Genomic DNA, 230,686 nt, shown 5'->3' on the forward strand with positions numbered 1-230,686 from the left:
TCAGGTGTGTAAGCGCAGTAATGCGTTCAGCTAACTGATACTAATTGCCCGTAAGGCTTGATCCTATAACAAGTCTGTTTCGGCTCCAGCGATGTGAGCCAGGACTGGTTGGATTCTCGTGTGTGATACACACAACTCAAAATTACTGCTTCTTCCAAGATTGGTCGCGTTGCGAAGCAGCGCGACAACCCTCTTTGCCTGATGACCATAGCGAGTCGGTCCCACCCCTTCCCATCCCGAACAGGACCGTGAAACGACTCTACGCCGATGATAGTGCGGATTCCCGTGTGAAAGTAGGTAATCGTCAGGCTCCCTAAGCCAGAAACCCCCGCCCGAAAGGCGGGGGTTTTTGCATTTGTGGCGCCGGAAACGCGCGATGGCCGCGGGGCGGGGGCTTGGTCGCTGGCGCTGGCCGCACAGATGGATCTCTCCGGGCAATACCAATGAAAAAGCTCGTACCGCTTCTGTTTTGCTTCTCTCTGCTGGGATGTGCTGCGCAGTCTCACGCCGGCTGTGTCCATGTACCGTTTCACGCAAAATTCCAGGATGCAGACGGCGATGTAGGCCCGTTCGCCAATATGAAGTTTTCGCTGATTCGGATGTCTGATGGCGCCGTGGTCTATCAAGGGACAACCGACGACCAGGGGTGAACTGATTGGAGCGATGCGTGTCGAGGTGAGCGGTACAGCCCTCGCCAGGACGGCCAGATGGGCGAGTAACGTTGTCGATCTTCGCCGATATCGGCTCAAATGCGCGCTTTCTTGACGTCAGTGGCGTGTGTGGTTTGTCGCCGAGCCAAGTCTGATCTATGCGCATAAAGTGGCTTCAGCGCCACGTGTCGGCAGAGCGGGATTCGGACGCTTCAAGGTAATATCGCCACTCGTCCGGCTGCCGCGAACGGTTGCCGGTGTGTTCCGCCTTCCGCAACTGCATCGTTCATGACTTCCAGCTCTGCTCAGAGTGGTCGGACGACCGACTTCTTGCCGTATCTCGTCGCCGCGACCTTCTTCATGGAGTATCTCGATACGACCGTGATCGCGACCGCGCTGCCGCAAATGGCGCGCTCCTTCGGCGTCGGGCCGAATGCGCTGAGCCTCGGGATGACGGCCTACATGCTGGCGCTCGCGGTATTCATCCCGATCAGCGGCTGGATTGCGGACCGATACGGTTCACGCACGGTGTTCGGCAGTGCGATCGTGATCTTTACCGGGGCGTCGATTCTGTGCGGGCTGTCCAACGGCGTGGTGACGTTTACGGCCGCACGCCTGTTGCAGGGCGTCGGCGGGGCGATGATGGTGCCGGTCGGGCGGATGATCGTCGTGCGCAGCACCGAGAAAGCACGGCTGATGCGTGCGATCGCGACGATCACGTGGCCGGGTATCGTTGCGCCGGTCGTGGGGCCGCCGATCGGCGGCTTCATCACGACCTATGCGTCCTGGCGATGGATCTTCCTGTTGAACGTGCCGCTTGGCCTCGCCGCGCTGGTCTGTACGTGGCTGATCGTCCGGAATACGCGCGCGAATGAACAGCGACCGCTTGATTGGGTCGGGTTCGCGCTGGCCGGCAGTGCGCTGACCTGTCTGCTGCTGGGTACCGAAACGGCTGGTCAGCAGGATGCGCAATTCACGCGTGCCGCCGTGCTGGTCGGGGCCAGCGTATTGTTCGGCATTGCCGCGTGGATGCATGCGCGGCGTTGCGCGCACCCGCTGCTCGACTTCACGACGCTGAAGGTGCCGACCTTCTCGGTAACGGTCCTCACCGGATCGATCACGCGGATTGCGGTCAATGCGGTGCCTTATCTGCTGCCATTGCTGTTCCAGATTGGCTTCGGGCTGTCGCCGTTCCAGTCCGGTTTGCTGTTGCTCGCGAGCGCGCTCGGCAATCTCGGCATGAAGGCGGGCACGTCGTGGATCCTCGACCGGTTCGGGTTTCGCCGCGTCGCGCTCGTCGACGTGACGATCGTCGGCTTCTTCACGATCGTATGCGGCTGGCTGACCGCGTCGACGCCGCTCGCGATCACGCTGCTCGTCGTATTCGTCTATGGGCTGACGCGCTCGATGCAGTTCACGACGCTGGCGACGCTCGCCTATGCCGATATTCCGTCGCACCAGACGAGCGCCGCGAGCACCCTGTGGAGCGCCGCGCAGCAGATGACGATCGGGATGGGGATCGCATTCGGCGCGCTGGCGCTGCGGCTCGCCGCGCTGATGCGCGGCGATGCGGCCGGGATTCACTATGTACTCGACGATTTTCGCTGGGCGTTCGTTGCCGCGGGCGTGCTCGCGCTGCTGACGTTGCCGGGCTATGCGCGGCTTGCGTCCGATGCGGGCGACCGGCTCCGGGCGAGTGCGGCGCAAGGGTAGGTCGACCGGTCGGTCGTGTGTGAATGGCAACAGGTGCGTATTGTCCCGCTCGGTCGCTCACCTGACGGTGCGACTCGTCGCGAGGGCGATGAATCTCCACACGCGCATTTCATGAGCCAGCACGGCCGCGGTGCTGGCGATGCCCGGTCGCCCTGCTGTGCACGCACGCATCCGGGCACGAGGCAGCGACCGACAATGCCGCGCTCGCGTCGGTTGCCGCTGCCGCGAGTGGCGGAAGGTGACGCCAACCGCATGGCGATGTCAGGCCGCCGCGCGGAATGAGTCCGGGCATGATGCAGCGACCGGCAATGCCGCGCCCGCGTCGACTGCCGCTACTGCGCATCATGAAAGATGATGCCGACCGTATGGCGGTGCCCGGACCGGATACGGCTCACGCCGTGACGCAGGTTGACCCGATAGACCCCGCGCGTTCCCTGCATGGGCCGGCCATGCACGGCGAAGATCACCGCGTCGCCTTGCGTCAGCGGCACCACTTCCACACGCGATTGCATGCGCGGCCGCTGTTCCGTCACCACGAACTCGCCACCCGTGAAATCGCGGCCCGGCGCCGACAGCAGGATCGCGACCTGCAGCGGAAAGACGTGCTCGCCATACAGGTCCTGATGCAGGCAGTTGTAGTCGTCCGGACCGTACTGCAGGATCAGCGGCGTCGGACGCGTCTGTCCCGCCGCGTGGCAGCGCTCGAGGAATGCCGCGTGATCGGCCGGGTAGCGGACGTCGACCCCGAGTGCCCGGTTCCAGCGATTCGCGATCGGTGCGAGATGCGGGTAGATCGCTGTTCGCAATGCGTCGACAACTGCCGGCAGCGGATAAGCGAAATACCGGTATTCACCGCGGCCGAAGCCGTGCCGCGCCATGACGACGCGCGACCGGTAAAGCGCATCTCGCACATAGAGCGATGCCAGTGCCGTGCATTCGTCCGCGGACAGAAGGCCCGGTACGCGAGCGCATCCATAGCGATCGAGTTCGGTACCGGCGGCGGTCCAGTCGAGTGCACCCACGCGTTGCACGAGGTCGACAGATTCGACGGCGGGCTGTAGATCGGCGATGTTCACGGGTGTACCTCGTTCGTCAGCGATGGGGTGTCGTGCGGGTATGTCGTGAGCGCCCAAATAAGCCCGGACGGTCGCGGCGCGATGGTCGGCGAGGCGATGTCGGGAAGCGTTGCGAGCACGACCGTGTCCACGATGAAAGTCGATGAACCCAGTCTAACGGCGTCGGTGTGATGGCGCGCTCCAGATCTTGCGCTTCAATTCGGGGGAGAGAAGACGCAGGTCGCGGCGCGGTCGGTCGGGCACAACGGTGATTCATTGCGACACCGTTCCGCCACTGACCGGGATAAACCCAGGGTAGCGTGCGCGAGAAGGAAGGCGAAAGATGCTGCGAGGCGAAGAGGCGAAGAGGCGAAGAGGCGAAGAGGCGAAGAGGCGAAGAGGCGAAGAGGCGAAGAGGCGAAGAGGCGAAGAGGTGACGAGACGTGGAGACCGAGCCGAATCCTCCACGGCGAGCGGCCGATTCCCCGGCCGCCCGCCGCTCGTCCGCTCAGGCGACCGACCGGAACAGCCAGTAAAGTCCAGCCGCCAGCACGATCGACGCCGGCAGCGTCAGCACCCACGCGAGCACGAGGCTGCGCACCGTGCTCCATTGCAGCCCGGACCCGTTCGCAGCCATCGTGCCCGCGACGCCCGACGACAGCACGTGCGTCGTCGACACGGGCAGCCCGTACGCATCGGCCGCGCCGATCGTCAGCATCGCGACGAGTTCGGCCGACGCACCCTGTCCGTACGTCAGATGCTGCTTGCCGATTTTCTCGCCGACGGTCACGACGATCCGTTTCCAGCCGACCATCGTGCCGAGACCCAGTGCGATCGCAACGGCCACCTTCACCCAGGTCGGAATGAACTTGGTCGCGTGATCGAGCTGCTTGCGGTAGTTGTCGATCGCGAGCTTGTCGTCGGCGGCGAAGGCGGGCTGACCCGACTTCTCGATCAGGCGAATCGCTTCGGATACCAGATACATCGTGTTGCGCACGTTGTCGACGTCGCCCTGCGGCACGGCCGCCATCGAGCCCGACGAGCCGACCGCGGTCGCGAGCGACGCGGACAGTTGCTGCACGGCCGGCAGCACGGAGGGCGTCATCTCGCGGCGCTGCACGAAGTGCTCGACGTCGGCGCGCGGATTCGCGGACGGCGCGACGCCATTCGAGTATTTCGCGAAGGTCGCGGCGGCCTGGTTCGCGACGGCGACGAACGTCTGCGATTCGGCCCGCGTGACCGCCTTGTTCAGCGCATACGCGGTCGGCATCGTGCCGATCAGGATCAGCATGATGAGGCCCATCCCCTTCTGCCCGTCGTTCGACCCGTGCGCAAACGACACACCCGTGCACGTGAGGATCAGCAGGCAGCGGATCCAGAACGGCGGCGGCTGATCCTTCGGTGGCTCCTTGTACAGTTCCGGAATCCGCACGACGGCCTTCAGCAGGAGCAGCAGCAGCGACGCGCACAGGAAGCCGACGATCGGCGAGAGCAGCAGCGACTTGCCGACGCCGAGCGCCTGGCCCCAGTCGACGCCGCTCGTGCCCGACGGCCCGTGCATCAGCTGGTTCATCAGCCCGACGCCGATGATCGACCCGATCAGCGTATGCGAGCTCGACGACGGTAATCCGAAATACCAGGTCGCCAGGTTCCAGACGATCGCGGCGATCAGCAGCGCGAACACCATCGCGAAACCCGAACCGCTACCGACCTGCAGGATCAGCTCGACCGGCAGCAGCTGCAGGATGCCGAATGCGACGGCGCCGCTCGAAACCATCACGCCGAGGAAGTTCCACATGCCCGACCAGATCACCGCGACGTTCGGCGTCAGCGAGTGGGTGTAGATCACGGTCGCGACCGCATTCGCGGTGTCGTGGAAGCCGTTGACGAATTCGAAGCCGAGCGCGATCACCAGCGCGGCGCCGAGCATCAGGTACGGGAACAGCGACCCTTCGCGGATGAGCGACAGATCGGCAATCAGGTGGGTGGCGATATAGACGGCGCCGATTGCGAGCACCAGCAGGAAGACGGCATAGCCGACCTGCCGGGTGCGTTCGGTGGAGCCGGAATTGTTTGCGGCGGACGAAGCAGGCTGATTCATGACGGCATCTCATAAGGGAACCGCAGCCGATCCTAGCTTTCGCTATCCGTCAGTTTGATGACAGTCGGGAGGACGAACCGTTCACATTACACGCATGTAAGAAAGTGGCGCCGTCAATCTCCATATAGTGAACAGGCGGGCCTACGCATCGGTATCGCGTCGAACGTCGTCCGCGGGCAAGGTCCAGCCGTCTCGCGACGCGGTGAATACCATGCACGACAGCGGCGCGACCTCGATGCGGGTCGCAGCCTTCGTGTCCATCCGACGCACGTGCGCGATGGCCGCCCGAACGATCGTCGCATGGGTGATCGCGACGATATCGCGACCGCGCGGCAGCGCGTTCAACCACGCGCCGACGCGGCGCGCGACGTCCTCGAACGATTCCCCGCCGTGCGGCGACGCGGACGGATCGTCGATCCAGGCGCCGAGTTCGTCGGGCAGGTCGCGCGCGAGGTCGTGCAGCCGCTTGCCGCGCCAGTTGGCGTAGTCGACATCGCGCAGCGCATCGTCGATGCCGGCGCGCAGCCCGAGCGCGTCGGCGGTTTGCTGCGCACAACGTGCGGGGCTGCACAGCACGATCGCGTCGCGGCCGCCTTCGAACGACTCGCGCAGCGCGGCTGCATCGACGAGCCCGCGCGCATCGAGCGGATCGTCAGCGGGAAACGCGCCGGTGCGCATCGCACGGGTCGGCGCATGCGCGATCATGCGCAGCGAGGCAGGGTGGGTCATGTCGATGCTCGGAGGATTCGGGGCGGCCGCGCCCGTCGTGCGCGGGCCTTCAACACGCGCACGTTCGCGCGTACAATTCGCCCGATACGAAGCGCGGAAGCCGGTGCAAGCCCGGCGCGGTCGCGCCACTGTAACCGGGGATCCTCAATCCCGGAAGCCAGACCTGCGTTCGTACCATCCAACATTTGTCGGGGCGCGATTCCCCTGAGGTGCATCCATGAGCGAAGCAGTGCTGAAGCCGGTCGTCGTGCCGGCCCCCATTCCCGTCCGCGAATTGTTGCCGTGGGCCGTCTTCGTCGGCTTGATCCTGCTGCTCGCGCTATATTTCGTCGGCGCGGAACAGGGCGCGACGTCGCTCGTGCCGGGCATGTACGTGCACGAGTTCGTCCACGACGGCCGCCATCTGCTCGGCTTTCCCTGCCACTGACGCGGAGTACACGATGGTTGGAAAGCTGCTCATGCGCGGGATGCTCGCAGGCATCGCCGCGGGCCTCCTCACGTTCGGTTTCGCCAAGATCGTCGGCGAGCCGCAAGTCGATCAGGCGATCGCCTTTGAAGCATCGCACGATGCCGGGAATGGCGATTCGCCGGAGCACGAACACGAACACGAACTGGTCAGCCGCCATACGCAGTCCGGCCTCGGCCTGCTGACGGGCGTCGTGGCCTACGGCGCGGCATTCGGCGGGCTGTTCTCGCTGGTCTTCGCGTACGCATACGGGCGCGGCGGCCGCCTTCCGGCACGACCGCTGGCCGCGTGGCTCGCACTGGCGGCGTTCATCACGCTCGTGATCGTGCCGAACATCAAATATCCGGCCAGTCCGCCCGCGGTCGGGGATCCCGACACGATCGGCCATCGCACCGGCCTGTTTTTCCTGATGATCGCGATCTCGATCGCGACGATGGTGTTCTCGGTCAGCGTGCGCCGCCATCTGCTGGCGAAGCTCGGCCAGTGGAACGCGTCGATCGTCGCAGGGCTCGTGTTCGTCGCGATCATCGCGGCCGTGCAGATCGGGCTGCCGTCGTTCAACGAAGTGCCGGCCGCTTTCCCGGCCGCCGTGCTGTGGAAATTCCGCGTCGCGGCGATCGGCATGCAGGTGATCATGTGGACGACGATCGGCCTGCTGTTCGGCGCATGGGTCGAACGCGGCGAACGCACCGGCATGCGCGCCGCCTGACGCGCATGGCGCGGAGCGTGCCTAGCGCAGCATGCGCGGCGCGCTCCACGTCGATTCGCGCGCCAGCGCGACGAATGCGGCCAGATAGTCGATCGACGCATCCGCCTCGCGGATGCCGAGAAAGATCTGCTTCGAAATCCCCTTCTCGCCGAGCCTGACCGGCACGACCGGCATCCGGTCCGCGTATTCGTCGGCAAGCCATCCCGGCAGCGCGGCCACGCCGCGCCCGCTTGCCACCATCTGCAGCATGATGTCGGTCGTCTCGATCGACTTGTGGCGCCGGGGCACGATGCCGGCCGGCGTCAGGAACTGATTGTAGATGTCGAGCCGGTCGGTCTCGACCGGGTAGGTGATCAGGACCTCGTCGGTCAGCTGCTCGGGCGTCACGTAGTCGGCGTTCGCGAACCGGTGCGTCTCCGCGACCATCAGCACCTGCTCGTAATCGAACACCGGATCGAAGCGCAGCCCCGGCTTGTTCAGCGGGTCGGGCGTCACGAGCACGTCGATGTCATGGCCGAACAGCGCGCCGATGCCGCCGAACTGGAAGCGCTGCTTCACGTCCACGTCGACGTCCGGCCAGCGCGACAGGTACGGCGACACGACCTTCAGCAGCCACTGATAGCACGGATGGCACTCCATCCCGATGCGCAGCGTGCCGCGCTCACCCTTTGCATACTGCTTCATCCGCTCCTCGGCGAGCTCGAACTGCGGCAGCAGCCGGTGTGCCAGCTTCAGCAGATATTGCCCGCCCTGCGTGAGCCGCAGGCCGCGTCCTTCCCGATCCCAGATCGGCGTGCCGAGCTGCTGCTCGATCTTCCGGACGGTGTGGCTGAGCGCCGATTGGGTGAGATGCAGCGCATTGGCGGCCGCCGTCAGCGAGCCCTGGCGCTCGACTTCGCGGATCACGACAAGATGGAATCGTTCCAGCATGGCTATCGCTTATCCCACGAACACATGAACAAATTTAATGGATGAATGAAATAATGCCATTTTATTTCATGGAATGAAATCCCTATGATGGCTGCCGGATCTTCAATTTTTCTCTGGACGGCAGCTTCATGGTTACGACACACAACCTCGGTTTTCCGCGCATCGGCGCGAAGCGCGAACTCAAGTTCGGTCTCGAGCGCTACTGGAAGGGCGAATCGTCGCGCGACGAGCTGAAGGCACTCGGCGCCGAGCTCCGCCGGCGCCACTGGAACGACCAGCGCGACCTCGATCTCGCGCCGATCGGCGATTTCGCGTTCTACGACCAGGTGCTCGACATGAGCTTCACGCTCGGCAACCTGCCGAAGCGCGTGCGGGACTTCCATGGCGATGCGCTCGACAACTATTTCCGCGTCGCGCGTGGCCGTTCGGCGCAGTCGGCGGAGGAACACGCGGCATGCTGCGGCGGTGTCGCGGCCGGTGAAATGACGAAGTGGTTCGACACGAACTATCACTACATCGTCCCGGAATTCCACGCGGACACGAACTTCTCGCTCGATCCGTCGCGCCTGCTCGGGCAGCTGGCCGAGGCGAAAGCGCAGGGCGTGAACGCGAAGCCGGTGATCCTCGGCCCCGTCACGTATCTGTGGCTCGGCAAGGCGAAGGACGATTCGGATCGCCTCGCGCTGCTGCCGAAGCTGCTGCCGGTGTACGGCGCGCTGCTCGACACGCTGACCGCACAGGGCGTCGAATGGGTGCAGATCGACGAGCCGATCCTCGTGACCGAACTCGACGCCGAATGGCGCCAGGCATTCCGCACCGCGTATGCGGCGCTGGAAACGCGCCGTATCAAGCTGCTGCTCGCCACGTACTTCGGCCAGCTTCGGGACAACCTGACGCTCACGGCTTCGCTGCCGGTCGACGGCCTGCATATCGACGCGATCAACGCCCGCGACGAAATCGATGCACTGGTGCGTGAATTGGCGGCCGATCGCGTGCTGTCGGTGGGCGCGATCAACGGCCGCAACATCTGGAAGACGGACCTGAACGCGACGCTCGACTGGCTCGAGCCGCTCGCGAACCTGCTCGGCGCGCGCCTGTGGCTCGCGCCGTCGTGCTCGCTGCTGCACGTGCCGGTCGATCTCGCGAGCGAAGAGAAGGTCGATGCGGAGATCCGTTCGTGGCTCGCGTTCGCGCTGCAGAAGCTCGACGAGCTGAAGGTGCTCGCGACCGCGCTGAACGAAGGCCGCGGCAAGGTGGCCGACGCGCTCGCGGCGAATGCCGCGGCGATCGCGTCGCGCCGCCGCTCGCCGCGCGTGAACAACCCGGCGGTGAAGGCTGCAATCGCCCGCATCGACGCGCAGCTCGGCAACCGCGTGAGCCCCTATCCGGAGCGCGCGCCAAAGCAGTCGGCACGCCTGAACCTGCCGGCCTTCCCGACGACGACGATCGGCTCGTTCCCGCAGACCGCCGAAATTCGCCAGGCGCGCAGCCAGTTCAAGGCCGGCGCGCTGGATGAAGCAGGCTACCGCAAGGCGATGCAGGCCGAGATCGAGCGCAGCGTGCGCGAACAGGAATCGCTCGAGCTCGACGTGCTCGTGCACGGCGAAGCCGAACGCAACGACATGGTCGAATACTTCGGCGAGCAACTCGACGGCTACGCATTCAGCCAGTTCGGCTGGGTGCAGTCGTACGGTTCGCGCTGCGTGAAGCCGCCGATCCTGTTCGGCGACATCAGCCGTCCGAAAGCGATGACGGTCGAATGGATCGCGTACGCGCAGTCGCTGACGAACAAGCCGATGAAGGGCATGCTGACCGGCCCGGTGACGATCCTGAACTGGTCGTTCGTGCGCGACGACCAGCCGCGCTCGGTGTCGTGCTACCAGCTCGCGCTCGCGATCCGCGAGGAAGTGCTGGACCTCGAGAAGGCCGGCGTGCGCGTGATCCAGATCGACGAGGCCGCGCTGCGCGAGGGCCTGCCGCTGCGCCGCGCGCAATGGGGCGAGTATCTGAAGTGGGCGGTCGAATCGTTCCGCATCACCGCGAACGGCGTGCAGGACGATACGCAGATCCATACGCACATGTGCTATTCGGAGTTCAACGACATCATCGCGTCGATCGCCGACATGGACGCGGACGTGATCACGATCGAGACGTCGCGCTCGGACATGGAACTGCTCGACGCGTTCGACAGCTTCAGGTATCCGAACGAGATCGGGCCGGGCGTGTACGACATCCACTCGCCGAACATCCCGACGCAGGCGCACATCGTCGGCCTGATGAGGAAGGCGGCCGAGCGGATTCCGGCGGAACGCCTGTGGGTGAATCCGGACTGCGGGCTGAAGACGCGCCAGTGGGCGGAGGTGATTCCGGCGCTGACGAACCTGGTCGCCGCCGCGAAGACGCTGCGCAACCAGGTGCAATAACGTGCGAACGCTGCGCGCCTGCCGTCGCGGTCGATGATCGGGCGGCACGCTTGCGGCCCGCATGGGCGGGCCGCTTGTCGCAATGAAGGTTCGGGGCGCGGCGGGGCGTTGCGGCGTACCGCCGGATGCCCAATGCAAACGGGCAGGCGATGTCACCTGCCCGTTGCGTGAGGTTACGCGGTACGTGTGCCGCGCGGCAGCACTTCGTCCGCCTTGCCGGGGGCGCCCGCATCGTCGATGCTGACGCGTCGCGAGATCAGCCACACGCACACCGACGACAGCACGGCGGCGCTCATGTACTGGAGCGCGAGCGGCCACCATTGCGGCGCGGCGTTCTGCGCGATCAGCGTGGCGACGAGCGGCGTGAGACCGCCGGCGAGCGCGCCGCACACCTGGTACGCGATCGAGATCGCGGTGTAGCGGATGCGCGCGATGAAGATGCCGCTGACGAAACCGGCGACCACCGAGTAGTAGCCCGATTCCGCGAGCGTCGCGAGGCCGACGCCGACCGTGATCGACAGCGGCGTGCCCATGTGCACGAGCGGCAGCATCACGAACGGCACGATCGCGGCCCAGGCGCCGGTGATCAGCAGCACGCGGGTCGTGCCGAAGCGCTGCGCGAGGAACGCGGCGGCGAGCTGCACGACGAACTGCAGCACGGCGACGATGGTCATGCAATGCAGCACCATCGACCGGTCGAGCGACAGGAACTGCGTCGCGTAGCTGATCATGAAGATGTTGCTGAAGTACACGCCGGCGATCCCGTACACGTTCGCGCCGATCGCGAGCAGCAGCAGCGGCCAGTACTTGAGCGCTTCGCGCACCGGGTTCTGTGCGGTGTTGCCGCTCTTCCTGACTTCCTCGAACTCGGGCGATTCCGACACGCTCGCGCGGATCACGAAGCCGACGATCAGCAGCACGGAACTCGCGAGGAACGGCACGCGCCAGCCCCAGCTCATCAGGTCGTCCTTCGACAGCGTGCTGATCGCGCCGAACGCGAGCATCGACAGGATCAGGCCGCTCGCGCTGCCGAGTTGCGCGAACGACGCAAAGAACGTGCGCTTGCCTTCCGGCGCATGCTCGCCGGCGAGCAGCACCGCGCCGCCCCATTCGCCGCCGACCGCGATGCCTTGCAGCACGCGCATCAGCACGAGCAGGATCGGTGCGATCACACCGGCCTGCGCATGGGTCGGCAGCAGGCCGATCGCGACCGTCGACACGGCCATCAGCATCAGCGTCGCGAGCAGCGAGCGCTTGCGGCCAAAGCGGTCGCCGAGATAGCCGAACATCACGCCGCCGAGCGGCCGCGCGAAGAAGCCGACCGCGAACGAGCCGAACGACGCGAGCAGGCTGATGAGGCGGTTTTCGCCGGGGAAGAACAGCGGCCCGAACACGATGGCGGCGGCGGTCGCATAGCTATAGAAGTCGTACCACTCGATCGTGGTGCCGACGAACGAAGCGAGCGCCGCCCGCTTCGGTTGCTTGACGGAAGTCCCCATCTGTCTTGTGCTCCTCTGGAATCCTCTGATTTGGAATAGGTCGGGCGGGATCAGTCGCGGTAGGCGACGCCGGGCAGCACGCACAGCAGCTCGTACGCGAGGTTCGCGCCGAGCAGGGCCGTGGTGCCGAACGGGTCGTACGGCGGCGCGACTTCGACGAGATCGCAGCCGACGATGTTCAGTCCCTTCGCGCCGCGGATGATCTCGAGCGCCTGCGGCACCGTGAGGCCGGCGATTTCCGGCGTGCCGGTGCCCGGTGCATAGGCCGGGTCGATGCCGTCGATGTCGAAGCTGATGTAGACGGGCGTGTCGCCGACGCGCGCGCGCACTTCTTCCATCAGCGGCGCGAGCGACTTGTTCCAGCATTCCTCGGCCTGGACCACGCGGAAGCCCTGCTCGCGGCACCAGTCGAAATCCTCGGCGGCGTAGCCGGTGCCGCGCAGGCCGATCTGCGTGACCTTGTCGCCGTGCAGCAGGCCTTCCTCGACCGCGCGGCGGAACGGCGTGCCGTGCGCGATCTTTTCGCCCATCATCGTATCGTTCACGTCGGCGTGTGCATCGACGTGGATCAATGCCACCTTGCCGTGCTTGCGGTGGATCGCGCGCAGGATCGGCAGCGCGATCGTATGGTCGCCGCCGAGCGTGACCGGCTTGCAGTCGTGCTCGAGGATCGCGTCGTACGCGGCCTCGATGCGCGCGATGGAATCGTGCAGGTTGTACGGGTTGATCGCGACGTCGCCGATGTCGGCGACCTGCAGCGAATCGAACGGCGCGGCGCGCGTGGCCATGTTGTACGGGCGCAGCAGCACGGATTCGGTGCGGATCTGGCGCGGGCCGAAGCGCGCGCCGGTGCGGTTGGAGGTGCCGAGATCGAACGGCACGCCGACGAAGCAGGCGTCGAGGCCTGCGGCGCTCGCCACGTGCGGCAGGCGCATCATCGTCGCGATGCCGCCGCAGCGCGGCATTTCATTGCCGCCGAGCGGCTGGAAATGGGTGGAGTCGTTCATGGGCTTGTCTCTTCCGATGTGGGGGTGCCGTATCATGCGACGCGGCCTGGCACATAGTTTTACGCGTCACGCCGGAAAGAAGAATGCGAAGATATCGACGTAAACATCGATTTTCATCGATGTATGGAAGGGGAATAGCGTGCTCGGGAATCTGTCGACCCTCGATCTGCGGTTGATCCGCGTGTTTCTCGCGGTCACCGACGCGGGCGGCGTGTCGGCCGCGCAGGCGATGCTGAACGTCGGCCAGTCGACGATCAGCGCGCAGCTGTCGTCGCTCGAGACCCGGCTCGGCTATCGGCTCTGCGAGCGCGGCCGCAGCGGCTTCCGGCTCACGCCGAAGGGCGAGCGGTTCCACGCGATGAGCCGCAAGCTGCTTGCCGCGCTCGACGAATTCGGGATGGCGGCGCGGCACATGGACCGCCAATTGGTCGGCACGCTGAACATCGGCCTGATCGGCCATACGCCGGTCAGCCAGAACGCGCGGATCGCCGAGGCGATCGCCGCGTTCCGCACGCGCGACGAGGCCGTGCGCTTCTCGATCTCGGTGCGCGCGCCGGGCGATCTCGAGGAAAAGCTGCTGAGCAACGAGATCCAGATCGCGGTCGGCTACTTCTGGCATCGCGTGCCGTCGCTGCACTACACGCCGCTGTTCATCGAGCGGCAGGTCGCCTACTGCGGCCGCGGCCATCCGCTGTTCGAGGGCGCCGGCGCGCTGACGCCGGCCGACGTCGCGGGATTCGAGTGGGCGTGGCGCTCGTATCCGCTGCCGGAGGCGCAAATGTCGACGACGCCCGATCGCGTGACCGCGACCGCCGACAACATGGAGGCCGTCGCGCTGCTGATCCTGTCAGGCCATCACCTCGGCTACCTGCCGCAGCACTTCGCGGCGCCGTATGTCGCGCAGGGGCTGCTCGCGCCGCTCAATCCGGATCAGCTGCGCTATGACGTCACGTTCCACATGGTCGTGGCGCGCGACGGGCGCGGCGATCCGCTCGTCGAAGCATTTCTCGAGGATCTCGAGCGCGCGCATCAGTCGCCTGACGTCGTCGCGTAGGCCCGACGATGCCAACAATTTGAACGAGCGTTACGCCGACGTGCCTCGCCGTGGCCGGCATCGACACGCGTCGACGTGACGGGGCGCGTGTCCGTCGTGCGCGGCCTTCCGTCCGGGGCCGCCGGCATCACGGCACCGGCAACCCCGCGTCGTGCTTCACCTCCCGCAGCGACAGCGCCGATTCGATCGACGTCACGCCCGGCAGCATCCGCAGCGAGTCGCGAATGAACGTGCCGTAGTCGTCGAGATCGCGCGCGACCACCTGCAACAGGTAGTCGGCCGTGCCCGCGACGTTGTGGCACGCGACGATCCGCTCGATGCCGAGCACTTCCCGTTCGAACCGGTCGGCGACCTTGCGGTCGTGCGTCGCGAACCGCACGAGCACGAACGCGACGACGCCGAAGCCGAGCGCCTGGCGCGACAGCTGCGCGCGGTAGCGCTCGATGTAGCCGTCGCTTTCGAGACGTTTCAGGCGTCGTGCGCACGGCGTCTCGGACAGGCCGACGGAATCGGCGAGGCGCGCGATCGGCAGGCGGCCGTCGCGCTGCACCGCGGCGAGAATCGCGCGATCGGTTTTGTCGAGTTCGGTCATGTTGGCGGATTCCGTTTCTGGATTTCATGATTGTGGCGGATTCCGCTATGGATCGCCAATCCTGAGCCAAAGATGGCCAATAATCCCTCCTCCTTCAGCGGCAACATAACGTCATTGGAGGACGGGGGCAGACCATGATTTCCACGCACTTGCTGTTGATTTATCTTGCCGCGCTGGCGGCCATTTATGCAGTGCCGGGCCCCGACATGGCGCTCGTGCTGCAGACCAGCATCGGCCGCGGCGTGCGCCCGGGAATGGCGGCGGCGGCCGGCCTGTCGCTGTCGCGCACCGCGCACGTGACGCTGTCCGCCTGTGGCGTCGCGGCGCTGATCCGCAGCGCGCCGTGGCTGTACGAGGCGATCCGCTACGGCGGTGCGCTCTATCTCGCGTACGTCGCGATCCAGGTGTTCCGCTCGCCGGTGTTCGCGCTCGGCGACGGCGATGCGGCGGCGCCGGGCGAGCTGCGGCAGTCGTTCTTCAAGGGGCTGCTGACGAACCTGCTGAACCCGAAGGCGCTGCTGTTCTGCTCGGTGCTGCTGCCGCAGTTCGTGCGGCCCGAGGCCGGGCCCGTCGTGTGGCAGATGTTCGAACTCGGCGCGATGCTCGTCGCGACCGGCGTGTGTTTCGACCTCGCATGCGTGTTCGGCGCGTCGCGCATCGCGGCGTGGATGCGCGCCCATCCGCTCGCGCAGACGGTGCAGCGCTGGACGTTTTCCGCTGCGCTGATCGGCTTCGCGCTGCGCCTGTCGATGGACTGACCCGCATCATCGCAGCGCTGCCGCGCGGGCCGACAGGCCACGCGGTGCACCGCACCGACCAACGCGGGTCGCGCGCAATGCCGGCCTGCGCGCGCCGGCCCCGTCACGGCACGGCGTGCGCGCAAATCATCTGACTGTTCTAAACTTCCCTTAACTTCGCGCTGCCGCGAACCGACTGACCGAACGGAACCGTCTCCCGCCGGCCCTGTCCGATTTCCTGGCTGTTCCGTGCAACGCGGTACCAAGGAGGGTCTGAACATGGCAAGGCATCTTCAAGCCGACCGTGAACCTCGCATCGTCGCCGAGTCGAAGTGTCTCGGTCAGTGCGATCCGGCAGAACGCATCCACGTCACGATCATGTTGCGGCGGCAGGAAGAAGGGCAACTCGATACATTGGTCCACCAGCTCGCCACCGGTGACGCGAACGCAACACCGCTGTCGCGCGAAGCCTTCGCACAGCGTTTCTCCGCCAATCCCGACGACATTCGCAAGACCGAGGATTTCGCGCGCCGTCATCAACTGACGGTCGATCGCGTCGATCCGGTCGAAAGCGTCGTCGTGCTGTCCGGCACGATCCAGCAGTTCGAGGCGGCATTCAGCGTGAAGCTCGAGCGTTTCGAGCATCGCGCGATCGGCCAGTACCGCGGCCGCTCGGGCCCGATCTCGCTGCCGGACGAACTCGGCGATGCGGTGACGGCCGTGCTCGGTCTCGACAGCCGCCCGCAGGCGCGGCCGCACTTCCGGCTGCGCCCGCCGTTCAGGCCTGCGCGCGGCGCCACGGCCGTCACCTTCACGCCGCCGCAACTCGCTTCGCTTTACGGCTTTCCGGCCGGCGACGGCGCCGGGCAATGCATCGCGATCGTCGAACTCGGCGGCGGCTATCGCGCGGCCGATATCCAGCAATATTTCCACGGGCTCGGGATCGGCACGCCGCCGACGCTCGTCGACGTGAACGTCGGCACCGGCCGCAATACGCCGACCGGCGACGCGAACGGCCCGGACGGCGAAGTCGCGCTCGACATCGAGATCGCCGGCGCGATCGCGCCGGCCGCGAAGATCGCGGTCTACTTCGCGCCGAACAGCGACGCGGGCTTCATCCAGGCCGTCAACGCGGCCGTCACCGACAAGACCAACCGGCCTTCGGTGATCTCGATCAGCTGGGGCGGACCGGAAGCGATCTGGCAGGCGCAGTCGGCGCACGCGTTCAACCGCGTGCTGCAGGCGGCCGCCGCGCAGGGGATCACGGTGTGCGCGGCCTCGGGCGACAGCGGCTCGGGCGACGGGCTGCAGGATGGCGCCGATCACGTCGACTTCCCCGCGTCGAGCCCGTACGTGCTCGGCTGCGGCGGTACGCAGCTCGACGCGCTGCCGGGGCAGGGCATTCGCAGCGAGGTCACGTGGAACGACGAGGCGGCGGGTGGCGGGGCGGGCGGCGGCGGCATCAGCACGATGTTCGACGTGCCGGCCTGGCAGCAGGGGCTGACCGTCGCGCTCGCCGACGGCAGCCACACGCCGCTCGCGAAGCGCGGCGTGCCCGACGTGGCCGGCGACGCATCGCCGCAAACGGGCTATGAGGTGTCGGTCGCGGGCACGCCCGCGGTGATGGGCGGCACGAGTGCGGTCGCGCCGTTGTGGGCCGCGCTGATCGCGCGGATCAACGCGGCGGCGAGTGCGGCGGCCGGCGCCTCGGCCGGCTGGATCAATCCCGCGCTGTACAAGAATCCCGGCGCATTGCGCGACATCACCAAAGGCTCGAACGGCACGTATGCGGCCGCGTCCGGCTGGGACGCGTGCACGGGCCTCGGCAGCCCCGACGGCGCGAAACTCGCGGCGATCCTCGCGCGCAAGCCGTCGAGCTGACGCGCCGGCACCTGCCTTTCCAGGCGACGCGGGTTTCCTGCCCGCGTCTTTTTTCACCTCCAGGAGCAGCACGATGGGCAACGATTCCGCATCTTCCGGCGGCGTGTATCCGCTGCATCACGGCGACCACCATTCGCATGGCGTGCCGCCGACCATCAATCCTGTCGCGCTGAGCCACGGCCGCGACCAGCCGTTCTTCGATCCGGTCGCGTACGGCAACGGCCCCGACGACTCGGTGACCGACACGACCGAAGCGGCCGCGATCACGCATCACACGATCCTGATCGACGGCAAGCGGATCGCGTACACGGCGACGGTCGGCCATCTCGTGACGGTCGACCCGAGCAGTTCGCAGCCGGCCGCGAAGATCTTCTACGTCGCGTTCACGGCCGACGGCGCGAAGGAGGAAACGCGACCCGTCACGTTCTTCTACAACGGCGGGCCCGGCTCGTCGTCGGTGTTCGTGCTGCTCGGCTCGTTCGCGCCGAAGCGCATCAGGACGTCGATGCCGGGGTTCACGCCGCCCGCGCCGTACCAGATGGAAGACAACCCGGACAGCATGATCGACCACAGTGACCTGGTGTTCATCAATCCGGTCGGCACCGGCTATTCGGCGGCCGTCGCGCCGAACCGGAACCGCAATTTCTGGGGCGTCGACCAGGACGCGGATTCGCTGAAGCAGTTCATCAAGCGCTACCTGACGAAGAACAACCGCTGGAATTCGCCGAAATACCTGTTCGGTGAGTCGTATGGCACCGCGCGCAGCTGCGTGCTCGCGTACAAGCTGCACGAGGATGGCGTCGACCTGAACGGCGTCACGCTGCAGTCGTCGATCCTCGATTACCGGCAGGCCGGCAACCCGGTCGGCGCGCTGCCGACCGCGGCGGCCGACGCGTGGTATCACAAGAAGCTCGGCGTCGAGCCGGCGCCGGCCGATCTCGGCGCGTTTGTCGAGGAAGTCGCGCAGTTCGCGCGCACCGACTACCTGACTGCGTTGCGCAAGGTGCCGCATGCCGACCCGGCCGCCGTGCGGAAGCTGGCGGACTACACGGGCATCGACACGGCGACGCTGCAGACGTGGGGGCTCGACATCGCGGCTTACAACGCGCGCGGCAATTCGCTGTTCCTGACGACGCTGCTGCAGGCGCAGGGGCTGGCGCTCGGTTCGTACGACGGCCGCGTGACGGCGATCTCGACCGGTATCGCCGGCAAGATCGATCCGAACTCGGGCGGCAACGATCCGACGATGACGGCCGTGACGGGCGTCTACACGGCGATGTGGAACAGCTACCTGAACGAGCAGCTGAAGTTCACGTCGAACTCCGCGTTCACGGACCTGAACGACCAGGCATTCCGGAACTGGGACTTCAGCCATGTCGACCCGACCGGCGCGCAGCAGGGCATCGATGCGAAGGGGAACGTGATCCTCTACACGGCGGGCGATCTCGCCGCGGTGATGGCGTTGAACGTCGACCTGAAGGTGCTGTCGGCGAACGGCTTGTACGATTTCGTCACACCGTTCTACCAGACCGTGATCGACCTGCAGCAGATGCCGCTCGAGGATCAGAAGGTGCGGCAGAACCTGTCCGCGCGCTTCTATCCGTCCGGGCACATGGTGTATCTCGACGGCGGTTCGCGCACCGCGCTCAAGCGCGATCTCGCGACGATGTACGACGCGACGGTCAGCGATACGGGTGCGCGGATGCGGATTCGCGCACTGCAGGCGGGGAAGACGGGCGGGCACGCGTAGCGCTGCCCGTCGTGCCCGCGCCGCGCGCAACCGTTACGGTTCGCGCGGCGCGGTGTTTCGGCCGTAGCGGCCGGCTTACGCGGCCGGCCAGTCGAACGGCGTGTACGGCAGCGCGCGCTTGTGGCGCGAACCGTCGTAGAAGCGCAGCACCGTTTCGTACACGGTGTCGGCGACGGTCTTGCCTTCGAGGAAATCGTCGATCTCGTCGTAGGTGACGCCGTACGCGTGCTCGTCGGGACGCAGCGGACGCAGTTCCTCGAGGTCGGCCGTCGGCACCTTCATCACGATCAGTTCGTCGCCGCCGAGCGCGCGGGCCACCGCACGCACGCGACGCTTGCTCAGGCCGGCGAGCGGCAGCACGTCCGCGCCGCCGTCGCCGAATTTCGTGAAGAAACCCATCAGCGATTCGGCCGCGTGGTCGGTGCCGATCACGATGCCGCGCCGCGCGCCGGCCACCGCGTACTGCGCGATCATGCGCTCGCGCGCCTTGATGTTGCCGTGCACGAAGTCCTGCTGCGCCGGGTTGTCGAACGCGTGGCCGGAGGCGACCAGCGAGGCCAGCATCGCGTCGGCGGCCGGCTTCACGTCGACCGTGAACGTCTCGTCCGCGCGCACGAACGCGAGCGCGCGCTGCGCATCGGCTTCGTCGTTCTGCACCCCGTTCGGCAAGCGCATCGCGATGAAACGGGCGTCGTAGCCGCCGGCGCGCAGCTGCTCGACCGACAGTTGCGCGAGCCGCCCGGCCGTCGACGAATCGACGCCGCCGCTGATGCCGAGCACGTAGGTCCGCAGGCCGGTTGAACGAAGGTACTGCGCGAGGAAATCGACGCGGCGGGCGATGTCGGCTTCGACGTCGAAGTGCGGGGCGACGTTCAGTTCGGCAATGATCGCGCGTTGGCGGCTGGCGTAATCGGCGGATGTCATGAAGGTGGTTCCGGAACGAAATGCAAGGCGCCCATCATAAGCGCAATCGCGGCCCGGCGCCGCGCCGGGCATGCGTTTCCGGCGGCTTCGCGTTGCATCGGCGAGACGCGGTGCATCGTCGTGGTGCAGCGCGCCGGGCGGCGCACCCTGGCGTGCGCGCGGATGCTTCGTTTCGATGCATGAAGGGGGGCGGCAGCGACGGGCGCTTCCGCTTGCCCGCGTCAGCGCCGCGCGAGCACGACGCCCACCAGCGCGAGCGCGAAACCGGCGAGCTGGACGGTCGCGAGCGTTTCGCCGAACAGCAGGTAGCCCTGCAGCGCGGCGAGCGGCGGCGCGAGGAACAGCAACGACGTCGCGCGCGCCGCGTTGCCGCGCCGCAGCATCCACATCAGCATCGTGACCGCGCCGCCGGACAGGAACACGACGCCCCACACGAGCGATATCCACAGCGCCGGCGCACCGATCCAGCGCGTTTCGTGCAGCAGCACGACGAAGAGGGCCGCGACGATCGCCGCGCCGAGGTTCTGCACGGCGACGGCCGTGCGCAGGTCGTTCCGCGCGAGCTTGCCCTTCTGGTACAGCGAGCCCGCGGTGATCGAGCCGACCGACAGGATGGAGACGGCCACGACGAACCACGCGGGCGCGGCGCCCGGCGGCGCCGCGACGCCGCCCGCGACCTTCGGCGCGAGGACGAGCGCGACGCCGGCGAGCCCGAGCGCCATCCCGAGCCAGCCGCGCGCGGGCAGGCGCTCGTTGAACAGCGGCACGGCCAGCACGGCGGTGGCGAGCGGCTGCAGTGCACCGAGCAGCGCCATCACGCCTGCGTTCAGCCCTTGCGCGACGGCCCAGTAGCTGGCGCCGAGATAGACGCCCTGCAACAGTGCGCCCGCGATCAGGTGGCGCGGCCATGCGCGGCGGGCCGGCCACGGCGCGCGCGCGGCGAGCGCCACCGCGCCGAACAGCACGGCCGTGCCCGCGAAACGCGCGAGCAGGAACAGGTTCGGATCGGCGTAGGGCTTGATGGCCCGGGCGACGATGAAGCCGGTGGACCACAGCGCGACGAACGCCGCGGCGACGAGCGAGGTAAGCATGCGTGGCGGGCCGCGATACGGCCGGACGAATCGTGAAGCCGGCCAGTATCGGGGGAAGCAGCGCCGCTGTCTTGTCGGATTCTGCACTCGCCGGTCGCGCGTGCGGGACGCATGCCGCGGCCATGCGTGGCGCGCGGCTTCGGCTGCGCGTGGCGGCGACGGACACTAAGCGCCGCGAGCGCGGCAACGGGTCGGCCGTTCGGCTATCGGCCGGCCGGGCGATAGCGCCGCGGCATGACGACGCGCCGTAGCGCGCGGCAAGGAAGGAAGCTCAGTCGAGCGAGAACGTGTCGAGCGGCTGGTTCGCGCGCACGTCGGTCGCGAAGCGCGCGGCGAGCTGTTCGTACAGCCGGCGGGCCTCGTCGAGCGTCAGGTCGATCCAGTACGGATCGCCGGCCCCGTCGTTGAGTCGTTCCGGCGAGAACTGGATTTCGAGCACACTGCCTTTGCGATACATGGCGCAAGCCCCTTGCTGGTCTGTCGTTCGGCGAAACGCAGAGTGTAGCAATCGCGTGGCGCGCCGATTCGCGCGCATCGGGCAATACAGAATTTCGCTTTCGTGAAACGCGGCCGCCGCCGGACGCGACCTCGTCAAATACCGGTCAAACGGCCGTAATACAATGGCTGGCTTACCCATTACCAGTCGCCTCGGGCGCATTGCGATGCTGGCGGAACAACGTCATCAATACATCCTGTCGGAGCTCGGACGCTCGGGCGCGCTGTCGGTCGCCGAACTCGTGCGCTCGCTCGACGTGTCGCGCGAGACCGTACGGCGCGACCTGAACGCGCTCGCGGCGCGCGGCCTGCTCGTGATGACGCACGGCGGCGCGCTGGCGGCGGACCGCCGCGAGCCGAGCCTGTCCGAGCGTGAAGCGGCGAACGCCGAAGCGAAGCGCACCATCGGGCGGCGCGCGGCCGAATTCGTGCCCGACGATGCATCGGTGCTGATCGACTCGGGCAGCACGCCGCATGCGGTCGCGCTCGCGCTGGCCGACCGGCACCGGCTGTCGATCTATACGAACGACTGGCGTACCGCGTTCGTGCTCGCGCGGCGCAACGGCAATCGCGTGACGCTGCTCGGCGGCGAATTGTCCGATGACGAGGATGCGACGTTCGGGCTCGATACGATCCAGCAGCTCGCGCAATATCACGTCGATTTCGCGTTCGTCGGCGCGGGCGGCATCACGGCCGACGGCGACTGCACCGACTACTCGCGGCTCGCCGCCGAAGTGCGCAGCCGGATGATCGCGGCGGCCGGCACGGCGGTCATCGTCGCCGACCATTCGAAGTTCGGCCGCGTGACGCCGGTGCGGATCAACGGCACGTCGGCCGCGCGCTACCTCGTGACCGAGCGCGCGCCGGACAAGACCGTGCGCCGCGCGCTGACCGCCCGCGGCATCGAGTTGCTCGTGTGCGACTGACGCGGGTCCGACATACAAGGTTCATCGAACCGTCATCGCGCGGGAAGAACCGCCGTCAACACTGACTCATTCATCTCGACCGGCCGGCCCGGCAGGAGCAACGAATGACCGTCAGCGTACGCAGCTATCTTTCCCCGACCCTGGTCCTGCTGGCCTTCGACTGGCCCGACGCGGCGTCGCGCACCGACTTCCTCGGCTTCGCGATCCGGCGCACGCCGGGCTTCTGGTCGGCCGACGGCAAGACGCGGGCGCCGAACAGCTGGCTGCCGAACCGCCTGACGTTCGACGGCCCGGCCGCCGATACGCAGGGCGACGCGCCGACCGACCAGGCGCCGATCCAGAAATTCATGTGGTGGGACGCGCGCATCGATCCGCAGGATCGCGATGCGTCGTTCCGCTATGACGTCTATCCGGTCGTCGGCACGCCGGCGCACCTGCAGGTGCTCGATGCGGAGGCCGGCGTGTGCGATGTCGTGCTGCCCGCGCACGTCGTGGACGGCGTCGGCACGTGGTTCAACCGCGCGGTGGTCAGCTCGCAGGCGTTCGCGAAGCAGGTCGCGGCGCTGGGTCTCGCGCCGAATGCGGCGCCGAGCGCGGACCAGGCGCTGAAGCTGCGCACGTGGCTCGCGAACGACATGGAGCAGGTGTTCGCGGCGATGCTCGATCCCGCGTCGCGCGCGGTGTCGGCCGTCTATCACCTGACGGACACGCTGTGGGCGCTGCCCGCATTCGAGGCGTTCGGCCGTCAGCATGGTGAAGCGTCGCTCGCGATCGTCTACGATGCGCACACGACGGCACGCAAGGGCAAGCCGCCGCTGCCGTCGCCGAACCAGCCGGCCGTCGACGCGCTGCAGGGTCTTGCGACGCTGGCGCCGCGCGATCGCACGCACATCATGCACGACAAGTTCGTCGTGACCGACGCACCGGCGAACGGGGTGACTGCGGTGACGCCCGCGCGCGTGCTGACCGGTTCCGCGAACTTCACGACCGAAGGGCTGACGGAGCAGGCCAACGTGCTGCACGCATTCGATTCGCCCGCGCTCGCCGCGCTGTACAACGCGCGTGCGCAAGCGCTGGCCACGAATCCGACGATCGCGGAGACGGCGAAGTTGTCGCCGGGCTGGTCCGAGCCGCTGACGATCGGCAGCGCGCAGGTGCGCGTCGCGTTTTCGCCGGAGCCGGCGGGGCAGCGCACCGAGATCGATACGATCGTCGCCGCGATCGCGGCCGCGAAGCATTCGGTGTCGTTCTGCCTGTTCATGCCGACCGACGCGGCGCTGCGCGACGCATGCTTCGCCGCCGGCGACCGCGGCCTGATGATGTTCGGCCTGGTGAACCGCATCAACGCCGGCAGCGCGACGAAGGCCGATGCCGCGCAGCACGACGGCCAGCCGCTCGATGCGGCGACGCTCGCGAACCTCGAGCTTTACCATCGCCAGCGCGATCATCGCGACGTGATCGATGCCGCGTATTTTTCGCCGGCAACGGTGCCGCAGGGTTTCGAGCCGGAGCTGCGCCTCTTTCCGGGCGAACCGGCGCCGGCCTATCCGCCGGTCGTGATCCATCACAAGTTCATCGTGATCGATGCGGAAGGCGCGAACCCGATCGTCTATACGGGCTCGGCGAACATGAGCCGCAATTCCGAGCAGTACAACGACGAGAACCTGCTCGAGATCCGCGACACGCGGATCGCGGCGATCTATCTCGCGGAATTCCTGCGGCTCTACGAGCACTATCGCGCGCGGGCGCTGTCGATCGAGACGAAACAGCACGGCGCCGGTTCGCATCGGCAGCTCGCGCTCGCGCCGGATTCGAGCTGGGCGAAGAAGTATTACGTGGCGGGCAGCCCGGAAGAGAAGGCGCGGATCGCGCTGGCGTCGACCGCGCCGACGGAGTGACGTGCGACGTACGCGCTCGGCCGGAACGGGCCGGAAGGGAAGCGCCGCGTGCGTCCGGCTCGTGCCGGCTGCATGCGGCGCGGTGTCATTCGGGAGGCGTGTCGTCCGGCGAACGCATCGCTCGCCGGACGGCCTTCGGGCGGAATCGCGCGGCGTGCCTACGCGGCGACGTAGCGCAGCACCGAGTCGGCGATCGTCTCGCGATGCCGCGCGCGCAGCCGCGGCGCCGACGGATCGCGGCCGAACGCGGCGCCGAACGTATAGCGGTTCGACACGCGGTGGAAGCAGAACGAGCTGATCAGCAGGTGCAGGTCGAACGCGTCGATGTCCTGGCGGAACGCGCCGCTCGCCGCGCCGCGCTCGAGCAGTTCCTCGAGCGTCTTGATGATGCTGACGTTGCGGTTCTTGAACGACTTCAGTTGTTCGAGATACTTCGCGCCGTGGATGTTCTCGATCGACACGAGGCGGACGAAGTCGCGATGCTTGTCGTGATAGTCGAACGTGAATTCGACGAGCCGGCGCATGCCTTCGCGCGGCTCCATGTCGCCGACGTGCAGTTCCTGCTCGAGCGCGCGGATGTCGCCGTACACCTTCTCCAGCACGGCCTCGTACAGGCCTTCCTTGCTTTCGAAGTAGTAGTAGAGCATTCGCTTCGTCGTGTTCGTACGCTCGGCGATCGCGTCGACGCGCGCACCGGCGAGGCCCATCGCGGAAAACTCCTGCGTGGCGACGTCGAGGATGTTGCGCTTGGTTTGCTCGGGATCGTATTTGCGCCGCGCATCGGTCGCAAGCGCGCGGCTTTCGGACGTGGCGGCCTTGCTTCCAGCTTTCATGTGACTTTGTTGTGGGTTGGCGGCGGCATGAAAAAACCATTCTAGCATGCGGGAAATCCCCGTCCCGCCGACCTTCCGCTCTAATCGGCAGCGCGGTTTCGGCCGCCGCCGCCGGCGTTCAGCGCCGGCACGACGCGAGTGCGTCGCGGGCCTGGTACGCGGTGTATGTGAGCTGCGCGGCGGCGAGGCCCGCGAGCCCGAACGTGCGTGTGAGACCGAACGCGGCGAAGCCTTCAGGCACGGGCCGCTCCCCGGCCAGCGCGGCGGCGAGCGCTTCGCCCGCGACGGTGGTGGGGGCCATCCCGTGGCCGCCGAACGCGATCGCATGCCACACGCCGTCTGCGTCGCGCCCGATCTGCGGCATCTTGTGCCGCGCGTAGCTCATCAGCCCGCCCCACGCGTAGTCGACCTTCACGCCGTCGAGTTGCGGATACACGCGCAGCAGGTCGCGCCGCAGCAGCCGTGCGATCGCGTCGGGGCCGCGGTCCAGCACCGAGATCCGGCCGCCCCACAGAATCCGCGTGTCCTTCAGCGGGCGGTAGTAGTCGAACGCGAAACGCGTGTCGTAGATCGCGTACGGCGCGTCGATCGCGTCCGGCAGGCGCGTGCCGAGCGGTTCGGTCGCGATCACGTAGGTCGCGATCGGCAGCACCGCGCGCTCGATGCGCGGCGACACGCCGCGCGCATAGCCGCCGCCGGCGAACACGACGTCCTTCGCGCGCACCGTGCCCTGCGCCGTGCGCACGACGTAGCCGGCGCCTTCGCGCGCGATGCCGAGCGCGGCCGAGCGTTCGTACACGCGTGCGCCGCCGCGCGACGCGGCCGCCGCGACGCCGAGCACGTACTTGAGCGGATGGAAGTGAAACGCGTTCGGCTCGAACAGGCCGCCGTAATAGCGCGGCGTCTTCAGCCGCGCGCGCAGCGCGTCGGTCGCGACCGGTTCCCAGTCGACGTTGAATTCCTGCTTCATCAGCGTGCGCACGCCGTCGAGCCGCGACGGATCGTCGAACCAGTTCGCGAGCATCACGCCCTCGTCGACGATGTCGCAGTCGATTCCGTAGCGGGCAATCCGCGCGCGGATCAGGTCGACCGCATCGACGGTGAGCCGGTACAGGCGACGGCCCTCGTCGCGGCCGAGCGTGCGCAGCAGGTCCGCGTTGTCGAGGCTGTAGCCGCCGAACACGAACCCGCCGTTGCGGCCCGATGCGCCGAAGCCGACCCGTTCGCTGTCGAGCACGACGACATCCCGCACGCCGCGCTCGACGAGACCGAGCGCCGTGCACAGGCCGGCGAGGCCGCCGCCGACGATGCAGACCTGCGTGTCGATCGTGCCGGTCAGTTGCGGGTAGGGCTGGCGGGTAACGGTGGCTTCGTAGAAGTTCTGCATGCGTTTTCGGTGACTCGTAACGGCGGAAAAACGGGCGGCGCGCGTCGATCTTGCCTGAACGCGCGCGCCGCGTCGAATGGGGTTTTCAGCGCGCCGGCCGCCGCGGCCGGGCAGCGGCCGGCGCGGTCGCGCATCAGGCGCCCGGCGTCGGGTTGGCCGGGCTGGCGACGTAGGCCGGATAGCCGGCGTCGGCCTTCTCCGTGGCGTCGGGCGCCGCGTTGCGCGCGATCCACGGCGCGATCTCCATGTCCTCGTGGCGTACGAGGCGGCATTTGCGCACCAGCGCGTAGCCGAGCCAGATCACGAGGAAGAACGGCAGGCCGATGTAGGTCGCGGCGATGCCGGCCCAGTCGATCCTGTCGGCGAGGAACGCCTGGTAGTCCTGGCCGAGCGCGACGATCGCGCACAACGCGAACGCGAACAGCGGGCCGAACGGGAACCACTTCGACCGGTACGGCAACTGGTCGAGCCGATAGCCCTGCTTCAGGAACCCCTTGCGGAACCGGTAGTGGCTGACCGCGATGCCGAGCCACGTGATGAAGCCAGCCATGCCCGACGTGTTCAGCAGCCACAGGTAGACGGTTTTGTCGCCATACAGCGACGTGAGGAAGCACAGCGCGCCGACGGCGGTCGTCGCGTACAGCGCGTTGCGCGGCACGCCGCCGGGCGACAGCTTCGCGAACAGCTTCGGCGCGCGGCCTTCGACCGCGAGGTTGTAGAGCATCCGCGTCGACGCGTACATGCCCGAGTTGCCGGCCGACAGCACGGCCGTCAGGATCACCGCGTTCATCACGCCGGCCGCGAACGCGAGGCCCGCGTGGCGGAACACGAGCGTGAACGGGCTCACGCCGATGTCGGTCACGTCGCTTTTCAACAGGCTCGGGTCGGTGTACGGAATCAGCACGCCGATCACGAAGATCGCGAACACGTAGAACAGCAGGATCCGCCAGAAGATCTGGCTGACCGCGCGCGGGATCGTCGTGCGCGGGTTCTCCGATTCGCCGGCCGCGACGCCGATCATTTCGGTGCCCTGGAACGAGAAGCCCGCGATCATCGCAACGCCGAGCATCGTTGCCCAGCCGCCCGCGAACGGCGCGTCGCCGATCGTGAAGTTGGCCCAGCCCGCGCTCGGGCCGCCCTGCATGATGCCGAAGATCATCAGCAGGCCGACGCCGACGAACGCGAGGACCGTCAGCACCTTGATCAGCGCGAACCAGTATTCGGCTTCGCCGAAGCCGCGCACCGACAGTGCGTTGAGCGCGAAGATCAGCGTGAGGAAGATCGCGCTCCACCAGACGCCCGGCACGTGCGGAAACCAGTAGTGCATCACGAGCTGCGCGGCGACGAGTTCGACGGCGAGCGTCACGGCCCAGCTGTACCAGTAGTTCCAGCCGAGCGCGAAGCCGAAGCCTTCGTCGACGAATTTCGCGCCGTAGGTCGCGAACGAGCCCGACACCGGCATGAACGCGGCCATTTCGCCGAGGCTCGTCATCAGGAAGTAGACCATCAGGCCGATCAGCATGTACGCGAGCATCGCGCCGCCGGGGCCGGCCTGCGAGATCGACGCGCCGGACGCGACGAACAGGCCCGTGCCGATCGAGCCGCCGATCGCGATCATACGCAGATGGCGTGCCTGCAGCGCACGGTGGAGGGACGGCTTCGCGGGCGGCGGGCCGGACGGACGGGGCGAGTCGGGGCGGGCATCTGGATGCATGGCGGGTGCTGGGCGCTGTCTCCGGGATTGTTTTTTGGCTACGAAGTGCGATGCGTCGCCGGCCGCCAGCCGGGCAGCGGCGATGCTTCGCGGGCCCGATCCGGATCGGGCGGGCCGCGATCGGCCGGGCCGCGACGCGTGTCGCCTTCGTCTGTCGTCCGGCCGCTGCTGGCGGCCGTCGGTGCGCCGGGTGCGGTGCACCTCGACGCCGCCCCGATTGTGTGGGGCCGCCGCATGGTCGGCAAACGATATTTCCGCACTGGGTGATGCGGCTTTGTCATCAAGTTGCAGCGCGCCGCAACCGGCGCGGCGGCCCGGCCATCGGCCCTGGACACGTCCGATACCCGTGCCGAAACGGGCGGATTCGTCCTGCCCCGGTGTTGCGTTTTGGGAATGAAGTCGTGAGTTAATATCAATAGCGGCCCGGCTTGCGGCCACCGACAATGTGTCTCATGGATCCTGCCTCGCGAGGCGGGGGCGCGCCGTCCGGCCGGATTTCCGGTGGCGGCGCGGCGCACCGGGCCTGCCGAGCTGCGCATCCGCTTGCACAAGGCGCGCGAACGCGCTCCAATCGAATCACGCGGGCGGCGTCGCCGCCGCACCGATCAATCTGTCCCTGAAGAGGAAGTGATGCAATTCAACGACATTCTTGCCGCGCTCGACATCGATCTCGCCCAGTGGAAAGGCACTGCGCTGACCGCGCGTTCGCCGCTCGACGGCGCGACGCTCGCGACGCTGGCGGTCGACTCGCCCGCCGACGCCGAGCGCAAGATCGACGCCGCGCACGACGCATTCCTCAAGTGGCGCACGGTGCCGGCGCCGGTGCGCGGCGAACTCGTGCGCGTGTTCGGCAACGTGCTGCGTGAGCACAAGGCCGAGCTGGGCCGCCTCGTCACGCTCGAAGCCGGCAAGATCACGTCGGAAGGGCTCGGCGAAGTGCAGGAAATGATCGACATCTGCGATTTCGCGGTCGGCCTGTCGCGCCAGCTTTACGGCCTGACGATCGCGTCCGAGCGCCCGGGCCACCGGATGATGGAGACGTGGCACCCGATCGGCGTGTGCGGCGTGATCTCGGCGTTCAACTTCCCGGTCGCGGTGTGGGCGTGGAATGCGGCGCTCGCGTTCGTATGCGGCGATTCGGTCGTGTGGAAGCCGTCGGAGAAGACGCCGCTCACCGCGATTGCCTGCCACGTGCTGCTCGAGAAGGCGATCCGCGAATTCGAGAAGACCCATCCGGGCGTCGCGCCGAAGGGCCTGAGCCAGCTGGTGCTCGGCATGCGCGATGTCGGCGAGGTGCTGACGTCGTCGAGGAAGGTGCCGGTCGTCAGCGCGACGGGCAGCGTGCGGATGGGCCAGGAAGTCGCGAAGGTGCTGAGCCAGCGTCTTGCGCGCGGCATCCTCGAGCTCGGCGGCAACAACGGGATGATCGTCGCGCCGAGCGCCGACCTCGACCTCGTGGTGCGCGCGGTCACGTTCGCGGCGGTCGGCACGGCCGGCCAGCGCTGCACGACGCTGCGCCGCCTGATCGTGCATCGCAGCCTGGTCGAGCAACTGCTGCCGCGCATCGAGAAGGCCTATGTGTCGGTGAAGGTCGGCAGCCCGCTCGAGGAAGGCACGCTCGTCGGTCCGCTGGTCGACCGTGCGTCGTTCGACGCGATGCAGAAAGCGCTGGCCGATGCGCGCGAGCAGGGCGGCGAAGTGAAGGGCGGCGAGCGCGTCGACGTCGGCCACGCGGATGCTTACTACGTGCGTCCGGCGATCGTGCGGATGCCGAAGCAATCGGCGGTGGTCGAGCGCGAGACGTTCGCGCCGATTCTCTACGTGATGGTCTACGACGACTTCGAAGACGCGATCGACGTGCACAACGCAGTGCCGCAAGGCCTGTCGTCGGCAATCTTCACGAACGACATGCGCGAGGCCGAGCAGTTCATGTCGGCGGCGGGCAGCGATTGCGGGATCGTCAACGTGAACATCGGCACGAGCGGCGCGGAGATCGGCGGCGCGTTCGGCGGCGAGAAGGAAACGGGCGGCGGCCGTGAGTCGGGTTCGGACGCGTGGAAGGCGTACATGCGCCGTGCGACGAACACGATCAACTACAGCCGTCAGCTGCCGCTGGCGCAAGGGGTGAAGTTCGACGTGTGATGCGGGGCGCCCGGGAGGGCGCCTTGACGGTCGAATGAACAGGGCCGGTTGCCGCGGAAGCGGTAACCGGCCCTTGTCGTTTCCGGCGCTGCGGGCGCCGCGATGATCGATCGGAGCGACCGCACGCTCAATGACTCACTTACGGTTCATGTCGCGTCGAACCGTCGCCCGCCGGCAGGTTCTGCACGACCAGCATCTGCGGTGTCGACAGCGTGATCTGCGCCGCGCGCAACTGCTTCAGGATCTCGAACAGCAGGTCGCTCTTCGTCGTGCTCGCGATCCGCGGGCTCGCCACGTAGCCCGTCACGCTCAGCGTGATCCCTTCCGGTGTCAGCTGGCTGAACGTGACCGACGGCGCCGGCTTGTCGAGAATCGCCGGGTGTTCGAGATACGCATCGAGCAGCAGGTCGCGCACCTGCTCGGGGTCGGTGTTCAGCGGGAACGTCAGCATCAGCGTCGCGACGCCTTGCGTGCTGTTGCCCATCGTCACGTTGCGCACGTTCTGCGAGATCAGCTGCGAGTTCGGCACGATCACGGTCGAGCGGTCGGTGAGCTGGATCTCGGTCGCGCGCACGTTGATGCGGCGGATGTCGCCTTCGACGCCCGCGATGCTGACCATGTCGCCGACCTTCACCGGCCGCTCGGTCAGCAGGATCAGCCCCGACACGAAGTTCTTCACGATCTCCTGCAGGCCGAAACCGATACCGACCGACAGCGCGCTGACGATCCACGCGAGGTTGCTCCACTTGACGCCAAGCAGCCCCAGCGTCATCAGCACGAGCAGCACGTAGCCGACGTTGGCGAACAGCGTGACCAGCGATACGCGCATCCCCGCGTCCATGCCGAGCGCCGGCATGAACTCGTTGTCGAGCCAGCGGCGCACCGAGCGCAGCAGGTAGAAGCCGATCGCGAACCCGATTGCCGCGTTCATGATCCGGTCGGGCATGATGTTCAGGCTCTGCAGCCGCTGGCCGCCGATCATCGCGATCGCGCTGTCGAGCAGGTCGCTCGGCGTCGTGCCGAAACCGCCCGTCAGCAGCGCGATGGCCGCGACCAGCATCAGCAGGCTCGTGCCCAGGCCGGACACGACGGTGTGCGCCTGTTCGAGATGCTTGTCGTCGAGCGCGAACAGGTGCTTGATCTGCTGGCCGGTCGACAGGTTCGCGGAGAACAGGCTTTCGCTCGCGTCGCGCGTCAGTTGCGTCAGGATGTAGATGCTGCACAGGACCAGCTCGAACCACACGAGTTCGTAGGTGATGAACCGCGCGACCGTGATGTAGCCGATCACGAGCGCGATCAGCGACACGATAATCGCCAGCGTGACGCCGGCATGGATCAGACCCGCGAGCGTCGAGCGTTGCTCGGGCGATTCGCCGGCGGCCGCGAGCGCGGCGCGCTCGCGGTTCGCGCGCAACAGCGACGCGCCGACGGTCAGCGCGACGACGAGCGAGACGATCCCGCGGCCGAACAGCGTGACGGACAGGCTGGTATCGACGATCCGGTTGATCGATTCGAGCGTGCCGGACATCAGCAGCAGCGCGGCCAGCACGCCGGGAAACGGCCGCATCGCGAGCGCGACGGGATCGGCGAGCGCCGGCAGCCGCCACGACGGATGTTTCGTGCAGAGCAGCGCGCGGCCGAGGCCGGCGATCAGCGCGCAGGTCACGGCGAGCTTCGCGAACTGATCCCACAGATCGCTCATCGAAGGCGTGAGCGCGTAGTGGCGGGCGAGCGCGAGATAGAGGATCTGGACGGCGACCGCGGTAGCCAGCAGCGTCGAGAACGCCGTCGCCAGCGCCAGTGCGCTGCGCCGCAGCCGGGTGGGCGGCAGGCGGTTCAGGCAGACCCACGCGAGCCCGCGTTCGAGGATGCGGCGGCCGCCGAGCCAGACAGCGAGCGCGGCGATCATCAGCAGCGTGGTGAGTGCACGCTGTCCCGGTGTCCACGACGAGCGCAGCATGTCGCGCAGTTCGTCGTTGAAGTCGTCGAGCCGCTGGACATCGTCCGGTGACAGGTGGAACAGCGGCAGCCAGAATTGCGCGCCGAAGATGCTGCCCGAACGGAACGCGAGCTGATTCTTCAGCAGGCTGCGGTGCAGCTTCGCGAACTGGTCGTTCAGGTTCGCGAGGTTGGTCTTCTGGTCCGCCGCCTGCTTCAGCGCTGCTTCGATTTGCGTCTTGCGCGCATTCAGCGTCGCCCGCTGTTGCGCGACCGCGGGCGTTTCGGGCGATGCGCCCGGGGCCGGCGGCGGGCCGAGCACGTCGAGCTGCGCCTGGACTTGCGTGCGCTGCGGTGCGAGCTGGCTCTGCAGCTTGTCGACGTCGGCGCTCAGTTCCTGGGTCGCGTCGCCGAGTTCGTCGAGCTCCTTGCTGTTGGTCGCGTTCGACGTCTGCTGCTTGATGCGGTCCTGTTGCCCCTGCATCTGCTTGAGCTGCGCCACCGCGTCGCTCAGCGAAATGGTCGGCACCGGGACGCCGACGCCGCTCGCGGTCGGCGCGGAGGCGGCAGCCGGAAACGCCGACGCGGTCGCGAGCGCCGCGAACTGCAGCAGTGCGAACAGCGCGATCCGGCGTGCGTACGTGGATAGTCGTTGCATGGACATGGAATGCTTACGTTTTGCCGACAATGCCGGGCGCCGAAAGGCGGCCGGAAGCCGGGAGTTGACCCGGTAGCATGTTACCGGGGCATGGCGACCGCGGTGACGCCGATTGCGCGCCTGCCCGCCGCGCACCGGGTTGCCCGCGCGGGCTCGCGATGGCCCGGTGTGCCCTTGCCGACGGGGCCGTGCCGGTTGCGGCCGCGGTTGGACAGCGGTCTCTCGCGATGCCGGCGAACCTGGCGGATCCGACAGACGGTTACGCAATTTACACATTGTCCGGCGTGAAAACGGGCTATCCGAACCGGTTCGCCACGTGACGCGGCCCGCGCGGCGTGCCGGTACAATGCAGCGAATCGCCCGACGGCGGCCCGCTGCCGCCGGACAACAACACACGACACGATCAGGAGACACGACCACGATGGTCTCAACGGACAGCTTTCCACAGGCAGCCGCCTCGTCCTCTTCCATCGACGCCGGCTCGATATCGGCCCGCCTCGACCGCCTGCCGCCGACCCGCAGCGTCTGGAAACTCGTCGTGCTGCTGAGCCTCGGCTTCTTCTTCGAACTCTACGATCTGCTGTACAGCGGCTACGTCGCGCCGGGCCTCGTGAAAAGCGGGATCCTGTCCGCGACGACGCACGGCCTGTTCGGCACCACGGGCGTCGCGAGCTTCATCGCCGCGCTGTTCGCCGGCCTCTTCATCGGCACGATCGCATGCGGCTTCCTCGCGGACCGCTTCGGCCGCCGCGCGATCTTCACGTGGTCGCTGCTGTGGTACACGGCCGCCAACGTCGTGATGGCGTTCCAGGACACGGCAGGCGGGCTGAACTTCTGGCGCTTCGTCGTCGGTCTCGGCCTCGGCGTCGAGATGGTCACGATCGGCACGTATATCTCCGAACTCGTGCCGAAGCAGATCCGCGGCCGCGCGTTCGCGTGCGAGCAGGCGGTCGGGTTCGTCGCGGTGCCGGTGGTCGCGTTCCTCGCGTACCTGCTCGTGCCGCACGCGCCGCTCGGCCTCGACGGCTGGCGCTGGGTCGTGCTGATCGGTGCGCACGGCGCGCTGTTCGTGTGGTGGATTCGCCGCGCATTGCCCGAAAGCCCGCGCTGGCTCGCGCAGCAGGGCCGCGTCGACGAAGCCGACCGCATCATGCGCCTGCTCGAGGCGAAGGTCGAAGCCGAATACGGCCGGCCGCTGCCGCCGCCCGCGCCGGCCGAGCCCGTGCCGCCGCGCGGCAGCTTCCGCGACATGTGGGTGCCGCCGTATCGCAGCCGCACGATCATGATGACGATCTTCAACGTGTTCCAGACGGTCGGCTTCTACGGCTTCGCGAACTGGGTGCCGACGCTGCTGATCAAGCAGGGCATCACGGTCACGTCGAGCCTCATGTATTCGAGCGTGATCGCGCTCGCGGCGCCGCTCGGTCCGCTGATCGGCCTCGTGATCGCCGACCGCTTCGAGCGCAAGTCGGTGATCGTCGCGATGGCGGCGGCGATCGTCGTCTGCGGGCTGCTGTTCAGCCAGACGACGGCGGGTGCGTTCCTGATCGTGCTCGGCATCGGTCTCACGCTCGCGAGCAACATCATGTCGTACAGCTACCATGCGTACCAGGCCGAACTGTTCCCGACGTCGATCCGCGCGCGCGCGGTAGGCTTCGTCTATTCGTGGAGCCGCTTCTCGGCGATCTTCTCGTCATTCGTGATCGCGGCGGTGCTGAAGGGCTTCGGCACGTTCGGCGTGTTCTCGTTCATCGCCGGCGCGATGATGATCGTGATGGCCGCGATCGGCTTCATGGGGCCGCGCACGAAAGGCATCGCGCTCGAAACCATTTCGAAGTAGGCGGTGGTGGCGCGCTCGTGTGCCGCGTGCGGCATGCGGGCGCATTGCCGCAGTGTGATGTTGCCGGGAATGTCCAACGAAACAGTCTGCCATGCGGCGGCGAAGCAAGCGGCAACGAGTTGAAACAAGGCGTGACGAAGCGCAAAACCGCCGCAAAACCGGCGGTTCGGCCCTGCCGATCGTTGTCCGCGCGGGTAGAATGAAAGATCTGACGACTCATTAGCCGCCATCGGACCCAACGCATTGCACTGCGAACGGATCCACCGCGAAGAGGCGTCGGCGCCGGGCTCACGCGTGCCTTCGGCGTATCGATGGCTCGTGCGGAAGATGCGCCGTTCGCAACGTGCGGCGGCTGGCTTTGCCGATGGCTTCGATCGCATGACGTTTTCCGACCAGGCGCGGCGGGTTCCCAAGCCGCGTCGCCGTATCCTCGCAGCTGCCGCATCCGTGTGGCTCGCGGCCGCTCTCCCGATCTCCGTGCTTGTCGAGCGGCCAGCCTTTGCCGCGTCCGACGTGCCGTCGTCCACTGCTACGTCATCCTCATCAACTGTATCGCCCGCGCATCCGGCTTCGCCCGCGCATGTGCCGGCGGGGGCAGCGCCGTCATCCGCGGCATCCGCCGCGCATCATGCGTGGCCGGCCAGCGGGGCATCGGGGGCTTCCGCCGCGTCCACTGCATCGCCGGCGTCGGCTGCATCACCTGCATCGCCCGCATCGCCCGCATCGGCCGCTTCCGGCACGCCGGCGAGCGAAGCCGAGGCGCCCGTGCCGACCCCGCCGCGCCGGCACCCGCCGCTGTCCGCCGAGGAAGCGAAGAGCGCGACCGCGCGTGCGATCGACATGCGCAAGCGCTTCTCGCAGGAAGTCACGCGGCGCCTGAACGTGCCCGCGAACGAACAGCGCGCGTACGGCGACCGCCTTCAGAATACCCTCGCCGATGGGGACCTCGGCGACCTGGCCGGCGAGTACGTCGCGATGGTCGACCGCGCGCCGAACGTGCAGGCGCTGTTCATCTACTTCCGCGCGACGCCGGCCAATGCGTGGCTGATCATCGGTGCGTCGCCGGTCGGCACCGGCTGGCCCGGCAAGTACGATCACTTCGTGACGCCGCTCGGCGTGTTCCATCATTCGCCCGACAACATGGACTTCCGCGCGGAAGGCACGACGAACGACAACGGCATTCGCGGCTACGGCAAGCGCGACATGCGCATCTACGACTTCGGCTGGGTGGACGGTGAGCGTGGCTGGGGCAAGGGCGGCACGTCGCCGATGCGCTTCCAGATGCACGCGAGCGACCCCGATCGCCTCGAGCCGCTGCTCGGCATCCGGCACTCGAAAGGTTGCGTGCGAATCCCGGCTTCGCTGAACACGTTCCTCGACCGGCACGGCATTCTCGACGACGACTATCAGGCACGCGTCGAAGCCGGCAAGTCGCTCTGGGTGCTGCGCCACGATCGCGACATCACGCCGATCGCCGGCCGCTACCTGGTCGTGATCGACAGCGCGCGCAAGACGCGTCCGGCCTGGTCGCCGGCGCCGGGACGCAACGCATGGTCGAAGCTGCCGAAGAGCGGCGACACGGCGGACTGACGGCAGCCGGTCCGTCAGCGCGGGAGACGCAAGGATGAGAATAAATTCGTTTTATTGAGACATAAGAAAAGCAAACTTTTATTATCCGGCCGCGGTTCGTATAGTGGCGTCCAGTTTCGCGGAACCCTGCCGCGCCTGGGCCACCATCGACCACACGACCCGCATGAAAACTCTCTACAAGCTCGCTCCGCTCGCGATGCTCGGCGCCTTCGCGACCCATGCCGGTGCGCAAGGCAGCATCACGCTGTACGGTCTCATCTCGGCCGGCGTCGGGTACGCGACCAACCAGGGCGGCAAGAACGCCTGGCAGGCGCTGTCCGGCACGAACCAGAACCCGCGCTGGGGGCTGAAGGGCAAGGAGGACCTCGGGCAGGGGCTGTCGGCGATCTTCCAGCTCGAGAACGGCTTCAACGTGATGACGGGCACGGCCGCGCAGAACGGCCGCGAGTTCGGGCGCATGGCCTACGTCGGCCTCGCCGACCGCACCTACGGGTCGCTGACCTTCGGCCGCCAGTACGACGCGATCCACGACTACATCGGGCCCGTGATCATCGCGAGCAACGGCGTGAACATCGGCGACAACGACAACGGCTACAACGACATCCGCGTGCAGAACTCGGTGAAGTACGTGAGCCCCGTCTACTACGGGCTGAAGTTCACGGCGCTGTACGGCTTCAGCAATGCGACGGGCTTCGCGAACAACAGCGCATACAGCTTCGGCCTCGGCTACGAGCGTGGCCCGCTGCGCTGGAGCGCGGTCTACGCGCAGTACAACCACCCGTACAGCGCGACGAACCAGGACGGCGCGATCGCGAACGACTATGCGTCGCCGCTGCTGATCTTCAGCAAGAGCGCGATGACGCCGGCGGCTTATGCCAGCCGGCAGCGGATCGCGGGCACGGGCGGCTTCTATACGATCGGCCGCGCGCAGTTCGCGGCGATGTTCACCGACGTGCGCTACGATTACCTCGACAATTCGCACCTGCACTTGCAGAACCTCGGCGTGAACGTCGTCTACACGATGACGCCGCAGCTCTTTCTCGGCGCCGCGTATGCGTTCACGAACGGCAAGTACGACGTGATCGACAAGCGGCCGAAATGGCACCAGGTGAACCTGCAGGCCGATTACTTCCTGTCGAAACGCACCGACGTCGCGCTGACGGTGATTGCGCAGCAGGCGGCTGGCGACACGGACCATGCGCAGATCTTCGCGTACGCACGCTCGACCGGCACGCGCCAGATGATGGCGACGCTTGGCGTCCGGCACGTTTTCTGAGCCCGACCGACCATGACCCATCCGATCGCATCCCGCCGCACCTTCCTGAAACTGTCCGCCGCGCTGGCCGGCACCGCGCTGCTGCCCGAAACGGGCGCGTTCGCGGCCGGCGACGCCGCGCGCCGCACGGTGATCATCGATACCGACCCGGGGCAGGACGACGCCATCGCGATCCTGTTCGCGCTGGGCGCGCAGGACCGCCTCGACGTGCACGCGCTGACCGCCGTGGCAGGCAACGTGCCGCTCGACCTGACCGAACGCAATGCGCGGATCATCCGCGACTGGGCCGGCCGCACGAAGACGCTGCCGGTCTACGCGGGCTGCCCGCGCCCGCTCGTGCGCGAGCTCGTGACGGCCGCGAACGTGCACGGCAAGACCGGCCTCGAAGGCGTCGCGCTGCACGACCCGCGCGCGCCGCTCGCGCCCGGCCACGCGGTGTCGTATCTCGTCGATACGCTGAGCCGGGCAGCGCCGAATAGCGTGACGCTGTGTGCGCTCGGCCCGCTGACGAACATCGCGACCGCGCTGGTCGAGGCACCGCAGACCCGCGGCGCGTTGCGCGAAATCGTGCTGATGGGCGGCGCGTTCTTCGAGCGCGGCAACATCACGCCGGCCGCCGAATTCAACATCTATGTCGATCCGCAGGCGGCCGAAGTCGTGTTCGGCAGTGGCGTGCCGATCGTCGTGCTGCCGCGCGACGTCGCGGTGAAGGCGCCGATCACGCCGGCGCGCGTCGCGCCGTTCCGCGCGCTCGGCAACCGCTGCGGCGCGATCGTCGCCGACATCATGGACGCCGAGCTCGCGTACAACAAGAAGCGTCGTGGTGTCGACGACGCACCGATGTACGACCCGACGGCAGTCGGCTATCTCGTCGATCCGACGCTGTTCACCGGTCGCAAGGTGAACGTCGTGGTGGAGACGACCGGGCAGTGGACGCTCGGCGAGACGGTGGTCGACTGGAACGGGCGCAGTGGCCGGGCGGCGAACGCGACGTGGATCAACGAGGTCGATGCGGACCGCTTCTACACGACGCTCGTCGAGCGCATCGCGAAGCTGCCCTGAACGACGCGACGTGCCGTGCGGCGAACCGGATCAGATGTGCTTCGCGATCCACTCGCGGCAGGTGCGCACGTGCGGGCCGCGATCGTCGGCGGCGAGCGAGATCAGCGAGATCGCGCGCGTGACGCGCGGTTTCTCGACGCGCAGCGCGACGAGTTCGGGATCGTGCAGATGCATCGTGTAGAGGCTCGGCAGCACGGCGGTCGCGAGACCGTTGCGCGCGAGCGCGTACAGCGGCTCGGTGTACTCCATCCGGTACGCGACGTTCAGGCGCAGCCGCTCTGCGCCGCCGGTGCGATGCAGCGATTCGCTGACGCTGCCGCGCACGAACACGGCCAGCTCGCGATCGACGAGCTTCGCCCACGTCACGCTCTTCGCGCCCGCGAGCGGATCGTCACGCCGCACGACGATCACGATCTCGTCCTCGAAGAGCTGCTGGTAGCGCAGCGTGCCGTCGTCGCCGTCGGGCTCGCGCACGCCGATGCCGAGATCCGCGACGCTGTCGCGCACGGCTTCGACGAGTGCGCTGTTGGGCAAGTCGGTGAGCGTGAAGCGCAGCGCCGGATGCGTGCCGCGCAGCGCGTTGAGCGCGGGCAACAGGCGGCCAGCGACCGACGGGATGAAGGCGATCCGCACGGTCTGGATGCGTTCGCCGATCAGCCGCGTCATGTCGTCGAAGGTGCCGCGCGCCTGGTTCAGCAGACGTTCGGCGAGCGGCAGCACGGCCTCGCCGGCGGTGGTCAGCGTGAGCCGGTGCGCGGAGCGCGCGAACAGGCGCCCGCCGAGCAGGAACTCGATCTGGCGGATCGACGCCGTGAGCGCGGGCTGCGTGAGCGACAGCGCCTGCGCGGCCTGCGTGAAGCTGCGCACATGCGCAAGGACGACGAAGTGCTGGACCTGCCGCAACGTGAGTGCGGGCAGCAGCGACGAGCGATCGGACGACATCGGAACGGTAAGGTCGGGAGGCGGTACGCGGCAGTATAAGACCGCGCCGCGCGAGCCGGCACAGGACAATAATCGGAATCACAGGAGAATCACCATGTCAGCGACTGACACGATGCCGGCGCGCACGCCGGCCCACTGGCTCGAACGGCGCTTCGCGCTCGCGGCGCGCGGCACGAGCGTGCGCACCGAGGCGATCGCGGGCATCACGTCGTTTCTTGCGGCCGCGTACCTGCTCGTCGTGATCCCGTCGCTGCTCGCGACGGGCGGGATGGAGCGCGGCGCGGCGACGACCGCGACGATCATCGTGTTCGTGCTGTTCACCACGCTGATGGGGCTTTATGCGAACCTGCCGTTCCTCGTCGGCCCCGGCATCGGCGGCTCGGTGATCGTCGGCGTGACGCTCGCGACGACGGAACACGTCGGCTGGCAGACGGGCCTCGGCATCGCGTGCGTGTCGGGCGTGCTGTTCTTCCTGCTGACGATCTTCGGCGCGCGCGGTGTCGTGATGCGGCTGATTCCGGTGCAGATCAAGCTCGGGCTCGGCGCGTCGATCGGCCTGTTCGTGACGATGCTCGGGCTGCGCAATGCGGGGATGGTCGTCGCGAACGCGAAGACCAACGCATTCGCGCTCGGCGACTTCTCGCGGCCGGGCGCGCTCGTCGCGCTGATCGGCCTCGCGGTCGCGATCGTGCTGCAGGCGCGCAAGGTGCCCGGCGCGATCCTCATCGCGATGCTCGTCGCGGCCGCGGCAGGCGTGCCGCTCGGCGTCACGCACTTGCCGGCGTCGTTCGTGTCGCTGCCGCACGGCATCGCGCCGATCGCGTTCAAGCTCGACATCCGCAGCGCGCTGACCCTCGCGGCCGCGCCGTACCTGTTCGCGTTCTTCGCGGCGGAATTCTTCTCGACCCTTGGCACCGCGCTCGCGGTCGGCGCGAAGGCGAACCTGCTCGACGAACAGGGGAACCTGCCGAACATCAACCGGCCGTTCCTGGTCGACTCGCTCGCCGCGACGCTCGGCCCCGTGTTCGGCATTCCCGCGTTGACCGCGCTGATCGAATCGGCGGCGGGCGTCGAGGCCGGCGGCCGCAGCGGGCTGTCGTCGCTGGCCGCGGCCGTGCTGTTCGCCGCGATGCTGCTGTTCGTGCCGGTCGCGCTCGCGATCCCGAAGGAGGCGACCGCGCCGGCGCTGATCCTGATCGGGCTGTCGATGTTCGCGACGATCCGTCATACGCATTTCGACGACTTCACCGATGCACTGCCCGTGATGTCGATGGTGCTGCTCACGCTGATGTCGAACAGCTTCGGCACCGGCATTGCCGGCGGGCTGCTGTGCTACGTGCTCGTCAAGCTGCTGGCCGGCCGCCGGCGCGACGTGTCGTGGGGGCTCGTCGTGCTCGCGCTGCCGCTCGGCTATTACTTCTGGACCGTCGTGAAGCCGCACTGAGCGACGGCTTTCGCGACGCATCGACACTACCGCACAAGAGACTGAAATGAAGGGAACACCAGGCAACGTCCCGGCCGCGCGCACGGGCATCGAGATCACGCCCGTCCATCGGGCTTTCTTCCACGCGCTGCCGAAGGTCGAGCTGCATTGCCACCTGCTCGGCGCGGTGCGGCACGACACGTTCGTCGCGCTCGCGGAGCGCAGCGGCGCGCCGATCGAGCGCGCGGAGATCGACGCGTTCTATGCGCGCGGCGAAAAGCCGGTCGGCGTGCTGCACGTGCTGCGTGCGCTCGACAAATTCCTGCTCACGCGGCCCGACGACCTGCGGCGGATCGCGTACGAGTATCTCGAGGATGCGGCCGCGCACAACGTCCGGCATGCGGAATTCTTCTGGAATCCGACGGGCACGGTGCGCGTGTCGGGCATTCCGTATGCGGATGCGCAAGCCGCGATCGTCACGGCGATTCGCGATGCCGCGCGCGACTTCGGGATCGGCGCCAGCCTGATTCCGAGCATCGACCGCGAGCAGGATCCGGACGAAGCGGTCGCGATCGTCGACTGGATGAAGGCGCATCGCGCGGACGAAGTCGCGGGGATCGGGATCGACTATCGCGAGAACGACCGGCCGCCGGAACTGTTCTGGAAGGCGTATCGCGACGCGCGTGCGGCCGGGTTCCGCACCACCGCGCACGCGGGCGAGTTCGGGATGCCGTGGCGCAACGTGGAGACGGCCGTCGATCTGCTGCACGTCGATCGCGTCGACCACGGCTACACAATCGTCGACAACCCCGAGCTGTGCGCGCGCTATGCGGAACGCGGGATCGTCTTCACGGTCGTGCCGACGAATTCGTACTACCTCCGCACGCTGCCGCCAGAGCAATGGGCGGAGCGGCATCCGATGCGCAAGATGCCGGGCCTCGGGCTGAAGATCCATCCGAACACCGACGATCCGACGCTGCACAAGGTGAATCCGTCCGAGGCGTGGGAGCTGATGTTCAGCCATTTCGGCTTCACGGTCGCCGACCTGAAGCAATTCATGCTGAACGGGATCGACGGCGCGTGGGTCGACGACCAGACGAAGGCCGCGTGGCGCGCGGCGTGGGCGCCGGAGTTCGACGCACTGGCCGCGACGCTCGCGGCGGATTGAACGCGTCGCCAGCCCTATCGGCCGGCCGCGCGCATGATGCGACGGGCAGACGCTTCGGCAATACGGGCAACCGTCATGCGCGCCGGCGTTGACCGCCGGCGGCACGATCAGCGGAAAATTTTCAACCAGTCGAACAGGCCGGGGTGCGGACGCCGCCTCGGTGCCGGCGCCGGTGCGCTGCGCGGCCGGAAGTCGGGCGAGAACTGCGCATGCGGATCGATCGCACTCGCACGCAGCGCCGCATCGTAGAACGTACCGACGATCGGCAACGCGCTGTGCGCCCCTGCACCCCAGTAGTCGCTGCGCAGCGTCACGCTGCCGTCGTCGAAGCCGACCCACGCGCCGGCCACCAGTTGCGGATGCATCAGGATGAACCAGCCGTCCGTATTGTCCTGCGTCGTGCCGGTCTTGCCCGCGACGTCGATGCGAATCCCGTAGCGCGAGCGGATGTCGGCACCGGTCCCGTAATCGACGACGCCGCGCATCACGTCGACCAGCGTCTGGGCCGCGGCCACCGGTAACGCGCGTTCGGGCAGCGCGCTGCCGAATGCGGCGAGCACCTTGCCGTCGCGATCCTCGATGCGCGTGATCATCTGCGGCGCGACATACACGCCGCGATTCGCGATCGTCCCGTACGCGGACACCATTTCCTTCAGCGTGACGGGGCTCGTACCGAGCGCGAGCGACGGCACCGCGTCGAGCGGGCTGTCGCGCACGCCCATTGCGCGTGCGATCTGCGCGACCCTGGGCGCGCCTTCGCGCTGCATCACCTGCGCGGTGATGCGATTGCGCGACAGGGCAAGCGCGTCGCGCAGCGTCATCGGCGCGTCCGTCGGCGGCTCGGCATCGGTCGGTCGCCACACCGCGTGCGCGCCGATCGGGATCGCGACGGAGCGATCGACGAACGTATCGCCCGGCCGCATCCCGTCCGCGAACGCGGCGCCATAGACGAACGGCTTGAACGTCGAGCCCGGCTGGCGCCGCGCCTGGACGACGTGATCGAACGGCTCGCTGCCGAAATCGGGGCTGCCGACCCACGCGCGGATCGCGCCATTGCGCGGATCGATCGCGACGAAGCCGGCCTGGACCTGCGTCTTGCGCTCGCACAGCGCGCGCATGAACGCGCGATTCGCGCCGAGTTGCTTCAGCGCCGCCGCATCGGCGAGCCCCGCGTCGCGCGCAGCGCGATAGTCGGGCGTCTGCCGGATGAAGCCGCGGAACAGGTCGTTGCGCAGTCCGCAGCCGGACGGGTTGTGCCACGCGCTGTCGGCGATCGCCTGCAGGCGATCGGTTTGCTGCGTCAGCGCTTGCGTCGCCATGTCCTGCAGCTGCGCATCGAGTGTCGTGCGCACGACGAGGCCGTCCGAGTAGAGGTCGTAGTTGTTGCGGTCGGCCCAGGCGATCAGCCACTTGCGCAGCTGCACCGCGAAGTGCGGGGCGGGGCCCGGCTGCGCGGTCTGCGGCTCGAAGTCGACGCGCAGCGGCCGGCGCTGCAATTTCGCGAGTTGCTGCGGCGACAGCATGCCCATCGCCGCCATCCGCGCGAGCACGATGTTGCGGCGCTGGACCGCGCGCTCCGGATTCAGCACCGGGTTGTAGTAGCTGTTGCCCTTCAGCATCCCGACGAGCGTCGCGCTCTCGACGATGTCGAGCTGGTCCGCCGATTTGCCGAAATAGGTGCGCGCGGCCATTTCGACGCCGTACGCGTTGTACAGGAACGGCACGGTGTTCAGGTAGGTCTCGAGGATCTCGTCCTTGCTGTACACCGTCTCGATCTTGAACGCGGTGATCAGCTCCTTCATCTTGCGCGTGAGCGTCGGCGCGCGGCCGACTTCATCCGGATACAGGTTGCGCGCGAGTTGCTGGGTGATCGTCGAGCCGCCCTGGCGGCTGCCCGAGAACGTATGCAGCCCGGCCGCGAGCGTGCGGCGCCAGTCGATGCCGTGATGCGCGTAGAAGCGGTGGTCCTCGGTCGCGATCAGCGCGTTGACCATGTGCGGCGAGATCTGCTTGAGCGGCACCCATTCGCGGTTGACGGGCCGGAACTCGGCGATCAGCTGACCGTCGGCCGACAGCACGCGCGCGGGTCGGTCGATGCGCGCCTTGCGGATGTCGCCGATGCTCGGCGTGAACGGCACGAACGCGAGCAGGACCAGCAGGCCGAGCACCGGTATCGCGGCGAGCGTCAACGCGACGCCGCGGCGCGTCGGGTGGCGCAGGCGATGCCACGCGCCGGCGCCCAGCGCGCGGGCGCCGGCGCGGCAGCGAAGCCACAGATTGCGAAGAAACGGCACGAAGCGATTCACGGCGGCAGGAGCGCGAGCGGAAAAGGCGCGATCCTAGCAAACCGCGCGGCGTTGCCCCTGGCCAAAAAGCCCGTTTTCTTGCAGGAGTTACAGACGATTACGTTTGTTGCCCGTGGACAACTTTTGACCGTGTAATCGTCGCGATTCATCCGACGAATTACCGGCCGCTGCGTCGCCGACCACGTCCGCGAGCCGCTGCGCGGCCGCTTCCACCCGCGCGCGATCGAACCCGCCGAAGCCGAGCACGAGCCCGGGGCGCGCGGTGCCGGGCGCGAACATCGGCGACACCGCGCGCACCGCGACGCCCGCCTGCGCGGCGCGTGCCACCACGTCGAGATCGTCGATCCCTTGCGCGAGCCACAGCACGACGTGCATCCCCTGGTCGCCCGGTTGCACCCAGGCGAGTTCGCGCGGCAGCCGCGCGCCGAGCGTGTCGATCAGCAGCGCGCGCTGTTCCGCGTAGACGCCGCGCACGCGGCGAATGTGGCGGTCGAGATGGCCTTCCGCGATGAAGGCGGCGAGCACGTGCTGATCGGCGGTCGGCGCGTGGCGATCCATCAGCACGCGCGCGCCGCAGAACGCGGGCACGAGGTCGTCGGGCGCGATCACGTAGCCGAGCCGCAGCGACGGGAACAGGATCTTGCTGAACGTGCCGAGATAGACCACCCGGTCGGGATCGAGCCCTTGCAGCGACGGAAACGGATAGCCTTCGTAGCGCAGCTCGCTGTCGTAATCGTCCTCGACCACCCACGCGCGATGCGTACGCGCCCAGCCGAGCAGCGCGTTGCGCCGCGCCATGCTCATCGGCATCCCGAGCGGGTACTGGTGCGACGGCGTGACGAACGCCGCACGTGCGTTCGGCGCGAGATGGATGCCGGCCTCGACGTCGATGCCGTCCGCGTCGACCGGCACGCGGACCATCGCGTCGCGCCGCCCGGTGCTCTCGAGCAGCGCGGTGATGCCGCGATAGGCGGGATTCTCGACCCACGCGCGATCGTTCGGGCCGAGCAGCAGCTGGCTCGCGAGGTGCAGCCCCTGTTGCGTGCCACTCGTGATCACGACCTGATCGGCGCTGCAGCGCACCGAGCGCGAGCGGCGCACGTAATCGGCGATCGCTTCGCGCAGCGGCAGCGCGCCTTGCGGATCCGCATAACCGGACGGCGCACCGGCGCCGCGGGCGCGCAGCCGGTTGCCGAGCCGGCGCCAGATGTCGTCGGGCGCGGTGAGCCCGACCGGCACCGAGATCGCGAACGGCACGGCCGGCAGCGGACGGAATTCGCGGGCGATCCGCGCGAACGTCGCGGCCGGTTCGGGCAGGCCGGCGTGCGCGACGCGCTGGCGGGCGGCGGGTGGGTCGCCCGCTGGCGGCGATGGCTCGGCCAGCGCGTTCGCGACCCGCGTGCCGGCGCCGCCGCGCGACTCCAGGAAGCCTTCGGCGACGAGCTGCGCATAGGCGTCGACGACGGTGCCGCGCGCAACCTGGAGTGATGCCGCGAGCAGCCGCGTGGACGGCAGCGTGTCGCCGGGCCGCACGTCGCCGCGGCGCACCGCGTCCCGCAACGCCTGCGCGAGCTGGCGGCTCAGGTCGCCGGCTGCGCGGTCGAGCGCGCCGAGCGACGGGATTTCGACGATCCGGGCGGTTCTGGCCATGATTCTGGTCTGCTGAAAATTTTCTAAACCGGCTCTACAGCATAAACCAGTTAGCGATCACAATCGGGGCATGACGGGCCGGTTCCCGGCCTGTTCCCTCCGAACCCTGTCCGACCGTGGAGCCGCCATGTATGTCCCCGCCGAATTCGCCGAATCCCGTCCCGACGTGCTGCGCGAACTGATCGTCCAGCATCCGTTCGGCACCCTGGTCACGCACGGGAAGAGCGGGCTCGACGCGAACCACCTCCCGTTCGAACTGCTGCCGGGCGACGGCGGCCCTGACGAGCTGCATGCGCACGTCGCGCGTGCGAATCCGGTCTGGCAGGACGTCGCGAACGGCGACGAGGTGCTCGTGACCTTCCGCGCCGGCGATGCGTACATCTCGCCGAACTGGTACCCGAGCAAGCACGTCGCGCATCGGCAGGTGCCGACGTGGAACTACGTGGCCGTGCATGCACAAGGCCGCATCACCGTGCGCGACGACGAGAAGTTCGTGCGCGGCGTGGTCGCGCGGCTGACGCGCACGCACGAGGCGTCGCAGCCGGCGCCGTGGAAGATGGCCGACGCGCCGAAGGACTATCTCGACACGATGCTGCAGTCGATCGTCGGGCTGCAGATCGAGATCACGCGGCTGGTCGGCAAGCGCAAGCTCGGGCAGAACAAGGCGGTCGACGATATTCGCGGTGCGGGCGACGCGCTGATCGCGAACGGGAATCTCGCGATCGGGGAGGCGATGCTGGCGGAAGCGGAGGCGAAGCGGGGGTGAGCGGCGGTGAATCGCACGGGGGCGCAAGCCGTGCCCCCGCCGGCCCACGCTACTGCGTCCGCGTCGCGTTCTTCGTTTCGTTTCCCGCCTTCGCCTGCGCCAGCGCCCCGCGAATCGCCGCCTCCGTCTTGTCATATCCGCCCTCGCCATACCGCGTATAGACGACCTTCCCGTTCGCGTCGATCAGGTACAGCGCGGGCCAGTACTGGTTGCCGTACGCGCGCCACGTGTCGTAGCGGTTGTCCTGCGCGACCGGATACTGGATGCCGAAGCGCTTGAGCGCATCGGCGACGTTCTTCGCATCGCGCTCGAACGGATACTCGGGCGTATGCACGCCGACCACGACGAGCCCCTGGTCGCGATACTTCCGGTACCACTCGTTCACGTACGGAATCGTATGAATGCAGTTGATGCACGAGTACGTCCAGAAATCGACCAGCACGACCTTGCCGCGCAGCTGGTCGAGCTTGAGCGGTGCGCTGTTGTGCCAGCGTTCGATACCGGTGAAGTCGGGCGCCGGCGTGCCGGCCAGCGAGGCGGTCATGCCCGCGTCGTCGCGGGTGCCGGCGAACGCGGCGAGCCCGGCCGTGGCGGCGAGGGCGATCACGAGGGCGGCGGTCTTGAGTCTGGGCAGCATGGCGATTCTCCGGTTCGGCCGGCCGCCGCGCGAGCGTGTGGGCCGGACAGGTTTCGACAGCCCTCATTGGGCCGCGCCGACGTATCTGCGGTGTGTCCGGCAAGCCGTGCGTGTGCAATGTTGTATGTCGTCGCGGCGGCGCGATACATTGGGATACAAACGCGTGACCGCGGTGCGGTATAAAAGCGGACATCGCCAGCCGGAACCTCACGACAACGACACCGACTCATGGACAAGATCGACCACGTACTGATCGTCGACGACGATCGCGCGATCCGCGAACTGATCGCGGACTACCTCGAGAAGAACGGCATGCGCGTGTCGCTCGCCGCGAACGGCCGCGAGATGCGCAACGTGCTCGACGACGGCGCGCCCGACCTGATCGTGCTGGACCTGATGCTGCCCGGCGAGGACGGTCTCACGCTGTGCCGCGATCTGCGCGCCGGCAGGTTCCGCACGGTGCCGGTGCTGATGCTGACCGCGCGCGGCGAGGAAACCGACCGCATCATCGGCCTCGAGATGGGCGCCGACGACTATCTCGCGAAGCCGTTCGCGGTGCGCGAGCTGCTCGCGCGGATCCGCTCGGTGCTGCGCCGCGCGCGCATGCTGCCGCCCGGCATGCAGGTGACGGAGACGGCCGCGATGCTCGCGTTCGGCGAATGGCGGCTCGACACGACGGGGCGTCATCTGCTCGACACCGAGGGCACGCTGGTGGCGCTGAGCGGCGCCGAGTACCGGCTGCTGCGCGTGTTCCTCGACAATCCGCAGCGCGTGCTGACGCGCGACCAGTTGCTCAACCTCACGCAGGGCCGCCAGTCCGATCCGTTCGACCGGTCGATCGACCTGCTCGTGAGCCGGCTGCGCCAGCGGCTGCGCGACGGCGCGCGCGAGCCGCGCTACATCAAGACGCTGCGCAACGAGGGCTACGTGTTCTCGTCGGCCGTGACTGCCGTCGAAGGCGACGCATGAGCGCGCGCACCCTGTGGCACTGGCCGCGCTCGCTGTTCGCGCGGCTCGCGCTGATCCTGTGCGTGGGCCTCGCGCTCGCGCAGACGCTGTCGTTCTGGCTCACGATGACCGAGCGCGACCAGGCGACCACCAACCTGATGATGGGCTACATCGAGCGCGAGGTCGCGAGCTCGGTCGCGCTGCTCGACCACCTGCCGCCCGACCAGCGCGCCGCGTGGCTGCCGCGTCTCGCACGGCGCAGCTATGCGTTCATCCTCGGCCCCGGCGAGACGGGCACGCCAGCCGAGGCGCGACTGTCCGCGCGCGTCGAGCGCTCGATCTCGGACGGCATCGGCGGCGACTACCCGCTGACCGCGAACGCGATCCCCGGCGATCGCGAGCATCTGCAGGTGCATCTGCGCCTGACCGACGGCTCGCCGCTGACGATCGACATCCAGCCGATGTCGACGGTGCCGCTGTCGGGCTGGCTGCCTTACGTCCTCGCGCTGCAGCTCGCGGTGCTGGCCGCATGCTGCTGGCTCGCGGTGCGGCTCGCGACGCGGCCACTGAACCAGCTCGCGCAGGCGGCCGACGCGCTCGGCCCCGACCTGAAGGGCGAGCGCCTGAACGAGGACGGGCCATCCGAGGTCGCGCGCGCCGCGCGGGCGTTCAACGCGATGCAGGACCGCATCGCGCAGTACATGGCCGAACGCATGCAGATCCTCGCGTCGATTTCGCACGACCTGCAGACGCCGATCACGCGGATGCGGCTGCGCGTCGACACGATGGACGACGACGTGCAGGGCGCGAAGCTGCGCCAGGACCTGCTCGAGATGGAGCATCTGGTGAAGGAGGGCGTCGCGTATGCGCGCACGCTGCACGGCACGGAAGAGGCCGCGCGCCGCATCGATCTCGATGCGCTGCTCGACAGCATCGTGTGCGATTACACGGATGCGGGGCAGGACGTCGCGCTGCACGGCGGCGGGCCGCTCGCGCTCGTCACGCGGCCGAAGGCGCTGCGCCGGATCGTCGGCAACCTCGTCGACAACGCGCTGAAGTTCGCCGGCGCGGCCGAGATCGACGTGCAGGCGGCGCCGGGCGGCGGTGCGGTCATTGCGGTGCTCGATCGCGGGCCCGGTATTCCGGACGACCAGCTCGACGCGGTGTTCGAACCGTTCCGGCGCGTGGAGACGTCGCGCAATCGCGAGACGGGCGGCACGGGGCTCGGCCTCGCGATCGCGCGGCAGCTTGCGCTCGCGATGGGCGGCACGCTCACGTTGCGCAACCGGCCGGATGGCGGCGGACTCGAAGCGCGGCTGACGCTGGCGAATGCCGCGTGATGCGTGATGCGTGATGCGACGCCGCGTGCGGAGACGTCACGGGTGTCGCGGACGTCGAGTCGAAACGGGCGGCATCCGTCGCGCTGCACATGCGCGTCGATGGCGAAACGGTTGTCCGGTGAACGTAGCAGGGTGAGCGGCAGGCGGCGGCGATGCGTCAGCACCGGCCGGTGCGCAGCGCGACGCTCCAGTCGTCGCGGCCGCGCGTTGCTGCAGTGGCGGCGGCCGTGTGCCAGTCGTATTCGACCGCGTGGAATTCGGCGTGCCAGCCGGCCGGCGTGCGCGACACCATCGCGTAGCGCGCATGCGGCGAGCCCGTTTCGATCCGGTGCGGATGCGGTTGATCGTCCGTGTACGCCTGCAGGCCGACGCTGCCCGGGTTGACGATCAGACGGCCGTCGTCGAGCTTCGCGATGCGCGGCACATGCGTGTGGCCGCACAGGATCAGCGAGGTCGGCGCGTCGCCCGCGCGCCGCGCGATTTCATCGGGCGTCGCCGCGCGGCAGCCGTCGGGCGTCACCGTTTCGAGGAAATAGGCGAGGTCGCTGGCGGGCGTGCCGTGCACCATCAGCACGTCGTCGCCGAGCGTCAGGCGTTCGGGCAATGCGGCGATCCACGCGCGATGGTCGTCGCGCAGCGTGTCGTGCGCCCAGCGATCGGACAGCCGCATCGTGTCGCGATCGCCGGTCAGCAGTTGCCGTTCGTGATTGCCCTTGATGGTCGGCAGGTCGAGCGCGATCAGGCGGTCGGCCGTTTCGGCCGGATGGAGCGCGCCCGATACGATGTCGCCGAGGTTGACGATCAGGTCGGCGCCGCGGCGGCGTACGTCGTCGAGCACCGCGTCGAGCGCGGCGAGATTGCCGTGGATGTCGGACAGCGCGGCGATTTTCATGGCGAGGCAGTCGATGCGGGGAACGGCGATTGTCGCCAATTCGGCGTGGCGCGTCCAATCGCGTCGACGGCGAGAGGTCCGTGCGGTCGAGCTGCCGGAGCGACAGGCCGGGGAAGCCGGAGCGGGGCGGCGCGCCGATTCTCATCGCGCACGCGTTGCGAACGATGCGGCGCGCATGCCGATGCCGCTACGCGGCATGACGCCGGTACAGCGCAAGCGACCCGGCCAGCGCGAGCAGCATCGCGCCGCACGTGCGTTCGAGCCACAGGGCGCCCGAGCGCTTCAGCAGCCGCACCGCGCGTGCGCCGAGCAGCGCGTAGCCGAACATCACCGCGCCGTCGAGCAACGCGAACGTGACTGCGAGCGCGACGTACTGCGGCGCGAGCGGCGCGGACGGATCGAGGAACTGCGGCAGGAACGCGGAGAAGAACAGATAGCCCTTCGGATTCGTCACCGCGGTCAGGAAGCTTTTCGCGAAGATCGACGCGTTGCGTTCGGGCGTCGCGCCGCCGTGCGCGGCGGCGACGTCGAGCGAGCCCTTCGACGTGAGCAGCCGGATGCCGACGTACGCGAGATAGGCGGCGCCGAGCCATTTCACCACCGAGAACCAGAACGCCGACGCCATCAGCAGCGCGCCGAGGCCGAGCGCGACCGCGACGATCAGCACGAAGTCGGACAGCATCGCGCCGGCGAAGCCGTAGGCCGCGCGGCGCACGCCGTAGCGCGAGCCGTTGGTCAGCGCGAGCAGCACGGTCGGGCCGGGCGTCGCGATTCCGACGAACGCGACGGCGGCGAAGATCAGCAGGGTCGTTTCATGCATGACGGAGGCTCCCGGTAGCAGGTGCGCGCTCGATTATCGAGTGCGCGTCCCCGCGCTGTACAGGGACGTTCGCTGCGCGACCCATTATCTCGATATTGGCAAGAAGCTGTTTTCATTATTGCGCTATCGACAGGAACCGGTTCCAACTACCATGGCGGGCCGCAGCGGGCTTGCCCGCCGCGACGTCGCGCGCGCCTTGTCGCATGCGCGCATTCCCGCGTGCGGACGCCGCCGGCCTCGCATGCCGGCGGATCTCGCCGAGCGCACGCGCTACTCGCATAGAACAACGGGTTCACGCCCGGAGACGCTAAAACCATGAACAAGCAACTGATCGCAGCACCGCTGCTGCTCTCGCTCGCGGGCATCGCCTCCGCGCAAGGCTCCGTCACGCTGTACGGCATCGTCGACGCGGGCGTGACCTATCGCAGCAACGAACGGGTCGGCTCGCCGGGCGCCTACACCGGGCATTCGGATGTCGGCCTGACCACCGGCAACCTGTCCGGCAGCCGCTGGGGCATCAAGGGTTCCGAGGATCTCGGCGGCGGGATGCGCGCGCTGTTCGTGCTCGAGAACGGCTTCGACATCACCAACGGCACGTCGGGCCAGGGCGGCCGCCAGTTCGGCCGCCAGGCGTTCGTCGGTGTCGGCAGCGACCGCTATGGCACGGTCACGCTCGGCCGCCAGTACACGTCGCTCGACGACTTCGTGAGCCCGGTCGGCCCGTCGTCGTTCATCGGCGGCTTCGGCGCGCATCCGGGCGACATCGACGATCTCGACCAGACCGCGCGCGTCGACAGCTCGATCAAGTACACGAGCGCGAACTACTCGGGCTTCACGTTCGGCGCGCTGTACGGCTTCGGCGGCCAGCCGGGCAGCATGAAGCAGCGCAACACGTGGAGCGTCGGCGCGGCGTACGCGGCGGGGCCGCTGCGCGTGGGCGTCGGCTTCGAACGCTCGGACAACAGCAAGACGGGCGCGACCGACCCGACTACGGGCAAGTGGCGGAGCACCGACGACGGCCTGTTCAACTCGTCGATCAACGAGGGCTATGCGAGCGCGCAGTCGCAGCAGGTCATCGCGACCGGCGCGACGTACGACTTCGGCCCGGCCGTGGTCGGCGTGAACTACAGCAACGTGCAGTACCGCAGCGGTGCGCAGTCGCTGTTCAGCGGCCATGCGACCTTCAACGTCGCGGGCGTGTTCACGCGCTGGAACGTGCAGCCGCAGACGCGGCTGTTCGCCGGCTACAGCTATACGCGCGGCAGCGACGTCGACGGCATCGACAACCGTGCGCAGTACCACAACGTCACGCTCGGCGCGGTCTACGACCTGTCGAAGCGCACCAGCGTGTACCTGCTCGGCGCGTACCAGCATGCGTCCGGCACGACGCTCGACGCGCTCGGCCGGCCGGTGGCCGCGACCGCGTCGGTGTCGGACAAGGCGAACGGCCACTCGTCCGACTCGCGTTCGCAGGCGATCGTGAGTCTCGGGCTGCGCCAGAAGTTCTGACGTCACGTGCGTGACCGGCCGCCCGCGCGCGATGCGGGCCGCCGGTCGCACGGCTCGCCGCCCATGCTGTCGCGACCTTTTTCCAGGAGACGCAGGAGACCGCGCGCGCGGCGCATCTTCTCCCTGTCTCCATCTTCAGCGGCAACGGCGTTCCGCCACGCACGCCTTACTTCGCTTGTTCACGATTTTCCCGGCAATGCGGCATGCATCCCGCACGCTCGATCGCGCAATGCAGCATGCACCGGATAATATTTTTTCTCTTTCATTTCAATTTCGATTTGTAATCATCGATACGATTTTCCGGCAATGAATATTCAATGCGGGCGCATCAGAAAAAATGACGCGTCTGCATCGGGGGATTCGGAACAAAATGCCGGCGATGACGAATCGCAACAGCGCTGCCGGACGGGGAGGTACGGTGCCGGTCCCGGCATGCCTCATCGTTGGTCGACCAGCGTTGCGCGGTAAAAGAACGTAACGAGTAGTTCGCAGTGGAAATGAACGGTTTTTTTCAAAAATCACCGATATTTCATATGCGGCGAATTAGAGTGTCGAGAAACGATCGTCCGGGAGCATCATTCATGGTATCGAAACAAATTCGCGCGGCATTGCTTGGGTTGTGCATGGCGATGCTGGCGCCGGTCAGTCACGCCCAGGCGCAATACACGACAGACTGGCTCGCGAACACGTTCGGCACGCTGGCCGCGCATGTCGGCAACGGCGCTCGCTCGCTGTGGGTCGCGCCCGAGGGCGTGATCTATACGGCATCGCGCTGGGACGAGAACGCGGGCGGCGTCGCGATCTACCAGAACGGGCAGACGCTCGGCACGATCGGCATCCATGACGAATTCCATGGCGGCGCGATCACCGGCAACGCGAACTCGCTGTTCGTCGCGCTCGGCTACAACCGCACGTTCGGCAGCGGCTCGGTCGGCCGCTACAACCGCAGCACGAACCAGCGCGACCTGCGCATTCCGGTCAGCACGTGGACGGGCATCCAGTACGCGGACGTGATCACGGGCCTCGCGACGACCGGCAACCTGCTGTACGTGAGCGACTTCTACGGCAACCGCGTGCGCGTCTACACGACGGACGGCGTGTGGCAGCGCGACATCGGCGTATCGGGGCCCGGCGCGCTGGCGCTCGACGCGGGCGGCAACCTGTGGGTCGCGCGCAAGAGCGCGGGCCTCGTCGCGCAGTTCAGCCCGACCGGCACGGCGATGAACACGATCCAGATGGCGGCCCGCGCGCGGCCGGCGTCGCTGTATTTCGATGCGCCGCGCGGGCAGTTGCTGGTGGGCGACGAAGGCCCCGACATGAACATCAAGGTCTACGCGCTTGCCGGCCAGCCCGCGCAGATCGGCACGTTCGGCGTGCAGGGCGGCTATCTCGACACGACGTCGGGCATCAAGGGGCAGGTCGGCGACAAGCGCTTCACGCGCGTCGCGGGCATCGGCAAGGACGCGGCCGGTAACCTGTACGTGCTCAACAACGCGTGGGGCGGCGGCTGGGATCTCGGGCGTAACGGCAGCACCGACCTCCATTCGTACGGCCCGACGGGCGTGCTGCAATGGAAGCTGCAGGCGCTGAACTTCGAGGCGGCTGCCGCGCCCGACCCGGCGACCGACGGTGCGTTCTTCTACAGCGGCAACAACGTGTATACCGGCACGGCGGGCGGCACGTTCGTCGCGAACACGATCGATCCGTTCACCTACCCGAAGGACCCGCGCCTCAACATGAACGACTACCAGCGCGGCCAGCATTTCGGTCAGCTCGCGCTGGTGAACGGCACCCGGATGCTCGTCGCGACCGGGCAGAACCCGGGCAACTACAACCTCTATCACTTCAACAGCGCGAGCGGCTATATCGCGATTCCGGACGGCTCGATCCCCGGCAAGCCGTTCAACACGAACCTGCAGGTGACGGCCGGTTTCGCGCTCGACGACCACGGCGACGTATGGGCCGGGCTCGATCGCACCAACAACATCTCGCACTATCCGATGACGGGTTTCGACGCGACCGGCAAGCCGACATGGGGCAAGCCGACGCAGATCCCGATCCCGCGCACCGCGCTGCCGCTCACGCGGATCATCTACCAGGCCGACAGCGACACGATGATCCTCGCGCAGGGCATCTCCGGCAGCTGGGACTGGACCGCGATGAACGGGCACATCGAGGTCTATCGCGGCTGGAAGGCGGGCAACACGAGCACGCCGAACGTGGCGATCAACCTGACGAGCGCGAACCCGAAATCGATGGCGGCGGCCGGCCACTACCTGTTCGTCGGCTACGTGCACACGGTGCCGAACGTCGACGTGTTCGACCTGAACACCGGCAATCTCGTCACCACGCTGACGAACTCCAACACGGCGGCGATGGACGTGGGCAACGACGTCGACTCGATGTACGGCATCCGTGCGTACCTGCGCTCGAGTGGCGAATACGTGATCACGAAGGACAACTACAACGGGTCGAGCCTCGTCGTGTATCGCTGGCATCCGTGATCACGCGGGCCGTGTGCCGAACGGGCGTCATGGCGCGCCGAGCACGCGGCCGTTCACCTCGCGCCCGTACATCGAGTCGGGCGAATCGTGGAATTTCGCGCGCGTGTCCTGCACCGAGCCGGTGAAGCGCGGGTCTTGCGGACGCTCGTGGCTGTCCATGAAGGTCGCGACGTCCCACGCTTCCTGATCGGTCAGCGTGCCGCCGAGCCCGAGCGGCATGTTGGCCTTCACGAAGCCGGCCGCGTTGCGGATGTCGCCCATCCCCGCGCCCCAGTTGAACGAGCGCGCGCCCCACAGCGCCGGAAAGACCGGCTTGCCGCCGCTCGACTGTCCCTGGCCGTCCGCGCCGTGACACAGCGCGCAGTGCTGCGTATAGACGGCGGCGCCGCGCGCGTAGTCGGCCTTCTGCGCGGGCGGCGGCAGTTTCGGGAAACCCTGGCCGGGCAGCTTCATGCCGACCGGCGCGCCCTTCGCGAGCCAGTACGAATAGGTTTCGAGCGCAACGAGGATCGGGTCGCCGGCCGGCGGCGCCTTGCCGTTCATGCTGTATCTGAAGCACCCCTGCAGGCGCTCGGCGAACGTGTTCACGTGGCCATTCTTGATGCGGTAGGCCGGGTACAGCAGGTACGCGGCCCACATCGGGCCCGAATCGGGCCGGCGGCCCGCGTCGAGGTGGCAGCTCGCGCAGGTCAGCTTGTTGCCGACGTACTTGCCCGCGTACGCGGGCGTGTGCAGGAAGATCTGCTCGCCGAGCTTCACGGTCTTGCCGAAGTCGTCGGCCGGTATCGCGGATTCGGCGGGCGGCATGAACGGCTTCGCCGCCGCGGCGGGCAGGGTCGCCGCCGCGGGTGCGGAAGCGGCGGCCGGCGCGTCCTGCGGCGCGGCCGCGCAGGCGAGCGCGGGCAGCCAGGCCGCGCCGAGCAGCGCGGCGCGCGCGCCGCGGATCAGCTTCGTGCGGTCGATCATTGTTTTTCTCCGTTCGCGGCGCCGCCGCGCGCATAGTAGGCGGCCACCGCGTCGATATCGGTGTCGGACAGCTTGCCGGCGATCATCGGCATCAGCGCCATCGGGCCGGGTGCCCGCGTGCCGTGCTTCCAGCCGTTCAACTGGCCCGCGATATATGCGGCCGGCTGGCCGGCGAGCGGCGGAAACGCGGTGCCCACGCCGAGGCCGCCCGCGCCGTGGCATTGCGCGCACGCGGGCAGGCCCTGCGACCAGCGTCCGCGTGTCACGAGCCATGCACCGGTGTTCGCCGGATCGATCGAGGCGGCGTCGGACACGGTGATGGCGGGCGGCGCGGGCAGGCTCGCGAAATACGCGGAGACCGCGTCGCGATCGTGCGGCGACAGCAGTTTCGCGAGCGGCTGCATGACCGGGTTCTGGCGGCTGCCGTCCGCGAACGCGGCGAGTTGCGCGGACAGGTAGGCTGCGTTCGTGCCGGCGAGACGCGGGAAGCCGGCGGCTGCGTTGCCTTCGCCCAGTGCGCCGTGGCAGCCGATGCATGCGGCCACGCCCGTCGCCGTACCCTGGGTGGCGATCGTCTTGCCGAGCGCGATGCCGTCCGCGCGGGCGTTGCCCGCCAGCAGCGCGGCCGCGGCGAGCAGCAGCGGCGCGAACCGGCGTCGTGCGATGTCGACCGAATCGTTCACGTGTCCCCTCCTTGTTGTCTGTCTTGTTGCGCGTGTGCCCGCGCGGTCAGCCCGCGTCGGGCCGGTCCTGCCGTGGCGCAAGATGCGGCGTCGGCGCCGTCGCGTCGTACTGCCCGAAGCCGTAGCGCGCGAAAATCCGGAATGCCTCGGGCGACCGGATGAACGCGAGCCACGCGCGCGCGGCTTCCGGATGCGGTGCGTGCTTCACCATCGCGCCTGCATAGATCGCCGTCGTATTGTGTGCGGACGGAATGTCGATGTGCATCAGCGGATGCCCGACCTGTTCCTGGAACGCCGCTTCCGATTGCCACAGCACGCCGGCGTCCGCACGACCCTGCATCAGGAACAGCGCGGTTTCCCGGTGATGGATGTGCGTGAGCTCGGTCGTGCCGGCGCGCACCTTGTCGTCGTAGACGGTGCGCGCGAGCGGATCGCCGCCGGCCTTCACGAGCGACGCGCGGATCTGCCGCGCGACGCCCTCGAATGCCGGGTTCGGCATCGCGAGCTTCACGTCGGGCCGCGCGAGATCGTTCAGCGACGCGATGTGCTTCGGATTGCCCGCGCGAACCATGATCGTCAGCTGGTTTGTCACGTAGGGCACCGCCGGGCCTTCGAGCGTGCCGTCCGCGATCAGGTCGTCGATCTTGCCGAGTCCGGCGAAATACGCGTCGGGCCTGACCGTCCACGTCATGTTGCCGACGGTGATCGTGCCGCCCGCGTGAATCTGCTTCACGAGCAGGCCGGGCGGGATCGTTTCCCAGTAGAGGCGGCCGCGGTATTCGGGATGGTCTGCCTCGAACTGCGCGACGAGCGGCGCCATCGCGAAGAAGTAGTTGCCGCCGACGTACAGCACGAGCTTCGGCGCGGTGAGGTCGCCGTGGAAGTCGGCGAGCACGTCGACCTGCGGCACGGTGAATTCGAGGCCGCGATTCGTCGCGTCGTTGTTGCGGCCGTCCTGCCAGGGCGGAAAGATGCGGGTCGACGTGTCGCCCGGTGCGGCGAGCGACAGCGCCGACGTGCAGCAGAGCGCGGCCAGCGCGGCATGCAGCACCGTGCGCCACCGGCGTTGCAAGGGAGAACGCGTGCGGATCGATGTCATGGCGCGCGTCACTTCGCGTAAGTGAAACCGGCGTGCTGCAGCTCGGGCAGCGTGCCGACCGCGCCCGGCGTGACGATCGCCGACGGAATCACGTGGTTGGTCAGGTCGGCGGCGAGTGCGTCGAGCGGCAGCTTGTCCGGATTCGCGTTCGCGCGATCGAGCCGTTCAGCGAGCTCCCAGATCGCGTTGTGGCACGACAGGAACACGACGCCGCGCTGCAGCAGCGCGGCGATGCTGTTGTCGTGCGACGAGAACGCGCCGTCGGCCAGTTCGTGGTCGTTGGCGTCCTTCGACTGCGCGGGTTTCGCGGCGAGCAGCGTGTTGGCCGGGAACGCTGCGCCCGCGAATTTCGCGAGGCCGTATTTGTCCCACGCGGCTTGATCGAACAGCGCGAGGTGCGCGGTGCCGTGCGTGGCGGACACGACGAGGAAGTCCGGATGGCCGAATGCCCAGATCTGCGCGTTCAGCGCATTGCGCATCAGGTTCAGCCACGGGCCGCCGAGCTCGGTGTTGTCCCACACCTGCTTCGGGCCGCCGCGATAGCCGATCACTTCCATGAGTGCCGCGTGATCCCATTGATCGGGACGCTCGACGATCATCGGCACCGTCTTGAAGTCGCGCCGTCTCGGCGTGGCCGCGAGGCGACGGGTGAGGTCGGCGATGCGCGTCGCGCCGCCAGGCAGCAGCGCGCCGGGTTCGGGTGTCGCCGCATGGGCGACGCGCGAGGCGCCGAGCAGTGCGGTGCCGGCCGCGAGGCCGAGGGTCTTGAGCGCGCCGCGGCGCGCATGCCGGTCGGACATCGAACTCTCCCATATCGTTTTTGTGGGGGCGTGCCGCATTGCCGTGCCGCTGCGCAGCGTCGCCATCGCGTAGCCAGTCTAGAGGCGCGCGATCGATACCGGAAATCACGATATCGGATGGGAGATATTCGAGGGTCCGATGATTGGCTGAAACGACAAGGCCGCGCGATGCCGCTTCATGCGGCACCACGCGGCCTTCATCAAGCGTACGACATCAGTGCACGGTGCGTTCGCGCAGCACTTCCGACGGCCGCGCGTTGCGCACGAACACGGCGGCCAGCACCGCGCCCGCGAGTGCGATCGCGCCGGCCAGCACGAACGCGGACGCGAACGAGCCGCTGCGCTCGACGATGAAGCCGGTCACGGCCGGCCCGATCACGCCCGACAGGCTGCCCATGCAATGCAGGAAACCGCTGACGCCGCCGACGCGGGCCGGGTGCACGACGTCCTGCACGATCGCCCAGTAGATCGCGCCCGTCACGTACAGGAAGAACAGCGACACCGACATCAGCGCGACCGCGCCCTGCGTCGACTGCACGGTGCCCGCGACGGCCACGCACGCGCCGGCGCCGAGCAGGCAGGTGACGAGCACGATCCGGCGCGACAGCAGCAGGTTGCCGGTGAGCCGGTACAGCGCATCCGAGATCGCGCCGCCGCACGCGAGGCCGACCGTGCCGACGAGCCAGGGCACGACGGTGGCGACGCTCATCTCCTTGATGTTCAGATGGTGCGCGCGCACGAGGTAGCTCGGGAACCAGCTCAGGAAGAAGAACAGCACGTAGTTGTAGCTGAAGAACGCGGCGGCCGTCGCGAGGATGCGCGGCTGGCGCACGTAATGCGACAGCGTGTGCGTCGACGTTGCCGCGCCGGCGCCGGCGGCGGCAGGCGCGTGGGCGACCGCGGCCGTTGCGGCGGACGCGCGCGTTGCGTCGCCGACCGGTGTGGCCGGGCGGTCCGACGTCGACATCATCCACACGACGACCCACACGAGTCCGATCGCGCATACGATCCAGAACGCCGGCCGCCAGCCGAACTGCGCGGCCAGCAGGCCGACGATCGGCCCGGCGATCGCGCCGCCGAGCGGCGAGCCGGCGCTGAGCAGGCCCATCGCGGTCGCGGCGCCGTCGCGCGGCAGCCAGTTGTTGACCATCTTGTTCGCGGCCGAGCACAGCGGCCCTTCGGCCATGCCGAACAGCAGCCGCACGATCAGCAGGCTCACGAAGCCGACGGTGAGCGCGGTCATCCCGCAGAACACCGACCACAGTCCGACCGCCAGCACGTATACGAGCTTCGGCCCGAGCCGGTCGGACGCGAGCCCGCCGATGAAATTGAACAGCGCGTAGCCGATGAAGAACGTGCTGAACACGAGACCCATCTGCGCGGCGTCGATGCCGAGATCGGTCTGCACGATCGGCGCGACGATCGACAGCGCGACGCGGTCGAGATAGTTGATCCCGTACACCAGGAACAGCAGGAACACCGTGAACCACGCCTGCGACTTCTGCTTCATGTCTGTCTCCTTCGTGCCGGTGGGCCGGCCGTCATGTCTTGTCTTGTCTTGTCGATCGTTCGCCGCGTCGTTACGGAGCGCGGCGGGCAGGGGGATTGCGCGATTCACTTCGGTTGCGGCGAATCGGGGTGAGCGTTCGTTCAGCGCGCGTGCAGCGGCGCGAGCAGCGCGTCGGTGCCATGCGTGCGCAGCGTCGACAGATGCGCACCGACACGCACGATCAACGCATCGGGCCACGCCGTCAAACCGGCGAGCGCCGTGCTGCCGAGTGCGGCCCGAACCGCGCCGGTTGCATCGCCGGCAGCAGACAACGTTGCGCCGAGCGCGGCCGCGCCCGGATCGCTGATCGCGAGTGCGCGGCCCGCTTCGTCGCGCGCGGTGGCGACGTAGTGCAGCCAGAGCGCGAGCGCGCGTTCCAGGTACGGGCGCTCGACGCCGGCCGCCGCGCTTTCGCCGAGCGCCGGCAGCCAGCGCAGCGGCACCTTCTGCGTGCCGTCCATCGCGATCTGTTCGGTGCGATGCGCGAGCGTCGGATTGCGGAAGCGCTGCACGAGCGTCGCGCAATAGCCGTGCGCGTCGTAACCGGACGGCACGTCGACGGTCGCGAGCAGGTCGCGCGTCATCACGCCGTCGACGAGTGCCGCGATCGCCGGATCGGCCATCGCATCCGACACGGTCGCGCGGCCGCGCAATTGCCCCGCATACGCGATTGCCGAATGCGAGCCGTTCAGCAGCCGCAGCTTCATCGTTTCGTAGGGCCGCACGTCGCCGACGAGGTGCGCGCCGGCGTCTTCCCAGCGCGGGCGCGGGCCGGCGAAGCGATCCTCGATCACCCATTGCGAGAACGGCTCGCAGACGATCGCGGCCGCGTCGCGCGCGCCGAGATGCGCGTGCGCCCAGTCGAGCGATTCGGGCGTCGCGGCCGGCACGATCCGGTCGACCATGCTGTTCGGGAACGCGACGTCGTCGCGGATGCGCCGCGCGAGCGCGCCGTCGATGCGTTGCGCGTAGTCGATCAGTAGCGCGCGCAGCGTGTCGCCGTTCGACGTCATGTTGTCGCAGCAGACGACGGTCAGCGGTGCATGGGCCGGCCGCAGGCGCAGGCCGGCCGCGATCACGCCGAGCGCGGTGCGCGGTGTGTCGGGCGTCGCGAGATCCTGCCGGATCGCGGGATCGTCGGCATCGAGACCGCCGCCGGGACGGCGGCAATAGCCTTTCTCGGTCACGGTCAGGCTGACGATCGACACGGCCGGATCGGCGATCAGCGCGAGCAGCGCGGGCAGCGATTCGGGCGCGAACAGCGCGTCGTGCACCGCGCCGACGATGCGCGTGCGTGCGCCGTGGCCGTCGCGTTCGGTCACCGTGTACAGGTGATCCTGCGCGGCGAGCAGGTCGACGGTATGGCGCCGCCGCAACTCGACGCCGACGATGCCCCAACGCAGATCGCCCTGTTCGAGCACCGTTTCCGTATGCAGCGCCTGGTGCGCGCGATGGAACGCGCCGAGGCCGAGATGGACGATGCCGGTGCGGACCGCCCGCCGGTCATAACCGGGGCGGCGCGTGCCAGGCGGCGCGGTGTTCAGGAAATCGGGGGCGGATGACATGGGGATCGGTAACGGTTCGTACCATGGTAGATGGCGGAATGCGTGCAGGTTATTTCGAGTTTCACGTCGAAGTTATCGGTGTAAACGCTAGATCGCCTGAGTTTGGCCATTTCTGTACCATGGTAGATATCGATATCGAGTCGGATCAATCGCAACCATGAGCGAAACGGCAGCACTGGAAGAAGCGGACGTCGTGGTCACGGCGTTGCAGGGGTTCTCGCTGGACGAGAGCCGGTCGTATACGGAGCAGGTGCATGCGCTGCTGCGCCACGCGATCGTGCGCGGCGCGCTGCCGCCGCGCACCGCGCTGTCGGAGGCGGTGATCTCCACGACGATCAAGGTCAGCCGCACGCCGGTGCGCGAAGCGTTCGCGCAGCTTGCCGACGAGCGGCTCGTGCAGATCATCCGCAAGGTCGGCACGCTGGTCGCGCCGATTCCGGTGTCGATCCTCGAGGAAGGGCGCTTCGCGCGCAGCACGCTGGAATGTGCGAACCACGTCGAGCTCGCGCAGAAGATCACGCCGGCGCAGCTCGCGGAGTTGTCGCGGATCATCGACGCGCAGCGCGCGGCCGTGGACGCCGGCGATGTCGAAGCGTTCTTCGCGCTCGACGAGGCGATGCACGGCCGGATGTTCGCGTTCGCGGGCCGGCCGCACGTGTGGGAAATGCTGCAGCCGATGAAGCGCCAGTTCGACCGCGTGCGCTGGCTGCTGCTCGACCGCGTCGAGGATCACGCGCGGCGCGCGCTGCAGGAACACGAGCAGATCCTCGCGCACATCGCGTCGCGCAACATGGCGCTGCTCGGCGCATCGGTCGCGGCGCACGTCGACCGGATCGGCTCGCATCTGCCTGAAGTGCGCAGCCGCGCGCCCCATTACTTTGTCGACTGACATCTGAAACGCCCGCTGGAGGAGCGCAGTGAAAATCGAACGCTTGCAGACCATCGTCACGTGTCCGGGCCGGAACTTCGTGACGGTGAAGATCGTGACCGACGAGGGCGTCTACGGCCTCGGCGACGCGACGCTCAACGGGCGCGAGCTCGCGGTGCGCGCGTACCTGGAGGACCACGTGTTCCCGTGCCTCGTCGGCCGCGATCCGCGCAACATCGAGGACATCTGGCAATACCTGTATCGCGGCGCGTACTGGCGGCGCGGGCCCGTGACGATGACGGCGATCGCCGCGATCGACATGGCGCTGTGGGACATCTTGGGCAAGCTCGCGGGCATGCCTGTCTACCAGCTGCTCGGCGGCAAGAGCCGCGACGGCCTGATGGTGTACGGCCACGCAAACGGGCGCGATCACGAGGAAGCGGTCGACGCGGTGCGCGCGCACATCGAGGCCGGCTATCGCGCGATCCGCGTGCAGTCGGGCGTACCGGGGCTCGACAAGGTATACGGCGTCGGCAAGACGGCCGGCGCGTACGAGCCCGCCGAGAAGGGGCTGCCGCCCGAGGAGCCGTGGGACACCGCGCTTTACCTGCGCCATACGCCGGACCTGTTCCGCAAGGTGCGCGACGCGGTCGGCGATGCGCCGCACCTGCTGCACGACGCGCATCACCGGCTCACGCCGATCGAGGCCGCGCGGCTCGGCCGCGATCTCGAGCCGCATCGCCTGTTCTGGCTCGAGGACGCGACGCCCGCGGAGAACCAGGACGCGTTCCGCCTGATCCGCCAGCACACGACGACGCCGCTCGCGGTCGGCGAGGTGTTCAACTCGATCTGGGATTGCAAGGATCTGATCCGCGACCAGCTGATCGACTACATCCGCGCGACGATCGTGCACGCGGGCGGCATCACGCACGTGCGGCGCATTGCCGACTACGCGGCGATGTACCAGGTGCGCACCGGCTTCCACGGCGCGACCGACCTGTCGCCCGTCTGCATGGCGGCGGCCGTGAACTTCGGGCTGTGGGCGCCGAACTTCGGTATCCAGGAACTGATGCCGCACAGCCCGCTGACCGATGAAGTGTTCCCGCACAGCTACCGCTTCGAGGACGGCTATCTCGTGATGGACGACGTGCCGGGCCTCGGCGTCGACATCGACGAGACGCTGGCCGCGAAGTATCCGTACGAGCGCGCGTACCTGCCGGTCGCCCGGCTGCGCGACGGCTCGATGTGGAACTGGTGAGCGCCGAAGATCCGAAGGAGAGAACCGAAATGTTGAGCGTCGTTGTCGATCGTCCGAACAGCATGGGCGTGCGCGAGGTGCCGCTGCCCGTGCCCGCCGCCGGCGAAGTGCGCGTGAAGGTGCGCTATGCGGGCATCTGCGGGTCGGACCTGCACATCTTTCACGGCAAGAATCCGTTCGTGTCGTACCCGCGCATCATCGGCCATGAATTCGTCGGCACGATCGAGTCGGTCGGCGCGGGCGTCGATGCCGCGCGGCTCGGCGAGACCGTCGCGGTCGATCCGGTGATCAGCTGCGGGCATTGCCACGCGTGCACGATCGGCCGGCGCAACGTGTGCCGGCACCTGAGCGTGCTCGGCGTGCATCGCGACGGCGGCTTCAGCCAGTACACGTGCGTGCCGGCCGGCAACGCGTACCGGATTCCGGACGCGATCGCCGACACCTGCGCGGCGATCATCGAGCCGTTCGCGGTGGCCGCGAACGCGACCTCGCGCACCGGCGTGCTGCCGGGCGATGTCGCGCTGATCTATGGCGCCGGCACCGTCGGGCTGACGATCCTGCAGGTGCTCAAGCGCGTGTACGGGATTCGCGCGTTCATCACCGACCGGCTCGACGCGCGTCTGCAGCTCGCGCGCAAGTGCGGCGCGGCGGAGGACGAGATCATCAACACGAGCGTCGAGTCGCTGCCCGACGCGCTGGAGCAGCGCGGTGTCGACGGCGGCCCGACGCTGATCTTCGATGCGGTGTGCCATCCGTCGATTCTCGAGGAGGCGGTGAGGATCGCCGCGCCGGCGGGCCGGATCGGCGTGCTCGGATTTTCGTCGGAGCCGTCGGCGATCGTGCAGGCGGAGCTGACGAAGAAGGAGCTGACGCTCGCCGCATCGCGGCTCAATTGCGGGATGTTCCCGCAGGTGATCGACTGGATTGGCCGCGGACTGATCCAGCCCGAGCACATCGTCACGCACAAGGTTGGCTTTCGCGACGTCGCGCGGGCGTTCGAGATGGCCGAGCGCAATCCGGAGAAAAGCTGCAAGATCCTGCTCGATTTCGCGGGCGGCTGATACCGGTTCGTGTCGCCGGCCGGGATGCGTCGCGCGTGGCGCGCCATCCCGGCCGCATGACGCGATCGCTCGCCGCGGGCGAGCCGGGCGGCGCGAATCCCGCGCGCCGTGTCGAGGGCAGGTTCGGGATCGGAGACACCCACATCCAATATAAGGAGACATGCATCGTGACCCGGATTCCCTTCGAGGAAATGCAGCGTGCAATCCATGCGGCGTTCGTGAACGCTGGCATGCGCGAACGCGACGCCGAAATCTGTGCGAGGGTGCATACCGAATCGACCTGTGACGGCGTCAATTCGCACGGCATCAATCGCGTGGCGCGATTCGTCGACTATCTCGTCAAAGGGTGGGTGAACATCGACGGAGCGCGCGAGCGCGTCAAGCAGTTCGGCGCGATCGAGGTCTGCGACGGCCAGCGCGGGCCAGGCATTCTCAATGCGCTGTCCGCGACCGACCGGGCCATCGAGATCGCCGACGCGCAAGGCGTCGGCATCGTGGCGATGCGCAACGCGACCCACTGGATGCGGGGCGGCACCTATGGGTGGCACGCGGCCGAGCGCGGCTACATCGCGATCTGCTGGACCAACACCGAATCCTGCATGCCCGGCTGGGGTGGCAAGAACACGCGCGTCGGTAACAACCCGTTCGTGATGGCGGTGCCGCGGGACCGCGGCCATATCGTGCTCGACATGGCGATGTCGCAGTACTCGTACGGCAAGCTGCAGGCCACCCGCCTCAAGGGGAAGACCATGCCGTTTCCCGCCGGCTTCGACCGCGACGGGAAGCTGACCGCCGAGCCCGGCCCGATCGAAGCGTCGATGCGGATCTTGCCGATGGGCTACTGGAAGGGTTCGGGATTCGCGATCATGCTCGACGTGCTGGCTGCGGTGTTGTCCGAAGGGCTCGCGACGAACGGGATCGATGCGATTCAGCAGGGAAGCTGCACCGGGTGCTCGCAGGTCTTCATCGTGATCGACCCGCGCAAGCTCGGCGGCGAAGCCTTCACGAACCACGTGGCCGACGGCGTGGCGGACTACGTGAACACGTCCGAGCTCGCGGAAGACAGCAAGGAAGTGCTCTATCCGGGGCAGAGCGCGCTGCGCACGCGGATCGAACAGCGGCAGCACGGCATCGCCGTCGACGACGGGATCTGGGCCGACGTGCTCGCGCTCGCGGAGCGGCGGGCGTCGCCGCAGCGCTGACGACACGACGGCGGGCGCGCCGGAACGGACTGACGAATCACCCCTGTTGCTGCAGAGACGGTTGTTTTCATCGGGAGAACTGACCATGAGGGCGGATGTCGCGCTTGCGCTGGACGCAGGTATCGAGGCACGGAACGAAGACGCGTTGTACCGGAAAGTGATACTGAGGATCGTCCCGCTGTTCTTCCTCGGTTTCATCATGTCGTACCTGGACCGCGTCAACATCGGGTTCGCGAAATTGCAGATGGCGGCCGATTTCGGTCTGACGAATGCGTCGTTCGCCCTCGGTGCGAGCGTGTTCTTCTGGGGCTACATGCTGTTCGAGATTCCGAGCAATCTGATCCTGCGGCGGGTCGGCGCGCGGGCATGGATCGCGCGGATCATGATCACCTGGGGGATCGTGTCGATCCTGATGGTCTTCTCGAGGAACGAAGCCGCGTTCTATTCGCTGCGGTTCCTGCTGGGCGTCTGCGAGGCCGGCTTCGTCCCGGGCGTGATGTACTACACGAACACGTGGCTGCCGGCCCGGCGCCAGAGCGGCATGTACTCGCTGTTCCTGATGGCGTTGCCGATCGCCGTCGTGTTCGGCGCGCCGCTGTCCGGCGCGATCATGGAGACGATGGGCGGCGTGGCGGGGATCCACGGGTGGCAGTGGCTGTTCCTGCTGGAAGGGCTGCCGTCGGTGGTGCTGGGCGTCGTCATCCTGATGCTGCTGAGAAACAGGCCGGCCGACGTGGACTGGCTGACGCCGCGCGAGAAGCAGATCATCGAGGCGAACGTCGCGACGGAGGCGGCCTTCAAGTCGCATCGCGTGGCCGATGCATTCCGCTCGCCGAAGATCTATGCACTGATCGTCGTGATGATCCTGTTCAACACCGGGTTCTATGGCCTGACGTTCTGGATGCCGACGCTGTTTCACGATGCGGGCGTTGCGAACAGCCTGAACGTCGGGTTGCTGACGGCCATCCCGTTCGGCGTCGCAGCGATCTGCATGTACGTGAATGCGAAGCGCGCGGAGCAATCCGGACGGCTGCGGCGGCACGGCGTGGTGCCCGTCGCGCTGGCCGCGATCGGCTTGTTCGTCGCGACGATCGCGCACGACAACTTCTGGCTCGCGCTGGTGATGCTGACCGTCGCGACGTCGGGCATCCTGTCGCTGATGCCGATCTACTGGACGCTCCCGGGGCGCGTGCTGTCCGGCCCGGCGGCGGCGGCCGGCTTCGCGCTGATCAACGCGTGCGGGAGCCTGTCCGGCATTCTGGGCGCGATGATCATCGGCTATGCGGGCCTGCGGACCGGGATGATGATTCTGGCGGGCTTCCTGGCGTTGTGCAGTGTCGTGTTCTACCGGGTCTGCCCGCCCACGGCGTACACCTAGCCGCGAGCCAGGCCGCAGCCGTCCGCGCGAGGGTGGTCAGAACGACACCGTCGTCGTCAGCGTGACGAGCCGCGGCTCGCCGACCGCGACGATCAGGTTGCTGTTGCTCGACGGATAGTAGGTCTTGTCGAGCAGGTTCTTCACGTTGAGCTGGATGCGCGTCGGGAACTTGCCGATCGTCGTTTCATAGGCCGCGAACGCATCGACGGTCACGTAGCCGGGCAGCGTGAAGCTGTTCGCGGTGTCGCCGGGCCGCGCGCCGACGAGCCGCGCGCCGCCGCCGAAGCGCCAGCGTCCGGGCAGGTTCGCGATCGCCGTGTCGTACACCGCGAACAGGCTGCCCGTGTGGCGCGCGACGTTGACGAGCGGCGTGTTGCTGTCGCGATCGTTCGCGTTCGTGTACGCGTAGCTGCCGATCAGGCTCAGGTGCCGCGTGAGCTGCCCCGCGACGTCGAGTTCGATTCCGCGCGAACGCGCGGTGCCGATCGTCGACGTGATGTCGCCGACGGTCACCGCGACGTTGCGCTTGTCGATCTGGTAGGCCGCGAGCGTGCCGGTGATGCCGGGCTTCAGGCTGAACTTCAGGCCGGCTTCCAGCACGCGGCCGAATTCCGGTGCGAGCGGCGAGACCACATTCGACGCGACGTTCGGCTTGAACGAGCGGCTCACGTTCGCATACGCGGTCAGCGACGGCGTGAGCGCATACGCGAGCCCGAACTGCGGCAGCCACACGTTGCCGTGCGAGCGGTCGGCGAACACGAACGGACGCCCCATCCCCGATTCCTGCTGCCAGTCCTCCCAGCGCAGCCCGCCGACCGCGGTGAGCCGGTCGGTGATCTTCACCGAATCCTGCACGATCATCGAATACGTGTGGACCAACGACCGCGAATCGCTCTGCTTCGCGTTCGCCGTGCCGCCCGGCGCGAGCAGGCCGTAGACGGGATCGTAGAGATCGAAGCCCTTGGTCGCCGTGCCGCGGATCGTGTCGCCGCGGAAGCTGCGCTGCCGCTCGTATTCGCCGCCGATGTAGAGCGCGTGGCTCATCCCCGCGAGCGTCAGGTTGCCGAGCAGGCCGAGCGTCGCGATCTGGTCGGAATCGTTGCGCCCGAGGTTCGCGTCGGACGAGCGCGACAGCGCGCCGGTCGTGCTGTTGAAGGCGGTCGCGCGGGTGATGTACTGGCCGTAGCGGTCGCGGCCCCAGCCGTAGGTCGCACGCACGCGCCACGCGTCGGAGAAGCGGTGCTCGACGCGCGCGCGGAGCGTTTCCTGGATCCCGCTGCTTTGCGCCCACGCTTCCTCGTAGCGGCGATAGCGCAGCGCATCGTCGAGGTGGCCGTTCACGAGCACGGTGCCGCGATCGAACGGCGTCGTGTAGTCGACGTACTGGTAGCTGACGTCGATCGACGTGTTCGCGTCGTGCCACGACAGCGCAGGCGCGATCAGCGCGTTGCGCTCGCGGCCGAAGCTGCGCCAGTAGCGGCTCGTGTCGTATTCGCCGGTGAGGCGGAACGCGAGCGTGCCGCCCGCGACCTGGCCCGGCTTGCCGAGCGGGCCGGTCAGGTCGAACTGGGCGCTGCTGCCGCCGTGGCTCGTGCGCGAGGCCGAGATCGAACCGCCGAACGTGTCTTCCGGCTTGCGCGTGACGAGGTTGATCACGCCGCCCGGGTCCTGCATGCCGTACAGCAGCGAAGCCGGGCCCTTCAGCACCTCGACGCGGTCGATCGTCGCGAGATAGCTGTGCAGCACCGGCGTGCGCACGCCGTCGACGAGCACGGAGCCGTCGTTGTTCGACCCGAAACCGCGCTTGATGAACGCGTCGCGCGTGCCGCCGAGCGTGTTGGTCTGTGTGACGCCGCTGATGTTGCCGAGCACGTCGTCGAGCGAGCGCGCCTGCTGGTCCTGCATCACGCTGCTGCTGACCACCGCGACGGACTGCGGGATCTCCTTGATCGGGCGATCGTCGCCGCCGGCGATGCTGCTGGTGCGCGGCTGGTAGCCGACGGTCGGATCGGCGACCGCCGATGCGCTGACGCTGATCGTCGGCAGTTCGCGTTCGGGCGGTGCGGGCGTCGACGTGGACGGGGCCGCCGATGCCGCCGCGGCAGGTTCGGCATCCGCATGCGCGCCGCTTGCGACGCAAAGGGTGATCAGGGCAGGCAGGCTCGCGCGCCACGGGCGCAAGGTCCGCGCGCGGCGGGGCGGTCGACGGGATGGCATGAATCGGTGAGTGACGGAGTGCTAAGGATGAGGGCGGGCCGCGGCGCATTGCTGGATCACGGCGGCAGGTCGCGAATGATATAGGTAATGGGAATCATTTGCAATTGGAATGAGGCCGATGCGTACCGTGAAGCGCGATTGCCGGGCCGCCGGCCGTCTGCTACCGTAGCGGCCAAAAACAGACCCAGTGAAATTCATCGAGAGCCGGGGGCCGCACCATGTCATCTTTCTGTCACGTCGCGTGCAGCGCGGCGTCGCGCACCGCAGTCGACCGTGCGGGCGGTGAAGTGATCGCAGCCGTGTGCCACGATTCGAACGATTAAACGGCAGCGAAGGTATCTGGCGTGCCGCCCCGGGCAGCCGGCGCAGCGCCTTCAATCACTTCAACCACCACGCTTGACGGGAGAGACCATCCCCATGAAAAAGTTTTCCGCGCCGTTCGCGGCGGCCGCACTTGCGGCATGCGCCGCGCTGGCAGGCATTCAGCAGGCCGGCCATGCGGCCGAGCCCGCGATCGATGTGCACTACGGCGCCGTGATCGAGGCCTATACGCAGGACATGGCCGCTGCGAAGACGAAATACGACGGCAAGCGCCTCGCGTTCGTCGGCGCCGTGATCCGGATGGGCGGCGACCCGGGTGGCACATACTTCGGCGCGCTGACGGCCGACGGCGAGCAGTTCGACGCGCACTTCGATGCGGCCGACCAGGCTGCGCTGAAGCCGAAATTCCCCGGCGGCGAGATCAAGCCGTTCGTTACGTCGGCGGCTTTCCGGTTCAGTTGCCTGAACGAAGGCTATATCGACGCACCCGTGTTGCCGGGGCTGAAGCTGGCACACTGCCGGCTGGAAGGCTGACGCCGGGCACACGCGGTTCGCGGGCGACGGCGAGCCGCCCGGAACGGCGCTGCCGGGATCGTCAGAACTTCTGCTGGATGCCGGCCATCACGCCGAGCTGATTCATCCCGGTGCCGACCGTCCCGCCGGCGGCGACCGCGTTCGCGGCCAGCGTGCTGTTGAACATGTAGCCCACCGACGTATAGACGGTCGTCCGCTTCGACAGGAAATAGTTCGCGCGGCCGACGAGCAGCGTGGCGTTCGTGCCTTCGCTGGTTTCGCGGCGTTGCAGGTAGCGTACGCCCTGGAGGTCGAGCGCGAGATAGGGCGTCGCGTAGTACGTGCCGCCTGCGAACACGATGTCGGCCTGCAGGTGTGCGGCCGCCGCGAGGTTGCGGCGGATCCACCCGGCGCCGAGTTTCGCGGGGCCGATCTTCACATAGCCGGCGACGATGTCGCGCGTGTCGGTGTACGCCGGATTATTCAGCGGCGCGAGCGCGCCGCCGCCGCCGCGCATCACGTCGTGCGATGCGGCCAGCCCGAAACTGCTCGCGTCGTAGGCGATCATCGCCGTGTACTGGCGGCACGCGACGATGTCGCCGGGCACCTGTCCGGCGCAGCCCGTCGCCGACGGTCCTGCCGGCCCGGCCGCGTCGCGGCCGAAGCTGTAGGTGGCGCCGAGCGTCACGCCGTGGAACGTGCCCTTGTAGCCGATCGCATTGTCGCTGCGCGCGTTCGGCAGATAGGAGTCGAAATCCGCCATCGAATGAATCGACGGGCCGATCACGTCGGCGTTGGTCAGCACGATCATCGACATGTTCATCTGGCGGCCGAGGGTCAGCGCGCCGAACGGGCTGTTCACGCCCACGTTCGCCTGCCGCCCGAACAGGCGCCCGCCATAGTTCAATGCGCCGGTGCCGGGCTGGAAGCCGTTTTCGAGCACGAAGAAGGCCTGGTAGCCGCCGCCGAGATCCTCCGTGCCTTTCAGGCCCCAGCGTGACGGCACCTCGCCGGTCAGCGTCGGCATCCCGGTGAACGACCCGCCGTGCGCGGCGTTGTTGTAGTAGGACACGCCGGTATCGATGATCCCGTACAGCGTGACGCTGCCTTGCGCACAGGCTGGTCCGGCCAGCGCCATCGCCGTCGCGACCGCGACGCCCAGTTTCGTTTTCATGGCTGTCTCCAAACAGTATGTAGATATGCTTATCGATTTTTTTATTGCGCCGGACATCTCCGGGATGCCGACGGGCATCGGCAGGACCGCGGGCGTCGCGCGTTACGACATCGCCGGATCGCGTTGCCGGCGCGGCGCCGCGGCACGCGCGCCCACCACGGCGACGGCGATCGCCGCGCCGGCCATCGGCACGAGGAAGGCGAGATAGAGATGGGACACGGACCAGCCGTCGTCCAGCAGCGCGCCGACCGTCATCGGCGACAGGATCGCGCCGAGGCGGCCGATGCCGACCGCGAGACCGATGCCGGTCGTACGGATCTCGGCCGGATACGGCGTCGGCGACAGCGCATACATGCCGGCCACGCACGCATTGATCGCGGCGCCGAGGAAGACCGCGACCGTCATGCCGATGCCGAGCGAGCCGGTGTTCGCGCCGAACACGACCATCAGTGCGCCGCCCAGCAGCAGCGTCGCGCCCAGCAGGTTGCGCAGGCCGAACCGCGTCGACAACAGGCTGAAGAGCGAGGCGCCCGCGATGCCGCCGAGATTGAGCAGCACGCCGCCGGTCACGCCCTGCGAGGCCGACAGCCCGGCCTGGACCAGCAGCTTCGGCGTCCAGCTCACGACGAAGTAGAAGCTGCCCATCACGAGAAAGAACGCGATCCACAGCGCGATCGTGCGGCGCGTGAGCGGTGCGCGCAGCACGGCCGTCCAGGTCGATGCGGGGTTCGCCGTGTCGACGGAAGCGGTCGCGGCCGGCAGCGTGTCGATCGGCGCGCGCTTCATTCTCGCGAGGATGCGGTTGATTTTCTGCAGCGCGTTGTCGGGACGCCGCGCCAGCAGGAAGTCGAGCGATTCCGGCAGCAGCACGAGCACCATCGGGATCGACATCAAGGTCAGGATGCCGCCGAACGCGAACACGCTGCGCCATCCCCACGTCGACAGCAGGTAACCGGCAATGACGCCGCCGGCGGTGGCGCCGATCGCGTAGCCGGTCGACTGCATGCCGATCGCGGCGCTGCGCCATTTGTTCGATGCGTACTCGCCGCTGATGACGGTCAGGCTCGCCAGCATGCCGCCGATGCCGAGCCCCGTATAGGCACGCGCGACCGCGAGTTGCAGCGTTCCGTGCGTGGCCGCGCAGGCCAGCATCCCGGTCGAGATCACGGCGAGGCAGAAGAGGATGATGCGGCGGCGGCCGACGCGGTCGGCCAGCGGCGCGATCAGCACCGAGCCGATGCCCATGCCGGCCAGCCCGGCACTCAGCAGCAGGCCGATTTCCTTGCCGCTCAGTTTCCACTCGGCCGCGAGATGCGGCGCGGCAAACGCGATGGCCAGCACGTCGAAGCCATCGAGCATGTTCAGCACGACGCAGGCCGTGACCGCCAACGTCTGGAACGCGCTCATCGGGGATGCGTCGATCGTATTGCGGATGTTTGCACTCACGTCAAAGATCCTTAAAAAATAGTAGGACTAATCGAATGGGATGAAAGCGAATGCGTGGGCCGACGGGCAAGCCGCGGAACGCCCGCCGCGACGGTACGACGGTTACGCGGGTTCGGGTTGCGGCAGCAGCCGCTCGATCACGCGCCGCGCGCGATTGGGGCCCGCGTCGACATGAATGTCGATCTGGCGGCCGTCCGGGAACCGCAGCTGATTCCGGTATTGCGCTTCGATCACGGTCTTGTCCTCGTCGAACGTCGCCGCGGATTGCTCGATGACCGTTTGCGCGACGCGTTCGACGTCGTGCTGCGGATTGGTCGCGACGGTCCAGAAGTAGTGCGTCGTGGTGTCCGTCTCGGGGGTGATGCCGTGGAAGCCGCGCATGTGAAAGCCGCCGCGCGCCGGATCGTGCAGGTCGCCGGTGCCGGCGTCCATCGCGCCGGTCCAGATCCGGATGTGCGTCACGTGGAATTCGATTTCCTGCCAGCGATCGACGCGGCCCGCGAACGGCCACGCGGCCGTGTAGGTCGGCGGCGGTTCGGAATCCGGCATCCGGCGGACCAGTGTCACCGTGTCGCCGTCGGTGCCGACGCGGGTGTCCGCGCTCATGTGCAACGGTGCGTTGCCGCCGATCGTTTTCAGGTGGACATAGCCGAGGTGGCTCAGGTCCATCAGGTTGTCGTGAATCAGCTGATACGGTGCGTCGTAATGGTAGTTGCCGCCGCCGAACCGGTATTGCGGATCCGTGTGGAACGCATAGCGCGGCGGCGCGCAGGTCGGTCGAGCGTGCGCGTCGGCACCGATCCAGATCCACACGATCGCATCCTGTTCCTGCACCGGATACGACGATACGCATGCCTTCGCCGGAATCCGGTCCTGCCCGGGAATCTCCACGCACGCGCCGCCGCGGTCGAACAGCAGCCCGTGATAGCCGCAGCGCAGGCCGCGCGCTTCGAGCGAGCCGCACGACAGCGGCAGCGACTTGTGGCAGCAGCGATCCTCCAGCGCGCCGACTTCCCCGGACGGCAACCGGAACAGGACGACCGGGCGGCCGAGCAGCGTGCGGGCGACGGGCTTGTCCGTCAGTTCGGACGACAGCGCGGCGACCCACCATCGGTCGAGCGGGAATTGAGTACGGTTGATCGGTGATGGGGCGTGATGCGCCATGGATCGTCTCCAATATTGTGGTTTGCTGCCGCGCGTCGCGCGGTCCGTCTACAGATCGAGTACCAGCAGGTCGGTTCGCGATCGCGAACAGCACGGCATGAACTGGTCGCCTGCCGCCTGTTCCGCTTCCGTCAGGTACGAATCGCGATGATCGGGCTCGCCTTGCAGCACGCGCGTGACGCAGGTGCCGCATACGCCTTGCTCGCACGACGTCAGCACGTCCACGCCGTTGGCTGCCAGCGCCGCGACGACCGTGCATTCGGCCGGCACGTCGATCACCTTGCCGCTGCTCGCGATCCGGACCTGGAACGCGCGATCCGCGCCGGACGATGCAACCGCGCCGCCGAAGAACTCGTAGTGCAGCCGCGCGTCGGCCCAGTCGCGCTCGCGCGCCGCGCTCAGTACCGCATCCATGAAGCCGCGCGGGCCGCATACATACAGGTGCGTGCCTTCGGGCGCCGCGGCGAGCACGGCGGCCAGGTCGAAGCGTTGCGCGGGGGCGCCGTCGTCGACGTGGAAGCGGGCGCGATCATGGAACCCGGCTGCGTTGATCCGCTCGACGAAGGCCATGCGGTCGGTCGAGCGTGCGCAGTAGTGCAGGTCGAACGGCATGCCGGACGAGAACAGCCGTTCCGCCATGCACAGAATCGGCGTGACGCCGATCCCGCCCGCAAGCAACAGGTGGTGCGGTGCGTCGGGCGCGAGCGGAAATTGATTGCGCGGGATGCCGATCCGCACGGTGTCGCCTTGCCGGACTTCGTCGTGAATGGCGCGTGACCCGCCCCGGCCCCCGGCATCGCGCAGCACCGCGATCTGATAGCGATCGCCATGCTCCGGGTGGTTGCACAGCGAATACTGGCGCACGAGCCCGCCCGGCAAATGCACGTCGATATGGGCGCCGGCGTCGAAGCGCGGCAACGGCGAACCGTCGTCGCTGACGAATTCGAAGCCGCAGATGTCGCGCGCTTCCTGCCACTTGCGGGCCACCCGGACAGTCAGCGTCGCCGTGCTCATGACGCCTCCTTGATCTGCGCGACCGGAATCACGGGCCGCTGCGGACGCGACGCGTCTTCGTCGGCGAGCAGCCGCTCGATCACCTTGCGCGACAGCACGCCGCCGGCGTCGATGTTGAGCTTGAGCAGCTTGCGGTCCGGCCACTGCTCGAGGTTGAGCTGCTGGCGCTCGAGCATCTCGAGATCCTCGGCGAAGATCCTGCCCTGGCCTTCGCGGATCTCGGCGGTCAGCGCGTGATCGTCGGGCCGGAAGTTGCGCGCCATCCCCCAGAAATACCAGATCGAGGTGTCCGTCTCGGGCGTGATGAAGTCGACCACGATCGACGACGCCTTCACGTCGGCCGGCGCGTCGTAGCCGCCGTGGCCCGCATGCGCGACGCCCACCTCGATCATCACGTGGCTCGGCGGCGTGAAGCGGCAGATCTGCCAGCGGTCGACCGGCACGTCGTCGGCGAGGCCATTGCCGCGCAGCGCCATCTGCCAGAACGGCGGCGGCATCACGTTCTCCATGAAGCGGCTGGTGACGACTTCGTCGCCGTTGCTGGTCGTCTTCGGCGGCGCTTCGTCGATTTCCTTCTGGCCGATGCTCGTCGCATGCACGTACGTTTCGTGCGTGAGGTCCATCAGGTTGTCGATCATCAGCCGGTAGTCGCAGCGGATGTGATACAGGCCGCCGCCGTGCGCCCAGGCCGGATCCTCGGCCCACGACAGCGTGGGCAGCTTGCCGGGATCGGCTTCGGATGCATCGCCCGGCCACACCCAGACGAATCCGTGGCGCTCGACGACGGGGAAGCTGCGGATCGGCGGAAAGCCGCCGACGCGCTGGCCCGGCATGCCGGCCGCCTTGCCGTTGCAGCCCATTTCCAGCCCGTGATAGCCGCACACGAGCACGCCGTCGCGCACGAATCCCAGCGACAGCGGCGCGCCGCGGTGCGGGCAGAAATCCTCGAGCGCCGCGACCTGGCCGTCCGCCGCACGGTAAAACACCATCGATTCGTTGCAGATCTTGCGACCCAGCGGCTTGCCGTCGATTTCATCGGGGGTGCATGCCACATACCAAGCGTTCTTGAGAAACACGTTCATCGTCTCCTTCAGGGCGGTGCCGCCGGTACGCGGCATCTCGTCATTCCGTGTACTGAATGTGATTCAGTGTACTCATTGAGATGGGCTCGGGCAAGGCGGGCGGTATACTGGTTTTCCCGGGAAATGGCGCGAGGCAGCGCCATGCCGTCGGCGCACGCAGCGGCGTGCGCCGCCTATGTCATCGACTCATTCATGGAAAAACCGAATCCCGCCGACGCGCCCGCTTTCCCGCTCGATCTGTACGACGAACCCGGGCACCTGATCCGGCGCGCGCACCAGATCGCGGTCGCGATGTTCTACGAGAAGCTGGGCCGGGACGTGACGCCCGTGCAGTACGCGGTCCTGCGGATGCTCTACGAGTGCCCGGGGCTCGACCAGGTGACGCTCGCGCAGCGGGTGGCGCTCGACACGTCGACGACCGCGGACCTCGCGGTCCGGCTCGAAGCGAAAGGATTGATCGTTCGCGAAGTGCTGCCGCGGCGTCAGCGGCGCTTGCTGCTGACACCCACGGGCGTGGAACTGCTCACGCACCTGATTCCGTCGGTGAAGGAGCTGCGTGCCGGCCTGTTCGAAGGCATGGGAGAGGAGGACGCGCAGGAACTGGTGCGGCTGTTGCGCAAGTTCGTCCATCTGAACAACGAGCAGAGCCGCGCGCCGCTGCGGGTCAGCGAGGATTCGTAGCGGCCGGTCCCGCGAGACGCAGGAGAAGCGGCGGCGGGGCCTGCGCCGGCGTCACGCGCGTGACGCTTCCCCGTCCAGCCGCCGCACGGCTTCCGCGACCTCGTTCCTGAAGCGCACCAGCGCCGCCTGCTCCGGTGCGGGCGGCTGCACGGCCGCCCACAGCAGGTCGATCAGCTGCGTGGCCGTCGTTTCCGTATCGAGCTTGCGATGGCCGAGGATCGCATCCCACAGCACGTGCTCGATCGGCCCGAACACCATCGAGCGCAGCAGGCTCAGCGGCATGTCGTCGCGCACCTGCCCGGCCGCCTGGCCGCGCGCGAGCACGTCCATCAGCGGCGCCGTATAGCGGCGCTGCAGCGCGGTGAGCTCGTCGCTCAGCGCATGCTGCTTCGCACGCCCCTCCGACAGCACCAGCGCGCACAGCCCCGTGCCGTTCACCAGCATCAGCCGCAGGTGCGTGCGCACGATGAACGCGAACTGCTGCTGCACCGACGCTTCCAGCGGCATCCCGTGTTCGAACGCGGCAATGATTTCGTCATACCAGTCGGCGATCACGCGCGCGCACAGCTCGCGCTTGCCGCGGAAGTAGCTGAACACCGTCGCCTCCGACACGCCGACGCGCTGCGCGATCTCGGCGGCCGTCGCATGCTCGTAACCCTTTTCGGCGAACACTTCACGGCCGGCGCGCAGGATGTCCTGCACGCGCTGCTGGGACTTGCGCCCGGCGGGTGCGCGCGACGGGTCGGCGCGGTCGGCTTTGGCGGTGGCGGTCATGGTGTCGGCGGTGGCGGCTGTCATGGTGCAATGATATCTGAGTGTCACTCAAAAAACTATTGACGCCAAGCCGGACGAGGCGCGAAACTGTGCAAAATTTCCGCTGTATTGGCTTAATGAATCGACGCATTGATCCGATTTGAGCGAAACTCAGAAATCGGCGCATGCGACCCACTTTCTGGAGACGGAGGAGACATGATCAACCTGCCCGGCGTGCAATTCATGCTCGGTGAAGACATCGAGATGCTGCGCGACGCCGTCGCGACGTTTGCGGCGAAGGAAATCACCCCGCGCGCGGCGGAGGTCGACCGCACCGACCAGTTTCCGATGGATCTGTGGAAGAAGTTCGGCGATCTCGGCGTGCTCGGGATGACGGTGGCCGAGGAATACGGCGGCGCGAACATGGGCTACACCGCGCACATGGTCGCGATGGAGGAGATCTCGCGCGCGTCGGCGTCGATCGGCCTGTCGTACGGCGCGCACTCGAACCTGTGCGTGAACCAGATCCACCGCAACGGCACCGACGCGCAGAAGCAGAAGTACCTGCCGAAGCTCGTGTCGGGCGAACACATCGGCGCGCTCGCGATGAGCGAGCCGAACGCGGGCTCCGACGTCGTCAGCATGAAGCTGCGCGCGGACAAGCGTGGCGACCGCTACGTGCTCAACGGCACGAAGATGTGGATCACCAACGGCCCCGACTGCGACACGCTCGTCGTCTACGCGAAGACGGACATCGACGCCGGCCCGCGCGGCATCACGGCGTTCATCGTCGAGAAGGGGATGAAGGGCTTCTCGGTCGCGCAGAAGCTCGACAAGCTCGGCATGCGCGGGTCGCACACGGGCGAGCTCGTGTTCCAGGACGTCGAAGTGCCGGAGGAGAACATCCTCGGCCAGCTCAACGGCGGCGTGAAGGTGCTGATGAGCGGCCTCGACTACGAACGCGCGGTGCTGTCGGGCGGACCGACGGGCATCATGGCCGCGTGTCTCGACGCGGTGGTTCCGTATATCCACGACCGCAAGCAGTTCGGCCAGTCGATCGGCGAATTCCAGCTGATCCAGGGCAAGGTCGCCGACATGTACACCACGTTCCAGGCATGCCGTGCGTACCTGTACGCGGTCGGCCGCCATCTCGACTCGGCGGGCAGCGACCATATTCGCCAGGTGCGCAAGGACTGCGCGGGCGTGATCCTCTACACGGCGGAGAAGGCCACGTGGATGGCCGGCGAGGCGATCCAGATCCTCGGCGGCAACGGCTACATCAACGAATACCCGGTCGGTCGCCTGTGGCGCGATGCGAAGCTGTACGAGATCGGCGCAGGCACGAGCGAGATCCGCCGGATGCTGATCGGCCGCGAGCTGTTCGCGGAAACGATGTAACGCCCCACGTCACGCGAACGGAGCCCCGTCGATGCCGATCATCGAATCGAAACTGAACCCGCGTTCGGAAGACTTCCGCGCGAACGCCGCGGCGCTGGAGGCGGTCGTCGCCGACCTGCGCGCGAAGATCGAACAGCTCGCGCAAGGCGGCGGCCAGGCCGCGCGCGACAAGCACCTGTCGCGCGGCAAGCTGCTGCCGCGCGACCGCATCGCGCAACTGCTCGATCCCGGCGCGCCGTTTCTCGAGTTCTCGCAGCTCGCGGCAAACGGCATGTACAACGACGACGCGCCCGGCGCGGGCGTGATCACCGGGATCGGCCGGATCGCGGGCCGCGAGTGCGTGATCGTGTGCAACGACGCGACGGTCAAGGGCGGCACCTACTACCCGATCACCGTGAAGAAGCACGTGCGCGCGCAGGAAATCGCCGCGGAAAACCGGCTGCCGTGCGTGTACCTCGTCGATTCGGGCGGCGCGAACCTGCCGAACCAGGACGACGTATTTCCCGATCGCGACCACTTCGGCCGCATCTTCTTCAACCAGGCGACGATGTCCGCCGCGGGGATCGCGCAGATCGCGGTCGTGATGGGCTCGTGCACGGCGGGCGGCGCGTACGTGCCGGCGATGAGCGACGAGTCGATCATCGTGAAGAACCAGGGCACGATTTTCCTCGGCGGCCCGCCGCTCGTGAAGGCCGCGACCGGCGAGGAAGTGAGCGCCGAGGATCTCGGCGGCGGCGACGTGCACACGCGCCTGTCGGGCGTGGCCGACCATCTCGCGCAGAACGACGCGCATGCGCTGTCGATCGCGCGCAGCATCGTCGATCATCTCGCGCCGAAGATCGCGCCGCCGGTGGCGCTGCGCGAACCGAAGCCGCCGCGCCATGACGCGAAGAGCCTGTACGGCGTGATTCCGGTCGACACCCGCAAGCCGTTCGACGTGCGCGAGGTGATCGCGCGCATCGTCGACGATTCCGAGTTCGACGAATTCAAGGCGCGCTTCGGCACGACGCTCGTCACGGGCTTCGCGCACATCTGGGGCCATCCGGTCGGGATCATCGCGAACAACGGCATCCTGTTCTCCGAATCGGCCGTGAAGGGCGCGCACTTCATCGAGCTGTGCTGCCAGCGCAAGATCCCGCTCGTGTTCCTGCAGAACATCACGGGCTTCATGGTCGGCCGCAAGTACGAGAACGAAGGCATCGCGCGCCATGGCGCGAAGATGGTGACGGCCGTGTCGAACGCGAAGGTGCCGAAGTTCACGGTGATCATCGGCGGCTCGTTCGGCGCGGGCAACTACGGGATGTGCGGCCGCGCGTTCGGTCCGCGCTTCCTGTGGATGTGGCCGAACGCGCGAATCTCGGTGATGGGCGGCGAGCAGGCCGCGTCCGTGCTCGCGACCGTGCGCCGCGACGGCATCGAGGCGAAGGGCGGCACGTGGTCGGCTGAGGACGAGGATGCGTTCAAGCAGCCGATCCGCGACCAGTACGAGCGCCAGGGGCATCCGTACTACGCGAGCGCGCGGTTGTGGGACGACGGCGTGATCGACCCCGCGCAGACGCGCGACGTGCTGGGGCTCGGCCTCGCCGCGTCGATGAACGCGCCGATCGACGACACGCGCTTCGGCGTGTTCCGCATGTAACGGCCGGGAGGGCTGACCGATGCGATACGAAACGATCAAGGTAAGCGAAGCCGGCCGCGTGGCGACCGTCACGCTCGCACGGCCCGACGTGCGCAACGCGTTCAACGAGACGACGATCGCCGAGCTGACCACCGCGTTCGAGTGGCTCGACGCGCACGCCGGCGTGCGCGCGGTCGTGCTCGCGGCGGAAGGCGCGGCGTTCTGCGCGGGCGCCGATCTGAACTGGATGAAGAAGATGGCCGGTTACTCGGACGACGAGAACCGCGCCGACGCGCGCAAGCTCGCGCGGATGCTCGAGGCGATCCATCGCTGCGGCAAGCCGGTGATCGCGCGCGTGCATGGCGACGCGTATGCGGGCGGGGTGGGTCTCGTCGCGGCGGCCGACATCGCGATCGCCGCCGATGGCGTGAAGTTCTGCCTGTCGGAAGCGCGGCTCGGGCTGATCCCCGCGACGATCGCGCCGTACGTCGTGCGCGCGATGGGCGAGCGCGCGGCGCGCCGCTACTTCACGACGGCCGAAGTGTTCGACAGCACGCGTGCGGCATCGCTCGGCTTCATTCACGACGCGGTGCCGGCCGACGCGCTCGACGAAACGGTCGCGAAGCTGGCCGCGACGCTCGTCGCGAACGGCCCCGACGCGGTGACGGCGTGCAAACGGCTCGTCGCCGACGTGGCCGGCCGCGCGCTCGACGCGACGCTGATCGAGCAGACCGCCGACTGGATCGCGAAGACCCGCGCCGGCGCGGAAGCGCGCGAAGGGATCGCGTCCTTCCTCGAGAAACGCACGCCGTCGTGGCGTGAATGACGGCGTGCCAATAACTTTCCGGACGACATCGAAGCCATGTTCGACAAGATTCTGATCGCCAATCGCGGCGAAATCGCCTGCCGCGTCGCCGCGACGTGCAAACGTCTCGGGATCGCGAGCGTCGCCGTCTATTCCGACGCGGACGCGAACGCGAAGCACGTCGCCGCATGCGACGAAGCCGTGCACATCGGCGGCTCGGCGGCCGCGGACAGCTACCTGCGCATCGAGCGCATCATCGAGGCCGCGCGCGCGACCGGCGCGCAGGCCATCCACCCGGGCTACGGCTTCCTGTCGGAGAACGAGGATTTCGCGCACGCGTGCGAAGCGGCCGGCATCGCGTTCATCGGGCCGCCGGTCGACGCGATCGCGGCGATGGGCTCGAAGGCGGCCGCGAAGGCGCTGATGCATGCGGCTGCGGTGCCGCTTGTGCCCGGCTATCACGGCGACGACCAGGACGTGGCCAACCTGCATCGCGAAGCCGACGAAATCGGCTACCCGGTGCTGCTGAAGGCGAGCGCGGGCGGCGGCGGCAAGGGGATGCGCGTGGTCGAGCGCTCTGAGGATTTCCCGGCGGCGCTCGCGTCGTGCCAGCGCGAGGCCGCAAGCAGCTTCGGCAACGATCGCGTGCTGATCGAGAAATACCTGACGCGCCCGCGTCACGTCGAAGTGCAGGTGTTCGGCGACACGCACGGCAACACCGTCTACCTGTTCGACCGCGACTGCTCGGTGCAGCGCCGTCACCAGAAGGTGCTCGAGGAGGCGCCGGCGCCGGGTCTGCACGATGACATCCGTCGCGCGATGGGCGAGGCGGCCGTCGCGGCCGCGCGCGCGGTCGGCTACGTCGGCGCGGGCACCGTCGAGTTCATCATGACGGGCCAGGCGTTCTACTTCATGGAAATGAACACGCGGTTGCAGGTCGAGCATCCGGTCACCGAGATGGTCACGGGGCTCGATCTCGTCGAGTGGCAGCTGCGCGTCGCATCCGGCGAGCCGCTGCCGCTGAAGCAGGACGAGCTGCGCGTGCAGGGTCACGCGATCGAAGCGCGTCTCTACGCGGAGAACCCGGCGCGCGGCTTCCTGCCGTCCACCGGCACGTTGAAGCACCTGCGGCTGCCGGAAGGCGTCGAGTTCGCGATCGGCGCGCCGGTGCGCGTCGACAGCGGCGTGCGCGAAGGCGACGCGATCACGCCGTTCTACGATCCGATGATCGCGAAGCTGATCGTGCATGGCGCGGACCGCGAGGAAGCGCTCGGCCGGATGTCGCGCGCGCTGCGCGCGTGCGAAGTGGTCGGGCTGCACACGAACGCCGCGTTCCTGCAGCGGATCGTGGCGTGCAAGCCGTTCGCGATCGCTGATCTCGACACGGGCCTGATCGAGCGCAACCACGAGGTGCTGTTCGCGCCGCAACAGCCGCCGCGCGCGACGCTCGCGCTGGCCTGCGCGGCGCTGCTCGCGCGCGAGCGCGGGGCGGCCGCACGGGAGGGCGCGTCGCCATGGCGTGCGCTGCCGGACTGGCGGCTGAACGGCGGCTATCGCCGCACGCTTGAATGGCATGCGCCCGAGCGTGAAGCGGACGTGACGGTCACCTACGAGGACGACGGCGGCAGCGCGCGCCTCGCCACCGGCGATGCGGCCGCGCAGCCATTCGCGTGGACGCGCGGCGCGACGCCGCTCGACTTCGACCTGACGCTCGACGGCGTGCGCAGCAGCGGCCGCGTGTATGCGGACGGCGACAGTTTCCACGTGTTCACGCAGGGTGTCGCCGAGACGTTCGAATGGCGCAACGTGCTCGCGCACGCAGGCGATGCCGAGCATGGCGGCGGCCGCCTGACCGCGCCGATGCCCGGCAAGGTGATCGCGGTGCTGGTCGAGCCGGGCCAGAAGGTCGAGGCCGGCACGCCGCTGATCGTGATGGAGGCGATGAAGATGGAGCACACGATCGGCGCGCCGGGCGCGGGCGTCGTCGCGGAGGTGCTGTACGGCGTCGGCGACCAGGTTGCCGACGGCGCGCAGCTGCTGATGATGGCGGAAGGCTGACCGCGGCGCGCGTCGCGCACGGGCCGGCGTGGCGTCTCACGACGCGACGCCGGCCTTGTCGTATCTGGCCGCCGGCGGCGCGGCGCGGCACGGCGAACCCCATGCGGTGCGGCCGGCCCTCGACCGGCGCCGTCCGCTCGCTTCCGCACCGCGTATGACCATGCATGACAGTCTGGCGGCGGGGGCTCCGCTAGACTGGCGGATTGCTCGCGTGGCCGCCTGCCGCGCGCTACACTGCGTCCATTCAATTTCCCATCCCGCCGACGATGACGTCTCCTGTCCTGAACGGCCTGCGCATCGGTATCACGATCGGTCTGCGCACCCCCGATGAAAGCCTGTGGATCAACGGCATCAAGCAGAACGCCCTGTTTCTCGCGAAGCTGCTGATGGCGTCGCCGCATGGCTATCGCGTGACGCTGGTCAACACGACCGACGTGCCGCTCACCGACGCGCTGCCGTGGGACCGCACCGTGTACGACACGCGTGCGTTCGCCGACATGAAGGATGCGCTCGACGTGGTGATCGAGCTCGGCGGCCAGATCGACGGCGCGCAGACGGCCTACCTGAAGGCGCGCGGCGCGAAGATCGTCAGCTATTGCTGCGGCGTCGAGTACATCAACGCGATGGAGTCGATGCTGTTCGGCCGCCGGCTGTGGGATTCGCTGTTCATCAACCGCGGCTACGACGAGGTATGGGCGATTCCGCAGATCGCGCCGTCGTCGCTGCCGTTCCTGCAGTCGCTGCGCCGCTGTCCGGGGCGCGTCGTGCCGTTCGTGTGGGATCCGATGTTCCTCGGCGCGCGCGCGGCAGCGCTGCCCGAGCACGGCGAATACCGGCCGCGCAGCGAGCCGGGCAAGCGGCTCACGGTGATGGAGCCGAACCACAACGTCGTGAAGTTCTGTGTGTACCCGATGCTGATCATCGACGAAGCCTATCGGCGCGACCCCGAGGCGATCTGCTTCACGCACGTGACGAACGCCGACCGCCTCGTGCACGACAGCCCGGAGTTCGTGATGCTGATGAACTACCTCGACATCGTGCGCGCGGGCAAGGCGAGCTTCGTCGGACGCTTCGACACGCCGCTGTTCCTGGCCGACCTGACCGACGTCGTCGTGTCGCATCAATGGTCGAACCCGCTCAACTACTTCTATTTCGACGTGTGCTGGCAGGGCTATCCGCTCGTGCACAACGCGAGCCTCGCGCCCGATCTCGGCTACTACTATGCGGACAACGACGTGCAGAAGGGCGCGGAGGCGCTGCTGCACGCGCTGCACACGCACGACGACGACTGGCAAGGTTACACGCGGCGCCAGCGCGAGATCCTCGGCCGCTATACGTCGGCAAACCCCGCGCTCGTCGCCGAATACGACGCGCTGCTCGCGAACCTGATCGGCGCGACGGCCGCATGAGGTCAGGCGACGCCTGCCGCATCCGGGTTGCCCCGGGTTAATGTCTGATGAAATGACGCCGTTAAAAAAGAAACCGCCGAACCGGGGAGATTCGACGGTTTTTGAAGGCACGAAATTGACGGCTCCGAGGGAAGTCCGTCGAAAATCATTTTAGAGGTTAACGAGTCTGAAAGATTGTTAAAGATCTTTCAATCGATAATCATCATATAATTCGTGGCGATATTTTCATTTGATTTTGCCTGATTATTATTCGGATATTATCAATATCGTTTGAAACGGCGAAATTGAATTCCGTTGAGACCGAATGCTCCGTGTGACCCGTTGGCAGCATGGTCTGCAGGCGCCGCGACGAATCCGGGCGAGGTGGCCGGATACGGCTTTGCCGCCGCGTATTGATCATACGAAATTGCGGGCATTCGGTTTTTGAAACGAGACTTCGGTAAATTGCTTTGCTTGAAGCTGTTTGGGCCGGGAAAATGAGCGATATCGGTCGAGGTTTTGCCGATGGTTATGTGTAACCTGCCGCACTGTCAGTAACGTGCATGTGTGGTGTATTTTCCCTGTTTGAATATCGTTGACAATATTGGATTTGACGGCGCGCTGAAATGAAAAGTACGCTCCCGGAAAAGATCGAAACAAGAGGATGGGCCGGGTAGGCGGTGGTGCGTGTCGTGGTCGGCTCGCGCCACATGTATCGAGAGCGCGGGCCGTCATCGGCGGTCCGACAATTGCCGGAGCGCCGGATGAATGCGGTCGAACCACGCCTGGAGGCGAACAGCGTAGCGAATCGGGACGAAATCGATCTCGTATTCGGCGCGCCTGACGATCACCCCGACCTTGCGTCGGTACGCAGTTTCGTCGAAAGCCGGCTCGGGTTCGCGCGCGAGCCGGTCTGCCGCGCCGACCTGTCGGGAGGCGTCCTGTATCACGAATGCCTCGCGCGGCTGCGCTGGGGATCGCGCGACGCGTTGCCGCCGCTTGCATTCCTGCCGCGCCTCGAGTCACTCGGGCTGATGCGCTGGTTCGACCGGCTCGTGGTGGGCCGGACGATTGACGCGTTGCGCGCCGATCCGACGGCCGTGTATGGCTGCAACGTCGCGGCGACGAGCGCGGTGGTGGACGACGCTTGGCTGGCCATCTTCAGGCGGCTCGAGCGCGAGCCGTCGGTCGCGGCGCGGCTGGTCGTCGAGATTACCGAGACGGGGCCGCTGAACCCCGTCGCGGGCCGGTCGTTCGTGAATCGGTTCCGTCAGGCCGGATGCCGCGTCGCGATCGACGACTTCGGCGTCGGCTTCAGCGCGCTGAACAACCTGGTGGTCGGCACCCCCGATATCGTGAAGCTCGACAGGTCGGTCCTGTCGCTGATCAAGCGCAACGCGATCGGGCGCTACCAGTTTCGCCGGCTGATCGCGTTTGCGCATGAAAGCGCGCGGCACGTCGTCGTCGAAGGCGTGGAGAACGAGATCGACCGGCAGATCATCCTGGATTCCGGCGTCGCGTGGGCGCAGGGCATTCGCTTCAGATGGCGGTCGCCGGCCGCCGCATGACGCCGTGGCGCGGGCGCAGGGCGCCGGCATCGGGCAACGATGGATCGCAAAGGGGCGTGGGCATGGCGGCGATGAAGAAGGCCGGGCACGGAACGGATACGCAGGCGGCCGATGCGCGCGAGCTCGTCGCGATCGCCGAGCTGGCCGACATGTTGTGGCACTTCGGCGCCGAATCGACCGATGCGCCGATCGACGTCGCGCCGTATCTCGACGGCCTGAAGGCCGTCGCGCACCGTATTCACGGCATGAAGCCGCTCGACGCCGATGGCCGCGAACTCGCGGCACGGCACTATTACGCCGGCGTGTTTGCAGGCGCCTGCGGCGACGATTCGGCGATCGCGCGCGGCGTATCCGGCAGCCTCGCGCGGCAGGCCGTCCGGGTCAGCCGCGCCGCATTGCGCTGTTTCGCGGGGCTGGCGCGGATCGGACGCCGGCATGGCCGCGCGTTCGCCGCGCGGCGCGGCGATCGGGTGCCGGCCTAGCGCCGGATCGCGCGTCGCGCCCGGTGCGCGGATCCCCGTCGACGATGAACGGACCGTGGACCGGATCGATCGCGACGAAGGCGCGCCTGGACGCGCTCAGCCGAGCGCGCGCCCGGCGAACAGGTGCTGGATCTGTTCGGAATACGCGCGGACGTTGTGGTCGGCGAGCGTGTCGACCTGTTGCAGGCAGCGGCGGGCCGCTGCCGCGTATTCGTCGAGCCGCGCGTCGTGCGTCTGCGCGGCGGTCGCGATCGCGCGCGCCGCATCGAAGATCTCGAAGTCCGGGTAGTAATAGCCGACGTCGTGCAGGAACGGCGAGTTGTGCACGAGCGGGTAGTTGCCGTACAGCGCGTCGTACAGCAGGTAGTTCAGGCCGTTTTCCCAGTGATGCGACACGACGATGTCGGTGTGATGCGCGGCCCACGCGACGAACGGCGCACGCACGTCGGCCGTCGCCTTGCCGTCGCGCACCATCTCGAGGCCGAGCGCGAGATGCTTGAAGGCGACGTTCTCCTTCTTGTCGAACGTGTTGGTCATGTACACGTGTTCGACGAGCTCGGGGTGCTCGACATAGCACGCATTCGCGGCGAGCATCGGCACGATCGAACTCTTCACGACGTTCAGGTTCGGCTCGAAGAACGCGATGCGCTTGGCCGGACCGTGGTTGCGGTAGCCGAAGCGCGCCTTCAGTTCGGGATCGGCGTCGAGGCTGCGCTCGATGAAGTACGGCGACCAGATGTGCGGCAGCTCGATCACCGGCGCGCGATAGACGGCCTGGAAGTAGGCCGCGCACGTATGCATGTGCTGCGGGTTGGTCCAGATCTCGTCGAACTGCACGCGGTGCGGGTTCGGCCGCCAGTTGTTCTTCTCGAAGTTGATCGTCTCGACCGCGATCACGTAGTCGTTGCCGAAGCGGTACGACACGCACTTGCCGCCGCGCCGGCGCACGGCATCCGCGTGCGACGGGTCGATGAACGCGTTCATCTCGATCAGCAGGTCCGTCTGGTGGGCGATCGCCGACAGCGGACGCAGCGCGTCGCCGAACGCGTCCATCATCAGCGCCTGCGGGTAGTCGGTGATGCCGTCGTCGTGCGCGAGCCAGACTTCGCCGACCAGCGGCGAGCTTTTCAGCAGCATGTACAGGTACACGCAATGCTGATTCGCGCCGTTGTACCAGATCGACTGCGTCGCGTCGCGCTGCACGTTCATCGTTATCGCGACATTGATTTTCATCGGCGGCTCCGGGCGGGCGGTGCGCGGCTTACGGCGCGTAGTTCTGCGACTGGCGCGGCACGTAGCCGGTCAGGTGCCAGCGGCCGTCGTCGTCGAGGCGGAAGCTCAGCTTTTCGTATACGGTCGTGCCGGTCGTCAGCGTCGTCGCGTAGTCGAGGTTCGCGTACAGTCCGTCGGGCATCGTCGCTGCGTTCGTGTAATGGATGCGGGTGATCTGCGCCCAACCGCGATGGCGAACCGTGCCGACCGACTGGCGCGCGCGCTGCATGTCCGCGGCGAACAGGTCTTGCTTGATGCGTGCCTTCACGAATGCGGCGGAATCGGCCCACACGGCGCCGTACTGGCCGGCGTCGAGCTGTTTGAACACCGCATCGGCATCGCGCAGCAGCGCGTCGGCCGATTCGCCGCCGGATTGCGCGTGCGCGCCGATCGCGATCGCAGCGACGGCGCAGCCGATCAGCCATTTCGCGCGGGAGAGGGGCGGGTGTGCGTTCATGTCGGAGTCGGGAGAGGGCGGCGCGTCATGCGTCGCGATAGAGCGACGCGATCGCGTCGGAATACGCGGCGACGTTGTCGGGGTTGTAGATGCTGACCGAGTCGAGCACGTGCTTCGATTGCTCGCGGTATGCGTCGAGGTTCGCGTCGTGTTCGGCGAATGCCTGCAGCAGCGCGCGGCCGCCGGCCTGGCAGTCGAAGTCCGGATAGAAATACCCGGCCTTGCCGAGGAACGGCGAGTTGTGGATCAGCGGATAGTCGCCGTACAGCAGTTCGTAGTACAGGTAGTTCTGCGCGTTTTCCCACGTGTGCGATACCACCGCATCGCCGTAGGCGGCCATGAACTCGTACACGGCGTAGCGGCTTTCGAAGGTCGTGATCCCGTGGTTCACGATGTCGAGGCTCTTCGCGAAGTGGACGAACGTCGCATGTTCCTTCAGGTGCAGCGTGTTGCACACGCGCACGAACTCGAGGAATTCGGGCTTCGCGCGATACGCTTCCTCGGTCACCAGCATCGGGATGATGCTCGTCTTCACCATGCAGATGTTCGGCTCGAACATCGTCACGCGCCAGCGCGGCTTGGCCGGCTGATAACCGAACGACAGGCCGGCGCCGAGCGTCGCGCGCGCCTTGTCGAACAGCATCGGATGCCAGATGTGCGGGACGATCGTCACCGGCGCGCGCAGGCCCGTCTGGTAGTAGTGCAGGCACGAGCGCTCGAATTCCGGAATCGTCCACACCGCGTCGTACGGCGCGCCCGAGAACAGGAAGCCGGACGGCTTGTCGAACATCGCGCGCTCGATGTCGATCACGTAGTCGTTGCCGACCCGCATCGTGACGACCTTGCCGCCGCGGTCGCGGAACGCGCGCAGGTAGTCCGCACCGAACTGCGCGCTCATTTCGATCAGCACGTCGCAGCGCTGCAGCGCTTCGTCCATCGACAGCAGCGGCACGTCCCATTCGCCGAGCATCATCTGCGGATCGGCGAGCTGTTCGCCGCCGTTCACCATCACGGCTTGCGCGACGAGCGGTGACTGGCGCAGCAGCAGGATCAGCAGCAGGCAGTTCTGGAAGATGCCGTTTTCCCACAGCGACTGGCCGGCGCCGCGCACGAACAGCGACACGCCGACGACGAGACGCTTGCCCTCGCCGGGCGCTTGACGGGCATTGGAGTCCGACATGCGTATGCTCCGGTTCAGGCGACCAGGCGCGCGACGAACGCGTCCAGGTTCGCGGGGTTGTCGACCGAGACCGACTTCAGCAGCCGGTCGGCTTTCGCGCGATAGTCGTCGAGCCGCTCGTCGTGATGCAACCATGCATCGAGGAGCGCCTGGCCGCCCGCCACGGAATCGAAATCCGGGTAGTAGTAGCCGGCGTCGCCGAGCAGCGTCGAGTTGTGGATCAGCGGATAGCCGCCGTACAGCACGTCGTAGTACAGGTAGTTCTGCGGATTTTCCCAGTGATGCGACACGACCGCATCCGCGTGGCGCGCCATGAAGCCCGGCAGGTCGATGCGCGGCTCGAACGTCGCCTTCTGCTGGCGCACGAGATCGAGGCTGTTCGCGAAGTGCACGAAGGTCGGATGGGCCTTCATGTGCATCGAGTTGACGACGAACAGATGCTGCACGGCGTCCGGATGCGCGCGGTAGAACTCGTCGCACGCGAGCATCGGGTAATGGCAGGACTTCACGACGGAGATGTTCGGCTCGAGCGTGGCGAGATGCCACGGGCGGCGGCCGGGCCGGTAGCCGAACGTCACGCCTTCGCTCGCCAGCGCGGCGATGCGGCGATCGAGGAAGTACGGCGACCATAGATGCGGAATCGTATGGACCGGTGCGCGCGTGAGCGTGCGCAAGAGCGGCACGTCGATCTTCCGCGACTTCTCGAGCACCCACACTTCGTCGAACTGCGTGCCGTTGAAGATGTGCCCCGACGGCTTGTCGAAGATCGGCGTTTCCGCGAGGCCGCTGTAGGTATGGCCGACATAGCACGCGACGAGTTTCGTGCCGAGCGCCTTCACGTGCCTGAGCCATTCGACCGGCAGTTGCGCGCCCATCTCGATCACGACGTCGAGCTCATGCGTGACGTCGGCGGGCTTCACGAGCGGCACGTCGAGACCGTCGAGTTCGAGGCCGACCGGCAGCGCGTTCGCGTCGCCGCCGTTCAGGAAATAGACGGGGCCGACGCGGTCCGAGCGCTCGAGCATCATCGCGAGGTACGCGATGTTCTGGTGAATGCCGTTTTCCCAGATCGCCTGGCCGTCCCGCGCAAACAGCGAGATGCCGACGGCCGGCCGTTGCTTGCGGGTGCCGCCCGAGGCGGCTTGATTGATGTCCGTCACCGGTTGGTTTCCTCTGCGGCGTCGTGCGTTCGGCCGTGGCGTCGAGCGCCCGGCCGCGTAACGGCGCGCCGTGGATTGTCGTGGTTGCGTTCGCGGCGGCGCGCGCAGGACAACGAGTCGAGCGACGCGGATCGCCGGGCGGCCGGCGGATTCCGGTGTGTCGTCGGGCGGGACTGGCACGGCGCGCGACGCGGGCGGAATGCCCCGGCAGCTGTCTGCGGCGATTGTGGCACGGAAGTCGCCGGTTTGTGGAGAGGGCTGACGAACTTTGACATAGCCGCCGGCGCGGGCGCCGGGGCCTCGGCGAAGCAGTGTCGGCGCGTTCCTGCGGGGCGGATGTCGCCTGCCGGTCAGGGCCGTCGCGTGCGGATGCGAGTTGTGCCGGGGCCGCGACGGCCGGTTGCTCAGCGTTGCAGCGAGATGTCGACGCGGCGGTTGCTGGCGCGGCCTTCGGCCGTTGCGTTGGACGCGACCGGATCGGCGCTGCCGCGGCCCGTGACCGACACGGCTTGCGCCTTCAGCCCGTGCGCGTTCAGGTAGCCCGCGACGGTTTCCGCACGGCGCTTCGACAGCGCGAGATTGGCGGCGTCGTTGCCGACCGAATCCGTATGGCCGGTGACCGTCACCTGCGTGTACGTGCGGTCCTGGCGCTCGCTCAGCAGCTTGTCGAGCGATGCGCGCGCGGCCGGCGTGAGCGTGGCCAGGCCCGTTGCGAACAGCGCGTCGCCCGCGAGGTTCACGTGTTCGACAGCGGCGGGCGCGGGTGCAGGTGCTGGCTGGGCGGCCGACGCCGCTTCGGCCGGCGCGGCGCCGCACTGGAACACCAGCGTCGCGGGATCGGATTGGTCGCGCAGCGCGCGGGCCGCATCGACCGTGCGCACCGGCTGGTCGCCGCAGATCTTGCGGGCGGCCTTCATGCAGGTCTGAGGGCCTGACAGCAGCCCGTGGCAGTCCACCTGGAAGGTGCGCACGCCATCGCGCGGCTGCAGTTCGGATGCGCTGTAGGTCGGGCCGGATGCGGTGGAGCACGCGGCGAGGGCCATCGCGGAAAGCGCGAGCGCAAGAGCGAGTTTGTTCACGGTTACGTCCTCAATGCTTGGGTTGACTGACGCCCGCCGCGGGATGCGCGGCGGGCTCGTCCTGCCGTCGGGGCCGCCGCGCGCCGTCCGGCTCGTGAGCCGGGCGGCGGGGCGGCGCGACGGGTTACTTCCACTGGTACAGCATGCCGGCGCCGATCACCTTCTGACCGCCGCTGAAGCCGCCGTTGATCGACGCCTTCAGGTTCTCCGTGATGCGCGCCTGCATATTGACCGCCATTGCCTTCTGACCGAGGAAGGTCGACGTGCCGACACCCATCCCGAAGTTGGCGTCGCGATCGAGCTGCGGGATCGACGCCATCGCGCCGACGGCCGCGATACCCTGCTTCGCCATCTGGTCGGTCTGCTGCAGTTGCGAACCCAGCGAGTTGATCTGCGCCTGCTGGCCCGACAGTGCCGTCGACAGCGTCGTCTGCACCTGCGTCAGCTGGTTCACGTTCACCGCGTCCGTGCCTTGCGTACCCGGCGCGACGTTCGTGATCTGGCGCTGCTGCGTGTCGCTGCCGACCGACACCACGTTCGAACGGCCGCCGTCGTTCGACGCCGCGCCGATTGCCACCGAGTTCGAACCGGCCGTGACGACCGGCTTGTCGTTGCCGGTACCGTTCATGTCGGCGGCGATGCCGTTGTTGTTGGCCGTGCGGGTCGTGTTGTTGTTGATCGAGGTCGACAACTGGCTCACCTGGTCGCCGAGGTTCGTCACGCCCGTCGACAGCGAGGCCACCGTGCTGTTCGTCGTGCTCAGGCCGGTCGACAGCGAGCCGATGCCCGTCGACGTCGACGTGGACAGCGACGTGAGGTTGCTGTTCGTCGAGCTGAGGCCCGTCGACAGCGAGTTGATCGCCGTCGAGGTCGACGTGGACAGCGACGTCAGCGAGCTGTTGGTCGAGCTCAGGCCCGTGGACAGCGAACCGATGCCGGTCGACAGCGACGAGATGTTCGACGCGGTCGACGTCGACAGGCTGTTGACCGCCTGGTTCGTCGCGTTGAGCTGGCTGCCGTTGATCGCGTCCGTGCTGGTGGCCGATACCCGGCCTGCCGCGACGTTCGTGATCTGGCGCTCCTGACCCGGTGCGCCGACGCTGAAGACACCCACCGGCGACGTGCCGTAGACCGGGTACGTGATACCGCCGACCGTGACGCTCGACACCCCGACCGCGGCGCTCGTGGTCGAGTTCGCGCCCATTGCGATCGAGTTGGCGACGTTGGCCTGCGCGTTCGTGCCGAAGGCGAGGGCGTCCGCGGCCGTGGCCTTGGCGCCCGAGCCGTAGGCCTGTGCGCCGGTGGCGCTGGCCGTCGACTGGTTGCCCAGCGCGATCGTGTTGTCCGCGGTGGCCTGGTTCGAGCTGCCGAGGGCCAGCGCGCTGTTGCCGGTGGCCGTGTTCGCGTTGCCGAGCGCCACTGCGCCGGTGCCGGTCGCCGTGTCGTTCGCGCCCAGTGCCACGGCGCCGGTGCCCGTTGCAACGCTCGGGTCGCCGATCGCGACCGCGCCGTCGCCGCTCGCCGTGTTGCCTGAGCCGATCGATACCGCCTTGCCGCCGGTGGCCGATGCGTTCTGGCCGATTGCGACCGCGCCGTCTGTCTGGGCGTTCGAACCGTCGCCGACCGCGACGCTGCTGGCGCCTGCCGCGCTGGCGTTCACGCCGGCTGCGAGCGAGTTGACGCCCGTCGCGCCGTCGTTGGCGTAGTTGCCTTGCTGCGTGCCGTTGTCGTTGACGCTGTAGTAGTGCGTCTTCGCGGCTTCGATCGCGGTCGACGTCGACGTGGACAGCGACGTGATCGAGCTGGTGGCCGACGACAGACCCGTCGAGGTCGACGTGGACAGCGACAGGATCGTGCTGGTGGCCGTCGAGAGACCGGTCGAGGTCGACGTCGACAACGAACCGATCGAGCTGGTTGCCGACGACAGGCCCGTCGAGGTCGACGTGGACAACGAGCTGATCGAGCTGGTTGCCGACGAGAGACCCGTCGACGTGGAGGTCGACAGCGACGCGACCGAGCTGTTGGTCGAACTCAGGCCCGTGGACAACGACGTGACGCTGCTCGAGGTCGACGTGGACAATGACGTGAGCGAGCTGTTGGTCGAGCTGAGGCCGGTTGACAGCGAGCCAATCGAGCTCGTCGCGGTCGAGAGGCCGGTCGAGGTCGACGTTGACAGCGAGCTGATCGAGCTCGTTGCCGACGACAAGCCGGTCGACGTGGACGTCGAGAGGGAAGCGACCGAGCTGTCGGTCGAGCTCAGGCCGGTGGACAGCGAGTTGATACCGGTCGAAGTCGACGTGGACAGCGAGCTGATTGAGCTCGTTGCCGACGAGAGGCCGGTCGACGTGGACGTCGAGAGGGACGCCACCGAGCTGTCGGTCGAGCTCAGGCCGGTGGACAGCGAGTTGATACCCGTCGAGGTCGAGGTGGACAGCGAACTGATCGAGCTGGTTGCCGACGACAAGCCCGTCGAAGTCGAGGTGGACAGCGACGAGATCGAGCTCGTTGCCGACGACAGGCCCGTGGACGTCGAGGTCGAGAGCGACGCCACCGAGCTGTCGGTCGAGCTGAGGCCGGTCGACAGCGAATTGATACCCGTCGAAGTCGAGGTGGACAGCGAGCTGATCGAGCTGGTTGCCGACGACAAGCCGGTCGATGTGGAAGTCGAGAGCGACGCGACTGAGCTGTCGGTCGAGCTCAGACCCGTCGACAGCGAATTGATACCCGTCGAAGTCGAGGTGGACAGCGAGCTGATCGAGCTGGTTGCCGACGACAGACCCGTCGACGTGGAGGTCGACAGCGAAGCCACCGAGCTATCGGTCGAGCTCAGGCCCGTCGACAGCGAGTTGATACCCGTCGAAGTCGAGGTGGACAGCGAACTGATCGAGCTGGTTGCCGACGACAGACCCGTGGACGTCGAGGTCGAGAGCGAAGCCACCGAGCTATCGGTCGAGCTCAGGCCGGTGGACAGCGAGTTGATGCCCGTCGAGGTCGAGGTGGACAGCGAACTGATCGAGCTGGTTGCCGACGAGAGGCCGGTCGATGTGGAAGTCGACAGCGAAGCGACCGAGCTGTCGGTCGAGCTCAGGCCGGTCGACAGCGAATTGATACCCGTCGAAGTCGAGGTGGACAGCGACGTGATCGAGCTATTAGCTGACGACAAGCCGGTCGACGTCGAAGTGGACAGAGACGCGATCGAACTGTTAGCCGACGACAGGCCGGTCGACGTGGACGACGACAGCGACGTAACCGAGCTGTCGGTCGAGCTCAGGCCCGTCGACAACGAGTTGATGCCCGTCGAAGTCGACGTGGACAGCGACGTGATCGAGCTATTAGCCGACGAGAGGCCTGTCGAAGTCGAAGTCGAAAGCGAAGCAACGGAGCTATTGGTGGAGCTCAGTCCCGTGGAGAGCGAGTTGATGCCCGTCGAAGTCGACGTCGACAGCGACGTCACCGAGCTGTTAGTCGAGCTGAGACCCGTAGACAACGAAGTGATGCCGGTCGACAGCGACGCGATCGCGCTGCTGGACGACGACACCGTCGTCGACAGCGAATCCACGGCCGAATTGGTCGCGAAGAGCTGGGAGCCGTTGATCGCGTCCGTGCTGGTCGCCGTGATTTGACCTGCCGCGACATTGGTGATCTGACGCGTGGTGCCCGTGCTCGCGTTGCCAACGCTCACTACGCTGCTCGGATTGCCGCCCGCGAACGTGCTCGTCACGCCGCCGACGGTACCGGTCGGCGTTGCGTTCGGGGTGTCGGTGACGGAGCCGCTGCCGAGCGCGACGTCGCCGTTGTTGTTGGCGATGGCATTCGGACCGATCGCGACCGAGTCGGTGCCGAGCGCCTGGCTGTCCGTGCCCGTCGAATTCGCGTGGAAGTACTTGATGCCCTGGCTGTTGATGCTGTCGATCGCCGAGCCGACGCTGTTGGCGGTCGACGTCGTGCCGTTCGCGTTGTACGTGGTGTACGACGGAGCGGAGACGGTGCCGGTGGCCGGGTCGTAGCTGGCGCCGCCACCGAGGGCTGCGGCGGTGCTGTTGCCGAGATTGTCGGTCTTGGTCGCGACCGTGCTGATGCCGGTGGACAGCGAATTGATACCCGTCGAGGTCGAGGTGGACAGCGACGTGATCGAGCTGTTGGCCGACGACAGGCCAGTCGACGTGGACGACGACAGCGAAGTCACCGAGCTGTTGGTCGAGCTGAGACCGGTGGACAGCGAATTGATACCCGTCGAAGTCGACGTGGAGAGCGACGTGATGGAGCTATTGGCCGACGAGAGTCCCGTCGACGTGGACGACGACAGCGAAGTCACCGAGCTATTGGTCGAGCTGAGGCCCGTGGACAGCGAATTGATACCCGTCGAAGTCGAGGTGGACAGCGACGTGATGGAGCTGTTAGCCGACGAGAGTCCCGTCGACGTGGACGACGACAGCGAAGTCACCGAGCTATTGGTCGAGCTGAGGCCGGTGGACAGCGAATTGATACCCGTCGAAGTCGAGGTGGACAGCGACGTGATCGAGCTGTTAGCCGACGACAGGCCAGTCGACGTCGACGACGAAAGCGAAGTCACTGAGCTATTGGTCGAGCTGAGACCCGTGGACAGCGAACTGATACCCGTCGAAGTCGAAGTGGACAGCGACGTGATCGAGCTATTAGCTGACGACAGCCCCGTCGATGCCGACGTCGACAAGCTCGCGATGCTCGACGTCGTCGTGCTGGCGACAGCAAAAAGCTGGCTGCCGTTGATGGCGTCCGTGCTGTTCGCGCTGACCAGGCCGGCGGCGACGTTCTGAATGCGTCGCTCCGCGCCGGCTGCGCCGACGCTGACCACGCCGGCAGCAGAACTCGCGCCGGCATAGGTGCCGAACGTCTGGCTGCCGATCGTCGTGCTGCTGATGGTGCCGGTGCCGCCGGTGGCCGTGTTCGCCGTGCCGGTCGTGACCGCATTGGCGCCGAGCGCGACCGAGCCCGCCACGTTCGCGTTGGAACCGGCGCCGAATGCCTGCGCATTGGTGGCGCTGGAAACCGCGGTATCGCCGATCGCGATGCCGCCGGCCGAGGTAGCCGTGCTGCTGTTGCCCAATGCGACCGAGCCTTGGCCGGTCGCGGAATTGGCGTTGCCGATCGCGACGGCACCCTGGCCGTTCGACGAATCGTTCGCGCCGAGCGCGACGGCGCCCGTACCGATCGCCGAGTTCGGATCGCCGATCGCGACCGCGCCGTTGCCCGTCGCCGTCTGGCCGCGACCGATGGCGACGGCGCCGCCTGCTGCCGTGCTGCTGTTGGCCGTCGTGCCGCTCGAGCCGATCGCGACGTTCTGTCCGATTGCTCCGGAGACGACGCCGTCGCCTTGCGCGATGCCGTAAGCACCGTTGACGGTTGCGCCGCGACCGAGCGCGATACCCGAGGTCGCGGTCGACGCGACGGACGACTGCCCGCCGATGGCGATGCCGTCCGTCGCGGCCGATTGCGCTCCCTTGGTTGCGTTGCTGCCGATCGCAATCGAGCCGGCACCGGATGCGATGGTGGAGTTTGCCTGGGACAGCGGCGTCGTGCCGTTGCCGCCCGCGCCGCCGATTGCGACCGAGTTCAGCGCGTTTGCGGTCGAGCCGAAGCCGAGCGCCGTCGCCGCCGTGCCGCTGGCCGTTGTTTCGAGGCCCGCCGCGACGCCCCACAGTCCGGCCGATGACTGCATGCCGTTGGCGACGGCGCCGTTGCCGGTCGCTTGCGCGAACGAGCCATAGACGGTGACGCCGGTCCAGCCGTTGCCGTTGGCGTTACAGCCGGCAACGATCGAATACGTGCCTGAGCCATCCCCGGCCTGGTTCGCCGTGCCGCCCGGGTTGACGCGGCCGACTGCGCCGTTGCTCCCTGTAAAGCAGGTTTGCACGGTTGTCAGGGTGTTGGCCTCGGCGAAGCCCGGCAACCCGATCGCCAGCGCGGCGGCGACGGCGACCACCACGGCCGACTTGTTCGGCTTGCCCCGTGCCGAATCGTGTTCCGATGCAGCGACCCAGGCGCCAAGGGCTTCGTTCCAGATCGAGCGGTATGTGCGGTTCATGTCCTGCTGCCTCCAAATAAGCACGCCACACACCGGTCTCTTTCATTAGATGAATATGCCGTGCGCTTGCGCGAATCTCAAAATTGATGGGCGGAGTTTATTTGAGGTGATATTTGGAGATTGACAAACAGTGAAAAATGGAAGGTTTTGAAACTTAAAAGATAGTTAATAAATCACGTGTTGATGTGTCTGCAAAGAATGAAGTTGAAAAGTCATGGAATGCTTGGTGAATGGTTGTGGATGGTTCGGAGATTTTATGGATAGTGTATAAAAATCAATGACATACGTGTGTTTTGTGCGCTAGGTGACAATTTGACCTGACATAAAAGTAAGACAAATGAAATGGCAAACGTTTGCGCGTGGCGTTCGTCTTTCAAAACTGTAATGTCAGGTGGTGTGCTAATCGATATCGATTTGAGGTTCTTGTTAAGTTATTAATCTTGTATTTTATTGGGATTTTTAATTGTATTTATAGGTTGCGTGGATAATCGAGAAAATATGAAAAGCGAATCGTCGAGGTATGCTGATTTGCGCATCGCGTCGGCCGCGCACGCCCGTGGGGCGGGCCTTCCTCAAGTGGCCGGCCTCATGAAGTTGTAAAAAAGTGCTACAGGCGGAATCGCCCCTGCAACGGGGATCTGATTTCGAATTTGTCCTATTGATGGCGATTTATGTCGCGCGTTAAGGCCCCATTGAACCGGATGTCGGCTCGCCGTGCGGCGGGCCGGTAACCATAGCCGTTGTGGTGGTGACAGGTTGTGCCTCCGATGACTGGCCGGCGACGCGCAAGGCGGGGGCAACGGGAGGAGCGTCGCCGCGACGATTTGACCCCTGTTCGCAAGGGTTAGCCGGCTAGCGGAAGGGTGACGTTGAAACGCGTCGAATAGGCATCGTCAGGCTGTGACGGGCGCGCAGTGGCCGGTGTGACGTCGCGCGTGACGCGACGGATTCCGGCCGGGGTGTGTTCGTTTTCGTCCGGAGGGGAGCAGGCGGGCGGATAGCAACAGCCGCAGGGAGAGTCGGGTTGCGCCACCCCGTCCGGACGACACGGCACACGATTCCGGACAAGGCGTCGGTGGGCTGCCATGCGCGCCGATCCGCGCCGCCAGCAACCCGCCGCCCGCCGCCGCGGCGTTATTTCCGCAGGAACCGCAGTGCCAGGCGCGCCATGCGCGGGACGAACATCGGGCGCAGCAGTCGCGCGTCGTACCCGGCCATCCGCCGGTTGTTCTCGATGAGGCACAGCTCGATCAGCTCGCGCGGGTTCAGCGCATCGCCGATGTCGGACGTGCTCGTCGCCGGGAAATTTGCGTCGCGCGCGACGCCGTCCGTATCGATCCCGCGCGCGATGCCGGCTCGCTCCCGGATCAGGAACGCCCACACGGCCGCAACCCGTGCAAAGAACCAAGGCCGGCGCCACCACGGCAAGTTGCGCCAGTACCACGCGTACCAGTTCACGAAGAACAGGATGTGGCGGCCTTCCTCCTGGATCACGGGTTCGAAGGTGTCGACGAGTTCGGCAGGGAAATAGCCGGAGCGCTGCGCGGAGCGGAACAGGCCGAATGCGAAGAAGCTGTCGATGCACTCGCTGAAGCCGGTCGCCATCCACGCCCACTCGGGGTCCTTCGGCGCCGGATAGGCTGGTTCCGGGGCGAGCTCGATGCCGTATGCCTGGACCAGCTTCGACAGCACGACCTTGTGCCGCGCCTCCTCGCCGCCATCCGTCTCGAGCGCCTGGCGCAGCAGCGGATCATCGACGGTGGCTGCGAAGGTGGCGACGCGGATCGACGCGCGCCCTTCGGTTTGCACGGCGATGTCCCAGATCGGCAGCGACGTGAGGCGCTTGAGTTCGTCGGGTTTGAGCGGCGGCCAGTCGATGACGGCCGGCTTGTACGGGTTGTGCGTATCGAGCAGCATGCGGCAGAACATCTGCCTGTGCGCATCGGAACCGATCCTGACCGGACCCTGACGCTCGAAGGTCCAGTTGCGCATGGCATGATCTGCCGCTGCATGCTGTTCCTGCAGCGTGTCGGACATGGCTGTTGTTATGCGATTACGAGACGAAAGATTCTTGCATAGCTTCCGTAATCGCGCGTTTTCGTGCGGGCACGCGTTGCCCGGCGCCGTGCTCAGGCCTGCGTGTCGACCCAGAGGCGCCCCCAGCGGGACGCATACGCGAGCGCGTGTTCCTCTTCGAAGAAGAAATCGATCGCGTCGAACGACACGGCGCGCGGCGACGGACCGCCGCCTGCCTTTTCGATCGTCAGGTTGGCGGCGAACAGCCCGTTCGGCAGCCGGGCGGCGGCGGGGGCGACTTCGTAGCCCTTGTAGCGGATCGTGCGGTTCATGGCGTACGCATGGAGGGTTCGGGCTTTCAGCGTACGAAAACCCGCGGCCCGCGTGAACCAATCTTTCGGCCAATGCAAATCACGTGGCGGGCCGAATCGTTATCGGCGCGGGGAGCCGGCACGAAGCAGGGGTGTCGCCGCGGTAGGCGCGCCGGACGTTCGGCGCGCGCGGGCGTCGGGAGGACTGCGGTTACTGGTTGGCGATCTTCAGCACGGGGGCGAGCGCGTCGACTGATGCGGCATGCGTGGCCGCGCGATGCGACGCGAACGCGAGCGCGAACTCCGCTGCTTGCGAGCCGACGGTCTCGAGCTGCGCGACGACCTTCGGATCCGAGCAGCTGTCGGCGCTGTCGAAGCGCGTTTCGAGCGTGTTGACGGTCGCGCCGAACGGCGTCGGCCAGCCGCGCAGCGCATGGACGATCGAACGCAGCGACGTCAGCACGGTGCCCGCGGCTTGCCAGCCGTAGGCCGTGACGATCAGACCGACCGCGCGGCCGTCGAGATACGGACGCTCGTCGGCGCGCAGTTCCTCGAGCGTGTCGAGCGCGTTCTTCACGAGGCCGGACACGCCGCCGTGATAGCCGGGCGTCGCAATGATGATCGCATCGGCTTCGCGCACGGTGTCGATCAGCTCTCGCTGCGCGTCGGTCAGCGTCTTGTGTTCGGGGGCGTAGTGCGGCAGCGTATGCAGGAACGGGCCGTCGAACAGGCGCGTGCGTGCGCCGGCGGCCTGCGCACCGCGCAGCGCGAACGACAGTGCGCGCTCGGTCGACGACGCGGCTCGGGTGGTGCCGCCGATGCCGACCACGAACGGGCGGCGGTGTTGATCGAATGCAGTCAAGGGGCGCTCCTTGGGGATGGCTTGCCCGGCTAAGCACAGGCTTAAAACCAGATGGTAACGACCCCGCCGCCACTCTGAAAACGACTTTTCGTTCTATCGATATGCCATGCACGCGGGTCGGGCGCGTGCGCGGCGACGCAGATGGATAGCAGAAATGCTTGGTTGGGACGGCGGGCCGCGCTCGATAAGATGGGCCCGTCTCCTCCATGATGTCTCTACTGACATGGGTTGGCCCCGCCGCGCGGATGCAGGCGGGGCTTTTTTTCGTGCGGCGCCGGAAAGGGGGCGCGATTCACGGGCGTTACTCGAACACCGGCCGGAAGAAGCTGCGCTCGTAGCTGACGATGCAGCGCGTTTCCTCTGCGTAACGGAATGCGGCCTGGCAGGCGGGATCGGTCTTCGAGCGTTCGCGGTAGCGCTCGTATTCGGCAAGGCTCGGGAACGAGAACATCGCGAGCGCGATGTCGTTCGCGCCTTCGGAAGGCAGGAAGTAGCCGTGATGCGTGCCGCCGAACTGCTCGACGAGCGGAATCCACATCCTGCCGTAGGTTTCGAACTGCTCGAGTTTGTACGGATCGATGACGTAGCGAAGGAAGCAGGTGACCATGGGCGCTCGCGGTGCGGTGAAGGATCAACGAGTCTGGATCGCGTCACTGACCGTGTCAACGAGGAAGCGGCCGGCCTGCGCGAGCAGCGTGCATCGCGAGCAAGGGATCGCGCGTGCGGAATCGCGTCGTCGAGGATGTGCGCGTCGCGCATTGCTTGCGTGAACAACGATCGGTATTTTCAGCGAGGTGTCCGAAGCTGCCGAAGGCGCGGACATGCACGCCATCGTGCCGTCGTTCCGCTTCGATCCCTCACGATCTTTACGACATTTTTTCTTGCGACGCACCGCGGCACGCTCCTAGACTTCGGTCATCCTGACCACGGAGCGCTGCCATGTCGATACCCCGGAACACGATCGCCGAACGTTCGCCTGCCGCGCCGCCTTCCGTGCGTGCCGACAGGGTCGTCGTGCGGCGCTTCGATCCGGCATTCGACAGCTATGCGCAGCTCACCGCGCTGCTGCATCGTGCGTTCGCGCGACTCGGCGCGATGGGACTCAACTGCACGTGCGTCGACCAGGCCGAGGACGTCACGCGTCGCCGCGCGGAAGCGGGCGAATGTCATGTCGCGGTGTCCGGCGGTCGTGTGATCGGCACGATGACGCTCTACGCAACCGATCCGTCGTCGCCGTGCTCGCTGTACCGTCACGACGGCGTCGCGAGCGTGCGGCAGGTGGCCGTCGATCCCGGCTGGCAAGGCGGCGGAATCGGCGCGATGCTGCTCGCGTTCGCCGCGCGGTGGGCCGCGTTGCGCGGTTATTCGCTGCTCGCGCTCGATACGCCGTATCCCGCATCGCATCTGCTGGCGTTCTATCGGGCTCAGGGCTTCGACGTCGTCGATATCGTGCGCTTCGCCGGCAAGCGCTACGACAGCGCAATCCTGTGCAAGCGGCCGGTCGCATGTCTCGCGCGTCGCATGGCGCCGGCATCGCGGCGGGTCGGGCGGCATGTCGCGGTTGCGCAATCTCGTGCGCCTCGCGCCGTCGCGGCGATCCGGGGCGACTGGCGTTTGCGTCGCGGCGTGCGCGCCGCGGCGATGGGCGCGGCCGGCGCGGCCAGCTGCCGCTCGTCGCCGTGGCGAACGCGTCAGCACGGCCGCGCCGCGGCACGACAGGCGCGTGCGGTGCCGGCCTGATTCGTGACGCCGGCCTGGTGGCGCGGCCTTACTCGTCGCGCTTGCCCGGTTCGCCGCCGCGCGCGAGCCGCCATGCGATCGCGCCGAGCACACCGACCGCGACGACCAGCGCGCCCCACAGCACGTAACGGCGCGTCGCATCCCTATCGGTCGACGGCTCCGGCGTGACCGCCGAGGCCGGCAACGCGGCGCCGACGCGCGCGGGCCGCACTTCCGGCGCCATTCCGACCAGCAGCGCATCGCGGCTCACGGCCGACGACGGCAGCGACGCATTGCCGACGCCGAGCGTGAATGGCGGCGTGCCGCGTGCGACGAAGGTCAGGGCGGCCGGGTGCCAGCCGACCGCGACGGCCGGCTGACCGCCGCCGAGTCCGCCGTTGCGCATGTCGACGACGATCCGCCACGCGCGATCCGGATTCGGCGCGAAGGCCAGCGGCGGGTTGCGCTGTTCGCCGCCCTTGCCCTGCAGCCGGAACAGCACGGCGCCGGCGACGTCGCGCCACGGCGTCTGCGCGTCGGGGCGACTCTGCAGGGTTGCGCGCGCAACGGTATTGGGCTGCGGCAGGTCGATGCGCACGCGGTCGACCGGATACGCGCCGTCGGTGTCGAACAGATACTCGCCGGGCGTGCTCCCGGCCCGCACGTGCACGGCGTCGCGCCATTGGCGCGGCACGGCCGCGGTGTCCGCCGTGCGCGCATCGCGCGGTTGCGTCTCGATCTCGATCGCCCCGATCGCGGGCGCGCCGTCGAGCCAGTCGAGCCGCAGGTAACGCGGCCCCGTGCCTTCCAGCACGATGCGTTCCTGTACCAGCATGTCGCCGCCGCGCCCGACCTTCAGGAGTTGCGTGCTGCCGAGCGAGCGCCAGCTGCGCAGGTCGTCGCTCGCTTCGACGGCGACGCGCCCCTGGTAGCTGTCGTCGCTCACATGCACGAGCAGCGCGTCGACCTCGCCGTCGGCATGCGACAGGTCGACGAGATCGGCCGCGTGCTTCGCGGGCGCCGGTGCGGTGACGGCCGCGCGCAGCGAGCCGTCCGGCGCGACCGACACGCCGAGCGGCGCGTGGCCGTCGTCGGGGCGGGACGGCGGCAGCGGGAACCAGTGCACCGGCGTGCGCGACGGCGGCACGGCGGCCGCCGCGGGTGCATCGAGCGAATACGGCACGGGTTCGCCGGCGCCGTTGAAGATGCGCACGTCGCCGAGGTCGTCGCGCCGGCTGGCCGCATATGCGGCCTGCGGCACGGTGAGCTGGTAATACGCGGCGCTGCCGTCGAGATCGAGCGAGAAGCGCCGGGCGACGCGTTCGGCGCCCGGCGTGCCGTCGGCCGCCGCGAACGACGTCAGCAGGCTCAGGCCGAGCAGGGCTGCGAGTCGTTTCATGGCTGGTTGTCGTCCCGTTGGGCCGCGGCCTTCGGCGGCAGCGGCGAGAAATAGCCGATCAACAGCAGCAGCACGCCGATGCCGATGAACGACACGATGCGTTCGATGCCGGTGACGTGCGACAGGTCGAACAGGAACAGCTTGATCACGGTGAGCGCGAGCAGCGCGGCGCCGACGAACCACAGCGGACGCAACCCGCGACGCGTGGCCCAGATCATCGTCGCGAGCGCGCAAAGCGTCCAGTACACCGAAACCGACGCCTGCACGAGCGTCGATTCCGCCATGGCGTCGAATGCGTACGGCACGCCGGTCCAGTGATGCAGCGTGCGCAGCAGGATCGCGTTCAGCCACAGGAAGGCCGTCGCGCCGGCCGCGCCGAGCAGCTCGACGCGATAGTTGCCGAATGGCCAGCCGAGCTTGCGCGCGCGCACGAACCACGACGCGGCGAGTGCATAGACCACCACGAGCACGAGATCGAGCGGATTGAGCAGCGGGATGCGCGCCCAGCTGCCGCCGTCCTGCGTGAAGTTCGCGTAGAAGGTCCAGACCCACATCACGACGATCAGCGGCAAGGACGCGAGCGCGCATACGCGCGCGATGCCTTCGCGGCGCGTCAGCCACATGCCGGCGAACGCGAACAGGCTCCAGCCGACCATGAACACCTGCTGGATCCCGAACGACGACAGCACGGTGTCGGTGTCATACGCCAGATGGAAACGGTGATGCAGCGTGCGCAGCAGCAGCGCGTTGAACCACAGGAATACGGTCGCGAGCCCCGCGAGATCGGCCGCAAGCGGATGCCAGGTGACGCCGAGCGTCTTCAGGCGGCGCAGCCAGGTGGCGAACGCGACGAAGATCAGCAGTTGCGCGACGTCGAGCGGATTGAGCAGCGGCAGCCAGAACAGCGGCGACGCGTCGCCGTCGCTCGTCACGCTGGCGATGCTCCACAGCCACAGCAGCGCGGCGAGCGGCGCGGCACCCCATACCTGGTACGCACGCGGGAACGCGGCGACCGGCCAGCGCAGCCGCGAGCCGGGGCCCGCCACCAGCAGGAGCAGCGCGCCGAAGCCGTAGGCCCACGCACTCCAGCTCCACGCGCCTTCGGGCACGAACGCGCGCAGGCGCCAGAAGCCTTCGAGCGAGCATAGCCCGCACAACGTCCAGAACATCAGCGTGTGCAGCGGCGCGATCACGGGGACGGGGATGGCCGCGACGGCCGACGTTTCCGTCGCGCCCGTCGTGCCGCGCGACTGACGCAGCAGCAGCGCATAGCATGCGATGACGGCGATCGGCCACGCGAACGCACCCATGCCCGACAGCGGCGCCTCGTGCGAATCGAACGCGCGCATTGCGAGCAGCGCGAGCACCGGCGTCAGCGCGAGCGCCGGCCATTCGGCGATCGGCCAGGCGAGCTTGCGGCGCGCGACGTGCGCCAGCCACGCGGTGCCGGCGGCGAACAGCGCGGTCGCATCGACGACGAAGCGGTCCGCATGCAGATCGACGTGACGGCTCGCGTAGACGAGGATCTCGTGCAGCCCGCCGCTCAGCCACCACAGCAGCCCCCACGCCGCAGCGGCCGCGCCGACATCCGGCATCCACGCATGCCATGCGCGCGCTTCGTCGCGCCCGTGCAGCCACCAGCCGGTGAACAGCCCGGCAAGCGCGATCAGCAGCATCGCGATATACGCGCTGTTGAGCACCGGCAGCGAGCTCGCGTCGGCCGGCCCGAGCAGGCTCGTGAAGAATGCGCCGGCCGCGGCGACCTGCATCAGCAGGCCGAAGCCGAACGGCGCAAGGCGCTTCTCGCGCACGCCGACCCACACGATCGCCGCGCCTTCGATCGCCCATGCGGCGCTCGTCGTCGGACCCGAGAACGCGAGCGGCACCGCGAGCGTCGCGAAGATCACCGCGAGCGCGAGCATCGCTTCGAACAGCAGCGCGAGACGATCGCGGCGCCGTGCGAGCCATGCGGCGACCGCGACGTAGAACGCAGACAGCGCGACGGCGCTCCACGCGAGCCCGAACGGCATGTCCTTCACGAGCGACGCCTGCAGCGCGGTCGCGACGATCGGCGTGCCGAACACGAGCGTGCCGTCCACGTAGTGGCGCAGTGCCAGTTCGCGTTTCACCGCGTACAGCAGCGCAATGCCGACATACATCAGGAAGAACAGGATCAGGAACGGTTCGGTGGTGGCGAACAGCGCGGGGCGGTACGCCGTCACGCCCCACGCGGAGCCGATCGTGAAGGTGAACACGAAGCCGAGCAGGTTCAGCGGACGCCAGGCCTTGAACCACGCGATCGCGAAGATGCCCGTGTTCAGCAATGCGTAGTAGCTGAACAGCGCGACATGGCTGCCATGGCCGGTCGACAGCAGCACCGGCGCGAGAAAGCCGCCCGCGCTTCCCATGAACGCGAGCGGCAGCGCGTTCTGCTTCACCGCGAGGAAGGCGCTCAGCGCGCACACCGCGACCATCAGCGGGAACGCCGCGCCGACCGGCAGCAGCGCATAGAGCTTGGTCGCCGCGAAGATCGTCAGGTACAGGATGCCGATGCCGCCGCCCTGCAGCACGAGGCCGTACGCCGCGCGGCGCGCGCGCACGCGCCAGCCGATCGCGAGCAGCGCGGCCGCGGCGAGCGCCGTGCCGGCCAGGCGGAATTCGATCGGCAGCAGGTTGTTGTCGGCCGCGTACTTGAGCAGGAACGCGACGCCGAAGAACAGCACGACGATGCCGACACGCACGACCGTGTTGCCGCCGAGCAGCCAGTCGCGTGCGGCGCGGAGCGCGCGTTCGGCGATGCCGGGCTCGCGGGGCGTCGGCGGGGCGGGCGGGGCAGGGCGGGCGGTCGTGGCGGGCGGATTCGTCGTGGCGCGGGCAGCGGCACCCGCTTCGTTCGTGCGCGCGGCGACTGCCGGCGCGGGAGCGGGTGTGAACGTCGACGACGGCGTGTCGGCATTCGCGACGGCGGGCTGCACGGACGGCCGCGGCGGCATTGCGGCGGGCGCGGGCGTGACGGTGACGGACGTCGCCGACGGCGCCTGCGCGGCGCTGCCTGTCTCGGGGGCACCGGCGGCACCGGCCTTTGCGCCGGCGAGCTGGCCGCGCAGCACCGCGAGCTCGCGCGTGAGCGTGTCGACCGTCGCTTCGAGACGGGCGACGCGATCGGCGAGCGTCGCGGGCGGCTGTTGCGGCGTCGCGGGGTTCGTCGATATTGCGGCCGTGCCGCCGCTGTCGCGCTTGCGTTGTTGCAGCGCGTGGCCTATGCAGAATCCGATGGCCGCACCGAGCAGCGTGCCGTTGGCGGCGGAGAAATCCCCGAACAATGCGGCGATACCGCCCACGATGAAACCGATTGCGGCAAAAGCCCAATTCATCGCCTAGCTCCCTCTCTCATTTCGTTTTCGTCCTTCGATCGCCGCGCGGGCCGATCGAGGCTGTTTCGGCATGGCCGGCAGGCGAACCGGCATGCGTGCACCGCTGGCGCCGCGCCGCGCGCAAGGCGCGCGGCGACGTCGCAATCAGTGTGGTTGCCGGCAATGTATCACAGCGGCCATGCGGGATTTTCTGGGTTGCGCGCGGGCCGCGAAACGTGGCTGTCGCGCGTTCGCCGTCCGCGACTTTCGTATGACCATTCTTTTTGTTCGTACGGGATGAGCCGTACGGTTCGATCGGACGTGAAGTTGTCCCAAAGCGACGCGCGTGAATCGCGCGTGGGTGCAAAGCGACGCCGCTCGAGCGCCACGCTGCTGCGCACAACTCCCGCGCGCGATGCCCGTCGTTGCTGGCCGTGCGCGTATTGCATTGCCGCAATCGGGTACCTCCGCGCGCCGCGTCCCGTGTGGCGGGGCTGCCGGGTGTGTCGTATTTGCGCAAGCGTTTGTCGTAATTCGTCGGCAGGTCGGGGTTTTTTCTGGCAACTATGTAGGCACGCTATGACACGCGTGAGTCCCCGCTACACGAGGAGAAGGTTTCAATGGATGCCCCCAAGGTCGTGGTCGAAGGTCTGTGCAAGGTGTTTGGAAGCAATCCGCAGCAGGCGCTCGACATGCTCGCTGCCGGTGCGACGAAAGATGATGTGCTCAAGCGTACCGGTCAGGTGGTCGGCGTGCACAACGTATCGTTCGACGTGCAGGAAGGCGAAATATTCGTGCTGATGGGCCTGTCCGGCTCCGGCAAATCCACGCTGATCCGCCTCGTGAACCGGCTGGTCGATCCGAGCGCCGGCAAGGTGATGATCGACGGGCTCGACGTCGCGTCGGCACGCCGCTCGGCGCTGACCGCGCTGCGCCGCAAGGACATGAGCATGGTGTTCCAGTCGTTCGCGCTGATGCCGCATCGCACCGTGGTGTCGAATGCCGCGTTCGGCCTCGAGGTCGCGGGCGTCGGCAAGAAGGAGCGCGAACGCCGTGCGATGGAAGTGCTCGAGCAGGTCGGCCTCGCACCGTTCTCGCACAAGCTGCCGTCCGAGCTGTCGGGCGGGATGCAGCAGCGCGTCGGCCTGGCCCGCGCGCTGGCCGTGAATCCGTCGCTGATGATCATGGACGAGGCGTTCTCCGCGCTCGATCCGCTCAAGCGCCGCGAAATGCAGGACGTGCTGCTGCAACTGCAGAAGGAGCAGCGCCGCACGATCATGTTCGTGTCGCACGACCTCGAGGAGGCGCTGCGCATCGGCAACCGCATCGCGATCATGGAGGGCGGCCGGCTCGTGCAGGTCGGCACGCCGCAGGACATCATCGCGAACCCGGCCGACGACTACGTGCGCGCGTTCTTCGACGGCATCGACACGAGCCGCTACCTCACGGCAGGCGACCTGATGCAGACGGGTGCCGTGCCGACCCTGTCGAAGTGCGATGCCGCGAACGTCGCGGCGACGCTGAACGGCAGTGCCGAATACGCGTTCGTGCTCGACGCCGGACGCAAGATCCGCGGCTTCGTCACGCGCGATGCGATCGGTCAGGACACGCCGTCCGTGCGGCCGATCGAAAGCATCCGGCGCGATGCGTCGCTCGAACATGTCGTCGCGCGCGTGGTCGCGAGCCCGAATGCACTGCCGGTCGTCGACGACGACGGCTGCTATTGCGGCTCGGTCGATCGTGCGCTCATCCTGAAGGCCATCACGCGTTCGCGAGGCTCCCATGTCTGAAATGATTCCGCTCGGTACCTGGGTCGACCAGTCCGTTCACTACCTGCTCGACCATGACGCGGCGACGTTCGATGCAATCGGCCGCGCGATCGAGGGCCTCGCCGCATTCGTCGAGCACAGCCTGCAGGCGATCCCGATGTGGCTGATGATGGCGATCTTCATCGGCGTCGGCTTGTGGCGCGTGGGCTGGCGCTTCGCGCTGTTCACCACTGCGTCGCTGCTGCTGATCTTCGCGACGGGCTTCTGGGACCAGACGGTCATCACGCTCGGCCTCACGCTGTCGTCGACGATCGTCAGCCTCGTGCTCGGCATTCCGCTCGGCGTCTGGGCCGCGAAGAGCAAGTGGGTCGCCGCCATCGTGCGTCCGATCCTCGACCTGATGCAGACGATGCCCGCGTTCGTCTACCTGATTCCGGCCGCGATGCTGTTCGGTCTCGGCCGCGTGCCGGGGATCCTGTCGACGGTGATCTTCGCGATGCCGCCGGCCGTGCGCCTGACGAGCCTCGGCATCCGTCACGTGAACCGCGAGATCGTCGAAGCCGGCCAGGCATTCGGCTGCACGCCGTGGCAGCTGCTGTACAAGGTGCAGTTCCCGAATGCGCTGCCGTCGATCATGCAGGGCGTGAACCAGACGATCATGATGGCGCTGTCGATGGTGATCATCGCGTCGATGGTCGGCGCGGGCGGCCTCGGCAACGACGTGCTCGCGAGTATCCAGCGCCTCGACATCGGCCTCGGCTTCGAAAGCGGCCTGTCGGTCGTGCTGCTCGCGATCATTCTCGACCGCATCACCGAAAGCTTCGGCCGTGCGCCGGGCACCGCGAAAGCACCGCTGTTCTCGGGCCTGAAGCAGCTGTTTCGCGTGAAGGCTGAACCCGCTCAAGCCTGATCCACCGGCGGCTGGTTCGTCTTCCGGCTGCCTTCCCCGATTCGACACCGGCTTTCCGCGGCGCGCGCCGCGGGGCTGGCGTCCTGCAACCTGCTCAACCGTTCGCCAGGAGCCCGATGTGACGTCCGCCGCCGCCGCCGTGCCCGCCGCTTGCGTTTCACCGGTTTCGTCCCTTGCCCATTTCGGCTTCCTGACACTGCCGAATTTTTCGATGATCGCGTTCTCGAGCGCGGTCGAAGTGCTTCGGATGGCGAACTACGTCGGGCGCGCCGACCATTACCAGTGGTCGATCTACTCGCTCGACGGCGCTCCCGTGCATGCCAGCAACGGCATCGCGGTGCGGCCGACCCAGGCGCTCGACTACGCGAACCTGCCCGACGTGATGATCGTGTGCGGCGGGATTCGCATCCGTGACGTGGTCGACGACGGCGCGCGCGACACGCTCGCGGCGCTCGCCGAACGCGGGCTGCCGCTGGGCGGCATCTGTACCGGCGCGTATGCGCTGATGTCGGGCGGGCTGCTCGACGGCTATCGCTGTACCGTGCACTGGGAGAACCTGTCCTCGCTGCATGCGGAGTTTCCGCAGGTGGGTTTCGCCGACGAGCTGTTCGTCGTCGACCGCGACCGGCTCACCTGCACCGGCGGCACCGCGCCGCTCGACCTGATGCTGAACCTCGTCGGCATGCGTTTCGGCCAGCAGCTCGCCGCGCAGGTGTCGGAGCAGTTCATCCTCGAGCGCATCCGCAGCTCGACCGACACGCAGCCGATTCCGGTCGATGCGCGCGTCGGCTTCTCGCGCGCGGAGCTGATCGAGGTCGTGCGGCTGATGGAGGCGAACATCGAGGAGCCGCTGTCGCTCGAGGAACTCGCGCGGCTCGTGCGGCTGTCGCAGCGGCACCTGCAGCGAATGTTCAAGGTGTACCTGAACGTGTCGCCGACCCACTATTACCTGACGCTGCGGCTGAAGCGCGCGCGCGACCTGCTGCGCACGACCGACGCGTCGATCGCGCGCGTGACGACGACGTGCGGATTCCATTCGCCGTGTCACTTCAGCAAGGCGTATCGCGCGCAGTTCGGTCACGCGCCGAGCTACGAGCGCCGGCTGCCGGGGCGCTGACACGACCCGCACGAGCCATTCGGTTCGCGACGCCGCCGGGATCGCGGCGCGCGGCTTCAACCATCGATCCCGCACCCATGAAAAACGACGTCACTTTGAGGAGAAGACAGATGAAGCGCCTATTGATCGCAGCGGTATGCGGGATCGGGATCGCGGCACCGATGTCGGCGGTTTATGCGGCCGACCCGCCCGTGTGCAAGAACGTGCGCTTCGCGGACGTCGGCTGGTCCGACATCGCGGCCACTACCGGCATCGCATCGACGATGCTGCAGGGGCTCGGCTACGCGCCGACCAAGACGATCGCGTCGGTGCCGATCACGTTCGCCGGCATCAAGAGCAAGCAGATCGACGTGTTCCTCGGCTACTGGTCGCCGACGATGGACCCGATCATCCAGCCGTTCACGAAGGCCGGCACGATCAAGGTGCTCGCCACGCCTAACCTGACCGGCGCGAAATACACGCTCGCGGTGCCCGACTACGTGTACCAGGGCGGCCTGAAGTCGTTCGCCGACATCCAGAAGTATGCGGACAAGCTCAACGGCAAGATCTACGGGATCGAGCCGGGCAACGACGGCAACGCGCTGATCAAGAAGATGATCGACGGCAACCAGTTCGGCCTCGGCAAGTTCAAGCTGGTCGAGTCGAGCGAGGCCGGGATGCTGGTCGAGGTGAACCGCGCGGTCCGCGACAAGCAGTGGATCGTGTTCCTCGGCTGGGAGCCGCATCCGATGAACGTGCAGATGAAGATCGATTACCTGACCGGCGGCGACGACGTGTTCGGCCCGAACTACGGCGAAGCGAAGGTGCTGACGGCCACGCCGCCCGACTACGCGCAGCGCTGCCCGAACGTCGCGAAGTTCGTGTCGAACCTGCAGTTCACGACGGCGATCGAGAATCACGTGATGGTGCCGATCATGAACAAGCAAGAACCGAACAAGGCCGCGGCCGAGTGGCTGAAGGCGAACCCGCAATCCCTCGACAAGTGGCTGGCCGGCGTGACGACGATCGACGGCAAGCCGGGCCTGCCGGCGGTGAAGGCGTATCTCGGCGTGCATTGAGCAGGGTGTTCGGGATTTTCCCACGTTTGATTGAGATTTGACCGTGGCTATATGCCCCCGAATGACAGGGTAGTGACCTGTGGTTCGGGGGCTTTTTCATGCTTGTCCGTCGTTCACCATTTCAGATGATTGCGAAAATGAACGATGGAAATATAAGAACAATGAGTTATTCGAATTTCGAACTCGTATGATTGAAATCCCCTTCAGGATCGCGCATTTTGGTGTCGTTCATCCATACCAAATTGACGAAGGGGAATCGGCATGTCGCGCGAGCAGATAGCATCTACTCATTCATTCACTGCCATTGGCTCGCTGGCCAAGCGCAATGGGTGGATCCTCGGGGTCAGTAGTGGGCTGACGGTTGCCGGGCTCACAGTCGCCTGCGTGGATGGCATCGGCACAGTTGAGGATGACAGCGAGGCCGCCATTGCGGATGGCGCATGATCCGCTATTTTCTCGCCCGAGGGGATCGCGGCGGTAGCGCGACAATCATGGAAGGCCTGCCGACTGTCACCTGCTCGAATCCACCTCCGAGCGTACATATCGCGACGCTCGATATGAAGACCTACTGCACGGCGTGCGGGCAGGAGGGATTTATCGCCCCGAAAGGGCCTCGGTGGCCCGGTACCGGGCCGAATGGCAAGGCCTGGGCGCTGAGCGGAGATGTCAACGTTTGCGGGTGCAGTCCTGCGCCCGTGTTCCAGGCCAAGCGTGGCATGAGCATGTCATTCACGGCCGAGCAATTGGCGGCGTTGACGGGGCAGGTTCCACATCACTTTCATTCGGCGTCTGCCACCGCCGACGAGCACGATGAGCAGTACGTTTTGTGCGACGAACGAAGCGGTCGACCGCTTGCACATGTTCGGTACCGCATATACACAACGTCAGGTCTGGTCATCAGCGGTGTCACGGATTGGGAGGGACACACGCGACGCATAACAACACGTCGCGCCGAAAAACTCAGGCTTGAGGTCATGGAGAACAATCGCGATGACCTGTAACGAGTATGTATGCGTTCACGATTCGGCGGTGACCAACACGAGGCAGGGTTCGAAGCTCAAAGTTTTCCTTACGCTCGATGGCCCGCCAATCTGCCCGACGATGACCGACGCAGAATTCAGAGAACTGATGATGGAACTTCGCGATGAAGGGGTTGGCCTCGTGGCGGAGCGGCTCAGAAGATTGGCGGAGTGGGCGCCGGCGGAACGCAGGCGTGTCTGGACGTGGTTTGGCACCGATGGCGACGAGATCCGCCTCAGCCTTGTCACCGGATTGACTGCAACGCTCGAAGTTATGCGGTCACTGCGTCCCGGGAATTTCCTGAGAGCGCATCCCGATCTGGATAGATCCCTTGGATGTTTGCCCACCAACAAGCATGTTGGAACCGTTGCGCACGTATGCGGTCCTGACACGGCTACGCACACGATAAGTATTCACGAGGAGTTTTGTACGATTCGTGATCGAAGCCGGGCGGCTACCTCGAAGTTGTCAACTATTATCCACGAGTGTACGCATTTCAAAGATACGTTTGGAGCGGGCGATCCAAAATATGGAATCACGCGATTTCTCCCGGAGTGGGGGCAAGCTAACCCGGAGCTGGCAATTAGAAATGCGGACAGCATCGCGGCATACGTTATTTGGCTTGATTAGCGGGGCGGTTTTCCTGTTTGCGACGGCAAATTCCCATGCTTGTGCGGGATCGGAGAGTTTTCCAGGGCAAAATTTTGATCTCATGTTCGAGAAAAATTCGGCATCGGTGAGCGCGGAGCAAGTGGCGAAACTGAGGGGCTGGGTTTCGAATATGCTGTCGAATTTTCCGAATCGCGAGGGCGTAGCCGTGACCGGCGTAGCCGAATCGGAAGAGGTCGAACCCGAAGCACTTTCTGCCAGACGTGCCGCGATTGCACACCGTCTATTGCAGCATTTCGGGCTGACGCACGAGCGCTATGCAATTCATGGTTATGTATATAAGCGCATGAGCGTTCATGACAGTGAAAATGCGAAGCGGGTTGAAATTACATTGCTCCCGGGCTGCTCCGATAATTGACGCCCTGTGAGGCGGGGCGGCGTCGGGGATTGTCCCACGCTGTCGCCTCGCGATATCGGGCCCGCCACTCACGACCCCTTGGTCGCCGCCGGCACGTCGAACACGCGATCGAATGCCCACTGGAACACGAACGCGTAGCAGAAGAAGAACGCGAACAGCCCGATGTCGACGACGAATGCGTCGAACCACGAGATGTCGAGCCACCCCGACACGATCGGCACGAGGATGAAGATCAGCCCGCCCTCGAATCCGGTCGCGTGCAGGATCCGCCGCCCGAGCGTGCGCTTCGGCTGCCGGCGCGACGCTTCCCAACGCTCGAACAGCGCGTTGAAGAGCATGTTCCACAGCATCGCGATCGCGGACATCGTCGCCGACAGCGCACCCGAATAGACCAGGTCCTGCCTGAAGAGCGCCGCGATCACGGGCGAGATGCAGGAAATGGCGATCACTTCGTAGAGCACCGCCTGCGTGACCCTGCGCGAAAGGCCTTGCACGTTGTTTCTCCGGTTCGACCGTGGTTCGACGGTTGCTGCCGCGGCACCGTGCCGCGACGTCCCGCAAGGCTACCGGCGTTGCGCACCCGCTTCAATTCACCTAATCTCACCCGGATTGAATCGAATTCAACCCGGCCGGATCCGGCCCGCGAGGCCCCGTGTTCTCGAAAATTCCCCTGACTGCATTGCGTGTATTCGAGTCGTCCGCGCGGCTCGGTGCGTTCAAGGCGGCCGCCGATGAACTCTCCGTGACGCCCGCCGCCGTATCGCATCAGATCAAGTCGCTCGAAAGCCGGCTCGGCGTGCTGCTGTTCGAGCGCGGCGCGAGCGGCGTGCGGCTCACGGAGGAGGGCGAGCGCCTGTTTCGCGCGTGCCACGACGCGTTGCTCGGCATGAGCCGCGGGCTCGACGCGGTGCGCCCCGCGGCGGCCGACGCACGCACGCTGGTGCTGACCACCACGCCCGCATTCGCCGCGATGTGGCTGATTCCGAGGCTCGGCTGCTTCCGCCGCGTCGATCCGCAGTTGCACATCAAGGTGGAAACCGGCAACACGCTCGTCGATCTCGAACGCGATGCGCGAATCGATCTCGCGATACGCGCGACGTCGCGCACGTTTCCGGCGCTGCACGAGATCGCGCTGATCGACGAGTATTTCGGCGCGTACGCGGCGCGCGACTTTGACATCGGTTGCGCCGACGAGCGGCTCGAGTTGATCGAGACCGCGTGGGATACGCCGCTGCCGGTGTCGATCGACTGGGCGTCGTGGTGTCGTGCGGCCGGCCGCGAAGCGTGGCTCGAGCGCGCGGTGTTTCGCCATTACGACGACGAGCATTACGCGCTGCAGGCCGTGCTGCACGGGCAAGGCGTCGGGCTGCTCAGTTCGGTGCTGGCCGCCGAGCACGTCGCGCGCGACGCGCTGACGCCGATCGAATCGTCGGTGCGGCTCGCCGGCGCGCGTTTCGTCGCGCTGTGCCGGCCCGGAAGGGAGCGTGAGCCGCAGGTGCGGCGGTTTCTCGACTGGCTCGAGGCGGAAATCGCACACACGCGTGCGGCGGTCGCGCGAATCGCGCCGGCTGCGTGAAGCAACGGCCGGGCGCTGGCATGCCGCCGCGGTGCGTGCGGGTCGTTCGTTACGCGAAACGCACGCAATACACCGGCGGCAAATGCGCGGAGACCTGCCGCCAGGTGTCGCCGCCGTCACCGGACGTCCATAACCCGCCCGTCGTCGACGCCATCGCGAGACGCGTGCCGGAGTCGTCCACCGCGAGCCCGTGCCGATACACGAGGTCATAGGCCGGCGCAGGCGGCAACCCGTTCGACAGGCTCTCGAAACTGCGGCCGCCGTCGCGCGTGCGCGTGACGACGAACCGGCCGTTCACCGGAATCCGGCACGCATCCTTCACGGCCGGTACGAACCACGCGATGTCGGGGTCCGCCGGATGCACGGCGACCGCGAAGCCGAAGCTTGACGGCTGCGCTTCGATGCGCTGCCAGTGCGCGGCGCCGTCGGTCGAGCGGAAGATCGCGCAGTGATGCTGGGTCCACAGCACGTCGGGATTGGCCGCGCACTGGACGACGCGGTGCGGATCCTGCACGTTGGGCTCGCCGCGCCGCTCGGGCGGCATGTAATCGGCTTCCATGCCGTCGGCGCTGACACGCCAGGTCGCGCCGCCATCGAAGGTCTGCCAGACGCCGCCGCACGAGATGCCGATCGTCACGTGCCGGCTGTCGCGCGGATCGACCATCACCGAATGGATGCCGGGCGCGTCGTAGCCGCCGCCGAACCACTCGGGGCGCTCCGGGCGATCCCACAGCGCGCGGTTGAGCACCCACGAATCGCCGCCGTCGCCGGAGCGGAACAGTCCGCCGGGTATCGTGCCGGCCCACAGTACGCCCGGCTCGTCGGCGCCGCCGGTTTCGAGCGACCAGATCTGCTGAAGCGTCCAGGGCGGGCGCGGCGGGGCGGGCGCCTCGTCGTCCGCATCGCCGGCGCCTGCGTGTGCGCCGGCATCGGCGCGCGGCGCGTCGGCGGGCTGCGGCGGATACACGGGAACCGCGCATTCTTCCCATTCGGCCGCGCCGGCGCGTCGGCGGTGCAGTTTGACGCCGAAATGGCCGAGATTGAGCGCCGCATACAGCGTGCCGTCGCGCGGGTCGGCCAGTGCCATGCTGACCGGTTCGCCGATGAAGTGCGGCTCGCCGAGCGACCAGCCGCCGTTGCCGTCGGCGTGCATCACGAACAGGCCCTTGCGGGTCGCGACGAGCAGTCGATCGTTCATGTCGGGTGTCTCCTGTGGGCGCGGTCGGGCACGTGCTTCGATGCGGATGCGTCCCCTTATCCGCCCGACAACGCCTGCACGACGTAGACGCGGCTGGCATCGCCGAGTACATCGGACAAATGCTGCCGGTCGCGCACCGGCTGGCCGTCGATGAATACCGACAGGTGCTTTCTCAGCGCGCCCTGGTCGTCGACGATGTAGCCGCGCAGCCGCGGCTGTTCGCCGAAGACGGTTTCGAGCGCTTCGCCGAGCGTGCGGGCGTCGATGTCGCGCTCGGGCGTATCGATATGCCGCTGGATCGACGCCGCGAAGAAGAGGTGGGCCATGACAGTGGCTGGCAGGAGCCGCGCGGGGGAACGGTCTGTAGTTTAGGCGATCGATCGGGCCGGCGACGCAGCGATGTTGCTGCGCCGCGCAATGGCCGATTCGCGCGTTCCGCCCGGCTATGCGTACTTGTCGCCGACCATGCTGCGGATCGGATGCGTGTCATAGACGATGATCATGCGCTCGATGCGCGCGTCGTCGTCGAATTCGAATACGTCGACGCACTCGAACCGCACGGCGGAGCCGTCTTTCAGTACCCAGTCGTAAACGAAATAGCCGGTGGCCCGACGTGCGCCCGTCGCGCTGACGCAGATGTCGATCGGCGTGATCCGGCTTTGTCCGGATGCCGCCGCGACTTTTTCGAAGAAGGGCTGCGGCGTCATCCAGCCGAGAAACGGCGAGCAGATCCGCGCGTCCGGCGCGAACAACGCACAGATCGCGGCGACGTCGCCGCGTTCGAGCGTTTTCAGGTAGGTATCGACCTGCCGCGTGTATAGTGCGTCGGACGAAGAGACCATGGTATTTCTCCGCTGATTGTTGAACGAGCCATCCGCGACAGCCGTCGCGATCCGGTTCAACCACGATAGCGATGCAGCGATGACCGAACAAACGAAAAATCCGCAACCCGGGTATGCCGCCGGCGCATATCCGCTGGCGGATCTGACCCGCGCGCTGCCGCCGCTGACGGCATTCCAGGCATTTGTCGCCGCCGCCGAACTTGGCAGCTTCAACCGGGCCGCTGAGCATCTGTGCCGGACCCAGGGCGCGGTGAGCCGTCAGGTGCAGCAACTGGAAGCGCACTACCGATGTGCGTTGTTCGTCCGCCATCCGTCGGGATTGACGTTGACCACGGAAGGCGGCGCGTTGCTGACGGTGGCCGTCGACGTACTCGCGCAACTGGCGCGGCACGCTCACGCCCATGCGCATTCCGCGTCGACGCTGACGTTGCGGTTGCCTTCCACGTTCGCGATTCGCTGGTTGCTGCCGCGGCTGTCGGCGCTCAATCATGCGTTGCCGCGGACCGAACTGCGCATTCACACGTCGGCGGACGACACACCGGATTTCACCGGTGCCGATTTCGATGCCATCGTCGTGCGCGGCACCGGAAACTGGGCGGGCATGGCGGCGGTCCCGCTGTTCGACGAATGCCTCACGCCAATGTGTACGCGCGAGGCCGGCGCGTCGTTGAAGTCGGTCGCCGATCTCGCGCATGTGACGCTGCTGCATCCCGCGCGCAATCGCGATGAATGGCGATGCTGGCTCGACGCCGTCGGCGCCACGCAGATCGACCCGGGCACCGGGCTCGTATTCGATACGCTCGAACTGACGCTGACGGCCGCGGCTCAGGCCCACGGCGTCGCGATCGGCGACCCGCGCATGGCGGCGGATCGGCTGGAAGCCGGAACGCTCGTCGCACCGTTTCCGGACGTGGTGCGCAACGGTCTCGGCTATTACCTCGTCTACCCGGTGCAGCGCGCCGCGCAACCCGCGATTCAAGCACTCTCGGACGTCCTGACGCGCCTCGCGCGTGAGGATTGAGATCGCAACAAGCGTGCGTCGGGCGGTTGGCTAAACCGGAATCGACCGCCCGCGCATCCGGATCCCGAGCCGCACGAGGCCGATCACAGCATTCGACAGCCAGGTGAGCAAGCGCGGCATGCCGCGCCGGCGGATATCGAGCAGCAGCACGATCCGCACTTCGTCGCTGTCGTTCCATGCCTCGTGCACGAAGGTGTCGTCCCACAGCAGGAAGCGGCCTTCCTCGAGCCGGTATTCGCGGCCGTCGACCTTCAGCACGGCGGCCGGCGTGCCGTCCGCGCGCTTCGGCATCGACAGCACCAGATAACCGCGCAGGATGCCGCGGAACGGCCCGCGGTGCGGCGGGATGTGCTTGGCCGGCGCGAGGAACGACAGCGACGCGGACAGCACGTCCGGCGACGCCGCGACGAGCGATGCGACGGTCGGGCAGCGCGACAGGTTGCGCGGGAACGGCTGGCCATAAGCCTGCATGATGAACATCCGCCAGTCGCGCGCATCGTTGGCCGAGATGTCGTGCTGCTCGCGCATGATCTCGTGAAAACGCGGGATGCGCGGCAGGTCGCGCGCGACCGCCAGCGCTTCCGCACGGATCGCGGGCCACGCCCGGACAAAACGCTCGGCGTCGGGAAACGCGGCCGTGTCGAGCACGGCGCCGCCGTCGATATGGCGGTCGTACAGCGTGCGAAGCAGGCCGGCTGCATAGTCGTAAGCGACGGACATGATCGAGGGGCGGTCCACAGGGTGTCGTCAGTCTGCCCCACGCGCGGTGGGGCCTGCGTTACGTCAGGTTACGCCGGCTGACGAAAGAATGACAGTTCGTCGAACGTCCGGCGCGCGCGGTCCGGGACGCCGGGAATAAACGGACGCCTCGCGTCGTCATACGGGATGTAGCACGTCGTCTCGTTGACTTCAGAGGAGTGGAGCATGAATACGCATTGGCTGGTGGCCGCCACGGTGGTGGCGATTTCCGTCGCGACGGTCGCGACGACTGCGTCGGCACAGGCACTGACGCGCGCGCAGGTCAGGCAGCAACTGATCGACGCTGAAAACAACGGGCTGCGCTTCGTGACCGACACGTCGTATCCGGACGTGAGTCCGCTATTGCGGCGGCAGGTCGAACAGATGCCGCAGCATCAGGCCGAGACCGCGGTCGGCAGCGATCCGGCCGCGACTTCCGATGCGGGGAGGCCGGCGGTGCTGCCGGCCCGCCCGCCCTCGGCCGCGTGCGTGGGCCCCGAGAGCTTCTGCACGCCCTATTTCGGAAGCTGACACGGTGGCCCGCGTCGGCGGGTTAGACATTTACCACGTTTGATCGGTACGCAACATTGAAGGAGTTTGTGATGAAAACTTGTATCGTACTACTGATGATGATCGGCGCACTCTCCGGTCAGTCCGCATTCGCGCAATCGAATGCGCCGCTTACGCGTGCCCAGGTTCGCGAGGAGCTGATCCGTCTGGAGGCGGCCGGGTATGACCCGTCGAAGGGCGACGACGGCGAATATCCGGCGGACATCCAGGCCGCGCAAGCGAAGCTCGCCGAGCAGGATCAGGCGAGGATGGCGGCTTCGGCAGCCGCGCATGCGCAGGCCTCCGGCATGCCGGCGCAGGTCGGCAACTAGGGCGCCGATATGTACATATGCGCCTTCAGGCCGTCGTGTTCGCGTTCCGGCAATACGCATGCCGTTCGCGGCGCGCGGCCTGGACGAACGGTACGGACGGCCATGCCGTCGATTGCGCGCCGCTTCGCGCGGCGCCGCGATCGTCTCGTCGTCCGGTTCCGATGGGCGCGCCGGTCGAGCGCAGGATGAGCAGGGATCCGGACGATATCGCGATCCGTACCGGCCGGGTTTGCGCCCGCGACGGCGTGCCGGGAGGCGAGTGGCGAGCCTACCAGGGCATCATCCGTTGCATGACCTGGTCGCGCAGGACGAAACGATGCGCGACCGCGGCCGCGACGTGAAGGCAAATACCGCCGAACAGCACCCACGCGAGGATGCCGTGCACGTCGCCCATCGCGTGCCCGAATCCCGATCCGGCCGCCGACAGCGCCGGCAGCGGGACGATGCCGACCAGCGTCACGGCCCATGCACGCGACGACGCATTGATCCAGCCGAGCAACGGCACCGCGATCAGCAGTGCATAGAGCGCGAAATGCGTTGCGCCTGACAGCGCGCGCATCGTGGGCGTCAGTTCGTCGGCGGGCGGACGATGCGTCGCGCGCCAGAGTACCCGACAGGCCATCGCGGCGAGCAGCGCGGTGCCCACGATCAGGTGCGCGGCGATCAGCCCGACCGGGCGGGTATCGCGATGCACGTCGGGCATCGTCCAGCCGATCACATACTGCGCGACGACAAGCGCCACGATCAGCCAGTGGAGAAGGCGCGCGACGGCGTCGTATCGGGTGGGCGTAGACATGAAAGCTCCTGGCAAGCAGTGGGACCGCATCTTTCGACGGATTCTACGGCGGGATCGTTAACGAGACGTTAAGGGCGCGCCCGCGCGCCGGGTTCGGCCGGTAATGCGACAAGGGCGGAGCCGCATGGTCGATTCGTGTGCAGGCGTCTGCAATCGCGTGCGCCCGACTTGTGCACGCAACGCAGCGAATTGTAATGGCGCCGTCTCACGCGTCGCCGATCATGACGAACGCTTGAGGTTTGCCGCCGGTATTCCCGCTACGATCGGCCGCGATACTTGAGCGGCGTTCTTCGTTTCCCTTCAATTCGGTTTCAGATTGACCCGCGCAACGCGAACGGGAGCATCTTCACCGTGACACCCTCGACGATCGGGCGCTGGCGAGCCCACCTGCTGATCGCTGCGCTGGCCGGCATGTTCATTCAATGTTGCGTGCTGGTGTCGTTGCTCGTATTGCGCGTGCCCGAAGCATTCTTCACCACGATGATGTTTCGCGCGTGGGCCTTCGTTGCTGTCGGGACCGCCATCCTTGCTGCCCGCAAGCTGTCCGAGGCGGCGTTCAGGGCAGCAGCCGTCCGCGGACACGTGCGTGTGACCGGAATCGATCGACGCACGGTAGTCGTGTCATCTGATTGCGCATACCGTTTGCTTGTCGTCCTTCATATCAGGCTCAACGGGAACCGGTTCGCCCGGGTGTACGCGTAAGCGCACCTTCGCGCCTGCCGGTGCCGGTGCCGGTGCCGGGCCGGGATGGCATGGGCAATCACGGGGGGAAGCATGGTTTTGCTGCATCTGTTGCACTGGCTGGGCCCGGCACTGTCGATCGCGTGCGGGATCGGCGCGGTGCTGGGCATTGCATACGTCGCGGTGGCGAGCGTGTTGATCGGCTGGTTCTTTTCGCGGCCGGTGGCGGTGCCGTGCGACTATCCGGGCGTGACCGTCGCGAAGCCGCTGCACGGCGACGAATGGCATCTCGTACAGCATCTCGAAAGCTTCTTCGTGCAGGATTATCCGGGGCCGGTTCAGTACCTGTTCGGCGTGCACGATGCGAGCGACGCCGCGCTCGCGGCCGTCGACGTGTTGCGCGCGCGCTATCCCGGCGCGAACATCAAGGCTGTCGCGGATGCGCGGCTTTACGGGCCGAACCGCAAGATCGCCAATCTCGTCAACATGCTCGAACACGCGGAGTATTCGGTGCTCTGTCTCGCCGACAGCGACGTGCTGGTCGAGCGCGATTATTTGCGCGCCGTCGTCGGCGCGCTACAGCAGACGAATGTCGGGATCGTGACGAGCGTGTATCGCGGCGTCCCATCGCCCGGCTTCTGGCCCGGCGTTGCCGCCACAATGACGAATTTCCACTTCCTGCCCGGCGTCGTCACCGGGCTCTTCATCGGGCGCGCCCGGCCGTGCTTTGGTCAGACGATAGCGATCACGCGCGCGACGCTCGAACGCATCGGCGGGCTGACACGCTTCGCACATCACCTGGCCGAGGATCACGCGCTCGGCGAGGCGGTTCGGCAGATGGGCGCCCATGTCGCGATCCCGCCGTTCGTCGTCGGGCATGCGTGTGTCGAAGAAACGTTCGCGACCCTGTTTGCGCATGAATTGCGCTGGAGCCGCACGATCCGCGCGGCCGATCGGCCCGGTCATGCCGGCTCGGTACTGATGCACCCGCTGCCGCTCGCGCTGCTCGCGGTGCTGCTGTCCGGCGGCGCGGCCGCCGCCTGCTGGCTGACGGTCGCGGCGCTCGTCGCGCGGGCGTTGCTGGTGCTCAGGACGATCCGTGCGGCCCGCGTCGGCATGCGCGGCGCAATCTGGCTGCCGTTCGTGGACATCCTGCAGTTCGTGATCTTCGTATCGAGCTTCTTTTCGTCGCAGGTCATCTGGCGCGGCACGCGCTTTCGCGTCGACCGCGAAGGGATGCTGTCACCGGCGGGCGAATCATGACGCAACGGGAGACGACCGCGGGTGACACCCGCGCGGAGCCGCCGCCCGCGCGCCGCGACGCGCGGCTCCGGCATGCGGGGCGCGCGGCCGCGCTCGCCGGTCTGGCGATCGCGGTGTGGCTGATCTGGCGCGAGCATCCGCTGGAAATCCTGCAGCGCCTGCAGACCGCCGGCGCCGGGCTGGTGGTCGCGGCGCTCGCGCATATCCTGCCCATGCTCGCGAATGCGTGGGACTGGCGGATGCTGATCGGCGGCCGGCGCCGGCCATCCTTCGCGACGATGCTGAAGCTCGTCTGGATTCGCGAGTCGATCAACGGATTGTTGCCGGTCGCGCGGATCGGCGGCGAAATCGTGTCGTTCGGTTTGCTGCGGCAGGCGGGCGTGCGGCCGGCGACCATCGTGGCGAGCCTCGTCGCCGACATGCAACTGACGCTGATCAGCCAGCTGGTGTTCGCGCTGGCCGCGATTGGCTACGTGCTCGGGCATGCGTCGTCCGATGCCGCTCGCGTGGCCGCGAACCTTGCCATCGGCATGGCCGCGCTGGTGCCGGTGCTGCTGCTGTTCGCGCTGATGCAGCATGCGCGGCCGTTCGAGCGCGCGATGCGGGTGCTCAATCGTGTGACGAGCGGCAAGGTGGTTGCACTCGTCGGCGAATCGGCGCGCACCGATCAGTCGATTCGGATGATCTGGCGCAAGACCGGCACCGTGGTCCGCTATCTGGCGATCTGGCAGACGCTGCAATTCATCGGCTATGCGCTGGAAATCTGGCTCGCGCTCCATTTTCTCGGCGCGGATCCGACCTTCGCGCAGGCGCTCGCGATCGAGGCGTTGATCCAGTTGCTGAGCAGTGTCGCGTTCGCGATGCCGGGCGGACTGGGCGTACAAGAGGGCGGGTTCGTGCTGATCGGCGGACTGCTCGGGTTCGACGCGCCGACCTGTCTGGCGCTGGCTGGTGCCCGCCGCGTGCGCGATCTGCTGTTCTATCTGCCGGGCTTGCTGGCGTGGCAGCACGCGGCCGGCGCGGCGCGCTCGCCGGACGGAACGAAGCGCGCATCGATACGCAGCGGGGAATCCGCCGGGCCGCGCTGACGCGGCCTGGCGCTGCCTGCCCGACGAGCGGGCAGCGGCGCTGCCGCCGCGCCGGGCGGCGCGGCCGTCAACGCCGTTCGTCGGCGATGTAGCTGCGGATCACGTCCGCGAACGACGTGTCGCCCGTCAATCCGAGCGCTTGCGCGCGCGTCGTGTCCCAGCGGCCCGGCCAGCTGCCGACGATCTTCTCGACGCGTTCGTCCGGCGCATGGCGGATCCGCTTCACGACGTCGTCGCCCGCGACTTCGCGCAGCGCCGCGATCATCTCGTCGACCGACACCGACAGGCCGGGCAGGTTGATCACGCGCTTGTTGCCGAGCTTCTCGCTGTCGAGCTCGCAACCGGCGACGAGCGCTTCGATCGCGCCGCGCGGCGACAGCAGCCACAGCCGCGTGGAACCCGGCACCGGGCACACGCTTTCCTCGCCGTTCAGCGGCTCGCGGATGATGCCGCTCGCGAACGACGACGCGGCCGCGTTCGGGCGGCCCGGCCGCACGCTGATGGTCGGCAGCCGCAGCACGCGGCCGTCGACGAAGCCGCGCCGCGCGTAGTCGCACAGCAGCAGTTCGGCGATCGCCTTCTCCGCGCCGTACGACGATTGCGGATTCAGCGCGGTGTCGTCTTGCACGACGTCGGGCAGCACGCCGCCGTAGACGGCCACCGAGCTCGTGAACACGACGCGCGGACGATGGCCGCGCGCGCGGCACACCTCGAGCAGCGTGCGCGACGCGTCGAGGTTGATCCGCATGCCGAGATCGAAATCGGCTTCGGCCTGCCCGCTGACGATCGCCGCGAGGTGGAAGATCGCGCCCGTCTGCGTGTCGATCGCGCTTTCGAGCACCGCGCGATCGGCGATGTCGCCGACGATCGACGTCACGCGCGCATCGCCGAAATCGCTGCCCTTGACGACGTCGAGCAGCACCAGCTCGTCGATCCTGCCGGTGCGGCCGTCGGGGCCGGTCAGCTCGCCGCGCTCGAGCAGCTTGCGCGCGAGACGCTGGCCGAGAAAGCCGGCGCCGCCGGTGATCAGTACTTTCATGTTGTGAGCCCTCTTCGGAATGCCTGGATTACAGATACGGCTTGAGCCAGCCGAGCCCTTCGGACGTGCCGGCCTTCGGGCGATACTCGCAGCCGATCCAGCCGTCGTAGCCGAGCGCGTCGATCAGCGCGAACAGATACGGGTAGTTGAGTTCGCCGATGTCCGGCTCGTGGCGCTCGGGCACGCCGGCGATCTGGATGTGGCCGATACCCGCGAAATCGCGCTTGAGCTTCATCGCGAGGTCGCCCTCGACGATCTGGCAGTGATAGCAGTCGAACTGCACCTTCAGGTTCGGCGCGCCGACTTCCGCGCAGATTTCATGCGCGTCGTCCTGGCGGCTCAGGAAATAGCCGGGCATGTCGCGCGGGTTGATCGGCTCGATCAGGATCGTGATGCCTCGCGCGAAGGCGGCCTGCGCCGCATGCCGCAGGTTCGCCACGTAGGTGTCTCGATGGCGTGCGCGGTCGGCGCCCGGCGCGACCATCCCGGCCATCACGTGCAGCTTCTTGTTGCCGAGCACGCGCGCATAGTCGAGCGCCTGGTCGATGCCGCGCCGGAACTCGTCCTCGCGGCCCGGCAGCGACGCGATCCCGCGTTCGCCGGCGGCCCAGTCGCCGGGCGGCGCGTTGAACAGCGCCTGCTCGAGGTTGTGCGCGTCGAGGCGCGCGCGGATGTCCTCGGCGGCGAAGTCGTACGGAAACAGGTACTCGACGGCCTTGAAGCCGTCATGCGAGGCAGCGGCGAAGCGTTCGAGGAACGCGTGCTCGGTGTACATCATCGAGAGGTTGGCGGCGAAGCGGGGCATGGCAGCGGCTCCTGTGAATGAATGGGGCGGGGCGCACGGCGCCCCGCGTCGAATGGCGGATCGGCAGGCAGCGGATCAGCGGATCAGCGGTTCACGAGTTTCGCGGGCGTGAGCCACACGGCGATCGCACCGATCACGAGCATCGCCGCGAGCACGTACATGCCGGAGGACGTACTGTGCGTGGCGTCCTTCAGGTAGCCGATCACGTACGGGCTCGCGAACCCGGCGAGGTTGCCGACCGAGTTGATGATCGCGATCCCGGCGGCCGCGGCGGAGCCGGCGAGGAACGCGGTCGGCAGCGACCAGAACAGCGGTGCGCAGGTCAGCACGCCGCCGGCCGCGAGCGACAGGAACACGATCGACACTGCCGTATTGTGCGAGTACGACGCGGCGACCGCAAACCCGGCCGCACCCATCAGCGCCGGCACGATCAGGTGCCAGCGGCGTTCGCGGCGCTTGTCCGCGCTGTGGCCGAACAGGTTCATCACGACGATCGCGACGACGAACGGGATCGCCGACAGCAGGCCGATCTGGAGCGTATCGGTGATGCCGGTCGACTTGACGAGCGTCGGCATCCAGAACGTGAGGCCATACTGGCCGGTGACGAACGCGAAGTAGATCAGTGACATCCACCACATGCGCGGGTCGGAGAACACGGCCTTCAACGAATGACCGTGCTGCTGCTGTTCCTGCGGCTGCGCGGCGATTTCGTCCTCGAGCAGCTGCTTCTCGCGCGCGTCGAGCCACTTTGCGCTGCGGATGCCGTTGTCGAGATACAGGATCGTCGCGATGCCGACGAGCAGGGCCGGCACGGCCTCGATCACGAACATCCATTGCCAGCCGTGAAAGCCCGAGCCGCCGTGAAAGCGCTCCATGATCCAGCCCGACAGCGGGTTGCCGAAGATGCCCGACACCGGAATCGCCGACATGAACACCGCGATGATCTTCGCGCGGCGATGCGACGGGAACCAGTACGTGAGGTACAGGATCACGCCGGGATAGAAGCCGGCTTCCGCGAGACCGAGCAGGAAGCGCAGCACGTAGAACTGCGTCGGCGTCTTCACGAACGCGAACACGGCGGACAGCAGGCCCCACGTGATCATGATCCGCGCGATCCAGATGCGCGCGCCGATGCGGTGCATCAGCAGGTTGCTCGGCAGCTCGAACAGGAAGTAGCCGAGGAAGAAGATGCCGGCGCCGAGGCCGAACACGGTTTCGCTGAACGCGAGGTCCTGCGACATCTGCAGCTTCGCGAAGCCGACGTTCACGCGGTCGAGATACGCGACCACGTAGCAGAGCATCAGGAACGGCACGATGCGCCAGAACACTTTCTTGTAGGTGCGGTCGAGCTCGGCCGGTTGGGCGGGCGCGGCGGGCGAGCGGCTTGCGGCCGCGTCGAGTGCAGTCATCGTCGTCTCCAGGGATATTGTGTGCTGGCAGCGCGTACGCCGCCGGATTCGTGTGTGTGCTGACGGAAGGGCCCGCGCACACGGCGGGCATGGGAATCGGTTCGTAGTCCTGTGTGATTCGTGCGCGACGCGTTGCGTTACCAGCGCGCGCCGAAGCTCTGGCGCAGTTCGTCGAGCGCCGCATCGGACAGCGGCTCGGGCTTCGGGTTCGTCATCAGCCACAGCCGCGCGGTTTCCTCGAGTTCCTCGAGCGCATACGACGCGTGCGACACCGACGGGCCCCACATCACCGGGCCGAGGCGGTCGAGCAGCACGCCGCGCACCTGGTCGGCGAGCGCCGCGACTTCGGCCGCGACGGCCGGGTCGCCGGGACGGCGATAGCGGATCAGCGGAATGTGGCCGACCTTCATCACGTAGTACGGCGTGATCGGCGGCAGCACGTCGGTGTCGCGCCACACGCCCGCGAGCGTCAGCGCGACGAGGTGCGTCGAATGCGTGTGGACGATGCCGTTGGCTTCGGTGTTGCGCGCGTAGATCCCGCGATGCAGCGCGAGCGTCTTCGACGGCTTGCCGCCCGATACCGGCTGGCCGTCGAGGCCGACCTTCGCGATGTGGTTCGGGTCGAGCCGGCCGAGGCACGCGTCGGTCGGCGTGATCAGCCAGCCGTCGGCAAGCCGCGCGCTGATGTTGCCGGCGCTGCCGACCGCATGGCCGCGCGCATACAGGCTCGCGCCGACGACGCAGATCTCTTCGCGCAGTTTCGCTTCGTCGCTCATCATGCGGCTCCGTCGAGTGCGCGCAGCGCCTTGTCGAAAAAGTCCACCGTGCCGAAGTTGCCGGACTTCAGTGCGAGGGCGAGCGGCTGCGCGTCGATGGTGGCCGTGGCCGGCACGCCCGGATCGATCTGCGCGCCGATCTGCAGCGACTTCACGTCGAGCGCCTGCACGACCGCGCCGGACGTCTCGCCGCCGGCCACGACGAACTTGCGCACGCCGAGCTCACGCAGGCCGCGGGCGATCGCCGCGAGCGTGCTTTCGACGAGATGGCCGGCCGCTTCGACGCCGAGCGCCTGCTGGACGTTCCTCACTTCGTCGGGCGTCGCGGTCGCATAGATCAGCACGGGTTGCGGCAGGTGCGAGCGTGCGAAGGCGAGCGCGGCATCGACGACGGGTTCGCCGCGTACAGCCGCGAGCGGATCGACGCGGAAGCTCGGTCGCGTCGCGCACCATTCGGCGACTTGCGCGTTGGTGGCCTTCGACGCGCTGCCGGCGAGCACGGCCGACAACCCGTCGATGCGCGGCAGCGAGGCCGCGTTGTCGCGCTGGGGCAGCAATTCCGCGCGACGGAAATTCGCCGGCAGGCCGAGCGCGACACCCGAGCCGCCGGTGACGAGCGGCAGGCCCGCGCATGCTTCGCCGAGCACGTAGAGGTCGCGATCCGACAGCGCGTCGGCGATCGCGAAGCGTGCGCCTTCCGCGCGCAGCTGCTCGATCCGCGCGCGTACGGCCGCCGCGCCCAGTGCGATCGTGTCGTAGCGGATCAGTCCGACGGGCGACTTCGTCTGCCGCTGCAGCACGCGCACGAGATTCGCGTCCGTCATCGGCGTGAGCGGGTGGTTCTCCATCCCCGATTCGTTCAGCAGCACGTCGCCGACGAACAGGTGGCCGCGGAAGATCGTGCGGCCGTTCTCCGGGAACGCCGGGCAGGCGATCGTGAAGCCGCCGCCGGCCGCATCGAGCAGCGCGTCGGCGACGGGCCCGATGTTGCCCGCGTCGGTCGAGTCGAACGTCGAGCAGTACTTGAAGAAGAACTGGCGGCAACCCTGCGCGCGTAGCCATTCGTAGGCGGCGAGCGATTGCGCGACGGCGTCGGCGGCGGGAATCGTGCGCGATTTCAGCGCGACGACGATCGCGTCGGCGTCGACTGCCGTGTCGACTGCGGCGCCGCCGGCGGGCACGCCGATCGTCTGCACGGTACGCATGCCGCTCTTGACGAGCATGTTCGCGAGATCGGTCGCGCCGGTGAAATCGTCGGCGATGCAGCCGAGCAGGGGACGGGAAGCGGAAGCGGTCATGGCAGGCACGTCGTTCGAATCAGCGGGCGGGCGGCAGCGTGATGCCGGGGAAAGTCTTGATCACGGCGGAATCGTCCTCGCCGCCGTGGCCGGCGCTCGACGCGCTCATGAACATCTGGTGCGCGGTGGCCGACAGCGGCAGCGGGAACTTGCTGCGGCGCGCGGTATCGAGCACGAGACCGAGATCCTTCACGAAGATGTCGACGGCCGACAGCGGCGTGTAGTCGCCGTTCAGGATGTGCGGCACGCGGTTCTCGAACATCCACGAATTGCCGGCGCTGTGCGTGATCACGTCGTACAGCGCGTCGGCATCGACGCCTTCGCGCAGGCCCAGCGCCATCGCTTCGGCGGCCGCCGCGATATGCACGCCGGCCAGCAGCTGGTTGATGATCTTCACCTTCGAGCCGATGCCGTGCGTGTCGCCGAGGCGGTAGACCTTGCCGGCGATCGCGGCGAGCACGTCGTCGCAGGCTGCGTATGCGGCGGCGGGGCCCGACGTCATCATCGTCATCTCGCCCGACGCCGCGCGCGCGGCGCCGCCGGACACCGGCGCGTCGAGCATCTGCAGGCCCGCGGCCTCGATGCGCGCGCCGAGCGCGACCGCGAACTCGGGCGCGACGGTCGCGCTCGCGATCACGACGCCGCCCGGCTGCATCGCCGCGACCGCGCCGTGCTCGCCGAACAGCACCGTTTCGGTCTGCGCGGCATTGACGACGAGCGTGACGACGACGTCGCACTGCGCGCCGAGTTCGGCTGGGCTCGCGCAAGCCACGCCGCCTTCGGCCGCGAACGCCTGCAGCACGGTGTCGCGCACGTCGCATGCGTGCACGCGGAACCCCGCGCGCAGCAGCGAGCGGGCGACGCCGAGGCCCATCGCGCCGAGGCCGATGACTCCAACATTTCGTGACATGGTCAACCTTGATCGATTCGGGAGAGGTTCGGGACAGCGGCGGCACCGGTTCAGCCCCGGGCCGCCGCATTCAACAATCGTCAATCAGCAGATGCCGGCTTCCGAGAGACGGCGGGCGGCGTTGTACATGTGCGTGCGCGCCGCATTGCGTGCCGCCATCGGGTCGCGCGCGCGGATCGCGTCGGCGATCGCCGCGTGCTCCTCGCGCACCTGCCGCGAGAAATCCTCGCGCGTCGCTTCGTTGCGCCGCGTGACCTTCACGCCGGCCTCGAGGTACTGGTTCAGGAACTGCAGCGTCTTCAGGAAATACGGGTTGCCGGTGACGGCCGCGATCGTGCGGTGGAACGCGACGTCTTCCGCGACGCCGTCGCGCCCTTCCGCCACCGCGTCGTCGATCTTGCGCAGCGCATCGTCGATGTCGGCCATGTCGTCGGCGGTGTGGTGCAGCGCGGCTTCGGCCGCGACTTCAGCCTCGATCGCGCGGCGCACCGCGAGCAGGTGCGGCAGCGAACTCGCCTCGACGGCTTCCGCGTAGTCGATCCGCAGCGGCCGGATCGCGCCGTGCTGGTTCACGTACACGCCGCTGCCCTGGCGCGGCTCGACCACGCCTTCGTTCTTCAAGCGCGAGATCGCCTCGCGGATCACGGTGCGGCTCACGCCGAATTCCTGCGCGAGCACGGCTTCCGTCGGCAGCTTGCCGGTGGCCGAGAAACTGCCGGCTTCGATCTGCTTCAGCAACTGCTGCGCGACGTGGTCGCTCATCGCACGGGCGGGAATTTTCTCGAACATGACGCTCTGGTTTGTAAGGTGATGTGGTCATCATACAAATTTGCGTGTGCGTCGGCATCCGGAATAACCCGCGATTCACGGCGCGCAACGTCGGCCAAGTTGATTGGAACCGGTTCCAATCAACGCGAACATGCGGCGATCGTGCGCGGTTCGACGCGCGCTCGGAGGAGGAAAGGGGGGGCGCGCCGCGACGGCGCGCGATCGTCAGTCGGCGATGTCTTCGACGGGATCGGGATCGGCCGCCACCGGCACGCCGGCTTCCGCGACCTCCCCGCCGCGCTCGCGATAGGTCGCGGGCGGCACGCCGAACTGCTTGCGGAATTCGCGGCCGAGGTGCGATGCGTCGGCGAACCCGCAGCTCGACGCGATATCGGCGACGGTGCGGTCGGAACTGGTCAGCAGCCATGCGGCCGTGCGCAGCCGCACCTGCTTCGCGAACGCCTGCGGGCTCTTGCCCGTCTCGGCCTTGAACAGCCGCTCGAGCTGGCGGGTCGACATGTCGAGCTTGCACGCGAGCTCATCGAGCGGCAGCGCGCGCCCGACATGCTGTTCCATCAGGAGAATCGCGCGCTTGACCTTCGGATGCGTGGCCGGCTCGAGGCCGGGCGGATGCGGCTGCGGCGCATTGCCTTTCTGCATCTCGCCGACGAGCAGGATGCGCAGCGCCTTCTGCACGGTCGCGTGGTCGAAATGGCGCAGCAGGATCGCGGCGGCGACGTCGATCGACGCGCGGCCGCCCGAGCAGGTGATCCGGCGCCGGTCGATCACGAACAGGCGATCGGCGATCAGCAGGTCGGGATCGGCGCTCGGGAAGCGTTCGATGAAATCCCAGTAGTGGAACCAGCTGACACAGGTGCGGTAGCCGTCGAGCACGTTCGCGCGCATCAGCGTAAACACGCCCGTGCAGATCCCGACCACCGTCGCGCCGCCCGCCGCCGCGCGGCGGACGAACTCGAGCGTTTCCGGACCGGCTTGTGGCCCCGAATGCAGCAGCCCGCCGACCACGACCACGTAGTCGAACGGCTCGGCGCTCTCGAAGGTTTCCCACGGCGTGATCTGGATCCCGCAGCTCGCGCGCACCGGCGCCAGCGTTTCGCCGATCACGCTCCACGCGCAGCGCACGGGCTTGCTGTAGTCGCCGTCGTCGGCCGACAGCCGCAGCATGTCGACGAACCCCGAGAAGGCCGTGAGCGTGAAGTTCGGCAGCAGCACGATGCCGAAGCGGATGCGCCGCGGCGCCGGTTCGGCGAGGGGGGAAGCGGGTACGTCGGGTGTCATCGCGGTCAATCTCGTCACGCCGGGAAGGCGGGTCTCACTCGTTTCACTCGGTTTGCAGGGACGTCTGCCGGGCGCTGCAAACGCCGGTCGACTTGTGCTTTTGCGTCGCCAATCATCGCCAAAGCGCACTTTCGGACCGTCCTGCGCGGGGCTTGGCGGCGCTATCCCACGCCGATGCCGTTTTTGTTCTATCGGCCAATTTTACGCTTTGATGTACTGATGCCAACGACATTTCACGTACGCCCACCCAGAGGAAGCCAGATGAACGTCAGCGCGTTCGACCTGTTCAAGATCGGCATCGGCCCGTCCAGTTCGCACACGGTCGGCCCGATGATCGCCGCATGCCGCTTCGCGTCGCATATCGAGGACGCGAACCTGCTCGGCTTCGTGCGCCGCGTGCGGGTCGAACTATACGGCTCGCTCGGTGCAACGGGCAAGGGCCACGGCACCGACAAGGCGGTGCTGCTCGGCCTCGAGGGCCACCTGCCGGACACGATCGATCCGGACCTGATCGAGCCGCGGCTCGCCGGGATCCGCGCGGAGAAGTCGCTGTCGCTGCTCGGCAAGCAGACGATCCGCTTCGACGAGAAGGAGAACATCGGCTTCTATCGCAAGCTGATGAGCGGCACGAGCATCGTGCACCCGAACGGGATGCGCTTCCAGGCGTTCGACGAGCACGGCCAGCTGCTCGTCGAGAAGGAGTATTACTCGATCGGCGGCGGCTTCGTCGTGAACCGCGACGGCGATCGCGTCAACGGCGTGCGCGCCGCGGCCGACGTGCCGTATCCGTTCCGCACCGGCGACGACCTGATGCGCCAGTGCCGCGAACACGGGCTGTCGATCGCCGAGCTGATGCTGCGCAACGAATGCACGCTGCGCCCCGAGGACGAAGTGCGCGCCGGGCTGCTCGCGATCTGGCGCACGATGGCCGCGTGCGTCGAGCGCGGCTGCAAGGTCGAGGGCGACCTGCCGGGCCCGATGCGCGTGAAGCGCCGCGCGGCCGAACTGAACGCTCGCCTGCGTGAGCGTTCGGAGGAGTCGCTGCGCGACCCGCTGTCGATGCTCGACTGGGTCAACCTGTATGCGATGGCCGTCAACGAGGAGAACGCGGCGGGCGGCCGGGTCGTCACCGCGCCCACCAACGGCGCGGCCGGCGTGATTCCCGCGGTGCTGCACTACTACGTGAAATTCGTGCCGGGCTCGAACGAAGCCGGCATCGTCGAATTCCTGCTGACGGCCGCGGCGATCGGGATCATCTACAAGGAAACGGCGTCGATTTCCGGCGCGGAAGTCGGCTGCCAGGGCGAAGTGGGCGTCGCGTGCTCGATGGCCGCGGCCGCACTCGCCGCGGTGATGGGCGGCACGCCCGACCAGGTCGAGAATGCAGCCGAGATCGGCATGGAGCACAACCTGGGCATGACCTGCGACCCGGTCGGCGGGCTCGTGCAGATCCCGTGCATCGAACGCAACGCGATGGGCGCGATCAAGGCGCTGAACGCGTCGCGGATGGCGCTCAAGGGTAACGGCCAGCACTACGTCTCGCTTGATTCGGTGATCAAGACGATGCGCGAGACGGGTGCCGACATGAAGACGAAATACAAGGAAACGTCGCGCGGCGGTCTTGCCGTGAACGTCATCGAATGCTAACGAAGGATCACTAACATGAGCCGCTACTCGATATTCAGCCTGTTCCGCAACGGCCTCTCGTATCACGAGAACTGGGAAAAGCAGTGGAAGAGCCCGGAACCGAAGAAGGAATACGACGTCGTGATCGTCGGCGGCGGCGGCCACGGCCTCGCGACCGCCTACTACCTCGCGAAGGAGCACGGGATCACGAACGTCGCGATCCTCGAGAAGGGCTGGATCGGCGGCGGCAACACCGCGCGCAACACGACGATCGTGCGCTCGAACTACCTGTGGGACGAATCGGCCGCGCTGTACGAGAAGGCGATGAAGCTGTGGGAAGGGCTGTCGCAGGATCTCAACTACAACGTGATGTTCAGCCAGCGCGGCGTGATGAACCTCGCGCACACGCTGCAGGACGTGCGTGACACCGAGCGCCGCGTGAACGCGAACCGGCTGAACGGGGTCGACGCCGAATTCCTGACGCCCGCGCAGATCAAGGAAATCGAGCCGACGATCAACCTGAACAGCCGCTACCCGGTGCTCGGCGCATCGATCCAGCGCCGTGCGGGCGTCGCGCGTCACGACGCGGTGGCCTGGGGCTTCGCGCGCGGCGCGGACCGCGCCGGTGTCGACATCATCCAGAACTGCCAGGTGACGGGCATTCGCCGCGAAGGCGGCGCGGTGGTCGGCGTCGATACGGTGAAGGGCTTCATCAAGGCGAAGAAGGTCGCGGTGGTGGCAGCCGGCAACACGACGACGCTCGCCGACATGGCCGGCGTGCGTTTGCCGATCGAGAGCCACCCGCTGCAGGCGCTGGTGTCCGAGCCGATCAAGCCGGTGGTCAACTCGGTGATCATGTCGAACGCGGTGCACGCGTACATCAGCCAGTCCGACAAGGGCGACCTCGTGATCGGCGCGGGTATCGACCAGTACACGGGCTTCGGCCAGCGCGGCAGCTTCCACATCATCGAAAGCACGCTGCAGGCGATCGTCGAGATGTTCCCGGTGTTCTCGCGCGTGCGGATGAACCGCCAGTGGGGCGGCATCGTCGACGTGTCGCCGGACGCGTGCCCGATCATCACGAAGACCGACGTGAAGGGCCTCTATTTCAACTGTGGCTGGGGTACTGGCGGCTTCAAGGCGACGCCGGGCTCGGGCTGGGTGTTCGCGCACACGATCGCCCGCGACGAACCGCATCCGCTGAACGCGCCTTTCGCGCTCGACCGCTTCTACACGGGCCACCTGATCGACGAGCACGGCGCTGCCGCCGTGGCGCACTAAACCGACCATTGGAGAAAGAAACATGTTGCTGATCGAATGTCCGTGGTGCGGGCCGCGCGCCGAATCCGAGTTCACGTGCGGCGGTGAAGCCGACATCGTGCGCCCGGTTGCGAACGAGAACATGACCGACCGCGAATGGGGCGAATACGTGTTCATGCGCGAGAACAAGCGCGGGCTGCACCGCGAGCAGTGGCTGCACACGCAGGGCTGCCGCCGCTGGTTCAAGGTGACGCGCGACACGGTCACCTACGATATCAAGGGCTACGAAAAGTTCGGTGGCGCAGCTGCCGGCAACGCACACGAAGAGGGCACGAGCAAATGAGCCAGAAAGACCGCCTCGGCACCGGTGGCCGCATCAATCGCGCGATTCCGTTGACCTTCACGTTCAACGGCCGCACGTATCAGGGCTTCCAGGGCGACACGCTCGCGTCCGCGCTGCTCGCGAACGGCGTGCACTTCGTCGCGCGCAGCTTCAAGTACCACCGTCCGCGCGGGATCGTGACGGCGGACGTCGCGGAACCGAATGCCGTCGTGCAGCTCGAGTCCGGCCCGTACACGGTGCCGAACGCGCGCGCGACCGAGATCGAGCTGTACCAGGGCCTCGTCGCGACGAGCGTGAACGCCGAGCCGTCGCTCGAGAACGACAAGTACGCGATCAACCAGAAGCTCTCGCGCTTCATGCCGGCCGGGTTCTACTACAAGACCTTCATGTGGCCGCGCAACATGTGGCCGAAGTACGAAGAGAAGATCCGCGAGGCCGCCGGCCTCGGCAAGGCGCCCGAGGTGCTCGACGCCGATCGCTACGACAAATGCTACGCGCACTGCGACGTGCTCGTGGTCGGCGGTGGCCCGTCGGGCCTCGCCGCCGCGCATGCGGCCGCGACGGCCGGCGCGCGCGTGATCCTCGTCGACGACCAGCGCGAACTCGGCGGCAGCCTGCTGTCGTGCCGTGCGGAAATCGACGCGAAGCCCGCGCTGCAGTGGGTCGAGAAGATCGAGGCCGAACTGCGCAAGCTGCCCGACGTGACGATCCTGTCGCGCAGCACCGCGTTCGGCTACCAGGACCACAACCTGGTGACGGTCACGCAGCGCCTGACCGATCACCAGCCGGTGTCGATGCGCAAGGGCACGCGCGAGCTGCTGTGGAAGGTCCGCGCGAAGCGCGTGATCCTCGCGACCGGCGCGCACGAGCGTCCGATCGTGTTCGGCAACAACGACCTGCCGGGCGTGATGCTCGCCGGCGCGGTGTCCACCTACGTGCATCGCTACGGCGTGCTGCCGGGCCGCAACGTGGTCGTGTTCACGAACAACGATCGTGCGTACCAGACCGCGCTCGACCTGAAGGCGTGCGGCGCGAAGGTGACGGTCGTCGATTCGCGTGCGTCGTCGAACGGCGCGCTGCCCGCGGCCGCGAAGCGGCAGGGCGTGACGGTGATGAGCGGTGCGGTCGTGACGGCCGCTTCGGGCAAGTGGCGCGTATCGTCGGTCGACGTCGCGTCCTACTCGAACGGCCAGACCGGCGGCAAGCTGCAGTCGCTGCCGTGCGACCTCGTCGCGATGTCGGGCGGCTTCAGCCCGGTGCTGCACCTGTTCGCGCAGTCGGGCGGCAAGGCGTGCTGGAACGACGAGAAGGCGTGCTTCCTGCCGGGCAAGCCCGTGCAGGCCGAGGCGAGCGTCGGTGCGGCCGCGGGCGAGTTCGGTCTCGCACGTGCGCTGCGGCTCGCGCTCGACGCGGGCGCCGAAGCGGCGAAGGCCGCGGGCTTCACGGCCGCGCAACGCCCCGTCGCGCCGCAGGTCGCGGAAACCGTCGAAGGCGCGCTGCAGCCGTTGTGGCTCGTCGGCAGCCGCGAGGCCGCCGCACGCGGGCCGAAGCAGTTCGTCGACTTCCAGAACGACGTGGCGGCCGCCGACATCCTGCTGGCCGCGCGCGAAGGCTTCGAGTCGGTCGAGCACGTGAAGCGCTATACGGCGATGGGCTTCGGCACCGACCAGGGCAAGCTCGGCAACATCAACGGGATGGCGATCCTCGCGGGGGCGCTCGGCAAGACGATTCCGGAAACGGGCACGACGACGTTCCGCCCGAACTACACGCCCGTGTCGTTCGGTACGTTCGCGGGGCGCGAGACGGGCGACTTCCTCGACCCGATCCGCAAGACGGCCGTGCATGAATGGCATGTCGAGCACGGCGCGATGTTCGAGGACGTCGGCAACTGGAAGCGGCCGTGGTACTTCCCGAAGAACGGCGAGGACCTGCATGCGGCCGTGAAGCGCGAATGCCTTGCGGTGCGCAACAGCGTCGGCATCCTCGACGCGTCGACGCTCGGCAAGATCGACATCCAGGGTCCGGACGCGGTGAAGCTGCTGAACTGGATGTACACGAACCCGTGGAACAAGCTCGAGATCGGCAAGTGCCGCTACGGGCTGATGCTCGACGAAAACGGGATGGTGTTCGACGACGGCGTGACGGTGCGCCTCGCCGACCAGCATTTCATGATGACGACGACGACCGGCGGCGCGGCGCGCGTGCTCACGTGGCTCGAGCGCTGGCTGCAGACCGAATGGCCCGACATGAAGGTGCGGCTCGCGTCCGTCACCGACCACTGGGCGACGTTCGCGGTGGTCGGCCCGAAGAGCCGCAAGGTCGTGCAGAAGGTGTGCCAGGACATCGACTTCGGCAACGAGGCGTTCCCGTTCATGAGCTACCGGAACGGCACCGTCGCGGGTGCGAAGGCGCGCGTGATGCGGATCAGCTTCTCGGGCGAACTGGCCTATGAAGTGAACGTGCCGGCCAACGCGGGCCGCGCGGTGTGGGAAGCGCTGATGGCGGCCGGTGCCGAGTTCGACATCACGCCGTACGGCACGGAAACGATGCACGTGCTGCGTGCCGAGAAGGGCTACATCATCGTCGGCCAGGATACCGACGGCTCGATCACGCCGTACGACCTCGGGATGGGCGGGGTCGTCGCGAAGTCGAAGGACTTCCTCGGCAAGCGTTCGCTGTCGCGCTCGGATACGTCGAAGGAAGGCCGCAAGCAGTTCGTCGGCCTGCTGACCGAGGACGAACAGTTCGTGCTGCCGGAAGGTTCGCAGATCATCGCGAAGGACACGCAGGTGTCCGCGACCGATCCGACGCCGATGCTCGGCCACGTGACGTCGAGTTATTACAGCCCGATCCTGAAGCGCTCGATCGCGCTGGCGGTGGTGAAGGGCGGCCTGAACAAGATGGGCGAGAGCGTCGTGATTCCGCTGGCCGACGGCCGCCGCGTCACCGCGAAGATCTCGAGCCCGGTTTTCTACGATACCGAAGGGGTGCGCCAGAATGTGGAATGAAACGAGAAACCAGGCGCCGGTGGCGGGCGCGGGCGTGACGCTTGAATCGCCGTTCGTCGGCGCGGCCGATGTGCTGAAGCCGCACCAGGCGCGCGCATCGAAGAAGTTCACGCTGCGCGAGCGGCCGTTCCTCGACCTCGTGAACGTGCGCGGCGAGCTGAGCGACCCGGCATTCGTCAGCGCGTTCGAGCGCGTGGTCGGCTGCCGGCCGCCGTCGGTGCCGAACACGATCGCGCGCGGCGCCGAGTACGACGTGCTGTGGCTCGGCCCCGACGAGTGGCTCGTGCGCTCGAACGGGCCCGTCCAGGCGGGCGTGCTCGAGGCGCAGCTCGCGGAGGCCGTGCAGGGTTCGTATGCGGCCGCCGTCGACGTCGGCAGCGGCTACACGGTCGTCGAGATCAGCGGCGAACGCGTGCGCGACGTGATCGCGCGCGGCTGCCCGCTCGACCTGCATCCGCGTGTGCTCAAGCCGGGCCAGTGCGCGCAGTCGCACTACTTCAAGTCGCCGATCACGCTGATCCCGACCGGCGACGATACGTTCGAGATCGTCCTGCGTCGCAGCTTCGCCGACTATTTCGTGCGCATCATGCTCGACGCCGCGGCGCCGCTCGCATCATGAAGCCGTTCGACGAACCGTTCGTGGCGATCGACGCGCCGCGCCTGCGCGGGCGCGGCTGGAGCGTGTTCGTCGACGAACTGAAGGTGCCCGCGCGCATCGGCATCCACGCGCACGAGCACGAGGCGCCGCAGCCGATCGTGATCGATGCGCGGCTCGGATATCGCTGCGAGCCGAGCGAGCAGGGCGAGTGGATCGATTACGACGGCTACTGCGCGCGCGTCGCGTCGTTCCTGTCGCACAAGCCGCATACGCGGCTGCTCGAAACGCTCGTCGCCGATCTCGCGGTGCTGTCGTTCCGCGAGTGGCCCGCGCTGGAGTCGCTGACGCTGTCGATGTACAAGCCGAAGATCCGGCCGGGGACGAAGCGCGTCGGCGTGTCGCTCGACTGGACGCGCGGGGATTACCTGCGGTGGACGGGGGCGGCGGGGCAGTTGTGACGGGCTGAGCGGCCCGTATCGCTTCGAAGGCGGCGCGTCATGACGATGTCATGACGCGCCGTTTCTCTTTGCAGCGCTTATGCAGCGCCGCTCAGCGCCGGGTAATCGACATACCCGCGCGCGTCGCCGCCGAAGAACGTCTCGCGCTGCGCGTCGTTCAGCGGCGCGCCCGTCTTCACGCGCGTCACGAAATCCGGGTTGGCGAGCACCATCTGGCCGTACGCTTCGAGATCGGCGAGACCCGATGCCACATCGGCACCGATCGCGTCGCGCGCGCGGCCCGGGCGGTTCAGGATCAGCGTGCCGCGCCAGCGCGCACGCAGGTCCGCGAGCAGCGATTCGTCGCCCTGATGCATCACGTGCAGGTACGCGAGGCCGAGCGCGTCGAACTGCGTCGCGAGGTAGCGATACAGGTCGGCGCGTTCCGGACCTTCGTCGATCCCCCACAGCGTGGTGCCGGGCGACAGGCGGATCGCCGTGCGATCCGCGCCGATCTCGTCGGCGATCGCCGCAGCGACCTCGATCGCGAAACGTCCGCGATTCTCGATCGACCCGCCGTACGCGTCGGTGCGCGTATTGGCGTTCGGCGCGAGGAACTGCTGGACCAGATACCCGTTCGCGCCGTGGATCTCGACGCCGTCGGCGCCGGCCTCGATCGCGCGTCGCGCGGCGAAGCGGAAGTCGTTCACGGTGTCGCGCACCTCGGCCGTCGTCAGCGCGCGCGGCGCCGGAATCTGCTGCATGCCCGTCGCGGTGAACATCGGCACGCCCGGCGCGATCGCCGACGGCGCGACGCCCTGCCGGTGATGCGGTGTGTTGTCGGGGTGCGACATGCGGCCGACGTGCATCAGCTGGATGAACAGCCGGCCGCCGCGCGCATGCACGTCGTCGCTGATCGTCTTCCAGCCGGCGACGTGCGCGTCGGTATAAATGCCCGGCGTCGTCAGGTAGCCCTGGCCGTCGTCGGACGGCTGCGTGCCTTCGGTGACGATCAGCCCGAGGCCCGCGCGTTGCGCGTAGTACTCGGCGGCCCATGCGCCGGGCGTGCCGTCGAATGCGGCGCGGCTGCGCGTCATCGGTGCCATCACGAGGCGGTTGTCGAGCATGTACCGGCCGACGCGGACCGGGTCGAACAGTTGCGGCGTGTCCTGGTCGGCACGGACCGGAACGAACAGTTGTTTCATCGCGTTTTCCTCATCGAAGTTCGGGATGCGCCACCAGGGCGATGCCGCATCGGGCAGCGGCCGCACGCGTTGCGCCGGCCTCGCCTCCACGCCTGCATCATCCATTGCTTCTTTTTCGAGATAAACCGGGTATCGTGGAGAACATTGATCCATTGATGGAGCAGTCAGCATGGAACTGCTGAACGACATGGCGCTGTTCGTGGAGGTCGTGAAGGCGCGCGGCTTTCGCAGTGCCGCCCAGACGCTGGGCATGCCGAATTCGACGCTGTCGCGGCGGATCGGCTCGCTGGAAAAGGCGATTGGCCTGCGCTTGCTGCATCGCACGACGCGCCGGATCGAGCTCACGGAGGCCGGGCAGCTGTACTTCGAGCGCTGCAAGCGTATCGTCGACGAGGCGCGGCTCGCGCACGAGCAGCTCGGCGGGCTGCTGACCGAACCGGCGGGCGTGCTGCGCGCGTCGTTTCCGGTCGATTTCGCGGTGATCTACCTGACGCCGCTGATCGTCGAATTCGCGGCACGGTATCCGAAGCTGACCTTTGATTTCGAGCTGACGTCGCGGCGCGTCGACCTGGTCAGCGAGCCGTTCGACGTCGCGATCCGCATCGGCGAATCCGCGGACTCGCAGCTCGTCGCGCGGCGGCTCGCGACGTTCCGAAACGCCCTGTATGCGTCGCCACGCTATCTCGAACGCTCGGGCGAGCCGCTCGAACCGGACGACCTGACGCGCCATCAGTGCCTGAGCGTGCAACGCGTCACCGCGTGGACGCTGCGCCGCGGCGAGCGCGCGGTCGAGGTGCCGGTGGGCGGACGGTTCGTCGTGAACAGTGTCGGCATGAACCGGCAACTGGCCGTGCACGACGCGGGGATCATCCAGTTGCCGGAGGAAGTGGTGGCCGACGACGTGGCCGCAGGGCGGTTGCGCCGCGTACTGCCTGAATGGGAAGGGGGGCCGGTGCCCGTCTATGCGATGACGGAAACGCGGCTGCTGCCTGCGAAGACGCAGGTTTTCATCGAGTTTCTGCGCGCGCATTTCGCGCGGGAGTGACGGGCGGAGCGTGCCGTCGTGCGTTCTGCTGCTTCAGGATGCGCACGCGCGCATGGCGCGCGGCGCGCTTACCTCGCGTTGCGGCTCGCGGCGGGCGCAGCAGTCGACGAATCGCTGACCGGCACCATGTGCGCCTTCCCGTCGCTCGCGGCGTTCGCGCCGTCTTCGGGTTCGAGCACGAAGCGGAACGTGTCGACCCGCTGCATCACCTTCGCCGCATACGCATTCGATCCGCCGTAGCTCTTCAGCCCGGCCTGCACGTTGCCGCCGGCTGCCCGCACGTAGCCCGACAGGATCTTGGAGCCGACGTCGACGTTCGCATTCGGCTCGGTCAGATCCTTCACGTCGCGCAGCATGCCGCGGTGCGCGGCCGGCACGACCTGCATCAGCCCGGTCGCGCCACGCTGGCCGCGCGCCTTTTCCTGGAAGCGCGATTCGATCGAGATAATCGCGTAAACGAGTGCCGGAGGCAGTGAATATTTCGTCGCAGTGACGCTCACGATATCGGCGAGCTTCGCGGCGCGCTCCTTCGCGACACCGAATTTCTTCGTCAGGTACGAGGTGATGCGACGGTTTGCTTCGTTTGGCTGATCGTTCGCGAGCGGCGCGGAGGCTCCGGTCGGCGCGGATGCGGCGGCTTCGGGCGCGGAGGCAGGCAGCGCGGGTGCCTGCTGCGCCGTGGCCGGTTGCGCAATGCCGAGCGAAAGCACGATCAGCCAGAGAAACCGTCGTCGCATGGTGGAGGGCGGGAAAATGGGAGGCGCATAGTATATCGGCCAATTGTCCGGTGCGTTCGAGCGCAGGCTCGAATGAAAGCGCGATGTAGGCTTGTATCGATGTGCGCCGTGTGCAGGCGGGATCGTTGTACGAACACGCATCGGAGTCCGGATCAAGCATGGGCCGATTTTTTCGTGCGCCCTTTTTGCGGGCGGAGCCGCGACTGCCGGTGTGCTAGGCCCGCCGTGCGCTCGCCACCCGCCCAAGCGCGCCGATCGCATCGCTGACCAGCACGGCCAGCAGCCCGACGATCACGCCGCCCTGCAGCACGAACGCGGTGTTCGACGTCTGCAGGCCCGCGATGATCACGTCGCCGAGCCCGCGCGCGGCGACCGTCGACCCGATCGTCGCGGTGCCGAGATTGATCACGACCGCGAGCCGGATGCCGTTCACGATCACCGGGAACGCGAGCGGCAGCTCGACCGACACCAGTTGCTGCCAGCCGCTCATCCCCATCCCGCGGGCGGCTTCGACGACGTCGCGCGGCACGTCCTCGAGCCCCGCGATCGTGCTCTCGAAAATCGGCAGGAGCCCGTACAGCACGAGCGCGATCAGCACGGGTTTCAACCCGAAGCCGACGGCCGGCACCGCGAGCGCGAGCACCGCGACCGGCGGAAAGGTCTGGCCGATGTCGACGACGCTGCGCGCAACGGGCAGGAAATCTGCGCCGGACGGCCGCGTGACGGCGATGCCGGCCGCAACCGCGACCAGCGTGCCGATCAGGCTCGACAGCGCGACGGTGCCGAGATGCGCGAGCGTGAGGTCGAGCAGGCTCGCGCGATCGTAGATGACCGGCGCGCCGTTGTCCGCGAACGGCGCGAACACGCCCTGCAGCCACGCAGGGCGCAACAGCAGCACGAGCAGCAGCACGAGCGCGGCCGCACGTGCGACATACACGGGCAGCCGCCGCGGCCGGGGCGAACGCGCGTGCCGCGTCGTCATGCGGGCTGCCTCGCGTGCGCGCGGATCGCGTCGAGCGTGATGCGGCGCGCGTCGCGCCCGTTGCCGTCGCCGACCGGCAAGGCGTCGACGCCGCGCCACAGCAGTTCGGATACCGCGTCGCGCAGCGTGCGCGTCGCGGCGATCGGTTCGCCGTCGGCGTGACCGGGTTCGGCCACCGCATCGATTGGCGTCAGCGCCAGCAGGCGCAGCGGCCGGTCGACGCCCGCGACGAGCTGCTCGACCACGCCCGCTGCCGGCCTGCCGAGAATCTCGGCCGGCGACGCGACCTGCAGCAGCCGGCCGCCGTCCATCACCGCGATCGTATCGCCGAGTTTCAGCGCTTCCTCGATATCGTGCGTGACGATCACGACCGTGATGCCGAGGCGGCGCTGCAGCGCGTACAGATCGTCCTGCGCCTTGTTGCGGATGATCGGATCGAGCGCGCCGAACGGCTCGTCCATCAGCAGCATCGCGGGCTCGGCCGCGAGCGCGCGCGCGACGCCGACGCGTTGCTGCTGGCCGCCCGACAGTTCGTGCGGCAGCTTGTCCGCGAACTCGGACGGCGTGAGGTGAAACAGTTCGAGCAGTTCGCGCACGCGCGCGTCGATGCGCGCGGCCGGCCAGCCGAGCAGGCGCGGCACGGTCGCGATATTGCGCGCGACGCTCCAGTGCGGGAACAGGCCGTGCCCCTGGATCACGTAGCCGATGCGCCGCCGCAGCTGCTCGGGCGGCACGCTCGCGGTGTCGACGCCGTCGATGCGGATCGTGCCGCTGGTTGGCGCGATCAGCCGGTTGATCATCCGCAGCAGCGTCGACTTGCCGCTGCCCGACGCGCCGACGAGCGCGGTGATCGTGCCTTGCTTCATCGTCAGCGACACGTCGTCGACGGCGGCGACGTCGCCGAAGCGTTTGCCGATGTGTTCGATCTCGATCATGCAGTACGTCCCTTCGCGAGGGTGGTCGCGGCTTCGAACACGACGGCGGCTGCCAGCGCGAGCGCGATCGTCGGGATCGCGCCGAGCAGCACGAGATCGGCGGCCGACTGGCCGATCCCCTGGAAGATGAAGGTGCCGAATCCGCCGCCGCCGATCAGCGCGGCGACCGCGGTCAGGCCGATGTTCTGCACGAGCACGATGCGCACGCCGCTCAGGATCACCGGCAGCGCGAGCACGAGGTCGACGCCCAGGAGCCGCTGCGCGCGCGTCATGCCCATCGCGCGTGCCGCTTCGGTCACATGCGGCGGCACCTGCTCGAGTCCGACCACCACGCTCGACGCGATCGGCAGCAGCGAGTAGAGAAACAGCGCGAGCACGGCCGGCGCGACGCCGATCCCGCGAATGCCGAGCGCGGCCGCGAGCGGCACGTGCGCGGCGAGCAGGCCGAGCGGCGCCATCATCAGCCCGTACATCGCGATACTCGGGATCGTCTGCACGATATTGAGCACCGGCATCACGACGGTGCGCACCGGTGCCATCCGCGCGCATGCGATGCCGAGCGGCAGGCCCGCGACGAGCGCGGCCGCGACCGAACCGCCCGCGAGCGAGACGTGCCGGATTGCCTCGCGCCAGAAGTCGTCGTTGCGCACCGCGTATTCGCGCATCACGGACAGGCCGTCCCACCCGCCGCTCGCGAGCGGCACCGATATCGCTGCCATGGCGACGGCGAGCGCGACGAGGCGCCGCCACGGGCCGAACGCGAGCCGCGCGAGTGCGTCCGCGACGAGCACGGCCCACGCGAACAGCAGCAGCCAGACGCCTGCCGCGGGCGAAATCCGCGCGAGCATGTCGTCGGGCGGGACGACGTGCGCCGCGGCCGCGCCGACCGCATAGGCGAGCGTCGCGAGCCACGTGCAGCCGGCCGCGAGCCGCCAGGCGGGGCGGCTCGCCGTCATCGCCCACAGCGCGCCGACGGTCCACAGCGCGGCGAGCGCGGCACCCTGGACGGCGGGCAGCGCGGCGAACACCGACAGCCCCGTGCCGGCCGCGATGCGGTTCGGGCGCAGCACCATGAACGGCGTGCCGAATACCGCGACGATCGTCAATACACCGATCAGGATGCCGACCTTGTCGAGCGTGATGCGCCGCGCGGACGCCACCGCGCGACCCGTCACTTAACGAAACCCTTCGACTTCAGGTAGCTTTTGGCGACGCCGGCCGCCGGCTCGCCGTTGATCTGGATGCGCGCGTTCAGCGTCTGCAGCGTCTTCAGGTCGAGGCTCGCGAACACCGGCTTCAGGTAGTCCGCGATTTGCGGATGCGCCTTCAGCACGGCTTCGCGGATCACTGGCGTCGGCGCATAGACGGGCTGCACGTGCTTGTCGTCGTCGAGCACGACGAGGCCGCTCGATGCGATGCCGCCGTCGGTGCCGTATACCATCGCCGCGTTCACGCCGTCGGTCTGGTTTGCGGCGGCCTTGATCGTCGCGGCCGTGTCGCCGCCCGACAGCACGACGAGCTGATCGGGTTTCAGCTTGAAGCCGTATGCCTTCTCGAACGACGGCAGCGCGGATGCGCTGTTCACGAATTCGGCGGACGCCGCGAGCTTCAGCTTGCCGCCGCCCGTGATCCACTTGCCGAAATCGGAGAAGGTCTTCAGGTGCTGCGATTGCGCGATGGGCGCGAGCACGGCGACGCCCCATGTGTTGTTCGCGGGCGCCGGTGCGAGCCAGACGAGATGGTTCGCCGCGTAGTCGAGCTTCTTCGCGGCGTCGTAGCCCTGGCCCGCGTTCTTCCACAAGGGATCGTCGGCCTTGTTGAAGAAGAACGCCGCGTTGCCCGTGTACTCGGGGTAGATATCGATCTCGCCGCTCGTGAGCGCCTTGCGCACGATCGGCGTCGTGCCGAGCGCGATCTTTTCGGTGACGGGGATGCCGTGGGCCTTCAGCACCTGTGCGATGACGTTGCCGAGCAGGTTGCCTTCGGTGTCGATCTTCGACGACACCACGACGGGCGTGTCGGCGTGCGCGCCGGGTGCGACGACAGCGGCGGCGAACGCGAGGCCCAGGATCCGGGCGGGCAGGGCGAGCTTCATCAGGGCCATTCTCCAGAACGGGGGGCGTACGCCGAAAGTTACTTGACTGAGCCGGCTTTGGCAAACCGCGTGCGGCAGCACGTCCACAGCACGCGTGGGGGTAACGCGCGCGCGTCACGCGCCGTTGTTACACTGGAACGCATTCCCGTCTGCGGACACTTGCCCACATGAAGCCCGAGCTGCTGGTCCTTATCGCGCTGCGCGGTGACGCGCACCGCCAGATCACCGCGTCGTACGACGTCCACCATGCACCGACTGCCGAGGAGCGTGAGCGCACGATTGCCGAACGCGGCGGCACGATTCGCGCGGTATTGACCAACGGCAGCACGGGCCTGACTGCCGCTGAAATCGATCGCCTGGCGCAGCTCACGCTCGTCAGCGCGCTCGGTGCCGGCTACGAGCACATCGACGTCGCGCATGCGAAGGCGCGCGGCATCACCGTGGTGACGGGCGCGGGCACCAACGACGATTGCGTCGCCGATCACGCATTCGCGCTGCTGCTCGCCGCGGTGCGCAACGTCGTGCAGCTCGATGCGAAAACCCGCGCGGGCGTCTGGCGTGAGGGGCTGCCGATGCCGCCGAACGTATCGGGCAAGCGGCTCGGCATCGTCGGGCTCGGCAAGATCGGCGAGAAGTGCGCGCGTCGCGCGGCCGGCTTCGACATCGAGATTGGTTATCACAACCGTTCCGCGAAGGATGTTCCGTATCGCTATTTCGAGCGCGTCGAGGCGCTCGCGCACTGGGCCGATTTCCTGATCGTCGCGACGCCGGGCGGCGCGGGCACGCGCCACCTGATCGATCGCGCGGTGCTCGATGCGCTTGGTCCCGCAGGGTTTCTCGTCAACGTGTCGCGCGGCAGTGTTGTCGATACCGCTGCTCTGGCGGATGCGCTGCGCGAACGGCGCATCGCGGGCGCGGGGCTCGACGTGTACGAAGGCGAGCCGGAGCCGCCGCGCGCGCTGACGGCGCTCGACAATATCGTGCTGACACCGCACATGGGCGGCTGGTCGCCGGAGGCGCTCGATCGCTCGGTGCAGCAATTTCTCGACAATGCGGCGCGGCATTTCGCGGGGGAGCCGGTGCTGACGCCGGTGTGAGCGACGCGGGGGCGGCACGTGCGCAAGGCATGAAAGGGCGGGCCGGGGCGAAGCAGTACCGGCACGCGTTTATCGCCACCCGCGCGCGAAGATGAGAAAAAATTGCGTCGAGACCGCGAATTCAGAGCCGAATTATCGATCAGGCTGAAATAACATTTCACTCCATCAAGTCCGGCAACTGGCCGGATGCGTGCCGCACATGGAGACGATCGATGAATCCCCCCGCCATACCGCTGCCGGCGCTCGAGCTGGATGGAGCGCTGCTTCTCGACCAACTGCGACAACTCGGTGAAATCGGTGCCGATCCCGAAGCCGGCGGCCGGACCCGGATCGCGCTGACGGACGACGAGCGGGCCGGGCGCGATCTCGTCGTCGCGTGGATGCGCGAGCTGGATCTCGACATTCAGGTCGACCGGATCGGCAACATTTTCGGGACGCTTCGCTCCGAATCCGACGACGGCAGCGAGCGCCCGCTGATGATGGGCTCGCATATCGATACCGTGACGAATGCCGGCGCGCTCGACGGCTGTTACGGCGTGCTGGCCGGCCTTGCCGTCGCACGGGCCTTTCGTCGCGCAGGGATCAAGCCGCGGCGCTCGATCGCGATCGGCGCATTCACGAACGAAGAGGGCATCCGCTATCAGCCGGACATGATGGGTTCGCTCGTCCATGCCGGCGGCATGTCGGTCGACGCGGCGCTGGACACGGTCGGCATCGACGGCACGCGCCTGGGCGACGAACTCGCACGGATCGGCTATGCGGGCGAACTCGAACCCGGCGCGATCGTGCCGCACGAGTACGTCGAACTGCACATCGAGCAGGGGCCGATCCTCGAGGCCGAGCAGATCCGCATCGGCGTGGTCGAGAACCTGCAGGGCATTTCATGGCAGCAGGTCACCGTGCAGGGGAACGCGAACCATGCCGGCACGACGCCGACGCATCTGCGGCATGACGCCGGCTGGACGGCGGCGGCGGTCGCGACCTTCCTGCGCGAACTGACGGTAGCGAGCGGCACGACCCTCGCGACGATCGGCATGCTGCGCATCGAACCGAACGTCATCAACGTGATCCCGCGCAAGGCCGTATTCACGGTGGACCTGCGCGACCCGGACGAATCGCGCCTGCAGGAGGCGGAGAAGCGCCTTGCCGGGTTCCTCGACCAGGTGGCGGCGCAAGAGGGGGTCCGGATCACGACCGAGCGGCTCGTGCGTTTCGAGCCGGTCGTGTTCGATGCGGGCCTTGCCGACGAAATCGAGGCGTCGGCGCGGCGGATGGGGTTTTCGCATCGCCGGATGACGTCGGGCGCCGGCCACGACGCGCAAATGATCGCGCGCATCGCGCCGGCCGCGATGATCTTCGTGCCGAGCCGCGGCGGGATCAGCCACAACCCGCGCGAACATACCGACGACGATCAGCTCGTCGACGGCGCGAAGGTGTTGCTGGACGTCGTACTCAGGCGTCTCGTGGCCGGTTGAGCAGGGTTGGCGATGAAGAAAGGCGCCGCGCGACGGTGAAGCCTCGTCGCGCGGCGCCTGCGGTACGTGGCGTTCGGCACTGGGTGCGTGCGATCGTTCGCGATCGCACGCGCATGGCCGTCACGCGTGCCGGCTGACCTCGCCCGCTCAGGACGACACCAGCGGCACCGTCACCGACGTGCCTGCCGGATCGAGTGCGAGACCCGTGCCCGGTGTCGGCCGCAGCGTCGCCTCGTTGTCGCTCGACAGCACCACGAGGCCGAGCTTGTGGCCCGCTTCGAGCTTGTAGTCGCGCGGCATGAACGTCAGCTTCAGGTCATACGGCATCCCCGGCAGCACGGGCTCCGAGATCCAGTCCGACACGCGATTGCGCGGATCGGTCCATGCCCGCGTGACGATCGTCGCCGTGCCGTCCGGCGCGCGATCGACCAGCAGCGCCGTCACGTTCGCGACGCCGTTGAAGGTCAGCCGCACGCGCGCGGTCGCGGTGCCGGACAGGCGCGTCGCGGCCGTGAACGGGGCCGTCTCGAAGCGGCTGCGATGCTCGCCGGTCGCGGCGTTCGCCAGCGTGAGCGCGGGAATCGACGCATCGTCGGTGAAGCGTGCGAGCGGGCCGCCGTTCGGCATCCGCAACAGCGTGCCGGTGCCGGTGCCGTCGCCGCCCGCGAAATACGCGACCGGCGTGGCGCTGCGCGCGGCCCAGTCAGCTTCCTTCAGCAGCGTGCCGTCGGCCTGCGCGACCACCGCGCGCGGATCGCGCTCGACGCCGTTGTCGACGCCGATCAGGTAGCGCGTGAACCAGCGGTTCACCTCCGCCGTCCACGCGTCGGCCATCGCCGGCACGCGGGTCGGGTCGGTGTGCTTCAGGCGGTGCAGCCACAGCTGCGTCGGCACGCCCTGGCGCCGCATCGCGAGATACCACGACGTCGACTGGTCCACGCGCACGTTGTCGTCGGTCAGCCCCTGCGCGACGAGTGCCGGCGCGACGGCGTGCGCGGTCGGGATGTCGCGCGCGGCCCAGAACGGCGAATAGTCGCCGGTCTTGCGGTCTTCCTGCTGCAGCGCCTCGTCGATCAGGTGCGTGCAGCGCTCCGGATGCGCATTCGTCAGCAGCGCCTTGATATAGACGTCGACGTCCTCGCCCTGATAGCCCTCCGGCGCGCGCACGAGCCCGCCCGAGCGGTAGTAGCCGTACATGTTCGACAGGCCGGCGATCGGCACGATCGCGTCGAGCCCGCGCGTGCGCAGGCTCGCGACCATCTTCGGCAGCGTGCCGTCGTACGACACGCCGTACATGCCGACGTGGCCCGTCGACCAGTTCGCGACGACCGCCTTGCCGTTCGCATCCTTCGCGCTCGCATCGCGGCCGAGCCAGCGGATCACCGACGCCATCGCGACGGATTCGTCGCGTGTGAGGATCGTCGGGCAGCCGTCGGAACCGGCGGTGCCGAGCGAATCCGCATAGACGATCGTGAAGCCGCGCGGCACGAAATAGCCTTCGATCCATGAACGGCCGGCCGCGGCTGCTTCGAGCTGCTGCAGCATTTGTACTTGCGGTATCGCGGCCATGATGCGGGCGGAGGCGCCGCCGGCCGCCGCCGCGGGATGCGGCGTGCCGTCGAGTTCGACGTCGACGTCGTGGTTGGGGCTGTCGGCGAGCCCTGCATAGTACGGGCTCGCGAGCACGATGACCGGCGTGCGGGCGCCGTTCGCGGTTTCGGACGGCCGCACGATGCGCACGTGAATGCGGTCGCGCGTGCCGTCGCCGTCGGAATCGACCGGCGTGTCGACCCACGCGTTTTCCTCGATCGTGCCGCCCGACAGCGACGGCTGTACCTGGCCGTTGCTGATCACCGGTTTGTAGCGTCCGCCGCTGGCGGGATTCGCGTACGGAACGCCCGACGGCGACATGCGCGATGCGAGCCCTTGCGCGCCGGCCGCCGATGCGGCGCCGTCGTCCTGCTGACCTTGACCTTGCGCGAGTGCGGACACGCCCGCCACGCTGCCGCCGTCGTCACCGCCGCACGCGGCGAGCGTTGCCGCTGCAACGAGCGCGGGCAGCCATGCGCGACGCGATCCTCTGACATGAAATTGCATTGCCGACCTCGTTCTTTTGATTGTGTGTAGACGACCGGTCCGCGATACGCCCCCTGCGGGCCGGGCCGATTACTGCATGCGACGAAGAGGAAACTGCACATCGGGAAGACAGCGGCCCCGCGAGTCATGCAGGACTGCGAATCAAGTGCGCGCATGCCGCGCGTCCTTCCAGATGAAGCGGAACGACACCATTCGATGAGACGGGGATGTTGCGAGTTGCGGTGCTGCGCTGCGGAAACACGTGACGCGATGCGCGTGCGGCGACGGAATGAAACGGATCGGCGGCTTCGGCCGCGCCGCGCATCGTGATGGCTTGCCGGTTCGCGTTTGCTTTCCGGAAGCTTGCGCAAAACTTATCTCAGTGAAAACGCCGTGTCAAACTTTTTTAACTGAGGGTAAATAAAGTTTCGGCGCGTTGCCGATGCGGGGCGTGTGGTGCGATTGCGTCGCGCGCGTCCGGCGACGCGCCTGCCGTTGCTTCGTATCGCGTCGCCCGGATGCAAAACGGGCGATGACGAATCGTATTCGCCACCGCCCGCTCGCTGAGTGCCGCCAGCCTTCCTTCCATTCATGCATGCCTGCGTGCCGTTACCCGTCGTCGGCCTTCGCCTGCAGATCCTTCAATCCCTGAATCACCACCAGCAGCGCGCGCCCGTGCTCGTCGGAGCCGTCCCAGGCGTCGACGATCGCGTCGCGCAGCAGATCGTTGTAGCGGCGGCGCGCCGGGCCGGTATCGACGCCGTAGAAACTGCATAGCTTGTTGAATGGCGCGCTGCGCCGCAGCCGATGCCCGTTGGACAGCCGCAGGCGCGACACGGTCGGCTGGCTGACCCCGGAAAGTCGCGCAATTTCGCTGGACGAGCGTGTGTCCGCCATCAGGCGGCGTAACAGGTCTTGTACAGGAAAATCATGGTCCGGGGCTTCCATGCGATGCATTATACCTATACAGTTACGGTTGTTGAATGGGCTTGCTGTCACCAGCGAGGCTGTATCCCGAGAAAGTTGATGACACTGAAACACCTCCCTCCCACGTTCTGCTGGACGAAGATCGGTACCGAGTCCGGCGAGGAACTGCCGACCGTCGTGCTCCGCAAGGAATGGGAGCGCCGGCTCGGGGGCGGGCGTTTTCTGTGGGGCATCAACCAGCCGCTCGGCAGCAGCGCGCAAGTCGCCGCGCATCGCACGGGCTCGCTGCTCGCGCTGTTTTCGCCGGTCGCGTCGCGCACGCGGCCGGGCGAGCGCAAGCGCGAGAACGCGCTGCTGTGGAATGCATGGATCGACGCCAGCGGCCAGGTACGGCCGCTGCCACCGCACACGTTCATCGCGAGCCGTTCGACGCTGCCGTCGGGCCGGCGTCGCGAACAGCACTACGCGCTCGTCTGCGCGTCGTCCACCGCGCTGACGGTCGGCACGCAACTGCGCGTGTTCCCGGATCACCTGCGCAGCGTGAGCACCGGCAAGCCGCTCGGCGTCGCGCAGGGCGCGGCCGTGGTCGACTGCATCGGGCGTGCGAAGGAGCAAACCGGCAAGAGCTATCCGCTCGCGCTGTCGGTCGAACTCGAAGCGCCGTATTTCGTGCGGCTCGCGCAGCCGTGCGTGCTGAAGGCGCGCGATCTCGCCGAGGTGAACAAGGCGACGCGCGCTGGCGATTTCGATCGCTTCGTCGAGCTGGTCGCGCGCTTGCGCGGCGAGTCGCCGACGGATGCCGTGCGCGGCGTCACGCGCGATCTGTTCGACGTGCCGCCGATCGAAACGGCGGCCGCCTACGTCGCGCCCACGCATGTCGCGCGGCTGCGCAGCCGGCCCGCGGCCGAGCATCCGCGCGAGCCCACCGGCGATCTGTTCGATCTGTCGCCCGGTGAAGCGGCGGCGTTCGGCGGTCTCGTGCTTCCGCGCATCGGGCGCGCATGACGTTCGCGCCGCCGATGCGCGGCGCGTGACGCAGGGCAGGGCTGCCGAATGCGCGTGCAACGACACGCGCGGCCGCCGTCTCGGCGCGCGCAAGAATTTGTTGCAATCTCGTCGTAGCGGATCGGCGAGCGTCGCGCGACAATCGCCACGAAGCGCGCCGCGCGGTGGCCGTGCGTCGACAGGCTGCCTGCCGTCGTTCACGCCGCCGACATGCGCGCCACGCACACTGAGCGTCGGCTTGCTTCACACAGCAACCCTGAGGGAGAAGTGTCGATGTCGACTCGCATCTGTTCGCGGGAAGCCCGGGCCGCGCAACGCTTCGTCGAGGCGACGCGCAACGTCGATCAGGCGTTTCGCGCGGTACGCGGCGAAAGCGACGACGACATCTCGTCGGCCGAATATGCACGTGCGATGTCGCGCCTCGATCGCGCGCTCGACGAACTGGCGCGTGCGCAGGAATGCTTCGATCGCGTGGTGAGCGCCGACACGGCGCGCGGCATCTGAATGCGCGGCTTCTGCATTCGCTTGCGCCGCTGTCGTCTTCCGTTTTTCGTTTTCGTTGTTTCGCCGCGTCGCGTGACGCCTGGCGTGACGACGTGCCATGCACCCGCTTGCCGGACGAGAGCGTCCGGCGCGTCAGCCGTTCATCCCCCACCTCCCAGCCATCGCACGCGCCGCATCATGCCGGCGGGCCGCGCGCATCCGGTTTCAGCGGACGAACATCACACCTTCCGCCCTTCGACCGGATAGCCGGGATCCGTATAACCGTGCGTCGACGCATGCCCCGGCGGCACCAGCGAATCGACGAAGCGTTCGTCGTCGGGGCCAAGTTCGAGCGTCAGCGCATCGACGTAGCTGTCCCAGTGCGCCTCGGTGCGCGGCCCGGCGATCGTCGAGCTGACGATCCGGTTCTTCATCACCCACGCGAGCGCGAACGCGACCGACGTCGTGCCGCGCGCCGCCGCATGCGCGGCCACCTGCCGCGCGACGTGCAGCGACTCGGGCCGCCATTCCGTCTGCTGGATGCGCCGGTCGCCGCGGCCCGCACGCGAATCGGCGGGCGGCTGAGTGCCCGGCGCGTATTTGCCGGTCAGCACGCCGCGCGCGAGCGGGCTGTACGGCACGACGCCGATGCCGTAATGCGCGGCCGCCGGCAGTTGTTCCACTTCGGCCGTGCGATCGACGAGGTTGTACAGCGGTTCGCTCGCAACCGGACGGTCGATGCCGAGCTGGTCGGCGACGCGCACGATTTCGGCGATGCGCCAGCCCTTGAAGTTCGACAGCCCGACGTAGCGCACCTTGCCCTGCCGGATCAGGTCGGCCACCGCACGCATCCCTTCTTCGAGCGGTGCATCGGTCAGCGTGCGATGGAAATACAGGATGTCGATGTAATCGGTGCCGAGCCGCTTCAGGCTCGCGTCGACCGATTCGCAGATCCATTTGCGCGACTGGCCCTGACGGTTCGGCCCGGCGTCCGGTCCGGCCGGATAGCCGAACTTCGTCGCGACGACCCAGCTGTCGCGATGCCGCGCGATTGCGCGGCCGACGATTTCTTCCGAGCGTCCGGCGTGATAGACGTCGGCCGTGTCGATGAAGTTGACGCCCTGGTCGAACGCCTTGTCGATGATGCGCGCCGACGTCGCTTCGTCGGTTTCGCCGCCGAACATCATCGCGCCGAGACACAGCGGCGACACTTTCAGCGCGCTGCGCCCGAGATAGCGGTAATCCATGCAAGAGGCTCCATGCGGGCGAGCGCCCGCGCCGGTTCAAGTCAGTTGAATCGGTGCGCAGGTCGCGCTCACACGCCCGCTTCGTCGAACACGCGCTTCGCGATCGGCAGCGCCGAGCTGGCGGTCGGCCAGCCCGAATAGAACGCGAGATGCGTGATCGCCTCGATCAGCTCGTCGCGCGTGATGCCGTTGTCGAGCGCCTTCTTCAGATGGAACGGCAGCTCGTTCACGCGATACAGCGCGACGAGGCTCGCGACCGTGATCAGGCTGCGATCGCGCGGCGACAGGCCGGGGCGCTGCCACACGTCGCCGAACAGCACGTTGTCGGTGTAGTCGGCGAGGGCCGGCGCGATCGCGCCGAAGGCCTGGCGCGCGGCGGAAGTCGGTTCGGACATCGAGGGCTCCGGAGGACGTGGAAGACATCGACGATGGTAGCCACCGACGCGCTTATCGATAATCCCCAGGAATGCGCATGCACTTATCGAACCGGCTCATGAATGGCCGGGGTGGCGCAGCGCGTCGACGATCAGCGCGAACGCGCGCGACGATTGCCGCCGGCTCGCGTAGTACAGGTGATGGCCCGGAAACGTCGGACACCAGTCGTCGAGCACGCTGACGAGCCTGCCGGCGGCGACGTGCGGCGCGGCGAGCTCGGCCGGCACGTAGGCCAGGCCGTAGCCGGCGCGCGCCGCGTCGAGCATTTCGTAGGTGCCGTTGAACGTGACCTGGCCGTCGACACGCACCTGCAGCGTGTCGTCGCCGCGCGCGAGTTCCCATGCGTACAGCGCGCCGTGCGTCGGCAGGCGCAGGTTGATGCAGTCGTGCGCGACGAGATCCTGCGGCGTCGCGGGCGGCTCGCGCTCCGCGAAATACGCGGGCGCGCCGACGATCGCCATCTTCAGGTCCGGCGAGATGCGTACCGCGATCATGTCCTTCGCGACCTGGTCGCCGAGCCGCACGCCGATGTCGAAGCGTTCCGCGACGATGTCGGACAGTCCGTAGTCGGTCACGAACTCGACCTTCAGGTCGCGGTAGTCGCGCAGGATCGGCGACAGCTTCGGCCACAGCAGCGTGCGGATCGCGTAGTCGGTCGCGTTGATGCGCACGGTGCCGGCCGGCTTGTCGCGCAGCTCGGCGAGCGCGGACAGTTCGGCCTCGATTTCGTCGAAGCGCGGCGCGAGGTTGAGCAACAGGCGCTCGCCGGCTTCGGTCGGCGCGACGCTGCGCGTCGTGCGCGTGAGCAGCCGCACGCCGAGACGCGTCTCGAGCGAGCGGATCGTATGGCTGAGTGCGGATTGCGACACGCCGAGCCGGGCGGCCGCGCGCGTGAAGCTGCGCTCGCGCGCGACGGCGATGAAGGCGAGCAGGTCCGCAAAGTTGTCGCGCGGCATGGAGGAAGTCGGGTGGTCGATGCCTGCGCATCCTACCATCGGGTCCGTCGCGCGATGCAACGGCGCAAGGGCGCGGCAGCGCCGCGCGCGTCGGGCCGCTCGCGTCACGCCTGCCGGATGGCGCGCGACGCGGGGGTGCGGATCCTATGCGTAGCCGCCGTGCTGGAACGACGCCGCGAAGAACTGCATCTGGTAGCGGATCGCATGCGCCCAGTAGTCCCACGTGTGACCGCCTGGACGCTCCGCATAGTCGTGCGGCACGCCGAGTGCGACGAGTCGTTGATGCAGCGTGCGGTTCGAGCCGACGAACGAGTCGTCGCGGCCGCAGTCGATCGTCAGGTCGAGATGCGCACGGACGAACGCGCGCGCGCTTTCGACGATCGCGTTGCGGTTCCAGAACGACGGATGGCGGCCGGGATCGCCGAACACGTGGTCGATGCCGGGCTCGTCCTCGCAGCAGCGCGGATCGACCGCGCCGCTGATGCTGCCGACCGCGCCGAACGTGTCGGGCCGGTCGAGCGCGATGCGCAGCGCACCGAAGCCGCCCATGCTGAGCCCGGTGATCGCGCGCGCGCCCTTGGCCGAGATCGTTCTGAAATGGGTGTCGACATAGGACACGACTTCGTCGCCGACGAAGGTTTCGTAGCGGCTGCCGGAGTCGAACGGGCTGTCGATGTACCAGCTTTCGTGTCCGCCGTCGGGCATCACCAGGATCACGTGATAGCGATCGGCCAGCGCGGCGATCCGCGTGTTTGCGGTCCAGTCGGTGTGGTCGCCGCCGGAGCCGTGCAGCAGGTAGACGACCGGGAAGCGTTCGACGCTGCGCTCAGGCCCGTGGCGCAGGCGCGCGTAGTCGTCCGGCAGCACGACGGTCGCCCTCAGTGTCTCGTTCATCGCCGCGCTCGGGATCGCGACGACCCGCGCCTGAAAGGCGAGGGCCGGGCCCGCGACGGCGAGCAGCAGCAGTAGCCAGAACGTGCGTACCAGGTTCATGGAGCCTCGCATGTGTCGTTTCCGTTCGGCAGTCGGGCATCGGGAAAACCCTGTTGGACGACTCTAGCAACCGCGCCTTTCAGCCAAATTTCGGCGAATCCTACGAGTTGTCAGGTGGCCGGCGCGCAGCCTGGCGGCCGCGCGCGTCAGTCGAGACAGCGCGCGAGCGCCTCGCGGAACGCGGTGGGCCGCTCGGCCGGTATCAGATGCCCGCAGCCGCCGATCGTGTCGAAACCGGCACAGCGCGCGAGCGCCCAGTCCGGCACATGCCAGCCCGCGCGCGAGCGTTCACCGGCGACGAGCCACACCGGATGGCGCTCGAATACTTCAGCGAGCGCTTGCAGATAGCCGGGTTCGCCGGTCGTCGCGACGACCGAGCGCCCCATCGCGCGCAGCGTCGAGGCAGGCTGATGCGCGAGCCAGCGGCGCGCGTCGTCGAGCTGGCGCGGCGACGGATCGTCGATCGCGCCGCGCAGCCAGCCGGACGGATCCCCGCGCAGGCCGTCGAGCATCGCGTCGGCTTGCGCGGGCGACATGCGGCCGACCGACGCCGACCAGAACGCATCGTCGAGCGTGAAGTTGCCTTCGACGTTGACGATCCGGCGCACGCGCGCCGGATGCGCATGCGCGAACAGCATCGCGATCGCGCCGCCGACCGAGTGACCGACGAGGTCGACCGGCTGCGCGCCGTAGTGCGCGTCGACGGCCTGCCGCACATGCTCGACCTGGGCGGCGAGCGTGATCGCGTCGAACGGCGCGCCGCGGTGGATGCCGTAGCCGAGCAGGTCGGGCGCGAGATGCGGGCCGGGCCATTCGGGCACGTCGAACGTGCCGATGAAACCGTGGATGAAGACGACGGGCGGGGTGGGTTCATTCATGCGGCGGCCGAGGAAGCAAGGGGCGGCAATTCGAGTTCGGCGAGCAGTTCGTCGAGTTCGAGCACGTGCGTGCGGTCGTGGTCGAGCAGCTCGCGCACGAGTTCGTCGAGCGACATGCGCCGGATGCCGTCGCGCAACCCGCAGCGTGCGAGTTCCGGCGGGTGCAGCGCCGCGGCCGTCGCGCACAGCGCGGCGCGTCCGGTGCGGAATGCGGCGAGTGCGTCGTCGAGCGGCTGGGCGAGGTAGTCGCGCTGTGCGGCGAGCGCGGTGCCGTCGACGGACGCGATCACCGGCAGCTCGTGCGTGCGCACGACATCGATGCGTTCGGCGAACACGGCGTCGAGGTCGCGCAAGTGACACGCATGTTCGATGAGCGAGAAGCCCGTGCCGGCCGGGCGGCGCGTGGCGAGCGCGGCGGGAACCTGCGCGGCATACGCGGCGATCCGGGCTGGCATCGCGGCCAGCGCGGCAACGACGCCGGCGAACGGCAGCACCTGCGGATACGCGCTGAACACCGCGCCGTAGCTGAACAGTGCGCCGCCGATCCGGCCGCGCGCCTGCACGACGTCGTGCCCGTGACGGCGCATCACGTCGGCGACCATCGCGCCGCAGAACTGGCGGGCGGTCGTATCGGCTTCGATTTCGGGGAACTTGTGCGCGATCTCGTGCTGGATCGCGCCGATCGCGGCGACGCCGACGCGCGACAGCGCCGCGAATTCGACATAGCGCTCGGGCTGCGCGATCAGCGCTTCGAGCTGCGCGCCGAGCGGCGTCGCGCGAAAACGGTCGAAACGGGAATGCATGACGAAAGCACCTCGCTTAGTAACGTGTCAAAACGATACGTTACTAAGCGAGGTGCCGTCAATCCCCGTCGATCCACTGGTTCGGACGATTCGGCCGGGACGCCCGCATCGTTGCCGCGGAGGCGCCCGGCCCGGGCCGGCTCATGCGTTGTGCTGACGGTCCATCTCCGCGCGCAGCCGCGCCTCCTGTTCCTGCAGCTCCGGCGTGAATGCTTCGCCGAAGTCCTCGGGCGAGAAGATCTGGCGAATCTCGATGTCCGATTCGCTCGGCATCGGATTCGGGCAGCGCTTGACCCATTCGACCGCTTCTTCCATTGAATTCACCTGCCATAGCCAGTAGCCGGCGATCAGTTCCTTGGTCTCGGCGAACGGGCCGTCGATGACGGTCCGGTCCTTGCCGGAGAAATGCACGCGCTTGCCGCGCGAACTCGGATGGAGCCCTTCGCCGGCGAGCATCACGCCGGCTTTCACGAGTTCCTCGTTGTACTGGCCCATCGCGGCCAGCAGTTCGGTATCGGGCATCGCGCCCGATTCGGAAAAGGCCGTTGCCTTGACGATCACCATGACGCGCATTGTTGGACTCCTTGAACGGGAAAAGGGGAATCCGCTGTCGCCGGCCGTGCGGACGGCAAAACGAGCGGTTACGGCACTACGACGCGCGGCGATCGCGCGAATCGACATCGCACGCCAAGGAAATTCGATGACCGGTAACGGGGGCGGACGATGGTCGTGGGGACGACATGCAGCCGCGGCCTGACGCGGCGAGCCGCGTAAGCCGATCCATTCCAGTGCGGATCGATCGCGCGGCGGCGTGCCGGAATCGCCGGTCAAAACTGGTATGCTGATCAGCATTACATTCATGCGGAGGGCGCCATGGCAACGAAGGAAGTCTCGAAGAAAAAGTACCTGAAGATTCTGAACAAACGCCTGCGGGCCGAACCGGGCGCACCGGACGGCGCGTCGTTCGTGTTCTTTCCGCTCGGCGCGAAGGCCAAGCAAGCGACGGGCGTCGTGTCCGGCGAGCCGCGCAGCAAGCGGGAACTCGCGGTGATGGCCGCGATCCAGAGCAAGGCGGCCGCCGAATACGTCGTGACCGGCGTTTGACCGGCGAGCCGCCCGCCCGCGGGCGCGTGAGCGCTACGCTGCGGCGGCCGCCTCGCAATGAGCAATCACACCGGCGATCACGCGCGGAATGTCGTGCGTGATCGCCGGGCCGTGCATCGGCAGGATGATGTCGAGATCGAGCGCCTGGATGCGGCGCAGCGCGCTCGCCAGGTGCGCGAGCGACGGCAGGTAGTCCGAGCGCGTGATTGCGTCGAGGATCGCGGGCAGCGGGTCGCCGGTCTCCTCCCTGCCGAAGCGCATCAGGATGTCCGACGACAGCAACGCCTTGTACGCCGGCAGATACACGACGAGCGCATCCCACTGATGCACGTGCTTCGTGAAGACCGGCACGACGCCGGTGCCCGACAGTGTCGTCGGCTCGCCGTCCTTCAGCGCAATCGTGCGCACGCCGAACACGTCGGCGAGTCCCCAGGTACACATCGGATGTCCGTACGCGACGAGCGCCGGGTTGACCGCGAGGAAGTCGGGCAGCGCGCCCATTTCGTCGGCCTCGAAGTGCGGGACGATCACGCTGCTGACCATCGACGGCGCGATGCCGACGGTGTCGAGCGCCGCGCTCAGTTGCGTGAAATTGGAACGGGTGCCCGTTTCGACGCACAGCACGTCACCGTGCGGCGATCGTACGAAGAACTGGCTGAAGCACAGGTTCAGCGTGTCGACGTAGGTCGTCGCGCGAAACAGGCCGTCGCGGACGGCGTCGATTCGGGAGGCGCTCATCGGGGGATCCTCGCGCAGGGAAGGGGGAGCCGCGCCGCCCGCGCACCGCGGGTTGCGGTGCGGCAAGCGGCAGCGGTCGATCTTCCGAATCAGTCTATCAGCGCTGTCCCGGATCCGCGAACCGGGGCGACCCCGCGGCCGGGCCGCGTCAGTTCTTCAGCTTGTAGCCGGTGCGGAACATCCACGCGACGATCGCGAGCAGGATCGCGAGGAACAGCGTGGTCGCCGCGAGGCTGATCCCCACGTGCACGTCCGCGAGCCCGTAGAACGACCAGCGGAAGCCGCTGATCAGGTAGACGATCGGGTTGAACAGCGTGACGATGCGCCACGCGGGCGGCAGCATGTCGACCGAATAGAAGCTGCCGCCGAGGAACGTGAGCGGCGTGATGATCAGCAGCGGCACGAGCTGCAGCTTCTCGAAGCTGTCGGCCCAGATGCCGATCACGAAGCCGAACAGGCTGAAGGTGATCGACGTCAGCACGAGGAACAGCACCATCCAGAACGGATGCAGGATGTGCAGCGGCACGAACAGGCCGGCCGTCGCGAGGATGATCAGCCCGAGCAGCAGCGACTTCGACGCGGCCGCGCCCACATACGCGATCACGATCTCCCAGTACGACACGGGCGCCGACAGGATCTCGTAGATCGTGCCCGTGAAGCGCGGGAAGTAGATACCGAACGACGCGTTCGAGATGCTCTGCGACAGCAGCGACAGCATCACGAGGCCCGGCACGATGAACGACCCGTAGCCGATTCCGTTCACGTCGCTGATGCGCGAGCCGATCGCCGAGCCGAACACGACGAAGTACAGCGACGTCGAGATCACCGGCGCGATGATGCTCTGCATCAGCGTGCGGCGCGTGCGGGCCATTTCGGCGCGGTAGATCGCGCGGATGCCGTGGAAATTCCAGTGCGCCATGTGCGTTACGCCCCTTGTGCGCCGTTGCGGCGGTTGTCGATCAGGCTGACGAAAATGTCCTCGAGCGAGCTCTGCGTCGTATGCAGGTCGCGAAAACCGATGCCGGCCGAGCCGAGCGCGTTGATCAGCTTGGCGATGCTCGCGTCGTCGCGCTGCGAGTCGTACGTATAGACGAGCGCCGCGCCGTCGTCCGCGCGGTCGAGCCCGAATGTGGCGAGTTCGGCCGGCACGGTCGCGAGCGGATGCTCGAGCTGCACGGTCAGCTGCTTCTTGCCGAGCTTGCGCATCAGCTCGCGCTTTTCTTCGACGAGCACGAGTTCGCCGCCGAGGATGATGCCGATCCGGTCGGCCATTTCCTCGGCTTCCTCGATGTAGTGCGTGGTCAGCAGGATCGTCACGCCGCTTTCGCGCAGCGAGTCGACCAGCTTCCACATGTCGCGGCGCAACTCGACGTCGACGCCGGCCGTCGGCTCGTCGAGGAACAGGATGCGCGGCTCGTGCGACAGCGCCTTCGCGATCATCACGCGGCGCTTCATGCCGCCCGACAGCGTCATCAGCTTGTTGTCGCGCTTGTCCCACAGCGACAGCGCCTTCAGCGTCTTCTCGATGTGCGCCGGATCGGGCGCCTTGCCGAACAGGCCGCGGCTGAACGACACGGTCGCCCAGACGGTTTCGAACGCGTCGGTCGTCAGCTCCTGCGGCACGAGGCCGATCATTTCGCGGGCGGCGCGGTATTGATCGCGGATGTCGTGGCCGCCGACCGTCACGCGGCCTTCGGTCGGCGTGACGATGCCGCAGATCGAGCCGATCAGCGTGGTCTTGCCCGCGCCGTTCGGCCCGAGCAGCGCGAAGATCTCGCCGGGGCGGATGTCGAGGGTCACGTGCTTCAGCGCCTGGAAGCCGGACGCGTAAGTCTTGGAGAGGTCGGAGACGGAAAGGATCGGTTGCATGCTCACGGATGGCACGGCCGGTCGGTCCGACGCCGCGCGCCGCGCGTGCCCGGTGCCGCCGCCGTGAAGCGGCCGGTGTCGGGGGCGGCATGGCGAACGGGCGTCATGTCGAACGGCGTTGTGGTGCGGGATCGCAGGACCGCCATATTAGCAATCGGAAGATGGAATTGCATTTTGACGGAAAGGGTATGTGATGCCGGTGCGGGATTTGCGGGAAATGCCCGGGTGCCAGTCAATAATGCGATGCTTTATTTGAATCGAGCGAACAATGCGCGCCGTTTTCGCTCGATCGGACGGCGATCGCGCGTGCGCACGGCAGCGGGCGCGGTGCTGCCCGGCAGCCGCGGCACGCTCGTGATCATCGACTTGCAAGAGGGCGCCGCGGCATGCGCGCGGGCCGCCAAAGGCCGGCCCGCCGGGCCTCGCGCGGGTCGACCGCCGTCATTCGAACACGCGTTGTACCGCTCGGGTATTTGTCTGAGCAAATAAATTGAAGGCCGTTTGAAAAATTGTCAAACACCCTGCACGCACTAGGATCGAGGGGGGCGGCGCGTTTGGAACTCTGCATCCATTTACTTGTGCGTTTCGTCCGATCATAGTCTCGAAAACGACGCATCACGATAACGAATCAAGCGTACGTACGGAGACCAATACATGAGACGCCTATCCGAGGGCCCGGCAGCACTGCCGTTTCCGCGTTTTTCGCTGGATGCGGGCGCGACGCGAGTCGCGCGCCTGCGTCATCGCATCGCGTTGCCGCTGTAGCGACGCCCCCCATTCCGTTTCGACTTCCCCGATGGCGCCGTGCCGCATGACGGCGCCGCCGGATAGCGCTTGCCTGCCGCGGCGGTCGTGATCGCATCTGCTCGACCTGCAACGCGGCGCGCATTGCGCGCATCGTCATGCGCCGCGCACGCTCGCGGCGGCGCGATACCAACCGGCGGGCCACGCAGCCCGTCCGGACGAGACCTGTCGTATCTGAAAAGGAGGGGTTGATGCTTTGCATTCCTGAATGGCGGAAGGCGGTCCTGTCGTGCGCCGTGCTGGCGCTGCCGTTCGTCGCCGGTTGCGGCGGCGGCGACGATCCGGGCCCGATCAACGTGCCGCAGTGCTCGGGCAGCGCATGCGGGCCGAGCGGTGCCGAAACGACGCCGCCCGTCGTGACGAAGCTGTGTCCGGATTCGCTCGATTACACGACCACCTACACGGGTGGTTCCGGCAGCGGCGAATACGTGAAGGTGAAGTTCGACACGACGAAGCTCACCTACCAGATGCAGTTCATCGAATCGTCGGTGCCGACCTCGGCGGGGCAGGTCAACGACACGCGTGCGGGCCTGACGATCAGCGGCGCGTTCCATCATCCGGCCAACCTGCCGACGGCCGAGCAGAACCGCTGCGCGTTCGTGCTCGACAGCGGCGCGACGAGCGACGGCGCGTATTCGGTGACGATCAAGCGCACCGATCCGCCGATGCTGTTCGTCGGGAACGGGGTGGTCGGCGGCGGGATTCCGGGCGCGACGATCGCGTTTCCAGGCATCGAACTCCTGCCGGGGCTGTTCCTGGGCACCGTGCCGTCGCGCACGTTCGATTTCTATCCGTTCATCGGCTTCACCGACACCGAGACCGATTTCACGAAGGTCGCGGGCAACTACAACGAAGTGGGCATCCACCTGTCGCCGCTCGGCGGCAATGCGCAGAGCGCGAACGGGCCGGTCGGCTGGGAGCCGGACGTCGTCAACTGGAACCAGACGTTCAATGCGGACGGCTCGTGCACGATCACGCCGAACAGCGACTACTCGTGCCAGACGACCGGATCGCCGTGGACGCGGCGCAAGAACGCGGATGGATCGAGCGACAACGTGTTCGTGAGCAATGCGGTGGCGAACCCGTTCGGCACGCCCGTGTATCCGCTCGCGGGGCAGGGCGCGTCGCTCGTGATCGCGCCGAGTCAGGCGAAGGGCATCATGATCGTCGGCAAGCTGAATGGCGTGCGTGTGCCGGTCGTGATCCGCGTCGGCTACAACCACGTCGATGCGGGCAATCTGCTCGCGTCCGTCGCCGATCCCGAAGTCGGCATCTCGATGCTTTCGTCGACGACCGCGATCGCCGCGAATTCCCTGAAGGGCGGCTACATCGGCGCGACCAGTGCGTCCGCATGCGGCGTCGTGACATCGACCGGCCAGGCGAACGCGCTGGCGACGGCGGGCCCGAGCTTCGACGTACATGTGCCGCACCCCGACCTGCCCGGCACGTTCACCAATGGCGCGTTCTATTCGGAGGCGGGCAGCTGCAACGACGGCACCGCCGTGTCGACGATCGCCGCGAACTACACGTCGACGCTGTTCCAGGGCGCCACCGCGGCGTTCATCGATCCGCAGACGTCGTCGGTGAGCTCGCAATTCGCACTCGACTACACGCAGGCCACGCCCGGCAAGATCAAGGTCACGGTCGCGCAGGACTTCAACGCGAAGGGCGCGAACGGCAACGTGGCGATCTTCGGCAAGGGCGACACGGGCTGGCTCGTGACGGCCGGGAATGTCTACGCGATGGTCGTCAACAACAACAAGGTCAACCCGTTCTTCACGGTCGGCGCATTCGTCCAGTAACGGCGCACTGAACCCGGAACACCGGCGGCGCACGCGTCGCCGCCGGCGAATCGAAATTCAAGAGGATTCCTATGAATGTGAAGCATTGGATGGCCGCGGCATCGCTCGCGCCCGTGCTGGTTGCCTGCGGTGGCGACGGCGACCCGCCGCCCGCGCCGGTAGTCCGGCTGTGCCCGCAGACCATCGACTACAACACGGTGTTCATCGGCGGGTCCGGCTCGGGCGAACTCGTGAAGGTGCAGCTCGACACGACGAAGATGACGTACCGGATGACCTACCTTGCATCGCCGGTGCCGGCCACCACCGGCACGGTGCAGCCGACGCGCGACACGGCGCCGGCCAACGTCGTCGACGGCACGCTGGCCGACGAGACCGGCCTGCCGACCGTGAAGCTGAACCAGTGCACGTTCCGGATGCAGAACGCGAGCCTCGACCCGAGCCGGCCGGCACGCCTGTTCCTCGGCGAAGGCGTGCTGGGCGGCGCGATTCCCGGCGCGACGATCCAGTTCGACGGCGTGATCGGCGTCGGCAGGATTGCGAAGACGACGTTTCCGTATTACCCGTTCATCAGCTTCTCGTCGCTCGAAACCGACCTGTCGAAGATCGCCGGCACGTACAACCAGCTCGGCTACCACCAGGTGCCGTCGCAGAACTTCCAGCCGGTGGCGCTCGACCAGCAGGTGACGATCAACGCCGACGGCAGCTACGTCGAGACCGACAACTTCGGCAGGAAGAACGGCGGGCAGCCGCTCGCGTCGAGCGCGACCGTGAACCAGCCGTTCACGCTGCGTGCCGATGCGCCGGCGTTCCAGTCGCTGAACTACCAGCCGCAGATTCCGCCGACGCTCGCCGCGCTCGATCCGGCGAAGGCCGGCAAGGGAATCCTGATCGTCGGCAAGCTGCGCAACCAGCTCGTGCCGATCTTCATCCGCACCGGCGCCGCGAACGCGGACCTCACGCAGGGCCCGCCGAGCGCGGACGACGAATCGGGCATCTCGTTCCTGAGCCCGCGGGCGGCGGTCGCGCAGGGCTCGCAGAACGGCGAGTACACGGGCGTCGACAGCGCATTCAACTATCGCGCGACCGCGCTCGTCGGCGCGCAGGCGACGCTGCTCGACCCGTTCAACGCATCGCAGGCCGCGCTCACGCGCGCGCTGAACCTCGATTACACGCAGCAGGTGCCGGGCGTCGTGACGACCGTGCATGCGGACGCGGCATCGGGGCCGGCAACCGGCAAGTTCGTGTTCACCGGCGGCGTGTTCGGCTTCCTCGACATGGCCGATACGAGCAATCCGTACTTCACGGTCGGTGCGTTCGTGCAGTGACCACGCGCGGATGGAGACACGGTGGCGCCGCGCGCAGGTGCGCGGCGCCCGGACAGAATGAGGGGGAGACTTCATGAAGAAGCTGATTGCCGCAGGTGTCGTCGCAGGCGTGTCGACGCTCGCATCGGCCCAGCAGGCGGGCGACAACGTCGCGACGCTGGGCTGGCTGCACATCATGCCGCAGGATTCGACCAACGGGCTGACGACGAATCTCGCAAACATGCCGATCAACGGGCCGCTGCGGCTGCCCGGGTCGTTCACGTCGCCGGGCACGAGCCTGACGGTCAACAACGCCGATACGGTCGGCCTCACGCTCACGCACTTCTTCACCGACCATATCGCGGTGACGTCGGTGCTCGGCGTACCGCCCGAGTTCACGCTGACCGGACACGGCGTGATCCGGCCGCCGGGCCCGGCCGGCGCGCTCGGCAGCGTCAATATGGACAATCCGGCGAATCAGCCGGCCGTGAAGAATGCGCGGCAGTGGAGCCCCACGATCATTCTGCAGTACTACTTCAATGCACCGACTGCGAAGTTCCGTCCGTTCGTCGGGATCGGCGTGGCCTACAGCTGGTTCAGCAACATCGAACTGAACGGCAACTTCGCGAAGGACATCAACGAAAACCTCGGCAGCGTGCTGGCTGCCGGGGCCGGCAAACCGGGGCCGACGTCGGTGGAGGGCAAGGCGTCGTCGTCGTTCACGCCGGTCTACAACGTCGGCGCGAGCTATGCGATCGACAAGCACTGGGGGCTCACGGCGACGCTGACCTACATGCCGCTGAAGACCTATTCGTCGCTCGTGATCAAGGCCGCCGACGGGTCGACGCTCGCGACCACGCGCACGCGGCTGAAGGCCGATCCGCTGATCACGTTCGTCGGGATTTCCTACAAGTTCTGAGCCGCCCGGCGCGCAGCACGCGTGCCGGCGGCTTCCTGCGACCGAGCGGCCGGGGCAATCCGGCCGGGACGTCGCGTTCCTGGCGGCGTGCCGCCATTTGTGAAGAGAGGGGGCAGTTCAAATGAGCATTCGCAAAATCGTATCGCTTGTTGCTGCAGTGGCATTCACCGCGGTGTCGGCCGCGCCTGCTTTCGCCGTGACCGTTTCGCGCGCCGATGGTCAGGCCATGAATCCGAACGGGGAGCCGTTCTCCGCGACGGGCCTCACGGTCCTGGCCAAGGGGGCGATCAACGCGAGTTGCAACGCGACGTTCAACGGCACGATCTCCTCGACGGGCATCGTCAACATCACGTCGACCACGTTCACGGGCGGTGCGACGTGCGGCCTGATCAGCGGCAGCGCGACCAGCGCGGCGCCGTGGACGGGCCAGGCCGACAGCACGACGCAACTGTCCATCAACAATGCGAAGGTGACCGTGTCGCTGCTCGGCACTTGCGGGCCGAGCAAGGTCGTGACGACGTGGAGCGATCCGAACTCGTCGCTGACGTTCAACAACGCGGTGCTGACGCCGGACTGCACGGTCAGCGGCACGGTCGCCACGTCGCCGAAGTTCCACGTGCAGTAAGCGTCGCGTGATCGAGGCCGGGCGCCCGCCATGGACGAGGGCCGTGCAAGGATGTGCGGCGGGCGTTCCGGTTTCTCGATGCGTTCGCGTCGTCGCGCGTATCGGCGCGACGATCGGCTGGCCGCCTGCTTCGCGATCCGATGCAGGTGGCCATGCAGCGGGCCGGTGCGACGCACCGCGCCGCCTGCTTCGACCGAAGCCCGAAACGAAACCACCATTCCGATTCGCCAGAACCATTCCGGACCACCCATGCTCACCGACCCAGCGAAGTATGGCGATGCCCGCGGTGCGACGCCTGACCGGCTGCGCACGGCCGCGTGGCTGCAGTACCTGATCGAACATCTGCATGAAGCGGCTTGCGTGACGACGGCCGACGTCGACGCAACGGACGGTCCGCCGTCGCCGCGCGCGGCACGCGTGCGGGCGGGCGTGAACCGGTCGCACGAAGCGATCGCCGTCCTGCACGCACTCGCGCCGTGGATTGCGACGGACGGCGGCGGTTGCGTGTGCGACGCGGGCGATCCGCCCGGCGCGTGCATGCACGTGCCCGACGCGCGGCAGCTTGCGCACGCCGAACGATGCTGCCCGGGATCGCGCGCGGTATTCGAAGCCGCGCATGGCTTCGTCGATGCGTGGGCCTTCGACGATCCCGACGACGGCTGGGCCGCGCTCGAGCGGATTGCCGTCGGCGTCGGATCTCGCGGTGGCGGTGCCGACGAGCATGAAGCGCGGGAACCCTGCGCGAACGGCGAAGCACCGCCGGCGAAGCACCTGAGAGAACGACGCGCGGCCGTCGCGGTGGCCTGCGTGGAGCCGTCGGCCCGGCCGGGGGCCGTCATCGACGCGATCGTGCTGCGCGTCTGCGGGCCGCGCGACGATGCCGCACGCATCGACGAGATGGCCGCGCTCGCGATGTTCTGCGCGGAGCTGGCCGCCGGCCAGGGGATATCCTTTACCGCGTACGGCGGTCAGCACAATCTCGTGGCGCGCGCGATTCGCGAACGTCGCACCGATCTTGCGTCGGTGGACGGCCTGCTCGCGGCGGTGTCCGCGTGCCGGCTCGACCGGCTCGTCGGCGCGGGCAGCTTCTGGGCGTATTACCTGCTGGCGGGCATCGTGATCGCGGCGCCGGACATGGTGCGCGAATTCGCACGCCGCTTCCATGGCGACGCGTGGCAGGCGTGGCTCGATGAAACACTGGCGTGGCCGGCGGTCGGCCGCTTCGGATTGAAGGAGGATGTCGCGTTCGACCGTTTGCGCGGCGCGATGAGCCTGACGTCGCGATCGAATCCGATCGTGCGCGCGAAACGCGTGCGGCCGAGGGCGGCGGCCATCACGCGGTTCAGTACGGGCGCCGACAGCGTCCAATGAAAAACGGCTCGAGGCGAGAACGCCCCGAGCCGTGCATGTTGCTGCCGCCGCCGCCGCTGTGCACGGGGGCGGGGTGCTGGCGCGGTTACGCCGTCTCGGGCTGCCGCACCGCCTTCGCGACATTCCGCGCCATCGTTCCGTTGGCGACGAAGTAAGGCACATCGACCCGCGCCAGCGGCTTGCGGCCGCGGATCTTGTCCGCGATCTTCTCCGCGATCATGATCGTCGGCGCGTTCAGGTTGCCGGTCGTGATGATCGGCATGATCGACGCATCGACCACGCGCAGTCCTTCCAGCCCGTGCACGCGACCTTCTTCGTCGACCACGGCCATGTCGTCATGGCCCATCTTGCACGAGCACGACGGATGGAACGCGGTTTCCGCGCGAGCCCGCACGAACGCGTCGAGTTCCTTGTCGGTCTTGCAGTCGGCGCCCGGGTTCAGCTCGCGGCCGCGATAGCGGTCGAGCGCGGGCTGCCGCATGATCTCGCGCGTCGCGCGGATCGCATCGCGGAACTCGCGCCAGTCGAGCGCTTCGGCCATGTAGTTGAACAGGATGCTCGGATGGTCGTTCGGATCGCGCGAGCGCAGCTTCACGCGGCCGCGGCTCGGCGAACGCATCGACCCGACGTGCGCCTGGAAGCCGTGCATCTCGATCGCGTTCGAGCCGTTGTAGTTGATCGCAACCGGCAGGAAGTGATACTGGATGTTCGGCCACAGGTCGTCGTCGCGCGTGCGGATGAAGCCGCCCGCCTCGAAGTGGTTGCTCGCGCCGAGGCCGGTGCCGTTCAGCAGCCATTCGAGGCCGATCTTCGGCTGGTTCCACCACTTCAGCGCCGGATACAGCGACACCGGCTCCTTGCACTCGTACTGGATGTACATCTCCAGGTGATCCTGCAGGTTCTGGCCGACGCCGGGCAGGTCGAGCACGACCGGGATGTCGAGTGCCTTCAGCCACGCGCCGGGGCCGACGCCCGAGCGCTGCAGCAGTTGCGGCGACGCGATCGCGCCGCTGCACACGAGCACTTCGCGGCGCGCATGCGCGGTCGCGCGCTCGCTGCCGCGCAGGTACGTGACGCCCGATGCGCGCTTGCCGTCGAACAGGATGCGATCGGCGAGCGCGTGCGTGACGATCTCGAGGTTCGACCGCACCTTCGCCTGGTCGAGGTAGCCGCGCGCGGTGCTGGCACGGCGGCCCTTCGGCGTGACGGTGCGGTCCATCGGGCCGAAGCCTTCCTGCTGATAGCCGTTCAGGTCGTCGGTGCGCGGATAGCCGGCCTGCACGCCCGCATCGACCATCGCCTCGAACAGCGGGTTCACGCCCGGCTTGCTGGTCGTGACCGACACGGGGCCGTCGCCGCCGTGATAGTCGTTCGGGCCGACGTCGCGCGTCTCGGCCTTCTTGAAGTACGGCAGGCAGTCGAGATACGTCCAGTTCTCGAGCCCCTTGTGCGTCGACCAGTTGTCGTAGTCGAGCGCGTTGCCGCGGATGTAGCACATCCCGTTGATCAGCGACGAACCGCCGAGCCCCTTGCCGCGGCCGCATTCCATCCGGCGGTTGTCCATGTGCGGCTCGGGGTCGGTCTCGTAGGCCCAGTTGTAGCGACGGCCCTGCAGCGGATAGGCGAGCGCCGCCGGCATCTGCGTACGGAAGTCGAAGCGGTAGTCGGGGCCGCCCGCCTCGAGCAGCAGCACCGTCACATCCGGATCTTCCGTCAGGCGCGTCGCGAGCACGTTGCCCGCGGAACCGGCGCCGCAGATGATGTAGTCGTATTCGCGTGTCGTCATGACGGGGTATCTCCTATCGTTCTCAAAACACCGGGTTGTAGCGGCCGAGCTCGACCTGTACCGACTTGATTCGAGTGTAGTGTTCGAGCGTCGTGATGCCGTTCTCGCGTCCGACACCGGATTGCTTGTATCCGCCAACCGGCATCTCGGCCGGCGATTCGCCCCACGTGTTGATCCAGCAGATGCCGGCTTCGAGGCGGTGGATCGTGCGGTGCGCGCGCGACAGGTTCTCGGTCACCACGCCGGCCGCGAGGCCGTAGCGCGTGTCGTTCGCGCGAGCGATTACTTCGTCCTCCGATTCGAAATCGAGGATGCTCATCACCGGCCCGAAAATCTCCTCGCGGACGATCTTCATGTCGTCGCGGCAGTCGCCGAACACGGTCGGCGCGACGTACTGGCCGCTGCCGAAGTGACCGTCGGTCAGGCGCGTGCCGCCCGCGAGCAGCTTTGCGCCTTCGGCCTTGCCGCTCTCGATGAAGCCGAGCACCTTGTCGAGCTGCGCGGCCGACACGAGCGGGCCGAAGTTGGTGTCGGCGTCGGTCGGCTTGCCGACGCGAATCCGCTTCACGCGTTCGAGCACGCGCTGCGTGAACGCGTCCTTGATCGAGCGATGCACGAACACGCGCGTGCCGTTCGTGCAGACCTGGCCCGAGCTGAAGAAGTTGGCGGTGACCGCGATGTCGGCCGCGCGGTCGAGGTCGGCATCCTCGAACACGATCAGCGGCGACTTGCCGCCGAGCTCCATCGTCACTTCCTTCAGCGACGACGCGCCGGCCAGCGACATCACCTTCTTGCCGGTCTCGACGCCGCCGGTGAACGACACCTTCGCGATGTCCGGGTGACCGGTGAGCAGCGCGCCGACCGAGCCGTCGCCCTGCACGACGTTGAACACGCCGGCCGGCACGCCGGCTTCCGTATAGATTTCCGCGAGCTTCAGCGCGGTGAGCGGCGTGACTTCGCTCGGCTTGAACACCATCGCATTGCCGGCCGCGAGCGCGGGCGCCGTCTTCCAGCATGCGATCTGGATCGGGTAGTTCCATGCGCCGATGCCCGCGCACACGCCGAGCGGCTCGCGGCGCGTGTAGACGAACGACTCGGCGCGCAGCGGCACCTGCAGCCCTTCGATCGCGGTCGCGAGGCCCGCGTAGTACTCGATCACGTCCGCGCCGGTGACGATGTCGACCGCGAGCGTCTCGCCGATCGGCTTGCCGGTGTCGCGCGTCTCGATGGCCGCGAGTTCGTCGTTGCGCTCGCGCAGCAGGTCGACCGCGCGCCGGAGGATGCGCGAGCGCTGCATCGCGGTCATCGCGGCCCATTCGCGCTGGCCTTCCCGGGCCGACGCGACCGCGCGGTCGACGTCGGCCGCGCTCGCCTGCTGCACCTGCGCGAGCAGTTCGCCGGTGGCGGGATCGACGGTGTCGAAAGTCTTGCCGCTGGTGGCATCGACGTAACCGCCGCCGATGTAGAGGCGCTGCAAACCGTATACGGACATGAGGATCTCCTTGTTGGCGACTGCGTGACGCGTCAGTCGGACGCGAGCAGCAGGTCGATGTAATCGTGGGCGAGCTTCAGTGCAGCCCGGGTGTCGATCGGGCCGCCGGCGAGCGCGCCGCGCAGCCACAGGCCGTCGATCAGCGCGGCGAGGCCGCTGGCGGCTTCCCGCGCCTTCGCGCGCGGCAGGGCCTTGGCGAACTCGGCGCACAGGTTCGAATGGAGGCGCCGCGTGTTGACGTGCTGCAGGCGCTTGAGCATCGGGTCGTGCATGCTCTGCGACCAGAACGCGAGCCAGGTCTTCATCACGGGCGCGCTGACCTGCGTGTCGTCGAAGTTCGCGGCGGCGATCGCGCGCAGCCGCGAACGCGGGTCCTTGCGTGCGGCGACGCGGCGCTGCGTGGTGGCGGCCCACAGATCGCGCAGCACGTGCCGCATCGTGGCTTCGAGCAGGCCGTCCTTGTCGCCGAAGTAGTGGCTGACGATGCCCGTCGAGATGTTCGCGCGCTGCGCGACCGATGCGAGCGTCGTGCCGGGCAGGCCGGCTTCGTCGATCGAGCGCAGCGTGGCGTCGATCAACTGTGCGCGGCGGATCTCCCGCATTCCGACTTTCGGCATCGCGAACTCCTTCGCCCGGACGGGCCGTTCCTGGAAGTCGAGAGCTTAGCGGTTTTTTATTGATCGTTCAATCAACAAAAAATGAGGGTCCGGTAGCGAATTGGCAGGCCGGAGGACGGCGGGCGATGTTCTGCCGCGATTGTGCAGGTGCGAAAAAAAGAATTGAAAGGATGTTAAATAATTTTAAGTTTGTTTAAAACGATTCCGGCGAGGATGACTCAATGGTTTGGAAAATTTCCGGATTCGATTCATTACATGTCGAAAGAATGTCGAGTTATGTGAGAATCGCAGAAATCCGTGAATCAGAACGCCTGGTGTTGTGATCGGTGGTTTATGGAAATTCGTTTCAATCGGGCGATTGAATTGATGTATGTGATTGAATTTAAATGGAACAAGAGGCGAATCGGCTTGTATTGTGCCGAGCCGGCAAACGATTGCGGTCGCGTTGCAATCGATTCCGTTTACCATAAAAAATGCCGAAAAAATTTGAATCGGGCGTATTCCAGGGTGGAGTAGAGGGGATCGTTGGGATGACTTGAGCAAGTAATATTGCTCATATTAATATGGCGCCGCATTACGAGGAATGAATCGGCGCCGCGGGTATTTGCCGCGGTGCGTCGGCAATGGGCGCGGCCAACGGCCGCGGCACGGCCGGCGCCAGTCATTGCGCACCTGCAGCATGCCGCGACGCCGAGACGCCGCATCCACCGGAGAACGACGATGCCGACCGAAAAACACGTGGTCCCGCTACCGAATGGTCTGAAGGTCTACGTCGAACGGAACGTGTTCGATCCGTCGTTCGACACGGCGATGCTCGTCAACGGCGCGCTCGCGACGACCGCATCGTTCGGGCAGACCGTCCAGTATCTCGGCGAGCGGATGAACACGATCTGCTTCGACCTGCCGTATGCGGGGCAGTCGCGTCAGCACAACCCCGGCTGCTTCATCCTGACGAAGGACGACGAGGCCGCGATCCTCCAGCATCTGGTCGAGCGCTTCGCACCCGCGTTCCTGGTGTCGGTGTCGTGGGGCGGCGTCGCGTCGCTGTTCGCACTCGCGCGCGGCTGCCCGAGCGTGCGGCGCGCGGCCATCTGTTCGTTCTCGCCGTTCCTGAATGACGCGATGGTCGACTACGTGACGCGCGCCCGCGACCACATCGCGGCCGGCGAAAACCTGAAGGCCGCGCAGTTGCTGAACGACACGGTAGGCCGCTACCTGCCGCGCATCATGAAGCTGTACAACTACCGCTACCTGACGCGCCTGCCGCGCGACGAGCAGGACCAGGTCGCGTTCCACGTCGACCAGATCCTGTCGCTGCAGCCGGAGCGCTACCTGAGCGAGTTCTCGAACATCGGCTGCGAGCTGCTGTTCGTGAACGGCGAGCGCGATGAGTACACGACGCCGGCCGACGTCCGCCAGCTCGTCGCGCACGTGCCGCGCGCGCGCTTCGCGACGATTCCCGATGCCGGCCACTTCCTCGACATCGAAGGCCGCGCGCAGCGCGAGACGACACGCACGGCGCTGCTCGACTTCTTCTGCGATGCACCGCCCGTTGCCGCGGGCCTCGCACTCGGCGCCGCGCACGCGTGCGTGTCCGCGCCAATGCCGGCGATGTCGTCGTGACGCAGCACGTCGCGTACCGGGCACGTCGGGCACATCCGAATTCCTATCCACACGAGGCAGGCCAGCCGTGAATATCGTTCAGACCATCGCCATCGTCGTTCCCTGGGCCGCGTGGCTCGCCTACTGGATCGCGACGTCGCAGGCCGTGAAGACGACCGTGCGCAAGGAGGCGTCGCGCTCGCGCACGCTGCAGTCGATTCCGCTGATCGCCGGCGGCGCACTGATCATCCTGCCCGACCTGACGCTGCACGCGCTCGTGCCCGACTGGCAGCGCTTCGGCCTGCAGGCGCAATGCGGGCTTGCGGTGCTCGTCGCCGGGCTGCTGTTCTCGGTGTGGGCGCGGCTGCATCTCGGCACGAACTGGAGCGTGTCCGTCACGCTGAAGGAAAACCACGAACTCGTGCGCACCGGGCCGTATGGCCTCGTGCGTCATCCGATCTACACCGGCTGCCTGATCGCGCTGGCCGGCGCCGCGCTGATCGGCGGCGAGTGGCGCGGCGCGCTCGGCGTCGCGCTCGTGTTCGCGTCGCTCGCGTACAAGGTGCGCGTCGAGGAAAGCTGGTTGACCGGCCATTTCGGGCCGGCGTATGCACAGTACCGCCGCGAGGTCGCGGCGCTGATCCCCGGCTTCTATTGATCCCCGCGAGGCGCGCGATGGCGAAGGTGATCGTGACCGCGATCGGCTCGGCGGGCGACGTGCATCCGCTGCTCGGCGTCGCGCGCGCGCTCGCGATGCGCGGCCACGACGTCGTGTTCTGCACGCATCCGCCGTTCGAGGCGGCCGCGCGTCGCGGCGGTTTCACGTTCGTGCCGGTCGGCACCGCGGCCGAGTACGAGGCCGCGATGGCGAACCCGGCACTGTGGGATCCGCGCACGTCGTTCCGCACGCTGTGGCAGGTGATCGCGCCCGTGCTGCGCCCGCATTACGACGTGCTGCGCGCGCTGACCGATCGCGACACCGTGCTGGTCGGCACCCTGTGGGCGTTCTCCGCGCGCTTCATGCAGGAGCTGCACGGCACGCCGTACGTGTCGGTGCAGGTGTCGCCGTCGACGTTGCTGTCCGCGCACGTGCCGCCGACGCACCCGCGCCTGACGATTCCGGCGCGCTGGCCGCTGCCGGTGAAGACGGCGCTGATGACGCTGATCGAGCGGCAGGTGCTCGACCGCGTCTGCGGGCCGGCGCTCAACGCGGTGCGCCGCGACCTCGGGCTTGCACCCGCGCGGCGCGTGCTGGGCCGCTGGCTGCATTCGACCGACGGCGTGCTGTGCCTGTTTCCCGACTGGTTCGCGCCGGCGCAGCGCGACTGGCCGGCCCGTCTTCTGCAAGGCGGCTTTCCGCTGTTCAACGATATTGCGAAACCCGACGATGATGTGGCACTCGATGCGTTTCTCGCGGCCGGTGAGCCCCCGGTCGTGTTCACGGCCGGTTCGACACGCGTCGATCACGCGGCCTATGCGCGCGCGGTGGCGGACGCGCTGCGTGCGACCGGCGCGCGCGGGATCCTGCTGAGCCCGCACGATGCGGCACCGGACCGCGACCGGCTGCTGGTGCGCCGCTTCGTGCCGATGCGCACGCTGCTGCCGCGTTGCCGCGCGCTCGTGCATCACGGCGGGATCGGCACCGCGGCGCTCGCGTTCGAGGCCGGCATTCCGCAGGTCGTGACGCCGTTCGCGCACGATCAGTTCGACAACGCGCAGCGCGTCGCGGCAAGCGGTGCCGGCATACGCGTCGACGGCCCGGTCGACGGTGCGCGTCTCGGTGCGGCGCTCAGGCGCGTGCTGAGCGAGCCCGAATTCGCCCTGTATGCGGAGCGCACGCGCGCGCTGATCAACGCCGCGCCGGACGGATGCGAGACGGCCGCGGATTTCATCGAGCGCTTTGCACCGAAGCACGGACGCGCGATCTCGCCGGCCACGGTCGCGATGGCGGGCGCATGAGCACGGCATCGCCGCTTCAGGACACGCCCGCCGCCTTCGATGCGCGCGAACCCGCCCCCGCCGCGCCGCCGGTGCGCGGCGCCCGGCTCGCGCTCCTGACCTTCGCGCTGTCGCTCGCGACCTTCATCGAAGTGCTCGACTCGACCGTGACGAACGTCGCGGTGCCGGCGATCTCCGGCAGTCTCGGCGTCTCGAACAGCCAGGGCACGTGGGTGATCAGCTCGTATTCGGTCGCGGCCGCGATCGCGGTGCCGCTGACCGGCTGGCTCGCGCGGCGCGTCGGCGAGCTGCGGCTGTTCGTCGGCGCGGTGCTGCTGTTCACGCTGACGTCGCTGCTGTGCGGGCTCGCGCGCGACCTGCACGTGCTGGTGGTCTGCCGCGCGCTGCAGGGGCTGTGCTCGGGGCCGATGGTGCCGCTGTCGCAGACGATCCTGCTGCGCACGTTCCCGCCGGACAAGCGCACCGTCGCGCTCGCGCTGTGGGCGATGACCGTGTTGCTCGCGCCGATCTTCGGGCCGGTGGTCGGCGGCTGGATCGTCGACAGCTTCTCGTGGCCGTGGATCTTCCTGATCAACCTGCCGATCGGGCTGTTCTCGTTCGCGGTCTGCACCGCGATGCTGCGCCCCGACGCGCAACGCGGCGCGGCCGGCCCGATCGACGTGCCGGGCATCGTGCTGCTCGTGATCGGCGTCGGCTCGCTGCAGGCGATGCTCGATCTCGGTCACGACAAGGGCTGGTTCGATTCGCCGCTGATCGTCACGCTCGCGGTGGTCGCGGGGCTCGCGATCGTGTCGCTGCTGATCTGGGAGGCGGGCGAGACGCATCCCGTCGTCGACCTGAGCCTGTTTCGCGACCGCACGTTCTCGTTCTGCGTGCTGATCATCTCGCTCGGGATGATGAGCTTCTCGGTGGTGGGCGTCGTGTTTCCGCTGTGGATGCAGGCGGTGATGGGCTACAACGCGTTCCACGCGGGCCTCGCCACCGCATCGCTCGGCGTGCTTGCGCTCGTGTTCTCGATTCTCGTCGGCCTGCATGCGCACCGCTTCGACGCGCGCGTGCTGGCGACGTTCGGCTTCCTCGTGTTCGCGGCCGTGCTCGCGTGGGACGCGCATTTCACGCTGAAGATGACGTTCGCGCAGATCGCCGCGCCCGGACTGATCCAGGGGATCGGGCTGCCGTGCTTCTTCATTCCGCTGACGGCCGCGACGCTGTCGCGCATTCCCGACGACCGGCTCGCGGCCGCGTCGAGCCTGTCGAACTTCCTGCGCACGCTGTCCGCCGCGTTCGGCACCGCGATGAGCGTGACGCTGTGGGACAACCGCGCGACCTATCACTACGACGTCGTGTCGCAATCGGTCACGCATGCGTCGGCCAACACGCAGCGCTTCGTGCACACGCTGAACGCGATGGGCGTGGACGGCGTGCGCGAGCTGACGACGCTGCACCAGGTCGTGATGCAGCAGGCGTACATGATGGCGACGGGCGACATGTTCTGGATGGCGAGCATGACCTGCCTCGTGCTCGCCGCGATGATGTGGCTGACGCGGCCGAAGCGCGGCGCGGCGGCTTCGTTCGGACATTGAGGAGAGGGGCATGGCGACACTCGGCGCACTCGTGATCCTGTATCACCCGACCGACGCGCAGCTCGCGGCGCTCGGCGCGTGGCGGCATGCGTGCGACGCGCTGCTCGTCGTCGACAACACGCCGCGGCCCGATGCGCGCGCAAGCGAAATGTGCGCGCGCGCCGGCATCGCGCTGCTGCATCACGGCAATCGCGGCGGGATCGCGGGCGCGTATAACGCGGGACTTGCCGCGCTGTTTCGGGAGAACGTCGATGCCGTTGCACTGTTCGACCAGGATTCGTCGGTGCCGGCCGGCTATTTCGCGACGATGCGCGATGCCTGCGCGGGGCTCGCCGGGCGCGCGTTCCTCGCCGGCCCGCGCATCTTCGACGAGAACGCGCGCAGCTTCCTGCCCGAACTCGCGACGAACGGGATCGCGTTGCGCCGCTTGCGCCTCGCGCCCGACGCGCCGCTGCAGCGTTGCGCGTTCCTGATCTCGTCGGGCTGCGTCGTGTCGCGCGCCGCGTTCGACGTGCTCGGCCGCTTCGACGAGACGCTGTTCATCGATCACGTCGACACCGAGTACAGCTTCCGCGCGCTCGCGCGCAACGTGCCGCTCTATGTGGTGCCGTCGCTGGTGCTGCCGCACCGGATCGGCGCGAAGCAGCGTCACGCGTTCGGCCCTTTCGAAATGACGTCGATGAATCACTCGTGGCAACGGCGCTACTACAGCGCGCGCAATGCGGTGCAGCTCGGGATGCAGTACGGGCTGCGCTTTCCGGTGGCGATCGTGCCGAACCTGCTGACCGTGTGGCAGGTCGTGCAGATCGCGCTCGTCGAGCGCGACAAGCGCGACAAGCTCGCCGGCATCCTGTTCGGCATCGCGGACGGCCTGTTCGGCCGGCTTGGCCCGCTCGAGCGCACGCGGCCGCGTCTGACCGCTCGCGCGCGGCGCGTCCGGCAGGGATGAGGGCGGAGATGGAACGCATCACGAAAGCGGCGCGACCGGCGCGGCGCGGGCAGGGTGGCTGGACGATCCTCGCGGCGGCCGCGCTGCTGGCGCTGGGCGGCTGCGTGCCGTCGGGGTTCCTGCCGTCGCTGTCACTGCGCGCACCGGCCGGCGACGCGCTCGCACAAACCGCGGGGCCCGGCGCGGACGGCATGTGGCCCGCGCCCGACTGGGTGAAGCAATTGCAGGATCCGCAGCTCGACGAACTGGTCGCGGAGGCGTCGCGGAACAATCCCGATCTGCAGGTCGCGCAGGCGCGGCTGCGGATCGCGCAGGCGCAGCTGCGGCAATTCGATTCGCTGACGGGATTGACCGGCACGGCCGGCGCGACGGTCAGCCGCGCGCGGATGCCGAAGCCGGGCGACGTCGCCGACGTGTCGGCCGGCGGCTATCGCGTGCCGGTCGAGATCTTCGGCGATCCGGTCGTGTCGCCGTCGTCGGTGTTCGTCGGGCTGAACTACCAGCTCGACCTGTGGGGCAGGAACCGCGCGGCCACGAAGAGCCTGATGTCGCTGCGCGACGCGGCGGGTGTCGAGGCCGAGCAGGTGCGGCTCACGCTCGCGGTCGCGATCGTCACCGTGTATTGCCAGCTCGACCAGGCGTACGCCGTGCGCGACCTGCTGCAGCAGAAGCTGAAGATCAGCCAGCGCGTGACGGCCGTACTGCGCGAGCGCACCGCGCGCGGCCTCGACAACGCATACGACGCGAGCGACGCGTCGATCAAGCGCAGCCGCCTGCTCGAACAGATCGCGCTGAACGACGAGCAGATCAAGCTCGCGCAATTGCAGCTCGGCGTGCTGTCCGGCCGCGGCCCCGAGCGCGGGCTCGCGCTGCGGCGGCCGCGCGTCGGCGCCTTCCCCGGCGGCGCGCTGCCCGCGCGGCTGCCCGCCGATCTGCTCGGCCGCCGGCCCGATATCGTCGCCGCGCGGCTGCGCGTCGAAGCCGCGTTCGCGAATGCCGATTCGACGCGCGCGCAGTTCTATCCGGACGTGAACCTCGTCGCGCTCGGCGGCGTGTTCGCGCTGACGCCCGCGTCGCTGTTCTCGCGCGATGCGCTCGCCGGCTCCGTCGGCCCGGCGGTCTCGCTGCCGGTGTTCGATCGCGGCCGCCTGAAGGCGAAGCTCGGCGCCGACGTCGCACAGGCCGACGTCGCGATCGGGCTGTACAACAAGACCGTCGACGACGCGCTCGGGCAGGTCGCGCAGATCGTTACGTCGCTGCAGACCGCACAGACGCTCGTCGCGCAGCAGCAGGACGCCGTCGCCGCCGCGCAGAAGATCGTGCGGATCGCGGCCGACCGACATCGGCGCGGCGTGCTGATGCAAAAGGATGTCGATGTCGCGGACCTGACGCTGATCGACGAACGCGCGCAGCTGATTGCGTTGCTCGGGCGGCAGCGGACGCTGCGCGTCGGGCTGGTCGGCGCGCTCGGCGGCGGATTCGATGCGAGCGCAACGATGGCATCGGCATCGGCATCGACGTTGCCGGTTGCGACGCGGACCGCGCAAGGCGCGCGGCCGAAGCGCGGCGGGGCGGCGAACGCCGCTGCCCGCAACGCGGCGAATGCCGGCACGCAAGCGCGTCGCGCGGACGCGTCCGGCAATGACGCCGCGCCGCTTGCGGCGCGGATCGACCCGCCGGCGGCGATCGTGACGCCGCGCGGGGCGACGAGCGATACCGCGAGCACCGGCACGCGCGGCACGGCACCCGCTGTCGCCGTCGCCGCCGGCTCACACGTGCCCGCGATCCCCCTGTTCCAGCATGACCGCCTGATCGTTACGCAAAGCGACTGATGCACCACGACAACCTTCATACCGCCGCGCAGCCGGCCGCACTGGACGATCCGGCACTCGACGCGCGCCGGGCGACGCGCCGCAAGCGCTTCACGCTGTTCGTCGCGGCCGTGCTGCTGGCCGCGCTCGTCTGGATCGCGTTCTGGCTGCTGCGCGACCGCTATGACGAGGACACCGACGACGCATACGTCGCGGGCAGCATCGTGCAGGTCGCCGCGCAGATCCCGGGCGCCGTGACCGACGTGCTCGTCGCCGATACGCAGGCCGTGCGTTCCGGGCAGACGCTCGTGCGGCTCGACGACACCGAAGCGTCCGTCGCGTTCGCGCAGGCGAAGGCGCAGCTCGTGCAGGCCGTGCGGCAGGTCGCGAACGCGAAGATCTCGAACACGATGTACGTGGAAGCCGTGAACGCGCGCCAGGCCGACCTGTCGCTCGCGCGGCGCGCGCTCGCCGCGCGTTCGGGCGCGTCGGTCGAGATCGTCGCGCCGGAGGAACTGGCCCGCGCCCGCGCGGCGGTCGCCGGCGCGCAGGCGAACCTCGCGGCGGCGCAGGCGCAGCTCGAAGCGGCGCGCGCGCTCGGCAGCAAGCTGCCGGTCGACGAGAGCCCGGCCGTCGTGCAGGCCGCCGCGCAATTCAAGCTCGCGTACCGGAACCTGAAGCGCACGACGATCGTCGCGCCGGTCGACGGCACGATCGGCCAGCGTTCGGTGCAGGTCGGCCAGCAGGTCGGGCCCGGCGTGCCGCTGATGTCGATCGTGCAGCTGAACCGGCTGTGGATCGACGCGAATTTCAAGGAAGGGCAGATCCGCCACATGCGCGTCGGCCAGCCGGTCGACGTCGTGTCGGACCTCTACGGGTCGCGCGTCGTCTATCGCGGCCGCGTGCAGGGCTTCTCGGCCGGTACCGGCAGCGCGTTCTCGATGCTGCCGTCGCAGAACGCCGCCGGCAACTGGATCAAGGTCGTGCAGCGCGTGCCGGTCGTGATCGCGATCGATCCCCGCGACCTGGCCGCGCATCCGCTCAGGGTCGGGTTGTCGATGCGCGCGACGGTCGACACGCGCAACCGCGACGGCCATGCGCTCGACAGCGAGCCGCCGACGCCGGCCGTCAGCACGCGCATGCACGACGGCGTCGCGAGCGACGCGGAAGCGGCCGCCGCCGCGATCATTCGGGAGAATCAGGGCGGGTAACGCGCGCCCGGCTGGCGGGGCCGGCCGATCGCGCCGATCCGCCGGGCCCCGTGGCCGCGCGTTCCGGCCTTCCGCGCGCCCGCCTTCCCGCCGTCTTTCCGGCCCGACTTTCGGGTTTCCGCCATCGATGTCGGTACCGTTCAAACGCATGTCGGGTTTGAGACATCGGCGCCCCCGCCTCCGGGACTACTCTCGAACAGCACGTTGCAGGTGCGCCGCATCCGCCGGCGCGCAGCAGCGCCATCCAACGAGACATGGAGACAATACGATGAGCAGCAATCGAGGTGTCGTCTATCTTGGACCGGGCAAGGTCGAAGTTCAGAAGATCGATTATCCGAAAATGGTCGATCCGACCGGCCGCGCGATCGGCCACGGTGTGATCCTGAAGGTGGTGAGCACGAACATCTGCGGTTCCGACCAGCACATGGTGCGCGGCCGCACGACCGCGCCGGTCGGTCTCGTGCTCGGTCACGAGATCACGGGCGAAGTGGTCGAGGCGGGCCCCGACGTCGAGACGCTGAGGATCGGCGATCTCGTGTCGGTGCCGTTCAACGTCGCGTGCGGCCGCTGCGCGATGTGCAAGGACACGCATACGGGCGTGTGCCTGAACGTGAACCCGTCGCGTGCCGGCGGCGCATACGGCTACGTCGACATGGGCGGCTGGATCGGCGGCCAGGCCGAATACGTGCTGGTGCCGTACGCCGACTTCAACCTGCTGAAATTCCCGGACCGCGACCAGGCGATGGCGAAGATCCGCGACCTGACCTGCCTGTCCGACATTCTGCCGACCGGTTATCACGGCGCGGTGACCGCGGGCGTGAAGCCCGGTTCGACGGTCTATATCGCGGGCGCGGGCCCGGTCGGGATGGCGGCGGCCGCATCGGCGCGCCTGCTCGGCGCGGCGGTGACGATCGTCGGCGACATGAACGCGGAACGCCTCGCGCACGCGCGGGCGATGGGCTTCGAGACGGTCGACCTGTCGAAGGACGCGTCGCTCGGCGAGCAGATCGAGCAGATCCTCGGCGTGCCGGAGATCGACTGCGCGGTCGACTGCGTGGGCTTCGAGGCGCACGGCCACGGTTCGTCGGGCCATTCGGAGGAAGCGCCCGCGACGGTGCTGAACTCGCTGATGGAAATCACGCGGCCGGCCGGCGCGATCGGCATCCCGGGCCTGTACGTGACGGACGATCCGGGCGCGAAGGACAAGGCCGCGCAGCACGGCAGCCTGAGCATCCGCTTCGGCCTCGGCTGGGCGAAGTCGCACTCGTTCTTCACGGGCCAGACGCCGGTGCTGAAGTACAACCGCAACCTGATGCAGGCAATCCTGTTCGACCGTCTGCCGATCGCGAAGATCGTCAACGTCGAAGTGATCTCGCTCGATCAGGCGCCGGAAGGCTACAAGAAGTTCGACGGCGGCGCGCCGCGCAAATTCGTGATCGATCCGCACGGTTTGCTGGCAGCCTGACGCACGAACGACGGGCATGAAGCGGGCGGCACCGGCGACGGTGCCGCCCGTTTTCGCTGTGTTCCGGTGAGCCCATGCACACGAACGGCAAGGACGCGCCCTGGAGCCCAGCGGGCGTCGCGCGTTGCCGTGCATTCGTCGACCGACTTCGTTTCGCGGCGCAAACCCAGGTGTTGCGCATGCCGGTTTGGAGGAATCGGTGCCGCGCAGCGCGCTCAGTGTCCGCGATAGACCATCGCCAGTTTGGCCTCGGTCGCCACGGCTCGACGTCCATGGCGCGTATGCTGGCTCACGCGGCGGATCGCATGTGTGCGCCGCGCGGCGGCACCGTCTTTCCCGTCGGCGACGCGAATGCCGCCTCGCATGCGGGATGGCTCGTGCAGCGGCGGTGCGTGCCGCGCGACCATTGTCGTCGCTTGTCGCGTTGCGGGCGGGCCCGTGTCGGCACCGACGCGCGGCAGGTCGATCTCGTCCTGCTTGGCGTCGGCGTGCTTGGCGCCGGCCTGCATCGCGTCGGCAGGATGAAACGCATGGACGGGCGCGGGCACGACCGGCAACGTCGGCGCGTCAGCCGGCCGCAGACCGGCCTCGGCCGCCACCGGGCCCGGCGCGCCCTGGCCGCGACAGACCGGATTGGCCTTGCACGTCCGATCGAACGTCACATAGCCGCCGACCAGGAGCACGAGAGTCAGGATGCTCAGGATCGGCGCGCTCGATGCGCTCGGGCGCCGGACCGCCGCGCTGCGCACCGCGGCCGCGACGCGCGACGACCACGTCGGAACGGGTTGCGCGTCGTGCGCAGGAGCGGACTGCGCGGCATGCGTATCGTCGCTCCGTTCGCGCAGCGGCGCGAACGGCCAGTCCCCCAGTCCGCAGACGGGGCACTGTTCGACGGCGCGGAACGCCATGAAACCGCATTTCCGGCAGCGCTGGCTGACGGCATCGCGCGGCTCGGCGCGCAGGTTCAGTGCGCCGCGCAGCGTGTCGCGCGTGCGGACTTTCCGGGTGGGCAGGACTTGCATGGTCGTTGCTACCTCGTCTGTCGTTGCCGCCCCGCGAGTGTCCCGATGGTCTGCATCGCGTCCTCGACTGCAGGGGTCCACGGCCGGCCATAGTTCAGCCGGACATAGCGGTGGAAGGCGCCCGTCATGGAAAAGATCGGCCCGGGCGCGAGGCTGACGCCGTTCTCCATCGCGTCGCCGAACAACTGCATCGCATCCACGTGCGGCGGCAATTCGATCCACAGGAAATACCCGCCGCGCGGAGCATGCACCGCCGTGTCGGGCGGAAAGTACGCGCGAACGGCCGCCAGCATCTGCGCCTGGTGCGCGGCCAGGTTGCGCCGGAGCCTGCGCAGGAAGCGGTCGTACGCACCGTTGCGCAGGTAGCTGGAGACGGCCATCTGCGCGGGCACGTCGGCCGCGGGCGCGCTCGCGTTCTTCACCTGCCGGATCTGCTTCACATAGCGTCCGGCCGCGACCCAGCCGACCCGGAAACCGGGGGCGAGGCACTTCGAGAACGAACCGCAATGCAGCACCAGCCCGCTTTCGTCGTACAGCTTCGCAGGCCGCGTCGGCGTCGGGCCGAAGTGCAGTTCGCCGAACACGTCGTCCTCGATCAGCGGCACGCGGTGCGACGCGAGCAGGTCGATCAGCGCGCGCTTGCGTTCGTCGGGCAGCGTCGCGCCGGTCGGGTTGTGGAACGAGGTCATGAACCAGCACGCGCGCACCGGATGCGTGTCGAGCGCGTCGGCGAGCGCATCGAGATCGAGGCCGGTGCGCGGATCCACTGGAATTTCGATGGCCTTCAGATGCATCCGCTGCACGGCCTGCAGCACCGCGTGGTAGGCCGGACGTTCGATCGCGACGATGTCGCCGGGGCGCGTGAGCGCCTGCAGGCTCAGCGTCAGCGCTTCGGCCGCGCCGGTCGTGATGACGATTTCTTCCATCGGCAGCGATGCGCCCGCGTTCAGGTAGCGCAGTGCGATCTGGCGGCGCAGCGCTTCGTGGCCGGGCGGCAGTCCGGCCAGCAGTTTCGCGCGGTCCATGTTGCGGGCCGCCGCCGCCGCATACCGCCACAGGCTGCCCATCGGAAACAGCGAATAGCTGGCGAACGCGGAACCCAGCGGCACGATGTCGTCGCACTTGAGCGAGTCGAGCAAGCGGAACAGCACATCGTCGTCGCCGGTTTGCGCCGCGGCCGGTTTGCGCGGTGTGTCGTGACCCTCGCGCACGCGTTTGTCATCGACGTTCGCAACGAAATATCCGGAACGCGCGCGCGCGGTGATCAGGCCCTCGCTTTCGAGCGTGTAATACGCACGAAACACGGTGGACGGACTTACACGGTAAGCGCGGCACGCTGCGCGCACGGTCGGGATGCGCGCGCCGGCCCCGAGGTCGCCACGCCGGATCGCGTCGGCAATCGTCTGCGCGAGCACCGCATATCGCTTCATGCCTGCCCTCCGGCCGATCGCGGCCGTCGCTGAGAAAAGAGTAGCACGGCATCCGTCGCGTTCAATCCCGCCCCCCCAATCGCCGATCCGCATGGCGCTGATCCGCATGTTTTCGATCGACTCTGATCCTTTTCTTCAGACCAGCGAACGGGCATTCTTCGCAAGTTTTATTCTCCGATGCCCGATCGATACGGAATTCACACTGCCCGACGGCGGATCCGTGACCTCGCGCACCGCGCGCGGGGTCTTGTCTACAGCGTCCTTACCTTTTTCCGGAAGCAACCCGCGTGAAATCGAAGTTCCTCGCCGCGAGCCTCGTGGCCGGCATCGCCCTAGACCTGTTCAGCGGCGCTGCCGCGGCAGCCTGTATCAACAATCCCCCGACGCAGTCCAATGCGTCGTTTCCCGCCGCGCTGACCGGCAAGCTCGTCTATCACAGCTACGTCAAGTACGGCGACGGTACGAGCCAGCTGTTCCTGTACGACTTTTCCGCCCATGCGCTCACGCAGCTGAGCAAGAGCACGTGGGGCATCACCGATCCGATGAATGGCGTGTTCAGCCCCGACGGCAAGTGGCTCGCGTTCATGGGGATCAGCAACGGCGCCTGGAACGTGTTCATGCTGCAACTCGGCGCCGGCACGCCGCCCGTCAACCTGACGAACAGCACGGGCGCGACGCGCAACGAGGATCCGAAGTTCAGCGCGGACGGCAAGACGCTCGTCTTCAAGCAGAACGGCGACGTGAAGCAGGGCACGCTGTCGTACACGAGCGCGGGCCCGGTGTTCACGTCGGTCGTGAGCCTGACGAACGCGCCGGCCGGCGCCGAATACTCGATGCCGTTCCTCGCGCCGGATGCGAGCGCCGTGTACTACGCGACGGGCACCGGTTCGAACATGGGGCTGATGAAGCGCACGATCGCGACTGGTACGACCGCCACGTTCGATCATCCGGCCGGGCTGCAGACCTACTATCCGATCGTGCGCGGCGACGGCGTGGTGTTCTATGCGCGCTGGAAGGACACGGGCGGCGCGGACCAGATCTATACGAAGACCGCGGATCCGGCGTCGACGCCGAACGCGCTGCCGATCAACGACTGCATGAGCAACAACTCGGACCCGGCGCCGGTGAGCGGCACGAACTACGTGTTTTTCTCGTCGACGACGGCGGGCGGCTACCAACTCTACGTCGGCGACGCGACGACCGGCCAGCGCTGGAGCCTGTCGCAGTTCGGCGTGAACGCGGACACGACCAAGGCGAAGCTCGGCTCGAGCTACCACGGCGGCCCGGCCGCCGCGCAGCCGACGCTGCTGTCGCAAGGGCGTCCGGCCGCCGCGTCGGCGAGCTACAACGCGTCGCTGACGCCGGACAAGGCGTTCGACGGCAACACGACCAGCACGCGCTGGGATTCACCGGAAGGCGCGGGCGTCGATCCGCAATGGATCTCCGTGGATCTCGGCACGGTGAGGAAGATCAGCAGCGTCGATCTCTACTGGGACGCGGGCGCGCTCGTCTACCAGATCCAGACGTCGAGCGACAACGCGAACTGGACGACGGTCTATTCGACGAACAACGGCGTGTCGTACGGTCACGTCACGCTGCCGAACCTGAACGCGCAGGGGCGCTACGTGCGGATGCTCGGCACGAAGCGCGCGACGCAGTGGGGGTATTCGCTCGACGAGATGCAGGTGTGGGGGTCCTAAGTACCAGCAAAAAGGCGGCCTTCGACGAGGCCGCCTTTCTTATCGCGCCGCGCGCGCGTCACGCATGAATCACGTGGGCCGGAAACGCCGACCCGGTAGCCGCCGCCCCCTGCGCGAGCGGCGCGACCTGCTTGCGGCGCTCGCGTGTCGGCGCGACGCCGAACGCGTCGCGATAGCTCTTGCTGAAGTGGCACGCCGACTGGAAGCCGCACGCCATCGTGATGTGCATGATCGACATGTCGGTCTGCAGCAGCAGCTCGCGCGCGCGGCGCAGCCGCAGCGTCAGGTAATAGTGCGTGGGCGTCATCCCGAGGTGCTCGCGAAACAGCCGCTGCAGCTGGCGTTGCGACATGTTCGCGAGCCGCGCGAGCTCCTCGCGCGACAGCGGCTCCTCGATGTTGTTCTCCATCAGCGAGATCACTTCGAACAGCGACTTGTTCGCCGAGCCGAGCCGCGCGACGAGCGGCATGCGCTGTTGCGCGCTCGTGTCGCGCACGTGTTCGACGATGAACTGCTCGGCGATCTGCGTGACGCGCGCGGTGCCCACGCGCGCGGCGATCAGGTTCAGCATCATGTCGAGCGGCGCGACGCCGCCCGTGCACGTGATGCGGTCGCGGTCGACCACGAACAGTTCCTTCAGGAAGCGCGTGTCCGGAAACTCTTCCTTCAGCGCCGACATATTCTCCCAGTGGATCGCGCACGCGTAGCCCGCAAGCAGCCCCGACTTCGCGAGTGCATAGGTGCCCGTGCACAGGCTGCCGAGCGGTAGCCCCATGCGCGCGAAGCGGCGCAGTGTCGACAGATGGGCGGGCGTCGTCGCGCGCTGCACGTCCACGCCGCCGCACACGAAGACGATGTCCGGCTGCCCCACGCATTCGGCCGGGCCCGTGTCGACCGTGAGTCCGTTGCTCGCCGTGACCGGGCCGCCTTCCGGGCTGATCACCGACCAGCGGTAGAGCGGCTGCCCGCTCAGGTAGTTCGCCATCCGAAGCACCTCGATCGCATTGGTGAACGCGATCATCGTGAAGTTCGGTAAGGGCATGAACGCGAAGTGGGATAGCGACGCTGTACGGTCGGGCGACATGGGGGGCGTTCCTTGAATCTCTAATAGCTTTTGGCCCGAGGGGCACAAATCGGGCTACGGTATTGTGTGAGCGAGCGCAACAAGCGTGCCATACGGCTAAACCCTAGCTCCATACGTCGCATGGGCGTCAGGCCAATGTTGCGCTGCACCGTAACCGGGCTGCGCTGCACCCCGGACGCGCAGCACGGGCACCGGCGAAGTGCCTGTCCATGGGTGAACGGCAAACGGCGGTTTCCTGGGTCATCGTAAAAAGCACGACCGGTCACTTGTACAAAACGGACGTGCATGGCGGAAAAGGCAAAGAACGCGTCTAAATTCATCAATCCGCCGAAAATCCGAACGACAAGAATAGAGCCGTCGGCAGCCTTGCACTGGATGCGCTGGAAACCCAGGTACGGCGGGCCTCGAGCTTCGGTTTCACGCCCTTTATTCTTCGTCACGGACGCACTATGTCGAACACCCAGCCTTTCTTCTCGCAGCCCCTCGCCGAGCGCGACGCGCCGGTGCGCAGCGCCATCCTGAAGGAGCTCGAGCGCCAGCAGTCGCAGGTCGAGCTGATCGCGTCGGAAAACATCGTGTCGCGTGCGGTGCTCGAGGCGCAGGGCTCGGTGCTGACCAACAAGTATGCGGAAGGCTATCCGGGCAAGCGCTATTACGGCGGCTGCGAATTCGCGGACGAGGTCGAGGCGCTGGCGATCGAGCGCGTGAAGCAGATCTTCAACGCCGGCTACGCGAACGTGCAGCCGCACTCGGGCGCGCAGGCCAACGGCTCGGTGATGCTCGCGCTGGCGAAGCCGGGCGACACGGTGCTCGGCATGTCGCTGGACGCCGGCGGCCACCTGACGCACGGCGCGAAGCCGGCGCTGTCGGGCAAGTGGTTCAATGCCGTGCAGTACGGCGTGAACCGCGACACGATGCGGATCGACTACGACCAGGTTGAAGCGCTCGCGCACGAGCACAAGCCGAACCTGATCATCGCCGGCTTCTCGGCCTACCCGCGCGCGCTGGACTTCGCGCGCTTTCGCGCGATCGCCGACGGCGTCGGCGCGAAGCTGATGGTCGACATGGCGCACATCGCGGGCGTGATCGCCGCCGGCCGCCATGCGAACCCGGTCGAACACGCGCACGTCGTCACGTCGACCACCCACAAGACGCTGCGCGGCCCGCGCGGCGGCTTCGTGCTGACCAACGACGAAGAGATCGCTAAGAAGATCAACTCGGCCGTGTTCCCCGGCCTGCAGGGCGGCCCGCTGATGCACGTGATCGCCGGCAAGGCCGTCGCGTTCGGCGAAGTGCTGCACGCGGACTTCAAGACCTACATCGACAACGTGCTCGCGAACGCGCAGGCGCTCGGCGAGGTGCTGAAGGCGGGCGGCGTGGACCTCGTCACCGGCGGCACCGACAACCACCTGCTGCTGGTCGACCTGCGCCCGAAGGGCCTGAAGGGCGCGCCGGTCGAGCAGGCGCTGGAACGCGCGGGCATCACCTGCAACAAGAACGGCATTCCGTTCGACACCGAGAAGCCGACCGTCACGTCGGGCATCCGCCTCGGCACGCCGGCCGGCACGACGCGCGGCTTCGGCGTCGCGGAGTTCCGCGAAGTCGGCCGCCTGATTCTGGAAGTGTTCGACGCGCTGCGCGCGAACCCGGAAGGCGACCACGCGACCGAACAGCGCGTGCGCCGCGAGATTTTCGCGCTCTGCGAGCGCTTCCCGATTTACTGATCGACGACCCCCACAAAAGCAGAGACTGGAGCGAGAGGCAGATATGAGCACGCTGCATCAGGACAGCATCATCATCGACGGACTGAACATCTCGAAGTTCGAGAAGCCGGTGTTCGAGGACATGCGAAAGGGCGGCATCACGGCCGCGAACTGCACGGTATCGGTGTGGGAAAACTTCACCAAGACCGTCGACAACATCGGCGTGATGAAGAAGAAGATCCGCGAGAACGGCGAGCTGCTGACGCTGGTGCGCACGACGGACGACATCTTCCGCGCGAAGAAGGAAGGCAAGACCGGGATCATCCTGGGTTTCCAGAACGCGCACGCGTTCGAGGACAACCTCGGCTACATCGAGGCGTTCGCCGACATGGGCGTGCGCGTCGTGCAGCTTTGCTACAACACGCAGAACCTGGTCGGCACCGGCTGCTACGAGCGCGACGGCGGGTTGTCGGACTTCGGCCGCGAAGTGATCACCGAGATGAACCGCGTCGGCATCATGGTCGACCTGTCGCATGTGGGCGGCAACACGTCGTCGGAAGCGATCGCGTTCTCGAAGAAGCCGGTGTGCTATTCGCACTGCCTGCCGTCGGGCCTGAAGGAACATCCGCGCAACAAGAGCGACGCGCAGCTTAAGGAAATCGCCGACGCCGGCGGCTTCGTCGGCGTGACGATGTTCGCGCCGTTCCTGAAGCGCGGGATCGAGGCGAACATCGACGACTACATCGAGGCGATCGACTACGTCGTGAACCTGATCGGCGAGAACGCGGTCGGCATCGGCACGGACTTCACGCAGGATTTCGCGAAGGAATTCTTCGACATGCTGACGCATGACAAGGGCCGCTATCGCCAGCTGACGAACTTCGGCAAGGTGATCAACCCGGACGGCATCCGCACGATCGGCGAATTCCCGAACCTGACCGCGGCGATGGAGCGCCACGGCTGGAAGGAGTCGCGCATCCGCAAGATCATGGGCGAGAACTGGGTGCGCGTGTTCAAGGACGTGTGGGGCGCGTAAGCGCCCGCCGAGCCGGCCGAACCGCCACCCGCGATTCAACACGAGAACAATCGGGACGTGCCCGCACCAGTCGCGCGGGCGCGCGGACGATCACATGCCAGCGCCCGAGTCGCGCGGCGATTTTTCCTCACGGAGTCACCACGATGCAACCGCAACTGCCGATCAACGTCGATCCCGATACCGGCGTCTGGACCACCGACGCGCTGCCGATGCTGTACGTGCCGCGCCACTTCTTCACGAACAACCACGTCGCCGTCGAGGAAGCGCTCGGCGTCGAAGCGTATGCCGAGATCCTCTACAAGGCCGGCTACAAATCCGCGTACCACTGGTGCGACAAGGAAGCGAAGCTGCACGGGCTGACCGGCATGGCCGTGTTCGAGCACTACCTGAAGCGCCTGTCGCAACGCGGCTGGGGCCTGTTCTCGATCATCGAGGCCGATCCGGCCAGCGCGCGCGCGAAGATCGAGCTGCGCCACTCGTCGTTCGTGCTCCAGCAGCCGGGCAAGGAAGGCAAGCTCTGCTACATGTTCGCGGGCTGGTTCGCCGGCGCGATGGACTGGGTCAACGACACGACGCCGGAAGGCAAGGGCGCGCCGCGCGCGCAGTCGAAGGAAGTGCAGTGTGCCGCCGAGCATCACGACCACTGCGTCTTCGAAGTGTCGCCGATCGCGCACTGATGTACTGACGTAAAGACACAGCAACACAACAACACCCGCAACACGAGACATTCGAACGCCAGAGGTCGCCTGCGATGCGTTATCCCCACCTGTTCAAACCCATGCAGCTGAACCAGCTGACGCTGCGCAACCGGATCGTCAGCACCGCCCACGCGGAGGTGTATGCCGAGCCGGGCGGCCTGCCGGGCGACCGCTACATCCGCTATTACGAAGAGAAGGCGAAGGGTGGCGTCGGCCTCGCGATCTGCGGCGGCTCGAGCCCCGTGTCGATCGACAGCCCGCAGGGCTGGTGGAAGTCGGTGAACCTGTCGAACGACAAGATCATCGACCCGCTCACGCGTCTCGCCGACACGATGCACAAGCACGGCGCGAAGATCATGATCCAGGCGACGCACATGGGCCGCCGCTCGTCGTTCCACGGCGAGCACTGGCCGCACCTGATGTCGCCGTCGGGCGTGCGCGAGCCGGTGCACCGCGGTAACGCGAAGATCATCGAGATCGAGGAAATCCGCCGCATCATCGGCGACTTCGCGGCCGCCGCGAAGCGCGTGAAGGCGGCCGGCATGGACGGCATCGAAATCTCCGCCGCGCACCAGCACCTGATCGACCAGTTCTGGAGCAAGCGTTCGAACCACCGCACCGACGAATGGGGTGGCAGCCTCGAGAACCGTCTGCGCTTCGGCATCGAGGTGCTGACGGCCGTGCGCGAGGCGGTCGGCAAGGACTTCTGCGTCGGCCTGCGGATGTGCGGCGACGAATTCCACGAGGACGGCCTCGATCACGAAGCGCTGAAGGAAATCGCGCAGGCGATGTCGGAGACGGGCCTGATCGACTACCTGAGCGTGGTCGGCTCGGGCGGCGATACGCACAACACGATCGCCAACTGCATGCCGCCGATGGCGCTGCCGCCGGAGCCGTTCGTGCACCTCGCGGCCGGCATCAAGTCGGTGGTGAAGATCCCGGTGATGCACGCGCAGAGCATCCGCGATGCGGGCCAGGCCGAACGCCTGCTCGCGAACGGCATGATCGACCTGGTCGGCATGACGCGCGCGCAGATCGCCGATCCGCACATGGTGATCAAGATCCGCGATGGCCGCGAAGACGAAATCAAGCAGTGCGTCGGCGCGAACTACTGCATCGACCGCCAGTACAACGGCCTCGACGTGCTCTGCATCCAGAATGCCGCGACGTCGCGCGAAGCGACGATGCCGCACATCATCGAGAAGTCGCGCGGCCCGAAGCGCAAGGTGGTGGTGGTCGGCGCCGGCCCCGCGGGCCTCGAAGCGGCACGTGTCGCGAAGCTGCGCGGCCACGACGTGGTGCTGTTCGAAAAGAACACCGAAGTGGGCGGCCAGGTGATGATCGCCGCGAAGGCGCCGCAGCGCGAACAGATGTCGGGGATCATCCGCTGGTTCGACATGGAAACCAAGCGCCTCGGCGTCGATCGCCGCCTCGGCGTCGCTGCCGACGAGAAGATGATCATGGCCGAGAAGCCGGACATCGTCGTGCTCGCAACGGGCGGCTCGAGCTTCACGTGGCAGGTGCCTGCCTGGGGCGTGGCCGAAGGCCTGGCCGTCAGCTCGTGGGACATCCTGACCGGCAAGGTCGAGCCGAAGCAGAACGTGCTGCTGTTCGACGGCGTGAGCACCCATGCGGGCGCCGGCGTCGCCGACTTCATGGCGAGCCGCGGCTCGAAGGTCGAGGTCGTGACCCCCGACGTGAAGGTGGCCGACGATTGCGGCGGCACGACGTTCCCGATCTTCTATCGCCGCCTGTATGCGCTCGGCGTGATCCCGACGCCCAACACCATGCTCGATCGCGTGTATGAGGAAGACGGCAAGAAGATCGCCGTGCTGCGCAACGAATACACCGAGGAACTGGAAGAGCGCGCGGTCGACCAGGTGGTGATCGAGAACGGGTCGTCGCCGAACGACGAGCTGTACTGGAAGCTGAAGCCCGAGTCGGTGAACCGCGGCCAGATCGATCCGCACACGCTGTTCGCGGCCGAGCCGCAGCCGTGCCTGTCGGAAGAACTGGGCAACGGCCGCTTCCTGCTGTTCCGTGTCGGCGACTGCATCTCGATGCACAACGTCCACGGTGCGATCTACGACTCGCTGCGTCTCGTCAAGGATTTCTAAAGATGAATCCGGCTTTCCTCATTACCGCACTGCTGTGGCTGTCGGTGGCGGGGCTCGCGTTCGCGGTCGCGAAGCGCTCGTCCTACTGGCGTCTCGGGCGCGCGACCGCACCCGGCTCGTTCGGCGTCGCGAACCTGTTCGCGATCCCGAAGCGCTACTTCGTCGACCTGCACCACGTGGTCGCCCGCGATCCGTACATCGCGAAGACCCACGTCGCGACCGCCGGCGGCGCGATCGGCGCGATCGCGCTGGTGTTCGTCAACTACGGCCTGGCGATCTACTCGCCGTGGCTCGACAAGCTGATCTTCCTCGCGGCGCTCGCGATGCTGGTCGGCGCGGTGTTCGTCTGGCGTCGCCGTGCGGCGAAGGATGTGCCCGCGCGGCTGTCGAAAGGCCCGTGGAACACGCTGCCCTGGCTGCTCGGCTCGTTCGCGCTCGGCCTCGTGCTGTTCATGGTGGTGCCGACCGCCGCGATGTCGGGTGCGTTCGCGGTGCTCTGCGCGCTGCTGATCGGCGTCGGCGCGTTCGCGATGACGTTCGGCGCCGCGAAGGGCGGCCCGATGAAGCATGCGATCGCCGGCCTGCTGCATCTCGCGTTCCACCCGCGCCAGGAGCGTTTCGCGGCAACGCGCGAGTCGTTCACCGGCAACGGCACGGCCACGCCGCCGACCGCGCTGAAGCTGCCGGACATCGAGCACGAGGAGTATGGCGTCGCGAAGCCGGTCGAATTCCGCTGGAACCAGCTGCTGAGCTTCGACGCGTGCGTGCAGTGCGGCAAGTGCGAAGCCGCGTGCCCCGCGTTCGCATCGGGCCAGCCGTTGAACCCGAAGAAGCTGATCCAGGATCTCGTCGTCGGGATGGCGGGCGGCACCGATGCCGCGTATGCCGGCAGTCCGACGCCGGGCCTCGCGGTCGGCCAGCATCGCGGCGAGCCGAACGGCCCGATCGTGTCCGGCCTGATCGAGGAACAGACGCTGTGGTCGTGCACGACCTGCCGCGCCTGCGTGCAGGAGTGCCCGATGCTGATCGAGCACGTCGACGCGATCGTCGACATGCGCCGCAACCGCACGCTGGTGCACGGCACGGTGCCGGGCAAGGGCCAGGAGGTGCTCGCGAACCTGCGCGAGACCGGCACGATGGGCGGCTACGACACCGCCGCGCGCTACGACTGGTCGGTCGACCTGAACGCGCCCGTCGCGCAACCCGGCAAGCCGGTCGACGTGCTGATCGTCGCGGGTGAAGGTGCGTTCGACATGCGTTACCAGCGCACGCTGCGCGCGTTCGTGAAGGTGCTGAACAAGGCGGGCGTCGACTACGCGGTGCTCGGCGGGACCGAAACCGACACCGGCGACGTCGCACGCCGCCTCGGTGACGAAGCGACGTTCCAGCAGATGGCGAAGCGCCTGATCGGCACGCTCGGCTCGCTGTCGTACAAGCAGATCGTGACGGCCGACCCGCACGTGATGCACAGCCTGCGCAACGAATACCGCGCGCTCGGGCTGCGCGTGACGGTCAAGCATCACACGACCTTCCTCGCGGAGCTGGCCGACAGCGGCAAGATCGCGCCGAAGGCCGTCGAAGCGCTGCGCGAGAAGCGCACCACGTATCACGACCCGTGCTACCTCGGCCGCTACAACGGCGAGACGGAATCGCCGCGCAAGCTGCTGAAGACGATCGGCATCCAGGTCGTCGAGATGGAGCGCAACGGCATGCGCGGTCGCTGCTGCGGCGGTGGCGGCGGTGCGCCGCTGACCGACATCCCGGGCAAGCAGCGTATTCCCGACATCCGCATCGCCGACGCGCGCGCCATCGGTGCGGACGTGGTCGCGGTCGGTTGCCCGAACTGCACGGCGATGCTCGAAGGCGTCGTGGGCCCGCGCCCCGACGTGCTCGACGTGGCCGAACTCGTTGCCGCCTCGCTGGAGTGAATCGATGAACACGATCAAACGAATCGATCCGCGCCGGCCGTTCATCATCACGGCCGCGGGCCTGAAGCGCATCACGCTCGGCGAGGAAGGCAGCGCCGACGCGAGCGCCGCGCAGTGGTCCGCGCACGGTCATGGCGCCGCCGCGAAGCCGCGCCGCGCGGTGCAGGACCCGAAGCACGTGATGCTGGTGGTGGCGCACACCGAGCGCGGCGCGCTCGACGACCATGCGCGGCAGGCGATCGCCGCCGCCGCGGTGCTGGCCGACGCGCAGACGGAAGTCGCGCTGCTGGCATTCGGCGAACTGAAGGATGACGCCGCCGAACTCGGCGTCGACAAGCTGATCGAGCTGGCCGGCTTCGACCGTCGCGCCTTTGCGCCCGAAAGCGAATTGCAAGCCTTGCAGGCATGCGCCGCGGCGCTCGCGCCGAAGCACGTGTTCGTGCCCGACAACGCAACCGGCGACGGCGATCTCGGCCGGCGTTACGCGGCGGCGGCCGGCGCGAGCGTCGCGACCCACGTGGTCGAGATCGACGCGAAGCATGTCGGCGCGTATGCGCGGGCCGGCCGTGCGTTCGCGACGCGCGGATTGCCCGACGTGATCCTGCTCGCGCAGAACGCGGTCGAGCCGAAGCTGCCGTTCGTCGGCGCGGGCGAGCGCCTGGCCGCCGACTTCATTCGCCCGGCCGGCGACGCGGCGCAGCCGTATCGCGACCTCGGCCTCGAGGAAATCGATGCGGCGCAGGTCGCGCTGGAGGAAGCCGACTTCATCGTGTCGGCCGGCAACGGCGTGTCCGACATCGGCGCGTTCGAGCAACTCGCCGGCGCATTCGGCGCGGCGATCGGCGCGAGCCGCGTCGCGGTCGACAACGGCCACTTCACGCGCGACAAGCAGGTGGGCGCGACCGGCAAGACGGTCGAGGCCAGCGTGTACATCGCGTTCGGCATCTCGGGCGCGGTGCAGCACCTGCAGGGGATCAAGGACTGCCGCCACGTGATCGCGGTCAACCTCGACGGCAGCGCGCCGATCGCGAAGCGCGCGAACCTGACGGTGGTGGGCGACGCGCAGGCGACGATCGCCGCGCTGATCGAACAGGTGCAGGCCGCGCGCGCGTCGCGCGGACAATCGTCGACCGCGGTCGGCACCCGTGAAACCGAAGGAGTCGCAGCATGAACGCCCCCCGCCAGTTGCAACGCATCGCGGTGCTCGTGTCCGTGGGCCGGCACCCGGTCAGCGGTACCGCGCGCTACAGCCGCAATGACGCGGCCGCGCTCGAGGCCGGCCGCCAGCTCGCGGAGAAGCATCGCGCGCAGCTCGACGTGATCCATGCGGGCGACCCCGCCAATGAAGCGCTTGCCGAATACCTCGCGCTCGGCGCACGGCAGGTCGAGGTGCTGGCCTGCCGCGACGGCGACGATGCCGTGCACGCACTCGCCGCGCGCGTCGAAGGGTACGACCTGGTGCTGACCGGCACCCGCGCCGAAGGCGCGTACGACACCGGGATGCTGCCGTATCGCGTCGCCGCGACGCTTGGCTATCCGCTCGTCGGCTCGGCCGTCGACGTGACGGTCGACGGCGGCCGCGCGGCGGTCCGGCAATTCTTGCCGAAAGGGCTGCGGCGGCGCGTCGACGCGGCGCTGCCGGCCGTCGTCGCGGTCCATCCGCTCGCCAACGTGGCGCCGCGCTACGCGTATGCGCGGCTGCGGGCCGGCGCGATCCGCCCGGCGCTCACGTCGACCGGCGCGGATGCCGATGCGGCCGCCTGGAAGGTCGGCCCGATCGAGCGTAAACCCGTAAAACTGGTCGCCGCCGAGAAGCGTTCCGGGCATGCCCGGATGCTGTCCGCGACGACGACCGAAAGCCGCGGCGGCAACGTCGTAAATGAAGGGAGTTCAGTCGAAAAAGCACAAGTGATCCTCGCGTATTTGCGCGAGCATCAGCTCATCGACTACTGATGTTGATGCCTGTCGGCAACCACACTGGGATGCAAGGAATCCGGAGCAAACGATGAAAGTATCGGCAGACATTCGTGCACTGATCGAGCGACGCAAGGAAGGCCACAGCCTCGAGGCGCCGTTCTATACGAGCGAGGACATCTTCGCCCTCGACATGGAGGCGATTTTCCGCCAGCACTGGATCCAGGTCGCGGTCGAACCGGACGTTCCCGAGCCGGGCGACTACGTGACCGTGGAACTGGGCAGCGACTCGATCCTGATCGTGCGCGACGATGACATGGAAATCCGCGCGTTCCACAACGTGTGCCGCCACCGCGGCGCGCGCCTGTGCAACGAGGATAAAGGCTCGGTGGGCAACATCGTGTGCCCGTACCACAGCTGGACCTACAACCTGACCGGCCAGCTGATGTTCGCCGAGCACATGGGCGAGCAGTTCGACCGCTGCAAGCACAGCCTGAAGTCGGTGCACGTGCAGAACCTCGCGGGCCTGATCTTCGTCTGCCTCGCCGAGGAGCCGCCGGTCGATTTCGCGCAGCTGCGCGCCGAGATGGAGCCGTACCTGCTGCCGCACGATCTGCCGAACGCGAAGATCGCCGCGCAGGTCGACATCATCGAGGAAGGCAACTGGAAGCTCACGATGGAGAACAACCGCGAGTGCTATCACTGCGTCGCGAACCATCCGGAGCTGACGATCTCGCTGTACGAATACGGCTTCGGCTACCAGCGCTCCGACGCGAACGCCGAAGGCATGGACGCGTTCGCGGAAACCTGCGTGCGCCGCGGCAAGGAGTGGGCCGAGATGGGCCTGCCGTCCGCCGAAATCGAGAAGCTGAGCGACGTGACGGGCTTCCGCACGCAGCGCCTGCCGCTCGACCGCCACGGCGAATCGCAGACGCTCGACGCGAAGGTCGCATCGAAGAAGCTGCTCGGCCAGTTCGACCAGGCCGACCTCGGCGGCCTGTCGTTCTGGACGCAGCCGAACTCGTGGCACCACTTCATGAGCGATCACATCGTGACGTTCTCGGTGATTCCGCTGTCGGCCGGCAAGACGCTGGTGCGCACCAAGTGGCTCGTGCACAAGGACGCGAAGGAAGGCATCGACTACGACGTGAAGAACCTCACGGCCGTGTGGAACGCGACCAACGACCAGGATCGCGCGCTCGTCGAGTTCTCGCAGCGCGGCGCGACCAGCAGCGCGTACGAGCCGGGCCCGTATTCGCCGTACACGGAAGGTCTCGTCGAAAAATTCTCGGCCTGGTACATCGGCCGGCTCGCCGAAAAAATCGGCGCGTAGTACTTAGCAGCGAACAAGCGGAGCAAGACATGATGCGAGATGCGGCCCATTTCGAGCCGGCGGACAGCCGGGTGACGCACCCGGCGTTCTGGAGCGCGCTGCCGGAGCGCTGGACGAGTGACGTCGAGGAAACGCTGGTGTGCTGCCACGTTCGGCAGGAAACCCACGACGTGAAGAGCTTCTTCTTCCGTTCGCCGCAAGGCCGTGCATTCTCGTTCGAGCCCGGGCAGTTCATCACGCTCGAGCTCGACATCGAAGGCGAGACGATCAACCGGTGCTACACGATCTCGTCGTCACCGGCGCGGCCGCACACGATCTCGATCACGGTCAAGCGCGTGCCGGGCGGCAAGGTGTCGAACTGGCTGCACGACAACCTGCAGCCGGGCGCGTCGGTTCGCGTGCTCGGCCCGGCCGGCGAATTCACGTGCGCGCGTCATCCGGCGCGCAAGTACCTGTTCCTGTCGGCCGGCTCGGGCGTCACGCCGCTGATGTCGATGAGCCGCGCGCACCATGATCTCGCCGAGGATCGCGACATCCTGTTCGTGCACAGCGCACGCACGCCGGACGACATCATCTTCGCGCGCGAGCTCGACCTGATCGCGTCGAACCATACGAACTTCCGCACGTCGTTCGTCGTCGAGCGCGTCGGTGCGCGCACCAACTGGCCGGGCGTCACGGGCTTCCTGACGCTGCCGCTGCTGAAGCTGATCGCACCGGACTTCATGGAACGCGAGATCTTCACGTGCGGCCCCGCGCCGTACATGAAGGCCGTGCGCGACCTGCTCGACGAAGCCGGCTTCGACCGCAAGCAGTATCACGAGGAAAGCTTCTCGTTCGAAACGCTCGCGCAGACCGCGAGCGACGACGTGCTCGCCGAACTCGTGCCGGCGGCCAACGACGGCGACGTCGCGACGAAGCAGTACACGGTCAGCTTCGCGAAGAGCAACCGCGAGATTGCGTGCGGCTCCGGGCAGCACGTGCTCGACGCGGCGCGCCAGTCGGGTGTGCGGCTGCCCGCGTCGTGCACGCAGGGCATGTGCGGCACCTGCAAGGTGAAGCTCGTGTCGGGGCAGGTGGAGATGAAGCACAACGGCGGCATCCGCCAGCGCGAGATCGATCAGGGCATGGTGCTGCTGTGCTGCAGCAAGCCGCTGTCGGACCTCGTGATCGACAAGTAGTCGAAGCAAGCCATTGGCTGTCCGGGTGCGTCGCGTCCGGACAAGCATCCGTCGGAAAACAACGATACCGCGGATTTGTGGTTGAAGAACCTAGAGAGGCAACGCGCGGTGAGCGCATATCAAGGAGATCGACCATGAAGTTGTTCGGAAAGCTGTTGTGGACCGGCGCACTGTCGGCAATGGTGGCACTGAGTGCGTCGGCACTCGCGGATACGAAGCCGACGCTGAAGATCGGCTATGTAGAAGGCTGGGACGACAGCGTCGCGACGTCGAACGTCGCCGCGCGCATCATCGAGAAGAAGCTCGGCTACCAGGTGCAACTCGTGCCGGTCGCGGCCGGCGTGATGTGGCAGGGCGTCGCGCGCGGCGACCTCGATGCGACGCTGTCCGCGTGGCTGCCGGTCACGCACGGCTCGTACTGGGACCAGTACAAGGCCAAGGTCGTCGATCTCGGCGCGAACTTCAACGACGCGAAGATCGGCCTGATCGTGCCGGCCTACGTGAAGGCGAAGAGCATCGATGACCTGAACGCGGAGAAGGCCGACTTCGGCGGCCGCATCGTCGGGATCGACGCCGGTGCCGGCGTGATGCGCAAGGCCGACGAGGCGATCAAGAGCTACGGCCTCAGCTACTCGCTGATGCCGAGTTCGGGCAGCGCGATGACGGCGGAACTGGCGCGTTCGGTCAACGCGAACAAGCCGGTGATCGTCACTGGCTGGGCACCGCACTGGATGTTCGCGAAATGGAAGCTGCGCTTCCTCGAGGATCCGAAGAAGGTGTTCGGCGGTGCGGAGCACGTCGACAGCGTCGCGAATCCGGGCCTCGAAACGAAGGCGAAGCCGGTGGTCGTGTTCCTGAAGAAATTCCAGTGGAAGCCGGGCGAGATCGACAGCGTGATGCTGGCGATCCAGAACGGCTCGAAGCCGGAAGCGGCCGCGGATGCATGGATTGCAGCGCATGCAGACCGTGTGAATGCGTGGACTGAAGGCGCGCAATAAGCCCGCGGCGATTCGCCGCAATAAATAGATGACGAGACAGTCCGGGAAAGGTTGGCAGGAGTGCGAAATAATCGCACTGCGACACGGCCTTATCCCGGAATTATTTTTTTGATTCTGCAAGAAGGCACGTAAGTTGTTACACTGGCGCCCTTGTGCGGAGTCATCTGCTTTGCATCGGACCAGAGTAAGCGCTGAAGCGCTAACTCTGATCGAGAGGAGGAATTGGATGAGTCAAGCAGGACTGCGTGCAAATCGCACCAGTGATGTCGAGGCAACCATCTCACATGATTCGACGGGCCACACGCTGCATCGTGGCCTGACTTGGAAAGACGCATTCTGGGTAACGAGCGGTGTGCCGGCAGGCGTGCTGTTCACGATCGGCGGCGTATGCGCGACGATCGGCCAGCCCGCGTGGGCGATCTGGATCGCCGCGATCACGATGGGGCTGATTCAAAGCGCGACTTATGCGGAAATATCGGGGCTATTTCCTCATAAATCGGGTGGCGCGTCGGTGTATGGCGCGATCGGCTGGGTCCGTTACAGCAAGCTGATTGCCCCGGTTTCCGTGTGGTGCAACTGGCTCGCGTGGTCGCCGATGCTCGCGCTCGGCTGCGGCCTCGCGGCGAGCTATGCACTCACGAGTCTCTTTCCCGCCGACGCGGCGGTGCTGCAGTGGCAGCTCAAGGTTGCGGATCTCGGTTTCATCAAGCCCGGTCTGTCGCTGCGAATCAACGCGATCTTCATCATCGCGACGATTCTGCTTCTCATCACGTTCAAGCTTCAGCACAGCGGCGCGTCGAAGGCTGCGCGCACGCAGCGCATTCTCGGCATCGCATCGCTCACGCCGCTCCTGATCGTCGGCATCGTGCCGTTCGTCACCGGCGACGTGCCGATGTCGAACCTGCTTCCGCTGCTGCCGCTCGGTCACGATGCGCACGGCAACCTCACGGCCGCGACGTTCGGCTCGTGGAACGGGCAGGGCGTCACGATGGCGCTCGGCGCGATGTTCATGGCCGGCTGGGCGTCATACGGTTTCGAGACGGCTGTCTGCTACACGCGTGAGTTCCGCGATCCGCGTCGCGACACCGCGAAGGCGATCTTCTGGTCGGGGGCGCTGTGTCTCGTCGTGATGACGCTCGTGCCGATGGCGTTCCAGGGCGCGCTCGGCACGCAGGCGATGCTCGATCCGGCGATCGGCGACGGCACCGGCGTTGCGGCCGCGATGGCGAAGATCGTCGGCGGAGGCGCATGGGTCGCGAATGCGGTCATCGTGATGCTGATGCTGTCGATCCTGCTGATCGTGATGACGTCGATGATGGGTTCGTCGCGCACGCTGTACCAGGCCTCGGTCGACGGCTGGCTGCCGAAGTACCTGTCGCACGTGAACGAGCACGGCTCGCCCACGCGCGCGATGTGGACCGATCTCGGCTTCAACCTCGTGTTGCTGATGATGTCGGACTACATGACGGTGCTGTCGATCTCGAACGTCTGCTACATGCTGTTCGTGTTCCTGAATCTTCAGTCGGGCTGGATCCACCGGATGGATCGCGGCAACTGGGATCGGCCGTTCCGCTGCCCGACCTGGCTGCTCGTCGCGGGTTCGATCTGCGGCTACGCGAACCTCGTCTATGTCGGCGCGGGCGCGAACCTGCAGGGCGAAGGCACGCTGCGCAACGGGCTGATCGCGATGCTGCTGATCGTGCCGGTGTTCCTGTATCGCCACTACTGGCAGGATCGCGGCCGTTTCCCCGCGCAGATGCAGCGCGACATGGAACTCGAGGTGCCGAAGCGCGCGAGGTGGCTGAACCTGATGCCGTATGCGGCGCTGATCGGGGCCGGGCTCACGATCTGGCTGTCGTACTACTTCGCGTGGGTGAGGTAAGCGGCTGACCGCGGCACGCGCCGTGCGCGACGAATCCGGACACCGCACCCGGGGCCGTCGTGCGAAGCGTCGAACGGCAAGCGATAAAAAACCGACCGGCGAGTGCCGGTCGGTTTTTTTTGCTGCTTGGCGAACCCGTGCGGGGAGAGCGCGCGACGCGCTTACGGAAACACCACCGTCCGATCGCCGTTCAGGAACACCCGCCGCTCGATGAATCCCTTCACCGCGCGCGCGAGCGTGATGCATTCCACGTCGCGGCCGACCGCGAGCAGCTGCTCGGGCCGCAGCGCGTGATCGACACGTTCGACCACCTGCTCGATGATCGGGCCTTCGTCGAGATCGTCGGTCACGAAGTGCGCGGTCGCGCCGATCAGCTTCACGCCGCGCGCATGCGCCTGGTGATACGGCTTCGCGCCCTTGAAGCCGGGCAGGAACGAGTGATGGATGTTGATCGCACGGTTCGCGAGCTTCGCGCTCGTTTCCTGCGACAGCACCTGCATGTAGCGCGCGAGAATCACGAGTTCGGCGCCGCTCGACTCGAAGAAATCGAGCCACTGCGCTTCCTGCTGCGCCTTGGTGTCGGCCGTGATCGGGAAATGACGGAACGGCAGACCGTGCTGCGCGGCGAGCGGCTCGAAGTCGGGATGGTTCGACACGATGCCCACGATGTCCATCTTCAGCTCGCCCATCCGCCAGCGGAACAGCAGGTCCGCGAGGCAGTGCTCGAGCTTCGACACCATGATCAGCACCTTCGGGCGCGCGTTCACGTCGTGGATCGCCCATTGCGTGTCGCCGTCGCGGCCGCCGAGCTCGGCCGCGATCGGCCCGAACTCCTGGCGCAGCGCGTCGATCTGCAGCGTCTCATCCGTCGGATGAAACACGCAGCGCACGAAGAAGTGGTTGCTGAGATCGTCGTCGAACACGTTCAGCGCATCGACATAGCAGCGATGGCGCTCGAGAAAGCCGACGACGGCGGCGACCTGGCCGGCCGCGCTCGGGCACGACAGCGTCAGGACGAATTGATCGGGGCGTGAGTCGGCGGTCATGAGATTCCTCGGATGTCTTGGGGCGCGAACCCGCGCGGCGGCGCACCGGGCGCCAGGCTACGCGGGTAGCGGGAGACTCAAGTAAATCAGGACGATTCGGGCGCGGATAGAACCAACCCGCCGTGTGGCTGGTATCGGCGCGCCAGCCCCGCCCGGGCGGGCGCCGGCGCGCTGGCAGCCGCCCGGCGGACGTCAGGCGGGGGTCTGCTGACCGGTCGGACGGCCGTTCAGGCCGGCGCGCACGCGTCGAGCAGCCAGCGCCGGAACACGTGGGTCGCGTCCGGCTCGGGCCGCTGCGGCGGCCGCACGAGGAAGTAGCCGCGCGACGTCACGACGGGCGCGTCGACGAGCTTCACGAGCTGCCCGGACGCGACGAGCTCGTCGACGAGCGGCGACCAGCCGAGCGCGACGCCCTCGTCGAGCAGCGCCGCATGGATCACCAGCGCATAGCTGTTGAAGGTCACGCCGCGCGCGTCGGCCGGCGCGTCGAGGCCGTGCGCGTCGAACCAGCCGGCCCACGACAGCCAGCGCTCGGGGCGCGTCGGCTGCACGTGCAGCAGCGGCAGCGTATGCAGGTGCTCGGGCCGTGTGACTTGCGGGTGCGCCGCGCGGAACGCGGGCGAGCACACGGGCGTGACGGATTCCGGAAAGAGCCGCGCGGCCGTGCACGACGGCCAGTGGCCGTCGCCGAACAGGATCGCGATGTCGGCGTGGTCGCGCTGCGCGTCGTAATCCTGTGACGTGACGACCCGTACGTCGACGTCCGGCATCACGCGCTTCAGCCCCGCGAGGCGCGGCATCAGCCAGTAGGTCGCGAAACCGAAATCCGTGACGATCGTGAGCGCGCCGTGCTCGCGGCGCGCGCGCAGCGTCGCGGTGGCGCCGCGCAGCGTGTCGAGGCTCACCCGCACGGCTTCGTACAGGCACTGGCCGTCGCTCGTCAGCGTGACGCCGCGCGGGCTGCGCTCGAACAGCGGCACGCCGAGTTCCGCCTCGAGCTGGAACACCTGCTGGCTCACGGCCGGCTGCGTCGAGCCGAGCTCGCGCGCGGCGGCCGTGAAGCTCTGGAGACGGGCGGCCGATTCGAACGCGCGCAGCGCCTGCATCGACGGTAACGGTTCGGATTTCGACATAAGTCTCTCTAATGGCCTCATAAGGGCCGAACGCCTTCCCGCGCGAATTCGGGCGGGGGATAGTGCTTCGGACGGCACGGCGCCGCGCCAGGCCTTCCAGGATTCTAGCCAGTCGCGGCCAGTGCGCGCGGTACTTTCTGCAGGCCGCGTCCGTCTTGCCGGCTGCTTCGCTGCACGAGCGTCGCGCCGTTTCGTTCGAACACCGATTTCCCCACGACCGCGATGACGAACCCGACTCCCAACATCCTGATCCTGATGGCCGACCAGTTGACGCCGTTCGCGTTGCCGGCATACGGCAACCGCGTCGCGCGCACGCCGACGCTCGATCGCCTCGCCGCGCAAGGCGTGGTGTTCGATGCCGCGTATTGCGCGAGCCCGCTGTGTGCGCCGTCGCGTTTCTCGCTGCTGACCGGCAAGCTGCCGTCGGGTATCGGCGCCTACGATAACGCCGCCGAATTGCCGGCGCAAACGCTGACCTTCGCGCACTACCTGCGGGCCGGCGGGTACCGCACGATGCTGTCCGGCAAGATGCATTTCTGCGGCCCCGACCAGCTTCACGGCTTCGAGGAGCGGCTGACGACCGACATCTATCCGGCCGACTTCGGCTGGGTGCCGGACTGGGATCATCCGACCGAGCGGCCGAGCTGGTATCACAACATGAGTTCGGTGCTCGAGGCCGGCCCGTGCGTGCGCACGAACCAGCTCGACTTCGATGACGAGGTCACGTTCGCGGCCAGGCAGAAACTGTACGACGTCGCGCGCGAGCGGGCGGCCGGGCACGACGCGCGGCCGTTCTGCATGGTCGTGTCGCTGACGCATCCACACGATCCGTATGCGATCACGCGCGAATACTGGGATCTGTACAGCGACGACGAGATCGACATGCCGGCCGTGCGGCTCGACGCGGAGCAGAGCGATCCGCATTCGCGGCGGCTGCGCTTCGTCTGCGAAAACGACCGCACGCCGCCGACCAACGCGCAGATCCGCGCCGCGCGCCGCGCGTACTACGGCGCGACGTCCTATGTCGACGCGCAGTTCGGCAGCGTGCTGGCCGCGCTCGAGCAATGCGGGTTCGCCGACGACACGATCGTGATCGTCACGTCCGACCACGGCGACATGCTCGGCGAGCGCGGGCTCTGGTACAAGATGACGTTCTTCGAAGGCGGCTGCCGCGTGCCGCTGATCGTCCACGCGCCGGGCCGCTTCGACGCCGCGCGCGTGCGCGGGCCCGTGTCGCACGTCGACCTGCTGCCGACGCTCGTCGACCTGGCCGGTGCGGCGCCCGCCGGCGGCTGGCCCGACGCCGGATGGCCGGACCCGGTTGACGGCGCGAGCCTCGTGCCGCATCTTCAAGGCGCGCCCGCGCACGACGTCGCACTGGGTGAATACCTCGCGGAAGGGGCGGTCGCGCCGGTCGTGATGATCCGCCGCGGCGACTGGAAGTACGTGCACTGCCCGGCCGACCCCGATCAGCTCTACCACCTCGCCGACGATCCGCGCGAGCGCACGAACCTGGCCGGCCTGCCCGAAGCCGCCGACGTGCTCGCCGCGTTCCGCGCGGAGGCCGCGCGGCGCTGGAACCTGCCGGCACTCGACGCGCAGGTGCGCGCGAGCCAGCGGCGGCGCCGCTTCCATTACGTGGCGACGACGCAGGGCCGCATCCAGGCGTGGGACTGGCAGCCGTTCACCGACGCGAGCCAGCGCTACATGCGCAATCACATCGAACTCGACACGCTCGAAGCGATGGCGCGCTTTCCGCGCGTCGGGCGCTGAACGTATCGCATCGCGCTCATTGACGAACGACGGAGGAAGCAAACCATGAAACGGCAATCCCATGCAGCAATCCGGAGGCTCGGCACGGCGCTCGCCACGGCCGCGTGCGTGGCGGCGATGCCGCCCGCGCACGCCGCCGACCCGCAGACGTGCCGCGACGTGAAGATGGCGGCGCCCGGCTGGACCGACATCGACGCGACGAACGCGATGGCCGGTGTCGTGCTGAAGGCGCTCGGCTACCGGCAGGACGTCGCGAACCTGTCGGTGCCGATCACGTACCAGGGCTTGAAGAAAGGGCAGGTCGACGTGTTCCTCGGCAACTGGATGCCCGCGCAGGCGCCGCTCGTGAAGCCGTTCGTCGACGAGAAGTCGATCGACGTGCTGCACGCGAACCTGAGCGGCGCGAAGTTCACGCTGGCCGTGCCCGACTACGTCGCGGCCGCGGGCGTGCGCACGTTCGCCGATCTCGCGCGCTACGCGGACCGCTTCGGCGACAAGATCTACGGGATCGAGCCTGGTGCGCCCGCGAACCAGAACATCAAGCGGATGCTGTCCGACCATGCGCTTGGCCAGGCGAACTGGTCGCTCGTCGAATCGAGCGAGACGGGGATGCTCACGCAGGTCGAGCGCGCGGTGCGCGACAAGCGCTGGATCGTGTTTCTGGCCTGGGAGCCGCACCTGATGAACACCAAGTTCCACCTGACCTACCTGTCGGGCGGCGACGCGTACTTCGGCCCGAACTACGGCGGTGCGACGGTCAATACGGTGACGCGCCCGGGCTTTGCCGGCCAGTGCGCGAACCTGGCGCGCTTGTTCCGGCAGATGACCTTCTCCGTCGACGTCGAGAACCGGATGATCGCCGACATGCTCGACAACAAGACGACGCCGTCGCTCGCCGCGCAGCATGCGCTGAAGGCCGAGCCCGCGCTCGTCGCAGGCTGGCTCGACGGCGTGACCACGGCGGCCGGCGCACCCGCGCTGCCGGCCGTGCGCGCGGTGCTCGACGGCCGCTGACCTGCCTCCGGGCGGCCGGTTTTTGCCGCGCCGCCCGTCTCCGTGTTTTCCCGACCAGTCGCATCGAGACCATTTGGTGTCGCCTTCAGACGGGTGGCAGGAAATATGGGTTTGTATTTTTCGCCAATGGCTTCGTTATTGCGGAAAACGAAATGCCGAAGCCAGCGGACGTAATGAATTCGAATCAGCCGGCGTATTGCGGCGCGCGCCAGGCCACGGTTCTTTCCATCGAACGGTTCAGGGAGGGTGGTCGACAATGAAGCAAAAGAAAGTTGCCGTAGCCGCCGCGCTTGCATGCGCGGCCTGTATTCCCGCCATCGGCCACGCGCAGAGCAGCGTGACGCTGTACGGGATCATCGACGCGGGCATCACGTACGTGAACAACACGGGCGGCTCGCACGTGGTCAAGTTCGACGACGGCATCGCGTACGGCAACCGCTTCGGCCTGAAGGGCACCGAAGATCTCGGCGGCGGCCTGAAGGCCGTGTTCACGCTCGAGAGCGGCTTCCACCTCGGCAACGGGCAACTCGGCTTCGGCGGGGCGGAGTTCGGCCGCCAGGCTTATGTCGGCCTGCAGAACGACTGGGGCACGCTGTCGTTCGGTAACCAGCTGGACATCACCAACGAGCTCGTGTCGATCTACAACATCTCGGCATGGGGCAGCGGCTATGCGATCCACCAGGGCGACTTCGACCGCTTCAACGGCGACCGCCTGCCGAACTCGGTGAAGTTCCTGTCGAACGACCTGAACGGCTTCAAGGTCGGCGCGATGTATTCGTTCGGCAACGTCGCCGGCAACTTCCACCGCAACAGCGCATGGAGCGCGGGCGCGAGCTTCACGAAGGGCGACTTCTCGATCGGTGCCGCGTACACGCGCCTGAACAACCCGAACGGCATCTATGCGTTCGACCCGTATGCGATGATCGGCACGCACACGTTCCTCGGCCAGCAGACCGTCACCGTCGATCCGGCGACCGGCGCGCGCACCGACCTGTTCGCGAACACCGCGATGGACGTCGACAGCCAGGGCACGTTCGGCGTCGGCGCGAGCTACACGATCGGCAAGCTGACGCTCGATGCAAACTACTCGTACACGACGATCAAGGGCTTCGGCCAGTCGTCGCACATGCAGGTGTATGAGGGCGGCGGCCTGTACCAGTTCACGCCGGCGCTGAGCTTCATCGCGGGCTACCAGCACACGCGCTTCGAAGGCCACCACTGGAACCAGGGCACGGCCGGCCTGCACTACCTGCTGTCGAAGCGCACCGACGTCTACATTTCCGGCGACTACCTGCGCGCGTCGCAGGGTGTCGATGCGGTGATCGGCTACAGCTTCACGCCGTCGACCACGCAGACGCAGGCCGATGTGCGAATCGGGATGCGGCATTCTTTCTGAGTGGGGTGGGGTAGATCTTTCGACGTCTTCAGCGAGGTCTCTCTTTGGCGCGAACCGCGGTTCGCGCTTTTTTTTTTGCGCGGCGGCAGGGCCGCGCAGTGTGCGCCGGGGGCGCCGGCGCGGCGCGAGCGTCCGGCAGGGGCGGGCCGGTTGGCGATATCATCGCCGTTTGGCCGCATCGCACCTCGCCGATCGCCCGCTTCCTTCCGATGACGTCTCTCCGATGACCACCCCGTTACCCGAATCCCGTCCGCCGTCGCCGTTACCCGCCAACCTGTTCCGCCACGCACCGTTCCAGCGCTTCTGGGGCACGCGCGTGATGTCGTCGCTGGCATTCCAGATCCTGTCGGTCGCGATCGGCTGGTACGTCTATGCGCTCACGCACAGCGCGTTCGCGCTCGGTCTCGTCGGGCTCGCGCAGTTCGTGCCGATGTTCGCGCTCACGCTCGTCGTCGGGCAGGTGGCCGACCGCTACGACCGCCGGCGCATCGCGACCATCTGCCAGGGCGTCGAGGCGCTGGCTGCCGGCGTGTTCCTGCTCGGCGCGGCGCAAGGCGGGCTCACCGCAACGGGCGTGTATGCGCTCGCGGCGATCGTCGGCACCACGCGCGCGTTCGAATCGCCGTCGGTGTCGTCGCTGCTGCCGGCCGTCGTGCCGCGCAGCGACCTGCCGCGCGCGACCGCGCTATCGACGTCCGCGAACCAGGCCGCGCAGATTCTCGGGCCGGCGTTCGGCGGGCTGCTGTACGGCGTTGGTGCGCCGGTCGCGTTCGGCACGAGCGTCGTCGCATTCGCGATCGCGGCGGTGCTGAGCAGCACGATTCCGCTGCGCAGTGCGCCGCCCGCGCGCGAGCCGGTTACGCTGCGTTCGGTGTTCTCGGGCATCGCGTTCATCCGGCGCGAACCGGCGATCCTCGGCGCGCTGTCGCTCGACTTGTTCGCGGTGCTGTTCGGCGGCGCAACCGCGCTGCTGCCGATCTACGCACGCGACATCCTGCAGGTCGGACCGTGGGGGCTGGGCGCATTGCGCGCGGCACCCGCGGTCGGTGCGCTCGCGGGCACGCTGTGGCTGACGCGCTTTCCGCTCAAGGGGCGGCCGGGCCGCGCGATGTTCGGCGGCGTGATCGCATTCGGCATCGCGACGATCGTGTTCGGGCTGTCGAAGAATTTTGCGCTGTCGCTCGTCGCGCTGGCGGCGTTGGGCGCGTCTGACGTGGTCAGCGTCGTCGTGCGCCTGTCGCTCGTGCAACTGCGCACGCCGGACGACATGCTCGGTCGCGTGAGCGCGGTCAACTCGCTGTTCATCGGCACGTCGAACCAGCTCGGCGAATTCGAATCGGGCGTGACGGCTGCGTGGTGGGGCGCGCCGGCGGCGATCGTGGTCGGCGGCGCGGCGACGATCGCCGTTGCGCTCACGTGGATGCGCCTGTTTCCGACCTTGCGGAACATGACGTCGCTGGAGCGCGATCATTGAGCCGATGTCACGGCCGGATGCATCCGCCTGAAGCCGGCCTTGTTCACGGCAATTTATTTCAAAACGCTTTCTATTTTCAATCAATTGCCAAACGGAATTCGACCTGGATAATCGTCTGATTAATCAGACGGGCAGCCGTCGTTTCGATTGGGTCGAAGCGATGGCGCCGGAAACCGTGAGCGCCGGCCGGATTCGACGAGGCGGGAAACCGAAAAGGGGCTATTCCATCAATGCCTTGCTGCGCCGGGCTTCGAGCGATTATTCATCGGATGAAATGACCGATGAGAATTACGGAATCTATTCTACTAATTACAATTAACTTTCCGTAATTTTTCGAAACATAGCCCTTTCGTATGACGAAGCGGTTATCAATTGAAACAATAAGAAATATCTGGAATGATACCGATTCTCATTTTCATGACCGCTGCGGCGACTGCGCCGCCGGTCACTCGTCAACCGTAGCCAGCCAGTGTCGTCGTCGGCCTGATCGTCGTCGCCCAGCGAGCCAACGCATCCGTGCCTCGTGCGCGCATCGCCGCGCGTTCCACGCGGGGCGGTTTCATTCCGACTGGATTTCCATGCCGAACAGGACCCCGTTCGCGAGCGCGCTCGCGCTGGCCTTTGCCTTGCCTATTGCTTCGCCCGCACTCGCTCAGAGCACGAGCGCCGAAGCGTCGCCCGCCGCCACCGCGAAACCGGGCGCTGCGTCGCCGGCCGCCGCCGCGACCGCGCGCGACGCGCTGCCGACGATCAGCGTCACGGGGCAGGCCGTGCAGCAGGACTTCCAGGCCGAGCGCTCGAACGTCGGCGCGAAAACCCCCACCGCGCTGCGCGACATTCCGCAGTCGGTCACGGTGATCAACAAGGCGCTGATGGAATCGCAGGGGCTCACGTCGTTCCAGGACGCGCTGCGCAACGCGCCGGGCATCACGATCGGCGGCGCGGAAGGCGGGCAGATCGGCAACAACATCAACCTGCGCGGTTTCACCGCGCAGAACGACATCTATCTCGACGGTTTCCGCGATCGCAACCAGTACTACCGCGACACGTTCGACCTCGATTCGGTCGAGGTGCTGTACGGTCCGTCGTCGATGCTGTTCGGACGCGGTTCGACGGGCGGCGTGATCAACCAGGTGTCGAAGAAGGCGAACCTGAAGCCGTCGGCCGAGGTGTCGACGACGATCGGCACCGACGATCACTACCGCACGAGCGTCGACCTGAACCGGCCGCTCGGCGCGACGTCGGCGTTCCGCATCAACGCGTTCGGCCAGTCGCTCGGCTCGACGCGCGACGTGATGAAGAACAAGGACTACGGGATCGCGCCGGAGCTGCGCTTCGGCATCGGCACGCCGACCGAGGTCACGCTGTCCGCGTTGATCCAGCACAACTACGACATGCCGGACTACGGCGTGCTCGCGGTCAACGGCCATCCGGCGCCGGTGCCGAAGAACACGTTCTACGGCCTCACCGACGACCGCACGATCCAGGACGTGCAGACGGTGTCCGCGCGCATCGATCATCGCGTCAACGACGCGCTGACGATCAGCAACCGCACGTCGTTCTCGCACTCGATGACCGACGCGCGCGAGACGGCCGCGAACGCGGTGCTGACCGGGCCGCGGTCGTCGAGCACCGCGCTGGCGAACGGCAACTACACGTCGTTGCCGATGTCCGCGCTGTATGTGAAGCTCGCGAGCCACGATCGCGTGATCGAAAACCATTCGGTCGACAACGACACGATGGCGCATTTCAAGTTCGACACGGGCTTCGTGAAGCATGACCTGATCGCGGGCGTCGAGTTCGGGCACGACAGCTACACGAACCAGGCGTACACGCGCAGCGGCCTGCCGATCCTGTCGCTGATCAATCCGGCCTACCTGTCGTCGACCGCGGCCAACGCGACGCAGACGCCGGCCAACCATGCCGAATCGGGCGCGACGACGCTCGCCGCCTACATGAACGACACGGTGTCGATCGGCCGCGACTGGAAGTTCGTCGGCGGGCTGCGCTGGGACCGCTTCCAGGCGCATCTCGCGAACACGGTGAGCGCACCCCGCTACGCGTCGCAGACGAACTATTTCACGAGCGTGCGGGCCGGCGTGATCTACCAGCCGACCGAATCGCAGTCGTACTACTTCTCGTACGGCACGTCGTTCAACCCGTCGCTCGAGACGCTGACGGTCACGAACAACACGCAGAACCTGTCGCCCGAACACACGAAGTCGTACGAGGTCGGCGGCAAGTGGGATCTGCTGAACGACAACCTGTCGGTCACGTCGGCGCTGTTCCAGCAGGAGAAGAGCAATGCACGCACGCTGACGTCGACGGGCGAATACCTGCTCGAAGGCGACATTCGCGTGCGCGGCTTCCAGGCGAGCGTGACGGGCCACATCACGCCGAAGTGGCAGGTGTTCGGCAGCTACACGTACATGAACGGCGTGATCCTGAGCGCGCTCGACGGCACGCAGGGCAAGACGCTCGCGAATACGCCGCGCAATACGTTCACGCTGTGGACCACCTATGCATTCACGCCGCACTGGGAGATCGGCGGCGGCCCGACCTACATGTCGGGACGCTACGCGGCGAATACGAACTACGTTCAGGTGGGCGGCTACACGCGCTGGGATGCGACGGCCGCGTATCACGCGAAGCAGTGGGACCTGCGCCTGAACCTGCTGAACCTGACCAACAAGTTCTATTACGATGCGCTGATCCAGTCGGACGGCGGTCGCGCCGTGCCGGGCATCGGGCGCACGTTCCTCGCGACGCTCGACTACCGGTTCTGAGCAGTACGCATGCCGTCCCGTTATTCGATGAAACAGGTGGAACGATGCTTGTACACATACCGAACGTGCTGACGCCCGAGCAGGTGGGCATGATGCGCGACCGGCTCGACCGGGCGGGCGACGCGTGGGTCGACGGTCGCGCGACGGCCGGCTACACGGGCGCGCCGGTCAAGCGCAACCAGCAGATCGCCGAGCACTCGCCGGTCGCGCGCGAACTCGGCGACGTGATCCTGGCCGCGGTCGAGCGCAATCCGCTGTTCATCAGCGCGGCGCTGCCGAACCAGGTCTATCCGCCGCTGTTCAACCGCTACGAAGGCGGGATGACGTTCGGCAGTCACGTCGACGGCGCGGTGCGCGTGCTGCCGAACGGCGTGAAGCTGCGCACCGACGTGTCGGTCACGCTGTTCCTGTCCGCACCGGACGAATACGACGGCGGCGAACTCGTGATCGAGGACGCCTATGGCGTGCAGCAGGTCAAGCTGCCGGCCGGCGACATGATCGTCTACCCGGCGACGAGCCTGCACCAGGTCACGCCGGTCACGCGCGGCGTGCGGGTCGCGAGCTTCTTCTGGGTGCAGAGCCTCGTGCGCAGCGATGCGCAGCGCGCGCTGCTGTTCGACATGGACACGGCGATCCAGCGGCTCAACGCAAGCGGCGCCGATACGCAGGCGTGCCGCAGCCTGGTCGGCTGTTATCACAATCTGTTGAGAATCTGGAGCGAGACGTGAGCGTTGCCGATCCCATCGAAATCGACGCGGCACCCGCATCGCGTGTCGCGCCTGGCGCGCGTCCGGCCGGCTCCGGCGGCACGCGATCGCGCCGCGGCACGTTCATCAAGTGGCTGCGCAAGGTGCACGGCTGGGTCGGCCTGTGGGGCGCCGCGCTCGGCCTGCTGTTCGGCGCGACGGGGTTCCTGCTGAATCATCGTGCGCCGCCGCTGCGGATCCAGACCGGTGCGCCGCATGTCGAGACGTTGCGGATCGATGTGCCCGATCCCGAACCCGCGTCGCCGCGTGACCTTGCACAATGGTTGCGTACGCAACCGGATCTGCATCTGCCGGAACGCATGGGCCGCGTGCAGCAGGAGCCCGAGCATCCGGTCGCGTGGGGCGACCGCGAGACCGTGCAGCCCGAGCACTGGCAGCTCGTGTTCGCGTCGCCGCGTGAAAGCGTTGCCGTCGACTACTGGGTCGGCAGCGACACGATGACGCTCAAGCGCACCGGCAACGGCACGCTCGCATGGCTGACGAACCTGCACAAGGGCGTCGGGCTGAGCATCGGCTGGGTGCTGCTCGTCGATACGCTCGCCGGCGCGCTGATCCTGCTGTCGCTGACGGGCGTGCTGTTGTGGACGGAACTGAACAAGCGCAAGACGATCGGCGCGGTGCTCGTGATCGGCTCGATCGTTGCGATCGTGTGCGCGGCCGGCGTGTAACGCTTGATGGTCAGGCGCCGGCGTCGCGCGTGACCTGTACGGCCGTGCCGTAGCAGATGACTTCCGTGATGCCCGAGCCGATCTCGGTCGAGTCGTAGTGCATCGCGACGATTGCATTCGCGCCGAGCTTGCGCGCATCGGCGAGCATCTTGTCGAATGCCTGCTGGCGCGCCTTCTCGCACAGCGACGTATAGAGCGTGATGTTGCCGCCGAAGATGGTCTGCAGCGCCGCGCCGAACGAGCCGACGATAGAGCGCGAACGCACGATGATGCCCTGTGCGACGCCGAGCGAGCGGACCGTCGTATGGCCGGCCAGGTCGAACGCGGTCGTGACGCGCTCGGGCGTGAGATCGCTGATTGAGCGGGAGAAATCGGTCATGGCGGTGCACCGTGGTGCGGAAGTGATCGAACGACGATTCTATCCGGAACGGGAAACGCGTTCGAACGGGCGCCTGACTAGCGCGCCCGTTCTCGGCCGGGCCGGCCGAGCCCCGGTCAGTGCTTGACGGCCGTGCTGGCGTCGCCGCCGAGATCGACCGCATACGCGAGCGCCAGCTTGCCGAACTTCAGCGCGTGGTTCGCCTGCCGATCCGAATTCTCCAGCGTGTCGTTCACGGTATGGATGGTAGGACTGTCGTTCTGGTCGGCCTCGAACGGGAACGACGCCGGGTAGCCCTGCGCATTCCACGACGCATGATCCGAGCACGCATACCCGCACTGCGACGTGCCGATCGAGAGTTCCGGCAGGTAGGTCTTCGCGAGGTTCGTCAGATAGGTGTTCTGTGCGGCGTTCGTGTAGTCGGTGATCAGGTAGATGTCTTTCGGATCGCCCTTGTAGTTCGTCATGTCGAGCTGCAGCACGCCGACCACGTTCGCGTTCTGCGCGCGGAACTGCTTCGCGATCGCCTTCGAGCCGAGCAGGCCGGCTTCCTCGGCTGCGTAGCCGACGAACTTGATCGTCCGCTTCGGCCGATAGTCGTTCGCGAGCAGCACGCGCAGCGCTTCGGTGAGGCTCGCGATGCCGGATGCGTCGTCGTCGGCACCGGGCGAGCGCGTGTTTTCCGTCGTGCGGCCGACCGTCGAATCGAGGTGCCCGCCGAGCACGATCGTGCCGGCGGCCGGATCGCTGCCGCGGATCGTCAGGATCACCGATTTCTGCGGAAAACCGGTATGCGCGAACTGCTCGACGGCGATGTCGGCGCGCGAGCCGGCGAGCTGCTTCCACTGCAGCGCGAGCCAGTCCGACGCGGCGACGCCGTGCGACGTCGTGTAGTAGCGGTTCGTGAAGCCGGACAGCGACGTGATCGTGCCGACGATGTTGCTGGCCTGAAGTTGCTGGAGCCAGGTGTTGATCTGCGGCGCGTTCGATACTGTGTACGCGGTCAGGGCGGCCCGCTTCGCGACTGCCGCAGGCACCGGCTGCAACGCCTGGCGCGCGTCGTCGAACGAATCGTGCACGATGTAGCCGGGCCCGTGGCCGCGCGCATGGTGTACCGCATGCGCGAGTTCGCCGAGCCGGGAATCGTCGATCTCGACGACATGCACGGTTTCGCGGCGCACGGCGCCATCGGCCGCCTTGCCGGCGTCGATTGTGGTGCTGTATTGCGCGGTTGCGCTTGTGTCGATGCGTTGAAGCTGCTTGAGCGCGGTGTCGCCGAGCGTGATCCATACGGGCGTCGCGTGCGCCGCGGCGGCGCTCAGCAGCATGCCGCCGAGTGCGGCGCTCAGGCGGGTCAATGTCAAGGTAGGCATGTTCGATCTCGTGAGGGTAGCGATGTCGAGGAAGAGGGGGTGCCGCAGATCGTGCGACGCTCCCCCGCCTGCTGCGGAATTACGACTTCTGCGGCACGGTCACGCCGTACGTGCAGCTCTGGTTGTACGCATTGCCGATTGCCGTGAGCTGTGCGCTGCTGTAGCCGAGCGCGGCGGCGGCCGTCAGCACCGCCTGCGCGGCGGCCTTCTGGTTCGTCGAGCTGTTGGTCATCGACAGCCCCTTCAGGAACGCCTTGTCCATCGCCTGCGCGCCGATCGCGTCGCGCGCGACGAGGTTGCACGACGCCCAGTACTGGCCGGCCGTGTGGATCTCCGCGCCGCGTGCCTGCGCATACGTGCGCCCGACGTTCCAGTTCGTCACGCGGCCGCCCCAGTATTCGTTGTGGCCGTCCCAGTTGTAGACCCAGTGATACTGCGCGTCGGACGGGCTCCACTGGTTGAAGTCGCGGCTGTACGCGGCGGCGAGGTAGTCGCCGGTGCCTTCCGACAGGCCTTCCTGTTGCGACAGGCCGCCGTTGGTCACCCAGTCGTGGATGCCGTGGCCGAGCTCGTGGATCACGACGTCGGCATCTTCCGCATCGTCGACGCCGCCCTGCCCGAAGGTCAGCCGGCCGCTGCTCGACGAGTACGACGAGTTGTCGTCGCCCGATTCGCCGTGCGGGTCGTACTGCACGCCGCCCGTGTACTGGTACGGCAGCGCCTTGATGCCGAGCGTCTGGTTCACGTAACGGAGGAACGTGTCGATGTGGAAGTACGTGTTCACCGCCTCGAAATACAGGTTGCCGCGCGCGAACTCGAACGCCGGCGTCGCCTGTGCCGGGCACGCGTTGTCGCGCGGCGCGTCGAAGTCGACGCACGACGCATACGGGCCCGACAGCACGTAGCGCGCGCCCGACTGCGCGAGCTCCTTCAGCGTCACGCGCGCGCGCGCGGCCGTGAGCTGCGTGGAATCGGCGTCGCTGTTGTCCTTGTAGCCCGTGCTGCCGTAGCTGCTCTTCGTCGACGAAAGCGGATCGGGCCGGAATACGAAACCGGTGCCGTCGGTCGCATAGAGCGCCTTGTCCTCGGCGCGCAGCACTTCACCGCTGTCCGCGTCGATCAGCAGTTCCCAGTCGCCCTTCGGGCCGTCCTGCGGGCGGCCGCGCACCTTCCACGCGGTATGCGTGCCGGCCTTGTCGACGAACGCGACGCGTTGCGCGTCGAGATTCGTGAAGCCGCTGACGCCGAGATACGCGCGCGCGCGGTCGAACGCCTGCTGCTGGTCGACGGCCTGCGCCTTGTGCGCGGTGGCGACCACGCCGTTGATCGTGTTGCTCGCGACGTACAGGATGCGGCCGTCCTTCGCGACCGTCACCGCGATGTCGCTACCGTACACGGGCAGCCCCGCCGCCTGCTGCTGAAAGCGTACGACGGTGAAGTCGGCGTCGCTGCGCTCCGATGTCACCGCGAGGCTCGCGAGCGCGGCCGGGTCGAGCCCGAGCTGCGTTGCCTGCGACGCGACGAAATCGCGCGCGGTGGCGGCGGGCGTGGCGGCCGCCTTCTTCGCGCGATACGCGGGGTTGTACAGCGTGACGGCGACGCCGTCGGCGCGGAACTGCCCCGCGGCGGTATCGGCCTTGGCCGCGGCCGGTGCCACGCCGCGCGTCAGGCTTTCGCGCAGGCTCGACGCCTGCGGGTTCGCGACCTTGGTATCGGCCGCGCTGCCGCCGACGATGCCGAAACCGAGCGCGAGACCCAGGGCGAGCGGCAATGCTTTGCGTGATGTCTGCATACGTGATCCTCATCTCAACGGTTGGACACGCCTGCACGCTTGTGGCGAGCAGGCACGACACGGCCCGCGCGCCGGCTCGATGGAACCGGTGCGGCGAAGCGGTGCTGGGAGATTCGACTGACTGAGGACGACTAAGCGTCAGGTCGAAGCGAATCGGAAAGGACAGGCGGCGGGGAAGCGAACGGCAGGCAGGTGCGGCGACGGCGAAGCGAGCATCGTCATGTCATACCCCTCGGATCGGCATGGATATCGGTTCGGCAGCCTGCGCGGCGCGACGTGCGTCGGACCCGGGCTCTCATCTCCTTAGGGCTGCCTATCTAATTGCGAGGTATGTTACAGAACATTTTCAGCGACTTTGCAAATTATTTTCGAAGGCCGCTTCGGTCCGTCGATCAATCGCCGATATTGTTCAGAGAATGGCGGGAAACGCTGCCGGCGTGCGCAATAGCGCGCCGGATTGTACGCAAAAGCAGCGCCGTTCAGCGCGTCGCGCGGCGGTCGCTGCGCGGGCTCACGCCGAAACGCGAGCGGTACGTGCGCGAGAAATGCGATGGCGATTCGAAGCCGCATGCGACGCACACCGCCGTGATGCTCATGTCGGTCTGTTGCAGCAGCTCGCGCGCACGATCGAGGCGCAGGTTCAGGTAGAAGCGCGTCGGCGTGTCGTTCAGCGTCGCGCTGAACAGCCGTTCGAGCTGGCGCCGCGTGATCGACACGTCCTGCGCGAGCGCGTCGGAGCCGAGCGGGTTCTCCATGTGCCGCTGCATCGTGTCGATCACCTGGATCAGCTTGCGGTTGTGCACGCCGTAGCGCGCGGCGATTTCGAGCCGCTGGCTGTCCGAGCGCTGCCGGATGCGGCTGACGACGAACTGCTCGGAGATCGCCGCCGCGAGATCGGCGCCGTGCCGCCGGCCGATCAGGTCGAGCATCATGTCGATCGACGCGGTGCCGCCCGCGCAGGTGATGCGCCGGTCGTCGATCTCGAACAATTCCTGTGTCGCGTTCAGGCCCGGGTAGCGTTCGCGGAATGCGGCAAGCGCCTCCCAGTGCAGCGTGAGCGTTTGCGATGCGTCGAACAGCCCGGCCTCCGCGAGCACGAAGCTGCCGGTGTCGATGCCGCCGAGCGTCGCGCCGTGCCGGTTCTGGCGGCGCAGCCAGTCGCCGAGCGCGCGGTCGTAGCACACGAGCGGATCGAAGCCGGCGACCACGAACACCGTCCCGACCTGCGCGACGTCCGCGTATGCGGCTTCGGCCGCGACCGGGATGCCGTTGCTCGCGGCGACGGGCGCGCCGTCCGCGCTGATCACGTGCCAGCGGTACAGCTCGGTGCGAAACCGGTTCGCGACGCGCAGCGGCTCGACCGCGGACATGAAGCCGAGCGCGGAGAAGCCGGGCAGCAACAGGAAGTGGAAATCCTCTGGCATCGGGGCGTGGGGTGGAGTCGGGGGGGCGTCGCGCGCTGCGCGGCGAGCGGCCAGGGCAGCCACACGCCGCGCCCGGCTCGCGGGCGTCGCACGTTCAACCACGGATTATCGCGGGTTTTGCGGGCGGTCAGCGCGTTTTTGCGTGGCGCACCGTCCGGCGCGCCGTCGTCGAGGGCAGTTCGCCGAACTGGGCCTTGTACGCGTTCGCGAAATGCCCGAGGTGGATGAAGCCCCAGCGCGCGGCCGCCTCGCAGATCGGCAGGTCGGACTGCCGCGTGTCGAGCAGCAGGCGTCGCACCTGCGCGAGGCGCAGTGAGCGCGTGTAGTTCAGCGGGCCGGTCTGCACGACCGACTGGAAGCTGTTCTGCATCGTGCGCCGGCTCACGCGCAGCTGCGTGCACAGGCTCAGGATGTCGACGGGCGCTTCCGGGTGCTCGATCACGTAGTCGTGCACGCGGCGCACGATGTCGGCGTGGCACGCATGCGTGAGGCGGTTTGGCGGCTCGGGCATCCGGTAGGTGAGGAGATCGACGAGCACGTTGGCGACATCGCAGCGCAGCTCGGACTGCGCACGGGGCGCGTCGAACATGTCGGGCGCCGACAGTACGCGTTCGAGCAGCGTCGCGAGCTGCACGCTCGCGCGTTCGCGCGCGGCGACCGGCACATCGACGACGCCGCGCCGCAGCGTGCGCGTGTCGAGCCGGACGTCGGCGGCATCCTCGATCTGCTGCGTCAGCTCGGGATCGACAGCCACGCCGATCAGCGACATGTCGTCAGGAGAATGGAGTTCGAAAGGCGCGCCGCCGCGCGCCATCACGATCGTGCCGCGTTCGATGCGCGCATCGCCGAACGCGAAGGTGCCCGAGCCGGTGAGCGGCATCCCGAACACCGTATGGCCGGGCGGCAGGCGCCCGCGCTGGATGACGCGCACGTTCGCCGCCTCCTGGAACAGCTGCACGCCGTCGAGCTCCACGTGCTTGACCGCGCTGCGATACGAGCCGGAGCCGATCTGGTCGTAACGCTGGTCCCAGCCGCGCAGCGCCTCGGCATGCCGGTCTGCGTCGTCGAACCTCTGGTGAAACACGAGCACGGCGCCTCCGGCGATCGTTCGGACCGCGCAAGATTAAACCGACCGCGCGGTCGGTGCAATACGGATGAGCGCTATTCCTCCGGGGGTTTTCGAGGGGTCGGAAGCTGCCGGCAACAGGCGCCTTTCAGGCGGTTTTCCAATATCCCGAATCGGCACGCACGCGTTGCCGGTCCGGGTGCTGAACGGATTTATTGTCGAACTACAGTCGCCCCACATAACGTGAATCCCAACTGGAGGCGACATGAGAACAAGGCGACGCACCGCGGCTTACGCGGCGACGCTGGCGTTCGCGGCGGCGTGGGCCGGCAGCGCGGACGCGACGGAAAAGCCTGAGGAACTGGTCGTGCAGAAGATGCCGCCGTGGCATCCGCACGAGGTGTACGTCGTCGATATCGCGATGCCGACGATGACCGACGGGCGAATCTTCGTGTACGACGCCGACGCGAGGAAGCTGCTCGGCCAGATCGACGGCGGCTTCGCGCCCGGCCTCGCGATCTCGCCCGACCACAAGACGAGCTTCATCGCGACGACCTATTTCTCGCGCGGCTCGCACGGCACGCGGACCGACGTCGTCGAGATGACCGACAACACGACGCTCGATCACACGGGCGAGATCGTGATTCCGGCGAAGCACGGGCAGCACGTGCCGTCGCCGTACAACACCGCGTTCAGCGCGGACGGCAAGCGGCTGTACGTCGCGAACATCACGCCGGCTGCGTCGGTGACGGTGATCGACGCGGTGTCGAAGAAGGTGCTGTCGGAGATCGACACCGCGGCATGCGTGCTCGCGTATCCGTCGGGGAACGACCGCTTCGCCGCGCTGTGCGAAAGCGGCAAGGCGCTCACCGTCACGCTCGACGCGAACGGCAAGGAAGCGAAGCGCACGATGTCGGACGCGTTCATCGACGTCGACAACGATCCGGCCTTCATCAACGCGTCGCGCTACCACGGCGGCTATCTGTTCACGACGTACCACGGCAACGTGCGCGGCGCCGATTTCAGCGGCGACAAGCCCGCGTTCGGCAAGTCGTGGTCGTTGCTGACCGACGCCGAGCGCGCCGAGGGCTGGCGCCCGGGCGGCATGCAGCAGACGGCCGTGCACGCGAAGCAGAACCGCTACTACGTGCTGATGCACAAGGGCGGCGACGGCACGCACAAGGATCCCGGCACGCAGGTGTGGGTGTACGACCTGAAGACGAAACAGCGCGTCGCGCGCTGGGATCTCGCGCAGCTGAAGATCGATCCGCTCGTGTCGATCCAGGTCAGCGAGGATGACAAGCCGCTGTTCTACGGGCTGACGGGCACGTCCGATCTCGTCGTGATGGACGCGCGCACCGGCAAGCTGCAGCACGTCGAGAAGCAGATCGGCAGTACGTCGACGCTGCTCGTGAACCCGTGAGGCCGCGATGACGCTCGATCCCGTACTCGCCACCAGCGCGCAGGCCGGCGCTGCCGTCGTCGTGCTGCTCGGCGCCTTCGCGAAGATGCGCCGGCCTGCGGCGTTCCGGCAGGCGCTCGCCGGCTATCGCCTGCTGCCCGATGCGCTCACCGTACCCGCCGCGTTCGCGATTCCGCTCGCGGAAGCCGTCGGCGCCGCGGCGCTGCTGTTTCACGAGACACGCATGACCGGCGCGCTCGGCCTGATCGCGTTGCTGCTCGTCTTCGCGGCCGGCATGACGATCAACATCCTGCGCGGCCATACCGACATCGACTGCGGCTGTTCCGGTTTTGCCGCCGCGCGCGCGGATGCGCCGCGCGGCATCGGCTGGCTGCATGTCGCACGCGTGCTGCTGCTCGTCGTGCTGGCCGCGACCGCGTTCGTCGAGCCGGGCAGCCGCGCGGTCGTGTGGTTCGACTATCTGACGCTGTTCTCTTCCGTGCTGCTGATCGTCTGCGCGCTGCTCACCGTCGACGTGCTGCTCGCCAACGTACCGCGCCTTTCCCATCTGAGGAATTCATGATGCAAACCGCTCTCACCGTTTCCACCGCCTTGCTGTGGGTCGCCGTTCTCGCGCTCGGCGCGATCTGCCTCGCGCTCGTGCGCCAGATCGGCATCCTGTACGAACGCATCATGCCGGCCGGCGCACTGATGATCGACAAGGGCCCGGCAGTCGGCGCGATGGCGCCGACCTTCGAACTGACCGACATTCGCGGCTCGCAGGTGAAGGTCGGCGGCATCGATGCATCGGGCAAGGCGACGCTGCTGTTCTTCCTGTCGCCGACGTGCCCGGTCTGCAAGAAGCTGCTGCCGCTGTTGCCGTCGCTGCAGGCGAGCGAATCGACGCCGGTGAACATCGTGCTCGCGAGCGACGGTGATCGCGATGAACACACGCGCTTCGCGCAGAAGCACGACCTCGCGCGTTTCCCGTACGTGCTGTCGCAGGAACTCGGCCTCGCGTACCAGATCGGCAAGCTGCCGTATGCGGTGCTGCTCGACGACACCGGCACCGTGCGCGCGAAGGGGCTCGTCAACACCCGCGAGCATCTGGAGAGCCTGTTCGAAGCGAAGGAGCGTGGCGTTGCATCGCTGCAGCAGTTCGTGCACGGCGATCACGACCACGGCGGTCACGAAAAGCACGCGCAGCGCGCGTGATCGGCCGACCCTCTTTCAACGTCAACGGAGGACAACGACATGGGCCTGTTTGATTCATGGTTCGAGCGGTCGGCGCGTGGCGTCGCGCAGCATAGTTCGCGGCGCAGTGCGATGGCGAAGCTCGGCAAGGTGCTGGTGGGGTCGGCGATGCTGCCGCTGTTGCCGGTCGATCGCACCGCGTATGCAGCGGATGCGGCGTCCGGCGCATCGGCGGCATCCGGTGCCGCCGCGTCGGGCGCAAGCGACGATCCGATGAGCTGCGATTACTGGAAATACTGCGCGATCGACGGCTGGCTGTGCAGTTGCTGCGGCGGCACGTCGAGCAGCTGCCCGCCGGGCACGACGCCGTCGCCGATCACGTGGATCGGCACCTGCCGCAATCCGCACGACGGGTCGGACTACATCGTGTCGTACAACGACTGCTGCGGCAAGACGTCGTGCGGCAAGTGCTTCTGCAACCGCAACGAGCGCGAGAAGCCGCTGTACAAGCTGTCGCTGAACAACGACATCAACTGGTGCATGGCGAACGGCAATTCGAATTATCACTGTTCGGTTTCGGTCTTGTTGGGAGCAGCCAAGCAATGAACGTGAAGCAAGCTGGAATGATCGTGGTCGCGTGCGTGGCGGCTGTCGCGGGTTTTGCGTTGCCGGGTTTGGCCGGTGCGCAGCAGGCCGTCCATTACCCGGCGGGCAAGAGCCTGTTCGACGCGCAATGCGCGGTGTGCCACCAGGCGGGCGGCAAGGGGCAGGACGGCCTCGCGCCGCCGCTGACCGAGTATCCGGGCAAGTACGCGACGGCAGAGGCGGGCCGCGCGCAGCTCGTCGCGACGCTGTTGCACGGGATGTTCGGCGAGATCAACGTGCACGACAAACGCTACAACTTCAAAATGCCGTCGTTCGCGAGCGCAAGCGATGACGATATCGCGAACGTGCTCAACTACGTCGTGTTCGATCTCAACGACAAGCACGGCGACGCGAAGCCGTTCACGGCAGCCGACATTCGCGCGGCGCGTGCGAAGGAGATGGACGGCACGGCCGTTCACGCGCAACGTGCGGTCGTGACGAAGGGGCTGGGGCTGTGAATGCCGGATGCATTCGGCGTCGTGGCCGGCGTGCGGTGGCGTTGCGGATCGGGGCATTCGTGACACGCCGTCTGTCTTCGGTGCTGGGGGTTGCTGTCGCGGCATGCGCGATTGCCGTACCCGCACATGCCGACGGCGTGACCGACACCACACGCGCGCACCAGCACTGGGTGCTCAACTGCATGGGCTGCCACACGGCGACGGGCGGCGGCATTCCGGGCAAGGTGCCGCCGCTCGCGAACTCGCTTGGTTATTTCACGCATCTGTCAGCGGGGCGCGAGTACGTGATGCGCGTGCCCGGCGCGTCGAATTCGGCGCTGTCGGACAAGGATCTCGCCGACGTGCTCAACTGGGTGCTCACGACGATGAACCGCGATGCGCTGCCGCGCGATTTCAAGCCTTATACCGCGGCCGAAGTCGCCGCGCATCGACGGCCGGCGTTTTCTGACGTCGCGACGGTACGTGCCGGGCTGGTCCGCGCGCTGCACGAGCGCGGGGTCACGGGTGTGTCGGATCGGTACTGATCGGCTTCGCCGATGAAGCTTCGGTACCGGGAACGGCGGATTGGCGGTATTCAGGGCGGCGCGGTATCCCCGCGCCGTCACGCGCGGATCAACACGACGCCGAGGATCAGGCACGCCGCGCCGGCGATGCGTATTACGTTGACCGGATGCTGCGGCGCGTAGCAGTTTCCCGATCGAGAACACCGAATTGGCAGCGCGCCATTTCCGCGTTACGCTCGTTTCGCCGGTCGACGCCGGCGCTGAATGGATCGTGGGAGGCTCAAATGGCGATCGAATACTTTGCAGAGCGCAATCCGGTCACTCGAAACCTGCCCCGGTCGCTGGCGACCAAGGCTGGCGATCTGGTGTTCGTGTCCGGTCAGGTGGCGAGAAACGAAGACGGGAGCCTCGTCGCAGGCGGGATCGAAGCGCAGACGCGTCAGACATTGAAGAACGTCGCCCACGTGCTCTCGCTGGCGGGATGCACACTCGGCGACGTGGTGAAAACCACTGTCTGGCTCGAGGACGCGCGCGACTTCGCGGAATTCAATCGTGTCTATGCGGAGTTCTTCCCGGGGAACAAGCCGTCACGATCGACCTTGCAGGCGACGAACATGGTCGGTACCAAGATCGAAATCGAGGCGATTGCCTGCAGGCCCTGAGCGCCGAGAGCGGTGTGCCGGGTATCCGGGTGAGCGTCGGATCGATGCCCGCATCCATGAAAATGGATGGCGGATGGCGGCAAGCTCGAAATTTTTCGGCATATCGGTAGTTGCGATGGTCGTGCGTTATCGAGCCGGCGGCTCAAAGCCCCTTTTGCGCAGAACGGCTATCGCTTCGGCCGATGTCAGTAATTGGATCAGCGCCTGCGCCGCGGCGGGATCCTTCGTATCGCGGCCGATGCCGGCGGTGTAGACCGTGTCGTGCTGGAGTTCGCGCGGCAGCAGACCGACCAGCCGGACGCCTGGGACATCGACGATGTTCGGCACCGTGATGACGGTCGCATCAGCCGTGCCATCCGCCACGGCCGCGATGACGTCGCCGCCCCGCACGGGTACGAGATGCGGCCTGACCGTGTCCGAGATGCCAAGCCGGTCGAGTAGTTCGACGAGCCAGGCTCCGCTCCCGCTCTCCGGCGACCACGACAGCGAACGCAAGTTGACCAGTGCCTGCCTGAACGCGTCGACCGTCGCGATAGTCGGCACGGGGACATCCGCGCGCGCGGCCATTCCGACCGAAGCTTTCGCGACGTCGGTACGCGTGATCGATACGATTTTGTCTGCTTTGATCAACGCGTCGATCTGGCCGGGCAGCAGGATCGCGACGTCGAATGCTTCCCCGGCTTCGATCCGGCGCTCCAGCGTCGTGGCGTTGTCGAACGTCGTCACGAGTCGTTGGCCGGTCTTCGATTCGAACGCGGGCGCGAGTTCGGCGAGTGTCGCTTTGAGCGTCGGCGTGCTGAACACCTTGAGGCCGTCCGCGCATGCCACACTGATGCCGGCGAGCATCAGCAACGCAACGAAACACCCATTCAACAGCATCCTGATGATCATCGCCGTCTCCCCGTCCGAAACGTCCACCGGCCCCGGCATGCGGGTGCGCAAGGCCGTCCCGGTTACCATCATAGGCTGGCGCTTGATCCAGATATAATTTCAAATCGGCATGGCGTGATCACGAAATGGAATAGGTTTGGGCATGGACGGCGACCGAATCCGACGACGACTGAAGTTGCGCGATCTCGACACGTTGATGACGGTCGTCAATACGGGTGGGATGCGGAAGGCGGCGCAACAGCTTCACATGTCTCAGCCGGCCGTCTCCAAGGCGATAGCGGACTTGGAAAGCGTTCTCGGCGTACGGCTCGTCGACCGCAGCCACCACGGCGTCGTACCGACCGTGTTCGGACAGGCGCTGCTCAAGCACGGCGCGGCGATCTTCGACGAATTGCGGCGTGGCGCCGTAGAGATGGCGTTTCTCGCTGACCCCGACGCCGGCGAACTCAGCATCGGATGCGTGGAAACGATCACGGCAGGGCTGGCCGCGGCCATCATCGAGGATATGTCGCATCGACATCCGCGCCTGGTTTTCTCGGTCGCGTCGGGTGATGCGCCGGTGCTGCAGACTCACTTCCTGCGCGAGCGAATCTGCGAACTGGTCATCGCGAGACCCTACACGGCCGTGCCCGACCCGGACATGAACGGAGAGCCGCTGTTTCACGAGCAACTGCGGATAGTCGTGTCGAATCACAGCGAATGGGCGGCGAAGCGGCGCCGATTTACGCTCGCCGATCTCGTCGATGCGCCGTGGATTTTGTCGCCGAACGAAGTCGCGCCGCATTCACCGATCTTTGAAGCGTTTCGCGCGATCGGGGCGGAACCGCCGTACGCCCGCGTGCTGACCGGCTCGCTGAATCTGCGCCGGACATTGCTTCGCACCGGGCGTTTCATAACGGTGATGCCGCACTCG

Annotated in this window: 195 protein-coding genes, 1 rRNA gene, 1 pseudogene and 1 riboswitch (1 of these 198 cut by a window edge); of the genes and pseudogenes, 106 read left to right on the forward strand and 91 right to left on the reverse strand. The window is 67.4% G+C overall.

Annotated features, from left to right (window positions below; genetic code table 11):
* Nucleotides 1-197: 197 nt before the first annotated feature.
* The 3 genes from rrf (at nt 198) to DIE21_RS00020 (ending at nt 2,363) form a co-directional block, all read left to right on the forward strand.
* Nucleotides 198-310, forward strand: a 5S ribosomal RNA gene (rrf, locus tag DIE21_RS00010).
* 133 nt (nt 311-443) lie between these two features.
* Nucleotides 444-650 carry a hypothetical protein gene (locus tag DIE21_RS00015; protein WP_124494823.1) on the forward strand — a complete coding sequence of 69 codons (207 nt, stop codon included), beginning with the start codon at nt 444-446 and terminating at the stop codon, nt 648-650.
* Between the two features lie 288 nt (nt 651-938).
* Nucleotides 939-2,363, forward strand: coding sequence for a DHA2 family efflux MFS transporter permease subunit (locus DIE21_RS00020; RefSeq protein WP_124494825.1), 1,425 nt, complete (start codon nt 939-941; stop codon nt 2,361-2,363).
* 332 nt (nt 2,364-2,695) lie between these two features.
* Here the strand turns inward: DIE21_RS00020 and DIE21_RS00025 are convergent, their stop codons facing one another.
* The 3 genes from DIE21_RS00025 to DIE21_RS00035 all read right to left on the reverse strand — a co-directional run bounded on the left by DIE21_RS00025 (nt 2,696) and on the right by DIE21_RS00035 (nt 6,248).
* Nucleotides 2,696-3,439, reverse strand: coding sequence for a 2OG-Fe(II) oxygenase (locus DIE21_RS00025; RefSeq protein WP_124494827.1), 744 nt, complete (start codon nt 3,437-3,439; stop codon nt 2,696-2,698).
* A 487-nt stretch (nt 3,440-3,926) separates the two neighbouring features.
* The gene (locus tag DIE21_RS00030) at nt 3,927-5,519 is read right to left on the reverse strand and encodes an inorganic phosphate transporter (RefSeq protein WP_124494829.1); all 1,593 of its coding nucleotides are present in this window, start codon (nt 5,517-5,519) and stop codon (nt 3,927-3,929) included.
* A 141-nt stretch (nt 5,520-5,660) separates the two neighbouring features.
* A complete protein-coding gene (locus DIE21_RS00035) occupies nt 5,661-6,248 on the reverse strand; it encodes a histidine phosphatase family protein (RefSeq protein ID WP_124494831.1) in 588 nt (195 codons plus the stop codon).
* A 43-nt stretch (nt 6,249-6,291) separates the two neighbouring features.
* Nucleotides 6,292-6,434: riboswitch (cobalamin riboswitch) on the forward strand.
* A 31-nt stretch (nt 6,435-6,465) separates the two neighbouring features.
* Between DIE21_RS00035 and DIE21_RS00040 the strand changes: the two genes are divergently transcribed.
* Both DIE21_RS00040 and DIE21_RS00045 read left to right on the forward strand, forming a co-directional pair.
* On the forward strand, nt 6,466-6,675 hold the full coding sequence (locus DIE21_RS00040) for a CbtB-domain containing protein (RefSeq protein WP_047902386.1): 210 nt from the start codon (nt 6,466-6,468) through the stop codon (nt 6,673-6,675).
* A 13-nt stretch (nt 6,676-6,688) separates the two neighbouring features.
* Complete coding sequence (locus tag DIE21_RS00045; RefSeq protein WP_124494832.1) at nt 6,689-7,423, forward strand: CbtA family protein; 735 nt, start codon at nt 6,689-6,691, stop codon at nt 7,421-7,423.
* A 21-nt stretch (nt 7,424-7,444) separates the two neighbouring features.
* Here DIE21_RS00045 and DIE21_RS00050 read toward each other — a convergent pair whose 3' ends face one another.
* Nucleotides 7,445-8,353, reverse strand: a complete 909-nt coding sequence (locus DIE21_RS00050; protein ID WP_124494834.1) for a LysR family transcriptional regulator — start codon at nt 8,351-8,353, stop codon at nt 7,445-7,447.
* A gap of 128 nt (nt 8,354-8,481) precedes the next feature.
* Here DIE21_RS00050 and metE point away from each other — a divergent pair, with 128 nt between their 5' ends.
* The gene (metE, locus tag DIE21_RS00055; protein WP_124494836.1) at nt 8,482-10,776 is read left to right on the forward strand and encodes a 5-methyltetrahydropteroyltriglutamate--homocysteine S-methyltransferase; all 2,295 of its coding nucleotides are present in this window, start codon (nt 8,482-8,484) and stop codon (nt 10,774-10,776) included.
* A gap of 173 nt (nt 10,777-10,949) precedes the next feature.
* On the opposite strand, the gene DIE21_RS00060 is transcribed toward metE, so the two are convergent.
* A complete protein-coding gene (locus tag DIE21_RS00060; protein WP_124494838.1) occupies nt 10,950-12,275 on the reverse strand; it encodes an MFS transporter in 1,326 nt (441 codons plus the stop codon).
* Between the two features lie 50 nt (nt 12,276-12,325).
* Nucleotides 12,326-13,282: an agmatinase gene (gene speB / locus DIE21_RS00065; RefSeq protein WP_124494840.1), complete on the reverse strand. Its 957-nt coding sequence runs from the start codon at nt 13,280-13,282 to the stop codon at nt 12,326-12,328.
* A 139-nt stretch (nt 13,283-13,421) separates the two neighbouring features.
* Here speB and DIE21_RS00070 point away from each other — a divergent pair, with 139 nt between their 5' ends.
* Nucleotides 13,422-14,336, forward strand: coding sequence for a LysR family transcriptional regulator (locus tag DIE21_RS00070; protein ID WP_124494842.1), 915 nt, complete (start codon nt 13,422-13,424; stop codon nt 14,334-14,336).
* Between the two features lie 127 nt (nt 14,337-14,463).
* Here DIE21_RS00070 and DIE21_RS00075 read toward each other — a convergent pair whose 3' ends face one another.
* The gene (locus tag DIE21_RS00075; protein ID WP_124494844.1) at nt 14,464-14,928 is read right to left on the reverse strand and encodes an Lrp/AsnC family transcriptional regulator; all 465 of its coding nucleotides are present in this window, start codon (nt 14,926-14,928) and stop codon (nt 14,464-14,466) included.
* A gap of 134 nt (nt 14,929-15,062) precedes the next feature.
* On the opposite strand from DIE21_RS00075, the gene DIE21_RS00080 reads away from it, so the two are divergent.
* From DIE21_RS00080 to DIE21_RS00090, 3 genes are all read left to right on the forward strand, one after another.
* Nucleotides 15,063-15,686, forward strand: coding sequence for a LysE family translocator (locus DIE21_RS00080; RefSeq protein WP_124494846.1), 624 nt, complete (start codon nt 15,063-15,065; stop codon nt 15,684-15,686).
* A gap of 258 nt (nt 15,687-15,944) precedes the next feature.
* Nucleotides 15,945-17,546, forward strand: coding sequence for a protease pro-enzyme activation domain-containing protein (locus tag DIE21_RS00085; RefSeq protein ID WP_124494848.1), 1,602 nt, complete (start codon nt 15,945-15,947; stop codon nt 17,544-17,546).
* Between the two features lie 73 nt (nt 17,547-17,619).
* A complete protein-coding gene (locus tag DIE21_RS00090; RefSeq protein WP_124494850.1) occupies nt 17,620-19,296 on the forward strand; it encodes a S10 family peptidase in 1,677 nt (558 codons plus the stop codon).
* A 75-nt stretch (nt 19,297-19,371) separates the two neighbouring features.
* On the opposite strand, the gene nadE is transcribed toward DIE21_RS00090, so the two are convergent.
* From nadE to DIE21_RS00105, 3 genes are all read right to left on the reverse strand, one after another.
* Nucleotides 19,372-20,220, reverse strand: coding sequence for an ammonia-dependent NAD(+) synthetase (gene nadE / locus DIE21_RS00095; RefSeq protein WP_124494852.1), 849 nt, complete (start codon nt 20,218-20,220; stop codon nt 19,372-19,374).
* A gap of 221 nt (nt 20,221-20,441) precedes the next feature.
* Nucleotides 20,442-21,311, reverse strand: coding sequence for a DMT family transporter (locus tag DIE21_RS00100; RefSeq protein WP_124494854.1), 870 nt, complete (start codon nt 21,309-21,311; stop codon nt 20,442-20,444).
* A 271-nt stretch (nt 21,312-21,582) separates the two neighbouring features.
* Nucleotides 21,583-21,768 (reverse strand): hypothetical protein, encoded by a 186-nt coding sequence (locus tag DIE21_RS00105; protein WP_006758664.1) that lies wholly within the window; start codon nt 21,766-21,768, stop codon nt 21,583-21,585.
* A 205-nt stretch (nt 21,769-21,973) separates the two neighbouring features.
* On the opposite strand from DIE21_RS00105, the gene DIE21_RS00115 reads away from it, so the two are divergent.
* Together DIE21_RS00115 and DIE21_RS00120 are read left to right on the forward strand one after the other, a co-directional pair.
* Nucleotides 21,974-22,732: a DeoR/GlpR family DNA-binding transcription regulator gene (locus DIE21_RS00115; RefSeq protein WP_124494856.1), complete on the forward strand. Its 759-nt coding sequence runs from the start codon at nt 21,974-21,976 to the stop codon at nt 22,730-22,732.
* 104 nt (nt 22,733-22,836) lie between these two features.
* Nucleotides 22,837-24,630, forward strand: coding sequence for a phospholipase D-like domain-containing protein (locus tag DIE21_RS00120; protein WP_124494858.1), 1,794 nt, complete (start codon nt 22,837-22,839; stop codon nt 24,628-24,630).
* 158 nt (nt 24,631-24,788) lie between these two features.
* Here DIE21_RS00120 and DIE21_RS00125 read toward each other — a convergent pair whose 3' ends face one another.
* The 3 genes from DIE21_RS00125 to DIE21_RS00135 all read right to left on the reverse strand — a co-directional run bounded on the left by DIE21_RS00125 (nt 24,789) and on the right by DIE21_RS00135 (nt 28,564).
* Nucleotides 24,789-25,463, reverse strand: coding sequence for a TetR family transcriptional regulator (locus tag DIE21_RS00125; protein ID WP_124494860.1), 675 nt, complete (start codon nt 25,461-25,463; stop codon nt 24,789-24,791).
* A gap of 118 nt (nt 25,464-25,581) precedes the next feature.
* Nucleotides 25,582-26,850 carry an FAD-binding oxidoreductase gene (locus tag DIE21_RS00130; protein WP_124494862.1) on the reverse strand — a complete coding sequence of 423 codons (1,269 nt, stop codon included), beginning with the start codon at nt 26,848-26,850 and terminating at the stop codon, nt 25,582-25,584.
* Nucleotides 26,851-26,983: 133 nt separating this feature from the next.
* Nucleotides 26,984-28,564, reverse strand: coding sequence for an amino acid permease (locus DIE21_RS00135; RefSeq protein ID WP_124494864.1), 1,581 nt, complete (start codon nt 28,562-28,564; stop codon nt 26,984-26,986).
* A gap of 630 nt (nt 28,565-29,194) precedes the next feature.
* On the opposite strand from DIE21_RS00135, the gene DIE21_RS00140 reads away from it, so the two are divergent.
* Entirely contained in the window at nt 29,195-30,706 is a 1,512-nt protein-coding gene (locus tag DIE21_RS00140) for an aldehyde dehydrogenase family protein (RefSeq protein ID WP_124494866.1), read from the forward strand.
* A 139-nt stretch (nt 30,707-30,845) separates the two neighbouring features.
* Here DIE21_RS00140 and DIE21_RS00145 read toward each other — a convergent pair whose 3' ends face one another.
* Entirely contained in the window at nt 30,846-33,308 is a 2,463-nt protein-coding gene (locus DIE21_RS00145) for a DUF3772 domain-containing protein (RefSeq protein ID WP_124494868.1), read from the reverse strand.
* 415 nt (nt 33,309-33,723) lie between these two features.
* Here DIE21_RS00145 and DIE21_RS00155 point away from each other — a divergent pair, with 415 nt between their 5' ends.
* From DIE21_RS00155 to DIE21_RS00170, 4 genes are all read left to right on the forward strand, one after another.
* Complete coding sequence (locus DIE21_RS00155) at nt 33,724-35,142, forward strand: MFS transporter (protein ID WP_124494872.1); 1,419 nt, start codon at nt 33,724-33,726, stop codon at nt 35,140-35,142.
* 327 nt (nt 35,143-35,469) lie between these two features.
* Nucleotides 35,470-36,732, forward strand: a complete 1,263-nt coding sequence (locus DIE21_RS00160) for a hypothetical protein (RefSeq protein ID WP_124494874.1) — start codon at nt 35,470-35,472, stop codon at nt 36,730-36,732.
* 163 nt (nt 36,733-36,895) lie between these two features.
* A complete protein-coding gene (locus DIE21_RS00165) occupies nt 36,896-38,008 on the forward strand; it encodes a porin (protein ID WP_124494876.1) in 1,113 nt (370 codons plus the stop codon).
* Nucleotides 38,009-38,020: 12 nt separating this feature from the next.
* Nucleotides 38,021-39,070 (forward strand): nucleoside hydrolase, encoded by a 1,050-nt coding sequence (locus tag DIE21_RS00170; protein WP_124494878.1) that lies wholly within the window; start codon nt 38,021-38,023, stop codon nt 39,068-39,070.
* Nucleotides 39,071-39,100: 30 nt separating this feature from the next.
* On the opposite strand, the gene DIE21_RS00175 is transcribed toward DIE21_RS00170, so the two are convergent.
* On the reverse strand, nt 39,101-40,012 hold the full coding sequence (locus DIE21_RS00175) for a LysR family transcriptional regulator (protein WP_124494880.1): 912 nt from the start codon (nt 40,010-40,012) through the stop codon (nt 39,101-39,103).
* A gap of 94 nt (nt 40,013-40,106) precedes the next feature.
* On the opposite strand from DIE21_RS00175, the gene DIE21_RS00180 reads away from it, so the two are divergent.
* Together DIE21_RS00180 and add are read left to right on the forward strand one after the other, a co-directional pair.
* Entirely contained in the window at nt 40,107-41,456 is a 1,350-nt protein-coding gene (locus DIE21_RS00180; RefSeq protein ID WP_124494882.1) for an NCS2 family permease, read from the forward strand.
* A gap of 46 nt (nt 41,457-41,502) precedes the next feature.
* Complete coding sequence (gene add / locus DIE21_RS00185; RefSeq protein WP_124494884.1) at nt 41,503-42,603, forward strand: adenosine deaminase; 1,101 nt, start codon at nt 41,503-41,505, stop codon at nt 42,601-42,603.
* 107 nt (nt 42,604-42,710) lie between these two features.
* Here add and DIE21_RS00190 read toward each other — a convergent pair whose 3' ends face one another.
* The gene (locus DIE21_RS00190) at nt 42,711-44,909 is read right to left on the reverse strand and encodes a penicillin-binding protein 1A (RefSeq protein ID WP_124494886.1); all 2,199 of its coding nucleotides are present in this window, start codon (nt 44,907-44,909) and stop codon (nt 42,711-42,713) included.
* Between the two features lie 87 nt (nt 44,910-44,996).
* Nucleotides 44,997-46,559, reverse strand: coding sequence for a PLP-dependent aminotransferase family protein (locus DIE21_RS00195; protein ID WP_260426778.1), 1,563 nt, complete (start codon nt 46,557-46,559; stop codon nt 44,997-44,999).
* Nucleotides 46,560-46,686: 127 nt separating this feature from the next.
* On the opposite strand from DIE21_RS00195, the gene DIE21_RS00200 reads away from it, so the two are divergent.
* Entirely contained in the window at nt 46,687-47,325 is a 639-nt protein-coding gene (locus DIE21_RS00200) for an FMN-binding negative transcriptional regulator (protein WP_124494888.1), read from the forward strand.
* 49 nt (nt 47,326-47,374) lie between these two features.
* Here DIE21_RS00200 and DIE21_RS00205 read toward each other — a convergent pair whose 3' ends face one another.
* A complete protein-coding gene (locus tag DIE21_RS00205; protein ID WP_124494890.1) occupies nt 47,375-47,962 on the reverse strand; it encodes a thioredoxin family protein in 588 nt (195 codons plus the stop codon).
* A 228-nt stretch (nt 47,963-48,190) separates the two neighbouring features.
* On the opposite strand from DIE21_RS00205, the gene DIE21_RS00215 reads away from it, so the two are divergent.
* Both DIE21_RS00215 and DIE21_RS00220 read left to right on the forward strand, forming a co-directional pair.
* Entirely contained in the window at nt 48,191-48,931 is a 741-nt protein-coding gene (locus DIE21_RS00215) for a response regulator (protein ID WP_124494894.1), read from the forward strand.
* Nucleotides 48,928-50,250 carry an ATP-binding protein gene (locus tag DIE21_RS00220; RefSeq protein WP_124494897.1) on the forward strand — a complete coding sequence of 441 codons (1,323 nt, stop codon included), beginning with the start codon at nt 48,928-48,930 and terminating at the stop codon, nt 50,248-50,250. Before DIE21_RS00215 ends, DIE21_RS00220 begins: the two co-directional genes overlap by 4 nt.
* Before the next feature lie 157 nt (nt 50,251-50,407).
* On the opposite strand, the gene DIE21_RS00225 is transcribed toward DIE21_RS00220, so the two are convergent.
* Together DIE21_RS00225 and DIE21_RS00230 are read right to left on the reverse strand one after the other, a co-directional pair.
* The gene (locus DIE21_RS00225) at nt 50,408-51,142 is read right to left on the reverse strand and encodes a metallophosphoesterase (protein ID WP_124494899.1); all 735 of its coding nucleotides are present in this window, start codon (nt 51,140-51,142) and stop codon (nt 50,408-50,410) included.
* A 187-nt stretch (nt 51,143-51,329) separates the two neighbouring features.
* Complete coding sequence (locus DIE21_RS00230) at nt 51,330-51,962, reverse strand: LysE family translocator (RefSeq protein WP_124494901.1); 633 nt, start codon at nt 51,960-51,962, stop codon at nt 51,330-51,332.
* Nucleotides 51,963-52,277: 315 nt separating this feature from the next.
* On the opposite strand from DIE21_RS00230, the gene DIE21_RS00235 reads away from it, so the two are divergent.
* On the forward strand, nt 52,278-53,471 hold the full coding sequence (locus DIE21_RS00235) for a porin (RefSeq protein WP_124494903.1): 1,194 nt from the start codon (nt 52,278-52,280) through the stop codon (nt 53,469-53,471).
* A gap of 581 nt (nt 53,472-54,052) precedes the next feature.
* Nucleotides 54,053-55,975 carry an SMP-30/gluconolactonase/LRE family protein gene (locus DIE21_RS00240; RefSeq protein ID WP_124494905.1) on the forward strand — a complete coding sequence of 641 codons (1,923 nt, stop codon included), beginning with the start codon at nt 54,053-54,055 and terminating at the stop codon, nt 55,973-55,975.
* A 27-nt stretch (nt 55,976-56,002) separates the two neighbouring features.
* Here DIE21_RS00240 and DIE21_RS00245 read toward each other — a convergent pair whose 3' ends face one another.
* From DIE21_RS00245 to DIE21_RS00270, 6 genes are all read right to left on the reverse strand, one after another.
* A complete protein-coding gene (locus tag DIE21_RS00245) occupies nt 56,003-56,941 on the reverse strand; it encodes a c-type cytochrome (RefSeq protein WP_124494907.1) in 939 nt (312 codons plus the stop codon).
* Complete coding sequence (locus DIE21_RS00250; protein WP_124494909.1) at nt 56,938-57,624, reverse strand: c-type cytochrome; 687 nt, start codon at nt 57,622-57,624, stop codon at nt 56,938-56,940. Before DIE21_RS00250 ends, DIE21_RS00245 begins: the two co-directional genes overlap by 4 nt.
* 46 nt (nt 57,625-57,670) lie before the next feature.
* Entirely contained in the window at nt 57,671-58,723 is a 1,053-nt protein-coding gene (locus DIE21_RS00255) for an extracellular solute-binding protein (protein ID WP_124494911.1), read from the reverse strand.
* An 8-nt stretch (nt 58,724-58,731) separates the two neighbouring features.
* Complete coding sequence (locus DIE21_RS00260) at nt 58,732-59,523, reverse strand: transcriptional initiation protein Tat (protein ID WP_124494913.1); 792 nt, start codon at nt 59,521-59,523, stop codon at nt 58,732-58,734.
* Between the two features lie 214 nt (nt 59,524-59,737).
* Nucleotides 59,738-61,033 carry an MFS transporter gene (locus DIE21_RS00265; RefSeq protein ID WP_124494915.1) on the reverse strand — a complete coding sequence of 432 codons (1,296 nt, stop codon included), beginning with the start codon at nt 61,031-61,033 and terminating at the stop codon, nt 59,738-59,740.
* Nucleotides 61,034-61,173: 140 nt separating this feature from the next.
* Nucleotides 61,174-62,637, reverse strand: coding sequence for a mannitol dehydrogenase family protein (locus DIE21_RS00270; protein WP_124494917.1), 1,464 nt, complete (start codon nt 62,635-62,637; stop codon nt 61,174-61,176).
* Between the two features lie 157 nt (nt 62,638-62,794).
* Between DIE21_RS00270 and DIE21_RS00275 the strand changes: the two genes are divergently transcribed.
* The 5 genes from DIE21_RS00275 (at nt 62,795) to DIE21_RS00295 (ending at nt 68,404) form a co-directional block, all read left to right on the forward strand.
* Nucleotides 62,795-63,526: a GntR family transcriptional regulator gene (locus tag DIE21_RS00275; protein WP_124494919.1), complete on the forward strand. Its 732-nt coding sequence runs from the start codon at nt 62,795-62,797 to the stop codon at nt 63,524-63,526.
* A gap of 28 nt (nt 63,527-63,554) precedes the next feature.
* Nucleotides 63,555-64,763 (forward strand): D-mannonate dehydratase ManD, encoded by a 1,209-nt coding sequence (manD, locus tag DIE21_RS00280; RefSeq protein WP_124494921.1) that lies wholly within the window; start codon nt 63,555-63,557, stop codon nt 64,761-64,763.
* 29 nt (nt 64,764-64,792) lie between these two features.
* A complete protein-coding gene (locus tag DIE21_RS00285) occupies nt 64,793-65,824 on the forward strand; it encodes a Zn-dependent oxidoreductase (protein ID WP_124494923.1) in 1,032 nt (343 codons plus the stop codon).
* Between the two features lie 167 nt (nt 65,825-65,991).
* Nucleotides 65,992-67,026, forward strand: coding sequence for a 3-dehydro-L-gulonate 2-dehydrogenase (yiaK, locus tag DIE21_RS00290; protein WP_124494925.1), 1,035 nt, complete (start codon nt 65,992-65,994; stop codon nt 67,024-67,026).
* Between the two features lie 85 nt (nt 67,027-67,111).
* Nucleotides 67,112-68,404 (forward strand): MFS transporter, encoded by a 1,293-nt coding sequence (locus DIE21_RS00295; RefSeq protein WP_124494927.1) that lies wholly within the window; start codon nt 67,112-67,114, stop codon nt 68,402-68,404.
* Nucleotides 68,405-68,440: 36 nt separating this feature from the next.
* Here DIE21_RS00295 and DIE21_RS00300 read toward each other — a convergent pair whose 3' ends face one another.
* Nucleotides 68,441-70,621 (reverse strand): TonB-dependent siderophore receptor, encoded by a 2,181-nt coding sequence (locus DIE21_RS00300; RefSeq protein WP_124494929.1) that lies wholly within the window; start codon nt 70,619-70,621, stop codon nt 68,441-68,443.
* 417 nt (nt 70,622-71,038) lie between these two features.
* Here DIE21_RS00300 and DIE21_RS00305 point away from each other — a divergent pair, with 417 nt between their 5' ends.
* On the forward strand, nt 71,039-71,476 hold the full coding sequence (locus tag DIE21_RS00305; RefSeq protein WP_124494931.1) for a hypothetical protein: 438 nt from the start codon (nt 71,039-71,041) through the stop codon (nt 71,474-71,476).
* 61 nt (nt 71,477-71,537) lie between these two features.
* Here the strand turns inward: DIE21_RS00305 and DIE21_RS00310 are convergent, their stop codons facing one another.
* From DIE21_RS00310 to DIE21_RS00330, 5 genes are all read right to left on the reverse strand, one after another.
* Entirely contained in the window at nt 71,538-72,629 is a 1,092-nt protein-coding gene (locus DIE21_RS00310; RefSeq protein ID WP_124494933.1) for a porin, read from the reverse strand.
* Nucleotides 72,630-72,731: 102 nt separating this feature from the next.
* On the reverse strand, nt 72,732-74,075 hold the full coding sequence (locus tag DIE21_RS00315; protein ID WP_124494935.1) for an MFS transporter: 1,344 nt from the start codon (nt 74,073-74,075) through the stop codon (nt 72,732-72,734).
* 102 nt (nt 74,076-74,177) lie between these two features.
* A complete protein-coding gene (locus DIE21_RS00320) occupies nt 74,178-75,239 on the reverse strand; it encodes an aromatic ring-hydroxylating dioxygenase subunit alpha (protein ID WP_124494937.1) in 1,062 nt (353 codons plus the stop codon).
* 48 nt (nt 75,240-75,287) lie between these two features.
* On the reverse strand, nt 75,288-76,253 hold the full coding sequence (locus tag DIE21_RS00325) for a PDR/VanB family oxidoreductase (RefSeq protein ID WP_124494939.1): 966 nt from the start codon (nt 76,251-76,253) through the stop codon (nt 75,288-75,290).
* Nucleotides 76,250-77,329 (reverse strand): aromatic ring-hydroxylating dioxygenase subunit alpha, encoded by a 1,080-nt coding sequence (locus DIE21_RS00330; RefSeq protein ID WP_124495382.1) that lies wholly within the window; start codon nt 77,327-77,329, stop codon nt 76,250-76,252. The genes DIE21_RS00325 and DIE21_RS00330 overlap by 4 nt, the downstream gene beginning before the upstream one ends.
* A 198-nt stretch (nt 77,330-77,527) precedes the next feature.
* On the opposite strand from DIE21_RS00330, the gene DIE21_RS00335 reads away from it, so the two are divergent.
* Nucleotides 77,528-78,016, forward strand: a complete 489-nt coding sequence (locus DIE21_RS00335; RefSeq protein WP_124494941.1) for a MarR family winged helix-turn-helix transcriptional regulator — start codon at nt 77,528-77,530, stop codon at nt 78,014-78,016.
* Nucleotides 78,017-78,067: 51 nt separating this feature from the next.
* Here the strand turns inward: DIE21_RS00335 and DIE21_RS00340 are convergent, their stop codons facing one another.
* A complete protein-coding gene (locus tag DIE21_RS00340) occupies nt 78,068-78,814 on the reverse strand; it encodes a TetR/AcrR family transcriptional regulator (RefSeq protein ID WP_124494943.1) in 747 nt (248 codons plus the stop codon).
* 171 nt (nt 78,815-78,985) lie between these two features.
* On the opposite strand from DIE21_RS00340, the gene DIE21_RS00345 reads away from it, so the two are divergent.
* The 7 genes from DIE21_RS00345 to DIE21_RS00375 all read left to right on the forward strand — a co-directional run bounded on the left by DIE21_RS00345 (nt 78,986) and on the right by DIE21_RS00375 (nt 88,086).
* Nucleotides 78,986-80,167, forward strand: coding sequence for an isovaleryl-CoA dehydrogenase (locus DIE21_RS00345; RefSeq protein ID WP_059532493.1), 1,182 nt, complete (start codon nt 78,986-78,988; stop codon nt 80,165-80,167).
* Nucleotides 80,168-80,198: 31 nt separating this feature from the next.
* A complete protein-coding gene (locus DIE21_RS00350) occupies nt 80,199-81,806 on the forward strand; it encodes a carboxyl transferase domain-containing protein (RefSeq protein ID WP_124494944.1) in 1,608 nt (535 codons plus the stop codon).
* A 19-nt stretch (nt 81,807-81,825) separates the two neighbouring features.
* Nucleotides 81,826-82,611, forward strand: a complete 786-nt coding sequence (locus DIE21_RS00355) for an enoyl-CoA hydratase/isomerase family protein (protein ID WP_124494946.1) — start codon at nt 81,826-81,828, stop codon at nt 82,609-82,611.
* Nucleotides 82,612-82,647: 36 nt separating this feature from the next.
* Nucleotides 82,648-84,648 (forward strand): acetyl/propionyl/methylcrotonyl-CoA carboxylase subunit alpha, encoded by a 2,001-nt coding sequence (locus DIE21_RS00360; RefSeq protein ID WP_124494948.1) that lies wholly within the window; start codon nt 82,648-82,650, stop codon nt 84,646-84,648.
* A 266-nt stretch (nt 84,649-84,914) separates the two neighbouring features.
* Nucleotides 84,915-86,057: a DUF2827 domain-containing protein gene (locus DIE21_RS00365; protein WP_124494950.1), complete on the forward strand. Its 1,143-nt coding sequence runs from the start codon at nt 84,915-84,917 to the stop codon at nt 86,055-86,057.
* Nucleotides 86,058-86,800: 743 nt separating this feature from the next.
* Nucleotides 86,801-87,604 (forward strand): EAL domain-containing protein, encoded by an 804-nt coding sequence (locus DIE21_RS00370; protein ID WP_124494952.1) that lies wholly within the window; start codon nt 86,801-86,803, stop codon nt 87,602-87,604.
* 62 nt (nt 87,605-87,666) lie between these two features.
* Entirely contained in the window at nt 87,667-88,086 is a 420-nt protein-coding gene (locus tag DIE21_RS00375) for a hypothetical protein (RefSeq protein ID WP_124494954.1), read from the forward strand.
* A 96-nt stretch (nt 88,087-88,182) separates the two neighbouring features.
* Here the strand turns inward: DIE21_RS00375 and DIE21_RS00380 are convergent, their stop codons facing one another.
* The 10 genes from DIE21_RS00380 to DIE21_RS00430 all read right to left on the reverse strand — a co-directional run bounded on the left by DIE21_RS00380 (nt 88,183) and on the right by DIE21_RS00430 (nt 103,094).
* The gene (locus DIE21_RS00380; protein WP_124494956.1) at nt 88,183-89,319 is read right to left on the reverse strand and encodes a DUF2827 family protein; all 1,137 of its coding nucleotides are present in this window, start codon (nt 89,317-89,319) and stop codon (nt 88,183-88,185) included.
* Nucleotides 89,320-89,347: 28 nt separating this feature from the next.
* On the reverse strand, nt 89,348-89,815 hold the full coding sequence (locus DIE21_RS00385) for a DUF4019 domain-containing protein (RefSeq protein WP_124494958.1): 468 nt from the start codon (nt 89,813-89,815) through the stop codon (nt 89,348-89,350).
* A gap of 25 nt (nt 89,816-89,840) precedes the next feature.
* Nucleotides 89,841-90,995: a DUF2827 domain-containing protein gene (locus tag DIE21_RS00390; RefSeq protein WP_124494960.1), complete on the reverse strand. Its 1,155-nt coding sequence runs from the start codon at nt 90,993-90,995 to the stop codon at nt 89,841-89,843.
* A gap of 14 nt (nt 90,996-91,009) precedes the next feature.
* On the reverse strand, nt 91,010-92,155 hold the full coding sequence (locus tag DIE21_RS00395) for a DUF2827 domain-containing protein (protein WP_124494962.1): 1,146 nt from the start codon (nt 92,153-92,155) through the stop codon (nt 91,010-91,012).
* Between the two features lie 404 nt (nt 92,156-92,559).
* Nucleotides 92,560-93,234, reverse strand: a complete 675-nt coding sequence (locus tag DIE21_RS00405; protein ID WP_124494964.1) for an OmpA family protein — start codon at nt 93,232-93,234, stop codon at nt 92,560-92,562.
* 124 nt (nt 93,235-93,358) lie between these two features.
* Nucleotides 93,359-99,298, reverse strand: a complete 5,940-nt coding sequence (locus DIE21_RS00410; protein WP_124494966.1) for an ESPR-type extended signal peptide-containing protein — start codon at nt 99,296-99,298, stop codon at nt 93,359-93,361.
* Between the two features lie 1,134 nt (nt 99,299-100,432).
* Nucleotides 100,433-101,335 carry a ferritin-like domain-containing protein gene (locus tag DIE21_RS00415; RefSeq protein ID WP_124494968.1) on the reverse strand — a complete coding sequence of 301 codons (903 nt, stop codon included), beginning with the start codon at nt 101,333-101,335 and terminating at the stop codon, nt 100,433-100,435.
* A gap of 92 nt (nt 101,336-101,427) precedes the next feature.
* The gene (locus DIE21_RS00420) at nt 101,428-101,646 is read right to left on the reverse strand and encodes a transcriptional regulator (RefSeq protein ID WP_124494970.1); all 219 of its coding nucleotides are present in this window, start codon (nt 101,644-101,646) and stop codon (nt 101,428-101,430) included.
* A gap of 190 nt (nt 101,647-101,836) precedes the next feature.
* Nucleotides 101,837-102,487: an NADPH-dependent FMN reductase gene (locus DIE21_RS00425; protein WP_059466925.1), complete on the reverse strand. Its 651-nt coding sequence runs from the start codon at nt 102,485-102,487 to the stop codon at nt 101,837-101,839.
* A gap of 301 nt (nt 102,488-102,788) precedes the next feature.
* A complete protein-coding gene (locus DIE21_RS00430; protein ID WP_124494972.1) occupies nt 102,789-103,094 on the reverse strand; it encodes an NIPSNAP family protein in 306 nt (101 codons plus the stop codon).
* Between the two features lie 332 nt (nt 103,095-103,426).
* Here DIE21_RS00430 and DIE21_RS00435 point away from each other — a divergent pair, with 332 nt between their 5' ends.
* Nucleotides 103,427-104,227 carry a GNAT family N-acetyltransferase gene (locus tag DIE21_RS00435; RefSeq protein ID WP_124494974.1) on the forward strand — a complete coding sequence of 267 codons (801 nt, stop codon included), beginning with the start codon at nt 103,427-103,429 and terminating at the stop codon, nt 104,225-104,227.
* A gap of 28 nt (nt 104,228-104,255) precedes the next feature.
* Here the strand turns inward: DIE21_RS00435 and DIE21_RS00440 are convergent, their stop codons facing one another.
* The gene (locus tag DIE21_RS00440) at nt 104,256-105,605 is read right to left on the reverse strand and encodes a DUF3999 domain-containing protein (RefSeq protein WP_124494975.1); all 1,350 of its coding nucleotides are present in this window, start codon (nt 105,603-105,605) and stop codon (nt 104,256-104,258) included.
* Nucleotides 105,602-108,979, reverse strand: coding sequence for a DUF2339 domain-containing protein (locus DIE21_RS00445; protein WP_124494977.1), 3,378 nt, complete (start codon nt 108,977-108,979; stop codon nt 105,602-105,604). Before DIE21_RS00445 ends, DIE21_RS00440 begins: the two co-directional genes overlap by 4 nt.
* A gap of 360 nt (nt 108,980-109,339) precedes the next feature.
* Here DIE21_RS00445 and DIE21_RS00450 point away from each other — a divergent pair.
* From DIE21_RS00450 to DIE21_RS00485, 8 genes and pseudogenes are all read left to right on the forward strand, one after another.
* Nucleotides 109,340-110,748, forward strand: a pseudogene (locus tag DIE21_RS00450) (glycine betaine/L-proline ABC transporter ATP-binding protein); the annotation flags it as partial.
* Nucleotides 110,741-111,637: a choline ABC transporter permease subunit gene (gene choW, locus DIE21_RS00455; protein WP_124494979.1), complete on the forward strand. Its 897-nt coding sequence runs from the start codon at nt 110,741-110,743 to the stop codon at nt 111,635-111,637. The pseudogene DIE21_RS00450 and the gene choW, both read left to right, overlap by 8 nt.
* A 118-nt stretch (nt 111,638-111,755) precedes the next feature.
* The gene (locus DIE21_RS00460) at nt 111,756-112,754 is read left to right on the forward strand and encodes a GlxA family transcriptional regulator (protein WP_124494981.1); all 999 of its coding nucleotides are present in this window, start codon (nt 111,756-111,758) and stop codon (nt 112,752-112,754) included.
* A gap of 110 nt (nt 112,755-112,864) precedes the next feature.
* Nucleotides 112,865-113,812 carry a choline ABC transporter substrate-binding protein gene (locus DIE21_RS00465; RefSeq protein WP_124494983.1) on the forward strand — a complete coding sequence of 316 codons (948 nt, stop codon included), beginning with the start codon at nt 112,865-112,867 and terminating at the stop codon, nt 113,810-113,812.
* Between the two features lie 261 nt (nt 113,813-114,073).
* Nucleotides 114,074-114,256 carry a hypothetical protein gene (locus DIE21_RS00470; protein ID WP_124494985.1) on the forward strand — a complete coding sequence of 61 codons (183 nt, stop codon included), beginning with the start codon at nt 114,074-114,076 and terminating at the stop codon, nt 114,254-114,256.
* Nucleotides 114,253-114,813, forward strand: a complete 561-nt coding sequence (locus DIE21_RS00475; protein WP_124494987.1) for a hypothetical protein — start codon at nt 114,253-114,255, stop codon at nt 114,811-114,813. Before DIE21_RS00470 ends, DIE21_RS00475 begins: the two co-directional genes overlap by 4 nt.
* A 130-nt stretch (nt 114,814-114,943) precedes the next feature.
* Entirely contained in the window at nt 114,944-115,462 is a 519-nt protein-coding gene (locus DIE21_RS00480) for a M35 family metallo-endopeptidase (protein WP_260432257.1), read from the forward strand.
* Entirely contained in the window at nt 115,422-115,859 is a 438-nt protein-coding gene (locus DIE21_RS00485; RefSeq protein ID WP_185642718.1) for a hypothetical protein, read from the forward strand. Before DIE21_RS00480 ends, DIE21_RS00485 begins: the two co-directional genes overlap by 41 nt.
* A gap of 68 nt (nt 115,860-115,927) precedes the next feature.
* Here the strand turns inward: DIE21_RS00485 and DIE21_RS00490 are convergent, their stop codons facing one another.
* Nucleotides 115,928-116,353, reverse strand: a complete 426-nt coding sequence (locus tag DIE21_RS00490) for a PACE efflux transporter (RefSeq protein ID WP_124494993.1) — start codon at nt 116,351-116,353, stop codon at nt 115,928-115,930.
* Between the two features lie 158 nt (nt 116,354-116,511).
* Here DIE21_RS00490 and DIE21_RS00495 point away from each other — a divergent pair, with 158 nt between their 5' ends.
* On the forward strand, nt 116,512-117,435 hold the full coding sequence (locus DIE21_RS00495; protein ID WP_124494995.1) for a LysR substrate-binding domain-containing protein: 924 nt from the start codon (nt 116,512-116,514) through the stop codon (nt 117,433-117,435).
* A 49-nt stretch (nt 117,436-117,484) separates the two neighbouring features.
* On the opposite strand, the gene DIE21_RS00500 is transcribed toward DIE21_RS00495, so the two are convergent.
* From DIE21_RS00500 to DIE21_RS00510, 3 genes are all read right to left on the reverse strand, one after another.
* Nucleotides 117,485-118,633: an exo-alpha-sialidase gene (locus DIE21_RS00500; protein WP_124494997.1), complete on the reverse strand. Its 1,149-nt coding sequence runs from the start codon at nt 118,631-118,633 to the stop codon at nt 117,485-117,487.
* Between the two features lie 56 nt (nt 118,634-118,689).
* Nucleotides 118,690-118,959, reverse strand: coding sequence for a MoaD/ThiS family protein (locus DIE21_RS00505; protein ID WP_060107490.1), 270 nt, complete (start codon nt 118,957-118,959; stop codon nt 118,690-118,692).
* Nucleotides 118,960-119,076: 117 nt separating this feature from the next.
* A complete protein-coding gene (locus DIE21_RS00510; protein WP_124494998.1) occupies nt 119,077-119,475 on the reverse strand; it encodes a nuclear transport factor 2 family protein in 399 nt (132 codons plus the stop codon).
* Nucleotides 119,476-119,554: 79 nt separating this feature from the next.
* On the opposite strand from DIE21_RS00510, the gene DIE21_RS00515 reads away from it, so the two are divergent.
* Entirely contained in the window at nt 119,555-120,496 is a 942-nt protein-coding gene (locus DIE21_RS00515) for a LysR substrate-binding domain-containing protein (protein WP_124495000.1), read from the forward strand.
* Nucleotides 120,497-120,526: 30 nt separating this feature from the next.
* On the opposite strand, the gene DIE21_RS00520 is transcribed toward DIE21_RS00515, so the two are convergent.
* A complete protein-coding gene (locus DIE21_RS00520; protein ID WP_124495002.1) occupies nt 120,527-121,216 on the reverse strand; it encodes an aspartyl/asparaginyl beta-hydroxylase domain-containing protein in 690 nt (229 codons plus the stop codon).
* A 204-nt stretch (nt 121,217-121,420) separates the two neighbouring features.
* Between DIE21_RS00520 and DIE21_RS00525 the strand changes: the two genes are divergently transcribed.
* On the forward strand, nt 121,421-121,765 hold the full coding sequence (locus DIE21_RS00525) for a DUF4148 domain-containing protein (protein ID WP_124495004.1): 345 nt from the start codon (nt 121,421-121,423) through the stop codon (nt 121,763-121,765).
* A gap of 71 nt (nt 121,766-121,836) precedes the next feature.
* Nucleotides 121,837-122,115 carry a DUF4148 domain-containing protein gene (locus DIE21_RS00530; protein WP_124495005.1) on the forward strand — a complete coding sequence of 93 codons (279 nt, stop codon included), beginning with the start codon at nt 121,837-121,839 and terminating at the stop codon, nt 122,113-122,115.
* Between the two features lie 268 nt (nt 122,116-122,383).
* On the opposite strand, the gene DIE21_RS00535 is transcribed toward DIE21_RS00530, so the two are convergent.
* Nucleotides 122,384-122,911, reverse strand: a complete 528-nt coding sequence (locus tag DIE21_RS00535) for a cytochrome b (protein WP_124495007.1) — start codon at nt 122,909-122,911, stop codon at nt 122,384-122,386.
* 276 nt (nt 122,912-123,187) lie between these two features.
* Here DIE21_RS00535 and DIE21_RS00540 point away from each other — a divergent pair, with 276 nt between their 5' ends.
* The 3 genes from DIE21_RS00540 (at nt 123,188) to DIE21_RS00550 (ending at nt 125,943) form a co-directional block, all read left to right on the forward strand.
* Nucleotides 123,188-123,613: a hypothetical protein gene (locus DIE21_RS00540; protein WP_124495009.1), complete on the forward strand. Its 426-nt coding sequence runs from the start codon at nt 123,188-123,190 to the stop codon at nt 123,611-123,613.
* 72 nt (nt 123,614-123,685) lie between these two features.
* The gene (gene hpnI, locus DIE21_RS00545; RefSeq protein WP_124495011.1) at nt 123,686-124,855 is read left to right on the forward strand and encodes a bacteriohopanetetrol glucosamine biosynthesis glycosyltransferase HpnI; all 1,170 of its coding nucleotides are present in this window, start codon (nt 123,686-123,688) and stop codon (nt 124,853-124,855) included.
* Nucleotides 124,852-125,943, forward strand: a complete 1,092-nt coding sequence (locus DIE21_RS00550; RefSeq protein ID WP_124495013.1) for a lysylphosphatidylglycerol synthase domain-containing protein — start codon at nt 124,852-124,854, stop codon at nt 125,941-125,943. Before hpnI ends, DIE21_RS00550 begins: the two co-directional genes overlap by 4 nt.
* A gap of 67 nt (nt 125,944-126,010) precedes the next feature.
* Here DIE21_RS00550 and denD read toward each other — a convergent pair whose 3' ends face one another.
* The 8 genes from denD to DIE21_RS00590 all read right to left on the reverse strand — a co-directional run bounded on the left by denD (nt 126,011) and on the right by DIE21_RS00590 (nt 134,247).
* Nucleotides 126,011-126,982: a D-erythronate dehydrogenase gene (gene denD / locus DIE21_RS00555; RefSeq protein ID WP_124495015.1), complete on the reverse strand. Its 972-nt coding sequence runs from the start codon at nt 126,980-126,982 to the stop codon at nt 126,011-126,013.
* A gap of 28 nt (nt 126,983-127,010) precedes the next feature.
* Nucleotides 127,011-127,787: a 2-oxo-tetronate isomerase gene (gene otnI / locus DIE21_RS00560; RefSeq protein WP_124495017.1), complete on the reverse strand. Its 777-nt coding sequence runs from the start codon at nt 127,785-127,787 to the stop codon at nt 127,011-127,013.
* Nucleotides 127,788-127,870: 83 nt separating this feature from the next.
* Complete coding sequence (locus DIE21_RS00565) at nt 127,871-129,196, reverse strand: MFS transporter (protein ID WP_124495018.1); 1,326 nt, start codon at nt 129,194-129,196, stop codon at nt 127,871-127,873.
* A gap of 137 nt (nt 129,197-129,333) precedes the next feature.
* On the reverse strand, nt 129,334-129,975 hold the full coding sequence (locus DIE21_RS00570) for an aldolase (RefSeq protein WP_409364610.1): 642 nt from the start codon (nt 129,973-129,975) through the stop codon (nt 129,334-129,336).
* Nucleotides 129,972-131,270 carry a 3-oxo-tetronate kinase gene (gene otnK, locus DIE21_RS00575; RefSeq protein ID WP_124495020.1) on the reverse strand — a complete coding sequence of 433 codons (1,299 nt, stop codon included), beginning with the start codon at nt 131,268-131,270 and terminating at the stop codon, nt 129,972-129,974. Before otnK ends, DIE21_RS00570 begins: the two co-directional genes overlap by 4 nt.
* A gap of 19 nt (nt 131,271-131,289) precedes the next feature.
* Nucleotides 131,290-132,180, reverse strand: coding sequence for an L-threonate dehydrogenase (ltnD, locus tag DIE21_RS00580; RefSeq protein ID WP_124495022.1), 891 nt, complete (start codon nt 132,178-132,180; stop codon nt 131,290-131,292).
* A gap of 84 nt (nt 132,181-132,264) precedes the next feature.
* Nucleotides 132,265-132,969 (reverse strand): FadR/GntR family transcriptional regulator, encoded by a 705-nt coding sequence (locus DIE21_RS00585; RefSeq protein ID WP_124495024.1) that lies wholly within the window; start codon nt 132,967-132,969, stop codon nt 132,265-132,267.
* Between the two features lie 204 nt (nt 132,970-133,173).
* Nucleotides 133,174-134,247 carry a GlxA family transcriptional regulator gene (locus DIE21_RS00590; RefSeq protein WP_124495026.1) on the reverse strand — a complete coding sequence of 358 codons (1,074 nt, stop codon included), beginning with the start codon at nt 134,245-134,247 and terminating at the stop codon, nt 133,174-133,176.
* Between the two features lie 261 nt (nt 134,248-134,508).
* Between DIE21_RS00590 and DIE21_RS00595 the strand changes: the two genes are divergently transcribed.
* From DIE21_RS00595 to DIE21_RS00620, 6 genes are read left to right on the forward strand one after another with little or no spacing between them, the layout of a single operon-like run.
* Nucleotides 134,509-135,894 (forward strand): L-serine ammonia-lyase, encoded by a 1,386-nt coding sequence (locus DIE21_RS00595; protein ID WP_124495028.1) that lies wholly within the window; start codon nt 134,509-134,511, stop codon nt 135,892-135,894.
* Nucleotides 135,895-135,909: 15 nt separating this feature from the next.
* On the forward strand, nt 135,910-137,154 hold the full coding sequence (locus tag DIE21_RS00600; RefSeq protein ID WP_006480591.1) for a sarcosine oxidase subunit beta family protein: 1,245 nt from the start codon (nt 135,910-135,912) through the stop codon (nt 137,152-137,154).
* A 22-nt stretch (nt 137,155-137,176) separates the two neighbouring features.
* On the forward strand, nt 137,177-137,476 hold the full coding sequence (locus DIE21_RS00605) for a sarcosine oxidase subunit delta (protein ID WP_124495031.1): 300 nt from the start codon (nt 137,177-137,179) through the stop codon (nt 137,474-137,476).
* Nucleotides 137,473-140,484: a sarcosine oxidase subunit alpha family protein gene (locus DIE21_RS00610; RefSeq protein WP_124495033.1), complete on the forward strand. Its 3,012-nt coding sequence runs from the start codon at nt 137,473-137,475 to the stop codon at nt 140,482-140,484. The genes DIE21_RS00605 and DIE21_RS00610 overlap by 4 nt, the downstream gene beginning before the upstream one ends.
* Nucleotides 140,474-141,103, forward strand: a complete 630-nt coding sequence (locus tag DIE21_RS00615; protein ID WP_124495035.1) for a sarcosine oxidase subunit gamma — start codon at nt 140,474-140,476, stop codon at nt 141,101-141,103. The genes DIE21_RS00610 and DIE21_RS00615 overlap by 11 nt, the downstream gene beginning before the upstream one ends.
* A complete protein-coding gene (locus DIE21_RS00620; RefSeq protein WP_006749884.1) occupies nt 141,100-141,540 on the forward strand; it encodes a dihydroneopterin aldolase in 441 nt (146 codons plus the stop codon). The genes DIE21_RS00615 and DIE21_RS00620 overlap by 4 nt, the downstream gene beginning before the upstream one ends.
* A gap of 77 nt (nt 141,541-141,617) precedes the next feature.
* Here DIE21_RS00620 and DIE21_RS00625 read toward each other — a convergent pair whose 3' ends face one another.
* Nucleotides 141,618-142,724, reverse strand: a complete 1,107-nt coding sequence (locus DIE21_RS00625) for an alkene reductase (protein ID WP_124495037.1) — start codon at nt 142,722-142,724, stop codon at nt 141,618-141,620.
* A 169-nt stretch (nt 142,725-142,893) separates the two neighbouring features.
* On the opposite strand from DIE21_RS00625, the gene DIE21_RS00630 reads away from it, so the two are divergent.
* Nucleotides 142,894-143,769: a LysR family transcriptional regulator gene (locus DIE21_RS00630; protein ID WP_124495039.1), complete on the forward strand. Its 876-nt coding sequence runs from the start codon at nt 142,894-142,896 to the stop codon at nt 143,767-143,769.
* 68 nt (nt 143,770-143,837) lie between these two features.
* On the opposite strand, the gene DIE21_RS00635 is transcribed toward DIE21_RS00630, so the two are convergent.
* From DIE21_RS00635 to DIE21_RS00655, 5 genes are all read right to left on the reverse strand, one after another.
* A complete protein-coding gene (locus tag DIE21_RS00635) occupies nt 143,838-144,506 on the reverse strand; it encodes a lytic transglycosylase domain-containing protein (RefSeq protein ID WP_124495041.1) in 669 nt (222 codons plus the stop codon).
* Between the two features lie 214 nt (nt 144,507-144,720).
* Nucleotides 144,721-145,488, reverse strand: coding sequence for an ABC transporter permease (locus DIE21_RS00640; protein WP_124495043.1), 768 nt, complete (start codon nt 145,486-145,488; stop codon nt 144,721-144,723).
* Complete coding sequence (locus DIE21_RS00645; protein WP_124495045.1) at nt 145,485-146,423, reverse strand: ABC transporter ATP-binding protein; 939 nt, start codon at nt 146,421-146,423, stop codon at nt 145,485-145,487. The genes DIE21_RS00640 and DIE21_RS00645 overlap by 4 nt, the downstream gene beginning before the upstream one ends.
* Nucleotides 146,420-147,598 (reverse strand): ABC transporter permease, encoded by a 1,179-nt coding sequence (locus DIE21_RS00650; RefSeq protein WP_124495047.1) that lies wholly within the window; start codon nt 147,596-147,598, stop codon nt 146,420-146,422. The genes DIE21_RS00645 and DIE21_RS00650 overlap by 4 nt, the downstream gene beginning before the upstream one ends.
* Nucleotides 147,595-148,518 carry an ABC transporter substrate-binding protein gene (locus DIE21_RS00655; protein ID WP_124495049.1) on the reverse strand — a complete coding sequence of 308 codons (924 nt, stop codon included), beginning with the start codon at nt 148,516-148,518 and terminating at the stop codon, nt 147,595-147,597. Before DIE21_RS00655 ends, DIE21_RS00650 begins: the two co-directional genes overlap by 4 nt.
* A gap of 167 nt (nt 148,519-148,685) precedes the next feature.
* Here DIE21_RS00655 and DIE21_RS00660 point away from each other — a divergent pair, with 167 nt between their 5' ends.
* Nucleotides 148,686-149,615: a 2-hydroxyacid dehydrogenase gene (locus tag DIE21_RS00660; protein ID WP_124495051.1), complete on the forward strand. Its 930-nt coding sequence runs from the start codon at nt 148,686-148,688 to the stop codon at nt 149,613-149,615.
* Nucleotides 149,616-149,827: 212 nt separating this feature from the next.
* Nucleotides 149,828-151,090 carry a Zn-dependent hydrolase gene (locus DIE21_RS00665; protein ID WP_124495053.1) on the forward strand — a complete coding sequence of 421 codons (1,263 nt, stop codon included), beginning with the start codon at nt 149,828-149,830 and terminating at the stop codon, nt 151,088-151,090.
* A gap of 147 nt (nt 151,091-151,237) precedes the next feature.
* Here DIE21_RS00665 and DIE21_RS00670 read toward each other — a convergent pair whose 3' ends face one another.
* Together DIE21_RS00670 and DIE21_RS00675 are read right to left on the reverse strand one after the other, a co-directional pair.
* On the reverse strand, nt 151,238-153,187 hold the full coding sequence (locus DIE21_RS00670; RefSeq protein WP_124495055.1) for a Xaa-Pro dipeptidyl-peptidase: 1,950 nt from the start codon (nt 153,185-153,187) through the stop codon (nt 151,238-151,240).
* 588 nt (nt 153,188-153,775) lie between these two features.
* A complete protein-coding gene (locus tag DIE21_RS00675; RefSeq protein ID WP_044844401.1) occupies nt 153,776-154,114 on the reverse strand; it encodes a helix-turn-helix transcriptional regulator in 339 nt (112 codons plus the stop codon).
* A 78-nt stretch (nt 154,115-154,192) separates the two neighbouring features.
* Between DIE21_RS00675 and DIE21_RS00680 the strand changes: the two genes are divergently transcribed.
* Both DIE21_RS00680 and DIE21_RS00685 read left to right on the forward strand, forming a co-directional pair.
* A complete protein-coding gene (locus tag DIE21_RS00680; protein ID WP_124495057.1) occupies nt 154,193-155,098 on the forward strand; it encodes a hypothetical protein in 906 nt (301 codons plus the stop codon).
* A 273-nt stretch (nt 155,099-155,371) separates the two neighbouring features.
* A complete protein-coding gene (locus DIE21_RS00685) occupies nt 155,372-155,602 on the forward strand; it encodes a hypothetical protein (protein WP_124495059.1) in 231 nt (76 codons plus the stop codon).
* Nucleotides 155,603-155,820: 218 nt separating this feature from the next.
* On the opposite strand, the gene DIE21_RS00690 is transcribed toward DIE21_RS00685, so the two are convergent.
* The 7 genes from DIE21_RS00690 to DIE21_RS00720 all read right to left on the reverse strand — a co-directional run bounded on the left by DIE21_RS00690 (nt 155,821) and on the right by DIE21_RS00720 (nt 161,466).
* Nucleotides 155,821-156,828 (reverse strand): aldo/keto reductase, encoded by a 1,008-nt coding sequence (locus DIE21_RS00690; RefSeq protein WP_124495061.1) that lies wholly within the window; start codon nt 156,826-156,828, stop codon nt 155,821-155,823.
* A 68-nt stretch (nt 156,829-156,896) separates the two neighbouring features.
* Complete coding sequence (locus tag DIE21_RS00695; RefSeq protein WP_059466882.1) at nt 156,897-157,223, reverse strand: carboxymuconolactone decarboxylase family protein; 327 nt, start codon at nt 157,221-157,223, stop codon at nt 156,897-156,899.
* Nucleotides 157,224-157,319: 96 nt separating this feature from the next.
* Nucleotides 157,320-158,219: a LysR family transcriptional regulator gene (locus DIE21_RS00700; protein ID WP_124495063.1), complete on the reverse strand. Its 900-nt coding sequence runs from the start codon at nt 158,217-158,219 to the stop codon at nt 157,320-157,322.
* A 144-nt stretch (nt 158,220-158,363) separates the two neighbouring features.
* Nucleotides 158,364-159,212, reverse strand: a complete 849-nt coding sequence (locus tag DIE21_RS00705) for an alpha/beta hydrolase family protein (RefSeq protein WP_185640555.1) — start codon at nt 159,210-159,212, stop codon at nt 158,364-158,366.
* Nucleotides 159,213-159,358: 146 nt separating this feature from the next.
* A complete protein-coding gene (locus tag DIE21_RS00710; protein WP_124495067.1) occupies nt 159,359-160,090 on the reverse strand; it encodes an alpha/beta fold hydrolase in 732 nt (243 codons plus the stop codon).
* The gene (locus tag DIE21_RS00715) at nt 160,087-160,893 is read right to left on the reverse strand and encodes a DinB family protein (RefSeq protein ID WP_124495069.1); all 807 of its coding nucleotides are present in this window, start codon (nt 160,891-160,893) and stop codon (nt 160,087-160,089) included. The genes DIE21_RS00710 and DIE21_RS00715 overlap by 4 nt, the downstream gene beginning before the upstream one ends.
* A gap of 141 nt (nt 160,894-161,034) precedes the next feature.
* Nucleotides 161,035-161,466 carry a YciI family protein gene (locus DIE21_RS00720; protein ID WP_124495071.1) on the reverse strand — a complete coding sequence of 144 codons (432 nt, stop codon included), beginning with the start codon at nt 161,464-161,466 and terminating at the stop codon, nt 161,035-161,037.
* A 300-nt stretch (nt 161,467-161,766) separates the two neighbouring features.
* On the opposite strand from DIE21_RS00720, the gene DIE21_RS00725 reads away from it, so the two are divergent.
* On the forward strand, nt 161,767-161,997 hold the full coding sequence (locus DIE21_RS00725; protein ID WP_124495073.1) for a hypothetical protein: 231 nt from the start codon (nt 161,767-161,769) through the stop codon (nt 161,995-161,997).
* A 33-nt stretch (nt 161,998-162,030) separates the two neighbouring features.
* On the opposite strand, the gene DIE21_RS00730 is transcribed toward DIE21_RS00725, so the two are convergent.
* The 3 genes from DIE21_RS00730 to DIE21_RS00740 all read right to left on the reverse strand — a co-directional run bounded on the left by DIE21_RS00730 (nt 162,031) and on the right by DIE21_RS00740 (nt 164,604).
* Entirely contained in the window at nt 162,031-162,735 is a 705-nt protein-coding gene (locus tag DIE21_RS00730; protein ID WP_124495075.1) for an MBL fold metallo-hydrolase, read from the reverse strand.
* Between the two features lie 148 nt (nt 162,736-162,883).
* Entirely contained in the window at nt 162,884-163,654 is a 771-nt protein-coding gene (locus tag DIE21_RS00735) for an ABC transporter permease (protein ID WP_124495077.1), read from the reverse strand.
* Nucleotides 163,655-163,659: 5 nt separating this feature from the next.
* A complete protein-coding gene (locus DIE21_RS00740) occupies nt 163,660-164,604 on the reverse strand; it encodes an ABC transporter ATP-binding protein (RefSeq protein WP_124495079.1) in 945 nt (314 codons plus the stop codon).
* Between the two features lie 995 nt (nt 164,605-165,599).
* On the opposite strand from DIE21_RS00740, the gene DIE21_RS00750 reads away from it, so the two are divergent.
* The 5 genes from DIE21_RS00750 (at nt 165,600) to DIE21_RS00770 (ending at nt 171,429) form a co-directional block, all read left to right on the forward strand.
* Complete coding sequence (locus tag DIE21_RS00750; RefSeq protein WP_124495081.1) at nt 165,600-167,210, forward strand: DUF2957 domain-containing protein; 1,611 nt, start codon at nt 165,600-165,602, stop codon at nt 167,208-167,210.
* 71 nt (nt 167,211-167,281) lie between these two features.
* A complete protein-coding gene (locus DIE21_RS00755; protein WP_124495083.1) occupies nt 167,282-168,535 on the forward strand; it encodes a DUF2957 domain-containing protein in 1,254 nt (417 codons plus the stop codon).
* A gap of 73 nt (nt 168,536-168,608) precedes the next feature.
* Nucleotides 168,609-169,433 carry an OmpW family protein gene (locus tag DIE21_RS00760; protein WP_124495085.1) on the forward strand — a complete coding sequence of 275 codons (825 nt, stop codon included), beginning with the start codon at nt 168,609-168,611 and terminating at the stop codon, nt 169,431-169,433.
* 121 nt (nt 169,434-169,554) lie between these two features.
* Entirely contained in the window at nt 169,555-170,058 is a 504-nt protein-coding gene (locus DIE21_RS00765; protein ID WP_124495087.1) for an activator protein, read from the forward strand.
* A gap of 249 nt (nt 170,059-170,307) precedes the next feature.
* Nucleotides 170,308-171,429, forward strand: a complete 1,122-nt coding sequence (locus DIE21_RS00770; protein ID WP_124495089.1) for a hypothetical protein — start codon at nt 170,308-170,310, stop codon at nt 171,427-171,429.
* An 85-nt stretch (nt 171,430-171,514) separates the two neighbouring features.
* Here DIE21_RS00770 and betA read toward each other — a convergent pair whose 3' ends face one another.
* From betA to betI, 3 genes are read right to left on the reverse strand one after another with little or no spacing between them, the layout of a single operon-like run.
* The gene (betA, locus tag DIE21_RS00775) at nt 171,515-173,215 is read right to left on the reverse strand and encodes a choline dehydrogenase (RefSeq protein ID WP_124495091.1); all 1,701 of its coding nucleotides are present in this window, start codon (nt 173,213-173,215) and stop codon (nt 171,515-171,517) included.
* A 22-nt stretch (nt 173,216-173,237) separates the two neighbouring features.
* Nucleotides 173,238-174,707: a betaine-aldehyde dehydrogenase gene (gene betB, locus DIE21_RS00780; RefSeq protein WP_124495093.1), complete on the reverse strand. Its 1,470-nt coding sequence runs from the start codon at nt 174,705-174,707 to the stop codon at nt 173,238-173,240.
* A gap of 32 nt (nt 174,708-174,739) precedes the next feature.
* The gene (gene betI / locus DIE21_RS00785; RefSeq protein ID WP_124495095.1) at nt 174,740-175,324 is read right to left on the reverse strand and encodes a transcriptional regulator BetI; all 585 of its coding nucleotides are present in this window, start codon (nt 175,322-175,324) and stop codon (nt 174,740-174,742) included.
* Nucleotides 175,325-176,044: 720 nt separating this feature from the next.
* Between betI and DIE21_RS00790 the strand changes: the two genes are divergently transcribed.
* From DIE21_RS00790 to fdhA, 8 genes are all read left to right on the forward strand, one after another.
* Nucleotides 176,045-176,947: an alpha/beta fold hydrolase gene (locus DIE21_RS00790; RefSeq protein WP_124495097.1), complete on the forward strand. Its 903-nt coding sequence runs from the start codon at nt 176,045-176,047 to the stop codon at nt 176,945-176,947.
* Between the two features lie 67 nt (nt 176,948-177,014).
* Entirely contained in the window at nt 177,015-177,584 is a 570-nt protein-coding gene (locus DIE21_RS00795) for an isoprenylcysteine carboxylmethyltransferase family protein (protein WP_124495099.1), read from the forward strand.
* 17 nt (nt 177,585-177,601) lie between these two features.
* On the forward strand, nt 177,602-178,885 hold the full coding sequence (locus DIE21_RS00800; RefSeq protein ID WP_124495101.1) for a glycosyltransferase: 1,284 nt from the start codon (nt 177,602-177,604) through the stop codon (nt 178,883-178,885).
* Entirely contained in the window at nt 178,882-180,468 is a 1,587-nt protein-coding gene (locus DIE21_RS00805; protein ID WP_124495103.1) for a DHA2 family efflux MFS transporter permease subunit, read from the forward strand. The genes DIE21_RS00800 and DIE21_RS00805 overlap by 4 nt, the downstream gene beginning before the upstream one ends.
* Before the next feature lie 10 nt (nt 180,469-180,478).
* The gene (locus tag DIE21_RS00810) at nt 180,479-181,417 is read left to right on the forward strand and encodes a glycosyltransferase family 2 protein (RefSeq protein ID WP_124495105.1); all 939 of its coding nucleotides are present in this window, start codon (nt 180,479-180,481) and stop codon (nt 181,415-181,417) included.
* Between the two features lie 8 nt (nt 181,418-181,425).
* Complete coding sequence (locus tag DIE21_RS00815) at nt 181,426-183,249, forward strand: efflux transporter outer membrane subunit (protein ID WP_185640541.1); 1,824 nt, start codon at nt 181,426-181,428, stop codon at nt 183,247-183,249.
* Entirely contained in the window at nt 183,249-184,439 is a 1,191-nt protein-coding gene (locus DIE21_RS00820) for an efflux RND transporter periplasmic adaptor subunit (protein WP_124495107.1), read from the forward strand. Before DIE21_RS00815 ends, DIE21_RS00820 begins: the two co-directional genes overlap by 1 nt.
* A gap of 268 nt (nt 184,440-184,707) precedes the next feature.
* A complete protein-coding gene (gene fdhA / locus DIE21_RS00830; protein ID WP_124495111.1) occupies nt 184,708-185,904 on the forward strand; it encodes a formaldehyde dehydrogenase, glutathione-independent in 1,197 nt (398 codons plus the stop codon).
* A 215-nt stretch (nt 185,905-186,119) separates the two neighbouring features.
* On the opposite strand, the gene DIE21_RS37040 is transcribed toward fdhA, so the two are convergent.
* Both DIE21_RS37040 and DIE21_RS00840 read right to left on the reverse strand, forming a co-directional pair.
* Nucleotides 186,120-186,926, reverse strand: a complete 807-nt coding sequence (locus DIE21_RS37040) for an ATP-dependent serine protease (RefSeq protein WP_185642714.1) — start codon at nt 186,924-186,926, stop codon at nt 186,120-186,122.
* 8 nt (nt 186,927-186,934) lie between these two features.
* Nucleotides 186,935-188,356 carry a PLP-dependent aminotransferase family protein gene (locus DIE21_RS00840; protein WP_124495115.1) on the reverse strand — a complete coding sequence of 474 codons (1,422 nt, stop codon included), beginning with the start codon at nt 188,354-188,356 and terminating at the stop codon, nt 186,935-186,937.
* 287 nt (nt 188,357-188,643) lie between these two features.
* Here DIE21_RS00840 and DIE21_RS00845 point away from each other — a divergent pair, with 287 nt between their 5' ends.
* Nucleotides 188,644-190,056, forward strand: a complete 1,413-nt coding sequence (locus DIE21_RS00845; RefSeq protein ID WP_124495117.1) for a discoidin domain-containing protein — start codon at nt 188,644-188,646, stop codon at nt 190,054-190,056.
* 58 nt (nt 190,057-190,114) lie between these two features.
* Here DIE21_RS00845 and DIE21_RS00850 read toward each other — a convergent pair whose 3' ends face one another.
* Nucleotides 190,115-191,140, reverse strand: coding sequence for a GlxA family transcriptional regulator (locus DIE21_RS00850; protein WP_124495119.1), 1,026 nt, complete (start codon nt 191,138-191,140; stop codon nt 190,115-190,117).
* Nucleotides 191,141-191,589: 449 nt separating this feature from the next.
* On the opposite strand from DIE21_RS00850, the gene DIE21_RS00860 reads away from it, so the two are divergent.
* The 11 genes from DIE21_RS00860 (at nt 191,590) to DIE21_RS00910 (ending at nt 205,927) form a co-directional block, all read left to right on the forward strand.
* Nucleotides 191,590-192,864: a serine hydroxymethyltransferase gene (locus tag DIE21_RS00860; protein ID WP_124495121.1), complete on the forward strand. Its 1,275-nt coding sequence runs from the start codon at nt 191,590-191,592 to the stop codon at nt 192,862-192,864.
* A 43-nt stretch (nt 192,865-192,907) separates the two neighbouring features.
* Nucleotides 192,908-193,879, forward strand: a complete 972-nt coding sequence (locus tag DIE21_RS00865) for a dipeptidase (RefSeq protein WP_124495123.1) — start codon at nt 192,908-192,910, stop codon at nt 193,877-193,879.
* Nucleotides 193,880-194,022: 143 nt separating this feature from the next.
* On the forward strand, nt 194,023-194,556 hold the full coding sequence (locus DIE21_RS00870; RefSeq protein ID WP_006488993.1) for a DUF5943 domain-containing protein: 534 nt from the start codon (nt 194,023-194,025) through the stop codon (nt 194,554-194,556).
* Nucleotides 194,557-194,630: 74 nt separating this feature from the next.
* The gene (locus DIE21_RS00875) at nt 194,631-196,694 is read left to right on the forward strand and encodes an NADH:flavin oxidoreductase (RefSeq protein ID WP_124495125.1); all 2,064 of its coding nucleotides are present in this window, start codon (nt 194,631-194,633) and stop codon (nt 196,692-196,694) included.
* A 2-nt stretch (nt 196,695-196,696) separates the two neighbouring features.
* A complete protein-coding gene (locus DIE21_RS00880; RefSeq protein WP_124495127.1) occupies nt 196,697-198,622 on the forward strand; it encodes a (Fe-S)-binding protein in 1,926 nt (641 codons plus the stop codon).
* Between the two features lie 4 nt (nt 198,623-198,626).
* Nucleotides 198,627-199,793, forward strand: a complete 1,167-nt coding sequence (locus tag DIE21_RS00885) for an electron transfer flavoprotein subunit alpha/FixB family protein (protein WP_124495129.1) — start codon at nt 198,627-198,629, stop codon at nt 199,791-199,793.
* Complete coding sequence (locus tag DIE21_RS00890; RefSeq protein WP_124495131.1) at nt 199,790-200,575, forward strand: electron transfer flavoprotein subunit beta/FixA family protein; 786 nt, start codon at nt 199,790-199,792, stop codon at nt 200,573-200,575. The genes DIE21_RS00885 and DIE21_RS00890 overlap by 4 nt, the downstream gene beginning before the upstream one ends.
* 52 nt (nt 200,576-200,627) lie before the next feature.
* Nucleotides 200,628-201,869 (forward strand): aromatic ring-hydroxylating dioxygenase subunit alpha, encoded by a 1,242-nt coding sequence (locus tag DIE21_RS00895; RefSeq protein ID WP_124495133.1) that lies wholly within the window; start codon nt 200,628-200,630, stop codon nt 201,867-201,869.
* A gap of 29 nt (nt 201,870-201,898) precedes the next feature.
* Nucleotides 201,899-203,047, forward strand: a complete 1,149-nt coding sequence (locus DIE21_RS00900) for a hybrid-cluster NAD(P)-dependent oxidoreductase (protein WP_124495135.1) — start codon at nt 201,899-201,901, stop codon at nt 203,045-203,047.
* A gap of 134 nt (nt 203,048-203,181) precedes the next feature.
* On the forward strand, nt 203,182-204,045 hold the full coding sequence (locus DIE21_RS00905; RefSeq protein WP_124495137.1) for a glycine betaine ABC transporter substrate-binding protein: 864 nt from the start codon (nt 203,182-203,184) through the stop codon (nt 204,043-204,045).
* 226 nt (nt 204,046-204,271) lie between these two features.
* Nucleotides 204,272-205,927, forward strand: coding sequence for an APC family permease (locus tag DIE21_RS00910; RefSeq protein WP_124495139.1), 1,656 nt, complete (start codon nt 204,272-204,274; stop codon nt 205,925-205,927).
* Between the two features lie 161 nt (nt 205,928-206,088).
* On the opposite strand, the gene purU is transcribed toward DIE21_RS00910, so the two are convergent.
* Together purU and DIE21_RS00920 are read right to left on the reverse strand one after the other, a co-directional pair.
* A complete protein-coding gene (gene purU / locus DIE21_RS00915) occupies nt 206,089-206,973 on the reverse strand; it encodes a formyltetrahydrofolate deformylase (RefSeq protein WP_124495141.1) in 885 nt (294 codons plus the stop codon).
* A gap of 227 nt (nt 206,974-207,200) precedes the next feature.
* On the reverse strand, nt 207,201-208,127 hold the full coding sequence (locus DIE21_RS00920) for a choline sulfate utilization transcriptional regulator (protein WP_124495143.1): 927 nt from the start codon (nt 208,125-208,127) through the stop codon (nt 207,201-207,203).
* Nucleotides 208,128-208,328: 201 nt separating this feature from the next.
* Between DIE21_RS00920 and betC the strand changes: the two genes are divergently transcribed.
* The 7 genes from betC to DIE21_RS00960 all read left to right on the forward strand — a co-directional run bounded on the left by betC (nt 208,329) and on the right by DIE21_RS00960 (nt 217,984).
* Nucleotides 208,329-209,879, forward strand: a complete 1,551-nt coding sequence (gene betC / locus DIE21_RS00930) for a choline-sulfatase (RefSeq protein WP_124495145.1) — start codon at nt 208,329-208,331, stop codon at nt 209,877-209,879.
* 45 nt (nt 209,880-209,924) lie between these two features.
* Complete coding sequence (choX, locus tag DIE21_RS00935) at nt 209,925-210,893, forward strand: choline ABC transporter substrate-binding protein (RefSeq protein ID WP_124495147.1); 969 nt, start codon at nt 209,925-209,927, stop codon at nt 210,891-210,893.
* A gap of 256 nt (nt 210,894-211,149) precedes the next feature.
* Nucleotides 211,150-212,289: a porin gene (locus tag DIE21_RS00940; protein WP_124495149.1), complete on the forward strand. Its 1,140-nt coding sequence runs from the start codon at nt 211,150-211,152 to the stop codon at nt 212,287-212,289.
* A 223-nt stretch (nt 212,290-212,512) separates the two neighbouring features.
* Nucleotides 212,513-213,763, forward strand: a complete 1,251-nt coding sequence (locus tag DIE21_RS00945; RefSeq protein WP_124495151.1) for an MFS transporter — start codon at nt 212,513-212,515, stop codon at nt 213,761-213,763.
* A 578-nt stretch (nt 213,764-214,341) separates the two neighbouring features.
* Nucleotides 214,342-216,549 (forward strand): TonB-dependent siderophore receptor, encoded by a 2,208-nt coding sequence (locus DIE21_RS00950; RefSeq protein ID WP_124495153.1) that lies wholly within the window; start codon nt 214,342-214,344, stop codon nt 216,547-216,549.
* Nucleotides 216,550-216,593: 44 nt separating this feature from the next.
* Nucleotides 216,594-217,277 carry a Fe2+-dependent dioxygenase gene (locus DIE21_RS00955; RefSeq protein WP_124495155.1) on the forward strand — a complete coding sequence of 228 codons (684 nt, stop codon included), beginning with the start codon at nt 216,594-216,596 and terminating at the stop codon, nt 217,275-217,277.
* Entirely contained in the window at nt 217,274-217,984 is a 711-nt protein-coding gene (locus tag DIE21_RS00960; RefSeq protein WP_124495157.1) for a PepSY-associated TM helix domain-containing protein, read from the forward strand. The genes DIE21_RS00955 and DIE21_RS00960 overlap by 4 nt, the downstream gene beginning before the upstream one ends.
* 10 nt (nt 217,985-217,994) lie before the next feature.
* Here DIE21_RS00960 and DIE21_RS00965 read toward each other — a convergent pair whose 3' ends face one another.
* The 5 genes from DIE21_RS00965 to DIE21_RS00985 all read right to left on the reverse strand — a co-directional run bounded on the left by DIE21_RS00965 (nt 217,995) and on the right by DIE21_RS00985 (nt 224,042).
* Nucleotides 217,995-218,363 carry a YbjQ family protein gene (locus DIE21_RS00965; protein ID WP_124495159.1) on the reverse strand — a complete coding sequence of 123 codons (369 nt, stop codon included), beginning with the start codon at nt 218,361-218,363 and terminating at the stop codon, nt 217,995-217,997.
* Between the two features lie 116 nt (nt 218,364-218,479).
* The gene (locus tag DIE21_RS00970) at nt 218,480-219,736 is read right to left on the reverse strand and encodes a M20/M25/M40 family metallo-hydrolase (RefSeq protein ID WP_124495161.1); all 1,257 of its coding nucleotides are present in this window, start codon (nt 219,734-219,736) and stop codon (nt 218,480-218,482) included.
* Between the two features lie 79 nt (nt 219,737-219,815).
* Entirely contained in the window at nt 219,816-221,528 is a 1,713-nt protein-coding gene (locus DIE21_RS00975) for a M36 family metallopeptidase (protein ID WP_124495163.1), read from the reverse strand.
* 479 nt (nt 221,529-222,007) lie between these two features.
* The gene (locus tag DIE21_RS00980; RefSeq protein ID WP_124495165.1) at nt 222,008-222,952 is read right to left on the reverse strand and encodes a GlxA family transcriptional regulator; all 945 of its coding nucleotides are present in this window, start codon (nt 222,950-222,952) and stop codon (nt 222,008-222,010) included.
* Nucleotides 222,953-223,079: 127 nt separating this feature from the next.
* Nucleotides 223,080-224,042, reverse strand: a complete 963-nt coding sequence (locus DIE21_RS00985) for a helix-turn-helix domain-containing protein (protein ID WP_124495167.1) — start codon at nt 224,040-224,042, stop codon at nt 223,080-223,082.
* A 241-nt stretch (nt 224,043-224,283) separates the two neighbouring features.
* Here DIE21_RS00985 and DIE21_RS00990 point away from each other — a divergent pair, with 241 nt between their 5' ends.
* From DIE21_RS00990 to DIE21_RS01020, 7 genes are all read left to right on the forward strand, one after another.
* Nucleotides 224,284-225,441, forward strand: coding sequence for an amine dehydrogenase large subunit (locus DIE21_RS00990; protein WP_124495169.1), 1,158 nt, complete (start codon nt 224,284-224,286; stop codon nt 225,439-225,441).
* 7 nt (nt 225,442-225,448) lie between these two features.
* Nucleotides 225,449-226,003, forward strand: coding sequence for a MauE/DoxX family redox-associated membrane protein (locus tag DIE21_RS00995; protein WP_124495171.1), 555 nt, complete (start codon nt 225,449-225,451; stop codon nt 226,001-226,003).
* A complete protein-coding gene (mauD, locus tag DIE21_RS01000; RefSeq protein WP_124495173.1) occupies nt 226,000-226,635 on the forward strand; it encodes a methylamine dehydrogenase accessory protein MauD in 636 nt (211 codons plus the stop codon). Before DIE21_RS00995 ends, mauD begins: the two co-directional genes overlap by 4 nt.
* Nucleotides 226,636-226,674: 39 nt before the next feature.
* Entirely contained in the window at nt 226,675-227,220 is a 546-nt protein-coding gene (locus tag DIE21_RS01005; RefSeq protein ID WP_044847763.1) for a methylamine dehydrogenase light chain, read from the forward strand.
* A complete protein-coding gene (locus tag DIE21_RS01010; RefSeq protein WP_124495175.1) occupies nt 227,217-227,717 on the forward strand; it encodes a cytochrome c in 501 nt (166 codons plus the stop codon). Before DIE21_RS01005 ends, DIE21_RS01010 begins: the two co-directional genes overlap by 4 nt.
* A gap of 35 nt (nt 227,718-227,752) precedes the next feature.
* The gene (locus tag DIE21_RS01015; RefSeq protein ID WP_124495177.1) at nt 227,753-228,241 is read left to right on the forward strand and encodes a cytochrome c; all 489 of its coding nucleotides are present in this window, start codon (nt 227,753-227,755) and stop codon (nt 228,239-228,241) included.
* A 263-nt stretch (nt 228,242-228,504) separates the two neighbouring features.
* Entirely contained in the window at nt 228,505-228,882 is a 378-nt protein-coding gene (locus tag DIE21_RS01020; RefSeq protein WP_124495179.1) for a RidA family protein, read from the forward strand.
* Between the two features lie 126 nt (nt 228,883-229,008).
* On the opposite strand, the gene DIE21_RS01025 is transcribed toward DIE21_RS01020, so the two are convergent.
* Nucleotides 229,009-229,773 (reverse strand): substrate-binding domain-containing protein, encoded by a 765-nt coding sequence (locus DIE21_RS01025; RefSeq protein WP_185640543.1) that lies wholly within the window; start codon nt 229,771-229,773, stop codon nt 229,009-229,011.
* A gap of 142 nt (nt 229,774-229,915) precedes the next feature.
* Between DIE21_RS01025 and DIE21_RS01030 the strand changes: the two genes are divergently transcribed.
* Nucleotides 229,916-230,686, forward strand: partial view of a LysR family transcriptional regulator gene (locus DIE21_RS01030; RefSeq protein ID WP_124495183.1) — the 5' portion only. It continues 171 nt past the right edge of the window; the window shows 771 of its 942 coding nt (coding positions 1-771); its start codon is at nt 229,916-229,918; the stop codon falls past the right edge of the window.

Origin of the sequence: Burkholderia sp. Bp9140, from assembly GCF_003853425.1 — a bacterium.
Lineage (GTDB): Bacteria > Pseudomonadota > Gammaproteobacteria > Burkholderiales > Burkholderiaceae > Burkholderia.

Excerpts from the sequence above, each read along its gene's own strand:
- ltnD (WP_124495022.1), bottom strand. The coding sequence starts at position 132,180 with ATGTCACGAAATGTTGGAGTCATCGGCCTCGGCGCGATGGGCCTCGGC.
- DIE21_RS00485 (WP_185642718.1), top strand. The coding sequence starts at position 115,422 with ATGCGGACAGCATCGCGGCATACGTTATTTGGCTTGATTAGCGGGGCG.
- DIE21_RS00890 (WP_124495131.1), top strand. The coding sequence starts at position 199,790 with ATGAACGCCCCCCGCCAGTTGCAACGCATCGCGGTGCTCGTGTCCGTG.
- DIE21_RS00465 (WP_124494983.1), top strand. The coding sequence starts at position 112,865 with ATGAAGCGCCTATTGATCGCAGCGGTATGCGGGATCGGGATCGCGGCA.
- DIE21_RS00145 (WP_124494868.1), bottom strand. The coding sequence starts at position 33,308 with ATGTCCATGCAACGACTATCCACGTACGCACGCCGGATCGCGCTGTTC.
- DIE21_RS00345 (WP_059532493.1), top strand. The coding sequence starts at position 78,986 with ATGATCAACCTGCCCGGCGTGCAATTCATGCTCGGTGAAGACATCGAG.
- purU (WP_124495141.1), bottom strand. The coding sequence starts at position 206,973 with ATGACCGCCGACTCACGCCCCGATCAATTCGTCCTGACGCTGTCGTGC.
- DIE21_RS00945 (WP_124495151.1), top strand. The coding sequence starts at position 212,513 with ATGACCACCCCGTTACCCGAATCCCGTCCGCCGTCGCCGTTACCCGCC.
- DIE21_RS00320 (WP_124494937.1), bottom strand. The coding sequence starts at position 75,239 with ATGGCGCATCACGCCCCATCACCGATCAACCGTACTCAATTCCCGCTC.
- DIE21_RS00265 (WP_124494915.1), bottom strand. The coding sequence starts at position 61,033 with ATGAAGCAGAAGTCGCAGGCGTGGTTCACGGTGTTCCTGCTGTTCCTG.
- DIE21_RS00430 (WP_124494972.1), bottom strand. The coding sequence starts at position 103,094 with ATGGTCACCTGCTTCCTTCGCTACGTCATCGATCCGTACAAACTCGAG.
- DIE21_RS00720 (WP_124495071.1), bottom strand. The coding sequence starts at position 161,466 with ATGCGCGTCATGGTGATCGTCAAGGCAACGGCCTTTTCCGAATCGGGC.
- DIE21_RS00335 (WP_124494941.1), top strand. The coding sequence starts at position 77,528 with ATGGAAAAACCGAATCCCGCCGACGCGCCCGCTTTCCCGCTCGATCTG.
- DIE21_RS00115 (WP_124494856.1), top strand. The coding sequence starts at position 21,974 with ATGCTGGCGGAACAACGTCATCAATACATCCTGTCGGAGCTCGGACGC.
- DIE21_RS00530 (WP_124495005.1), top strand. The coding sequence starts at position 121,837 with ATGAAAACTTGTATCGTACTACTGATGATGATCGGCGCACTCTCCGGT.
- DIE21_RS00705 (WP_185640555.1), bottom strand. The coding sequence starts at position 159,212 with ATGAACCTGGTACGCACGTTCTGGCTACTGCTGCTGCTCGCCGTCGCG.
- DIE21_RS00195 (WP_260426778.1), bottom strand. The coding sequence starts at position 46,559 with ATGGCCAGAACCGCCCGGATCGTCGAAATCCCGTCGCTCGGCGCGCTC.
- DIE21_RS00750 (WP_124495081.1), top strand. The coding sequence starts at position 165,600 with ATGCTTTGCATTCCTGAATGGCGGAAGGCGGTCCTGTCGTGCGCCGTG.
- DIE21_RS00475 (WP_124494987.1), top strand. The coding sequence starts at position 114,253 with ATGATCCGCTATTTTCTCGCCCGAGGGGATCGCGGCGGTAGCGCGACA.
- DIE21_RS00970 (WP_124495161.1), bottom strand. The coding sequence starts at position 219,736 with ATGCCTACCTTGACATTGACCCGCCTGAGCGCCGCACTCGGCGGCATG.
- DIE21_RS00480 (WP_260432257.1), top strand. The coding sequence starts at position 114,944 with ATGGAACTTCGCGATGAAGGGGTTGGCCTCGTGGCGGAGCGGCTCAGA.
- DIE21_RS00950 (WP_124495153.1), top strand. The coding sequence starts at position 214,342 with ATGCCGAACAGGACCCCGTTCGCGAGCGCGCTCGCGCTGGCCTTTGCC.
- DIE21_RS00865 (WP_124495123.1), top strand. The coding sequence starts at position 192,908 with ATGAGCACGCTGCATCAGGACAGCATCATCATCGACGGACTGAACATC.
- DIE21_RS00440 (WP_124494975.1), bottom strand. The coding sequence starts at position 105,605 with ATGAAACGACTCGCAGCCCTGCTCGGCCTGAGCCTGCTGACGTCGTTC.
- DIE21_RS00470 (WP_124494985.1), top strand. The coding sequence starts at position 114,074 with ATGTCGCGCGAGCAGATAGCATCTACTCATTCATTCACTGCCATTGGC.
- DIE21_RS00875 (WP_124495125.1), top strand. The coding sequence starts at position 194,631 with ATGCGTTATCCCCACCTGTTCAAACCCATGCAGCTGAACCAGCTGACG.
- DIE21_RS00615 (WP_124495035.1), top strand. The coding sequence starts at position 140,474 with ATGTGGAATGAAACGAGAAACCAGGCGCCGGTGGCGGGCGCGGGCGTG.
- DIE21_RS00710 (WP_124495067.1), bottom strand. The coding sequence starts at position 160,090 with ATGAATGAACCCACCCCGCCCGTCGTCTTCATCCACGGTTTCATCGGC.
- DIE21_RS00060 (WP_124494838.1), bottom strand. The coding sequence starts at position 12,275 with ATGGGGACTTCCGTCAAGCAACCGAAGCGGGCGGCGCTCGCTTCGTTC.
- DIE21_RS00410 (WP_124494966.1), bottom strand. The coding sequence starts at position 99,298 with ATGAACCGCACATACCGCTCGATCTGGAACGAAGCCCTTGGCGCCTGG.
- DIE21_RS00610 (WP_124495033.1), top strand. The coding sequence starts at position 137,473 with ATGAGCCAGAAAGACCGCCTCGGCACCGGTGGCCGCATCAATCGCGCG.
- DIE21_RS00505 (WP_060107490.1), bottom strand. The coding sequence starts at position 118,959 with ATGGCCCACCTCTTCTTCGCGGCGTCGATCCAGCGGCATATCGATACG.
- DIE21_RS00880 (WP_124495127.1), top strand. The coding sequence starts at position 196,697 with ATGAATCCGGCTTTCCTCATTACCGCACTGCTGTGGCTGTCGGTGGCG.
- DIE21_RS00235 (WP_124494903.1), top strand. The coding sequence starts at position 52,278 with ATGAACAAGCAACTGATCGCAGCACCGCTGCTGCTCTCGCTCGCGGGC.
- DIE21_RS00700 (WP_124495063.1), bottom strand. The coding sequence starts at position 158,219 with ATGCCGCGCGACAACTTTGCGGACCTGCTCGCCTTCATCGCCGTCGCG.
- DIE21_RS00370 (WP_124494952.1), top strand. The coding sequence starts at position 86,801 with ATGAATGCGGTCGAACCACGCCTGGAGGCGAACAGCGTAGCGAATCGG.
- DIE21_RS00635 (WP_124495041.1), bottom strand. The coding sequence starts at position 144,506 with ATGCGACGACGGTTTCTCTGGCTGATCGTGCTTTCGCTCGGCATTGCG.
- otnI (WP_124495017.1), bottom strand. The coding sequence starts at position 127,787 with ATGCCCCGCTTCGCCGCCAACCTCTCGATGATGTACACCGAGCACGCG.
- DIE21_RS00500 (WP_124494997.1), bottom strand. The coding sequence starts at position 118,633 with ATGAACGATCGACTGCTCGTCGCGACCCGCAAGGGCCTGTTCGTGATG.
- metE (WP_124494836.1), top strand. The coding sequence starts at position 8,482 with ATGGTTACGACACACAACCTCGGTTTTCCGCGCATCGGCGCGAAGCGC.
- DIE21_RS00955 (WP_124495155.1), top strand. The coding sequence starts at position 216,594 with ATGCTTGTACACATACCGAACGTGCTGACGCCCGAGCAGGTGGGCATG.
- DIE21_RS00980 (WP_124495165.1), bottom strand. The coding sequence starts at position 222,952 with ATGCCAGAGGATTTCCACTTCCTGTTGCTGCCCGGCTTCTCCGCGCTC.
- DIE21_RS00380 (WP_124494956.1), bottom strand. The coding sequence starts at position 89,319 with ATGAAAATCAATGTCGCGATAACGATGAACGTGCAGCGCGACGCGACG.
- DIE21_RS00175 (WP_124494880.1), bottom strand. The coding sequence starts at position 40,012 with ATGTCGTCCGATCGCTCGTCGCTGCTGCCCGCACTCACGTTGCGGCAG.
- DIE21_RS00695 (WP_059466882.1), bottom strand. The coding sequence starts at position 157,223 with ATGTCCGAACCGACTTCCGCCGCGCGCCAGGCCTTCGGCGCGATCGCG.
- DIE21_RS00295 (WP_124494927.1), top strand. The coding sequence starts at position 67,112 with ATGAGGGCGGATGTCGCGCTTGCGCTGGACGCAGGTATCGAGGCACGG.
- DIE21_RS00525 (WP_124495004.1), top strand. The coding sequence starts at position 121,421 with ATGAATACGCATTGGCTGGTGGCCGCCACGGTGGTGGCGATTTCCGTC.
- DIE21_RS00860 (WP_124495121.1), top strand. The coding sequence starts at position 191,590 with ATGTCGAACACCCAGCCTTTCTTCTCGCAGCCCCTCGCCGAGCGCGAC.
- DIE21_RS00995 (WP_124495171.1), top strand. The coding sequence starts at position 225,449 with ATGACGCTCGATCCCGTACTCGCCACCAGCGCGCAGGCCGGCGCTGCC.
- DIE21_RS00885 (WP_124495129.1), top strand. The coding sequence starts at position 198,627 with ATGAACACGATCAAACGAATCGATCCGCGCCGGCCGTTCATCATCACG.
- DIE21_RS00820 (WP_124495107.1), top strand. The coding sequence starts at position 183,249 with ATGCACCACGACAACCTTCATACCGCCGCGCAGCCGGCCGCACTGGAC.
- DIE21_RS00240 (WP_124494905.1), top strand. The coding sequence starts at position 54,053 with ATGGTATCGAAACAAATTCGCGCGGCATTGCTTGGGTTGTGCATGGCG.
- DIE21_RS00120 (WP_124494858.1), top strand. The coding sequence starts at position 22,837 with ATGACCGTCAGCGTACGCAGCTATCTTTCCCCGACCCTGGTCCTGCTG.
- DIE21_RS00655 (WP_124495049.1), bottom strand. The coding sequence starts at position 148,518 with ATGAAGCTCGCCCTGCCCGCCCGGATCCTGGGCCTCGCGTTCGCCGCC.
- DIE21_RS00270 (WP_124494917.1), bottom strand. The coding sequence starts at position 62,637 with ATGTCATCCGCCCCCGATTTCCTGAACACCGCGCCGCCTGGCACGCGC.
- DIE21_RS00800 (WP_124495101.1), top strand. The coding sequence starts at position 177,602 with ATGGCGAAGGTGATCGTGACCGCGATCGGCTCGGCGGGCGACGTGCAT.
- DIE21_RS00245 (WP_124494907.1), bottom strand. The coding sequence starts at position 56,941 with ATGATCGACCGCACGAAGCTGATCCGCGGCGCGCGCGCCGCGCTGCTC.
- DIE21_RS00045 (WP_124494832.1), top strand. The coding sequence starts at position 6,689 with ATGGTTGGAAAGCTGCTCATGCGCGGGATGCTCGCAGGCATCGCCGCG.
- DIE21_RS00215 (WP_124494894.1), top strand. The coding sequence starts at position 48,191 with ATGGACAAGATCGACCACGTACTGATCGTCGACGACGATCGCGCGATC.
- DIE21_RS00920 (WP_124495143.1), bottom strand. The coding sequence starts at position 208,127 with ATGAGGCCATTAGAGAGACTTATGTCGAAATCCGAACCGTTACCGTCG.
- betC (WP_124495145.1), top strand. The coding sequence starts at position 208,329 with ATGACGAACCCGACTCCCAACATCCTGATCCTGATGGCCGACCAGTTG.
- DIE21_RS00350 (WP_124494944.1), top strand. The coding sequence starts at position 80,199 with ATGCCGATCATCGAATCGAAACTGAACCCGCGTTCGGAAGACTTCCGC.
- betB (WP_124495093.1), bottom strand. The coding sequence starts at position 174,707 with ATGTCCGTATACGGTTTGCAGCGCCTCTACATCGGCGGCGGTTACGTC.
- DIE21_RS00665 (WP_124495053.1), top strand. The coding sequence starts at position 149,828 with ATGAATCCCCCCGCCATACCGCTGCCGGCGCTCGAGCTGGATGGAGCG.
- nadE (WP_124494852.1), bottom strand. The coding sequence starts at position 20,220 with ATGACATCCGCCGATTACGCCAGCCGCCAACGCGCGATCATTGCCGAA.
- DIE21_RS00730 (WP_124495075.1), bottom strand. The coding sequence starts at position 162,735 with ATGAGCGCCTCCCGAATCGACGCCGTCCGCGACGGCCTGTTTCGCGCG.
- add (WP_124494884.1), top strand. The coding sequence starts at position 41,503 with ATGAAGGGAACACCAGGCAACGTCCCGGCCGCGCGCACGGGCATCGAG.
- DIE21_RS00870 (WP_006488993.1), top strand. The coding sequence starts at position 194,023 with ATGCAACCGCAACTGCCGATCAACGTCGATCCCGATACCGGCGTCTGG.
- DIE21_RS00375 (WP_124494954.1), top strand. The coding sequence starts at position 87,667 with ATGGCGGCGATGAAGAAGGCCGGGCACGGAACGGATACGCAGGCGGCC.
- DIE21_RS00990 (WP_124495169.1), top strand. The coding sequence starts at position 224,284 with ATGAGAACAAGGCGACGCACCGCGGCTTACGCGGCGACGCTGGCGTTC.
- DIE21_RS00155 (WP_124494872.1), top strand. The coding sequence starts at position 33,724 with ATGGTCTCAACGGACAGCTTTCCACAGGCAGCCGCCTCGTCCTCTTCC.
- DIE21_RS00755 (WP_124495083.1), top strand. The coding sequence starts at position 167,282 with ATGAATGTGAAGCATTGGATGGCCGCGGCATCGCTCGCGCCCGTGCTG.
- DIE21_RS01020 (WP_124495179.1), top strand. The coding sequence starts at position 228,505 with ATGGCGATCGAATACTTTGCAGAGCGCAATCCGGTCACTCGAAACCTG.
- DIE21_RS00725 (WP_124495073.1), top strand. The coding sequence starts at position 161,767 with ATGGCAACGAAGGAAGTCTCGAAGAAAAAGTACCTGAAGATTCTGAAC.
- fdhA (WP_124495111.1), top strand. The coding sequence starts at position 184,708 with ATGAGCAGCAATCGAGGTGTCGTCTATCTTGGACCGGGCAAGGTCGAA.
- DIE21_RS00435 (WP_124494974.1), top strand. The coding sequence starts at position 103,427 with ATGTCGATACCCCGGAACACGATCGCCGAACGTTCGCCTGCCGCGCCG.
- DIE21_RS00520 (WP_124495002.1), bottom strand. The coding sequence starts at position 121,216 with ATGTCCGTCGCTTACGACTATGCAGCCGGCCTGCTTCGCACGCTGTAC.
- DIE21_RS00040 (WP_047902386.1), top strand. The coding sequence starts at position 6,466 with ATGAGCGAAGCAGTGCTGAAGCCGGTCGTCGTGCCGGCCCCCATTCCC.
- DIE21_RS00595 (WP_124495028.1), top strand. The coding sequence starts at position 134,509 with ATGAACGTCAGCGCGTTCGACCTGTTCAAGATCGGCATCGGCCCGTCC.
- DIE21_RS00550 (WP_124495013.1), top strand. The coding sequence starts at position 124,852 with ATGACGCAACGGGAGACGACCGCGGGTGACACCCGCGCGGAGCCGCCG.
- DIE21_RS00285 (WP_124494923.1), top strand. The coding sequence starts at position 64,793 with ATGTTGAGCGTCGTTGTCGATCGTCCGAACAGCATGGGCGTGCGCGAG.
- DIE21_RS00255 (WP_124494911.1), bottom strand. The coding sequence starts at position 58,723 with ATGACATCGATCCGCACGCGTTCTCCCTTGCAACGCCGGTGGCGCACG.
- DIE21_RS00365 (WP_124494950.1), top strand. The coding sequence starts at position 84,915 with ATGACGTCTCCTGTCCTGAACGGCCTGCGCATCGGTATCACGATCGGT.
- DIE21_RS00035 (WP_124494831.1), bottom strand. The coding sequence starts at position 6,248 with ATGACCCACCCTGCCTCGCTGCGCATGATCGCGCATGCGCCGACCCGT.
- DIE21_RS00420 (WP_124494970.1), bottom strand. The coding sequence starts at position 101,646 with ATGAACCGCACGATCCGCTACAAGGGCTACGAAGTCGCCCCCGCCGCC.
- DIE21_RS00620 (WP_006749884.1), top strand. The coding sequence starts at position 141,100 with ATGAAGCCGTTCGACGAACCGTTCGTGGCGATCGACGCGCCGCGCCTG.
- DIE21_RS00675 (WP_044844401.1), bottom strand. The coding sequence starts at position 154,114 with ATGGAAGCCCCGGACCATGATTTTCCTGTACAAGACCTGTTACGCCGC.
- DIE21_RS00905 (WP_124495137.1), top strand. The coding sequence starts at position 203,182 with ATGAAGTTGTTCGGAAAGCTGTTGTGGACCGGCGCACTGTCGGCAATG.
- choW (WP_124494979.1), top strand. The coding sequence starts at position 110,741 with ATGTCTGAAATGATTCCGCTCGGTACCTGGGTCGACCAGTCCGTTCAC.
- betI (WP_124495095.1), bottom strand. The coding sequence starts at position 175,324 with ATGCCGAAAGTCGGAATGCGGGAGATCCGCCGCGCACAGTTGATCGAC.
- DIE21_RS00630 (WP_124495039.1), top strand. The coding sequence starts at position 142,894 with ATGGAACTGCTGAACGACATGGCGCTGTTCGTGGAGGTCGTGAAGGCG.
- DIE21_RS00075 (WP_124494844.1), bottom strand. The coding sequence starts at position 14,928 with ATGACCGAACTCGACAAAACCGATCGCGCGATTCTCGCCGCGGTGCAG.
- DIE21_RS00015 (WP_124494823.1), top strand. The coding sequence starts at position 444 with ATGAAAAAGCTCGTACCGCTTCTGTTTTGCTTCTCTCTGCTGGGATGT.
- DIE21_RS37040 (WP_185642714.1), bottom strand. The coding sequence starts at position 186,926 with ATGCAAGTCCTGCCCACCCGGAAAGTCCGCACGCGCGACACGCTGCGC.
- DIE21_RS00300 (WP_124494929.1), bottom strand. The coding sequence starts at position 70,621 with ATGCCATCCCGTCGACCGCCCCGCCGCGCGCGGACCTTGCGCCCGTGG.
- DIE21_RS00570 (WP_409364610.1), bottom strand. The coding sequence starts at position 129,975 with ATGATGAGCGACGAAGCGAAACTGCGCGAAGAGATCTGCGTCGTCGGC.
- otnK (WP_124495020.1), bottom strand. The coding sequence starts at position 131,270 with ATGACCGCTTCCGCTTCCCGTCCCCTGCTCGGCTGCATCGCCGACGAT.
- DIE21_RS00790 (WP_124495097.1), top strand. The coding sequence starts at position 176,045 with ATGCCGACCGAAAAACACGTGGTCCCGCTACCGAATGGTCTGAAGGTC.
- choX (WP_124495147.1), top strand. The coding sequence starts at position 209,925 with ATGAAACGGCAATCCCATGCAGCAATCCGGAGGCTCGGCACGGCGCTC.
- DIE21_RS00125 (WP_124494860.1), bottom strand. The coding sequence starts at position 25,463 with ATGAAAGCTGGAAGCAAGGCCGCCACGTCCGAAAGCCGCGCGCTTGCG.
- DIE21_RS00340 (WP_124494943.1), bottom strand. The coding sequence starts at position 78,814 with ATGACAGCCGCCACCGCCGACACCATGACCGCCACCGCCAAAGCCGAC.
- DIE21_RS00975 (WP_124495163.1), bottom strand. The coding sequence starts at position 221,528 with ATGCAGACATCACGCAAAGCATTGCCGCTCGCCCTGGGTCTCGCGCTC.
- DIE21_RS00640 (WP_124495043.1), bottom strand. The coding sequence starts at position 145,488 with ATGACGACGCGGCACGCGCGTTCGCCCCGGCCGCGGCGGCTGCCCGTG.
- DIE21_RS00660 (WP_124495051.1), top strand. The coding sequence starts at position 148,686 with ATGAAGCCCGAGCTGCTGGTCCTTATCGCGCTGCGCGGTGACGCGCAC.
- DIE21_RS00205 (WP_124494890.1), bottom strand. The coding sequence starts at position 47,962 with ATGCTGCCCAGACTCAAGACCGCCGCCCTCGTGATCGCCCTCGCCGCC.
- DIE21_RS00850 (WP_124495119.1), bottom strand. The coding sequence starts at position 191,140 with ATGTCGCCCGACCGTACAGCGTCGCTATCCCACTTCGCGTTCATGCCC.
- DIE21_RS00690 (WP_124495061.1), bottom strand. The coding sequence starts at position 156,828 with ATGGATTACCGCTATCTCGGGCGCAGCGCGCTGAAAGTGTCGCCGCTG.
- DIE21_RS00760 (WP_124495085.1), top strand. The coding sequence starts at position 168,609 with ATGAAGAAGCTGATTGCCGCAGGTGTCGTCGCAGGCGTGTCGACGCTC.
- betA (WP_124495091.1), bottom strand. The coding sequence starts at position 173,215 with ATGACGACACGCGAATACGACTACATCATCTGCGGCGCCGGTTCCGCG.
- DIE21_RS00100 (WP_124494854.1), bottom strand. The coding sequence starts at position 21,311 with ATGCTTACCTCGCTCGTCGCCGCGGCGTTCGTCGCGCTGTGGTCCACC.
- DIE21_RS00310 (WP_124494933.1), bottom strand. The coding sequence starts at position 72,629 with ATGAAAACGAAACTGGGCGTCGCGGTCGCGACGGCGATGGCGCTGGCC.
- DIE21_RS00030 (WP_124494829.1), bottom strand. The coding sequence starts at position 5,519 with ATGAATCAGCCTGCTTCGTCCGCCGCAAACAATTCCGGCTCCACCGAA.
- DIE21_RS00385 (WP_124494958.1), bottom strand. The coding sequence starts at position 89,815 with ATGAACGCACACCCGCCCCTCTCCCGCGCGAAATGGCTGATCGGCTGC.
- DIE21_RS00680 (WP_124495057.1), top strand. The coding sequence starts at position 154,193 with ATGACACTGAAACACCTCCCTCCCACGTTCTGCTGGACGAAGATCGGT.
- DIE21_RS00605 (WP_124495031.1), top strand. The coding sequence starts at position 137,177 with ATGTTGCTGATCGAATGTCCGTGGTGCGGGCCGCGCGCCGAATCCGAG.
- DIE21_RS00230 (WP_124494901.1), bottom strand. The coding sequence starts at position 51,962 with ATGCATGAAACGACCCTGCTGATCTTCGCCGCCGTCGCGTTCGTCGGA.
- DIE21_RS00165 (WP_124494876.1), top strand. The coding sequence starts at position 36,896 with ATGAAAACTCTCTACAAGCTCGCTCCGCTCGCGATGCTCGGCGCCTTC.
- DIE21_RS00765 (WP_124495087.1), top strand. The coding sequence starts at position 169,555 with ATGAGCATTCGCAAAATCGTATCGCTTGTTGCTGCAGTGGCATTCACC.
- DIE21_RS00565 (WP_124495018.1), bottom strand. The coding sequence starts at position 129,196 with ATGACTGCACTCGACGCGGCCGCAAGCCGCTCGCCCGCCGCGCCCGCC.
- DIE21_RS00770 (WP_124495089.1), top strand. The coding sequence starts at position 170,308 with ATGCTCACCGACCCAGCGAAGTATGGCGATGCCCGCGGTGCGACGCCT.
- DIE21_RS00160 (WP_124494874.1), top strand. The coding sequence starts at position 35,470 with ATGCGCCGTTCGCAACGTGCGGCGGCTGGCTTTGCCGATGGCTTCGAT.
- DIE21_RS00220 (WP_124494897.1), top strand. The coding sequence starts at position 48,928 with ATGAGCGCGCGCACCCTGTGGCACTGGCCGCGCTCGCTGTTCGCGCGG.
- DIE21_RS00715 (WP_124495069.1), bottom strand. The coding sequence starts at position 160,893 with ATGCATTCCCGTTTCGACCGTTTTCGCGCGACGCCGCTCGGCGCGCAG.
- speB (WP_124494840.1), bottom strand. The coding sequence starts at position 13,282 with ATGAACGACTCCACCCATTTCCAGCCGCTCGGCGGCAATGAAATGCCG.
- DIE21_RS00355 (WP_124494946.1), top strand. The coding sequence starts at position 81,826 with ATGCGATACGAAACGATCAAGGTAAGCGAAGCCGGCCGCGTGGCGACC.
- DIE21_RS00965 (WP_124495159.1), bottom strand. The coding sequence starts at position 218,363 with ATGACCGATTTCTCCCGCTCAATCAGCGATCTCACGCCCGAGCGCGTC.
- DIE21_RS00510 (WP_124494998.1), bottom strand. The coding sequence starts at position 119,475 with ATGGTCTCTTCGTCCGACGCACTATACACGCGGCAGGTCGATACCTAC.
- DIE21_RS01025 (WP_185640543.1), bottom strand. The coding sequence starts at position 229,773 with ATGATCATCAGGATGCTGTTGAATGGGTGTTTCGTTGCGTTGCTGATG.
- DIE21_RS00805 (WP_124495103.1), top strand. The coding sequence starts at position 178,882 with ATGAGCACGGCATCGCCGCTTCAGGACACGCCCGCCGCCTTCGATGCG.
- DIE21_RS00415 (WP_124494968.1), bottom strand. The coding sequence starts at position 101,335 with ATGTCCGACACGCTGCAGGAACAGCATGCAGCGGCAGATCATGCCATG.
- DIE21_RS01005 (WP_044847763.1), top strand. The coding sequence starts at position 226,675 with ATGGGCCTGTTTGATTCATGGTTCGAGCGGTCGGCGCGTGGCGTCGCG.
- DIE21_RS00940 (WP_124495149.1), top strand. The coding sequence starts at position 211,150 with ATGAAGCAAAAGAAAGTTGCCGTAGCCGCCGCGCTTGCATGCGCGGCC.
- DIE21_RS00105 (WP_006758664.1), bottom strand. The coding sequence starts at position 21,768 with ATGTATCGCAAAGGCAGTGTGCTCGAAATCCAGTTCTCGCCGGAACGA.
- DIE21_RS00585 (WP_124495024.1), bottom strand. The coding sequence starts at position 132,969 with ATGTTCGAGAAAATTCCCGCCCGTGCGATGAGCGACCACGTCGCGCAG.
- DIE21_RS00535 (WP_124495007.1), bottom strand. The coding sequence starts at position 122,911 with ATGTCTACGCCCACCCGATACGACGCCGTCGCGCGCCTTCTCCACTGG.
- denD (WP_124495015.1), bottom strand. The coding sequence starts at position 126,982 with ATGAAAGTACTGATCACCGGCGGCGCCGGCTTTCTCGGCCAGCGTCTC.
- DIE21_RS00080 (WP_124494846.1), top strand. The coding sequence starts at position 15,063 with ATGATTTCCACGCACTTGCTGTTGATTTATCTTGCCGCGCTGGCGGCC.
- mauD (WP_124495173.1), top strand. The coding sequence starts at position 226,000 with ATGATGCAAACCGCTCTCACCGTTTCCACCGCCTTGCTGTGGGTCGCC.
- DIE21_RS00645 (WP_124495045.1), bottom strand. The coding sequence starts at position 146,423 with ATGATCGAGATCGAACACATCGGCAAACGCTTCGGCGACGTCGCCGCC.
- DIE21_RS00900 (WP_124495135.1), top strand. The coding sequence starts at position 201,899 with ATGATGCGAGATGCGGCCCATTTCGAGCCGGCGGACAGCCGGGTGACG.
- DIE21_RS00170 (WP_124494878.1), top strand. The coding sequence starts at position 38,021 with ATGACCCATCCGATCGCATCCCGCCGCACCTTCCTGAAACTGTCCGCC.
- DIE21_RS00085 (WP_124494848.1), top strand. The coding sequence starts at position 15,945 with ATGGCAAGGCATCTTCAAGCCGACCGTGAACCTCGCATCGTCGCCGAG.
- DIE21_RS00670 (WP_124495055.1), bottom strand. The coding sequence starts at position 153,187 with ATGCAATTTCATGTCAGAGGATCGCGTCGCGCATGGCTGCCCGCGCTC.
- DIE21_RS01010 (WP_124495175.1), top strand. The coding sequence starts at position 227,217 with ATGAACGTGAAGCAAGCTGGAATGATCGTGGTCGCGTGCGTGGCGGCT.
- DIE21_RS00135 (WP_124494864.1), bottom strand. The coding sequence starts at position 28,564 with ATGCATCCAGATGCCCGCCCCGACTCGCCCCGTCCGTCCGGCCCGCCG.
- DIE21_RS00910 (WP_124495139.1), top strand. The coding sequence starts at position 204,272 with ATGAGTCAAGCAGGACTGCGTGCAAATCGCACCAGTGATGTCGAGGCA.
- DIE21_RS00625 (WP_124495037.1), bottom strand. The coding sequence starts at position 142,724 with ATGAAACAACTGTTCGTTCCGGTCCGTGCCGACCAGGACACGCCGCAA.
- DIE21_RS00815 (WP_185640541.1), top strand. The coding sequence starts at position 181,426 with ATGGAACGCATCACGAAAGCGGCGCGACCGGCGCGGCGCGGGCAGGGT.
- DIE21_RS00260 (WP_124494913.1), bottom strand. The coding sequence starts at position 59,523 with ATGTCCGACCGGCATGCGCGCCGCGGCGCGCTCAAGACCCTCGGCCTC.
- DIE21_RS00360 (WP_124494948.1), top strand. The coding sequence starts at position 82,648 with ATGTTCGACAAGATTCTGATCGCCAATCGCGGCGAAATCGCCTGCCGC.
- DIE21_RS00275 (WP_124494919.1), top strand. The coding sequence starts at position 62,795 with ATGAGCGAAACGGCAGCACTGGAAGAAGCGGACGTCGTGGTCACGGCG.
- DIE21_RS00600 (WP_006480591.1), top strand. The coding sequence starts at position 135,910 with ATGAGCCGCTACTCGATATTCAGCCTGTTCCGCAACGGCCTCTCGTAT.
- DIE21_RS00685 (WP_124495059.1), top strand. The coding sequence starts at position 155,372 with ATGTCGACTCGCATCTGTTCGCGGGAAGCCCGGGCCGCGCAACGCTTC.
- DIE21_RS00740 (WP_124495079.1), bottom strand. The coding sequence starts at position 164,604 with ATGCAACCGATCCTTTCCGTCTCCGACCTCTCCAAGACTTACGCGTCC.
- DIE21_RS00225 (WP_124494899.1), bottom strand. The coding sequence starts at position 51,142 with ATGAAAATCGCCGCGCTGTCCGACATCCACGGCAATCTCGCCGCGCTC.
- DIE21_RS00840 (WP_124495115.1), bottom strand. The coding sequence starts at position 188,356 with ATGAAGCGATATGCGGTGCTCGCGCAGACGATTGCCGACGCGATCCGG.
- DIE21_RS00050 (WP_124494834.1), bottom strand. The coding sequence starts at position 8,353 with ATGCTGGAACGATTCCATCTTGTCGTGATCCGCGAAGTCGAGCGCCAG.
- DIE21_RS00020 (WP_124494825.1), top strand. The coding sequence starts at position 939 with ATGACTTCCAGCTCTGCTCAGAGTGGTCGGACGACCGACTTCTTGCCG.
- DIE21_RS00390 (WP_124494960.1), bottom strand. The coding sequence starts at position 90,995 with ATGTCGGACTCCAATGCCCGTCAAGCGCCCGGCGAGGGCAAGCGTCTC.
- DIE21_RS00200 (WP_124494888.1), top strand. The coding sequence starts at position 46,687 with ATGTATGTCCCCGCCGAATTCGCCGAATCCCGTCCCGACGTGCTGCGC.
- hpnI (WP_124495011.1), top strand. The coding sequence starts at position 123,686 with ATGGTTTTGCTGCATCTGTTGCACTGGCTGGGCCCGGCACTGTCGATC.
- DIE21_RS00515 (WP_124495000.1), top strand. The coding sequence starts at position 119,555 with ATGACCGAACAAACGAAAAATCCGCAACCCGGGTATGCCGCCGGCGCA.
- DIE21_RS00140 (WP_124494866.1), top strand. The coding sequence starts at position 29,195 with ATGCAATTCAACGACATTCTTGCCGCGCTCGACATCGATCTCGCCCAG.
- DIE21_RS00180 (WP_124494882.1), top strand. The coding sequence starts at position 40,107 with ATGTCAGCGACTGACACGATGCCGGCGCGCACGCCGGCCCACTGGCTC.
- DIE21_RS00325 (WP_124494939.1), bottom strand. The coding sequence starts at position 76,253 with ATGAGCACGGCGACGCTGACTGTCCGGGTGGCCCGCAAGTGGCAGGAA.
- DIE21_RS00735 (WP_124495077.1), bottom strand. The coding sequence starts at position 163,654 with ATGGCGCACTGGAATTTCCACGGCATCCGCGCGATCTACCGCGCCGAA.
- DIE21_RS00590 (WP_124495026.1), bottom strand. The coding sequence starts at position 134,247 with ATGACACCCGACGTACCCGCTTCCCCCCTCGCCGAACCGGCGCCGCGG.
- DIE21_RS00090 (WP_124494850.1), top strand. The coding sequence starts at position 17,620 with ATGGGCAACGATTCCGCATCTTCCGGCGGCGTGTATCCGCTGCATCAC.
- DIE21_RS00305 (WP_124494931.1), top strand. The coding sequence starts at position 71,039 with ATGAAAAAGTTTTCCGCGCCGTTCGCGGCGGCCGCACTTGCGGCATGC.
- DIE21_RS00445 (WP_124494977.1), bottom strand. The coding sequence starts at position 108,979 with ATGAATTGGGCTTTTGCCGCAATCGGTTTCATCGTGGGCGGTATCGCC.
- DIE21_RS00810 (WP_124495105.1), top strand. The coding sequence starts at position 180,479 with ATGGCGACACTCGGCGCACTCGTGATCCTGTATCACCCGACCGACGCG.
- DIE21_RS00130 (WP_124494862.1), bottom strand. The coding sequence starts at position 26,850 with ATGCAGAACTTCTACGAAGCCACCGTTACCCGCCAGCCCTACCCGCAA.
- DIE21_RS00895 (WP_124495133.1), top strand. The coding sequence starts at position 200,628 with ATGAAAGTATCGGCAGACATTCGTGCACTGATCGAGCGACGCAAGGAA.